Annotated in this window: 216 protein-coding genes, 3 tRNA genes, 1 other RNA gene, 1 pseudogene and 2 other annotated features (1 of these 223 cut by a window edge); of the genes and pseudogenes, 184 read left to right on the forward strand and 37 right to left on the reverse strand. The window is 46.1% G+C overall.

What is annotated here, in order from left to right; all coding sequences use genetic code 11:
• Both ilvD and M1K58_RS17350 read right to left on the reverse strand, forming a co-directional pair.
• Positions 1-615, reverse strand: partial view of a dihydroxy-acid dehydratase gene (gene ilvD, locus M1K58_RS17345; RefSeq protein ID WP_256760099.1) — the 5' end (the start) only. Its footprint begins 1,071 nt before the window's first position; only the first 615 of its 1,686 coding nucleotides appear in the window; the start codon lies at positions 613-615; the stop codon falls past the left edge of the window.
• A gap of 110 nt (positions 616-725) precedes the next feature.
• Positions 726-1,388 carry a 3'-5' exonuclease gene (locus M1K58_RS17350; protein ID WP_256760100.1) on the reverse strand — a complete coding sequence of 221 codons (663 nt, stop codon included), beginning with the start codon at positions 1,386-1,388 and terminating at the stop codon, positions 726-728.
• 448 nt (positions 1,389-1,836) lie between these two features.
• On the opposite strand from M1K58_RS17350, the gene M1K58_RS17355 reads away from it, so the two are divergent.
• On the forward strand, positions 1,837-2,283 hold the full coding sequence (locus tag M1K58_RS17355; RefSeq protein ID WP_256760101.1) for a tellurite resistance TerB family protein: 447 nt from the start codon (positions 1,837-1,839) through the stop codon (positions 2,281-2,283).
• 80 nt (positions 2,284-2,363) lie between these two features.
• On the opposite strand, the gene M1K58_RS17360 is transcribed toward M1K58_RS17355, so the two are convergent.
• Entirely contained in the window at positions 2,364-2,804 is a 441-nt protein-coding gene (locus tag M1K58_RS17360; RefSeq protein ID WP_256760102.1) for a hypothetical protein, read from the reverse strand.
• 184 nt (positions 2,805-2,988) lie between these two features.
• On the opposite strand from M1K58_RS17360, the gene M1K58_RS17365 reads away from it, so the two are divergent.
• From M1K58_RS17365 to M1K58_RS17425, 13 genes are all read left to right on the forward strand, one after another.
• Positions 2,989-3,690 carry a lecithin retinol acyltransferase family protein gene (locus tag M1K58_RS17365; RefSeq protein WP_256760103.1) on the forward strand — a complete coding sequence of 234 codons (702 nt, stop codon included), beginning with the start codon at positions 2,989-2,991 and terminating at the stop codon, positions 3,688-3,690.
• Between the two features lie 13 nt (positions 3,691-3,703).
• Positions 3,704-4,336, forward strand: a complete 633-nt coding sequence (locus tag M1K58_RS17370; protein WP_256760104.1) for a hypothetical protein — start codon at positions 3,704-3,706, stop codon at positions 4,334-4,336.
• A gap of 23 nt (positions 4,337-4,359) precedes the next feature.
• Positions 4,360-4,758: a tellurite resistance TerB family protein gene (locus tag M1K58_RS17375; protein WP_256760105.1), complete on the forward strand. Its 399-nt coding sequence runs from the start codon at positions 4,360-4,362 to the stop codon at positions 4,756-4,758.
• Positions 4,759-5,402: 644 nt separating this feature from the next.
• Positions 5,403-6,521, forward strand: coding sequence for a TetR/AcrR family transcriptional regulator (locus M1K58_RS17380; RefSeq protein ID WP_256760106.1), 1,119 nt, complete (start codon positions 5,403-5,405; stop codon positions 6,519-6,521).
• A 12-nt stretch (positions 6,522-6,533) separates the two neighbouring features.
• On the forward strand, positions 6,534-8,741 hold the full coding sequence (locus M1K58_RS17385) for a hydantoinase B/oxoprolinase family protein (RefSeq protein WP_256760107.1): 2,208 nt from the start codon (positions 6,534-6,536) through the stop codon (positions 8,739-8,741).
• Positions 8,742-8,771: 30 nt separating this feature from the next.
• Positions 8,772-10,868, forward strand: coding sequence for a hydantoinase/oxoprolinase family protein (locus M1K58_RS17390; protein ID WP_256760108.1), 2,097 nt, complete (start codon positions 8,772-8,774; stop codon positions 10,866-10,868).
• Positions 10,869-10,870: 2 nt separating this feature from the next.
• Positions 10,871-11,713, forward strand: coding sequence for an ABC transporter permease (locus tag M1K58_RS17395; protein WP_256760109.1), 843 nt, complete (start codon positions 10,871-10,873; stop codon positions 11,711-11,713).
• Positions 11,714-11,728: 15 nt separating this feature from the next.
• Positions 11,729-12,502 (forward strand): ABC transporter ATP-binding protein, encoded by a 774-nt coding sequence (locus M1K58_RS17400; RefSeq protein WP_256760110.1) that lies wholly within the window; start codon positions 11,729-11,731, stop codon positions 12,500-12,502.
• 44 nt (positions 12,503-12,546) lie between these two features.
• A complete protein-coding gene (locus tag M1K58_RS17405; RefSeq protein ID WP_256760111.1) occupies positions 12,547-13,614 on the forward strand; it encodes an ABC transporter substrate-binding protein in 1,068 nt (355 codons plus the stop codon).
• Positions 13,615-13,661: 47 nt separating this feature from the next.
• Positions 13,662-14,330 carry a cysteine hydrolase family protein gene (locus M1K58_RS17410; RefSeq protein WP_256760112.1) on the forward strand — a complete coding sequence of 223 codons (669 nt, stop codon included), beginning with the start codon at positions 13,662-13,664 and terminating at the stop codon, positions 14,328-14,330.
• Between the two features lie 8 nt (positions 14,331-14,338).
• A complete protein-coding gene (locus M1K58_RS17415; protein ID WP_256760113.1) occupies positions 14,339-15,571 on the forward strand; it encodes an MFS transporter in 1,233 nt (410 codons plus the stop codon).
• Between the two features lie 40 nt (positions 15,572-15,611).
• A complete protein-coding gene (locus tag M1K58_RS17420) occupies positions 15,612-16,889 on the forward strand; it encodes a M20/M25/M40 family metallo-hydrolase (protein WP_256760114.1) in 1,278 nt (425 codons plus the stop codon).
• Positions 16,890-17,178: 289 nt separating this feature from the next.
• A complete protein-coding gene (locus M1K58_RS17425; RefSeq protein ID WP_256760115.1) occupies positions 17,179-17,985 on the forward strand; it encodes an acyltransferase domain-containing protein in 807 nt (268 codons plus the stop codon).
• Between the two features lie 158 nt (positions 17,986-18,143).
• Here M1K58_RS17425 and sigK read toward each other — a convergent pair whose 3' ends face one another.
• Positions 18,144-18,845: an RNA polymerase sporulation sigma factor SigK gene (sigK, locus tag M1K58_RS17430; RefSeq protein ID WP_256760116.1), complete on the reverse strand. Its 702-nt coding sequence runs from the start codon at positions 18,843-18,845 to the stop codon at positions 18,144-18,146.
• A 349-nt stretch (positions 18,846-19,194) separates the two neighbouring features.
• On the opposite strand from sigK, the gene M1K58_RS17435 reads away from it, so the two are divergent.
• The 26 genes from M1K58_RS17435 to M1K58_RS17560 all read left to right on the forward strand — a co-directional run bounded on the left by M1K58_RS17435 (position 19,195) and on the right by M1K58_RS17560 (position 42,535).
• Positions 19,195-20,319 (forward strand): hydrogenase small subunit, encoded by a 1,125-nt coding sequence (locus M1K58_RS17435; protein WP_256760117.1) that lies wholly within the window; start codon positions 19,195-19,197, stop codon positions 20,317-20,319.
• Positions 20,320-22,035, forward strand: a complete 1,716-nt coding sequence (locus M1K58_RS17440; RefSeq protein ID WP_256760118.1) for a nickel-dependent hydrogenase large subunit — start codon at positions 20,320-20,322, stop codon at positions 22,033-22,035.
• An 11-nt stretch (positions 22,036-22,046) separates the two neighbouring features.
• Positions 22,047-22,829 carry a Ni/Fe-hydrogenase, b-type cytochrome subunit gene (cybH, locus tag M1K58_RS17445; RefSeq protein ID WP_256760119.1) on the forward strand — a complete coding sequence of 261 codons (783 nt, stop codon included), beginning with the start codon at positions 22,047-22,049 and terminating at the stop codon, positions 22,827-22,829.
• Positions 22,810-23,307 (forward strand): HyaD/HybD family hydrogenase maturation endopeptidase, encoded by a 498-nt coding sequence (locus M1K58_RS17450; RefSeq protein WP_256760339.1) that lies wholly within the window; start codon positions 22,810-22,812, stop codon positions 23,305-23,307. Before cybH ends, M1K58_RS17450 begins: the two co-directional genes overlap by 20 nt.
• A complete protein-coding gene (locus M1K58_RS17455; RefSeq protein ID WP_256760120.1) occupies positions 23,300-23,713 on the forward strand; it encodes a transposase in 414 nt (137 codons plus the stop codon). The genes M1K58_RS17450 and M1K58_RS17455 overlap by 8 nt, the downstream gene beginning before the upstream one ends.
• Positions 23,706-24,056 carry a hydrogenase maturation nickel metallochaperone HypA/HybF gene (locus M1K58_RS17460; protein WP_256760121.1) on the forward strand — a complete coding sequence of 117 codons (351 nt, stop codon included), beginning with the start codon at positions 23,706-23,708 and terminating at the stop codon, positions 24,054-24,056. The genes M1K58_RS17455 and M1K58_RS17460 overlap by 8 nt, the downstream gene beginning before the upstream one ends.
• Before the next feature lie 5 nt (positions 24,057-24,061).
• The gene (gene hypB / locus M1K58_RS17465) at positions 24,062-24,721 is read left to right on the forward strand and encodes a hydrogenase nickel incorporation protein HypB (RefSeq protein ID WP_256760122.1); all 660 of its coding nucleotides are present in this window, start codon (positions 24,062-24,064) and stop codon (positions 24,719-24,721) included.
• Positions 24,682-27,009, forward strand: a complete 2,328-nt coding sequence (gene hypF / locus M1K58_RS17470) for a carbamoyltransferase HypF (RefSeq protein WP_256760123.1) — start codon at positions 24,682-24,684, stop codon at positions 27,007-27,009. Before hypB ends, hypF begins: the two co-directional genes overlap by 40 nt.
• 15 nt (positions 27,010-27,024) lie before the next feature.
• Positions 27,025-27,261, forward strand: coding sequence for a HypC/HybG/HupF family hydrogenase formation chaperone (locus M1K58_RS17475; protein ID WP_256760124.1), 237 nt, complete (start codon positions 27,025-27,027; stop codon positions 27,259-27,261).
• Positions 27,233-28,342, forward strand: a complete 1,110-nt coding sequence (gene hypD, locus M1K58_RS17480; RefSeq protein ID WP_256760125.1) for a hydrogenase formation protein HypD — start codon at positions 27,233-27,235, stop codon at positions 28,340-28,342. Before M1K58_RS17475 ends, hypD begins: the two co-directional genes overlap by 29 nt.
• Positions 28,343-28,347: 5 nt before the next feature.
• Positions 28,348-29,352 (forward strand): hydrogenase expression/formation protein HypE, encoded by a 1,005-nt coding sequence (hypE, locus tag M1K58_RS17485; protein ID WP_256760126.1) that lies wholly within the window; start codon positions 28,348-28,350, stop codon positions 29,350-29,352.
• A 280-nt stretch (positions 29,353-29,632) separates the two neighbouring features.
• Positions 29,633-30,094 carry a stage V sporulation protein AC gene (gene spoVAC / locus M1K58_RS17490; protein ID WP_256760340.1) on the forward strand — a complete coding sequence of 154 codons (462 nt, stop codon included), beginning with the start codon at positions 29,633-29,635 and terminating at the stop codon, positions 30,092-30,094.
• Entirely contained in the window at positions 30,081-31,100 is a 1,020-nt protein-coding gene (spoVAD, locus tag M1K58_RS17495) for a stage V sporulation protein AD (protein ID WP_256760341.1), read from the forward strand. The genes spoVAC and spoVAD overlap by 14 nt, the downstream gene beginning before the upstream one ends.
• A 16-nt stretch (positions 31,101-31,116) precedes the next feature.
• Complete coding sequence (gene spoVAE, locus M1K58_RS17500; protein WP_256760342.1) at positions 31,117-31,467, forward strand: stage V sporulation protein AE; 351 nt, start codon at positions 31,117-31,119, stop codon at positions 31,465-31,467.
• Positions 31,468-31,644: 177 nt separating this feature from the next.
• The gene (locus tag M1K58_RS17505) at positions 31,645-32,598 is read left to right on the forward strand and encodes an AAA family ATPase (protein ID WP_256760127.1); all 954 of its coding nucleotides are present in this window, start codon (positions 31,645-31,647) and stop codon (positions 32,596-32,598) included.
• A 2-nt stretch (positions 32,599-32,600) separates the two neighbouring features.
• Complete coding sequence (locus tag M1K58_RS17510) at positions 32,601-33,842, forward strand: DUF58 domain-containing protein (protein ID WP_256760128.1); 1,242 nt, start codon at positions 32,601-32,603, stop codon at positions 33,840-33,842.
• Complete coding sequence (locus M1K58_RS17515) at positions 33,839-36,061, forward strand: DUF4129 domain-containing transglutaminase family protein (RefSeq protein WP_256760129.1); 2,223 nt, start codon at positions 33,839-33,841, stop codon at positions 36,059-36,061. The genes M1K58_RS17510 and M1K58_RS17515 overlap by 4 nt, the downstream gene beginning before the upstream one ends.
• 136 nt (positions 36,062-36,197) lie before the next feature.
• Positions 36,198-36,722 (forward strand): YqeG family HAD IIIA-type phosphatase, encoded by a 525-nt coding sequence (locus M1K58_RS17520; protein ID WP_256760130.1) that lies wholly within the window; start codon positions 36,198-36,200, stop codon positions 36,720-36,722.
• A 1-nt stretch (position 36,723) separates the two neighbouring features.
• Positions 36,724-37,845, forward strand: a complete 1,122-nt coding sequence (gene yqeH, locus M1K58_RS17525) for a ribosome biogenesis GTPase YqeH (RefSeq protein WP_256760131.1) — start codon at positions 36,724-36,726, stop codon at positions 37,843-37,845.
• A 35-nt stretch (positions 37,846-37,880) separates the two neighbouring features.
• Positions 37,881-38,726: a shikimate dehydrogenase gene (gene aroE, locus M1K58_RS17530; RefSeq protein WP_256760132.1), complete on the forward strand. Its 846-nt coding sequence runs from the start codon at positions 37,881-37,883 to the stop codon at positions 38,724-38,726.
• A gap of 226 nt (positions 38,727-38,952) precedes the next feature.
• Complete coding sequence (yhbY, locus tag M1K58_RS17535) at positions 38,953-39,249, forward strand: ribosome assembly RNA-binding protein YhbY (protein WP_256760133.1); 297 nt, start codon at positions 38,953-38,955, stop codon at positions 39,247-39,249.
• A gap of 20 nt (positions 39,250-39,269) precedes the next feature.
• A complete protein-coding gene (locus M1K58_RS17540; protein WP_256760134.1) occupies positions 39,270-39,857 on the forward strand; it encodes a nicotinate-nucleotide adenylyltransferase in 588 nt (195 codons plus the stop codon).
• Complete coding sequence (yqeK, locus tag M1K58_RS17545) at positions 39,847-40,419, forward strand: bis(5'-nucleosyl)-tetraphosphatase (symmetrical) YqeK (RefSeq protein WP_256760135.1); 573 nt, start codon at positions 39,847-39,849, stop codon at positions 40,417-40,419. The genes M1K58_RS17540 and yqeK overlap by 11 nt, the downstream gene beginning before the upstream one ends.
• Before the next feature lie 21 nt (positions 40,420-40,440).
• A complete protein-coding gene (rsfS, locus tag M1K58_RS17550) occupies positions 40,441-40,785 on the forward strand; it encodes a ribosome silencing factor (protein ID WP_256760136.1) in 345 nt (114 codons plus the stop codon).
• Positions 40,782-41,711, forward strand: coding sequence for a CvfB family protein (locus M1K58_RS17555; protein WP_256760137.1), 930 nt, complete (start codon positions 40,782-40,784; stop codon positions 41,709-41,711). Before rsfS ends, M1K58_RS17555 begins: the two co-directional genes overlap by 4 nt.
• Positions 41,712-41,731: 20 nt before the next feature.
• Positions 41,732-42,535, forward strand: a complete 804-nt coding sequence (locus M1K58_RS17560; protein ID WP_256760138.1) for a class I SAM-dependent DNA methyltransferase — start codon at positions 41,732-41,734, stop codon at positions 42,533-42,535.
• A 274-nt stretch (positions 42,536-42,809) separates the two neighbouring features.
• Here the strand turns inward: M1K58_RS17560 and M1K58_RS17565 are convergent, their stop codons facing one another.
• Positions 42,810-45,032: an MMPL family transporter gene (locus M1K58_RS17565; protein WP_256760139.1), complete on the reverse strand. Its 2,223-nt coding sequence runs from the start codon at positions 45,030-45,032 to the stop codon at positions 42,810-42,812.
• A 139-nt stretch (positions 45,033-45,171) separates the two neighbouring features.
• On the opposite strand from M1K58_RS17565, the gene M1K58_RS17570 reads away from it, so the two are divergent.
• From M1K58_RS17570 to M1K58_RS17595, 6 genes are all read left to right on the forward strand, one after another.
• Positions 45,172-45,789 (forward strand): TetR/AcrR family transcriptional regulator, encoded by a 618-nt coding sequence (locus tag M1K58_RS17570; protein ID WP_256760140.1) that lies wholly within the window; start codon positions 45,172-45,174, stop codon positions 45,787-45,789.
• 53 nt (positions 45,790-45,842) lie between these two features.
• Positions 45,843-46,088, forward strand: a binding site (T-box leader).
• Positions 46,089-46,199: 111 nt separating this feature from the next.
• Positions 46,200-48,641, forward strand: a complete 2,442-nt coding sequence (leuS, locus tag M1K58_RS17575) for a leucine--tRNA ligase (RefSeq protein ID WP_256760141.1) — start codon at positions 46,200-46,202, stop codon at positions 48,639-48,641.
• A gap of 137 nt (positions 48,642-48,778) precedes the next feature.
• Entirely contained in the window at positions 48,779-48,910 is a 132-nt protein-coding gene (locus M1K58_RS17580) for a hypothetical protein (protein ID WP_256760142.1), read from the forward strand.
• Positions 48,911-49,018: 108 nt separating this feature from the next.
• Positions 49,019-49,255 (forward strand): hypothetical protein, encoded by a 237-nt coding sequence (locus tag M1K58_RS17585; protein ID WP_256760143.1) that lies wholly within the window; start codon positions 49,019-49,021, stop codon positions 49,253-49,255.
• Between the two features lie 116 nt (positions 49,256-49,371).
• Positions 49,372-49,668, forward strand: coding sequence for a hypothetical protein (locus M1K58_RS17590; protein WP_256760144.1), 297 nt, complete (start codon positions 49,372-49,374; stop codon positions 49,666-49,668).
• Positions 49,669-49,677: 9 nt separating this feature from the next.
• A complete protein-coding gene (locus M1K58_RS17595; protein ID WP_256760145.1) occupies positions 49,678-49,857 on the forward strand; it encodes a hypothetical protein in 180 nt (59 codons plus the stop codon).
• 101 nt (positions 49,858-49,958) lie between these two features.
• Here the strand turns inward: M1K58_RS17595 and comER are convergent, their stop codons facing one another.
• Positions 49,959-50,792 (reverse strand): late competence protein ComER, encoded by an 834-nt coding sequence (gene comER, locus M1K58_RS17600; RefSeq protein WP_256760146.1) that lies wholly within the window; start codon positions 50,790-50,792, stop codon positions 49,959-49,961.
• 111 nt (positions 50,793-50,903) lie between these two features.
• Between comER and M1K58_RS17605 the strand changes: the two genes are divergently transcribed.
• From M1K58_RS17605 to M1K58_RS17620, 4 genes are all read left to right on the forward strand, one after another.
• Complete coding sequence (locus M1K58_RS17605) at positions 50,904-51,494, forward strand: ComEA family DNA-binding protein (protein ID WP_256760147.1); 591 nt, start codon at positions 50,904-50,906, stop codon at positions 51,492-51,494.
• Between the two features lie 86 nt (positions 51,495-51,580).
• A complete protein-coding gene (locus tag M1K58_RS17610; RefSeq protein ID WP_256760148.1) occupies positions 51,581-52,873 on the forward strand; it encodes a homocysteine synthase in 1,293 nt (430 codons plus the stop codon).
• Positions 52,874-52,902: 29 nt separating this feature from the next.
• Positions 52,903-53,424, forward strand: a complete 522-nt coding sequence (locus tag M1K58_RS17615; RefSeq protein WP_256760149.1) for a deoxycytidylate deaminase — start codon at positions 52,903-52,905, stop codon at positions 53,422-53,424.
• A 110-nt stretch (positions 53,425-53,534) separates the two neighbouring features.
• Complete coding sequence (locus M1K58_RS17620) at positions 53,535-56,165, forward strand: ComEC/Rec2 family competence protein (RefSeq protein ID WP_256760150.1); 2,631 nt, start codon at positions 53,535-53,537, stop codon at positions 56,163-56,165.
• Positions 56,166-56,202: 37 nt separating this feature from the next.
• Here the strand turns inward: M1K58_RS17620 and M1K58_RS17625 are convergent, their stop codons facing one another.
• Positions 56,203-57,687: a hypothetical protein gene (locus M1K58_RS17625; protein ID WP_256760151.1), complete on the reverse strand. Its 1,485-nt coding sequence runs from the start codon at positions 57,685-57,687 to the stop codon at positions 56,203-56,205.
• On the reverse strand, positions 57,684-58,217 hold the full coding sequence (locus M1K58_RS17630; RefSeq protein WP_256760152.1) for an RNA polymerase sigma factor: 534 nt from the start codon (positions 58,215-58,217) through the stop codon (positions 57,684-57,686). Before M1K58_RS17630 ends, M1K58_RS17625 begins: the two co-directional genes overlap by 4 nt.
• A 203-nt stretch (positions 58,218-58,420) precedes the next feature.
• Between M1K58_RS17630 and M1K58_RS17635 the strand changes: the two genes are divergently transcribed.
• From M1K58_RS17635 to holA, 3 genes are all read left to right on the forward strand, one after another.
• Positions 58,421-58,969, forward strand: coding sequence for an RNA polymerase sigma factor (locus M1K58_RS17635; protein ID WP_256760153.1), 549 nt, complete (start codon positions 58,421-58,423; stop codon positions 58,967-58,969).
• Positions 58,970-58,983: 14 nt separating this feature from the next.
• On the forward strand, positions 58,984-59,877 hold the full coding sequence (locus M1K58_RS17640; protein WP_256760343.1) for an anti-sigma factor family protein: 894 nt from the start codon (positions 58,984-58,986) through the stop codon (positions 59,875-59,877).
• A gap of 223 nt (positions 59,878-60,100) precedes the next feature.
• Complete coding sequence (holA, locus tag M1K58_RS17645) at positions 60,101-61,132, forward strand: DNA polymerase III subunit delta (protein WP_256760154.1); 1,032 nt, start codon at positions 60,101-60,103, stop codon at positions 61,130-61,132.
• 155 nt (positions 61,133-61,287) lie between these two features.
• Here holA and rpsT read toward each other — a convergent pair whose 3' ends face one another.
• Positions 61,288-61,560: a 30S ribosomal protein S20 gene (rpsT, locus tag M1K58_RS17650; protein WP_256760155.1), complete on the reverse strand. Its 273-nt coding sequence runs from the start codon at positions 61,558-61,560 to the stop codon at positions 61,288-61,290.
• A 128-nt stretch (positions 61,561-61,688) separates the two neighbouring features.
• Between rpsT and gpr the strand changes: the two genes are divergently transcribed.
• Positions 61,689-62,693: a GPR endopeptidase gene (gpr, locus tag M1K58_RS17655; RefSeq protein WP_256760156.1), complete on the forward strand. Its 1,005-nt coding sequence runs from the start codon at positions 61,689-61,691 to the stop codon at positions 62,691-62,693.
• A 134-nt stretch (positions 62,694-62,827) separates the two neighbouring features.
• Here the strand turns inward: gpr and M1K58_RS17660 are convergent, their stop codons facing one another.
• Positions 62,828-63,454: a trimeric intracellular cation channel family protein gene (locus tag M1K58_RS17660; RefSeq protein WP_256760157.1), complete on the reverse strand. Its 627-nt coding sequence runs from the start codon at positions 63,452-63,454 to the stop codon at positions 62,828-62,830.
• 239 nt (positions 63,455-63,693) lie between these two features.
• On the opposite strand from M1K58_RS17660, the gene spoIIP reads away from it, so the two are divergent.
• From spoIIP to dnaJ, 10 genes are all read left to right on the forward strand, one after another.
• On the forward strand, positions 63,694-64,959 hold the full coding sequence (gene spoIIP / locus M1K58_RS17665; protein WP_256760158.1) for a stage II sporulation protein P: 1,266 nt from the start codon (positions 63,694-63,696) through the stop codon (positions 64,957-64,959).
• A 15-nt stretch (positions 64,960-64,974) separates the two neighbouring features.
• Positions 64,975-65,346, forward strand: a complete 372-nt coding sequence (locus M1K58_RS17670) for a hypothetical protein (RefSeq protein ID WP_256760159.1) — start codon at positions 64,975-64,977, stop codon at positions 65,344-65,346.
• 425 nt (positions 65,347-65,771) lie between these two features.
• Complete coding sequence (locus M1K58_RS17675; protein ID WP_256760160.1) at positions 65,772-67,718, forward strand: endonuclease MutS2; 1,947 nt, start codon at positions 65,772-65,774, stop codon at positions 67,716-67,718.
• Positions 67,719-67,821: 103 nt separating this feature from the next.
• Complete coding sequence (lepA, locus tag M1K58_RS17680; protein WP_256760161.1) at positions 67,822-69,639, forward strand: translation elongation factor 4; 1,818 nt, start codon at positions 67,822-67,824, stop codon at positions 69,637-69,639.
• Positions 69,640-69,723: 84 nt separating this feature from the next.
• Positions 69,724-70,911, forward strand: a complete 1,188-nt coding sequence (gene hemW / locus M1K58_RS17685) for a radical SAM family heme chaperone HemW (protein ID WP_256760162.1) — start codon at positions 69,724-69,726, stop codon at positions 70,909-70,911.
• A 343-nt stretch (positions 70,912-71,254) separates the two neighbouring features.
• Entirely contained in the window at positions 71,255-71,755 is a 501-nt protein-coding gene (locus M1K58_RS17690) for an N-acetyltransferase (protein ID WP_256760163.1), read from the forward strand.
• A gap of 136 nt (positions 71,756-71,891) precedes the next feature.
• Positions 71,892-72,917, forward strand: coding sequence for a heat-inducible transcriptional repressor HrcA (gene hrcA, locus M1K58_RS17695; protein WP_256760164.1), 1,026 nt, complete (start codon positions 71,892-71,894; stop codon positions 72,915-72,917).
• A 52-nt stretch (positions 72,918-72,969) separates the two neighbouring features.
• Positions 72,970-73,560 (forward strand): nucleotide exchange factor GrpE, encoded by a 591-nt coding sequence (gene grpE / locus M1K58_RS17700; RefSeq protein ID WP_256760165.1) that lies wholly within the window; start codon positions 72,970-72,972, stop codon positions 73,558-73,560.
• A 58-nt stretch (positions 73,561-73,618) separates the two neighbouring features.
• Positions 73,619-75,472: a molecular chaperone DnaK gene (gene dnaK / locus M1K58_RS17705; RefSeq protein ID WP_256760166.1), complete on the forward strand. Its 1,854-nt coding sequence runs from the start codon at positions 73,619-73,621 to the stop codon at positions 75,470-75,472.
• 87 nt (positions 75,473-75,559) lie between these two features.
• Positions 75,560-76,687, forward strand: a complete 1,128-nt coding sequence (dnaJ, locus tag M1K58_RS17710) for a molecular chaperone DnaJ (protein WP_256760167.1) — start codon at positions 75,560-75,562, stop codon at positions 76,685-76,687.
• 78 nt (positions 76,688-76,765) lie between these two features.
• Here the strand turns inward: dnaJ and M1K58_RS17715 are convergent, their stop codons facing one another.
• Both M1K58_RS17715 and M1K58_RS17720 read right to left on the reverse strand, forming a co-directional pair.
• Complete coding sequence (locus tag M1K58_RS17715) at positions 76,766-77,446, reverse strand: LrgB family protein (RefSeq protein WP_256760168.1); 681 nt, start codon at positions 77,444-77,446, stop codon at positions 76,766-76,768.
• A 4-nt stretch (positions 77,447-77,450) separates the two neighbouring features.
• A complete protein-coding gene (locus M1K58_RS17720) occupies positions 77,451-77,822 on the reverse strand; it encodes a CidA/LrgA family protein (RefSeq protein WP_256760169.1) in 372 nt (123 codons plus the stop codon).
• A 112-nt stretch (positions 77,823-77,934) separates the two neighbouring features.
• Here M1K58_RS17720 and M1K58_RS17725 point away from each other — a divergent pair, with 112 nt between their 5' ends.
• From M1K58_RS17725 to M1K58_RS17760, 8 genes are all read left to right on the forward strand, one after another.
• On the forward strand, positions 77,935-78,819 hold the full coding sequence (locus M1K58_RS17725) for a LysR family transcriptional regulator (protein ID WP_256760170.1): 885 nt from the start codon (positions 77,935-77,937) through the stop codon (positions 78,817-78,819).
• Positions 78,820-78,955: 136 nt separating this feature from the next.
• Positions 78,956-79,099 (forward strand): YfhD family protein, encoded by a 144-nt coding sequence (locus M1K58_RS17730; protein ID WP_256760171.1) that lies wholly within the window; start codon positions 78,956-78,958, stop codon positions 79,097-79,099.
• A gap of 5 nt (positions 79,100-79,104) precedes the next feature.
• Positions 79,105-79,437 (forward strand): hypothetical protein, encoded by a 333-nt coding sequence (locus M1K58_RS17735; RefSeq protein WP_256760172.1) that lies wholly within the window; start codon positions 79,105-79,107, stop codon positions 79,435-79,437.
• 849 nt (positions 79,438-80,286) lie between these two features.
• On the forward strand, positions 80,287-81,300 hold the full coding sequence (gene prmA, locus M1K58_RS17740) for a 50S ribosomal protein L11 methyltransferase (RefSeq protein WP_256760173.1): 1,014 nt from the start codon (positions 80,287-80,289) through the stop codon (positions 81,298-81,300).
• Positions 81,297-82,004 carry a site-2 protease family protein gene (locus tag M1K58_RS17745; RefSeq protein WP_256760174.1) on the forward strand — a complete coding sequence of 236 codons (708 nt, stop codon included), beginning with the start codon at positions 81,297-81,299 and terminating at the stop codon, positions 82,002-82,004. The genes prmA and M1K58_RS17745 overlap by 4 nt, the downstream gene beginning before the upstream one ends.
• 60 nt (positions 82,005-82,064) lie before the next feature.
• Positions 82,065-82,835: a 16S rRNA (uracil(1498)-N(3))-methyltransferase gene (locus M1K58_RS17750; protein ID WP_256760175.1), complete on the forward strand. Its 771-nt coding sequence runs from the start codon at positions 82,065-82,067 to the stop codon at positions 82,833-82,835.
• A gap of 1 nt (position 82,836) precedes the next feature.
• Positions 82,837-84,186: a tRNA (N(6)-L-threonylcarbamoyladenosine(37)-C(2))-methylthiotransferase MtaB gene (gene mtaB, locus M1K58_RS17755; RefSeq protein ID WP_256760176.1), complete on the forward strand. Its 1,350-nt coding sequence runs from the start codon at positions 82,837-82,839 to the stop codon at positions 84,184-84,186.
• A gap of 105 nt (positions 84,187-84,291) precedes the next feature.
• Positions 84,292-84,726 (forward strand): NUDIX hydrolase, encoded by a 435-nt coding sequence (locus M1K58_RS17760; protein ID WP_256760177.1) that lies wholly within the window; start codon positions 84,292-84,294, stop codon positions 84,724-84,726.
• Positions 84,727-84,742: 16 nt separating this feature from the next.
• On the opposite strand, the gene M1K58_RS17765 is transcribed toward M1K58_RS17760, so the two are convergent.
• Positions 84,743-85,705, reverse strand: coding sequence for a Na/Pi cotransporter family protein (locus M1K58_RS17765; RefSeq protein ID WP_256760178.1), 963 nt, complete (start codon positions 85,703-85,705; stop codon positions 84,743-84,745).
• 71 nt (positions 85,706-85,776) lie between these two features.
• On the opposite strand from M1K58_RS17765, the gene M1K58_RS17770 reads away from it, so the two are divergent.
• The 34 genes and pseudogenes from M1K58_RS17770 to rnpB all read left to right on the forward strand — a co-directional run bounded on the left by M1K58_RS17770 (position 85,777) and on the right by rnpB (position 121,261).
• Positions 85,777-87,168, forward strand: a complete 1,392-nt coding sequence (locus M1K58_RS17770; protein WP_256760179.1) for a class I SAM-dependent rRNA methyltransferase — start codon at positions 85,777-85,779, stop codon at positions 87,166-87,168.
• A gap of 129 nt (positions 87,169-87,297) precedes the next feature.
• The gene (locus M1K58_RS17775) at positions 87,298-87,519 is read left to right on the forward strand and encodes a hypothetical protein (RefSeq protein WP_256760180.1); all 222 of its coding nucleotides are present in this window, start codon (positions 87,298-87,300) and stop codon (positions 87,517-87,519) included.
• A gap of 188 nt (positions 87,520-87,707) precedes the next feature.
• A pseudogene (locus M1K58_RS29505) lies at positions 87,708-87,953 on the forward strand (YiaA/YiaB family inner membrane protein); the annotation flags it as partial.
• Between the two features lie 57 nt (positions 87,954-88,010).
• Complete coding sequence (locus M1K58_RS17785) at positions 88,011-88,205, forward strand: YiaA/YiaB family inner membrane protein (RefSeq protein WP_256760344.1); 195 nt, start codon at positions 88,011-88,013, stop codon at positions 88,203-88,205.
• Between the two features lie 116 nt (positions 88,206-88,321).
• Positions 88,322-91,864, forward strand: a complete 3,543-nt coding sequence (gene addB, locus M1K58_RS17790) for a helicase-exonuclease AddAB subunit AddB (protein ID WP_256760181.1) — start codon at positions 88,322-88,324, stop codon at positions 91,862-91,864.
• On the forward strand, positions 91,861-95,838 hold the full coding sequence (locus tag M1K58_RS17795) for a UvrD-helicase domain-containing protein (RefSeq protein WP_256760182.1): 3,978 nt from the start codon (positions 91,861-91,863) through the stop codon (positions 95,836-95,838). Before addB ends, M1K58_RS17795 begins: the two co-directional genes overlap by 4 nt.
• A 63-nt stretch (positions 95,839-95,901) precedes the next feature.
• Positions 95,902-96,516, forward strand: a complete 615-nt coding sequence (locus tag M1K58_RS17800) for a hypothetical protein (RefSeq protein ID WP_256760183.1) — start codon at positions 95,902-95,904, stop codon at positions 96,514-96,516.
• Between the two features lie 197 nt (positions 96,517-96,713).
• Positions 96,714-97,025, forward strand: a complete 312-nt coding sequence (locus M1K58_RS17805; RefSeq protein ID WP_256760345.1) for a hypothetical protein — start codon at positions 96,714-96,716, stop codon at positions 97,023-97,025.
• A 121-nt stretch (positions 97,026-97,146) separates the two neighbouring features.
• Positions 97,147-97,494: a histidine triad nucleotide-binding protein gene (locus tag M1K58_RS17810; RefSeq protein WP_256760184.1), complete on the forward strand. Its 348-nt coding sequence runs from the start codon at positions 97,147-97,149 to the stop codon at positions 97,492-97,494.
• Between the two features lie 163 nt (positions 97,495-97,657).
• Entirely contained in the window at positions 97,658-97,831 is a 174-nt protein-coding gene (gene rpsU / locus M1K58_RS17815; RefSeq protein WP_115990702.1) for a 30S ribosomal protein S21, read from the forward strand.
• Between the two features lie 16 nt (positions 97,832-97,847).
• A complete protein-coding gene (locus tag M1K58_RS17820) occupies positions 97,848-98,291 on the forward strand; it encodes a GatB/YqeY domain-containing protein (RefSeq protein ID WP_256760185.1) in 444 nt (147 codons plus the stop codon).
• A gap of 159 nt (positions 98,292-98,450) precedes the next feature.
• A complete protein-coding gene (locus M1K58_RS17825) occupies positions 98,451-99,821 on the forward strand; it encodes an NfeD family protein (RefSeq protein ID WP_256760346.1) in 1,371 nt (456 codons plus the stop codon).
• 50 nt (positions 99,822-99,871) lie between these two features.
• The gene (floA, locus tag M1K58_RS17830) at positions 99,872-100,855 is read left to right on the forward strand and encodes a flotillin-like protein FloA (RefSeq protein WP_256760186.1); all 984 of its coding nucleotides are present in this window, start codon (positions 99,872-99,874) and stop codon (positions 100,853-100,855) included.
• Positions 100,856-100,892: 37 nt separating this feature from the next.
• The gene (locus M1K58_RS17835) at positions 100,893-101,309 is read left to right on the forward strand and encodes a hypothetical protein (RefSeq protein WP_256760187.1); all 417 of its coding nucleotides are present in this window, start codon (positions 100,893-100,895) and stop codon (positions 101,307-101,309) included.
• 164 nt (positions 101,310-101,473) lie between these two features.
• Positions 101,474-101,773 carry a sporulation protein YqfC gene (gene yqfC / locus M1K58_RS17840; protein WP_256760188.1) on the forward strand — a complete coding sequence of 100 codons (300 nt, stop codon included), beginning with the start codon at positions 101,474-101,476 and terminating at the stop codon, positions 101,771-101,773.
• 107 nt (positions 101,774-101,880) lie between these two features.
• Positions 101,881-103,059, forward strand: coding sequence for a sporulation protein YqfD (yqfD, locus tag M1K58_RS17845; protein ID WP_256760189.1), 1,179 nt, complete (start codon positions 101,881-101,883; stop codon positions 103,057-103,059).
• A 39-nt stretch (positions 103,060-103,098) separates the two neighbouring features.
• Complete coding sequence (locus M1K58_RS17850; RefSeq protein ID WP_372339183.1) at positions 103,099-104,055, forward strand: PhoH family protein; 957 nt, start codon at positions 103,099-103,101, stop codon at positions 104,053-104,055.
• Positions 104,056-104,077: 22 nt separating this feature from the next.
• Positions 104,078-106,345, forward strand: a complete 2,268-nt coding sequence (locus M1K58_RS17855) for an HD family phosphohydrolase (RefSeq protein ID WP_256760191.1) — start codon at positions 104,078-104,080, stop codon at positions 106,343-106,345.
• Positions 106,342-106,878: an rRNA maturation RNase YbeY gene (gene ybeY, locus M1K58_RS17860; RefSeq protein WP_256760192.1), complete on the forward strand. Its 537-nt coding sequence runs from the start codon at positions 106,342-106,344 to the stop codon at positions 106,876-106,878. Before M1K58_RS17855 ends, ybeY begins: the two co-directional genes overlap by 4 nt.
• Positions 106,875-107,249: a diacylglycerol kinase family protein gene (locus M1K58_RS17865; protein WP_256760193.1), complete on the forward strand. Its 375-nt coding sequence runs from the start codon at positions 106,875-106,877 to the stop codon at positions 107,247-107,249. The genes ybeY and M1K58_RS17865 overlap by 4 nt, the downstream gene beginning before the upstream one ends.
• Before the next feature lie 70 nt (positions 107,250-107,319).
• Complete coding sequence (gene cdd, locus M1K58_RS17870; protein ID WP_256760194.1) at positions 107,320-107,745, forward strand: cytidine deaminase; 426 nt, start codon at positions 107,320-107,322, stop codon at positions 107,743-107,745.
• A gap of 27 nt (positions 107,746-107,772) precedes the next feature.
• A complete protein-coding gene (gene era, locus M1K58_RS17875) occupies positions 107,773-108,675 on the forward strand; it encodes a GTPase Era (RefSeq protein ID WP_256760195.1) in 903 nt (300 codons plus the stop codon).
• Between the two features lie 113 nt (positions 108,676-108,788).
• The gene (locus tag M1K58_RS17880) at positions 108,789-108,938 is read left to right on the forward strand and encodes a YqzL family protein (RefSeq protein WP_256760196.1); all 150 of its coding nucleotides are present in this window, start codon (positions 108,789-108,791) and stop codon (positions 108,936-108,938) included.
• A 6-nt stretch (positions 108,939-108,944) separates the two neighbouring features.
• Positions 108,945-109,775, forward strand: a complete 831-nt coding sequence (recO, locus tag M1K58_RS17885) for a DNA repair protein RecO (protein WP_256760197.1) — start codon at positions 108,945-108,947, stop codon at positions 109,773-109,775.
• A gap of 331 nt (positions 109,776-110,106) precedes the next feature.
• Positions 110,107-110,994, forward strand: coding sequence for a glycine--tRNA ligase subunit alpha (gene glyQ / locus M1K58_RS17890; protein ID WP_256760347.1), 888 nt, complete (start codon positions 110,107-110,109; stop codon positions 110,992-110,994).
• Complete coding sequence (gene glyS / locus M1K58_RS17895) at positions 110,987-113,068, forward strand: glycine--tRNA ligase subunit beta (protein ID WP_256760198.1); 2,082 nt, start codon at positions 110,987-110,989, stop codon at positions 113,066-113,068. Before glyQ ends, glyS begins: the two co-directional genes overlap by 8 nt.
• A 25-nt stretch (positions 113,069-113,093) precedes the next feature.
• Entirely contained in the window at positions 113,094-113,900 is an 807-nt protein-coding gene (locus M1K58_RS17900) for a pyruvate, water dikinase regulatory protein (RefSeq protein WP_256760199.1), read from the forward strand.
• A 475-nt stretch (positions 113,901-114,375) separates the two neighbouring features.
• A complete protein-coding gene (locus tag M1K58_RS17905) occupies positions 114,376-114,846 on the forward strand; it encodes a YaiI/YqxD family protein (RefSeq protein ID WP_256760200.1) in 471 nt (156 codons plus the stop codon).
• An 86-nt stretch (positions 114,847-114,932) separates the two neighbouring features.
• Positions 114,933-116,759: a DNA primase gene (gene dnaG, locus M1K58_RS17910; protein ID WP_256760201.1), complete on the forward strand. Its 1,827-nt coding sequence runs from the start codon at positions 114,933-114,935 to the stop codon at positions 116,757-116,759.
• Positions 116,760-116,793: 34 nt separating this feature from the next.
• A complete protein-coding gene (rpoD, locus tag M1K58_RS17915) occupies positions 116,794-117,942 on the forward strand; it encodes an RNA polymerase sigma factor RpoD (protein ID WP_256760202.1) in 1,149 nt (382 codons plus the stop codon).
• Positions 117,943-118,023: 81 nt separating this feature from the next.
• A complete protein-coding gene (locus tag M1K58_RS17920; RefSeq protein ID WP_256760203.1) occupies positions 118,024-118,857 on the forward strand; it encodes a hypothetical protein in 834 nt (277 codons plus the stop codon).
• Positions 118,858-118,868: 11 nt separating this feature from the next.
• Complete coding sequence (locus tag M1K58_RS17925; protein WP_256760204.1) at positions 118,869-119,678, forward strand: tRNA (adenine(22)-N(1))-methyltransferase; 810 nt, start codon at positions 118,869-118,871, stop codon at positions 119,676-119,678.
• The gene (locus tag M1K58_RS17930; protein ID WP_256760205.1) at positions 119,645-120,760 is read left to right on the forward strand and encodes a Nif3-like dinuclear metal center hexameric protein; all 1,116 of its coding nucleotides are present in this window, start codon (positions 119,645-119,647) and stop codon (positions 120,758-120,760) included. Before M1K58_RS17925 ends, M1K58_RS17930 begins: the two co-directional genes overlap by 34 nt.
• Before the next feature lie 90 nt (positions 120,761-120,850).
• Positions 120,851-121,261: RNase P RNA component class A (rnpB, locus tag M1K58_RS17935), an RNA gene on the forward strand.
• Positions 121,262-121,346: 85 nt separating this feature from the next.
• On the opposite strand, the gene M1K58_RS17940 is transcribed toward rnpB, so the two are convergent.
• Entirely contained in the window at positions 121,347-123,254 is a 1,908-nt protein-coding gene (locus M1K58_RS17940) for a S8 family peptidase (RefSeq protein ID WP_306220521.1), read from the reverse strand.
• A gap of 238 nt (positions 123,255-123,492) precedes the next feature.
• Here M1K58_RS17940 and M1K58_RS17945 point away from each other — a divergent pair, with 238 nt between their 5' ends.
• The 5 genes from M1K58_RS17945 (at position 123,493) to thiI (ending at position 127,578) form a co-directional block, all read left to right on the forward strand.
• Positions 123,493-123,993, forward strand: a complete 501-nt coding sequence (locus tag M1K58_RS17945; RefSeq protein WP_256760206.1) for a YpuI family protein — start codon at positions 123,493-123,495, stop codon at positions 123,991-123,993.
• Positions 123,994-124,073: 80 nt separating this feature from the next.
• Positions 124,074-124,286, forward strand: coding sequence for a DUF1540 domain-containing protein (locus M1K58_RS17950; RefSeq protein WP_256760207.1), 213 nt, complete (start codon positions 124,074-124,076; stop codon positions 124,284-124,286).
• A gap of 96 nt (positions 124,287-124,382) precedes the next feature.
• Positions 124,383-125,063, forward strand: a complete 681-nt coding sequence (locus tag M1K58_RS17955) for a lytic transglycosylase domain-containing protein (protein WP_256760208.1) — start codon at positions 124,383-124,385, stop codon at positions 125,061-125,063.
• A gap of 131 nt (positions 125,064-125,194) precedes the next feature.
• Positions 125,195-126,361, forward strand: a complete 1,167-nt coding sequence (locus M1K58_RS17960) for a cysteine desulfurase family protein (RefSeq protein ID WP_256760209.1) — start codon at positions 125,195-125,197, stop codon at positions 126,359-126,361.
• A complete protein-coding gene (gene thiI, locus M1K58_RS17965) occupies positions 126,358-127,578 on the forward strand; it encodes a tRNA uracil 4-sulfurtransferase ThiI (RefSeq protein WP_256760210.1) in 1,221 nt (406 codons plus the stop codon). The genes M1K58_RS17960 and thiI overlap by 4 nt, the downstream gene beginning before the upstream one ends.
• Before the next feature lie 97 nt (positions 127,579-127,675).
• Here thiI and M1K58_RS17970 read toward each other — a convergent pair whose 3' ends face one another.
• Positions 127,676-128,407 carry a TerC family protein gene (locus M1K58_RS17970; protein ID WP_256760211.1) on the reverse strand — a complete coding sequence of 244 codons (732 nt, stop codon included), beginning with the start codon at positions 128,405-128,407 and terminating at the stop codon, positions 127,676-127,678.
• Between the two features lie 125 nt (positions 128,408-128,532).
• Here M1K58_RS17970 and M1K58_RS17975 point away from each other — a divergent pair, with 125 nt between their 5' ends.
• The 6 genes from M1K58_RS17975 (at position 128,533) to M1K58_RS18000 (ending at position 133,791) form a co-directional block, all read left to right on the forward strand.
• Positions 128,533-129,204 (forward strand): TerC family protein, encoded by a 672-nt coding sequence (locus M1K58_RS17975; RefSeq protein WP_256760212.1) that lies wholly within the window; start codon positions 128,533-128,535, stop codon positions 129,202-129,204.
• A 193-nt stretch (positions 129,205-129,397) separates the two neighbouring features.
• Entirely contained in the window at positions 129,398-129,880 is a 483-nt protein-coding gene (locus M1K58_RS17980; RefSeq protein WP_256760213.1) for a hypothetical protein, read from the forward strand.
• A gap of 203 nt (positions 129,881-130,083) precedes the next feature.
• Positions 130,084-131,925, forward strand: coding sequence for a translational GTPase TypA (gene typA, locus M1K58_RS17985; protein WP_256760214.1), 1,842 nt, complete (start codon positions 130,084-130,086; stop codon positions 131,923-131,925).
• 28 nt (positions 131,926-131,953) lie between these two features.
• Positions 131,954-132,271 (forward strand): YlaH-like family protein, encoded by a 318-nt coding sequence (locus M1K58_RS17990; RefSeq protein WP_256760215.1) that lies wholly within the window; start codon positions 131,954-131,956, stop codon positions 132,269-132,271.
• Between the two features lie 90 nt (positions 132,272-132,361).
• Complete coding sequence (locus tag M1K58_RS17995; protein WP_256760216.1) at positions 132,362-132,676, forward strand: hypothetical protein; 315 nt, start codon at positions 132,362-132,364, stop codon at positions 132,674-132,676.
• Positions 132,673-133,791 carry an LCP family protein gene (locus M1K58_RS18000; RefSeq protein WP_256760217.1) on the forward strand — a complete coding sequence of 373 codons (1,119 nt, stop codon included), beginning with the start codon at positions 132,673-132,675 and terminating at the stop codon, positions 133,789-133,791. Before M1K58_RS17995 ends, M1K58_RS18000 begins: the two co-directional genes overlap by 4 nt.
• A 158-nt stretch (positions 133,792-133,949) precedes the next feature.
• Here the strand turns inward: M1K58_RS18000 and M1K58_RS18005 are convergent, their stop codons facing one another.
• A complete protein-coding gene (locus M1K58_RS18005; RefSeq protein WP_256760218.1) occupies positions 133,950-134,510 on the reverse strand; it encodes a YhcN/YlaJ family sporulation lipoprotein in 561 nt (186 codons plus the stop codon).
• Between the two features lie 196 nt (positions 134,511-134,706).
• On the opposite strand from M1K58_RS18005, the gene M1K58_RS18010 reads away from it, so the two are divergent.
• Positions 134,707-136,038 (forward strand): PhoH family protein, encoded by a 1,332-nt coding sequence (locus tag M1K58_RS18010; protein WP_256760219.1) that lies wholly within the window; start codon positions 134,707-134,709, stop codon positions 136,036-136,038.
• A 13-nt stretch (positions 136,039-136,051) separates the two neighbouring features.
• On the opposite strand, the gene M1K58_RS18015 is transcribed toward M1K58_RS18010, so the two are convergent.
• Positions 136,052-136,549, reverse strand: coding sequence for a hypothetical protein (locus tag M1K58_RS18015; RefSeq protein ID WP_256760220.1), 498 nt, complete (start codon positions 136,547-136,549; stop codon positions 136,052-136,054).
• Positions 136,550-136,688: 139 nt separating this feature from the next.
• On the opposite strand from M1K58_RS18015, the gene M1K58_RS18020 reads away from it, so the two are divergent.
• On the forward strand, positions 136,689-138,017 hold the full coding sequence (locus M1K58_RS18020; protein ID WP_256760221.1) for an extracellular solute-binding protein: 1,329 nt from the start codon (positions 136,689-136,691) through the stop codon (positions 138,015-138,017).
• Here the strand turns inward: M1K58_RS18020 and M1K58_RS18025 are convergent.
• Positions 137,988-139,070: a hypothetical protein gene (locus M1K58_RS18025; RefSeq protein WP_256760222.1), complete on the reverse strand. Its 1,083-nt coding sequence runs from the start codon at positions 139,068-139,070 to the stop codon at positions 137,988-137,990. The genes M1K58_RS18020 and M1K58_RS18025 overlap by 30 nt on opposite strands.
• 87 nt (positions 139,071-139,157) lie before the next feature.
• On the opposite strand from M1K58_RS18025, the gene M1K58_RS18030 reads away from it, so the two are divergent.
• Entirely contained in the window at positions 139,158-140,321 is a 1,164-nt protein-coding gene (locus M1K58_RS18030) for a class I SAM-dependent methyltransferase (protein WP_256760223.1), read from the forward strand.
• Positions 140,322-140,415: 94 nt separating this feature from the next.
• Here M1K58_RS18030 and M1K58_RS18035 read toward each other — a convergent pair whose 3' ends face one another.
• A complete protein-coding gene (locus M1K58_RS18035; protein WP_256760224.1) occupies positions 140,416-140,652 on the reverse strand; it encodes a DUF2626 domain-containing protein in 237 nt (78 codons plus the stop codon).
• 303 nt (positions 140,653-140,955) lie between these two features.
• Here M1K58_RS18035 and M1K58_RS18040 point away from each other — a divergent pair, with 303 nt between their 5' ends.
• From M1K58_RS18040 to sigG, 30 genes are all read left to right on the forward strand, one after another.
• A complete protein-coding gene (locus M1K58_RS18040) occupies positions 140,956-141,600 on the forward strand; it encodes an RsfA family transcriptional regulator (RefSeq protein ID WP_256760225.1) in 645 nt (214 codons plus the stop codon).
• A 193-nt stretch (positions 141,601-141,793) separates the two neighbouring features.
• Positions 141,794-142,711, forward strand: coding sequence for a ketopantoate reductase family protein (locus M1K58_RS18045; RefSeq protein ID WP_256760226.1), 918 nt, complete (start codon positions 141,794-141,796; stop codon positions 142,709-142,711).
• Between the two features lie 20 nt (positions 142,712-142,731).
• Positions 142,732-143,118: a DUF3397 domain-containing protein gene (locus M1K58_RS18050; protein WP_256760227.1), complete on the forward strand. Its 387-nt coding sequence runs from the start codon at positions 142,732-142,734 to the stop codon at positions 143,116-143,118.
• An 80-nt stretch (positions 143,119-143,198) separates the two neighbouring features.
• Positions 143,199-144,842, forward strand: a complete 1,644-nt coding sequence (gene bshC, locus M1K58_RS18055; protein WP_256760228.1) for a bacillithiol biosynthesis cysteine-adding enzyme BshC — start codon at positions 143,199-143,201, stop codon at positions 144,840-144,842.
• Positions 144,843-144,901: 59 nt separating this feature from the next.
• Entirely contained in the window at positions 144,902-146,164 is a 1,263-nt protein-coding gene (locus M1K58_RS18060) for an adenosylhomocysteinase (protein ID WP_256760229.1), read from the forward strand.
• 167 nt (positions 146,165-146,331) lie between these two features.
• Positions 146,332-147,612 carry an ABC transporter substrate-binding protein gene (locus tag M1K58_RS18065; protein WP_256760230.1) on the forward strand — a complete coding sequence of 427 codons (1,281 nt, stop codon included), beginning with the start codon at positions 146,332-146,334 and terminating at the stop codon, positions 147,610-147,612.
• Between the two features lie 4 nt (positions 147,613-147,616).
• Complete coding sequence (locus tag M1K58_RS18070) at positions 147,617-148,630, forward strand: FecCD family ABC transporter permease (protein WP_256760231.1); 1,014 nt, start codon at positions 147,617-147,619, stop codon at positions 148,628-148,630.
• Positions 148,627-149,469, forward strand: coding sequence for an ABC transporter ATP-binding protein (locus M1K58_RS18075; RefSeq protein WP_256760232.1), 843 nt, complete (start codon positions 148,627-148,629; stop codon positions 149,467-149,469). Before M1K58_RS18070 ends, M1K58_RS18075 begins: the two co-directional genes overlap by 4 nt.
• Complete coding sequence (locus M1K58_RS18080; protein ID WP_256760233.1) at positions 149,432-149,860, forward strand: ankyrin repeat domain-containing protein; 429 nt, start codon at positions 149,432-149,434, stop codon at positions 149,858-149,860. The genes M1K58_RS18075 and M1K58_RS18080 overlap by 38 nt, the downstream gene beginning before the upstream one ends.
• Positions 149,857-150,189 (forward strand): antibiotic biosynthesis monooxygenase, encoded by a 333-nt coding sequence (locus M1K58_RS18085; protein ID WP_256760234.1) that lies wholly within the window; start codon positions 149,857-149,859, stop codon positions 150,187-150,189. The genes M1K58_RS18080 and M1K58_RS18085 overlap by 4 nt, the downstream gene beginning before the upstream one ends.
• Positions 150,190-150,298: 109 nt before the next feature.
• Positions 150,299-151,474 carry a DUF4349 domain-containing protein gene (locus M1K58_RS18090; protein ID WP_256760235.1) on the forward strand — a complete coding sequence of 392 codons (1,176 nt, stop codon included), beginning with the start codon at positions 150,299-150,301 and terminating at the stop codon, positions 151,472-151,474.
• Positions 151,475-151,610: 136 nt separating this feature from the next.
• A complete protein-coding gene (gene mraZ, locus M1K58_RS18095; RefSeq protein ID WP_256760236.1) occupies positions 151,611-152,048 on the forward strand; it encodes a division/cell wall cluster transcriptional repressor MraZ in 438 nt (145 codons plus the stop codon).
• Between the two features lie 74 nt (positions 152,049-152,122).
• Positions 152,123-153,079, forward strand: a complete 957-nt coding sequence (gene rsmH / locus M1K58_RS18100) for a 16S rRNA (cytosine(1402)-N(4))-methyltransferase RsmH (protein WP_256760237.1) — start codon at positions 152,123-152,125, stop codon at positions 153,077-153,079.
• A gap of 43 nt (positions 153,080-153,122) precedes the next feature.
• Positions 153,123-153,527, forward strand: a complete 405-nt coding sequence (locus tag M1K58_RS18105; protein ID WP_256760238.1) for a cell division initiation protein — start codon at positions 153,123-153,125, stop codon at positions 153,525-153,527.
• Positions 153,528-153,557: 30 nt separating this feature from the next.
• Positions 153,558-155,837 (forward strand): penicillin-binding transpeptidase domain-containing protein, encoded by a 2,280-nt coding sequence (locus M1K58_RS18110; RefSeq protein WP_256760239.1) that lies wholly within the window; start codon positions 153,558-153,560, stop codon positions 155,835-155,837.
• An 86-nt stretch (positions 155,838-155,923) separates the two neighbouring features.
• Complete coding sequence (locus tag M1K58_RS18115) at positions 155,924-157,855, forward strand: stage V sporulation protein D (RefSeq protein WP_256760240.1); 1,932 nt, start codon at positions 155,924-155,926, stop codon at positions 157,853-157,855.
• A gap of 87 nt (positions 157,856-157,942) precedes the next feature.
• Positions 157,943-159,430 carry a UDP-N-acetylmuramoyl-L-alanyl-D-glutamate--2,6-diaminopimelate ligase gene (locus M1K58_RS18120; protein ID WP_256760241.1) on the forward strand — a complete coding sequence of 496 codons (1,488 nt, stop codon included), beginning with the start codon at positions 157,943-157,945 and terminating at the stop codon, positions 159,428-159,430.
• Positions 159,427-160,839 (forward strand): UDP-N-acetylmuramoyl-tripeptide--D-alanyl-D-alanine ligase, encoded by a 1,413-nt coding sequence (locus M1K58_RS18125; protein ID WP_256760242.1) that lies wholly within the window; start codon positions 159,427-159,429, stop codon positions 160,837-160,839. Before M1K58_RS18120 ends, M1K58_RS18125 begins: the two co-directional genes overlap by 4 nt.
• 4 nt (positions 160,840-160,843) lie before the next feature.
• A complete protein-coding gene (gene mraY / locus M1K58_RS18130; RefSeq protein WP_256760243.1) occupies positions 160,844-161,806 on the forward strand; it encodes a phospho-N-acetylmuramoyl-pentapeptide-transferase in 963 nt (320 codons plus the stop codon).
• Positions 161,807-161,831: 25 nt separating this feature from the next.
• Positions 161,832-163,265 carry a UDP-N-acetylmuramoyl-L-alanine--D-glutamate ligase gene (murD, locus tag M1K58_RS18135; RefSeq protein ID WP_256760244.1) on the forward strand — a complete coding sequence of 478 codons (1,434 nt, stop codon included), beginning with the start codon at positions 161,832-161,834 and terminating at the stop codon, positions 163,263-163,265.
• 45 nt (positions 163,266-163,310) lie between these two features.
• A complete protein-coding gene (gene spoVE / locus M1K58_RS18140; protein ID WP_256760245.1) occupies positions 163,311-164,408 on the forward strand; it encodes a stage V sporulation protein E in 1,098 nt (365 codons plus the stop codon).
• A gap of 5 nt (positions 164,409-164,413) precedes the next feature.
• Positions 164,414-165,523, forward strand: a complete 1,110-nt coding sequence (gene murG, locus M1K58_RS18145) for an undecaprenyldiphospho-muramoylpentapeptide beta-N-acetylglucosaminyltransferase (RefSeq protein WP_256760246.1) — start codon at positions 164,414-164,416, stop codon at positions 165,521-165,523.
• Positions 165,524-165,675: 152 nt separating this feature from the next.
• Positions 165,676-166,581, forward strand: a complete 906-nt coding sequence (gene murB / locus M1K58_RS18150) for a UDP-N-acetylmuramate dehydrogenase (RefSeq protein ID WP_256760247.1) — start codon at positions 165,676-165,678, stop codon at positions 166,579-166,581.
• Between the two features lie 16 nt (positions 166,582-166,597).
• Complete coding sequence (murA, locus tag M1K58_RS18155) at positions 166,598-167,872, forward strand: UDP-N-acetylglucosamine 1-carboxyvinyltransferase (RefSeq protein ID WP_256760248.1); 1,275 nt, start codon at positions 166,598-166,600, stop codon at positions 167,870-167,872.
• Positions 167,873-167,951: 79 nt separating this feature from the next.
• The gene (locus M1K58_RS18160; protein ID WP_256760249.1) at positions 167,952-168,737 is read left to right on the forward strand and encodes a cell division protein FtsQ/DivIB; all 786 of its coding nucleotides are present in this window, start codon (positions 167,952-167,954) and stop codon (positions 168,735-168,737) included.
• Positions 168,738-168,935: 198 nt separating this feature from the next.
• Entirely contained in the window at positions 168,936-170,183 is a 1,248-nt protein-coding gene (ftsA, locus tag M1K58_RS18165) for a cell division protein FtsA (RefSeq protein WP_256760250.1), read from the forward strand.
• Between the two features lie 53 nt (positions 170,184-170,236).
• Positions 170,237-171,382, forward strand: a complete 1,146-nt coding sequence (gene ftsZ, locus M1K58_RS18170) for a cell division protein FtsZ (protein WP_256760251.1) — start codon at positions 170,237-170,239, stop codon at positions 171,380-171,382.
• Positions 171,383-171,596: 214 nt separating this feature from the next.
• Positions 171,597-172,640 carry a sigma-E processing peptidase SpoIIGA gene (locus M1K58_RS18175; protein WP_256760252.1) on the forward strand — a complete coding sequence of 348 codons (1,044 nt, stop codon included), beginning with the start codon at positions 171,597-171,599 and terminating at the stop codon, positions 172,638-172,640.
• A 16-nt stretch (positions 172,641-172,656) separates the two neighbouring features.
• Positions 172,657-173,379: an RNA polymerase sporulation sigma factor SigE gene (sigE, locus tag M1K58_RS18180; RefSeq protein WP_256760253.1), complete on the forward strand. Its 723-nt coding sequence runs from the start codon at positions 172,657-172,659 to the stop codon at positions 173,377-173,379.
• Positions 173,380-173,503: 124 nt separating this feature from the next.
• On the forward strand, positions 173,504-174,286 hold the full coding sequence (gene sigG / locus M1K58_RS18185) for an RNA polymerase sporulation sigma factor SigG (protein ID WP_256760254.1): 783 nt from the start codon (positions 173,504-173,506) through the stop codon (positions 174,284-174,286).
• 543 nt (positions 174,287-174,829) lie between these two features.
• On the opposite strand, the gene M1K58_RS18190 is transcribed toward sigG, so the two are convergent.
• Complete coding sequence (locus tag M1K58_RS18190; protein WP_256760255.1) at positions 174,830-175,033, reverse strand: hypothetical protein; 204 nt, start codon at positions 175,031-175,033, stop codon at positions 174,830-174,832.
• A 70-nt stretch (positions 175,034-175,103) separates the two neighbouring features.
• Complete coding sequence (locus tag M1K58_RS18195; protein WP_256760256.1) at positions 175,104-176,027, reverse strand: transposase; 924 nt, start codon at positions 176,025-176,027, stop codon at positions 175,104-175,106.
• Between the two features lie 452 nt (positions 176,028-176,479).
• On the opposite strand from M1K58_RS18195, the gene M1K58_RS18200 reads away from it, so the two are divergent.
• The 9 genes from M1K58_RS18200 (at position 176,480) to M1K58_RS18240 (ending at position 184,588) form a co-directional block, all read left to right on the forward strand.
• A complete protein-coding gene (locus tag M1K58_RS18200; protein ID WP_256760257.1) occupies positions 176,480-176,758 on the forward strand; it encodes a YlmC/YmxH family sporulation protein in 279 nt (92 codons plus the stop codon).
• A gap of 68 nt (positions 176,759-176,826) precedes the next feature.
• The gene (gene pgeF, locus M1K58_RS18205; RefSeq protein ID WP_256760258.1) at positions 176,827-177,657 is read left to right on the forward strand and encodes a peptidoglycan editing factor PgeF; all 831 of its coding nucleotides are present in this window, start codon (positions 176,827-176,829) and stop codon (positions 177,655-177,657) included.
• 7 nt (positions 177,658-177,664) lie between these two features.
• Positions 177,665-178,363: a YggS family pyridoxal phosphate-dependent enzyme gene (locus tag M1K58_RS18210; RefSeq protein ID WP_256760259.1), complete on the forward strand. Its 699-nt coding sequence runs from the start codon at positions 177,665-177,667 to the stop codon at positions 178,361-178,363.
• A gap of 2 nt (positions 178,364-178,365) precedes the next feature.
• Positions 178,366-178,824 (forward strand): cell division protein SepF, encoded by a 459-nt coding sequence (locus M1K58_RS18215; RefSeq protein WP_256760260.1) that lies wholly within the window; start codon positions 178,366-178,368, stop codon positions 178,822-178,824.
• Positions 178,825-178,831: 7 nt separating this feature from the next.
• Positions 178,832-179,098, forward strand: a complete 267-nt coding sequence (locus M1K58_RS18220; RefSeq protein WP_256760261.1) for a YggT family protein — start codon at positions 178,832-178,834, stop codon at positions 179,096-179,098.
• A 15-nt stretch (positions 179,099-179,113) separates the two neighbouring features.
• Positions 179,114-179,899 carry a YlmH family RNA-binding protein gene (locus tag M1K58_RS18225; protein ID WP_256760262.1) on the forward strand — a complete coding sequence of 262 codons (786 nt, stop codon included), beginning with the start codon at positions 179,114-179,116 and terminating at the stop codon, positions 179,897-179,899.
• Positions 179,900-179,981: 82 nt separating this feature from the next.
• The gene (locus M1K58_RS18230) at positions 179,982-180,467 is read left to right on the forward strand and encodes a DivIVA domain-containing protein (protein ID WP_256760263.1); all 486 of its coding nucleotides are present in this window, start codon (positions 179,982-179,984) and stop codon (positions 180,465-180,467) included.
• A 111-nt stretch (positions 180,468-180,578) separates the two neighbouring features.
• Positions 180,579-180,884: a binding site (T-box leader), on the forward strand.
• A 43-nt stretch (positions 180,885-180,927) separates the two neighbouring features.
• A complete protein-coding gene (gene ileS / locus M1K58_RS18235; RefSeq protein WP_256760264.1) occupies positions 180,928-184,020 on the forward strand; it encodes an isoleucine--tRNA ligase in 3,093 nt (1,030 codons plus the stop codon).
• A gap of 166 nt (positions 184,021-184,186) precedes the next feature.
• Positions 184,187-184,588 (forward strand): DUF5665 domain-containing protein, encoded by a 402-nt coding sequence (locus M1K58_RS18240; protein ID WP_256760265.1) that lies wholly within the window; start codon positions 184,187-184,189, stop codon positions 184,586-184,588.
• A 187-nt stretch (positions 184,589-184,775) separates the two neighbouring features.
• Here the strand turns inward: M1K58_RS18240 and M1K58_RS18245 are convergent, their stop codons facing one another.
• Positions 184,776-185,507 (reverse strand): TraR/DksA C4-type zinc finger protein, encoded by a 732-nt coding sequence (locus M1K58_RS18245; RefSeq protein ID WP_256760266.1) that lies wholly within the window; start codon positions 185,505-185,507, stop codon positions 184,776-184,778.
• 185 nt (positions 185,508-185,692) lie between these two features.
• On the opposite strand from M1K58_RS18245, the gene lspA reads away from it, so the two are divergent.
• The 9 genes from lspA to pyrE all read left to right on the forward strand — a co-directional run bounded on the left by lspA (position 185,693) and on the right by pyrE (position 196,578).
• Positions 185,693-186,223: a signal peptidase II gene (gene lspA / locus M1K58_RS18250; protein WP_256760267.1), complete on the forward strand. Its 531-nt coding sequence runs from the start codon at positions 185,693-185,695 to the stop codon at positions 186,221-186,223.
• Positions 186,183-187,181 carry an RluA family pseudouridine synthase gene (locus tag M1K58_RS18255; protein WP_256760268.1) on the forward strand — a complete coding sequence of 333 codons (999 nt, stop codon included), beginning with the start codon at positions 186,183-186,185 and terminating at the stop codon, positions 187,179-187,181. Before lspA ends, M1K58_RS18255 begins: the two co-directional genes overlap by 41 nt.
• Positions 187,182-187,313: 132 nt before the next feature.
• Complete coding sequence (locus tag M1K58_RS18260; RefSeq protein ID WP_256760269.1) at positions 187,314-188,567, forward strand: LL-diaminopimelate aminotransferase; 1,254 nt, start codon at positions 187,314-187,316, stop codon at positions 188,565-188,567.
• A 273-nt stretch (positions 188,568-188,840) separates the two neighbouring features.
• A complete protein-coding gene (pyrR, locus tag M1K58_RS18265; RefSeq protein WP_256760270.1) occupies positions 188,841-189,401 on the forward strand; it encodes a bifunctional pyr operon transcriptional regulator/uracil phosphoribosyltransferase PyrR in 561 nt (186 codons plus the stop codon).
• 40 nt (positions 189,402-189,441) lie between these two features.
• Positions 189,442-190,746, forward strand: coding sequence for a dihydroorotase (locus M1K58_RS18270; RefSeq protein WP_256760271.1), 1,305 nt, complete (start codon positions 189,442-189,444; stop codon positions 190,744-190,746).
• Positions 190,747-190,758: 12 nt separating this feature from the next.
• A complete protein-coding gene (locus tag M1K58_RS18275; protein ID WP_256760272.1) occupies positions 190,759-191,904 on the forward strand; it encodes a carbamoyl phosphate synthase small subunit in 1,146 nt (381 codons plus the stop codon).
• On the forward strand, positions 191,891-195,109 hold the full coding sequence (carB, locus tag M1K58_RS18280) for a carbamoyl-phosphate synthase large subunit (protein ID WP_256760273.1): 3,219 nt from the start codon (positions 191,891-191,893) through the stop codon (positions 195,107-195,109). The genes M1K58_RS18275 and carB overlap by 14 nt, the downstream gene beginning before the upstream one ends.
• An 84-nt stretch (positions 195,110-195,193) precedes the next feature.
• The gene (gene pyrF / locus M1K58_RS18285; RefSeq protein WP_256760274.1) at positions 195,194-195,931 is read left to right on the forward strand and encodes an orotidine-5'-phosphate decarboxylase; all 738 of its coding nucleotides are present in this window, start codon (positions 195,194-195,196) and stop codon (positions 195,929-195,931) included.
• Positions 195,931-196,578 (forward strand): orotate phosphoribosyltransferase, encoded by a 648-nt coding sequence (gene pyrE, locus M1K58_RS18290; protein ID WP_256760275.1) that lies wholly within the window; start codon positions 195,931-195,933, stop codon positions 196,576-196,578. Before pyrF ends, pyrE begins: the two co-directional genes overlap by 1 nt.
• Positions 196,579-196,685: 107 nt before the next feature.
• Here pyrE and M1K58_RS18295 read toward each other — a convergent pair whose 3' ends face one another.
• On the reverse strand, positions 196,686-197,627 hold the full coding sequence (locus M1K58_RS18295; protein WP_256760276.1) for a DUF2167 domain-containing protein: 942 nt from the start codon (positions 197,625-197,627) through the stop codon (positions 196,686-196,688).
• A gap of 235 nt (positions 197,628-197,862) precedes the next feature.
• Between M1K58_RS18295 and M1K58_RS18300 the strand changes: the two genes are divergently transcribed.
• The gene (locus tag M1K58_RS18300) at positions 197,863-198,792 is read left to right on the forward strand and encodes an ABC transporter ATP-binding protein (RefSeq protein WP_256760277.1); all 930 of its coding nucleotides are present in this window, start codon (positions 197,863-197,865) and stop codon (positions 198,790-198,792) included.
• A 1-nt stretch (position 198,793) separates the two neighbouring features.
• Positions 198,794-199,912 carry an ABC transporter permease gene (locus M1K58_RS18305; protein ID WP_256760278.1) on the forward strand — a complete coding sequence of 373 codons (1,119 nt, stop codon included), beginning with the start codon at positions 198,794-198,796 and terminating at the stop codon, positions 199,910-199,912.
• Between the two features lie 462 nt (positions 199,913-200,374).
• Here M1K58_RS18305 and nagZ read toward each other — a convergent pair whose 3' ends face one another.
• Both nagZ and M1K58_RS18315 read right to left on the reverse strand, forming a co-directional pair.
• Positions 200,375-201,700, reverse strand: a complete 1,326-nt coding sequence (gene nagZ / locus M1K58_RS18310) for a beta-N-acetylhexosaminidase (RefSeq protein WP_256760279.1) — start codon at positions 201,698-201,700, stop codon at positions 200,375-200,377.
• Positions 201,701-201,770: 70 nt separating this feature from the next.
• Positions 201,771-203,426: a glutamine--tRNA ligase/YqeY domain fusion protein gene (locus tag M1K58_RS18315; protein ID WP_256760280.1), complete on the reverse strand. Its 1,656-nt coding sequence runs from the start codon at positions 203,424-203,426 to the stop codon at positions 201,771-201,773.
• A gap of 253 nt (positions 203,427-203,679) precedes the next feature.
• Here M1K58_RS18315 and M1K58_RS18320 point away from each other — a divergent pair, with 253 nt between their 5' ends.
• The 11 genes from M1K58_RS18320 to M1K58_RS18370 all read left to right on the forward strand — a co-directional run bounded on the left by M1K58_RS18320 (position 203,680) and on the right by M1K58_RS18370 (position 212,645).
• Positions 203,680-204,501 (forward strand): ABC transporter ATP-binding protein, encoded by an 822-nt coding sequence (locus tag M1K58_RS18320; protein ID WP_256760281.1) that lies wholly within the window; start codon positions 203,680-203,682, stop codon positions 204,499-204,501.
• The gene (locus M1K58_RS18325) at positions 204,464-205,573 is read left to right on the forward strand and encodes an efflux RND transporter periplasmic adaptor subunit (protein ID WP_306220522.1); all 1,110 of its coding nucleotides are present in this window, start codon (positions 204,464-204,466) and stop codon (positions 205,571-205,573) included. Before M1K58_RS18320 ends, M1K58_RS18325 begins: the two co-directional genes overlap by 38 nt.
• Before the next feature lie 3 nt (positions 205,574-205,576).
• Positions 205,577-208,438, forward strand: a complete 2,862-nt coding sequence (locus tag M1K58_RS18330) for an ABC transporter permease (protein ID WP_256760282.1) — start codon at positions 205,577-205,579, stop codon at positions 208,436-208,438.
• Positions 208,439-208,442: 4 nt separating this feature from the next.
• The gene (locus M1K58_RS18335; protein WP_256760283.1) at positions 208,443-209,333 is read left to right on the forward strand and encodes an ABC transporter ATP-binding protein; all 891 of its coding nucleotides are present in this window, start codon (positions 208,443-208,445) and stop codon (positions 209,331-209,333) included.
• Complete coding sequence (locus M1K58_RS18340; RefSeq protein WP_256760284.1) at positions 209,330-210,877, forward strand: ABC transporter substrate-binding protein; 1,548 nt, start codon at positions 209,330-209,332, stop codon at positions 210,875-210,877. Before M1K58_RS18335 ends, M1K58_RS18340 begins: the two co-directional genes overlap by 4 nt.
• A gap of 145 nt (positions 210,878-211,022) precedes the next feature.
• Positions 211,023-211,187, forward strand: a complete 165-nt coding sequence (locus M1K58_RS18345) for a hypothetical protein (protein ID WP_256760285.1) — start codon at positions 211,023-211,025, stop codon at positions 211,185-211,187.
• A 71-nt stretch (positions 211,188-211,258) separates the two neighbouring features.
• Positions 211,259-211,441: a YycC family protein gene (locus tag M1K58_RS18350; protein WP_256760286.1), complete on the forward strand. Its 183-nt coding sequence runs from the start codon at positions 211,259-211,261 to the stop codon at positions 211,439-211,441.
• A gap of 73 nt (positions 211,442-211,514) precedes the next feature.
• Positions 211,515-211,591, forward strand: a tRNA-Met gene (locus tag M1K58_RS18355).
• Between the two features lie 23 nt (positions 211,592-211,614).
• Positions 211,615-211,691: transfer RNA gene (locus tag M1K58_RS18360), tRNA-Ile, on the forward strand.
• Between the two features lie 70 nt (positions 211,692-211,761).
• A tRNA-Leu gene (locus M1K58_RS18365) sits at positions 211,762-211,850 on the forward strand.
• 96 nt (positions 211,851-211,946) lie between these two features.
• Positions 211,947-212,645: a uracil-DNA glycosylase gene (locus tag M1K58_RS18370; protein WP_256760287.1), complete on the forward strand. Its 699-nt coding sequence runs from the start codon at positions 211,947-211,949 to the stop codon at positions 212,643-212,645.
• Here the strand turns inward: M1K58_RS18370 and M1K58_RS18375 are convergent.
• The 6 genes from M1K58_RS18375 to M1K58_RS18400 all read right to left on the reverse strand — a co-directional run bounded on the left by M1K58_RS18375 (position 212,631) and on the right by M1K58_RS18400 (position 216,022).
• Entirely contained in the window at positions 212,631-213,509 is an 879-nt protein-coding gene (locus tag M1K58_RS18375; protein WP_256760288.1) for an S-layer homology domain-containing protein, read from the reverse strand. The two genes, M1K58_RS18370 and M1K58_RS18375, sit on opposite strands and share 15 nt — an antisense overlap.
• A 197-nt stretch (positions 213,510-213,706) precedes the next feature.
• Positions 213,707-214,015: a hypothetical protein gene (locus tag M1K58_RS18380; protein WP_256760289.1), complete on the reverse strand. Its 309-nt coding sequence runs from the start codon at positions 214,013-214,015 to the stop codon at positions 213,707-213,709.
• A 115-nt stretch (positions 214,016-214,130) separates the two neighbouring features.
• Positions 214,131-214,343: a DUF3006 domain-containing protein gene (locus M1K58_RS18385; protein WP_256760290.1), complete on the reverse strand. Its 213-nt coding sequence runs from the start codon at positions 214,341-214,343 to the stop codon at positions 214,131-214,133.
• Complete coding sequence (locus tag M1K58_RS18390) at positions 214,343-215,398, reverse strand: MBL fold metallo-hydrolase (protein ID WP_256760291.1); 1,056 nt, start codon at positions 215,396-215,398, stop codon at positions 214,343-214,345. Before M1K58_RS18390 ends, M1K58_RS18385 begins: the two co-directional genes overlap by 1 nt.
• Positions 215,399-215,502: 104 nt before the next feature.
• A complete protein-coding gene (locus M1K58_RS18395) occupies positions 215,503-215,706 on the reverse strand; it encodes a hypothetical protein (RefSeq protein WP_256760292.1) in 204 nt (67 codons plus the stop codon).
• A 67-nt stretch (positions 215,707-215,773) separates the two neighbouring features.
• Positions 215,774-216,022, reverse strand: a complete 249-nt coding sequence (locus tag M1K58_RS18400; protein ID WP_306220523.1) for a hypothetical protein — start codon at positions 216,020-216,022, stop codon at positions 215,774-215,776.
• A gap of 157 nt (positions 216,023-216,179) precedes the next feature.
• Here M1K58_RS18400 and M1K58_RS18405 point away from each other — a divergent pair, with 157 nt between their 5' ends.
• The gene (locus tag M1K58_RS18405) at positions 216,180-216,404 is read left to right on the forward strand and encodes a cysteine-rich CWC family protein (RefSeq protein WP_256760293.1); all 225 of its coding nucleotides are present in this window, start codon (positions 216,180-216,182) and stop codon (positions 216,402-216,404) included.
• Here the strand turns inward: M1K58_RS18405 and M1K58_RS18410 are convergent.
• The 5 genes from M1K58_RS18410 to M1K58_RS18430 all read right to left on the reverse strand — a co-directional run bounded on the left by M1K58_RS18410 (position 216,364) and on the right by M1K58_RS18430 (position 220,718).
• Positions 216,364-217,194 (reverse strand): AraC family transcriptional regulator, encoded by an 831-nt coding sequence (locus M1K58_RS18410; protein WP_256760294.1) that lies wholly within the window; start codon positions 217,192-217,194, stop codon positions 216,364-216,366. The two genes, M1K58_RS18405 and M1K58_RS18410, sit on opposite strands and share 41 nt — an antisense overlap.
• Positions 217,195-217,323: 129 nt before the next feature.
• Positions 217,324-218,322, reverse strand: a complete 999-nt coding sequence (gene mgrA / locus M1K58_RS18415; RefSeq protein ID WP_256760295.1) for an L-glyceraldehyde 3-phosphate reductase — start codon at positions 218,320-218,322, stop codon at positions 217,324-217,326.
• Positions 218,323-218,807: 485 nt separating this feature from the next.
• Positions 218,808-219,269 carry a hypothetical protein gene (locus tag M1K58_RS18420; protein ID WP_256760296.1) on the reverse strand — a complete coding sequence of 154 codons (462 nt, stop codon included), beginning with the start codon at positions 219,267-219,269 and terminating at the stop codon, positions 218,808-218,810.
• A gap of 549 nt (positions 219,270-219,818) precedes the next feature.
• Positions 219,819-219,986, reverse strand: coding sequence for a hypothetical protein (locus M1K58_RS18425; RefSeq protein ID WP_256760297.1), 168 nt, complete (start codon positions 219,984-219,986; stop codon positions 219,819-219,821).
• Between the two features lie 288 nt (positions 219,987-220,274).
• Positions 220,275-220,718 (reverse strand): hypothetical protein, encoded by a 444-nt coding sequence (locus M1K58_RS18430; protein WP_256760298.1) that lies wholly within the window; start codon positions 220,716-220,718, stop codon positions 220,275-220,277.
• A gap of 419 nt (positions 220,719-221,137) precedes the next feature.
• Between M1K58_RS18430 and M1K58_RS18435 the strand changes: the two genes are divergently transcribed.
• The gene (locus M1K58_RS18435) at positions 221,138-221,626 is read left to right on the forward strand and encodes a hypothetical protein (RefSeq protein ID WP_256760299.1); all 489 of its coding nucleotides are present in this window, start codon (positions 221,138-221,140) and stop codon (positions 221,624-221,626) included.
• 15 nt (positions 221,627-221,641) lie between these two features.
• On the opposite strand, the gene M1K58_RS18440 is transcribed toward M1K58_RS18435, so the two are convergent.
• Positions 221,642-222,007, reverse strand: a complete 366-nt coding sequence (locus M1K58_RS18440) for a hypothetical protein (RefSeq protein WP_256760300.1) — start codon at positions 222,005-222,007, stop codon at positions 221,642-221,644.
• A 482-nt stretch (positions 222,008-222,489) separates the two neighbouring features.
• Between M1K58_RS18440 and M1K58_RS18445 the strand changes: the two genes are divergently transcribed.
• The gene (locus tag M1K58_RS18445; protein ID WP_256760301.1) at positions 222,490-222,735 is read left to right on the forward strand and encodes a hypothetical protein; all 246 of its coding nucleotides are present in this window, start codon (positions 222,490-222,492) and stop codon (positions 222,733-222,735) included.
• The last annotated feature ends 125 nt before the right edge of the window (positions 222,736-222,860 follow it).

Below are 222,860 nucleotides of genomic sequence, written 5' to 3' on the forward strand. Positions count from 1 at the left end.
GGAGTTCGCAGTGAACATACCCGAACATGAACCACAGGTAGGACAACCAAATTGCTCAAGCTCAGTTAGGCTCTTCTCATCGATTTGCCCACTCATAAAGGCACCCACACCTTCAAAAACGGAGGTAAGGGAGATCGCTTTACCGTCGCTCGTACGACCGGCTTTCATTGGTCCACCACTCACAAAAAGAGTAGGGATGTTTACGCGCAACGCAGCCATCATCATGCCGGGGGTAATTTTATCGCAGTTAGGAATACATACCATGCCATCAAACCAGTGAGCGTTGACCATCGTCTCGACAGAGTCGGCAATGATCTCACGGCTTGCAAGAGAGTAACGCATACCAATGTGCCCCATTGCAATTCCATCATCTACACCGATTGTATTAAATTCAAAGGGCACGCCGCCTGCTTCGCGAATGGCATCTTTAACGATTTTACCGAATTCTTGTAAATGAATGTGACCAGGTACGATATCAATGTAAGAATTGCAGACTGCTATAAACGGTTTGCCGAAATCTTCTTCTTTAACACCAGCAGCACGTAGTAAGCTACGATGAGGAGCGCGGTCGAAGCCTTTAGTGATCATGTCTGAACGCATTTTTTGCTTAGCCATAATAGTACCCTCGCTTTCGGATAAATCGAAATGTCATATCCTTGATTTTATCATAGAAGCAGACGCCTTGACCAGACGAGGATTGTACTATTAATGTACGGCTACATCTGTTATTTGTGTTGCTCGGGAAATAGATTAGACAAGCCTGCGAAAGGCAAATTTTCGTAGTGATCCGTTTTATAAACGATTTCGCTATCGATATGAGTGTCATCGCTAAGCATATTGGTCCGGAACTGAAATTGGTCATAAAGCTTAACGAGAATTTGCGCGGTATTAATCGCATCGTCCATAGCACGATGGTGCGACCCTGAGAACGGGATTTCCAGCATCTCGAGAGCAGGCTTCAATCCCATCTGCTGGTGCTTCTCAAGCTTGTATACCTTGGATAGCATTTTCTGAAGGTTATTGTGATTGACGATCCAATCTGTAGAAATTTGATGTTGGCGGCATTCCTGGACAAGCTGACGTAAATCGTCCGGGCCCCATGCACATAAGTAATACTCTTCTGTACCGATCCATTCGGAAAAATCCCGAGTGACTTGAGTGAGAGGGCCTGCTCCATTCACGTCATCTTGGGTTATACCGGTAAAGGTTGTTGTATCTGCAGTTAATTGAGGGACAATGACAGGTTTAACGAACGATTGGAACGTTTCGATAATTTGTGGAGCACCGTTGACTAAGCCAACCTTTGCTGCACCGATTTCAATAATTTCAGCGATCTGGCCCTTTTTGCGCCGAACCGTCATTTCCAGATCATATACGATAATGGTCAATTCAAACACCTCTAACACATTTCGAGAATAGGTTTCGTACCTTTTTGTTATTATAGTCTCCAAAGAGACATTTGTCAGTGTGGAAAATAATTCGGGTCGCAATAATAAACAAAGAGAACCTGCTGACAAAGATCAGCAGGCTCTTGGATACTATGTATCCTACAGCGTCGGTTTGAAGAACATAAGCAGGAAGAGGAGGATTCCAAGGGAAGCAGCAATGTAATGTATGTTGTTTACTTCAAGAACAACATAGCCTGTAATGGACAAATTTAATTTCATTTACATTAATTGCATTTAATTCTAGAGGGTGCTAATATATGGACACAAATTCGACAATAATACTCAAATTATTACTTCTGAATTTGCTCGAAAGAGCGTCTTGAGATACACTTTATGTAAGATACTGATACAATAGAACGTATATATTTTAATGAGGAGGAACTATTTTATGAGCACATTTTCACAAAAGCTGTCTTCGATGCGCCAAGGTCTTAAAGATCAGGTGACTAAGTTTAAGAATAAAGATTTCATGGATGCTGTCGTGGCAGGGTGCGCGATTGTTGCTGCAGCCGATGGAAAAATCGACGGTGTTGAAAAGCAAAAAATGGCTGGTTACATTAATCACAATGAAGAGCTTAAGGTTTTTGATATGTCTAAGGTAATCGAACGCTTCAACCACTTCACGAGCAATTTCGACTTTGACGCTATGATTGGTAAAGCGGAAGCGATGAAGTCTGTTACCAAATTTAAGGACAAGCCTGAAGTTGCGCGTGTTATCATTAGCGTTTGTTGTGCAATTGGCGCGGCAGATGGAGATTTCGACGAGAAAGAGAAAAATGTCGTTAGAGAAATGTGCCGAGAGCTTAAGCTTCCTGCTGGTGATTTCGGACTATAAGGTTACGACATAAGAAGGGACCCCTGGGATTAACCTTGGGGTCTCTTTACTATGGAGACAATTCATTATGATGGTCTTTTTTAGTTCTGAAAAAAGTTGAAAAACCGCTTCGGTTTCAACTGTTCTTGTATCAGGTCGATCTGCACAGAGGTGTCCTCATATTTGCGAATAACCTCTTCATATTGATAGGGGGAGACTCCCGTTATTAACTCCAGCTGGCTATAAGAGATAAAAAGATTGTGTGTGCCACTCAATGTAGAACGTCCTTTATTTTTAATCGCGTATACATTCCCAAGCCGACAACGTCCTTCACTCAGCTTGAGAAAGTTCTTATATTCTTGGGATAAGCCAGCTTCTGACTTAGAAGTGAAGACGATCGAATGATCGAGTCCGACTAACATCCCATTCCATTCCAACGAAAGCCTCATTTCTTCGACTTGCAGCCACTCAAGCTTTGCTTGAAGAACACGCCTTTGTTCTTTGGACTTCACATAATTTTTCCATATGGATAAAGGCCACATTGTTTTCCCTCATTATTTATAATGAACTGCAGTGCACTCCCAACATTATACCTCTATTGGTGGGGTGTTTTGAAATTTTCCTCAATGGATTGTAATCTCAAAAATTGAAGGGGGGAGGAAATCCTCATGTTTTGTCGAACCCTATTCAGATACGAATGAAGATATTACCAATCGGGGTGGTTTTTTGAACAAGCAGTCCCGCTCCCCGGTCATGCCTGGCGATATTATCGGGATTACGCGGTGGGGGTATGAACATTATGGGATTTATTGCGGCAACAATCGCGTCGTCCATTTTACGTCTCTCCAATCGGACGTTTCATCCTCCAACAACATGATTGTAGAGACCGGAATGAGCGTCTTTATGCGTGGTCAGACCAAGCTTTTCATCCTCGACGTCGAGAAGTTGATCGATGAGAAGCAGATTTTCTCTTATTTGTTACTTGTCGAAGGAAAACAGTACCGAATCTTCGAGGGCTCAGAAACAGTGCGGCGGGCGAGATCCATGCTAGGAAAAACGAATTATGATCTGCTGTATAACAACTGCGAGCATTTCGTGATGTGGTGCAGGGCCGGAGTGCCGGAGATGAATCAGCATCGACTTTTTCACAGGATCAGACGATATAAGACTAATGTCTCCTATAAGGAGATCATTGGGAGCTTACACGAGGACAATGAGATCTATTCTCGGAAGCAAGAAATGATAATCCTTCAGGATTCCGAGGCCATCTCCACGATGCAAGCAGAAGTTGAAATTCTGCATCAGGAAGCAGAACGGCTTGCTGTCGATCATAAGGCGTTGGAAAAGCGAATTTCGGCAAGCGACGACCGAATGGGTCGCATCTTAGGGCAAGCGGATGAATATCTGAACAACAATAAGCTTTCATAAATAGGAGGAAATCATGCCGATTCCATGGTTAATTGCTGCAGGTGTCGGTGCCGTTGTAGGCGCCGTTGTGAAAAATCGAAAGCACAAAAAAGAAATCAGTCATAGGGATAACTACATCGATGATCAGCAGGATCATATCGATTCACAGCGTTCTCAGCTTTCTCGCAAAGAAGAGCAGATCGCAACGCTAAAAAAACAAATCGCGATTCTGGAAGAGTCGCTTACTGCGAGCATGGTTAGAGAAAAATCCCTTAAAGATAAGCTTGAGAAGCTAATGGAAGAACGAGAGGAAATCGCTTCGAAGCTGGAAGTGTTGATGCTCCGTGTCCGAAAGCTTGAGAATGAGAAAGAACTGTTCACTGCCCGTATCCGCTTGCTAGAAACGGAGTCCCAACGTTTCGTTAATAAGTTGCTTTTCCGTTCGGGGAAGCTCCGTCATGAAGCGGGTCAACTTGAACTTGAGCGACTTGCCAAAGCTAATGAACATGAATATGCCGGATCTGAGCTGAGGCTTCATGAGAACAAGGTCGTTGAGCTAGACAAGCGTCGCAACAAAATGAGCACGGAAATCCAGGATACCAACAAAAAAATCGAAGAGATAAAAAAGGAAAGAGTTCAACTGCAGCAAAAACTAAGCGGGCTTTAAGTCCGTTCAAAGGAGACAACCCGATGTTCTTGAGTCAAATCACTTCCGACGAGCTTAAGCAATCGTTTATTGATCTTGCACACTACGTTGCCGGAGTGGATGGGCATGTCCACGAGAGTGAGCAAGAATATATCGAACAATACATGTATGAGATGGGTTTGGAAGAGTTAACTCCAAGTGATCGTACCTTAGATCAAATTCTCGCTGTTGTCGAGGACGCTCATACTAAGAACATTTTCTTCATTGAAATTCTAGCGTTGATCTTCGCGGATGGTCACTACAATGAGGAAGAGAAACAAGCGGTCCATGTCATCCGGGAGGCGTTCGGCTTCTCGCTGGAGAAGTACGAGTCCTATAAAAACTGGGTGATAAGCATGAGCAATCTCCAATCGGAGGGTGTCCGACTCGTTGCCGAGGATTGAAGATGTTAACGACATTCCCCTGCACCTCTTGTGGTGCTTGTTGCAGAAGCTTGAGCGGTTCAGATGTTTACCGCAAACTCGATAGGGGGGATGGAACCTGTCGATATTACGATGACCAAACGCGTTTATGCTCGATCTACACGAATAGGCCATCGGAGTGCAAGATTGACCATACTTATGAAATGTCTCTATCGGACCGAATATCCAAAGATGATTATTACGATTTGAACATCAAAGCCTGCAACGAACTGCAGGAGCAACTCTTAATTCCCGAATCATTTCGCATATCGAGTGTCCTGAACGAAAGGGATAACGATAACTAAGAAGCGCTGACACCTCGCTGTCGGCGCTTTTTTTTTACGTCAATTAATCACTTAACCTCCGAACAACCTCTTCCTCACGCTCAGCATCTATAGGGTCATGAAATCATCGATATATCTTTTTCCCACACAATGTGTAACTATAAGTAACATTATATATCTTAAAACTAACACAAACACGACATTAATTTGCGAAATACAAGCTATTGGAAAAATAATCCGTAATTTAATGTTATATATATTGACATTAAATGATTATTTAATATAATGATGACATGGATTAAAAATACATTTAATTAATTCGCAGCATGAGGGGGAGGTTTCTTGACATCAAGGGAAACGTTGGAAGAGAAGGTGAACACGCAAGAACGGATTTTGCTGACAGCAGAGCAGGTATATGCACAGAAGGGATATGCCGGTACCCGTGTCAGTGATATTGCGGAGAGAGCTGAAGTAAACGTTGCTCTAATCAGCTATTATTTCGAGTCCAAGGAAAAGCTGTATCATGGCGTTCTAGACCGGCTTTTCCACAATTGGGAAGCACATGTGCATGATATGTCTTGGGATGACGATGACCCTGAGAAGGTGCTCAGCGAATATATTCACAAGCACTTCGAATTCAAATGGAGCAATATGAATATGTTCCGAATCTTTCAGTGGGAGAGCTTGTCGGATGCAGGAATCTATCGGGAATATGTCCGTCAATATTGGGAAAAGGATTTTCAAGAGAAGCTTGGTGTTTTGAAGCGGTGGAAGCGTCAGGGTCTGTTAAATCCTTATTTAAATGAGAATGTTGTCCTTGCACTTCTATGGGGGATGATGGATCGATTACTGTTCTCGAAGGAAGAGGAGCTTAGGTTATTTCTAGGTATGCGGGAAGCAGGGTTCACTCTGGATGAAATGCGTAAGGTGTGCTCTAAGGAGATTATGGGAATGGCGTTCTATGGGATGCTTCCTCGAAGAGAGATTGGGGTTCCTGGTCATCAGCCTAAGGAATATCAGATTCGTATTGTCCCACTCGATGAACAATCGCTTGAGCATACCGAGGTCGAAGAGTTAATCCTAAGTCTGTCATCGGCAGCAGATGTGAAGACCATGATTGTGTCTGTCGGCGAACAACTGGAACCCATCGCGTTGAATTGTGAAGGTCTCATCCTTGTTCTCAACTCTGAATACGGAGAAATATCGGCTTCTGCTCAGCAAAGATTAAAGGAACTCGAAGCAGTGGCTGAGAGGGGGGAATTGTCAGGGCTTCCTGTCGGACTGTGGGTCATTCGAGGTGATCGTGAAGCGCAGAATCTGCAGAGTCTGTTGGAGCAGCAATTGGGTCGGATGGGAATGTATCCCCTTCAACGGCTCATTGATCAGAGCTCCGGGCAATTCGGGAAACGATTCGCTCAATATATGAAGAGACTTCAACCCTGTGACGAACAGAACAAATGAGGAGTGAGTTCATTGATCAGTGAAAACAGAAGCAGAACCACAATTCCGGCACGGAAAACTTCCCCCATTCAATATGAAATCTTACGGCATCGCCTGCAATCGATCACGGAAGAAGCGGCTGCTGCGATGAAGCGTGTATCCGGTTCTCCCGTGGCGACAGAAATAGGGGATTTGAATGTCGCGATCATGAATCGCGAAGGTGACTGTGTACTGATCGGTCAATATATCGTGACTAAGGGCTCCACACTATCCTGTGTGGTCAAGGATGTTCTCGAGCATTACAAGGAAAATCCGGGAATTAGGGAAGGGGACGGCTTCTTATGTAACGACCCCTATATCGGAATCATGCATCAGAATGATATCGCGCTCGTCATGCCTTACTTCCATGAAGGAGAATTGATCGCATGGGTAGGTGCAGAAATCCATCAAATCGATGTTGGAGGACCTACACCGGGTCAAGTACAGTTGGGAGCCAAGGATATTTATGGAGAGGCTCCGCTTATGCCATCGATCAAGGTACTGCAGAACGGGCAGCTGCTTGCAGATGTTGAACGTAATTATTTGCGGAAAAGTCGAGTTCCTGACCTGCTTGCGTTAGATTTGAGAGCTAAGCTGGCCGCGTGCAATACGCTTATACAGAATATGAGCCTGCTAGTGGGGCAACTAGGAAAGAACGGCTTGGTGGACTTCCTCGAAGATATTCTTAACGATGCAGAATTACTTCTACGGACCAAGCTACGCAAAATTCCGGACGGCAGTTGGTTCTCTCGAGCCTATATGGAATTTGATGAGAAGGTCTATCCGATCGTGCTTAAGCTCAGCAAAATGGACGATGAGCTCCAATTTGATTTTACCGGAACCGCCAAACAAGCTCCTGCAACAATCAATCTTACTTACCCTTCTCTCGTTGCCATGCTCAGCGGAACTCTCGTGTCAACCTTATGCTGGGACATCCCGTGGACAACTTCTGGAGTCGAGCGGACGATCAAGGTATATGCCGAGAGTGGCACTTTAGTTAATCCTACCTTCCCTGCGGGTGTGTCCAAATCAACAACAAGCATCGGATTACTCATTATGGCGCTGGTCGGTAATATCGTTTCGAAAATGCTGCTGGCCTCAGGCCACTATACAGACCGAGCTATGGGAGGTTGGCCGGGATCGAAAGCGCAGGAGGAATTGAACGGGACGAATCAGTTTGGATTACCATTCGGCGCAGATATTCTCGATGGTATGGCTGGTGGCGGAGGAGCACGAACGTTTAAGGATGGCATTGACACAGGAGGGCTTGTAGGGGCAGCGAAGAGCAGTATTTCAAACGTTGAGCACTATGAGCAGGAATACCCGCTCTTGTATCTGTATCGCAAGCAATTGCCGGATTCCGGTGGAGCGGGAATGTTCAGAGGAGGAAATGGAATCGATCGGATGTATGTCGTTCACGGAGCTTCGATCATTCCGGATGTTATTATGCACAGCATGGGCTCTAAGGTTCCCGCTACGGTCGGCATTGCCGGTGGTCATCCTTCAGCGACGAATCAATTTTATATTAAGAGGGGTGCTCTAACTGACCAACAGCTTTCCGACGGGGAGATGCCAGCAGCCTTTGAAGACATTCTAGGAGAAGTGGAGATTCACCAGAATATGTCCCATAGCTACTTGGAGAGCGGTGACGTCTATCGTTCCATCTCCAATGGGGGTGGAGGCTTCGGAGATCCTTTTCAAAGAGAACCTGCATTGGTGTTGGAGGATCTCCGTCTCGGTAGAGTGACGGATGAGACTGCTGCTGGTCAATACGGGGTAATCGTGTCAGAAGGGAAAGTGGATCTTACAGAGACTGTAAAGCTGCGAGCTAAGCTGCTTCAGAAGCGCAAGGATGAGACAACTGCTCCATCGCTCACTCAAGCTCCCGTTAAAATGGAAAAACAGGTTGCGCGGTTGTTCCACGATCTGTTCATTGGCAAGGGTGAGGATGGCCATCATTACTTCTATTGCGACTGCGGATGTACGATTGCACCGAACGGAGCAGAAGCCTATCAGTACATGGCAAGTTGGAATAAATCTGCTAGTGAGGCAGGTAGGTATGTTGATCCGCACAAAACAGGTGAATTAGATTTCCGTTGGCAGACTCATTATTGTCCTAGCTGCTTTGTACAATTCGATAGCTCGATGGTTCGAGTTGGGGATGAGAGATTGCCCTCCGACCATCTGCTAATCATGGAATAAAACGAATCTGGAAGAAGGATGTGAGGAGTAATGAGCTATATTGTAGCTGTTGATTCTGGTGGCACGTTCAGCGATTGTGTGGTCATTGGCGATAACGGGAAAATGTGGACAGGGAAATCGCCGTCAACTCCTCCCAATTTTGAACAAGGAGTTATCGAATCTGTACGTGATGCGGCATCAGTTATGGGGATAGAATTAAGAGAGCTGTTAAATCAGACGACACTTTTCTCACATGGGACAACAGTTGCGACCAACGCTTTGCTAACTAGACAAGGGTGCAAGACTGCGATTATTACGACTAGAGGACATGAAGATGCCATTGTCATCGGACGTACCTACCAGAAGGTTGCAGGACTAAGCTCAGATGAAGTCATGGATTATAGCCGTCATGACAAAGCACTCCCCGTATACGATCCGAATTATATTCGCGGAGTGATCGAACGAATAGATTATGCAGGACAGATCGTTGTTCCCTTGTCCTTCGAATCTCTCACAGAAATTGCTGACGAATTGGTAGAGGCTGGTATTGAGGCGATTGCGGTAAGTCTACTATGGTCGTTCGCAAATCCGGTTCACGAGCAGGCCATACGTAAGTATTTACTTGACCGTAATCCAGCTTGGACGGTGACGTTGTCCTCCGAATTATCCCCTGTTATCGGAGAATACGAGCGGACGGCAACGACAGCTATCAACGCCTATCTAAGTGTTGAAACCAAGAGCTATATGAATAAGCTGAAAAACGCTTTGTCCAATGAGGGGTATCGCAATCGTCCGCTCGTCATGAAATCTTCCGGTGGGATTACCTCAATAGAGCACGCCATGGAAACGCCAGTAGCGCTTCTAACATCCGGTCCTGCGGGAGGTGTTATGGGTGCGGCAGCGTTGGGCAAGCAACTAAAGCATAGCAACATTCTGACAACTGATGTTGGAGGGACTAGCTTCGACGTAGGTATGATTGTCAATTGTGAGCCTGTATTCGCTGCTGCTTCGGTATTTTCTAAATATCAAATTACTTATCCTATGATCGAGGTTGATTCAATAGGAGCGGGTGGAGGAAGTATTGCTTGGATTGAGGAAGGTACAGGACTTCTTAAAGTAGGACCGAGGAGCGCGGGGGCTTTGCCTGGTCCAGTCTGTTATGGCAGGGGCGGAAAGCTTCCGACGGTAACGGATGCGAATCTAGTACTTGGACGTATGAATCCAGATTATTTTCTCGGTGGCAAGCACAAGCTGGATGTTGAAGGCGCGCGTCAGTCCATGAGTAGCTTAGCGGATCGTCTCGGTATTAGCCTTGAGGATGTAGCGCTCGGTATCGTAGAAATTGCCGATTCTCATATGGGGGATCTGGTTCGCAAGATGTCGGTTGAAAAGGGCTATGACCCTAGGAGCTTCGCTCTATATTCCTTCGGTGGAGCGGGTCCCCTGCATGCTTGTGGTTATACGAGAGGGACGGGGATCACTACCGTTGTCATTCCACCGATGTCCTCCGTGTTTTCTGCCTATGGAATCGCACAATCCGACCCTGCTGCTGTGGCGGAGGAAACTCTCCTGCTGGAGTTGCCGTGCGACGCTGAAAGGCTAGAGACAGCTTTGAAAAAATTGGAGAAGCGTGCGATCGAGGAATTGGATTCCATCGGTAATCGATTCGAGTCTATCGATGTGAAACGCGAAGTGTTAATCCGCTACGAAGGTCAGAAACAAGGTTTACCCGTTGAAGCTAATCTTCCATTACGTACTGCAGAAGATGTGCGGCAATTGATGGATGATTACGATAAAGCTTATGAACAGCAGTATGGAAAAGGTACGGCATATCGGAAAGCGGGTCTGAAGATCTCAGGACTGCGCGTACGGGTTGTTGGGGATCAGAATTTACCTGCCTTAAGCCTAGTAGAGGATCTTCATACTGATGCGGCAATTCCTAAGTTTTATCCCGTATATTACCGTGAAACAGCAGGCTGGTCGGAGACACCGTTCTACAAGTTCAGTGAATTGCCACGAGGGTTTTCTACCCAAGGACCGGCCATTATTATCTCAAATCATACCACCATTTATGTGGCGCCTGATTACGATGTGTTGCTTGACGAGAGACAGAATCTTGTCTTAACGAACTCGAAGGGCGGGGAATGAGTATGTCCAACAATGAAGGTGTAATTCTAACGAGTGAGGGTGACTACCTTCGGGATGACAAGCTTCAAAGTATCGGTAGTAAGCTAGTAGCTTTACTAGGAAAGGGGAAGTGGATGTTATCGCTTCTGTCACTCGTTGCACTCTGGTGGATCATGTCTCTTTACTTGACATCCAAGGTGCTCCCCAACCCCATCCAAACTTTAAAGGCGATGGTGGATGACATCGGTGATGGTGCAATTCTTTCCCATCTCGGCATTACGATGTTTCGCGTCATATTCGCTTTTGTGCTGACGATGACTCTAGGACTGGTGATCGGATGCATCATGGGCTTATCACGAAAGGTAGCTGGATTTTTTAATCTGTGGATGGTTGTCGGTATGACGATTCCTGCTCTTGTTTATATTGTTGTGATCTTTCTCTGGTTAGGATTATCAGAATTTTCTGCCATCTTAGCGGTGACCTGTACAACGGTATTTACAATCTCCTTCAATATTTGGGAGGGGGTCAAGTCTATGGATAAAAAGCTGATGGAAATGAGCTTTATTTTCGGTGCAGACAAAAAACTGACTTATCGGAAGGTCATTTTCCCCCAATTAATGCCTTACATTATGGCTTCTGCGAGATTTGGTCTCGGACTCACTTGGAAAATGGTTATTTTCGTGGAGTTGATGGGTCGACCAGATGGAATCGGCTTTATGATCAACTATTGGTACTCCTTGTACAATATGTCGCACGTCTTAAGCAATGCCATTACCTTTATTATCGTCATGCTTATGATTGAGTTGTTTATTAGCCGCTGGTTGGAGCCGCGCCTGTTCGCATGGCGGCCCAAGACTTCTCACTAAGGAGGAGATGGATCAATGACTACGACTCCGTATAAAATATCGTTCAAAAATTTGAACAAATCCTTCACGGTAAACGGAAGTAAGAAACAAATCCTACGAAATATCAATTTTGAAGTCGAAACGGGAGAGTTTATATGCTTACTCGGATCTTCAGGCTGCGGTAAATCGACCATTCTCAATTTGATCAGCGGATTGGATAAGGAATATTCGGGAGAGATCAGCATCGACGGCATCCCGCAAGCGAAAAGTCAGGCGCACTTAAGCTATCTGTTCCAGGAGCCTAGGCTCCTCCCTTGGTTGACGGTGGAGAAAAATATTCATTTCGCATTAGAAGCGGCTAAAGTGCCCAAGACAGAGTGGAAGGATCGTACGGAGCATTACTTGGATCTCGTGAATTTATCCGGTACCGAGAAGCACTATATCCATCAGCTTTCTGGGGGGATGCAGCATCGGGTATCCATCGCGCGGGCATTCTCAGTCAATCCGGAAATTTTGCTTATGGATGAGCCATTCGGTGCGCTAGATGAATTAACAGCTCGTGATATTCGGAAAAGCCTGCTTCAGCTTTGGCAGAAGGATCGCAAAACTGTCGTTTTTGTTACGCATAATACGCTTGAGGCGACCTATCTAGCAGATCGAATATTTATGATGTCTTCGAACCCTGGAGAAATTGATGAAATCGTTCCTGTCAGCTTAAGTCGACCAAGGGAGTATGAGAGTGATGAGCTGTTTCAGACGAACAAGCAGGCGATGAGTCGATTTGTGCAAATCTCCGGGCAATTAGCTTGATGGTATTCAAATAAAAAGAGATTCATAGGAGGAGTGGAAATAGGATGAAGTCACAATCTCAAACGGTAAGGAAAGGTCAAAAGGGTCTAATTGTCCTTAGTTTTGTTCTCATGACGGGTTTACTTGCAGGGTGCGGTGGGAAGGAAAACGAAACGAAGGTGGGAGCTGAGAGCTCAGCACCCGCTAGCTCTTCAGCGGTTAGTAGCGAACCCGTCGAATTGCGAATGAATGTCGTATCGACAGGAACACAATCCATTCCATCCTTCCTAATCCAGAAGCTTGAGTTGGATAAGAAGCATGGCTTTGTATTGAAGGCAGTTGAGGATTCAGGCGCCGTTAATGCGAACTGGACCGCCTTCAAGACGGGACAGGTAGATGGCATGATCACGGATTGGCTCAGTCTTGCTCGTAATATCGAACAAGGGGAAAAAGTAAAAGCGGTTGTTCCCTTCCTTGGATGGGGTAATGGCATTCTCGTACCTGATGATTCCGCTGTTCAATCTGTAAAGGATTTGAAGGATCTCAATATCGGTGTTTACAGTCGTATTTCACCTGACTGGGTATTAATTCGCGCAGCAGCTAAGAAATTGTATGACCTCGATGTTGAAAAAACAAACAAGGTGAGTGAAGCGGCGCCGGGTCTACTATTGGGATTGATGCAAGAGAAAAAGCTGGATGTCGCCCTCAACTACGGAGATTTGAATAACAGGCTGGCGGGTCCAGGAGGTTATCGAATTCCCTTCTATGTCTCAGATGTTTTAGTGGATTTGGGTCTATCTCCCGAAGCACCATTCCTCTTCTATGCGTTCAGTGATTCCTTTATTGAGGAGCACCCTGATACGGTTAAGGCCTTTGCTGCAGCATACAAAGAAGCGATCGAATATTTGAATTCCGATAGTGAAATCTGGAATGAAATTGCTAAGAAAATGGACATAACGGATGCTAAAACAATCGAGTTAATAAAGGATGGAGCGAAAAAGAACATCTTTTTGGAGCTAACTCCGAATATGGAAGGGAATATTCAGAAGATTTTCGAGGTTCTAAAAGCCGAAACAGGAAAAGATGAGCTAGGCTTCGAAAGTATACCGGAACAGATGATTTGGCAGCCCTAATCTTAATTCCACGCTAGACAATAATAAATAGAGAAGAGGAACGTGTAATGGCAACTCATCCGCAGCTTCCAGACAATTATGTATTAAACTCTTCAGAGACAGCTTTGCTCGTTATAGATATGCAGAATGGATTCTGCTCCTTACAAGGCTCGCTTGGGCTGAATGGAGTGGACGTATCCCATATGAAGGCGACGATTGAGCCAGTCAAGAAGCTCATTAAATCCAGCCGGAAAGCGGGCATTCTCGATGCATGGACGATCCAAGAGCATTATCCGGATGATGTTACACGCAAGAATCACCGCATTATTCCTCACACTCTGAGGTTTGGTTCGGGCCCGGCAGCGCTAGCACACACTTGGGATTCCGAAGTCGTTGACGAATTAAAGCCCTTGTACATTCACCCTGCTGAAGAAATTCGCAAGCACCGTTTTAGCGCCTTTTTCGATACGAGACTAGACACTCTTCTCAGGATGAAGGGGATTAAGACGCTCATTATTTCCGGGGTATCAACCTCTCTATGTGTAGAGACTACGATCAGAGATGCCTATCAACGTGACTATGATGTAATTATTGCGGAAGATGCGATTGCTACGGATTCGGTCGAGGCACATGAATGGAGCATGCGTATAGCCGCTAAATACTTCGGGGCTTGTATGAAAACGGATGAAATTGTGGGTCTAATTGAAGAATCGATGTCCGTTGCTATTCATGAATAAATAGACGTATGAACATTTTCCTGCAAATTAATAATCTGATTTTTTGGTTCGTGCTGGAATTGTCCAGACCCACTCTGTCGTTCAGTCTGGCGGAACGAGTGGAATCACCTACTCAGTTAGGTATGCTGCTTGCCTTTCAATCTGTGCTTCCGCTACTGCTCGCTATTCCGATTGGTTTGGCTGGAGATCGCTTGGGTCCCCAAAAGCTCCTGCCAGTGGGATCGTTACTTCTCCTGGTTAGTGGTTTGTTCTATCTGGCGGCGGATCAGATGCAGGTTGTAGACAGCGGGTATTTGCTTCTCATTCTAGCTGGACAATTAGCTAGTGGCGTAGCCTGGCTTCTCGTTTGGATCTCCACGCAATCGCTTGTATCGATGTCAGTAACTAAGCTGGAGAAAGGCAACGAGACGAGCAAGCGTGTTAATCTGTTAGCCTTGACCTCAAGTATTGGTGCATTGGGCGGTCCAGTCACTTCTGGCTTTCTGTATCCCATTGGCGGAGGCAGAATGATCTGGATCGTCTTTTTGATCACGGTCGGTGTTCATTTGTGTCTATCCTATCAGATTTCTCGGATGGCTAATGGGAAGGCTGAGAGATCCAAATCTCCTCTTGCAGAAGGTACACCGATACCGAGTGGTAGAAGGGGGAGGGGCTTAACGGATTTAGGTGGTCCCTTGTACCTCTTCGTCATTCTGGCCTCACTCGTGCTCTTCTTTGGCTCCGAATTCAGGGCTTCGTATATGCCGGCCTATTTGTCACAGAGTGGGTTGGATACTCAATCTATTGGAATTGTCCTCACCATTGGAGCCATAGGGGTAGGCGTTGCTCGTCTACTGATCAGTCTAAATGTACTGCGCTTTGATCCTCGCGTAACGATATGTCTCGCTCTGGGGATGTCCGTTGCGGGTGTAGCTCTGCTGCCTGTCATGCAATGGGGCGGTGTAGCCACATTAGCACCGATTAGTCTACTGCTGGCCGTGGGTGTTGGCATCGGTGAGCCTGTGCTCATCTTTACGATTCTCCAACATGCGAAACCGCTGAGAAGGAGTCTGGCTTTAGCGGGTCGATTGACAGCTAATCGAGCTGCTATGCTTCTTGCTCCGGTCTGCTCTGGCTTAGCCGTCTCGATGCTGGGAGCTACGCCAGGAATTGTATTATTGAGCATATGTATGGCTGTGGTAGGCATTATAGCTGCGTCGATTTTTTGCAAAAAATATGTTGCTGAGGATAACGAGTCGTAATATTTAACTTCGCTCAAAGGTACTTAGGGAGGTATTCGCTATGACGTATGATCGTACTTATTGGCGCGATGAGGTGTTCAAACGAATTACGGAGGAAGAACTAACGAAGCTCATATTGGAGCTTTGCAATATTCCGAGTCCTTACGGCTTCGAGAAGGAAGCTGGAGACTACGTCTATAACTGGATGAAGCATGAAGGCTTTGCCCCACGCAGGGTGGGCTTGTCGGAAGAGCGCTTTAATGTTGTCGGCAAGCTTAAAGGAGCTGGCGGAGGAAAGAGCTTACTGTATTCCAGTCATCTTGACACAGCTGGGCCGAGCGGCTCTTCACTAGATTCCTGGATGTATCGGGATTTAGAAAATCCCTTCTGGCATAGTGCGTGGTTGGAGAATGGAATTTTCTATGGGCAGGGTGTCGAGAACGACAAAGGTCCGATGGCTTGTTTTCTTCTGGCGGCCAAAGCGATCAAAGAAGCTGGAGTCCCCCTGCTAGGCGATCTCTATTTAACAGCGTGTCCGGGAGAGATGGGGCAAGAGCCTGTTGATGAATTTAGCGGGTTATCCTATGTCAGCAAGGAGACCGGAGCCGAATATATGATGGTTCATGGTGGAATTATGGCAGACTATGGAGTGGCAGCGGAAGGAACGGATTTTGGCATCTCCTGGGTTGAGGCAGGCAAAGCATTTTTCAAGATAACCATTCAAGGCAAGGGCATCTATACACCGGTCATTCGTCATACGACTCAATTAAATGAACATCTAAATCCGATTGTCAAAGCGGCAGCCCTAATTCCTAATTTAACGAAGTGGGCTATGGAATACGAAGAGAAATATACCCGAGTTTATCGGGGAGGTACAATTATTCCAAAGGTTCAGATTGGTGCGATTAAAGGCGGCCATCCCCATTTTATCATTGGGGGTAGCGATACTTGTACGTTGTACCTGGATTGCAGAATCCTTCCTGGAATGGTTCCGGCAGAGGTGGCGGAGCAGCTTCGTTCCGTAGTGGTCGATTCTGGCGTAGAAGCGGAAGTGGAGCTATTCCTTTTCCGTCAAGGGTATGAAGCCGACTTCCGGCAAGTTACACCCTTTGTTGATATCATTAAAGAAAGTCATCAGGGAGTATTCGCCAATGAACTGAAGATGTCCGCTCCAGTGTTCTCCAGTATGTGGCGCGACCACAGCGTGTTTAACGAATATGGAGTTCCATCCGTAACCTATGGACCCTCAAGGCAGACGCCATCTTTAGTCGAATTGATGCGTTGTGCGCAATCCTACGCATCGATTGCGCTTGACGTCTGTATGCAATCTAGAGGATGAGGTAGTCAGTCATATTCATCTAGGTTCATCAAGGAATGCAGAAACCCTGACGGGTTCCGTCAGGGTTTCATTGTCGACTGAAAATATAGAAGTTTTCATACACCGCATCGAACGGTTTTGATTCCATGAGTGTTGCGCGGTGATAGCTGGAGTACGAAAGCCTACGAGAACATCCTGTTCGCGTGTTTGGGTACATCCCCCATTTCACTTATCCTTTGCCGGACGAGATCGATACTGTTATTGTTAATGAATTGATAGAATAAGAGGTGGGGAGTGGAGGGGAATTAAGATGAACTTACAACAATTCTATGAAGGCATACAGTTGGATACACATGCCCGGCAGATTATCGATCAGTATCAAATGGATGACAGCTTATACTTAAGTTACAAACAGCATTTTTACAATGACAGACAAGCCTTTTTTGAACGTGTAAAGCAAGTTGAGGGATTTAGGCAATTATTTTTATATTTATTCGTAAAACTTTCTGTCGACGCCTACGAAGAATATCAATTACGGGGCATAGAGGATCACATCTACTTTGATACTTTTTCAGACATTCAGCTGTGGTGCATGAATTGCTTGCGAGATTTCGGTGAATATGGCATTGAGGAATGTCACTGGCTGCAGGAGCACGTTCAGCTTCGATTGTTCAAATTGGGAAGATTACAGTTTCAACCTTATGCGATTGATCGGGATGTCGAACTGAATAGTAAAAAGATATCTAAAAATCAAGTTGTCCTTAATGTTCATATTCCAGCCGGAGAACCGCTCGATCTTCAGAAGGTAGAGGAATCCTTTGATCAAGCCAGCAGATTTTTCAGAGGGATCAACCCGGTTTTTATATGCTACTCTTGGCTGCTCTACCCTAAATTATCCGATATTTTATCTTCAAGCTCTAACATTCTACGGTTTCAACACATTTTCCACGTGGATAAAGTCGATCACGACGTAAGAGACGCCGAGCGATTCATCTTTAACAAGACATTAGCCGAGCCGCAACAATACGCAGAACACACTTCTTTACAACGGAACGCGAAAGCCTATCTGATGGCGGGCAATAAGTTGGGTAACGGCTACGGCATTAAAATACTTTAATCCTTTACAGTAAGGTCATCCCTTTAAATGTTGGATGGCTCAGTGACTTCAACTATTGTGATTGAGTAAGCTCGCATTCCAACAGGAGCTCCAAATACGAAAGCCGATGAGACTTCGCTTGAACAGCGTTCATCGGCTTTATTCTTATCATTGTCCGTTCACCGCTTCGCCTTATAAAACTCATGGTAAAGCTTCATCAACGCCCTCTTTTCGATACGAGACACATAGCTCCGACTAATCCCCAGCTCTCTAGCAATCTCACGTTGTGTCCGTTCATCTCCGCCACCATCCAAGCCGAACCGCCCCCGAATGACCTCTTGCTCACGCTCATCAAGAATATCGAGATTGCGATAAATTTTACTTTTCTCGATCTTCAACTGGACTTGCTCCACGACATCGTCGGGCTCCGAGCCAAGTATATCCTGCAATGTAATTTCGTTACCTTCCTTATCCGTACCTATAGGGTCATGCAAAGAAACGTCTTTCCGTGTTTTCTTCAGTGAACGTAAATGCATGAGGATCTCATTCTCAATACATCTAGCTGCGAATGTGGCTAGCTTGGTGCCTTTACCAGTTTGGAAGCTTTCGATCGCTTTAATGAGCCCGATCGTTCCGATTGAGATGAGGTCTTCCAAATCCTCTCCAGTGTTATCGAATTTCTTGACAATATGGGCAACCAATCGCAGATTGTGCTCTATGAGCAGGTTGCGGGAAACGGGGTTACCCTCCGCTAGCCGTTGCAGATGCAGCGCCTCTTCTTCATCGGCTAATGGCTGGGGGAACGCATTGTTTTTAACATAGGAGACAAGTAGGGACAATTGCTTCAAGAACAGGGCTATCGATGTGATTAAACCAGGCACGGGAAGGCCACCTCCGTTAGTGGATTCGGCTTGCGGGAAGAGAAGCATTACCATTGTATGTGGGTATTTGCCTATCCGTGCATGTACTGCACTTTAAAGTGAAGCATTTCATGAAGCTGGCATAATCCGGCATGCGACTAAATTTAAATTGCGGTTTAGGGTAAAGAAAATGGAATAATATCCGACACAATGTGACATTTTTTACAATGTTATTCCTGTGATCATGTTATTTTTTGAGGGATGGAAAGATGTGACAATCTTCACATTTCACTCACAAAAATGAGAGTAAGATGAAGCTATTAAGATCAACTTGACATCCAAACTGCAGCGAAGGAGAAAGGGTTAAAACATGGAAAAAGACATGCAAACCATTTACCAATCCGTGTTAAGCCGTGGATTCAGCCGTCGTGATTTTCTTAAAATGTGCGCAGTGCTCACTGCTTCAATCGGATTGGACTATTCCCAGAACAGCGAAGTCGTTAAGGCTATGGAAGTTAGCAAGAGAGTACCCGTAATTTGGCTTCAATTGCAGGATTGCACGGGTTGCTCGGAATCTTTTATACGGTCCTCGCACCCTAAGATTGAAAGCGTTTTATTTAATATGATTTCACTAGAGTATACAGAAGCCTTATCTGCTGCATCGGGTCATCAGATCGAGGAAGCTAGGAAGCACGTAATCGAGAATTATCCAGGAGAATATATTCTGGCTGTTGAGGGCAGTATCCCTATGCATGATGAGTACTTAATGATTGGCGGAGTATCAGCAAAGCAAACCTTGCTCGAAACCGCGAAGCATGCGAAAGCGATCTTAGCTTATGGAAGCTGCTCCTCTTGGGGAGGCATTCCTGCTGCTTATCCTAATCCAACCGGTGCCAAGCCGATTACGGATATTATTAAGGATAAACCGATCGTTCGAGTACCTGGCTGCCCACCGATTGCGGAAGTCATGACGGGGGTTATTGCACATTTAATAACATTTGGCACAGTTCCTGAGCTCGATCATCACGGTCGACCAAAAGCGTTCTACAGACACCGTATTCATGATAAATGTAACCGCCGCGCGTTTTTCGATTCGGGGCTCTTTGTTGAGTCGTTCGACGATGAAGGAGCGAAGCAAGGCTATTGTCTATATAAGGTAGGCTGCAAAGGGCCAACGACATACAATTCCTGTGCAGAGATGCGCTGGAACGGCGGTGTTAGCTACCCTATCCAATCCGGTAATCCATGTATCGGATGTTCGGAAAGTAATTTCTGGGACAACGGTCCCTTCTATACACGAATGGCCAAAATTCCGGGAACGCAGACGACGATTAATCCTGAAGTGGTGGGAGCAGGTGTCATAGGGGCTACGGTTGCCGGTATTGCCGTGCATGCTGCCGTGACTGCGGTTATGAACAAAAAAAGCGATAAAAGCAATAAAAAAGATAAAGTCGACACAAGCGATAAAGGCGAGAGCAGAGAAGAGGACAAATAAATGGCTGAACGTATCGTAATTGATCCCGTAACTAGAATTGAAGGACATCTACGCATTGAAGCGGAAATGCACAACGGCGTCATCCAAGATGCATTCAGCTCAGGAACCGCTATACGGGGCTTGGAGCTGATCGTGCAAAATCGTGATCCGCGCGATGTATGGGCATATGTGCAAAGAATATGCGGAGTTTGTACTTCAACACATGCGCTTGCAGCCATTCGGTCTGTTGAGGATGCATTAGATATCAAAGTTCCGAGAAACGCACATTTGATTCGCGATCTAATGAATGCCGCAGTTATGCTGCATGATCATGTTGTTCATTTCTATCATCTGCATGCCTTTGATTGGGTTGATGTGCTGAATGCTCTGCAAGCTGACCCTAAACAAACGAGTACGATTGCACAGTCGATCTCGAATTGGCCTAAATCTTCACCGGGTTATTTCAAGGAAGTACAGCAAAAGGTTAAAAACATTGTGGATAGCGGACAGCTGGGTATTTTTGCGAACGGCTATTGGGGACATAAGGAATATAAGCTGCCGCCAGAAGTGAATCTGTTAGCGGTTGCTCATTATTTGGAAGCGCTGGATTGGCAGAAGGAAATCGTGAAAGTACAAACGATTTTCGGAGGTAAAAATCCGCATCCACATTACGTGGTGGGCGGAATGGCGACGCCTCTGGACATTAACAGTGACAATGGAATTCACGCTGAGCGGTTGTCTCATGTGTCACAGCTGATTGACGAAGCGATGGTTTTCGTTAACGAGGTGTATATTCCTGACGTGATGGCGATTGGCTCCTTCTACAAGGATTGGACCTATGGAGGGGGATTAAACAACTACTTAAGCTATGGTGATTTCTCAACGGGTGATATTAGAGATGTGAACCTGTACCGTATGCCTAGAGGTGTCATTCTGAATGGCGATTTAAGCAATGTAATGGATGTTAATCCGAAGGATCCTGATCAGGTGAAGGAATTTATCGACCATTCCTGGTACACGTACGACGGACAAGCTTCCGGTGGTAAGCATCCATGGGAAGGTGAAACGAACCTAAACTATACCGGACCTAAGGGCTCGTACTCAACGCTAAATACAGCAGACAAATACAGCTGGATTAAATCCCCTAGGTGGAAGGAACAGTCCATGGAGACAGGGCCGCTAGCTAGGATGATTATCGGGTATGCTGCGAAGAAACCAGAGTATATTGAATCAGTCGATAGTGCCTTAAGTAAGTTAGGACTGCCGTTCGCGGCTTTACAATCCGCCTTGGGACGTACACTTGCACGCGCTTTGGAAGCGGGTCTAGTCAGTAAATGGATGCGTGATGATATGGATTCGCTCATTCAGAACATCCGTAATGGCGATCAAGTGACCTTTAATAACTCAAAGTGGGACCCTTCCACATGGCCAGCCCAATCGAAGGGTGTCGGCTGGATCGAGGCACCTCGTGGAGCACTTGGTCATTGGATTCGCATCGAGGATGGGAAGACAAAGAACTATCAGGCTGTCGTACCGACCACATGGAATGCTTCGCCTCGTGATCACAAAAACCAGATTGGCGCGTATGAAGCGGCCTTGAAGGGGACACCGATTGCTGATCCCGAGAACCCATTAGAAATATTAAGAATCGTGCACTCGTTCGATCCTTGCCTAGCTTGCGCGGTTCATCTCACTGACTTGCACAATGATCAAATGACTGAAATTCGGATTGGATAGGAGATGCGGTAATGTCTATCCCTGTTGAGAAGAGTAAGCACGAACATCCCGAAACCCGCATAGCGGCAAAGGAAAGACGCCCCGTCCGTACTAGGGAAGATGGCAAAGCGTATATCAAAGTGTACGTATGGGAGCTACCCGTGCGTATCTTTCATTGGATCAACGCGGCGACCATCCTAGTGATGATCGTGACAGGCATCTACATCGGTAAGCCCTTTCTCGGTCCACTCGTTCATGAGGACGCCACTGCCTTCCTGATGGGGTGGGTGCGGTATATTCACTTTTTCGCGGCATTCGTATTTACGGCAAATCTCTTAGCTCGCTGGTACTGGGTATTCAAAGGGAACAAATATGCAACATCTAACCCCGCTCAAAAGGCATTCTGGGTGGAGACCTGGCAAACAGCCAAGTTCTATTTGTTCCTTCGAAATAAGAAACCGCATTATACGGGGCATAATCCACTCGCTCAATTAAGCTATTGGATCTTTATTGGGGTCGGATCGATTCTTGCCATGCTCACCGGATATTATTTATTTTTCGAACCTCAGCCTGAATCGTTATTTGGACGAATGTTCTCCTGGGTTCCGATGATTTTCGGGGATAGCTTTATGATTCGCTCCTGGCATCATTTGGTTGCATGGGGATTTATCGTGTTTATAGTCGTCCACATTTATATGGCATTTCGGGAGGATTGGATGGAGCGAAATGGAACGATGAGCTCAATCTTTACGGGATATAAATCTGAGAAGAAGTTGAAGGGTAAACAACATGATGATGAGTCTACAAAAGAATAGGATTCCCGTGCAGATCACTGTCATTGGCATCGGAAACACACTGTACAGCGATGAAGGTGTAGGCATTCACGTGCTCCCACTGCTGGAAGAACGGATGCAACACTATAAGAATGTGGAAATTATCGAAGGGGCGACGGACGGTATGCGGCTGCTTGGTCCTGTCGAAGACACCGATCATCTGATCATCCTTGATGCGATAAACGGGGGCGAGGCTCCTGGTACGATCTACAGTGTATACGATGAAGCCATTCCCGCCTTTTACGGAATTAAGATGTCTGTTCATCAAGTTGGATTTCAGGAAGTGCTCTTCGCTTCGCGGATAAGGGAGAGAGTCCCTGCGCATATGGCGATGTTCGGCGTTCAGCCAGCTAGCCTAGAATTTGGTATTGGGTTGTCTGAGACAGTCTCGTCTACGCTAGATGCCTTGGTCGATCGGATCGAAGATCAAGTACGGAAATGGACGGTTAGTGATGAATAGACGGGACTTTTTGAAAAGTGCTTTCGCTAATACGTTTAAAGAAATCATTTCTCCCCTTATTGAAAGGGATATTGAGAAGCTAGATCAAGTCGCGGAAACGTTCAGCGGCACACGTTATTACCGTATCTCCTATCCCAAAGCAGGTACCTTGTTCGATGAGGTTACGGTTCAAATGGAGCCGTTGATCGTGATGCATGGCGACAACCGTTATTATGCATTAAGTAAAAAGTGTCCGGGCTGTGGGCAGCTGCTGAATTATTTGGCTTACCAGCGTAGCTTTAAGTGTTTTTCGTGCGATCGTGAAGCTACACTGTCCTCGCCAGAATCTTTCGAATCGTTTCCGACGAAAATTGAAGACGGTCATCTGCATGTCGGCATCCCGTCCAAAGAGGTCCCTTATGCATGAACTGGCGCTGATGGGTGATATTTTGAACTTGGTTGAGAAAGACGCGAAGCAAAGAGGGTTTGATTCTGTAACCGGCATTACATTATTGGTTGGCATTCTAAGCAACGCGATGCCTGACGCTCTGGGAATGGCTTTTGACATGTACAAGGCGCAGCGAATGACGATGCTGACAGAGGATGCCGCGTTGGAAATGTTGATCGAGGAAGCGAGAGCATCCTGTCCGCATTGCCAGACCACTTATACGCCAACACATCGGATCGCGATATGTCCAGATTGTTCGCTACCAGGGGGGCAGTTAACGACTGGTCAATCGTTTCAAGTGAAGTCATACGAGGGGAGCTAAATGAAATGAATATTACGCTGAACGAGGAAGTTTTGAAAGACAACAACACGGCAGCAGCGTATAACCGTGACCATTTTCGCAATAGCGGGACACTCGTCATCAATGTAATGAGCTCTCCCGGAGCGGGCAAAACAACGCTACTAGAGGCTACAGTGAGAGAACTTTCGAATCGTTATCGGATTGGGGTAATTGAAGGCGATCTAGCAACGGAAATGGACGCGGACCGCATACGTGCAGTTGGAGCGCAGGCGGTTCAGATCAACACACATGGCGGATGTCATCTCGATGCACGAATGGTCGCCAAGACGCTGCCCGAGTTTCAAATGGATGAGTTGGATTTGCTGTTCATCGAGAATGTTGGCAACCTTGTATGTCCGTCGGGCTATGACTTAGGGCAGCATCATAAAATCGCGGTGCTCAGCATCCCGGAAGGCAACGACAAAATTCCTAAGTATCCCACCATGTTTATGCGTACCGAGCTGGTGCTGCTGAACAAGATAGATCTGCTACCTTATTTGGATTTCAGTGTTGAACAAGCGCTCAAGGATTTGGAAGCCATTCAGCCGAAATCAGCTCTAATGCCAATATCAGCCAGAACGAATGAAGGAATGGAGCAATGGTATGCATGGATCGACAACGCCTATCGGGCCATGAAGGAAGCGTAATAATCGTCGTAAAAGGAAGAGTGCAAGGTGTCGGGTTCAGGCCGTTCCTCTATTTATTAGCGGAAGAGTACCAGATTCGAGGTGGAGTGCGGAACAGCCAGGATGGTGTCGAAGTCATGGCGGAAGGCTCCGCTTCGAATTTGGACCAGTTCATCGAAGCCATTCAGAACCGTTCTCCGGGCTTAGCGAGAGTGGATGAACTCAAGGTGACTGAGGTTCCCTCGGTCGGATATGAGACATTCATGATCCTAAGCTCTGATTCGATTCGCGCAACATCGCTGTCTATTTCACCGGACATAGCGGTATGTGAGCATTGCTTGCGAGAAATGAGAAATCCAAGCAGCCGCTTTTATCGCTATCCGTTTATCAATTGTACGCAATGTGGACCTCGATACAGCATTATTCGCGATCTCCCTTATGATCGCTCATCGACTTCAATGAGTACGTTCGAATGGTGTGACGACTGTCGAATCGATTATGGTGATGTTCGGAATAGACGGTTTCACGCCCAGCCGATCGCTTGTGCGAAATGTGGACCAAAGCTGAAGCTCATTGATGGGAGCGGGAACGAACTAGCTTGTCAAAATGATGCGATTGCCCTGGCTAAGAAGCGACTCAAGGAAGGTGCCATTGTTGCTGTTAAAGGCATAGGAGGTTACCACTTGGCTTGTGATGCTCTAAGCAGTTCTGCAGTTGGTCGCATCCGGCTGCGGAAAAGACGGCTGAACCGCCCACTTGCGGTGATGGCGAGCTCGGTTACGATCTGTGAATTGATCGGCGACCTCTCAGACAAAGAGAAAGAGTTGCTGACTTCGTCGCAACGGCCTATCGTCGTTACCCGATTTTCTAATCAACTGCTCCTACCTGAAGAAATTGCACCGAATATGAGGAGCATCGGTTTGATGCTACCCTATACACCCTTACATTACATGTTGTTAGAAGACGAGGACCTACCCTTTTTAATTATGACTAGCGCGAATTCATCTGGTTTCCCCATCTTATATAAGGATGAGGAAGCTTTAACATTTCTATCGACGGTTGCGGACTATGTCCTCACACATGATAGAGAAATCGTTCATCCGATCGAGGATACCGTTGTCCAGTGGAAGGGAAATAAACTCGACTTCCTGCGTCGAGGTCGTGGCTTTGTACCGGATCCTATTGAAGCCATGGCAGAGTTGGAGGGAATCGTCGCTCTCGGCGGCCAACAGAAGAGTGTTATGGCTATGGGACGGGGGAAGGGAATAATTGTTGGCCCTCCTAACGGTGATCTAGGCTCTCTAGAGATGGAAACACACGGACAGGAGCAATACCGGCAACTGTCAGGGCTGCTTAGTGTTACCGCTGATACAATAGCTGCCGATATGCATCCGAGGTATTCATCACGAGCCTTAGTGTCCGATTCCTATCGTACTGCAGAATACGTGAGCGTGCAGCATCATCATGCGCATCATGTCTCATGCATGACTGACAACGGATTGAATGAAAGCTGCTATGGGCTGATCTTAGATGGAACCGGCTATGGGTTGGACGGCTGCATCTGGGGCTTCGAGCTGCTCTATGGAGACGGCAGTGGCTTCGAGAGGCTTGGACATTTACGATATACGCCATTACCAGGCGGAGAAGCAAGTGTGAAGCAGCCTTGGCGTAATGCTGCGGCAATGGTTATGGCTTTACTTCCGAGAAGCGGAGTAAGCAAGGTGTTTAATCGTTATCCGAACTATCGTTATGAGATCGGCTTAATCCGCGCGATGATGAAGAAGAAAGTAAATGCACCTATGGCAGGAACGTGTGGAAGATTATTTGATGCGGTTAGCTCATTGCTTGGAATATGCGACGTTTCGACTTATGAAGGGGAAGCGGCGATCTTATTATCGGAGCTCGTTTCCTTCTACGAGGGCAAAGCGCCTCGACCTTACCCGTACTCGATACGGAATGCAGGTTCTCTCCAGGAGATCAACTTTTCTCGAATGTTCAAGGAAATGCTGAGCAATATCGAGAGGGGCATTTCTGTTGAAGCTATCGCGCTGCGGTTTCATGAAACAGTGGCGGATGCGGCAGTCAGATTACTTATCTATGCACATAGAGAGAACCCCGAACGGCGTAAAGAAGTTGTGCTCTCTGGTGGAAGCTTTCATAATCGACGATTATCCGATCGGATTAGATCCAAGCTGGAAGATGCGGGCTTTAAGGCGTTTTTCCATGAGCGGGTTCCCTGTGATGATGGAGGTCTGGCACTAGGACAGCTCATTGTAGCCTCGAAGGCTTCTGCGAGAAAAAAGAAATGAAGGGAGAGAAGGTCCATGTGTGTAGGTGTACCTGCGCAAGTGATTGAGATCGACAAATATTCCGCTGTTGTAGATGTCATGGGATCGCAGATGAACATTGGCATTATCTTTGTTCCAGAAGTTCAAATCGGGCAGTTCGTAATCGTTCACGCTGGGCAAGCCTTATCTATTATAGATGAGGACTTTGCTCATGAAAGTTTGGAAGAATGGAGGCGGTTGATCGATGCTAGAGCTGCTGAAGGAGCTTCATAGCCCTAAGTTAAGCCAAGCCTTATTGGGAGAAGTCATTACGCTCGCTGATGCTTTCACTCATAAATTTAACCGTAAGCCGGTGTTTATGGAAGTTTGCGGATCACATACGATGGCGCTTGCCCGTACCGGGTTAAAGACAAGATTGAAAGGGCACCTGACTCTCGTATCCGGTCCCGGCTGTCCCGTTTGCGTGACGGATCAGAAGTCTATTGACAGTATGATCGCACTTGCAGAAGGGGACAACCGAATTATTTGCACATTCGGCGATATGATGAGGGTGCCGGGAAGCCGGAAAACCCTTATGGACGCGAAGACGGAAGGTAAAGACGTTAGGGTCGTCTATGCGCCGACGGACGCAATTGGCATCGCGGAGAAGCATCCAGATAAAGAGGTCATTTTTCTAGGAATTGGCTTCGAGACAACGATACCTATCTTAGCGGTAGTTTTGAAGGAGGCTAACGAGCGGAAGCTAACCAACTTCTCCATGTGGGTGACGACTAAGCTCATTGAGCCTATTCTTCGTTACTTGTTAGATAGCGGTGAAGTGAAGATAGACGGCTTCTTACTTCCAGGTCACGTTTCTATGATCTTAGGTACGGAGCATTATGAATATTTAGCTCAGGAGTACGGGGTAGCTGGCGTGATCAGCGGTTTTGAACCTGTGCAAATGGCTAGCAGCATCTATCACTTGCTCAAGCTCGCGCTCAACGGGGAAGCCGAGATTGTCAACGATCTTAGCAGCATCGTCGGAGCGAATGGAAATCCCGTTGCTCAGCGTTTAATGCAGACGTATTTCAACCCATGTGATGAGGAATGGCGCGGGATTGGCAGCATTCCGAACAGTGGGTTAGATATTCGCGAACAATACAATCATTTGGACGCCAAGCTCAAATTCGAAATACCAGCTATCGAGGTGCGCAAAACCAAATGTCGTTGCGGGGAAGTGATACGTGGTCTGATTTCACCACCCGAGTGCCGCTTGTTCGGTGCAGCTTGCACGCCTGTACAACCTGTTGGGCCTTGCATGGTGTCGACAGAAGGAACATGTGCTGCTCATTATGCCTATACGAGGGAGGATTAGCAATTATGAACGGCAGAATTACGCTCGCTCATGGTGACGGTGGAGAGCTGTCACACCGGTTAATTCAAGAAGTGTTTGTTGCTGCTTTCGGTGATCCTTCCGCCCCGATGATGGACGCATCAGTTCAACTCGTGCCAGTATACAAGCTTGCCGTATCTACGGACAGTTTCGTCGTGAAGCCGATCTTTTTCCCAGGTGGAAATATTGGGAAGCTATCTGTTGCCGGAACCGTGAATGATCTTATCGTTAGTGGTGCTAAGCCATTATTTTTGACTTGTGGATTCATTATTGAAGAGGGCTTTCCTTTGAAGGATTTGAATATCATCGTACAATCGATGGCAGAGGAAGCGGCTAAATCAAACGTAAATATCGTCGCTGGAGATACGAAGGTAGTCGAGAGAGGCGCTTGCGACGGAATCTATATTAATACTACTGGGATAGGCTCTCTTATCGAGAAAAGTCAACCAAAGATCTCCGGAATAACCGAAGGAGATAGCGTCATTGTCACTGGAACGATTGGTGATCATGGTATAGCAATTATTTCTGCAAGGAACGAGTTAGGCTTGCAGGCGGACGTTCAATCGGACTGTGCTTCCTTGTCAGTTATGCTTGAGGATGCGCTATCCAGCGCAACGACAATCCGCATTATGCGAGATCCGACACGTGGTGGCTTGGCAACTTCACTAGTTGAGATATGCGAGGATTTTGACATCACTCTGGAGCTGGATGAAGAGGAGATTCCTGTTCGACCGGACGTACAGGGTGCTTGTGAGCTACTTGGCTTCGAGCCCATCTATTTGGCGAATGAAGGTAAGGCTGTTATCATCGTCGGACGCGAGGAGGAAGCTAAGCTGCTGGATGTGCTTCGACGTCATCCCGAAGGAGCGAACGCTGCCGTTATCGGCCGTGTGTCCGGAACGGGTAAAGGGCAACTGCTCATTAAAACGGTATTCGGATCAACACGCAGACTTCATCGGTTGTCAGGAATACTGCTTCCGCGAATTTGTTAATGACATGACACACATCGGATAAAAGGATAAAACAACATTAGAATGATAATAGGCACGGGAAGGCTACCTCCATAGGGAGAATGCCTAACTGTGCCTATTAGAATTTTACTACAAGCTTCCTATTTTCAAAAAATACACAGGGCGGAATGATTTGTCGAATGATAATGCCCAGCAGTGGGAAATAATGAACGAACAAGCTTAGAAGTTATTTCCCCTGGAGGTGTTTTCTGTGGCAGTGAAAAGTACCGGCCGCGGATCGCGAGCATACAAGCCTGTATCTATGTCGTCTAAAGAGTATCAAGCATTTGCCAAATCGCGAGAGCCTTCGCGTTCCGTATGGACCAATTGTCTCAAGGCCTTCTTAGTAGGAGGTATCATTTGCGCTATTGGTCAGGGGGTTACGCAATTTTTCGTGGCCGTGTTTCATATGACCTCCAAAGAAGCCGGAAATCCGACCGTTGCGATTATGATTTTACTTGCTGTCATTCTGACTAGCTTAGGTGTGTATGACAAGATCGCTCAGTGGGCGGGGGCTGGAAGCGCCGTTCCGGTAACTGGATTCGCCAATTCCATGTGTTCCGCAGCGATCGAGCATCGCAGTGAAGGCTTGGTGCTGGGGGTCGGAGGAAATATGTTCAAGCTAGCCGGCTCAGTTATCGTATTTGGTGTTGTAGCTGCATTCGTTGTGGGGATTATCTACTGGGTATTCGGGATCGGGGCATGGCATGATATTACAGGGTAAGCGAACGTGGGTTTATGACAATCCTCCGGTTATCATCGGAACAGGAACAGTCGTAGGTCCGGATGAAGGTCAAGGCCCGCTTGCTTCCGAGTTTGATTTGGTTCATCCAGACTTGGAAGTCGGTCAATCGACCTGGGAAAAATCCGAAAAGGTGCTGCTTGAGCAAGCTTCTGATATCGCATTGCAGCATGCGAAGCTTACGAAGGATCAGCTTAACTTCTACGTCGGCGGAGATTTGATGAACCAAATTGTGAGTAATTCATTTGCCGCCCGCACATTAGGTGCTCCTTACATCGGGGTGTTCGGAGCTTGCTCCACTTCGATGGAATCACTCGCTATCGCTTCACTAATTGTAGGCTCTGGTGCTGGAGAGTATGTGATGGCGGGCACGTGCAGTCATAATTGTACGGCGGAGAAGCAATTTCGCTATCCGACGGAATACGGTTCGCAGAAGCCTCCAACTGCCCAATATACGGTTACGGGTGCGGGAGCCTCCGTTGTTAGTCGAGAGGGAAAGGGACCTATTGTGACCGCATCCACGATGGGCAAGATTATGGATCTTGGTATTAAAGACCCATTTAATATGGGAGCAGCTATGGCGCCAGCGGCGGTTGATACGATCCAAGGCCATCTTGAGGATACAGGAAGAGAGCCTGGCTATTATGATCTTATTGTTACTGGGGACTTGGCGGGCGTTGGGCATCCGATCGCGACAGAGATGTTGCGAAGAAATGGCGTACCGATCGAGCAGACACAGTTTGCTGACTGTGGGCTCATGATCTATGACGTGAGTAAGCAGAAAGTACAAGCCGGGGGAAGCGGATGTGCATGCTCAGCAGTCGTAACTTATGGTCATTTACTCAAAAAGATACAAAGCGGACAATTACGACGAATTCTCGTTGTGGCAACAGGAGCATTGCTCAGTCCATTATCATACCAACAGGGTGAAAGTATCCCGTGTGTGGCCCATGCAGTTGCCATAGAAGCACAAAATTCAGGGAAATAAAGGGGGGGTCAGCATGATGGCTTATGTATGGGCATTTGTTGTTGGAGGTGCGATCTGTGTGGTAGGGCAACTCTTATTCGATGTAGTGAAGCTTACTCCAGCACATACGATGTCATTGTTAGTCGTTATCGGGGCAGTGTTGGATGCTGTTGGCTGGTATGATCCGCTTGTAGATTTCGCGGGGGCGGGGGCTACGGTTCCTATAACTAGCTTTGGCAATGCTCTCGTGCATGGTGCTTTGACAGAGCTACAAACAGACGGATGGATAGGAGTTATTACAGGCATATTTAGCGTAACGAGCGCAGGAATTTCAGCGGCGATCGTATTCTCCTTTCTAGCTGCCTTAGTTGTTCGCCCTAAGGGTTAATTACCTGATGGGTAATATTCTAGAACTGCGAACAGCCAGACCCGATCGGGTTTGGCTGTTTCTCTATTGTTTTTTGGAAAAAACTAAAATTTACGATCGCATCCAAATTCCGGTATAATGATAGGAGGACTATATAAAAACATAAACATCAAAGTAGATTCCATAGGAGGAACGGGAATGGATCATCATGCCGCGATGCAACTACTAGATCAAATAAGACACAATATGGAATCGTGTATTTACGGGAAAAAGGAAGAAATCGCATTAATGCTTACAGCAATGCTTGCAGGTGGACATGTACTCATTGAAGATGTACCTGGTACGGGTAAAACACAAATGGTAAAGGCACTGGCCCTATCGATTGGCGGCGTGTTCCATCGCATTCAATGTAATCCGGATTTATTACCTACAGATATTACAGGAGTATCGATTTACCATCCTAAGCTGGAACAGTTCGTATTTAGACCAGGTCCAGTTATGGCCAATCTATTACTCGCTGATGAGATTAATCGTGCGACAACGAAGACACAATCCGCTCTATTAGAGGCTATGGAAGAGAGAAGAGTTTCCGTAGACGGAGAAACTCACATTCTCCCTCACCCATTTATGTTGTTCGCCACGCAAAACCCGATAGAATTTGAAGGAACATATAGCTTGCCTGAAGCACAATTGGATCGTTTTTTGATGAAAATTAAATTGGGTTATCCGGATGAAATATCCGAGAAGCGACTCATTTTGGAGCCTGGAGCAAGTCGATCTGCTGAATCGTTAAAGGCGGTTGCAACTGTGGAGGATGTCGCCCAAATGCAACGATTAGCTGAAAACATTCATCTGGAAACGACTGTAGCAGACTACTTAATCGGTTTGATACGCGGTACACGTCAGCATTCTTCTATCTTACTTGGAGCGAGTCCGCGTGCGGCTGTTGCACTCGCTTCTGCAGCGAAAGCTTTTGCTTTCCTTAACCACCGCGCCTTTGTATTACCGGATGATGTGAAAGCGATGGCTCCACTTGTTCTTGGTCATAGGCTTCATTTACGTTCCGAAGCTCGGATGCAGGGAGTCACGACTGTGCAAATCCTGCAGGACGTATTGCGTCTTCTTCCGGTGCCCGTAGGGATGGAGCGATAATCATGTCGCGACTGCATTTCCCACGTGCCTGGTGGTTAAGCGCAATATTGTACATTACAGCTTTTTGTTACTTGTTGTTTCAAGGCGGAAAAACTTCACTCATGCTCTTCGCGATTCTTAATGTGCTGGGAATCTATTTAATGCTAGGCCGATGGAGTGGGATCGGAGGCGTTCAGGGCATTCGATTAGCTGAAACAGGAGAAGGGAAATCGACTTTTCTGACCGCAGGAATGAGATTGCAGGTTAAGCTGCGGATGCAAATTCCTGGGTTCTGGCCACTACCTTATATTATTGTTAGAGAAAAGCTTGTTCGTTCAACCGGAGGAGAAGCTCAGCTCTATGAAATGTCCTTCGTACCGGATTATCGACGCAGAGGCGAGGTTCATTTCGAGACCGCGCCTCTGCGGAGAGGCAGATATCATTTTCAGAAAACCGATTGCTCGACAAGAGATATTTTTGGATTGTTCGAGCATCGGGGCTCTTTTGCGGAACCGCTCCACATTCAGGTGTTGCCTCGTACTGTGGCACTTCGAGATTGGCGGTTGTTCAGACGTTCACAGCGGGGAGTTTTCCAGCATACCTTTACTTCACTTTGGGCAAGAGAAACAACGCAAATTGATGGGGTTAGGGAATATATTCATGGGGATCGACTTTCCCGGATTCATTGGAACGCAACAGCAAAGACTGGACATTGGAAATCGAAGGAATTCGAAAGAGAAGCTCTACCGCGTGTCGTATTCGTCCTAGACCGTAATGCCTCTTCCTATGCAACGACAGAGCAGTTTGAGCTGGCCATATCAGTGGCAGCATCCCTACTTGAATTAACGATTGCTAAGGGAATGCCTATTGGGTTTGTGTCTTCAGGTCAAGCCTCTTACTGGTACGGAGAAGGAAGATCACATGTTTCCAGAGATGAAGTTCTTCAGCATCTAGTTGATGTCGAAGCGGATGGTACTGAGCCTATGAGCGAGATACTCTGTCAAGTAGCGGAACGGTATGAACAAGGTATTCACATCGTCATGATCGGTTCTTCTACAGATAATCAACTGGTTGTGGCTATGAATAATCTCGAAAGTAAGCGCATGGTCCCTAGTGTTATTCATATTGCGGACAAACATCTTTCCGCAGAGGAGACGCTAAAGCTACGGAATTGGCAAATCATGTGTCAGTCCAAGCAATGGGAGTTTTGCTCGGTATCTCAATTGGATAAATTACCACAGGCCTTGGGGGTGGTAACAGGATGAAGATGAACATACCGGGACACTTTTGGCGTAGCCTAATTCTGGAGCGTATTCATAAGCTTCTGGTGATCTTTATCGTCCTTCAGTTAATTCAATGCTTTTCCGATTATTGGTGGGATGAAACCTATAGCATTGTATACGGGGTATTAACGGTTACTGCGATCACTGAATTGTTTATCTCACGGAAGCTCTGGCTACGGATCGGGCTACAGCTCCTTTCCATGATTGCAATGATTCGTTGGAATATTCCTATGGAATGGACAGGTTGGCCGGAAAGCTGGCGGAGCTGGGACAATGTACGTAGCTTCCTATCCTTTCACGCTGAGCAATTTCATCCTTTCGTTGCATTGGTGTTAGGTGTGTTACTAACTGTTCATGTGCTGGCTTGGTTTGGCTCGAAGCGCGTAGGAGCGATAGTTGTAATTGTGCTTTCAATTGCAACGATGGCTACGGTCGATTCCTTCTTCCCGCTTGAGCTGTGGCACAACATCGCTTGGGTGGTTACTGTTGGATTAGCTTGGCTTGTTGTCCTTCATTTAAGGCAGCTGCAGATACGTCACCCGGATAGCTGGGAGGCATTAGCGGAACGCCCACTAGATATTGTATTTCCTGCTATCCTCATCATTACAGTCGTACTTCTAGCTGGTATTTTCATGCCAAGAGCACCTGTTATCCTGGAGGATCCTTATACGATCTGGACGGAAGCGCAGGGACGTGAGGTGCCTGTATTCTCGGGAGAAGGTGGCGTGCAGAAGGTTAGTGTTTCTAGCAGCAAGGGCTCATCGCTGTCCGGTTATAGCAGGGATGATCGAAAAATTGGCGGTGGCTTTCAATTCGATTATTCTCCGGTGATGACCATTACCACCTCCATGCGTAGTTATTGGCGGGGAGAGACAAAATCTATCTACACAGGCAAAGGCTGGGGAGATACTAAAGGTCCCGAATTGGTCTCTGTGGCACTTGGCAATAAAGCCGCTGATCTTGAAATTGATCCCCCTCTCGCCGAAGGGGTAAAAACAGTCGAAGTCGTACAAACCGTAACCGTCGTAAGAAAAGATAAGCTATCCGTGCTCTTCGCTGCGGGCCCCCCGACATCTGTGTCCGAGCTCAAAAGCGTCAATGACAGCGGTTTGAAATGGAACAAAAAAGAGTGGGAGCTGCGCTTAAACAAACCCGCTCGAGTAGAATCGTATTCAGTTGTGTCAAAGGTTGCTTTACTTGATGAGCAAGCACTACGTGAGTTGCCTTCGCCAAATAAGAGTAGTATCGATCTCACTCCTTATTTACAATTGCCTGACAGCTTGCCTGAACGTGTTCGCGAGCTGGCTAAGGAACAAACGATTGGAATAACGAATGATTACGATCGTGCAAAGAAGCTTGAGCAATATCTTAAATCTACGTTCCCTTACACGAATACTCCGGATCTATCCAAGCAGACGAATGCAACAAAAGGAGATTTTGTGGATGCTTTCCTGTTTGAAATACAAGAAGGCTACTGCGATTATTTCTCTACATCGTTTGTTGTGATGGCGCGTTCGTTAGGGTTGCCAACAAGATGGGTTAAGGGCTATTCGACAGGATTTGATCCTGCTTCAATTGAGAGGGCTCGCTTTAACGGCCGTCCAGATGAACCAGATCCAACTGGAGCGGGTACGTATACTGTACGTAATGCAGATGCTCATTCCTGGGCTGAGGTGTATTTCGAAGGCTATGGTTGGATGCCTTTCGAACCGACCTCTGGCTTTTCTGTACCGCAGCCTACGCCGGAAGGCGAAGTTATACAGCCTGATGTAGATATTGCTGCTAATGGCACTCCTGATGAGGAGATTACAACACCAACTAGTAACAATTGGACTGTCCCAGTCGTCACTATCGGTATTGTTCTTATTCTTGCAGTCTTATTATTTATCGCCTATCGGAGTAGAGGTGTTCATCAGCTATGGAGTCGGTTTCGAAACCGTGGCAATACACCTAATCAGAGGGTTGTACGTGAGATGGAAAGTTTATTATCTTTCCTCCGTCGTCAAGGGTTGCGTAGAGAAGCGAATGAGACGATGAGAGAAACCTTTACTCGCTGGAGCGCCAAGTTTTCCTCATTGAGAACCGAATTTGATGGCGCATTGACGACTTTCGAGCAAGCCCGTTACGGTCACGATAGTGGGAACAGTCAGCTTCTGCATGATTTTAACGAAGCAGCGGCTAAAATTCGCAAAGCATTATAGTTGAATTTAGGCGTTCTGTCAGCAGGTTGCATGTGCCTCCGTCCAAAGGGCGGAGGCATATGTTTTACTTGGGACGCTGGGGTATGGTATATTTTGAGGAAGATTAGCCGCTAATAGACAGGAGTTTTTTATTAAGATGTTCAAGCGTTTGCTTCCTGATCAACTTGTGAATACCGTATTTGATATTGATTTGGACGAGTTGAAGGCCCGAGGAGTCCGAGGTATCATAACGGATCTTGACAATACTTTAGTGAGTGCGCATACCCCGCTTGCCACCCCGCAGCTCATTGCGTGGCTGGATTTAGTAGAAGAACGGGGATTTAAGGTTGTCATTCTTTCCAATAACAATAAGACACGCGTGGGTCATTTTGCTGAGCCACTTGGCTTAACGTTTATACCTGCCGCACGCAAACCAGCAGGGGCTGCCTTTCACCGTGCGCTAAAGCTTATGGAGCTTACGCCAGAGCAAGCTGTCGTTGTGGGCGATCAGATGCTAACGGATGTATTAGGAGGACGTCGTGCTGGATTGCATACGATTTTGGTGACGCCTATTGCTCCACATGAGGAAGGTTGGGCGACGCAAATCAACAGGAGAATTGAGAAAATAGCCTTAGCTCGGCTTCGTAAAAAAGGGCTTTGGCCGGATAAGGGAGAACGCTAACATGACACAAGAGCAAATTAAGCCTCTTCGTTGTGCAGGATGCGGGATTCCGCTGCAGAACGAAGATCAGAATACACCGGGTTTCGTGCCCGCTGCTTCATTAGAAAAGGACCATGCGGTTTGTCAGCGTTGCTTCCGGATCAAAAATTACAGTGAAGCTTCCTCTGTTACCGTAGACCAGGATGAATTTTTGAAATTGCTTGGTGGAATTGCATCGACAGATAGTCTTGTCGTTCATATCGTCGATTTATTTGATTTTCAAGGCAGCTTAATTTCTGGCTTACAGCGTTTTGTCGGGAATAATCCGGTGCTTCTAGTCGTAAATAAGATCGACCTGCTCCCGCCGGTAACCAATTGGAATCGACTGCGGAACTGGGTGCAGAAGCAGGCACGTGAAGATGGACTTAAAGTAGTTGACGTCGTCCTGTGTAGCGCACGACGTAACATTGGGTTTGATCGTGTTGTTGAAGCTATAAATACGTACCGTCAGAATAAGGATGTATACGTAGTTGGAGCAACAAATGTAGGCAAGAGCACATTGATCAATCGGTTGATTTCGGATTATAGCGATTTGAAGCGTGAGCTCACGGTATCTCGTTACCCTGGAACGACTTTGGATGCTGTGCATATTCCTCTAGATGATGGCAAGAGCATTATCGATACACCAGGAATCGTATACGCATGGAGAATGTCGGAAATTATTCCGCGTAAGGACTTAACTGCGCTGCTTCCGGACAAACCTCTTAAGCCTTTAACTTATCAATTGAATGAAAAGCAAACGCTGTTTATCGGAGCCTTAGCTCGCTTGGATTTCTTAGAAGGAGAGCGCCAGTCCTTTACAGTGAATGTCTCCAGTGGTTTGACCGTTCATCGGACGAAGCTGGAGCGAGCGGACGAGCTTTACGAGCAGCATCGTGGGGTCATGTTAAGTCCTCCTAGCCAGGAGGATCTGGAAACATTCCCGGCTTGGACGAAGCATCGCCTAAGAATTCCTCCAAATTCGAAGCAAGATATATTCATCTCGGGACTCGGATGGATTCAGACGAATGGCAAGACGGGTGCAACTGTAGATGTACACGCACCACGTGGGATTAAAGTGATGCTAAGGGAAAGCATCCTGTAATCAGCAACCTTGTCGGGGAAGGAGGAAAGCTCTTAATGGATAGTCATACCTTAATGTTCGGGGTCATAGGCGACCCCATTCGTCATTCCAAATCCCCGGTTATGTTAAATCGGGCATTTCGGGAATCGGGTATAAACGGAGCCTATGCAGCATTTCATGTTACTCCAGATCAATTGCAGCAAGCCATTGCGGGAGTGCGTGGCTTGGGGTTCAGAGGATTAAACGTAACGATTCCGCACAAGATTGAAGTGATGGCGTTTCTTGATGAAATCAGCGATGGAGCGAAAGCTGCCGGAGCAGTCAATACGATTGTCAACGATAATGGGCGTCTCATCGGATATAATACAGACGGCATCGGATACGTCCGCTCCTTAAAGGAAGAGGCTGAGCCGAATCTGAATGGCAAAACCATCGTCGTACTTGGCGCTGGCGGCGCAGCGAGGGGCATCTTATGGGCTTTGGCACAAGAAAGTCCGGCAGCGATTCTGGTTGCTAATCGGACAGAATCTAAAGCCTCAGAGCTCGCTGCATCATTCTCACCTGATTATCGAATCTCAGCCATTCCTTGGAGTAATCTTCAAGAGGCATGTTCAACCGCGGATGTCGTCATTAATACAACGTCCGTGGGCATGTCTCCGAATGTAGCTGATCTACCACTTGATCCTTCTTGGCTCAAGCCTGGATCGGTAGCAAGCGACTTGATCTATAACCCGCTTAAGACCGCCTTCCTTCAGCAAGCCGAGCAACTCGGCTGTCGTATCCATGGCGGACTAGGTATGTTCATCTACCAAGGCGCTTACGCCTTTGAATATTGGACCGGCAAACCCGCCCCAGTATCCGCTATGCGTGAGGTTGTCTTGGCGTCGTTTAGCACTATATAAAGAGACAGAAACTTAGATGTTGAACTCATTGAGATTCTGAAAGGGGTGAAGGAAAAGGGATTGGCACGGAGAGTTTACGACCGCCTTTAAAATCGAGTTGTTACCACATAATAAATTCAAAAACAACTCGATTTTAACAGCGGCGGAGTGCCAACCCTTTTCTGCAACCCCGGTTTAGAGAACCTGAGGATCAATGCTATTTTCACAATAGAAAGCAGGAAAATAAATGTTAACAGGAAAACAAAAACGTCATCTCAGAGCACTAGCGCACCACTTAAACCCGATTTTCCAAGTCGGCAAAGGCGGTACTAACGACCACCTGGTTCGTCATATCGAAGAAGCCATCGAAGTACGCGAGCTCATTAAAATATCAGTACTGACGAACTGCTCAGATGATCCGCGTGAAATCGGCGCTGAGATTGCTGAGAAGTCCGGTTGCGAGCTCGTACAAGTTATTGGTAAAACGATTGTCCTTTACAAGGAATCCAAAGACCACAAGGAAATTGTGCTTCCCCGCAAATGACGAACGGAAGGCGGAAGCTTATGCGTAGAATCGGATTGCTCGGAGGAACCTTCGATCCCGTCCATAATGGTCACTTGATGGCCGCTCAAGCAGCACTTGAGGCTGCGAAGTTAGAGGAGGTCTGGTTTATCCCGACCCAATCGCCTCCACACAAGGCCCAGCCTAGTGCGGACAGCAGCTTGCGAGTCCAAATGCTTGAATTGGCCATTCATGGGAATCCTGCATTCCGGGTCGAGGATATCGAGCTACAGCGCGTGGGAACCTCTTATACGATTGAGACGGTAACTACCTTGCAGGAACAATACCCGGATGTGATGTTCTACTGGATAGTAGGTTCTGATATGGTAAAGGATCTGTCAAATTGGCGGAAAATCGATGAGCTTGCGGAGCGTGTGTCTTTTATCGGCTTAGAGAGACCCGGTCAACCCGCTGACAATTCCTTGCTGCCTTCTTTTATTAGACGTAAGCTACTAGGGGCTATGATGCCTGCAATGGGTATCTCATCTTCTGATATTAGGCGAAGGTTGAAAGAGGGACGCTCAATCCGATATATGCTTCCGGATTCGGTTATTGATTTCATTCAAAGGAATGATTTATATGAATCTTGAAAATTTAAGGGAAGCAACTCGCCAACAAATGCCGGAGAAGAGATGGAAGCACACCTTAGGGGTTGTGGAAACAGCCATTAAACTGGCAAAGCACTTCGACGGAGATGCGAATAAGGCTGAGCTTGCGGCATTATTGCACGATTACTCCAAAGCATGGGCGATCGATCGGATGGACGTTATCATTCGGGAGCAACAATTGCCGCAAGAGCTACTGGTATATGATAAGGAACTATGGCATGCGCATGTTGGCGCATGGGCTGTACAGTCGGAGCATGGGATAACGGATGAAGAGGTTCTAGATGCGATTCGCTATCATACCTCTGGACGTGAAAATATGACGAAGCTGGACAAAATCGTTTGTTTAGCGGATTATATAGAGCCGGGCAGAGATTTCCCTGGTGTGAGTAAAATCCGCGAACTCGCTAAACATAATGTGGAAGAAGCATTGATCGCCGCCTTTGATTCGACCATCGAATTGCTAATGGCGAGAGGTAAACGCATTTTTCCATTAACCGTACTGGCTCGGAATGATCTCATTGTTCAACTTAAACAATCGAAATAAATAGATAACGGAGGCTGAGACATGGCAGGAAGTTCAGAACAATTGTTGAAAGCGGTACTCGGTGCTGCTGAAGAGAAGAAAGCGCATGATGTCGTCGCTTTGAATTTGCAAGGAATATCACTTATCGCAGATTATTTCGTGATTTGTCACGGGAATTCGGATACTCAAGTATTGTCGATCGCTACTGAAATCCGCAAAAGTGCGGAGTTAATGGGTAAAAAGGTTCGGTTAGAAGGCATGGATACAGCTCGTTGGGTGCTTGTAGATATGGGCGATGTAGTTGCTCATGTATTCCATCGCGACGAGAGAGAGTATTATCATCTGGAACGTCTATGGTCCGATGCAAAGGCAGTTGAAACAGTATGAATTTAACGGCTGGAACCTTACAGCATTTGTGGGTTCGCAGAGAGGTATCACCTTATGGCTGGTTCCTCGGTTTCGGGGCGGAAGGCGAACCAGAAGTACATCTCCCATATGGAGAAGTCGTCGGAAACAAGCCTGAGATCAATACAGAAATCGAAGTGTTCCTGTTCCATGATGATAAGGAGCGGATCACGGCTACCTTACGCAAGCCATTACTAGTGTTAGGCGAGATGGCCAAGCTTAAGGTGGCGGATTTCCATCCGAATTTCGGTTTCTTTTTGGAGATGGGCATTGGACGCCAGCTTTTGTTGCCGTTGAAGCAGTTTCCACCGGATCGCAGACAAGTTTGGCCGCAAAAAGGCGATGAGCTGTTCGTCGTGATGAAACAAGACAAAGAGGGCCGTATGCTTGCTCGTCTTGCCAAGATCGATGATTTCGAACCACAAATTTTCCGTGCGCCAACTTCTTGGCTGAATGAAACAAAAGAAGGCTGGGTAACGGATGTCTATCGTGACGGCGTATTTACGTTAGTTGATGGTGGAGTGATCGGTTTAGGCGCTTTAGGATATATTCATGATGGCTCGATGACTCATCCCTTGCGAATCGGTCAGAAGTTTAGTGGTCGTGTCACGCAGGTTCGTGATGACGGCCGAGTATCGTTAAGTATTCGGGCGAGCAAAGAGGTCGGCCGGGTAGAGGACGCGGATCGCATTCTTGATTTTCTCAAGGAACGTCCAGGCGGCTCGATGCCTTATTCGGATAAGACGAGCGCGGACGATATCCAGCGACGTTTTCAATTAAGTAAAGCTGCGTTTAAGAGAGCGCTTGGTAAGCTGATGAAGGATGGGCTTATCGTTCAGAAGGGCAATTGGACGCATTTGGCTTCGGCTGAAGAGGGATCTGAGGAAAACTCCGAGAGCAATAACTGATACAGAGTGGGGAGACTACCATGCGTACTTACCGGCAGTTCGCTGCCGTATATGACCGCTTGATGGAAGAAATGCCGTATTCGGATTGGATGAGCTTTGCTCGTCGATGCTGGGATAAGTACGGCATACCTAAGACGGTCGTGGATCTCGGCTGTGGAACCGGTAATCTAACGATTCCGCTCGCCCGTTCAGGCTTTAGTGTATTCGGAATCGATATTTCCTCGGAGATGCTATCCGTGGCTCGCAACAAGTGGGACGAACCTCCTTCTCGCATCGGGCATCGGGATGAGCCGGGAACGATCCGTTGGCTGCAGCAGGATATGAGGGACTGGGAGCTTCCGCATCCAGCGGACTCGGTGATCAGCTTCTGCGATTGCTTGAATTACTTGACGGAGCCGCAAGATGTAACGGCTACGATTCGCCAAACCTTCGAGGGATTGGCACCCGGTGGTCTGTTCCTATTTGACGTCCATTCTCCTAGGCAATTAGAGAGATACGCTGAGGAGCAGCCATTCGTCTACGACGAGAAGGACGTTGCTTACTTGTGGACAAGTGAGTATGACCCAGATCGCTTGGAAATCGAGCACTCTTTAACTTTCTTCATCCAGGAGGAGTCGGCATCTCAAGGCGGCGGTGCGTTGTACAGTCGGTTTGAGGAGTCACATGTTCAGAGAGCCTATGATCCTGATTGGATTACGGAGCAACTGAAGGCGGCTGGATTTGAATTGCTTCATCTTGTTGCCGATTTTACTTGGGATCAACCAAATGAGGAATCGGAGAGATTGTTCTTTGTTTGTCGTAAGCAAGTGTTATTGGAATCATAGGATTGGGATGATGCTAGTTTACTAGCTAGCCTATTTCGTTCTAATCCTTCCTGATTGCAGCGAAGAGGTTTTCTCAGAAGGTCTGTTATTATCAGATCTTTTGGGAAAACCCCTTTTTTGTTTTTGAATTTATTGAGAAATATCCGAGGGCAGAAACGGCCACGATCATTCAAAGGCTACTTCAAAAAGCGGACATGATCTAAGAAATAGGCAAATATAAACGGAGCTACGCCAAAAGTCAGATCGACTTCAAGCGTAGCTCCGTTTGTTTTTGTTATTTTACTGCACGAACCTGCTCTTCTACAGGCTCATATTTGCTTGGCCAGAATGCCCAGCGGCCTAGTAAGAGCGTAATTGCAGGAACAAGAAATGGTCGGACAACGAACGTATCCAACAGGACACCGATGGCGGTGATCATTCCGAATTGAACGAGTACCTGAATCGGGAGAGTTGCGAGCACAGCGAACGTTCCGGCTAGGATGAGACCCGCAGAAGTGATGACAGAGCCAGTCTCACCTACCCCTTCTTTAATCGCTTGCTTCAGCGGCATATGCTTTCTCTTTTGCCAGATGCTTGAGATCATAAAGATGTTATAATCTTCCCCAAGCGCGACTAGAAAGACAAATGAGTATAAAGGAATAGAACCCTGAATCGCATCCGCCCCCATAACATTATGGACGATTAACCAGCCGAGACCGAGCGCCGAGAAGTAGGAAAGAATAACCGTTAGAACGAGATACACTGTGGCTACAATTGAACGTAAGTACAGGAGCAGAAGTAGCGTAATCAACCCGATAACGATCGGGATAATGATCCTTGTATCGCGTTCTCCAGTCACTTTGGTATCGTGTTGTTCCGCAGTTTGCCCTCCTATCCATACACGATTTTCAGGATCAGATACGCCCGCATTAGCTAATGCCTGTTCCGCAGCGGCTCTCAAGTCGGGAATATGAGCCATCGCTTCTAAGGAATAGGGATTTAGATTGAACTCCACTTCATAAGCGATGATTTGTTCGTTTTGCTTACCGGTTTGTGGTTCAGCTACTTTGTCTACATAAGGGAGTGAACTAAGCTGCTGCGCAAGTGGGATCGACTTCCCCTGTGTGTCAATAATGACTTTAGCAGGAGCAAGTTCTCCTGGCGAGAACTGTTCTCCGATAGTGGCATACCCTTCACGTGATTCCATATCCTTCGGAAAGGAGGACATGATATCGTAGGTAAACTTGATTTGCGTCGAAAAGGTTGCAAGACCCCCTAATAGCAGGATACATATCGCTACAATCCACCAAGGCTTACGAACGACGATATTGCCGATCCAGTTACGTGGTGCTTTGTGAGCGACGGTTGGAGCTGGTTTTCCTTTACGTACCGCTCGTTCCTGCTGCATATCCAGTGTTCTCGGAATGAACGGGAAGAAGGAAGCACGGCCGAAGATCGCAAGCATAGCGGGCACAAGCGTTAAGCTTGCGATCCCCATAATGAGTATCGCTATACTGAATGGAGCGGCAAACCGATGATAAGCACCGTATTCCGCCACTAATAAAGCGAGTAGAGAAAGAACGACAGTTAGGCCACTCATTGCAATGGCGCCAGAAGAACCAGTAATGGCGCTAAGCAATGCTTTGCCTTTATTTTTCTCCACCCATAGTAATTGACGGAAACGGGATATAAGGAATAGGCAGTAATCAGTTCCGGCACCGAATAATAAAACGGTCATAATGGAGATGGCTTGAGAATCGACCACAATCCAACCCTCATGCGCCATCCAGCCCAGTATCGGATTAATGACCCCATAGGCAAAGCCGACAGCTACTAACGGGATTAACGCTAACACTGGCGAACGATAAATGAGTAGAAGTAGAACGAGTACGAGTAATACGGTACCAATCAACAAGGATACGTCAGCGTTCTTGAATAATCCTGTTGCATCGATTTGAATACCGACTGGACCTGTTACTCGTGCGCTTAGCTGATCGGAGGAATTGTTAGCTACCGCAAAAGGATCCTCACCGAACAGATCAAGAGTATAATCCTTTAACTTCGTTATGCCTTCTTTAAGCTGATCCGTATCGGCTTGCTTACTGAATAAAACAGGTGAGACTAGCGTACTCCCATCCTTGGATAACTCCCCTTTAATAGCGGGAAGCGGCAGTTGGTGGAGAGGTGGCACTGAAGTCTGGTGTGCAACTGGGGAAGTTGTAAGCTTCTCAGACAGTTTTTGCACATTTTGTAGGTCGGAATCAGTTAAGCCACCCTCCCTATGCCAGACGATAAGGGCCGGAATATCGGCACCACTGGGAAATTCACGTTCAGCAATGGCATCCGCTTGGACGGAAGGCTTAGAGCTATTTAAGTTGGGAGCATTGTTGTTTTCTTCGCTTTTAACGGATGGAAGTAAGACGCTAAGTAATCCAGCAGCGACAATCCACACGAGCAGGGTGATCCATTTGCTTCGTTTTCCAGCGACCCATCTACCTAATCCTCGACTATCGTTCATTGTTTAATTACCCTCCTTATTATTTTCCGATGATCATTAAAGACATTTGGGATATAATCTAAATAGTGACTAGATTAATTATATATACCGAAAGGTTAATTATGCAATGACGAATTTTTGAACAAAGGAGGGGACTGTGATGACGAAACCCCAATCGAAGCGATCTCCAGGCAGGCCAAAGAGTAACTCTGACCAGCCTTCCATGCGTGATAAAGTATTAAATACAGCTTCTGTTTTATTTATGGAATTAGGTTATGAGCCTGTTTCTATTAACATGATCGCTGAACGTGCAGGGGTGACCAAAGCGTCGGTCTATTATTATTTTACGAATAAAGCCGTTCTGTTCACAACTTCGGTAACGGAGATGATGACAAGGATTTGCTTTTATACGGAACGCATTATCCAAGCCCATTCAGATATCCGAACAAGGTTGGAACAAATCGCGGTTGCCAAAATGTCCAAATCACACGTGGAATTCGAAAGTCTCATGAGGGAAGCGATACCTTTTCTAACGCAGGAGCAGAGAGAGGATATCCGCAAGGCGGAGCATCAAATTCACGTGTTAATGGCGCAGACCTTTGACCAAGCGATGGAGCAAGGATTTATCGCGAAGGGTGATCCGATGCTCTTGTCCCATGCATTCGCATCTTTAATGATGATTGGTAATCGTGAGCTTGTCGGAGATACCTCCTATACCGCCAACGAATTGTCCGTAATTATCGTGGACTTGTTCTGGCAGGGGATCGCACCTCGATGAGGGGTGACTGGTTACTTGACATGAATCGCGTAAATTAGCTATAATCATGGCATACTTTGGCTGTGATAAGGATCAGTACTCGCGAGACGTTACACAGAGAGCCGGCGGTTGGTGCAAGCCGGTTAACGTAGACGACGAACTTACCTTGGAGCCTCCGAACTGAGCGAGTTTACTCTGGTTGAGTGACTTCGATAAGTTAGGCGTTTACCTCTCGTTACGAGGCACAAGTGGGCGGCTATCCAAGCAGGATGTCCGTCAACTAGGGTGGTACCACGGGAATTAATACTCTCGTCCCTAGCGACAACGCTAGGGGCGGGAGTTTTTTTGTTTGACTATTAGAAATTAAGCAGGATTGATGGCTGCCATCTAATAGCTGGCTGTAATATATGAACATAAGGGAGTTTATTCACATGTCGCAAGAAAATGGTCAAGGACAAGGCTATCAGCCATTAAAGATCGAGCCGAAATGGCAAAAGTTTTGGGATGAAAGTAAGACTTTCCGTACGACTGAGGAACCGGGAAAACCGAAGTTTTATGCTTTAGATATGTTTCCATATCCATCTGGATCTGGACTTCATGTGGGTCATCCAGAGGGCTATACAGCTACGGATATCGTAAGCCGTTTTAAACGCATGAAAGGCTATAACGTTCTACACCCGATGGGATGGGATGCATTTGGGTTACCTGCTGAGCAGTATGCGATACAGACAGGAAATCATCCGCGTGATTTCACGATAGAGAATATTAATAATTTCCGCCGTCAGATCAAATCCCTTGGTTTCTCATACGATTGGGAACGCGAATTCAGTACGACAGATCCGGATTATTACAAATGGACGCAATGGATTTTTATCCAGTTGTATAAGAAGGGCCTTGCTTATGTTGCGGAAGTTCCGGTTAACTGGTGTCCAGCCCTGGGTACAGTGCTTGCGAACGAAGAAATCATCGATGGGTTGAGTGAGCGTGGAAACCATCCGGTTATTCGTAAGCCGATGCGTCAATGGATGTTGAAAATTACTGATTATGCGGAAAGATTGCTTGAGGACTTGGAAGAGCTGGATTGGTCGGAAAGCATTAAGGATATGCAGCGCAACTGGATCGGAAAATCAACTGGTGCTGAGGTTGTGTTTGCGATTGATGGTCATGATGCGGAATTGACAGTGTTTACAACTCGTCCTGACACCTTGTTCGGTGCAACTTATTGCGTATTGGCACCTGAGCACGAGCTAGTTGAGGCGATTTCTTCTGTCGAGCAGAAAGCGGCAGTGAAGGCATACGTCGAACAGGCTGCTCGGAAGAGCGATTTGGAGCGTACGGACCTAGCGAAGGATAAGAGCGGTGTGTTCACAGGGGCATATGCGATAAATCCGGTTAACGGCGGTAAAGTACCAATCTGGATCGCGGACTATGTGCTTGGTGGTTACGGTACGGGAGCGATTATGGCAGTACCGGGACATGATGAGCGGGATTGGGAATTCGCGAAGAAGTTCGAGTTACCGATTGTGGAAGTCGTCTCAGGTGGAGATGTCGCGGAAGCAGCCTATACGGGGGATGGGAAGCTAGTCAATTCCGACTTCTTGAACGGCTTGGGAACAACGGAAGCAATAGCTGCAATGATCTCACGGCTGGAGCAAGATGGCAAAGGAAAAGGAAAAGTCACGTATCGTCTGCGCGATTGGTTATTCAGTCGCCAACGATATTGGGGCGAGCCGATTCCGGTATTGCATTATGAAGATGGCACGATGGATACGATCCCGGAAGAGGATCTTCCATTGCTGCTTCCTGATGTTGATAAGATTCAACCGTCCGGCACGGGTGAATCTCCACTTGCTAATGTAACGGATTGGGTCAATGTTGTGGATCCACGGAACGGTCGCAAAGCTCGCCGTGAGACGAACACCATGCCACAATGGGCTGGCAGCTGCTGGTACTACTTGCGCTTTATTGATCCGCATAATGAGAACGAGATTTGTTCACCGGAAAAGCAACGCGAGTGGTTGCCTGTTGATCTATACATTGGTGGTGCGGAGCACGCGGTTCTTCACTTGCTCTATGCGCGTTTCTGGCACAAGGTGCTGTACGATATCGGCGTCGTGAATACGAAAGAGCCATTCCACAAGCTTGTTAACCAAGGTATGATCCTTGGGATGAACAATGAGAAGATGTCCAAATCCCGCGGAAACGTTATTAATCCGGATGAAATCGTTGGGGAGTTCGGAGCGGATACGTTACGCGTATACGAAATGTTCATGGGTCCATTGGAAGCGACGAAGCCTTGGAATACGAACGGAGTAGAAGGCGTGTATCGTTTCCTAGCACGCGTATGGAGACTGTTCATTGACGATAACGGTAACTTGAATAGCAAAATTCAAGATGCTGCAGGGGATGATGCATTCCGCAAAACATGGCATAAGAGTCTTAAGAAGGTTGGCGAGGACTACGAGGCGTTGCGTTTCAACACTGCGATTAGCCAGATGATGATTTTCGTTAATGAGGCTTACAAGACAGAAATATTGCCGAAGGAAGCGATGGCTCATTTCGTTCAAATGCTGTCTCCGATTGCACCGCATATCGCGGAAGAGCTTTGGGAGAAGCTTGGGTTTACGGGCTCGGTATCCTACGTCGCTTGGCCTGAGTATGATGTTTCACTCACGGTCGATGCTGAAGTTGAAATCGTTGTACAGGTTAGCGGCAAGATTGCGGACCGCTTGAAGGTTCCAGCAGATCTTGATGAAGCGGGTATGCAGGCGTTAGCGCTCGAATCCGAAAAGGTCAAAGAACTAATCGCAGGTAAAACGATTCGTAAAGTTATCGCGGTCAAAGGTAAGCTCGTTAACATTGTAGCGAACTAATAATAGCTGCACATTGTAACAAAATAAATATCGCTGCGTGAAGCACACGCCGCTTGTCTCCATTGTGAAATGGAGCAGGCGGCGTTTTGTTTTTTTCAAGGTCATTTATTGCTGAATAGGTGGAGGGAGTGAAGTGCATGTTTGAAGAAGAATTTGAGGTTTTTTTAGAGAAGCAGCTTAAGGATGCAAGTGGACAAAGACTGGAGATGTTAAAGAGGGATTTAACCGGGACGAAGAAGCTGTTGGAAGTTGTAGATGGGCCGCGCTGAAGTCGTTTGAGGGGATCCAAAGACCAATTAGATAAGCAGGCAGATGCTTGCAGGCGAAGCTTTTACGAGATATTAGGCCAGAACACGAGTCTGGCTGGGTGTAGGCTCATGGAACAATTATCTGTCTACGAGCGGGAGGTGATTCGTTATGGCTTACGACTTATGCGACCAATTCGCATAGCGGATGTGAAATATTGCTTGCAGTGTCGTTATGGATTTAGCAGAAAAATAATAAACAGCTTACTGGACAAGAAACTGATCAAGCCAATTGGAAGTGGAACTAAACGCTATCATGAATACGAGCTTTTACCATTATCAAGAGAATTGATCATGCAAGCATACTGAAGTGAAATAGTTGGCAAGAGTTAGAGTTTCGTGAGACCGAACTGCGTTGAGGAAAACGTGGCAAAGTGGGGCTAGAGTTAGATGGGACCGAACTGCGTGGAGGATAACGTGTCAAAGTGAGGCTAGAGTTAGATGGGACCGAACTGCGCGAAGCAAATCGAAGCAAAGTGGGGCTAGAGTTAGATGGGACCGAACTGCGCGGAGGAAAACGAGGCAAAGTGAGGCTAGAGTTAGATGGGACCGAACTGCGCGGAGGAAAACGTGGCAAAGCGGGGCTAGAGTTAGATGGGACCGAACTGCGCGAAGCAAATCGAAGCAAAGTGAGGCTAGAGTTAGATGGGACCGAACTGCGTGGAGGAAAACGTGGCAAAGTGGGGCTAGAGTTAGATGGAACCGAACTGCGTGGAGGATAACGTGTCAAAGTGAGGCTAGAGTTTGATGGGACCGAACTGCGTGGAGGAAAACGTGGCAAAGTGGGGCTGGAGTTAGATGAGACCGAACTGCGTGGAGGAAAACGAGGCAAAGTGGGGCTGGAGTTAGATGAGACCGAACTGCGCGGAGGAAAACGAGGCAAAGCGGGGCTAGAGATTGGTGAGAAATGAGAGAGATGCAAATAAGGCGGCTCGAACCGCCTTAAACGCGTGAGGAAGCAAGCATGTATTTGAAGTAATTGCTGGTATATAACGAATTTGGTGGTGACCTCTTAAGTACGTTCCCTTGGGGACAAGGAGGAGTCTACGCGATCTAGATCATCGGCAAATTTCTGGTGGGTCGTGTATAGAACTTGCAGAAACGCACCGCGAGTGGATTTGCGCAATACGTCTAGTGCTGCAGCTGTAATTCCGCCAGGGACGGAAACTTTAGCCTGTAGTTCGCTTGGGGAACAAGGCTCTTCTAGCATGAGCCTCGCAGTTCCGAGCATCATCTCACATGCTAGTGAGGTTGCTGTTTCTCGCTCCATACCGGTAGACATTACTGCTGCATCTATAAATTGTTCTAGCAAACAGGCGAGGAAAGCAGGACCGCAGCTGGACAAATCTGATGCGACTCGCACCTCATCTTCAAGGATCGTAATCGGTTGACTGATCGCAGAAAATAAATTCCATAGGGTGGTTTGATCTTCTTCCGTCAATCGCGAGCCCCACATGAATAGAGATGCACCACTGCCAACTGCATTTACAACGCTGGGTATAATCTTCACAATTTTACAAGGAAGCAGTTCCTCTAATGAAGAGATTTTAACAGGACTAGTTATGGAGATCACGATTTGATTAGGAGTTAGAACAGACGATATTTCGTCTAAAACACAACGGAAGTCCATGGGCTTAACGCACAAAAACAAATACTCGGCCCCATTAGCCGCATCTCTGTTTGACCTGGCAATTTGCAGTCCAGGATATTGATCCGCCAGAGTTGTTAATTTGGAGGATGTTCGGGAACTGATGACAATGTCGTCTGGCTGCATAACGCCAGCACGTACGAACGCTCCCACTAATAAGCTCCCCATACTACCCGCACCTATGAAGCCGATCTTCATCCATTGTCCCTCCCTATGCGCTCTATATATTTTTCATTGTATGAACGTATGCTTGGCCGTCATGCCGACTTTTATATGCATATTACCTAATCGGAAGGAGTCTTTTACACTATGGCAAATGTAAAAAACCGAAATGTAAAAAAGCTCGTAATCTTGAGCATGCTCTTAACAGGAGGAGCTCTGTTTGTTTATTCCTTGTTTCAGGGCTCCGCGCAATCAACGATTCCAGGCTGGACAGCGGTTAATGAACCTTTAACAACAGCAATAGAAAACTTGTCAACTCCTCAGTCTACGATACCTACTGAACGGCAATCCGCAGCTCTATCACCGATACCTTCTGTACAGCAACCTCCAACTCTGCTCCCTGACTCGGTACCGTCTCAGAGTGCTGTGCCCACCGCAAATCAAGGCAACAACTCCTCTCCTTCGTCTAACTCTAAACAACCACCAGAACCAGCTTCAGCATTATCAACAGAAGCAGCAACAACAGCTAGCTCCACCCTGCTTGATCTTAATCATGCAACTCAATCCCAGCTAGAAACATTGCCTGGCATCGGCCCATCGAAGGCAAAAGCAATTATCGCGTATCGTGAAAAGCAAAATGGCTTTCAAAACATCAATCAGTTACTGGAGGTAAAAGGGATCGGAGCAAAGGTTTATGATCGTATTTCTCCGCTCGTTCAAATCCCAACAAAGAAATAAAACCCAAGTGACCTTTAACATTGATAACAAATATGAGAAAATGATAAAGATTTCAATATTATTATTTATTTTGGGAGGTTCATTAAATGAGCAATGATTCATCGTATTCACTGGAAACGCTTGCCGTGCACGCTGGGCAACAGATCGACCCTACAACGATGTCCCGTGCAGTTCCGATTTACCAGACGTCTTCCTACGGATTTCGTGATACGGAACATGCGGCCAACCTATTTGCTTTGAAAGAGTTTGGCAATATTTATACGCGCATTATGAATCCGACTTCTGATGTCTTCGAACAACGTGTTGCTGCATTGGAAGGTGGCGCTGCCGCTCTAGCGGTTGCATCAGGCCAATCAGCTATTACATACTCCATTCTCAATATTGCCGGAGCTGGAGACGAAATCGTATCTGCGGCAAGCATTTATGGTGGGACTTATAATTTGTTCTCAATCACCTTACCTAAGCTGGGAATTACGGTGAAATTCGTAGACCCATCCAATCCGGAAAACTTCCGTGCTGCAATAACATCTAAGACGAAAGCAGTATTTGCAGAAACTATTGGTAATCCTAGAGGTGACGTTCTGGATATCGCCGCTGTCGCGGCTATCGCACATGACAACGGAATCCCACTTATCATCGATAGTACATTCGCAACGCCATTCCTCTGCCGTCCTCTGGAGCATGGCGCGGATATCGTTCTTCACTCGGCTACGAAGTTCATTGGAGGACATGGTACATCTATCGGTGGAATTGTTGTCGACGGTGGAAAGTTCGACTGGAAAGCTAGCGGCAAATTCCCTGGTTTAACAGAACCAGATCCAAGCTATCACGGTGTTGTATATACCGAAGCAGTAGGTCCTGTAGCTTATATTATTAAGATGCGTGTACAGCTTCTTCGCGATATGGGTGCTGCGCTTGCTCCGTTTAACTCATTTATGTTCCTGCAAGGTCTGGAAACTTTACATCTTCGCATGGAGCGTCATTGCAGTAATACGATTGCAGTTGCTAAATTCTTGGAGTCTCACCCTGCGGTAGAGTGGGTCAACTATGCTGGCTTGGAAAGCCATCCTTCTTACGAGCTAGGACAACGTTATTTGCCGAATGGTCAAGGTGCGATTATGACTTTCGGTATTAAAGGCGGAGTGGAAGCGGGTAAGAAGGTCATTAACGCGGTCAAATTGTTCTCGCACCTGGCGAACGTTGGAGATTCCAAGTCGCTAATCATTCATCCTGCGAGCACGACGCATCAACAGTTAAGTGAAGAGGGACTGGTCGCTGCTGGCGTTCAACCGGGTATGATTCGTCTATCGGTTGGTACGGAAGGGATCAAAGATATTATTCATGATTTGGACCAAGCATTGGCAGCAAGCCAGCAATAAGCAGTAATGAGATTAGGCGGAGATAGACAATGACGACAACCCTGCGCAAGGATTGGGATACTTACTTTATGGATATTGCATTTATGGTTTCTACTCGATCTCGCTGTCCTAGAAGACATGTAGGTACCGTACTTGTACAAGGGAAGAAGCTGCTTGGAACGGCCTATAACGGGGCTCCCATGGGAGTTCAGGACTGCTCCGAAGCGGGCTGCATGATCGTCGAGGAATTCGTGCCTGCTCCAGAAGGTGATTCATCGTCCGAAATGATCAAGAAGCAACGATGTATCCGAACGATTCATGCGGAGCAGAACCTTCTGCTCTTCACAGATCGTGTGGATCGCGAAGGCTCTGTCGTATATGTGACGGATCAACCATGCTGGACTTGTGCGAATATGCTGGCAAATAGCGGCATCGTAGAAATCGTATATCATCGGTCTTATCCTAAAGACCATGAGAAAGTGGCCGTCTTAATGGAGCAAAAGGGCTTGATATTCCGAAAAATCATGAACTACGTTCCGCCAGCGGATACTGAAGTACAAGACGGATCATAGCCTATCCTATTGGAAGTAACCCAGATTGATCATTGTAAAAGGGGAAGCACCCCTTCACCGAACAAATCGGTGGAGGGGTGCTTTTTGGCGTTACAGGAAGGAGTTGAGTAATGAATAGAAGGCCGTTAGTTGCAATTGCTTGCTGCTGCATTATCGGGGCTTCATTTGGATCGCTATTCCAGGATAGAGCAGCTATTATGGCGTTGATTGCATTGATTTTTGTGCTGCTTGGGCTTAGTCTCTTAGGGAAAGTAGGTCCTAAATTAGCAATCTTATGCGGAATCGCCCTATTCCTTTTGCATAGTGAAAGACAGTGGGTTGAGCAGCGCAATATTTCGGACCTTACCGTATCAGGGGCTACGGTAAACTCAGAGGTAGAATTACAAGGACGCTTGACTACAGTCGCAGAAGTAGACGGGGACCTGGTATCATTCAGGCTTAAGGCAACTGCGATACAGATTGGGAATGCTGCTGTGGAGAAGAAGATAAGCGACACTGTCATCATTAGAATCAAGCTCAATAAGCAAGAGGAACAAGTAATTGCTGCTAGTTGGAGAAGAGGAGACCACGTAATTGTTAAAGGGGTAATAGAGCTACCTGGGGAGGCGAGTAACTTCGGGGCTTTTGATTATCGGAATTACTTAAAGAAACAAGGAATCCATTGGCAGCTATCCACTAAAGGATTGGACTCTGTTACTCATACAAACCATTCTATACCTACTCTTATGAAGCCACTTCGAGTATTGGATGATTTACGAGATGCGATAGGCGGAATAATGGACCGTTTGTATACTGACGAGGATTCGGGCTATATGAAGGGATTGGTTGTTGGAATTCGTTCGGATCTAGATCCTGAACAATTCGATAATTTTGCTAGGATTGGCTTAACCCATGTGCTTGCGATTTCCGGACTTCATGTGGGAGTGGTTGTTTATTTACTTTTACAAATCGGAGCTGTATTAAGATTAACTCGTGAACGGACGCTGGATATGACCATCGCAATGATGCCTGTTTACATGATGATTACAGGCGCTTCGCCTTCAGCTGTTCGAGCATGTTTAATGGCTATGCTCGCATTGTGGTTGGCACGTCGTAATGCCTTAAAGGATGGACTTCACCTCCTGCTTGCGGCGGCTATGCTCATGCTTCTGTGGAATCCTTCCCTTATCGAAGATGTGAGCTTTCAGCTCTCTTTTATCGTAACGGCGGGTTTAATTCTATTTGTGCCTACGATCACGGAGTCGTTACCGATTCCTTGGAAATGGCTTAAGGGGCCACTTGCTGTTGCTTTGACCGCACAGCTCGTTTCGTTTCCAGTGTCAATCTATTACTTCCATGCGGTTCATCTGCTCTCCTTGCCGGCTAACTTTGTGCTCGTGCCATTCATCAGTTTTGTCGTCATGCCGTTAGGGATGGCATCTATTGCTTTGGGCGCGATATGGATACCTCTCGGGATCATTCCAGCGAAGCTGGCTACATGGGGAAATCAATTGACGTTTAGTGTGGTGAATGGGTTGAATGGGTTTGTCGAGCTTAGAATGGTATGGCCTCAACCTTCTTTGCTGTGGGTTGTGTGTGCTTACTTACTTATGGGAATAGGAATTGTAGGGTTGAAAAGACGATTGACTCGTAAAATAGAACGGGAATGGTGGACGAAACAAGCTTCGGCAGGAAGAGGAGACAGCCCATTCGAGAATACGACTATGCCCTTATCCATACAAGGTGATTATCCGAATGCTAGTGGACGAGATCGACTGCTGATCATGTCCATCAGTCGACGTCTCCTATACTTGATTCTTTTCTTCGGTTGGCTCCTATGGGGATATCAGCCTATGTGGATGGACCGCAGTGCGACAATTTCATTTATTAATGTAGGCCAAGGAGATTGCATCTTGATCCGTACAGGCCAAGGAAAGCATATCTTGATCGATGCGGGTGGTACAGTCAGCTTCAGTAAGCCGGGTGAGGAATGGAGAGCCCGCAGTGATCCGTATGAGGTGGGTCGAAAGCTACTCGTTCCCTTGTTATTGAAGCGAGGAATCGGGGAAATAGATGTTCTTGTGCTCTCCCACTTAGATAACGACCATATCGGAGGTGCTCAAGCCATTCTAGGCAACATTCCCGTGCGGAGCTTATTTTTTAACGGAACAATTAAGGATTCTCCAGGAGTTCTAAGCCTGCTCCGACAGGTAACGGATAAGAGCACAACGGCTTACGAAGTCCATTCTCCTATGGAGTGGGAGGTAGATGATTCAACTACGATCCAGGTGTTATATCCCACAGCTCAGCAGATGAATGTCGATAATACGATTGAGGTGCAAAATGAACAAAACGAATTGAGTATTGTATTGTTAGTAACGATATATGGTCGTAGCTTCTTGTTACCTGGTGATTTGGAGGTGAATGGGGAAAGGGAGGTCGTTGAGGCTGAGCGGTCGAACGGACGGCAAGGAATTGATGGCTCGAGGCATATTGATGTGCTTAAAGCAGGACATCATGGGAGTAAGACCTCTACGACTCAGGTGTGGGTTAACTATTGGTTGCCGCAGGAAACGGTCATTTCTGTCGGGTTGAACAACTTTTATGGTCACCCTAACAGAGATGTGTTGGATCGACTCGCGGAGGCTGATAGCCATGTGTGGCGGACAGATTTGCACGGAGAGATTCAATATCGGGTCGATCAGAGAGGTACTATGGAACGCAGAGTAATGCGATTGGAGCAACAAGAATATCGAAAATAAGAACAACCGCCAATCTCAGGGATCGGCGGTTTGGCAATTAATTATCTTTGGCGTATCGAACGTTAGCAATTACGGCGAGGAGAAGTGGACGTAGGTGTTCCATATCCGCGGTATTGTAGCGAATTGAGATATAAGTACGATTATTTTGCTCGGTCTCGTATTGGAAATAATCGTAACGGATATTTTGATTATCTCCCCAGAACTCCGTACCTAGATATTCAGAATAGGAGATTAGGTCTTTCTCCTTGCGCAAGTAAGGCAAGGACGATTCATCCGCTTCCATTAGCTGAATAATTCCTGAGCCTTTTTTGGATTCATATTCATATCCGTCTTCGAACTTGACGGTCTTAATAGAGTCCGGTAAATACAGGCCGAAATCCCGGAACGGGTCTTTAAACCATTCGGCAGGAACTAAAGTTCCTTCCACTTGTAGTTTAATTGAGGAAGTACCGTCGTAATCCATACCGATAAATAGTTGATCTTGGTCTATCTCAACCTGAGAATCATTTACAAGGATCAAGGTGTCCTCGCCTTTTTTGTATTGATAGCTAAAAATCCGATTATCTTCGTAGATGGCCTTGAATATACGTGAGTTGTTGTCGTAAAGGACGGTGTTCGGAAGCTCTGCTTTTAAGACGATATTCAGATCCACGAATTTGATTTCAGAGTCAACCTTTTTGTAAATAAGAACTCGGCCGATCGTTGAAGCTACTGTAGCGATTACTTCCGGAGTTCCATCCTCGTCGATATCGACCTCCTGCGCGTGCGTTTCAAGTCGGAAATCGCTTATCGGAACACCAGGTAATGCCTCCTCAAAGTGAATCCAGTTATTCGTTACGCAATTGGCACCGCAAACGCCATATATCCGAAGGTGAAATTCTCCGAATAAATAACTCTTTGTGATTGCGATCTCATTCAAATACGTGAGCTCACCTGCAGTGCCAATTTCATATATTTTATTTGTGGAGCCGGAATTCGGTCCATCCGTGGGTATTTCCAGCCCCGCGTATAATTGCGTTTCGTCTTCCTTTTTAATGTAAATCACATACTTACCAAGCTCATCCACTTCGACGACTCGTTTCACGATAATCGACGATTTGTCTATCTGTGTCGCTTCGATCCGATTCACTTCTGCTGGATATACTCCTAATGTTGCCAATGAACCCTCAGGATCCTCGTAAGAGAGTTTAATTTGCTCCTCGGCTATAGGCATTGTCGTCTCCGGTGGCTGGATCGTCTCTGTTGGAGTTGGTAATGGCGTTGGAATATCATTAGGAATCGGCGTTAGCGTTCCCGCTGGAATTACTGGTTGATCGTTCGAAGGGGTAGGCATGACTAGAAATAGCAAGACAACACATAGGACGATGGCAGTTGCCCATCCAGCCCACTTCTTGAATTTTCTTTGTATCGGCTGACTTTCTTGTGTTCGTCGGGTTACTTCTTGTTTCATTTGTTCGTTAAACGACGCATCATCCAATCCGCCCTTGGCTATCCCGTACCAATCCGGCTTTGTCTCCTTCAATGCTTCCACCCCTTTAACTGAGTTTCTACTTCCTTTCGAGCACGATGGAGTCTAGATTTAACCGTGCCTTCTGGAAGGCTCAGTAATTGAGCTATTTCTTGTACGGCTAAGCCATGCTCCAGATCAAGGACAAGTACCTCTCGTAATTTGTTTGATAGATTCATAATGATATTCCAAATGTCCGAAGCTGATTGATTGCCTATATAAGCAGTTTCGGCGGAAGGCGCTGATTGACGTGGTTTGACGGTCCCAAATAGTCGTATTCTCCGAAAATAGCTGGAGGTTAAGTAGTTGAGCGATAGATTTCTTGTAATCGTAAGAAGCCATGTCTTAATGGTGGATTGACCTCTGAACGTATGGATATTATAGTGGGCTTTAATAAAAACCTCTTGTGCGATATCCTTGGCTTGCTCCCTGTCCTTGGTTAGAACATAAGCATATTTCAAGACATCGTCCCCATATTGATCCATGAGCTGCAGGAGTACAGATCCATCAACGGAATCAATATGCTTCAGATAATCAGATCCCATATGTTCACCTCCAACCTATTAGACAGTGTATAATGATAATCGGTTCCGTTTATTTAGTAAAAACATAAAACATTATGCCTTTTTGAACATTTTTGCTAGACTTGAAGTAAGATTAATAAAAATACCGAAAATTCCCTTGAGGGGATTGCAACCTTTTTTCAGACACTATCGTCTGAGAAGGTGCAGAGGGAGGATGATCTTCTGTGGTGGAGCCGGCTCTGATCAAAGCCGCACAAGCGGGCGACCAGGATGCTCTCGTCGCACTACTCCGCGAAATTGAGAATCAAGTATATCGGACTGCTTATTATTTGTTAAATAATGAGCAAGATGCTTTGGATGCATCTCAGGATGCGTTAATCCGGATATATACAAAAATTAATTCGTATGAAGAAAAGGCTCAATTTCGCACTTGGGTGCAACGGATAGTTACAAACATATGTATTGATAAATTTCGGCGTAAAAAACCTTCCGTGTCTATCGACGAACACGATATGATTTTTCAATCGGGAGATAATGTTGAAACCGAGGTTCTTTCAGCATACGCCGCGGAGGAAATACGCGAAGCAATCGGCAAGCTTCCAGAGCATCATCGAACGGTTGTTGTCCTCCGTTATTTGCAAGATTTTTCTTACAATGAAATTGCTGACTCTTTGAATTTACCCCTTAATACGGTTAAGTCTTACTTATTTAGAGCCCGGCAACAATTGCAGATTCTTCTTCATGATTATCAGAAAGGTGGTGTCCGGGGATGATTTGCCAAGAGGTGATGGAACTCATGCAGCGTTACATTGACAGTGATTTGGATCAACAAGAAACTTCGCTCATGATGGATCATGTTGGTCAATGTCCTGACTGTGCCGCCATATTAGCTAGGTTACAGAAGCTATCTAACGAGCTGGAGCAGTTACCGCGCGTCGTTCCCAAGTTTAGTCTTGTTGACGCCATTATGCCAGAGTTAGAACGTCTTCACGCAGCCGAATCGATTACCGATTCCAATACTACTGTAGAAGAGTCTGTATCTCATTCGAAACCGATCATAGCTAGGTCGCATCGTCCGTCGCGAAGTTTATTGCGCAATATAACGGGTGTCGTCGCTGCTGGAGTTGTCGCAGGGCTGTTGTTATTCGGTCAGCCTGACCAGTGGTTTTTATCTGGAAGCCAAAGCAACAATGACGCAGCGATGCCAAGTCCTGCAGCAGCAGTAGCCGAATCGCCACTGATGGCGGATGAAAGCCAAAGCCTCGAAAATTCTTTAACGAGGAAGATGGTTGTACAAGATCAATCCGGATCTTCCGATTCAGAACCAAAAAATGATTCTGAAATGGGTGATCAAAAACAATTGAATGCATTAGGTGGAGACAGTTCGAACTCTGTTAATCCTGAAAAATCCCCTATGTCGATTAGCTCGATTCCGGCTACAACATCCGAATCGGCGGATGGGAAGTGGAGAGCAATCGCCGTGGAAGGGACTGGGACGTTCCAGGTATACAATACTGCCGATAACAGCGAGTACTATGCTTCTCAGCCTAGAGTTGGAACAGTAAGCTTATTCGAATGGAATTCGGATAACACTTTGTTATACTTTACATTAACCGATGCTGAAGGCGTTCAAACGCAATGGCAATTAGATTTGGCTACGGCAACAGAATCACAACGTTAACCGTTTTTGTCACCTTTTTCGCTAATGAGCGTATAGTGTACAGATGAAGTTGACGATCGTCACTGGACCATCGTCACGGTCGTTCGCGCACGGCACCATGGGCCGGCCGGCGGACGTTGATATAGATGTCCAAGAGCAAAGAGATCGCGCCTAGCAAAAGGTGTGATCTCTTTGTTTTTTGTTGTACAATTGTAGGAGTACATAAGGTTGGGAGATCGGCGCAATGGATTCTAAACAAGCATTTCGTTCAATTAAACAAGGGGTAATATCTCCAATATACGTTTGCTACGGCACTGAGTCTTATATCATGAATGAATTTATTGAGCGTTTGCTGGAGCAGCTCGTGCAACCAGAGCATCGGGAAATGGCCATAGTTCGTTTTGATACGGGAGAAACACCGATTGACAATATTATTGAAGAGGCGGAAACTCTTCCGTTTCTTGTGCCTAGTAAAATCATTCTCGTCAGGGATAACGTGCTGTTCGCTGCGGGTAAAGATTCCGCGAAGGTTGAGCATCGTCCGGAGAGCTTGCTCGCTTATATGGGGCATCCATCAGAAACGACGGTGCTTGTATTTATGGTGTCCAATGAGAAGCTGGATGAACGCAAGAAATTAGTGAAAACTGCGAAGTCAAACGACTCAGTTATTTCCTTCAGCCCGCTACAATCAGAGGAATTACTACAGTGGCTACTGAAGCGCGCTTCTAATCAAGATCGTAAGATGGGCATCCCAGCAGCGGAGGAGGTGCTCCGTCGTGTTGGGACGGATATGCAGGCGTTAGCAGCCGAGACGGACAAGCTTTGCTTACACGCAGGCAAGGGCGGCTCCGTGACGCTGGAATCGGTTCAATCTCTTGTGCCTATGGCGACGGAGCAGAATGTATTTAAGTTAACGGAGGAGCTAGCAGCTTTGCGCACTGCGGAAGCGATCACGCTCTATTATGACCTTCTGAAGCAACGCGAGGAGCCGATTAAATTGATGGCGCTACTTGTCCGACAGTTTCGCAATATGCTGTACGTCAAAGAGCTTGGAAGTCAGGGCTACTCTCCGCAGCAAATGGCGTCTCAGCTGGGACTACATCCCTATGCTGTGAAAATAACAGGTGAGCAAGCACGTAAATTCAGTCAAGAGCGACTGGCGACTTTATTATCTGATCTAGCTGATCTCGATTTTGCAATGAAAACAGGGCAAGTGGAGAAAACGTTAGGTCTTGAGCTCTTCCTACTCAAAACAGGCTCCAGAGGTGCGGGTTAGCACGAATAACAGCAACATTAAATGCTGTTTACAACATGATTAATGAAACACAACAAAAAAAGCCATTCTATAAGCAGGTAAGACTGCTTTAGAATGGCTTTTTCCTGGCTGCTGCGTCTAAAGGCAAAGCAGCCGCATATACGTCAGGCACAAGCTTATGCTTGCGCGGACAATGCGTTTAGTTTTTTGGCCAGACGGGACTTTTTGCGAGCAGCTGCATTTTTGTGAATGAGCCCTTTTGTTGCCGCTTTGTCCAACTTCTTCTGAGCCGCGCCGTAAGCTGCTTTAGCAGTGTTTACGTCCGTTCCTACAACTGCTAGATCAGCTTGTTTAACTACTGTACGAAGAGCTGATTTAGCTGAAGCATTACGCAAGCGACGTGCTTCATTTGTTTTAGTACGTTTAATGGCGGATTTGATGTTTGGCATTCTTTTCACCTCCAGATAAAACAGAAGTATTTCTCTACACAACTTGATACATTCTATCATGCAAGGGGGTAAAAAGCAAGCTGATCTCCCATCACAATCCGGATATGAAAGGGGCTTGATTTCACCTCATGGATCATGATTTGTCAAAGTATAACATTCGCACGGATTTGGCTCTAGAAGCCCATGAGATTGCGACGCAAGAGCAGCAGTCAGAAGCCATACCAGGGGTCTGGTCAGAGAATGATACTGCGGATGGAATTACAATTAGCCGCATGGAGATTCAGACCGAACAAGCCGCTCAGCAGATCGGTAAGATGATTGGGCACTATGTCACCATCGATGTGCCGGAATTACGGCAAGGCGACACAACTTTGCAGGATAAAGTCGCGACTTCGTTCGCGAAGGAGTTCGAAGCATTCCTGACACGTATCGGAATTACGGCAACTAGCAGCGTACTCATCGTTGGGCTAGGGAATATGAGCGTAACCCCGGATGCCCTTGGTCCCATCGTCGTGGACAATATTATGGTGACTAGGCATTTCTTTGAGCTTATGCCTGACCAGGTTAACCCTGGGTACAGGCCGGTTAGCGCAATTGCGCCTGGTGTACTGGGTACGACAGGAATTGAGTCTAGTGATATCGTGCAAGGTATCGTTGAGAAGTCCAAGCCAGACTTGATCATTGCGATTGATGCTTTAGCAGCCAGGTCACTTGAGAGAGTAAACACGACGATCCAGATCGCGGATACTGGCATTCACCCAGGGTCGGGTATCGGCAATAAACGTAAGGGGTTAACGAAAGATATTTTGGGTGTGCCTTGTATCGGTATCGGTGTTCCGACAGTCGTATACGCCTCGACCATTGTGAATAATACGATGGATCTCGTATTCGAGCATATGAAGCAGCATACATCAAACACGGATCCCCTGTTTGGAGTATTCGGAAAAATGGATGAAACAGAGAGGTTGCAGCTTGTTAAAGAGGTGTTAAACCCTCTAGGACATGATCTTCTTGTAACACCAAAGGAAATTGATAAGTTTATGGAGGATATCGCCAATGTAATTGCGAGTGGCCTTAATGCTGCCCTCCATGAAGCTGTGAATACAGATAATGTTGCTGCTTACACACATTAACAGCTTTTGATTTATTGAATGTCAACGGGACAATGGTGTCGATCGGTAGAAACAAGAATGGAGCTGTTCCAGTAGGTCTGTTTTATACAGACCTTCCGGAACAGCTCCTGTTTTATTGCATTCTATCATCTTCTTCACAATTTGGGAGAGCTGGTTTCCTGGGATAACACAGGCGCGTTAAGCTTTAAGATGAGCGAAATGATTCTTAGAAAAAAAGTTATTCCAAGGCAAATATATAATGAAATGATGTGTGGAAGAATGTTGTAAGTTAGAACATAGCTAATAGATCCTACAATCGATGCTACTGCATAAATTTCTTTCCGGAATACATAAGGGATTTCTTGAGCGAATAAATCTCTCAACACGCCGCCTCCAATCCCTGTAATGAGTCCCATGAATACAACAAGAAAAGGCTCGTTAGGGAAAAGTGTAATCGCAGTGCTCGAGCCTATCGCAGTAAAAGCACCCAAACCAATGGCATCAGAAATAAGAATGAACTGTCCAAGGCGGACGATATTGCGATAAAAGAGCCAAGTTAATAAGCCGGCAATCGAGCTCACAAAGAAATAGCTAGGCTTGATAAAAGCGATCGGTGGTACATTGCCAACTAATAAGTCGCGAATAATTCCGCCGCCTAAAGAAGTAGCAACACATAAGCATATGACACCAAATAAATCGAGCTGCTTTTTGATACCCATTAAGGCGCCTGATATTCCTGCAGCTATAATACCTAGATAAACAACGGCGTCCAGTAGATGCATCTCTCTATACTTCCTTATCATTTTAAGTCCAATATACAATAATTCTATGTTTATCTCCATAAAAGAATATGTTCATCAAGTCGTTATAGCGTTGTCAGTCACTTAGCTCTATTTCCTCCAATTCTAGTAACCTCTGAGAGGTTGGTTCTATCATTCTTTCTTTTCTCATATGATGGAATACCTTTGGAAAATAAGAGATTGGGTCTCAGTAGGTACGAGGCCCCGGGGAGGTTGAGGGGATGAAACGAAACGCCGGATCGTTTAACTGGCCGCTCATACGCGCAAGATGGCGACGTATTCTGATTACCGGCCGAGCGTATTTCATCTTAAGTGTATGCTCTATGGTGTTGTTCGTTTTACTAGGATTAGGCGGGATGGTTCAGAGATCGTTAGCTGCTTCCCCTGTACAATCTATGAAGGGCTTTGCCGCTTCCTTGTCTGGACAGTTTTTTCAATCCTTGCTCAGTATGGAGCTTCCACAGATGGAGGCTAGTGAAGGATCGCCATTGCAGACAGGCCGAATGGCAGCGTTCCTATTGCGGTTTATGACGGACATGAATCCTAATGATCCTAAGAGCTTGCTCGCTCTGGAAATGCCTGGAATGGACAGAGATAATTCTGTATTGTTGCGTCCGGGATCAGATGAGCCAGAAGCGCCGGAGGATCATGGGCCCCTTGATCAGAAAGGGGAGTACCCTGTAGAAGGGATTTCTGGGATATCAGGAATTACTGGTTTACCTGACCCCGATCAAATCCTACAGCCCGCGGGTGGAACGGAGCAAACGGCCGAGCCCGAGCCAAGCGCTCCAGATAAGAGTACTAATCCTACCCCGAACAAGCTATCTACGGAAGGTCGTAAGGTTGTATTCATCTACCACTCCCATAATCGCGAATCCTTTTACCCAGAGTTGAAAACAGATAAGAAGGATCCGAATTCTGACACGGTTAATGTAACTTTGGTAGGAAAACGGTTAGCTAAGCAGCTGGAATCCCTTGGAGTGGGTGCATCTCAATCCTCGAAGGATTATCCAACGAAGGTTCAGGGATATAATTGGAATTATTCGTATAAATATTCACTGCAAACCGTTCGCCAAGCACTTGCTTCCAACAACCAATTGAAATTTTTCTTTGACATCCATAGAGACTCTCAGCGCCGCAAGAAAACGACGGCAACGATCAAAGGGAAAGATTATGCCCAGGTTTATTTCATTATCGGGCACAAAAATCCGAATTGGCGAGAAAACGAAGCTTTCGCAAACGAAATTCACGAGCAATTGGAGAAGAATTACCCAGGCCTATCTAGAGGGGTATGGGGGAAGACGGCTGCTAACGGCAATGGGGAATATAACCAATCGGTTGCCCCAGACAGCGTGTTATTGGAAATAGGCGGCGTTGATAATACGCTGGAGGAATGCTATCGTACGGCGGACGCACTTGCTAAGGTCATTTCGGAGCTGTATTGGAATAATGAAAAAGCGGTTAAAGTGATTGCCAAAAAGGAATAAGGAGGTGGGCGGCTTATGCGTCGGGATACGTTAAAATTACTTATTTTTGCGGGAATTGTAGGGTTTGCTGTTATGTATGGAATGGAGCTATCCTCGAAAGGGATAGAAAACATAAATGGGCCTTGGGAAACGACAAATCCGACAGCAGTGGAGCAATCCACTGCGGAAGAAGGGGATTGGACGTTACCAGCAGGACATTACGAGAACCCGGACAAAATACCTTCTGATGCCGATAATTGGAATAATAATGAAGAACTCAGCATCCCTCGATACGATCGCGAGCCTATCGTTGACCGCGTCTCTGGTAAAACCGCGGAGGTGCTGCATGATTTGTCACGTAACGGGATTCGGATGGTTGTGTCTATATTTGATAAAGTTATGGGCTAAAAAGTGGGTCGGGTCGCTGAGGTGGGCTTGACGTTAGCCGCTCAGTTGTCATAAGATTAGGTTAATTATGTTCTAAGGGAAAATTTTAATGTTGGTATGGGTTCTGAACTGAATTATCTGATACGTCGTAGATAAGCCAAAGGGTAAAAACCGTCTGAATAGAGGGTTTGTTTCCTTGTGCTTGATCGCGACACTGATAACCAGTGAAGAACCGGTCGAGACCGCCCCTTACGAAGATTGTTTTCGGGGAGATCAGCCGTGCTCATCAGGGTACGGCTTTTTTTGTGTAAAAAAACGGATATGAGCCGTTGTTTGCATGATTTCTCTTCGGATTGACTTCTGACAGGCTGCGAGCTTGCGCCGATGGCGCTTGTTCTTGCAGCCTGTTTTTTTATTTTCAACTCAACATTCAGGAGGAATTAACAATGAGACAACATTCACTTCAAAAATTAGAGTACAACCGGGTCATAGAAATTTTGCGAAGCTATACAGTAACTTATTTAGGTCAACGACACATTGAGAAGCTTGAGCCTCTTAGGGATATAGAAGTCATTAAACGTAGATTGTCGGAGACGCAGGATGCTAGTCGATTACTTGCTCGTGGAGGACATCCACCCCTTCCTTCCCTAGAAGGGATGGAGACGCTGATGAACTTACTTGGAACGGGATATGTAATGACCGAGCAGGACTTCGGGTATATGGCTCAATTTGCAAGAAGCTGTGAGCAACTACGGCAGTATATGTCTGGGAAGAAGGCAGAGTCTCCAACCGTTGCTGCTTATGGGACATCCATGTTTGATCTCAAACCCTTACGTCTAGAGATCGAGGCCTGTATCGACAGAGGCAGTATTGTGGACACGGCAAGCTCGGAGCTGCAAAAAATTCGTAAGAAAATACGTGCTGCCGAAGAAAAATTACAAAAACGTTTAGAAGGGATGCTGTCCAGATTTTCTGATATTTTGCAGGAGCGATTGATTAGCCAACGTGGGGGGAGATATGTGCTTCCAGTGAAGAAGGAGTACCGTAAACGAATTCCCGGTACGGTACTAGATGAATCGTCCAGCGGACAAACGGTATTCATCGAGCCCTCTGAGCTAGCGGGATTGCAAATGGATTTAAGCATGCTAAGGAGTGAGGAAGGTCGTGTGGAAACACAGATCCTGGCGCAGCTTACAGGCGAGGTAGAAACGTACGCTTATGAGTTATCCGTTAATGTGGACACGGTTGGTCATTATGATTTCCTATTTGCTAAAGCGAAATGGGGGCTAACGATTGGCGGGATAGCACCGGAATTGAATGAGAAACGGATTATTGATCTAAGAGAAGCCCGACATCCGCTGCTAGCAGTTAAACCAAAGCCACTGGATATTTGTTTAGGAGCGGGCTATCAAGCTTTGCTAATAACCGGGCCGAATACAGGAGGTAAAACAGTAGCGCTCAAAACGGTTGGGCTATTGACGCTAATGGCTCAGTCAGGCTTGCTCATTCCTGCGGCAGAGGGTAGCCGAATGTGCGTATTTCGCTCTGTGGAGGTAGATATCGGAGACGATCAAAGCTTGGATTCGTCACTTAGCACGTTCTCCTCACATCTTCGCAATGTGATCGATATTTTGGCTCATGCAGGATCATCGACTTTAGTTCTGCTCGATGAGCTAGCAACGGGAACAGACCCCGGCGAGGGGGTTGGTCTCTCTATTGCTGTATTAGAGGAGCTGTACCGTAGAGGCTCAGTCATTATGGCTACGACGCATTTTAATGAAATCAAACAATATGCTCGTGATACAGATGGCTTTCAAAATGCACGGATGGCGTTCGATGAAGAGACACTTAGTCCGCTATATCGGCTGGAGATGGGAGAAGCGGGCAACAGCTATGCATTTGTCATTGCGGCTAAGCTTGGGATATCCTCTGCTATCATTGATAGGGCTAGCACGATTGCAAAGAGCTTAAGTCAAGGTAAAGGGAACGGAACGGTTCCTCAGCAAGCTACTCGTGAGGGGAAACCGACTCAATGGAGTGGTCGAAACAATCACATAGGAAAGCAGAAAGCGAAGCCAGCGGCTGCTGAGAATGACGAGTTATCGATGAAGTGGGCTGTAGGGGATGTTGTATTTATTCCGCAGCTGCGCAAGCCAGGGGTCATCTATCGCTTGCCTGATGAGAGAGGCAATATGATCATCCAGGTGCAAAAGGAAAAGCTTACAATTAACCATAAGCGTATTCGCAAATTTATCGACAAAAAGCATCTCTATCCAGAAGGGGATTATAATATGGATATTGTTTTTGAATCTGTCGAGGTTCGCAAGAAACGCCATCTGATGGGCAAGCGCCATGTAGACGGATTATCCATTGAGAAGCCTTCCGAAGATTAATCGAGCCTATGAAAATAAGGCTCATTGATGACATGGGAATACGCTGTTATAATGAAGTGATCGTCATTTGACGCATGGAATCGGCTGGAGGGTATTTATTGTCATGGCAGAACTCACTTTTAAACAAAGCCACATACGTAATTTTTGCATTATTGCACATATCGATCATGGTAAATCGACTTTGGCCGACCGCATTTTGGAATATACGGGAACGTTGACTTCTCGCGAAATGCAAGCCCAAGTATTGGATTCTATGGATCTTGAACGCGAGCGCGGCATTACGATTAAGCTTACTGCCGTTCGTTTACTTTATAAAGCAGACGACGGCGAGACGTATATGCTACATTTGATCGATACTCCGGGACACGTGGATTTCACTTACGAGGTATCCCGAAGCTTAGCGGCTTGTGAAGGCGCGATATTAGTTATTGATGCTGCACAAGGGATTGAAGCTCAGACTTTGGCTAACGTGTACCTTGCTCTAGACAACAACCTAGAGATCGTTCCCCTAATTAACAAAATCGACTTGCCAAGTGCTGACCCCGATCGGGTAAAGCAAGAAGTTGAGGATGTTATCGGACTGGATACGAGCGATGCGGTGCTTGCATCTGCGAAGAACGGGATCGGAATCAAAGAAATATTGGAGCAGATCGTACAGAAGGTGCCAGCACCTCAAGGTGATCGGGACAAACCGCTTAAAGCACTCGTGTTCGACTCCCATTATGATGCTTATAAGGGCGTTGTCAGTTATATTCGGGTCATTGACGGAACGATTCGTGCTGGAACCCGTATGAAGTTCATGGCTACGGGTGCGAACTACGAGGTTGTCGAAGTCGGAACGTTCGCGCCTGGTCCGGTTGCTGTGCGCGAGCTTGGACCTGGTGACGTAGGTTTTGTTAGCGCATCGATTAAGAACGTTAAAGATATTCATGTCGGAGATACAATTACGGACATGAAAAATCCGACACCGGAAGCACTTCCGGGCTACCGAAGCATTAACCCGATGGTATTCTGCGGACTGTATCCGATTGAATCTACAGATTATAATGATTTGCGTGACGCATTGGAGAAGCTTGAGCTTAACGATGCTGCACTACGTTATGAGGCTGAATCGTCTCAAGCACTTGGTTTTGGTTTCCGTTGCGGTTTCTTAGGAATGCTGCATATGGAAATTATCCAAGAACGTATCGAGCGCGAGTTTAACATTCCACTGATCACGACTGCACCGAGCGTTATTTTCAAAGTAACGTTAACGAACGGTCAAGTACTGAATATTTCCAACCCTGCTGATTATCCAGAAGCGGGTAAAATCGATTTCGTTGAAGAACCGTATGTTAAGGCTTCGATTATCGTACCAAATGATTTCGTTGGCGCGATTATGGAATTGTGCCAAAATAAACGCGGAGAGTTCATTGATATGCAATACTTGGACACGAACCGTGTAACGTTGAAATATAATGTACCGCTCGCGGAAATCGTCTATGATTTCTTCGATCAGTTGAAATCAAGCACGAAGGGTTACGCTTCTTTTGATTACGAGCTTATTGGCTACCGTCAGTCTAGCCTTGTTAAGATCGATATTTTGCTCAATGCGGAGAAAGTAGATGCATTGTCCTTTATCGTGCATAAGGATAGAGCAACTAGTCGCGGTCGTGTCATTTGTGAAAAATTGAAGGAACTGATTCCACGCCAAATGTTCGAGGTTCCGATCCAAGCCGCGATTGGACAAAAAATCGTTGCTCGTGAGTCGATCAGAGCGATGCGCAAAAACGTTCTTGCGAAATGTTACGGCGGAGATATTTCCCGTAAACGTAAGCTTCTCGATAAGCAAAAAGAAGGTAAAAAACGCATGAAGCAAGTGGGTAACGTCGAAGTGCCTCAAGAAGCGTTCATGGCTGTACTCAGGCTGGATGAGGATTAAGATAAGTTGGACGAGATTGGCGGGCTTCTGGCCCGCTTTTCGCTATATCAGAGCAAAAAAAGGCATTGAAGTGAGGTTAAGATTATGGAACACCCATTAAATACGACAAATCACGTACCAGCGGTTCATGAATGGACACCGCGGGCGCTATATATTCATATCCCTTTCTGTACGAACAAGTGCTTTTACTGTGATTTTAATTCATACGTGGCTGCAGGACAGCCAATTGATGCCTATTTGGACGCCTTGGAAAATGAGATGAAGCTGACGGTTGCCGAACATCCTCCGACGATCATTAATACGGTTTTCGTTGGTGGGGGTACGCCAACGGTGCTTACACCTCCTCAGATGACCCGGTTTTTGTCATCGGTAAAGAAATATTTTCCGCTAGCTGACGATGTTGAGTTCACGATGGAAGCGAACCCGGGAACGACTGACATGGAGAAGCTTAAAGCGATGCGTGAAGGTGGCGTAAACAGAATCAGCTTCGGAGCGCAGACATTCGATGATGGCTTGCTAGCTACGATAGGTAGAATTCATGCTGCCCAAGATGTTATCGAGAGCATCGCGAATGCCAAGGCAGCGGGATTTACGAACCTGTCTATCGACCTCATGTTCGGATTGCCGAACCAAACCTTACAACAGCTTAAGGATAGCGTGACTAAAGCTTTGGAGCTGGATTTGCCCCATTATTCCCTCTATGGCTTGAAGGTAGAGGAGAATACATTGTTCCATCGTTTGTATCAACGTGATGAGCTGCCTCTTCCTGAGGAGGATGATGAGCTTGCTATGTATGAGCACCTTATGGAACGATTAGGTAATGCGGGCTACCGTCATTATGAAATCAGTAACTTTGCGCGACCAGGATTTGAAAGCCAGCATAACACGACATACTGGCACAATGAGCCCTACTATGGCCTAGGAGCGGGTGCTCATGGTTACTTGCTTGGGCAACGGCATGTCAATATTAAAGGTGTGCAGCCTTATATCGAATCAGCTAATAAGGCGCTGCCGCGCTTGGAGCAAAATAACGTCAGCGTTGAAGAAGCGATGGGTGACTTCATGATGGTAGGCTTGCGTTTGCAGGAAGGTGTAGATCAGTTAAGCTTCGAGCGTCAATTCAACGGAGCTAATCTGGAAGAGCTATTCGGCGAGGCATTGCAGAAGCTGCAGAAGCAAGGGCTACTGGAAAAAGTGGAGCAGCCGGCGGGTTATCGTCTTACTTCGAAAGGTATTTTGTTCGGCAACGAGGTATTCGGCGCATTCGTGTAACGCTAGTGCCTCGCCAGAGTTTCACTTCTTGTTCATTTCCTCATTAAATCTACCTGATCCGCCTTTGGTGATGCTAAGCGTCTGCCAATCGGCGGATTTGTGCGCTTTAGCAACATAAACGATCTGTCAATAGATGTTCGTTATTTCTGAGCATGGACACCACTCCTTGGATTCGAATGATTGCAGTCCTATTTTACGTTGTATTAGTGTGATCTGCTGAATATCTTTTGTATTAGAGCAATAAACATCTTCTTTCAAACCGATTGAAATGACTCTTGAATGTTCATTCTCTTTGATGTATATTTATTCATAAATATCTGATGCTTGGAGAGAAGGAATTCACATGTCAGTCGTCTGCCGCAAGGCGCAGTTAGAGGATGTTGATGCGCTTTTTGAACTTATACAGGGTTATGCAGCCAAAGGAATTATGTTACCTCGTTCTCGTGAGGTATTAATCCGAATAATCGATACCTTCTTAGTCGTGCAAGACGGTGATCGGCTTATTGGCTGCGGCTCATTGTGTCGTCTAGGTAGCGATTTGGTAGAAATTCGTTCGCTAGGCATCGTAGATGGTTATAAAGGACAAGGAATAGGTAGTCTCTTAGTGGATGCCTTAATGGAAGAAGCAGGGGTTCAAGGCATTCCTAAAGTGATGGCGTTAACTTATGAAGCAGCCTTCTTTCAGAAAAATGGCTTCAAAATAGTGGACAAAGAGATTTTTCCGGAAAAAGTATGGACGGATTGCGTACATTGCCCTAAACAGCATTGCTGTGACGAAATCGCCGTAGTCAGGTTAACTGAACCATTAGCTGTTAATGAACAATTAAGCTTTGCCCAAATATGATAGAACCTGCCAAATCGAGCCGGAACGTCCTTGACATGACCGCCCTCGGTTTGGTATTTTTGTATTAGTAATTAGCACTCGACGAAAAGGAGTGCTAACGAAATGGATAAGCGGATAGCTAGAAGGGGGAATTCGGATGCTGAGTGAACGTCAACGTATGATACTTAACGCGATAATAGACGATTATATTCGTTCCGCCGAACCTGTCGGATCTCGCAGCATATCCAAGCGTGGAGATGTGATCTTTAGTCCTGCCACCATCCGTAACGAGATGGCGGACTTAGAGGAGATGGGATTGCTTGAGCAACCTCATACATCAGCAGGCCGTATTCCTTCTATTAAAGGTTACCGCTATTATGTTGACCACCTCGTTACTTTGGATGGAGTGGGAGACCAGGATGCTCGGAAGCTCCGTACTTTTTTCGCGGAGAAGATGAACCACTGGGAAGGGGTAATCGGACATGCGGCGACCATTTTGTCCCAACTGACCAATTACACTTCAATCGTTCTCGGACCAGAGATGTTCAGTACGACGTTGAAGCATTTTCAATTGATTCCGATCAATGATGTTTCAGCGGTAGCCATTATTGTGGCCAATACTGGACATGTTGAACACCGAACGATATCCATTCCGGATGGAATATCGATGGATGACATGGGTAAAATTGTGAACCTGTTGAATGAAAAGCTCACAGGCGTCCCATTTTACAAAGTTAAATCCGTTTTGCACAGTGAAATTGCCAAAGAATTAAGTCGTTATGTTGAGCAATGTGAGGACATACTGACGCTTCTGGAGCAGACGATTACGGAAGAGCAGGAGCCTAAGGTGTTTTTTAGTGGGGCATCTAATATGCTCACTCAGCCGGAATTCAAGGATGTCGACAAAGCGAAGAACATTCTAGGAATGCTCGAGGAAACACAATTGCTGATGCAATTGTTTCAGTCCAATCCGACAGGCATTCAGGTGAAAATCGGCACTGAAAATACGTTGGAAGCGATCAATCAATGTAGCTTGATTACGGCAACGTACTCCTATGAGGGGCAATCATTAGGTACGATAGGCATATTGGGACCTACTCGAATGGAGTATGGGAAAGTCATTAGTTTACTCAATTTTTTATCTAAGGATATCGCATTGATGATGTCCCGTTGGTATAAGTAAAACGTTGCATATCCCCAAGGTAAGGGTGGCACGGTAAGGAGGTGAACTCTACATGAATACGAAAGAAACGAAGGAGCCAGTAAACATGGATGAGCATCAAGAGGACTCTTTAGTAAATGAAATGGGTTCTGATATCAATGAAGCTTCCCATTCAGCAGGCGAACAACCAACGACAAACGAGAACACCGAAGAAAACGCCATCGTTGTCGAGCTTCAGCGCCAAGTGGATGATAATCATAGCCGTTACTTACGCGCGCAAGCCGATTTCGATAATTTTCGTCGGCGTACATTAAAGGAAAAAGAAGAAATTACGAAGTATGCTTCATTGAAGCTGATTACGGAATTGTTGCCAGTAATGGATAATTTCCAGCGTGCGTTGCAGACCGAAGGAGAGAGCACGGAAAGCGAAGCTTTCGTTAAGGGCGTTGATATGATCTATCGCCAGCTTTCTCAAGTATTGGAATCCGAAGGTTTAAAACCAATGGAAGCTGTTGGTCAACCCTTTGATCCGGAAATGCACCAAGCGATTATGACGGTGGAAACCGATGAGTACGAAGAAGGAATTGTAGTTGAAGCGATTCAAAACGGCTACTGGCTGAAGGATAAAGTTATTCGCCCAGCTATGGTTAAAGTAAGTGGGTAATAAATATTAGATCGACCATTCCAAGAAAAGTGCACTTATATGAAGGAGGACTATAGTTATGAGTAAAGTAATCGGGATTGACCTTGGAACCACAAACTCATGCGTAGCAGTAATGGAAGGCGGCGAAGCTGTCGTTATCGCTAACGCAGAAGGAAATCGTACAACCCCTTCGGTTGTAGGCTTTAAGAAAGATGGAGAACGCGTAGTCGGCGAGACAGCGAAACGTCAAGCCATTACAAACCCTGATCGTACAATAAGCTCCATCAAACGCCACATGGGTACTAGTCACAAAGAATCGATCGAAGGTAAAGCCTATTCTGCTCCTGAAATTTCAGCAATCATCTTGCAAAAGCTAAAAGCTGATGCGGAAGCATACTTAGGCCAAACCGTAACGCAAGCCGTTATTACTGTTCCTGCATACTTTAATGATAGCCAACGTCAAGCGACTAAAGATGCTGGTAACATTGCGGGTCTTGAAGTTCTTCGTATCGTTAACGAACCGACTGCTGCTGCACTTGCTTATGGCTTTGAGAAACAAGAAGATCAAACGATTCTTGTATTCGACTTAGGTGGCGGTACGTTCGATGTAAGTATTCTTGAATTGGGCGAAGGCTTCTTCGAAGTTAAAGCAACAAGCGGAGACAACCATTTGGGTGGCGATGATTTCGACCAAATCATCATGGAATGGATGTCTGGCGAGTTCAAGAAAGAGCATGGAATCGACTTGTTGAAAGATAAATCTGCGATCCAACGTCTTAAAGATGCTGCTGAGAAAGCGAAAAAAGAACTTTCTGGCGTCGTATCCACAACAATCTCCTTGCCGTTCATCACGGTTGTAGACGGAGTTCCTCAGCATTTAGAGCTTAACCTTAGCCGTTCCAAATTCGACGAGCTGACTTCAAGCTTGGTTGAGCGTACGATGGGACCTACTCGTCAAGCTTTGTCCGATGCTGGAATGACAGCTTCCGACATTCATAAAGTTGTATTGGTTGGGGGATCTACTCGTATCCCAGCCGTTCAAGAAGCGATTAAAAAGCTTACAGGCCAAGATCCACATAAAGGCGTTAACCCCGATGAAGTTGTTGCACTAGGTGCAGCTGTTCAAGCCGGTGTATTGACAGGCGAAGTTAAAGATGTTGTCTTGCTCGACGTGACTCCATTGTCCCTCGGTATTGAAACTGCAGGTGGCGTATTGACGAAAATGATCGATCGTAACACAACGATTCCAACAAGCAAATCTCAAGTGTATTCCACATATGCAGATATGCAAACCCAAGTAGAAATCCACGTCCTGCAAGGGGAACGTGCGATGGCTAAAGACAACAAAACGTTGGGTCGATTTATTCTTAGCGACATTCCTGCTGCACCTCGTGGCGTACCACAAATCGAAGTTACTTTTGACATCGATGCGAACGGTATCGTTAATGTTTCGGCACTCGATAAAGGCACAGGCAAGAGCCAAAAAATCACAATTACATCTTCCAGCGGTTTGAGCAAGGAAGAAATCGATCGTATGCAGCAAGAAGCTGAGTTGCATGCGGAAGAAGATAAAGCTCGTCGTGAGCTTATCGAAGCTAAGAACAGCGCTGACCAACTCATCTATAGCGTAGACAAAACAATCAAAGACCTAGGTGATAAAGTCGACGCAAGCGAGATTGATAAAGCGAACGTTGGAAAAGAGAAGTTGACGGTAGCATTAGCTTCCGATAACCTTGAAGAGATCAAAACAGCAACAGACGAGTTGAGCGAAATCGTACAGCAATTGTCGGTTAAGCTATATGAGCAAGCGGCTCAACAAGCGCAAGCTCAAGGTGGCCAAGACGGCGCTGATGCTGGTAACGGAAATGGTCCAGCAAACGACAATGTCGTGGATGCGGATTATGAAGTTGTCGATGAAGACAACAAAAAATAAGATTTGGTTGTAGTTAAAACCGAAAGTCAAAGTGATTTCCGTCATTCACGGGATCACTTTGACTTTCCTTCATGAGGAGGTGGGGAATTGGCGAACAAACGGGATTATTATGAGGTTCTGGAGCTACAGAAAAATGCCTCTACAGACGACGTTAAGAAAGCTTATCGGAAGCTTGCCCGCCAATATCATCCTGACGTCAATAAAGCGTCGGATGCCGAGGCTAAATTTAAAGAAGTTAAAGAAGCTTATGATGTGCTTAGCGATGATCAGCAACGGACACGTTACGACCAGTTTGGCCATCAGGACCCGAATGCTGGCTTTGGTGGCGGTGGCGGCGGAGCGGATTTCGGTGGTGGCTTCGGCGACATTTTTGATATGTTCTTCGGCGGTGGTGGCGGAGGCAGGAGAGATCCGAATGCCCCACAACGTGGTAACGATTTGCAATATACAATGACGATCGAGTTTAAGGAAGCGATATTCGGTAAAGAAACGGATATTACAATTCCGCGTACGGAATCGTGCGATACATGTCATGGTAACGGTGCGAAGCCGGGCACGAAGCCGGAAACCTGTTCGACATGCCGTGGATCTGGTCAGCAGGAAGTTGCTCAGAATACACCTTTTGGCAGAATCGTTAATCGTCGTGCATGTACGTCTTGTTCTGGACGGGGTACGATTATTAAGGAGCGTTGCGGTACTTGCTCTGGTAATGGTCAAGTTAAGAAGCAACGTAAGATTCACGTTAAAATCCCTGCAGGAGTCGATGAGGGAGCACAGCTTCGCGTAAGTGGCGAAGGTGAAGGCGGTACACGTGGTGGTCCAGCAGGAGATTTGTATATTGTACTACGGGTTAAATCTCATGAGTTTTTCGAGCGTGAGGGCGATGACGTCTTCTGTGAAATTCCATTAACCTTTACGCAAGCAGCGTTAGGTGATGAAATTGAGATTCCTACTTTAACGGAGAAGGTTAAGCTGAAGGTGCCAGCAGGCACGCAGACGGGAACTTACTTCCGCTTGAAGGGGAAAGGTGTTCCGAAGCTTCGTGGATACGGGCAAGGTGATCAGCAGGTGAAGGTGACCATCGTTACTCCAACCCAACTGAGTGAAGATCAGCGTGAGCTGCTTCGCGATTTTGCCGCTAAGAGTGGTGCATCTACACACGAGCATAGTAAGTCCATCTTCGAAAGAATGAAACGCGCAATATTAGGCGATTAATTCATAAGAATAGAACAAAACCCGTCCAGGCAACTGGGCGGGTTCTTCATGTTTGCTCCTAGTTCACTGCGTCTAAGTCTAGCGGAACAGAATCATAATCCAAGGCGTAAGGCACAAGGTAAGGAGTGCTGTGAATAGCATTGAGATGCCCGCTACGGATCCGGTAACGGAGCCATATTCCAGCGCCTTACTAATTCCAGCAGAATGCGCGCTTGTGCCGAATACAATCCCTCGTGCAACGGGATTGCGAATGCGACACCATTTGACAACTAAGGGACCAACAATCATTCCGAGTAGTCCAGTGATCATAGTTGCTACAGCGGTAATTGGTGGTAGACCACCTATCATCCCAGAAACCGTTACGGCAATTGGTGTTGTTGCAGAACGTGGTGCTAGACTATCCATGATCTCAGGAGTCAATTGAAGTAATCGTGACATCCCTGCAGAGGTTACGATGGCGGACAGCGCCCCACCACCTACACCGACGAGGATTATTGTGGCATTCTTTTTAAGCACATCTAAGTGCTTATAAAGGGTGACGGCTAAGGCGATTGTCGCAGGTTCCACCATGTCGGTGAGCCAGTGTGCACCTTGGTCGTAGTTGGTGAAGGAAACTCCGCCAACATTGAGGGTCACAATTAGCACAAATGGACATACGAGTAGGGGGTTCAAAATGATCCTGGGATATCGTGAATATAGAAATTTAGAAATAAAGTAGACAGCAATAGTGAAAATTAGCCAGATAAGTGCAGATAACATGAGGTTACTTGGCTCCTTTCACTTTTCGTGTAGCGAGCTTTTGACTGACTAAGCCTGCGCACACCATGACAATAACGATGCTGCAAATAATCGTCAATACGATCCGAAGACCGCTACTCATAACGAGATTTTTATATTCGATAATATGAACCGTCGCAGGGACGAAAAATAGGAGCATATTCGCAAGTAGCCATTTGGACCCGAGATCAATCCAGTCGAACCGAATCACTTTGAGTTGCAGCAATACAAACAGGATTGCAATGCCAATCAAACTACCAGGTATCGGAAGCTGAAGGGATTGAACGGAAATGTCTGCCGCCTTAGCTAGCAAAATAAAAAACGATACTTGTGCGATCGTTTTTAACAATGTTCTCATTCTTTTGTCCAACTCCTTCAGTTATTCAGTATACGAGCATGGGCAATATACGTAAAATGAATATATAGAATGATTTTCATTCCATTTAGTTATGATCTGAGGGGCGAGAGATTTGGACATTCGACATCTGCTATACATTACTGCAATCGTTCGTCACAACAGCTTCACGAAGGCAGCCGAGGCGTTGCATATTACTCAACCTACGATTAGTAAGGCGATTCGGAATTTGGAGCGAGAGCTCGATATAGAGTTATTTGTCAGAGACAAAAAGACGGTTAAGCTGACAGATGCAGGTGAAGCAATCGTTCGTCATGCAGGACCGATATTACATTCTTTCGATAATATGGTCATCGAGCTGAACGATTTAACTTATTTGAAGCAAGGTCACATCCGAATCGGACTTCCACCAATGGCAGGATCGAATTTTTTTCCTGGTGTGATTAAGCAATTCCAAGAGCGTTATCCGGGGATATCGATTAAGTTGGAGGAGGATGGGGCTGCGAAAATTGTACAGGGTATCGCTGACGGGGTGTTAGATGCGGGCGTTGTGTTATGTCCAATTGATGAGAGGGCATTCGATTCTTTTTCTCTTGTCAAAGATAAAATGAAGGTGATCATGCATCCATCCCATCGGCTTGCAACGCGGAAACGGATTGATTTACGTGAATTGGCTTCTGAAAGGTTCATTTTATTCGGGAGTGATTTCGCCTTGCACGATTGCATTATTAACGAATGTAATTTAGTAGGGTTTTCACCTACCATCGTATATGAAAGCTCGCAGTGGGATTTTATCGGCGAGATGGTTGCAGAAAATTTAGGTATCGCGATGCTACCCGATACGATATGCAGATTGTTACAACCTGATAAGATTTATAGCGTCGAGCTCGAAACTCCAATTCCATGGCATTTGGCTATGGCGTGGAGGCGTGAAGGTTATCTTTCGTTAGCGACCCGAGAATGGATTGCATTCACTCGTTCGCAGTTCGCCAAAGGCTGAACCGAGTTTAAGATTGCATGATTGCACGCACCGTCACTTAGGTGCGTTTTTTTGTATAAGCAATGCACAGGAAGAGAACTCTATTTGAATCGTTGTGATGTGGGCTTAATCCGCGTCAAATTAGGAGGAATGATCCATGGCAAAGAAAAGTAAGCAATTACCTACGGCAAGTGTTGAGGATGTTGAGTTCGCTGATGAAGTGGCAGATAGTGATGATAAAGAAGCGCAAAAACGTGCGGAAGCAGCTGATCGGCGAGCTACAGCGGATGAAGGAGAGTGACCCCATTGGTTATGCAGTCTCTGCAAGCAAAGTTCGCAACACAAGATCAAGCTGAATCCGTTATGCGAAAGCTTGCTTCGTTAAGAAGCGATTGTTTTCGACTAGAGAGGGTCGGAAGTGATACACATGGTGAAGGTTTATCAACACCTGGTTTAGCGGGTGCTGGCTTTCAGTCCTCATTGGAGGTTGAGGCTTCCTTAGATGCCGCTGGCTTTCAAGCGAACTCTACGGATAGTGTGGGAGCTTCCTCTGTGTTTACTTTGTCTGCAAATGTACCGACAGAGGCTACGGAACAAGCCCGAACAGTTATCCTCCAAGCCGGTGGCGAATTCCTCTAATATTCCACTGACGTAAGATACATCATCAGAAGTGTGATGTGTCTTGCGTCATCCTTCTCCCTTCTCCCTACTATCCCCTTCGCTCAGAAGTTCGCGGTATGGTGAGTATGTTGTATAAGCATGGCCTATCTCCACTATCCCCTTCGCTCAGAAGTTCGCGGTAAGGCGCGTATGTTGTATGGGTATGAACCTGTGCACTATCCCCTTCGCTCAGAAGTTCGCGGTATGGTGAGTATGTTGTATAAGCATGGCCTATCTCCACTATCCCCTTCGCTCAGAAGTTCGCGGTAAGGCGCGCATGTTGTATGAACATGACCTGTCCACTATCCCCTTCGCTCAGAAGTTCGCGGTAAGGCGCGCATGTAGTATGAGCGTGACCTGCCCACTATCCCCTTCGCTCAGAAGTTTGCGGTAAGTTGCGCATGGCCTATCTCCACTATCCCCTTCGCTCAGAAGTTCGCAGAAAGCCGCGCGTGTTGTAAGAGTATGAACCTGTCCACTATCTCCATCGCTCCGTTAATAAATATGCAGTTATTAATCCGACTTAACTCTGGAGAATACGGACTTAGTGAATTCGACCTGTTATCGCTATAACGTCAGTTCTTGAAATATGAAGATAAACCGATAGAACCGCAACCTGAGCGAAGGGGATAGTGGACAAAAGGGGCCAGGAGGAAAGAGCAGCAACCTGAGCGAGGGGGATAGTGGACATAGGGGTTACAGGGGGCGCTAATGGAGAACTGCACAAAAGTCGCACAAAGTCGATGAAATAGGCGTTGTTTTTTGCATCCGGCAAAACAGTACGTGTATAATGGGATTCATTGAAGAGTCATCAGGGGAGGAAAAGATTTGCGCTGGCATGAATTAACCGTCCTAGCGACGGAATCATCTCAAGAAATGGTTACACATTACTTAACAGAGCTTGGAGCAGGTGGCGTTTCCGTTGAAGAAGCGTGGTCGGCAGATACACCAAGAGATACGAAATATGGAGAGGTGTACGACACTCCGTTAAATGATATCAGACCTGGCTATGCTGTTTTTAAGGCTTATTTTTCCGAAGATACTAAAATGGAGCCTATCGCTATTGAGTTGAAAGCATTATTGGAGGGGCTTCCGGAATTCAACTATGATGCTGGAGAATTTACAATAGCTATTGGCGATGTACATGAGGACGATTGGGCACATGCCTGGAAAAAATATTTTAAACCGATTGCAATCACAGAACGTTTGACAATAAAGCCTACTTGGGAGGAATACACACCTAAGGCGAATGAGTTAATTATCGAGCTTGATCCTGGCATGGCATTCGGAACAGGAACGCACGCCACAACAGCACTCTGTCTCAAGGCGCTTGATAACGCTATACAAGGCGGAGAGCAGATTATTGACGTTGGCACAGGTTCTGGTGTGCTTGCTATTGGGGCGATGAAGCTCGGTGCCTCGAAGGTGTTGGCATTAGATCTTGATCCTGTTGCTGTGAAATGTGCACAAGAAAACATCACTCTGAACGGATATGAGAATGATGTTGAAGTTAGGCTTAGCGATTTGTTAGGTGTACTGAATGAGAGCGAGAAATCAGCCACCGATTCCAACACCGTGTCTGAAAAGGTAGCAGTTGGCGTTACAACACCGGTAGATCTTGTCGTCGCCAACATTTTAGCTGAAATTATTTTGCTTTTCATTAGCGATGTTATGGAAGTACTTAAGCCGGGTGGAATATATATTACTTCGGGTATTTACAAGAACAAAGAAATGATTGTAGAAGCTGGCTTACTTGCAGCAGGCTTTGAGATCATTGAGGTGTTGAGGCAAGAAGAGTGGGTTGCGTTCGTTGCTGGAAAACCGAAGGGGGATGGCGAGTGAGCTTTTTTTGGTTTCCGATAGAGCATTTGCCCATCATTATCATCATCATGCTGCTCTCTTTTAGTGTGCATGAATTTGCTCATGCATGGACCGCCTATAAGTTTGGTGATGATACGGCCTACAAAGAAGGAAGAGTAACTCTTAATCCTTTAGCACATTTGGATTGGATGGGGATGTTGTTCCTCTTATTAGCCGGATTCGGTTGGGCAAAGCCTGTTCCTGTTCGTCGTAGTAGGTTCAAGAATCCGCGACTGATGAGTATTTTCGTTACGGCAGCAGGTCCAATAAGTAACCTCATACTTGGGTTTGTATTTCTATTATTTCTAGACTTATTAAATGTATTTGGCGTTTTCAATCATGCTTCTAGTGATTTTATTATTAACTTGGCTTATTTTACACATTATTGGATGGCGATTAACATTGCTCTATTCCTTTTTAATCTCATTCCTATTCCACCTTTAGATGGCTACCGGATCTTAGAGGAATTCCTTTCCGTCAGAACTCGAATGAAAATACAAGAGATGGGCCAATGGATAACGTTTGCCTTCCTTCTAATCATCTTTATCCCTCCGCTTCGAGACGCAACGATTGGTCAATTGATGAGCTTAAGATCTCCGATTATGAGCGGAATGGTAGAAATTCTTGATCCTATCTTTGGTGAAAATAACATAGCAAAATTAATCTTTCAAATCCTTAGATGGTAGTAATAATAGCTTGGACGAGGTATGATGAAGGATGGAATATACTCAGGAGGCTAGGTTAAGATGCAGCGTTATTTTGTGCCTGAAGGGCAGATGGGACAGCATTCCGTTACGCTCGAAGGAGAAGACGCGCGGCATATAGGCGCCGTCATGAGATCTAAGCCTGGAGATTGTTTGATCGCATGCGATGGCAATGGACGCGATGTGCTTGCTAAGATTGTATCGGTTGATAAAAATAATGTGCAAGCAGATATTATTGAACAACTATCCTCGAATGCAGAGATGGTGTGGAAGGTCACGATAGCACAGAGCCTACCCAAAGGGGATAAGCTTGAGATTGTGATCCAGAAAGGCACGGAGGCGGGAGCATGCATTTTCCAGCCTTTCCTGTCTCAACGGACCATTGTTCAATATGACGAGCGGAAGGAAGCTAAACGGATCGAGCGTTGGCGCAAGATCGCCAAAGAAGCTGCCGAACAAAGCCACCGCAGCATCATTCCGCACATTAATGCGGTTAGTTCTTGGAAATCCTTACTTAAACAGTTCGTGGATTATGATCTCATCTTATTCTGCTACGAAGAAGAAGGTCGTTCTGGAGCAGTTGAGTTACGTGAACTGCTCCAGGATTTCAAGTCTAAGCAGTGGGAAACGGCTCCTCGTATCATGGTTATTATAGGACCAGAAGGTGGCTTTACCTCGCAGGAAGCGGATGCAGCCGTTGCATCCGGTGCAAAGTTAATTGGATTAGGGAAAAGAATATTACGGACGGAGACAGCTGCATTATACGCACTTGCTTGTCTTGCTTATGAGTCCGGAGAGTTGGGAGGAAACTGAGATGCCGAACGTGGCATTTTATACACTTGGCTGTAAAGTCAATTTTTATGATACCGAGGCGATCTGGCAGCTGTTCAAGAACGAAGGCTATGAGCAGGTCGATTTCGAGCAGACGGCGGATGTATACTTAATTAACACATGTACAGTTACGAATACGGGAGACAAGAAGAGTCGGCAAATTATCCGCCGCGCTGTTCGTCGTAATCCGGATGCTGTAATCGCTGTAACGGGCTGTTATGCCCAAACCTCACCCGCAGAAATTATGGCGATCCCTGGTGTTGATCTCGTTATCGGCACGCAGGACCGCGAGAAGCTAATGTCTTTCATTACGGATATTCAGGACGACCGTAAGCCGGTTAATGCTGTCCGTAACATCATGAAGACAAGAGAGTTTGAAGAGCTGGACGTTCCGAATTTCGTAGGTCATACACGCGCTTTCCTTAAGATTCAGGAGGGCTGCAACAACTTCTGCACTTTCTGTATTATTCCTTGGTCTCGTGGACTCTCACGCAGCCGGAAACCGGAAAGTGTTTTGGAGCAAGCCCATCAACTCGTGGCGTCTGGGTACAAGGAAATTGTGTTGACGGGGATTCATACCGGAGGCTACGGTGATGACTTGGAAAACTATCGGTTAGCGAATCTGCTGTCCGATCTTGATAAGGTTGAAGGACTTGAGCGAATTCGCATCAGTTCAATCGAAGCGAGCCAGATTGACGAGAAGGTTATCGCCATTCTGAATAGCTCACCTAAGATGTGCCGTCATCTACACATTCCACTTCAAGCAGGTGACGACGAAATTCTGAAGAGAATGCGTCGCAAGTACACCACATCTGAATTTGCGGAAAAAATTCGTTTGATTCAGGAAGCAATGCCGGGGGTTGCGATTACAACAGATGTAATCGTCGGCTTCCCTGGCGAGACGCAGGAGCAGTTCGAGAACGGCTTCCGCTTCATGGAATCGATGAATTTTGCAGAAATGCACGTTTTCCCTTATTCGAAGCGTACAGGGACTCCTGCAGCGCGTATGGAAGAGCAAGTGGATGATGAAGTGAAGAACGAGCGCGTGCATCAGCTCATCGATTTGTCTGAGCGGATGCAAGCCTCTTATGCTCGAGGATGGGTAGGCAGTATTCTGGATGTTATTCCTGAACGGGATGGCAAAGCTTTAAGAGCTCCAGGGGTTATTGCCGGATATACGGACAACTATATTCAAGTTGTATTCAACGGAGATCCGTCACTGATTGGTAAGCTTTGCCGAGTTCGTATTACGGACTCTGGTGTGAACGAATGCCAGGGCGAGCTTTTTGAAGTGTTGGATGTCGTTACACCATCAGTAGCTATGCAAGCTTAAGAATCTAAAGCGAAGATTTCATCGCAAGGCAGGCATGCGCAAGCTTTCCTCCCAGCGGTGAAATCTTTTTCTCATACATAGGACTAAGAGAAGGGGTTATGAGCTATGAAGACTGAAATTTCCGCAGGGGGCGTCGTCTACCGAAAGGTTGACGGGCAGCTAGAAATCCAGCTTATTGAAGATCGTTTTGGTAAGATGACTCTTGCTAAAGGGAAGATGGAGCCGGGGGAAACAGTGGAACAAACCGCGCTACGCGAAATTCAAGAGGAAACGGGCATTACGGGAACTCTCACGGCACCGTTAAATATCATTTCATACTTATATGAGCATGCTCATTTGGGCACAGTTCAGAAAGAAGTCCATTACTATCTCGTTGAAGCCGGAGATGAACAACTTCAGGCGCAGATCGAGGAAATCACTGGAGTTGCTTGGTATGCACCTCAGGAAGCATGGAGACTACAAAGAGACTCTGGCTACGACAACAACGATGAAGTGTTCCGGCTAGCTTTCTACAACCTTGGTATCGAGGTTGAGGGTTGATCGTCGATGCTATCCATTACTTTGCGGAACGCCATAGGGGTAAATAGGCAAGCGGTAAGGCGAGCAGGGAGCAGGCTACGTTAAAGATCGTTTGTGCGTGAGCGATTTGAGCGGATGGATCCGCGGGATCCATATAGACGGCTGCGGCATGTAACACTCCAATTAAGGGGTAAAAGAGTAAGGCGCCGCTCGTATTGAGTACAAGCTGTGACAAGGCAACGAAGCGTCCTCCAGGACCTCCACTTAGGGAAGCGATCATTCCTGTAAAGCATGTACCAATATTTGCACCAAGCACGATGGCAATGCCTGCTTCTGGTGAGATGGCTCCACTAGCTGCGAGCCCCATACACATGGCGATGACTGCAGAGCTAGAATGGACTAGCGCGGTAAGCGCAGCGCCTCCGAGCACTCCCCACAGGAGGTTCTCGTTCGTATGTCGCATCAAAGCTTCGAAATAATCATTTTCACGTAGGGCAGGCCCCATTCCTTGGAGCAGCTTGAAGCCGATGAGCAGCAGCCCGAAGCCTCCTAACGCAACGGATATGTAACGTAAAGACAATCCCCAACGCGGATCCAGGGAAGAGTCTCTCATTTCGTTAAACATATAGGTTATGATCCATCCTATTGCGCTTAGCAGCAGGAGTGGGAATCCATATCGGTGAAGCTGAAGGCTCATCAGCTCGGTTGTTAAACAAGTTCCTACATTGGTTCCAAGAATGATCCCGAAGCTGCGAGAAAGGGAGAGCCATCCGGCGTTCACGAAGCCGATCGTTAAGACGGTCACGGCCGTGCTGCTTTGTAATAGCGCAGAGGCGGCAGTACCGACGGCAAAACCACGAAGTGGCGTGGCGGTTGAGCGAGAAACCCAGCTAGAAAGCTTATGACCGGCCCAACGTTGTAATGAGGCTTCCATGACCTTCATTCCAGACAGCAATAACGCAAAACCAAGTATTGACGGGACGATGAAATTCGCTATCATTTTTTGCACCCCCGTTTAACACTATGCAAAAACAGGACAAGTTTATGATTGGATTAGGAGCGGATGATAAAATGTGCAGTCAGGCAAAGGTATGGTTAAATAAAGGCAGACGTCCTCGGTTGGAGGAAGGCCACCCGTGGATTTATGCGAATGAAATCGCCAAGACCGAGGGCGAAGCAACACCGGGACAGCTGGTGGAGGTTTGTGATCATCGTGGTTTAATGCTAGGTACAGGCTATTGGAATCCAGCTTCACAGATGACAGTTCGCATAGTCGCTTATGGACCACTCGAAAGCATGGATGTAGCTTTTTTCCGCAATCGTTTTGAGCGTGCTGCATCCCATCGTACTCGCTTTCTAGGCGAAGAAACGTCATGTCGCCTTGTATATGGGGAAGCCGATTTTCTTCCGGGCTTGGTCGTAGACCGGTTCAATGATGTGCTAGTTGTCCAAGTGCTGACACTAGGAATGGAAGTCGCGAAGGATGCTTGGCTTCAAGCATTGATCGAAGTGTTCAAACCCATGGGCATCTATGAGAGAAGCGATGTAGGCGTACGCACATTGGAAGGCTTAGAGGAAAGAACGGGGATCTTGTACGGAGAGTGTCCGAGACTGATCGAGATCGTTGAAAATGGATTAAAGGTACAAGTGGATATCGAAGGCGGTCAAAAAACCGGATATTTCTTCGATCAACGTGAAAATAGAGCTGCAATTAAACCGCTTGTCAAAGGCTGGGGAGCTCGCAGTGGAATTAAGCTTCAGGAGAGAGAGTCTGATGAAGGCGGCACTCGGTTAGTTCCGGTTAATGCAAATGGCAGTGAGGTCAGCTTTCCCTATTGGGACGGTGCGACCGTACTGGAATGCTTCGCGCATACAGGGAGTTTTACATTGCATGCCTGCGATTACGGCGCAAAGAAAGTAACTTGTCTTGATATTTCCGAGCATGCCTTGCAGACAGCTCGTCATAATGTGGAGATTAACGGGTTTACGGAACGCGTGGAATTCGTGGCAGCCGATGCATTCGAGTACTTGCGTCAGCAGGTAGCTGGTCGTGACGAACGTCAAGTGCGAGCGAATGCGAAAGCTTCAGGCACGAAGGTGGATACCTCTAAGCCTCTTGCTATTGAGGGACGAACATGGGATATCATTATTTTGGACCCTCCGGCGTTCGCCAAGACGAAGCGTGCAGTTGAGGGAGCTTGCCGTGGGTATAAAGACATTAACCTTCAGGCGATGAAGCTATTGAATGAGGGTGGCTACTTGGTAACAGCGAGCTGCTCCTATCATGTGAGACCAGAGCTCTTCCTAGAAACGATCCAAGAAGCAGCGAAAGATGCAGGTAAAATCATTCGACGTATCGACTGGCGAGGTGCTGGTAAGGATCATCCGCAGCTTGCCGGCGTTGAAGAAGGACATTATTTGAAGTTCGGGATTTTCGAGGTAAGGAGCCGCAAAGAGCTGTAATCGTTGTGGTTTAATATATTGTTAAGAGAATGTTAGCAAATCGTTGGATGAATTCCTCTCGTTTCGGGAACATTTCTAACGCCTCTAGATTATTCTAATGTATGAGGCATGGAAACGGGAGGTATAGACATGGTGCACGAAGTGATTTTGTTCGGTAAACGAGCGGTTCCTTTGGAAAACCGGGCTAAAGCCCTGAGTAGCCGAAGCCGTCTTAATAATCGAATGCAAGCAATGGCGGGTGATTTAGAGTTTCGCCGCCGTTGGAAACACGTCAGCTATATCGAGCTCTGGTCGGATGCAGCGATCTTTAAATATGATGACGGTAGCAAATGGTACATGAATATTTCATAATCTCGACGAATGTCGGGAAATTCAATGTAAAAAAGTGAAGCGTCAGGGTAACCTGGCGTTTTTCTTATGTCGTTTTCTTAGATTTACTGCGGGTGGTACCATAAAAAGATGAGTCTATCTGTTACTGCTACCGGGGGTTATGATGACTTCAGAAGCATAATATCCCAATTCAAGCAGGAGGAATTACAATGGAAGACCAATTGGTTACCCCGAAAATAAAGCGTGCAAACCATTTTTATCGCAGAAGAAATACTCCGACTTATACCTTTATGGCGTGGGGAGCATTCGTGTTGGCATGTGGCTTCGAATTCGGAGGCATCTATACGCTAAAGCAACCCTTATCCGTACAAGGCTTCTATGCAGCGGTCGGAATTCTCATTATCATAACCTCATTTGTCTTGCAGAAGGTTGTCCGAGACAATGATGAAGATAACTTCCTTAGGGAGCAAAATCCAACTCACCGTAGAAGGAATACCTCAGCCTTTACCTTTCTGTCTTGGGCAGGTTTTCTATTGGCTGTATTGTTCCAATTTGTTGGATTATCGACACTTGAAGAGCCCCTTTATGTCGTCGGATATTATGCTATTGCTGCTGTATTCCTTATCGTTTCCTGCCTCGTTCTGCAGAAGACAATCCGGGATAATGAAGAGGATCAGTTTAGTAGTATGGGGACGGACGATAGCTAAGAGCTCATGTTAAACGGTATGACAAGAATACGAACATACGCACTTATAATGGGTGTGTGTTATAATTATTTGAATAGCGTTTTACGGTGAAAATATTAAAGCAAGGGGGCTGCCGCATGTCACTTCGGCTCATAACAGGGCGTTCCGGTAGCGGGAAGACGCGTCTCTGTTTGGATGAAATACGAGATAAGCTGCAACAAGAGCCGCTCGGCGCTCCACTTATGTTGCTTGTTCCGGAACAGGCAACCTTTCAAATGGAATATGCGATGGTTACAACGCCAGGGCTATCTGGCTTTATGCGGGCCCAAGTGCTGAGCTTCCGTAGGCTCGCCTTTCGAGTGATGCAGGAATCGGGTGGCTCAGCTGTCGTACCGATACATGATAATGGCAAAGCAATGCTTTTGCACAAAGTGCTGGAAGCCCGCAGAGAAAGCTTGCGATTATTTCGCGGTGGGAAGACGGAGTCTGGACTGATTACCCGAATTAATGATTTGTTTACAGAAATGAAAAGGTATGGGATCGACAGCAGTAAACTATCGCAGCAGGCAGAGGCAGCGGCTATTCGTGCCGTATCGAATAAGGGAGCTAATCTGCTGGCGGATAAGCTGCACGACTTGTCATTGATATACTCCGAAATGGAGCAGCAGCTGATTGGGCATTGGCTGGATGGGGAGGATATGCTGAGCTGGCTGGCAAAAGGCGCGGCGACTTCCTCCATTCTTGAAGGTGCAGAAATATGGCTGGATGGCTTTCATGGGTATACACCAAGCGAATATGCCGTTATTGAAGCTCTACTCAAAAAGGCGGATAGAGTGAGTGTTACCCTCTGTGTAGATCAGCCTTATGGAGCGGGTGAACGGCCTGATGAGCTAGATGTATTCCATCCAACGGCGGAGACATCGGCTCAATTATGTGAATTGGCACAATCCATCGGGGTAAAGCTGGATCCACCAGCGATTGTTAATCCTGAGGTCGCGCCACGTTTCGTAGAAAGCCCGATGCTTGCCTTCTTGGAGCGCAATTGGAGAAACAAGCGCAAGCGCTGGGAGGGCGATGCTGCGATTCTGCAGCCGGATGATCCTCTGTGCGGACTATCTTTGCATGCTGCGGTTAATCGCAGAGCTGAGGTGGAGGCAGTTGCCCGGAATATGCTTCACCGGGTGAGGGAGCAAGGGAAGCGTTGGCGTGATATGGCTTTATTCGTCCGGCGTATGGATGATTATGCGGATTTGTTAGCGACCGTATTCGGCGACTATGGGATTCCTTATTACTTGGACGGCAAATCGGGTGTCTCCCATCATCCCCTAGTGGAGTTTGTTCGCTCTGCACTAGAATGCGTGACAGGCGGGTGGAAGGCGGAGGCTGTATTTCGCTGTGCGAAGACAGATTTGCTCGGAACACCTGAGAGACGAGTTACCCGAGATGAAATCGACCGTTTGGAAAATTACACCTTAGCCGCTGGAATTGACGGTTGGCGCTGGCATGCCCCGCAAGCATGGTTTCCGCTTTATCGGGGAGACCTCGAGGATGAAGGTTCAGTGAACGCTGCTGATGCAGCTATGCAGAGCTTAATTGAAGTACGCGATGCATTACTGCTTCCACTATTGACGTTGGAAGAACGGATGAAGTCGGCACATACAGTCAGGGAGCTCTGTGAGAGTCTCTTTCTGTTTCTGGAGCAAACAGGTGCTGCTGACACCCTGGAAAGCTGGAGCGAAGAAGATCGTGTCGTTGGAAAGCCAGGAAGAATGGCGGTTCATCGGCCATTGTGGGATGGAATTATCAATCTATTAGATCAACTTGTTGAGCTGATGGGGGAGCAGTCCCCAGATATTCAATTGTTTGCTGGGATGGTCGATTCTGGCCTTGAAGAGCTAAAGCTTGGAGCAGTTCCACCATCGCTTGATGGAGTGCTGATAGGAAGTCCGGAGAGAACTCGCTCCGATCGTATTCAGATCGTGTATTTGCTCGGGGCAAATGACGGTGTAATGCCGATGCGCATATCTGAGAACGGATTGCTAGCTGAAGAGGAGCGTGACCGCTTGGTAGCGACGGGAATGTCAATGGCCCCCGGTTCGCGCCGACGTCTGTTGGACGAAGAGTTTTTGACTTATTTGACCTTGACGACAGCGTCCCACCATCTGTGGGTCAGCTACCCAGTTGCCGATGATGAAGGGCATGGGCTTCTCCCCTCGGAATGGATAGGCAAGCTTAAGAAGCGATTTCCTGGGATTACGATTCAATCCTTGGCCGCAGAACCATTGGAGACGCAATCAGAGGAGGAACAGTTAGATTTCGCTGTCCATCCAGGTAGAGCGATGACCCATTTGCTAACAAAGCTTCGTAGCTGGCGGCAAGGGGAAACCTTAACTTCGGGTTGGTGGTCCATCTACAATTGGTTAAGAGAGCAGCCGATCTGGAATAACCGGTTAACTTCTCTTGTATCCTCCTTGAAATATACGAACATAGAGAAACCGTTAGCTCCCGAAACAAGCCGACTGTTGTATGGGGAAAGACTATTAGCTAGCGTATCACGGATGGAACGCTTCATTGCTTGTCCATTCCAGCATTTCGCTGTTCATGGCTTGCGGCTACAGGAGCGTAGGTTGTTCCGAGTGGACTCGCCTGACATAGGGCAGTTATTTCATGCTGCCTTGCGTCAAACGACAGAGAAGCTGTTCGCTGAGGGTGTGGCAGGTATGGACGCAATGAGGTGGCAGATGGAAGCGGCCGCTGCGGTGGACAAGCTATTGCCCCGTGTCCAATCGCAGATTTTGTTGTCCTCGCACCGCCATCAAGTTATGGCTCGCAAGCTACGAGATATTGTTACGCAAGCATCGACTATTCTAGGTGAGCATGCTGCTTTATCGGCATTCAAGCCTGTAGGACTTGAGTTGAGCTTCGGGCCCAAAGGCTTGCTACCCGCCTTGTCTCTCCAACTAGATGATCAACGTTGGATGGACATCGCTGGTAAAATTGACCGAGTGGACGCAGCACAGTCCTCCTCGGGACTACTCTTGCGCATTATGGATTATAAATCTAGTGCAATGAAGCTCAAGCTCGACGAAGTGGCTCACGGCTTATCTCTGCAAATGCTTACCTATTTGGACGTTGTTGTGTCCCATGCCCCACATTGGCTTGGTCAAGCGGCCAAACCGGCAGGAGTGCTCTATTTTCATGTGCAGAACCCATTACTGAATACGCCTAACGGAATGCCGAAGGAAGAAGCACGTAACGCTTTGTTCCGCGAGTATCGCATGCAAGGGCTACTGTTATCCGACGGAGAATCCGTTAAGCTAATGGACGAATCTTTGAACCAAGCAAGTAAATCAGCGGTCATTCCGGTTGAATTCAAGAAGGATGGGACGTTCTCAGCGCGTTCTCAAGTTGCTAATCAGAGTGAGTGGGAAGTGTTGCGGGGCTCCGTGCGTTCGCAAATTCGCCGAATTGGCAAGCGGATTGTGGACGGGGACGTCGCGATCAGTCCTTATCGATTGGACAAGCGTAGTCCATGTACCTTTTGTGATTTTCGCCCGGTATGCCATTTCGATAGTCAAGTGGAGGGAAATACGTTTCATGCTTTAAGTAAATCCAGCAGTCGTGAGGAATTATGGCAACGGCTTGCAGACGGAGCGAAGTGTGGGGAGGAACTGAATTGAGGCCGAATAGAGTGTGGCCGGCCAAGCCGGAAAACAGTCGCTGGACGGATGAACAATGGGCAGCGATAACAGCTGATGGTTCCAATCTGCTTGTCGCTGCAGCTGCAGGCTCTGGTAAAACAGCTGTACTCGTCGAAAGAATTATATCGAGAATTGCGGATGAACAACGTCCATTGGATGTTGATGCCATGCTTGTGGCTACATTTACGAAAGCGGCTGCTGCGGAGATGAAGGAAAGAATTCGTCATGCGCTGGATGAAGCCTTGGAGAAAAATCCGGATTCAAGACATCTTAGTCGGCAGCTAGCGCTGCTACCTAGAGCGTCAGTAACAACTCTACATTCCTTCTGTCTGGAAATTGTAGAGCGATACGCCCCTCTGATAGAGCTAGATCCTGGCTTTCGAATGGCTAATGAGACAGAAGCTGAATTGCTACGAATGGATACGCTTGATGAGCTGTTCGAAGAGCGGTATGAGAGTGAAGGAGAAGCGGGTATGTTATCTTCCCTAGCTGACCGCTTCGGTGGGGAAAGAAGTGACGAGCCCCTACATCGACTTGTGCTTGAATTATTCGATTATGCAGGCAGCCATCCTTGGCCAGAATTTTGGCTTAAGCAGATGGCTGGAGAGTTTCAGCTCGCTCAAGCAGAAACACTTCCTCACTCGCTGTGGGTTAAGAGCTTGCGTGAGGATGCTGAGCTCCTACTCAAGGGCACCCTGCACCTGTTGCGAGGAGCGCTTCGCATTGCCCATGAACCAGGTGGTCCAGAGCCTTATATCGATACGCTATTTGCGGATATCGATGGCCTTGAAAGAGTTGCATACGCATTTGAAGCTGGGACTTGGGGGGATTGGCAAGCAGCAGTAGCGGACATTTCCTTCGGAAGACTTAAAGCCTGCAAGGGGGATGATTATGACCCCGCTTTAATCGAACGTGTCAAAGAGCTGAGAGATGCGGCTAAGAAAGCGGCAGGTCGTTTATCGGAGGAATGGCTTGTGCGGTCTCCCGAGCAATATGCGGCTGAGCTTCGTGATTTGGCTCCGGCTATGGAGCAGTTAGCTGAGCTGGCTGTGCAATTCGGAGAGCGCTACGAGCAGGCGAAGAGGGCGAAAGGCTTACTTGATTTCGGAGATCTGGAGCATTATGCCTTACGGATATTGCGAGATCCTTCTTCAACACCTGAACACAGCTCACCTTCAATGGCGGCGATCAACTTCAGCGAGCGCTTTGCAGAAATATACCTAGATGAGTATCAGGATACGAATGAGGTTCAAGAAGCGATCGTAGCACTCATTTCGAGAAAAGATCCAGGAAATGTGTTTATGGTCGGTGACGTGAAGCAAAGTATTTATCGATTTCGATTGGCTGAGCCAGGCTTGTTCTTAAGTAAATATAAAACCTATGAAGCATTCACTACATCCATGGATATGGCAACTACGACAGATATGCCAGACGCGATAGACACGGATGGATTGCGTATTGATTTGGCGAGAAACTTCCGGAGCCGTCGAGAAATCGTAAATGCGGTCAATCACGTATTTCATCTCATCATGCACGAACCGGTTGGAGAAATGGATTACGATGATCGTGCGGAGCTGATCTATGGCGACGGGTATCCCGACGATACTAGTGTTCCGAACCCGTATTCTGTGGAGTTGATTTTACTGGATTCTGCAGCTGTCACTAATACGACTGCGGGTGAGGAATCCCCAGATGTGACGGGTAAGGTAGGTTTTGAGGCCACGGAAGGTCATGACAGCGGCAACTCTCAATCAGAGGGACTGACCGAGGAAGTAGAGGATATCGAGAGCGCCCAGTTAGAAGCGAGGTGCATCGCTGCCGAAATTCGCAAGCTAATGGGAACCGATGGAGAAGCACAAGTTCCATTCGCGGTATATGATAGCAAAGCTAAGCTACATAGACCGGTTGGCTACCGAGATATTGTGATATTGCTCAGGGCGGTAACCGCGCTCGCACCTGCATTTCTAGACGAACTGAAGGCCGCTGGGATTCCTGCTTATGCAGATCTAGCAACGGGTTATTTTGCCGCGACAGAAGTGGACATTATGCTGTCGCTGTTATCGATTATCGACAACCCGCATCAGGACATTCCGTTGGCTGGAGTATTACGCTCACCGATCGGAGGCTTTACCGCGGAGCAGCTGGCACAAATCCGCCTAGCGCTTCGTAATGGCTCGTTCTGGGATGCTGTTAACGCAACAGTGGGAGATGACCAATCGTTCTCCACGCTAGAAGGTGGAGGCGTTAAGGATGACTTCAGACATTCTCTCCTGGCATTCGTACACAAGCTTGAACAGTGGCGCGACTTTGCTAGGAAGGAACCGCTAGGAGATTTGCTATGGATGTTATACCGCGAAACAGGATACTACGATTATGTAGGTGGCCTACCTGGCGGAGGACAGCGGCAAGCCAATCTACGAGCGCTCATTAATCGTGCGGTCCAATATGAACGGTCGTCCCGGTTCCGGGGGCTGTTTCGTTTTCTCCGTTTCCTCGGCCGGATGCGCGATACGGGCGCAGATTTGGGAGCTGCACGCGCACTTGGAGAAAGCGAGAATGTCGTACGAATTGTATCTATTCACCGTAGCAAAGGGCTCGAATTCCCCGTTGTTTTCGCTGCCGGGCTTGGGCGGAATTTCAATCGTAGAGACTTAAACGGAGCATTTCTTAAGCATAAGAAGCTCGGATTCGGACCAAGAGTATTAGAGAGTGAGTCAAGGGTGACTTACCCGACGCTTCCCCAACTTGCTATTCGTCGGAAGCTCGGAGCAGAGATGCTTGCAGAGGAAATGCGCGTGCTTTATGTTGCTCTTACTCGCCCTAAGGAGAAGCTATATCTGATAGGTGTAAGTAAAGATGCGACTAAGCAATGGGAGCAGTGGAGTGAGACTGCGGCAATGGGGGAAGGATCTCTACCTGCATTTTCTGTATCTGCAGCAAGGAAGTATCTAGATTGGTTAGGACCAGCTGCCGTATTAGCTAGCGAAATATCAGATCCGACCAAACGATGGTTGTCCCGAATCGTTCCGGCGATCACCTACACCCGCCAAGCGGCTGAAATACAGGAGGAGAAGCCTGATGAAGGCCAACGCTGGCATGCTGTTCTTAGCGGTGATAAGGTAGAGGGCATGACGAATCTCGAAGCCTCTGAACGAGTCGCTCGTATTTTGTCTTGGGAATATAGGGATACGGCTGCGACGCAGGTGGCGGCCAAAACCTCCATTACTTCTTTAAAAAATCGATTAGCGGCTGCCGAGGATATTCACTCGATATCCCCACAAATTCCGCTTGCATCCAATGAGTGGATGGAACGGTCTGTGGAGGAAGGATGGTCGGATGAAGAAGCTTCAACGGTTGCTCCAGCTTCAACTACAGCTTCTCCGGCAACGTTTAAACTAAGGCGTCCGCGGTTTATGTCGGCACGGCAGCTAACGCCTGCGGAACGAGGGACGGCATTCCATCTGGTCATGCAACATTTGCCTCTTCAAGAAGGAATCGCTGTAGAGCACATAGTAGGTTTACTTGATCGACTTGTGGAGAAGCACATTTTATCGCACGACCAGCGTCTTGGGGTAGACGCATCAATTGTAGCGGCTTTTTGCCAAACCCCTTTGTATTCACGGCTTCGTCAAGCTAGCCGACTGTGGAGGGAAATTCCCTTTACTTACGGGCTTGAAGCGGCGACCGTATATCCGGGTTTTGTCCAATCTTCTTCAGAGGAAACCGTCATTATTCAAGGCGTCATCGACTGCTTGTTCGCGGAGGATGACGGGCTCGTGCTTGTTGACTACAAGACGGATGAGCTTAAAGGAATCGATGCTCATGAAGCAGCGGAAAGACACCGATTTCAGGTGGAGAAATACAGTGAGGCTGTTCAGAGCATCTTGGGCACGGTGGTAAAGGAAGCATACGTCTATTTCTTTGATGGCGGACAAGCGGTACGTTTACTCTAAGCTAAGGATCAAGAAATCTGCGGTAAATTTAATAGTGGAAATGTAGGAGGATGAGATTAGGTCATGTCAGATAGCATTGTGAAGAAAAGGTCTTACACGATTCCCGTTTTGTTCATCATTATGGTCATTATGACGACGCTTATTATTATTTATTGTTCCAAATACCTGTTGTCACAGCAGGAGCATACAACGGATCAAGGACAACGACTAGCCGAACAATACAACTATGCCTTGGTTTTCGCAGGTAAGCTTCATGATGGTGCAGATCTCCTTCTCACCTCCAAATCACAGGCAGAAACGATTCGTGCTGCGAAAATGTTAGGGGAAGCCAATCTCGCATCTAGCGAGACGACAAGCCTATTCATTGAGGCGACACAATTAAAGTCCGGTCAAACGAAAGAAGATGCGAGCGCACGACTTCGTATAGCTATGAGTGCGATCGTTGGTCCAGATAATCAAATGTCTACAATAGGTGAGCATGAAGGCTCACTCACACAAGAGGAGATAGCTCAACTAACTCTTGTGCGTGATGGTGCTGCGCAAATGCAGCAAGCTCTGAATGGCTTTCGCCCACCCTCTAGTGAAGATGGCTTTCGTCAAATGGTAAGGCTAGGGAACTGGGTAGAGTTTGCAAAGGGAGCGAGCCTATCTCTTGAGCAGTTAGCAGCTAAACTCTAGGCTGGAGGCGCCCATTTATTTTTTTCTCAAAGTAGCCATTCGCCCAAGGCGGCATATGATGAAGGAGAAGGCAGGCGCCCAAGGAGGGAATGCTCATGGAAAAAAGTAAAACTCAACCGGTTGTACAGCATGTGCCGAAACATGAAACTCAGCCGGTCACCCCACCCGTCACTCAGCCAGTAGCCGTAGCTCACCCTATGCATAAACCGGCACACAAGCCAACAGCCCACAAAGTGACTAAAACATTATGCGAATCTCATATGTATCGATATGTGGAAGTACAGGCTGCCGATGGGTATTGTTATGATGGAATCGTAGAGCATGTGGATGATGAATGGGTATGTCTCGCGGTTCCAGGCTCTGTAGACCCGATGCGTGGCTTTTTTCCGCAACCGCCATTATATCCCCCAGTTGGTCCTTTTTATCCTTATCGTCCAAGGCGGTTTAATCGTCTTGTATTGCCTCTTGCCGGTCTTGCGGCAATTTCCTTGCTCCCCTATTATTGGTGAGCACTTTATCTATAGCAAGGGCCTGCAGCGACGCTGCAGGCCCTTGCTATAGGGGGACAGTTGGACGAAGCTAGAGGGAATAAGTTATGATGGAGTCAAATGACTCTAAGGGGTGCGTACGTTGTCGGACTGCTTATTTTGTAAAATTGTCGAAGGAACAATTCCTGCGCGCAAAGTATATGAGGATGATCAAGTTGTTGCTTTCCATGATATCCAGCCTCAAGCGCCTGTCCATCTGCTAGTTATACCCAAGAAGCATATTGCTACAATGAATGATTGCGAGGCAGAGGATGCCGCTTTATTAGGACATTTATTATTATCCGCAAAACAAATCGCTAAAGAGGCTAATCTGGAAGAAACGGGATATCGACTTGTAAACAATTGTGGTCATGATGGCGGACAGGTCGTATTTCATATTCATTGGCATATTCTTGGTGGTGAAAAGTTAGCTGCACTTAACCCGTCATAACTTCCACATTATGTATAAATGAGCATTTTGAGAAGTAGAGGAAAATGTTAACGCGCATTTCATCGTAAATTTTCGCTTGCGGTAAGTTGACACTCCCTTTCCTCTTCACATATAATAAAGTTTGATAACCGTGTTGGGTCTGTTGCGGAGGGAGGGAAAACAGGTGGCCGAAACAAAAGTACGAAAGAATGAAACAATCGACGCTGCACTCCGCCGCTTTAAGCGTTCCATTGCCAAAGATGGCGTTCTCGCGGAAGTGAAGAAACGTAAACATTACGAGAAACCGAGCGTTAAACGGAAGTTGAAATCCGAAGCCGCGCGTAAACGGAAGTTCTAGGGAGGAATCCGCATTTATGAATCTTGCGGAACGTTTGAACGAAGACATGAAGCTAGCGATGAAGAGTGGGGAGAAATTCCGTCTTCAGACAATTCGCATGGTTCGTGCATCGATCAAAAACCAAGAAATCGAGCTGCGTCGACCGCTTGAAGATAACGAATTGCTTAATATAATGAGCCGTGAACTCAAGCAGCGCCGCGATTCCCTCCAAGACTTCGAAAGAGGTGGACGGGAAGATCTCGTAAGCAATGTCAAAGCAGAAATTGAGATCATCTCTGAATATCTTCCACGACAGCTTACGGAAGAAGAAGTCAAAGCCATTGTTGTACAGACCATGCAAGAAACCGGTGCTTCTTCTAAAGCCGACCTGGGGAAATTGATGGGCGCTTTAATGCCCAAGGTGAAGGGAATTGCTGACGGTAAGCTCGTCAATGCAATCGTCCAACAATCTCTGCAATAATTCTGATGTGAACGACTAGCACTTCCTTTACGGAAGTGCTTTTTGCTTAATATGCGCGTTTTTTGTTGTGAATTTACCACAAACATGAAACTATAGTTGGAAAATACCGTATTATTCTTAGGCTTGAAAACTGCGATGGGAGGAAGGGGCTTGAATTCAATGATTCCAAACCGCCAACGTTATCAGGGTTGGAGGACTGCATTAAGGCTTTTTCCATTACTAATGTTAATCTGTATCCCCTTGTTTAGTATGGCAATCGATAGTGCCCGTGCGGCGGAGAGCTCGTCTGCAGGCTCAGTGTATGTCGTTCCCGTACAACAGACTGTAGAAAGTGGGCTTTATTCCTTTCTAGATCGCGCTTTAACGGAAGCGGAAGAGGCGAAAGCGTCTCTGGTGGTCCTTGATATTGACACGCCGGGAGGCAAGCTGAAAACCGCTGAAGACATTGGAAAGCGGATACGTGAGGCTAAAGTACCGACAGTTGCTTTCGTCAGCGGTAAAGCAGCTTCTGCAGGTGCATACATTGCCCTGAACGCAGGAGATATCGCGATGGCTCCGGGATCTACAATAGGAGCGGCCATGATCGTGGACGCACAAGGGAATGCCATCGAAAATCCGAAGCTCGTCTCTTTCTGGAGTGAGGAGATGAAATCGGTTGCGGAGATGAATGGGCGCGATCCGTATATCGCAATCGGGATGGTCGATCCAAGTCGACTCATCGAGCTTAAAGCGATTGGTGAGACGAAAGCAATCGGTCAGATTATTTCCTTAAGTGCGGAAAAGGCGCTGAAGGTTGGTTACTCCGATAAGAATGTGAAATCGGTAGATGAGGTTATTGCATGGAAAGGGTTGTCCGATCGGACGGTTGTAGATTTCCAGCCTTCAATTGCCGAACGAATATCCGCAGCAGTAACCAGCTCTGGAATAGGTATTTTGCTTCTGATTATTGGGATTGCGGGCATTGCAATTGAATTGCTTGTACCCGGCTTCGGTATACCAGGAGTTATTGGACTTATCGCATTTGGTCTATATTTCTTCGGTCAATCGATTGCTGGCTTTGCTGGAATGGAAGCGCTGGTCATCTTCCTGATCGGAATCGCACTTCTCATATTAGAAGTATTCATTCCAAGCTTCGGAATTCTAGGAATTCTTGGAGTTGCGTCCTTAATCACTGGAATCACGATGGGAGCTTACGATACGGGCAACGCGCTGCAATCGCTTGGTATCGCGGTACTCGTAGCGGCAGTTATCGTCAGTGTATTCGTCTATATTTTCCGCAAGCGGGGCATTTGGAATCGATTTATTCTAAGTGAGCAGCTGACAACGGACAAGGGTTATGTGCCACAGGAATCCCGTGAGAAATGGATCGGTCAAGAAGGAATAACGACCTCTCTGCTTCGTCCATCTGGCATGGGGGAATTCAATGGGCAACGACTTGATATTATTACGTCTGGGGAATTTATTGAGCAAGGAACGCGCGTAAAAGTAGTATCCGTAGATGGAACTCGCATCCTAGTGAAGGAAGTTTAGAAAACGATAACGCAATCAATAATAAAACAATAACCTATCGGAGGTACAAAATGGATACAGTAGACATTCAGCTTCTTGTCATTATCGCGGTTGTGATCGTAGTGTTATCGGTGTTTTTGAGCTTCTTCCCGTTTATGCTGTGGGTTTCAGCGTGGGCTGCAGGCGTTCGAATCAGTATCATTACTCTAGTTGCAATGAGGTTACGTCGAGTTGTGCCAGGTCGGATCGTGAATCCGCTCATTAAGGCATCCAAAGCAGGGCTTGGTCTAAATATTAATCAGTTGGAAAGTCACTTCCTTGCCGGTGGTAATGTTGACCGCGTTGTTAATGCCCTTATTGCTGCGCAACGTGCAGATATTCCCCTCGTATTTGAGCGGGCTGCTGCCATCGATCTCGCTGGACGTGATGTATTACAGGCTGTGCAAATGAGCGTAAATCCTAAAGTTATCGAGACACCAGTCGTATCTGCAGTTGCTAAGAACGGGATTGAAGTTAAAGTTAAAGCACGGGTAACGGTGCGTGCTAATATTGATCGACTCGTCGGGGGTGCTGGTGAGGAGACTATTCTCGCGCGTGTTGCCGAAGGGATTGTTAGTACGAACGGTGCTTCAGAATCTCATAAGGACGTTCTGGAACATCCAGACCGCATCTCCAAAACTGTTCTTAGCAAAGGCTTGGACGCAGGTACTGCGTTTGAAATTTTGTCCATTGATATTGCGGACGTTGATGTAGGGAAAAATATTGGCGCCCATCTCCAAACTGAGCAAGCGGAAGCTGACAAGCGGATTGCACAAGCGAAAGCGGAAGAACGTCGTGCGATGGCTGTTGCCCATGAGCAAGAGATGAAAGCACGCGTCGTTGAGATGCAAGCTAAAGTTGTAGAAGCAGAGTCTACTGTACCGCTTGCTATGGCGGAGGCATTAAGATCAGGCAAGCTTGGGGTCATGGATTATATGAACTTGAAAAATATTGAAGCGGATACCCAAATGAGGGGTTCCATTGGCAAAGATGGCGACGGACCTAAAAAGTCTTGATCTGCCAAAGAAGACGTTTAAGCAAGGAGGATGAAATGTGGAAAAGTTGATTTCATTCATTACGGGTAACTTTTATATCGTATTCGTAATCGTTGGAATTATATATTCACTGTTTTTCCGCAAATCCCCTCTGGAGCAACGTCCAAATCGGACGCCTGACTTCGGAGGTGGCAATCAGCAGCGTTCTAGGCCTTCTGCGGAGGTTGAACCTCTAAGTACTCCAGTTTCTCGTTCTGAGCCTTTAGAGCTTAACGAGGACCCGTATGCGGCCCATCAGCACGATGAGCTGCCAGTAGTGAAGCAGAGACCTGCTCGATTGGTGGAATCTCTTCAGCAGGAATCAAAGCCGGAGGAGCACTCTTCTCCTGTGTTTACTAAGAATGATTTAACTCGTGCGGTCGTATGGGCGGAAATTCTTGGTCCTCCGCGGGCGCGTCGACCCTATCGACGCTAAGTAACAGCATCACAATATTGAAAGCGAGTCCTTCGGGGCTCGCTTTTTTCGTTTTATCCCAATATGTTCAATCGTTCAAGCTTTCCAAAGAGCTTGACCCTGCTTCGCTTCATAAAGAGCGTCTATTGCGCATATGTTTACCGTATAGGAGGGAGGACCGCCCAATGATGCGTGTAAGTCGGAAGCTGCGCAAATGGACTGCCACAATTCTTGACCTGCCGCAGGATGTGGTGCTGGACTTGCCGCGCATCACGATGATCGGGGGCCTTCAATTAACGGTGGAAAATCATCGTGGAATTCTCCATTTCACACCGCAAAACCTGCGACTGGCAATGGATAACGGTGAAATGGAAGTGACGGGCCAAGATTTGATTATCCGGAATATCGGTGCAGAGGAAGTATTCGTAGAAGGGAAAATAACGGGTGTCCAGCTGCATTTGAAAGGGAAGCCATCCAACAACTGACGCCAAGCAAAAATAGGGAATGACTGATGTTCTAGTCCGTTTTTTGATAAGAAAAACGGACTTTCGTTTTCTGAAAGGACAAGCGCTAAGCTAGGGGGAGAGTTAGAATGAAAGGAACTTGGGTAGCAAATCTGCGCGGTTATGTTTGGGTCAAGCTCATTGGAGGAAAATCGGAGCAATTTCTTAATGCTGCAACTAGAGAGCGAATCGAGCTATGGAATATATCATTCACACCGGCGAGTGAGCTGATCTTCGGAATATCCATTCCAGATTTCTTTCGTCTTCGTCCTTTGCTGCGGGAGAGCGGAAGCAAGACACGGATTATTTCTCGTCATGGTCTGCCATTTCGTATGGCGAGGCTATCACGAAGGAAAACTTTTGCCGGAGGAATGATTGCGTTTGTGGTAGCGCTATTTATTCTCTCAACGCTAGTGTGGGACGTCCGTATCGAAGGCAACTCAGCTATTCCGGAAGAGAAAATACGCCAAGCGGCAAGAGCAGAAGGCATATTTGATTTCCAATGGTCATTCCGGATGGGCAACGCGGCATCCTTATCTCAGCGCTTAGCGTTACAGCTGCCTGATGCTGCGTGGGTGGGGGTAGATAAACAGGGTACATCCATTACAATTACAGTGATTGATTCTACTAAGCCAGAAAAAAAGGTGTTAGAAGGTCCGCGAAATTTGGTCGCCAAAGCGGATGCGGTTATTACTCGTGTCATTGCCGAGAATGGACGTCCGAAGGTGGAACGCAATGACCGTGTACGCAAAGGAGATATTCTAATCTCCGGTATACTAGGGAATGAACAGCATAGCAAGGCTGTCGTATCGAAAGGGAAGGTTATGGGCCTTGTATGGCATGAATATCGTATTGCTTCTCCTTTAGTGACAAAAACAAAAAATATAACGGGAGTATCTCAAGAACGTTCGTATTTATTATTGGGTAATCGCGCACTTCAATTATCTGGTTATCGCGGGTTAACCTTCGAAAGCTCGCAAATTCGGACCACAATACATAAGGCGCAATTTTGGAAGAGGCTGTTACCGTTTGGAACGATGAAGGAGCATGAGCTCGAGGTCATCGAAATTGAGAAACGGCTTACTCCAGAGGAAGCTAAGATAACGGGCCTAGAACAGGCTCGTGCTGAATTGCTAGCCAAATCTGGGAAGGATGCAACCATTAGAGCGGAAAACATTTTGCATGAACATACTGAGAATGGTAAAGTATTGTTAACTGTTCTATTTGAAGTGGAACAATCTATCGAGGTTGAGCGTCCTATATTATAAAAGCTTATCGATTAGGGGGAATGAGTCTTTTTGACTGAACTGAAACAATATACGACGATCCCGTTACGCAATGCAGCTGAAGGATTAGCACTGTTCGGTCCACAGGACAAGTTCCTGCGTCTAATCGAGAAGGAATGTGTGTCAGTCATTCATTCAAGAGAAGCGGAGATTCATATTGAAGGACCAGCGGAGGAAGTACGTTCCTTGCAGCAGTTGTTCGATACCCTTATTCAACTCATTCAGGGTGGGCTGCAGCTGAACGAACGCGATGTCCGTTATGCGCTGGAATTGTCGCGTGAGATGAAGGCGGATGAGCTTCTTACTTTGTTCAAGGGCGAAATTACTTCGACCTTTCGAGGAAAAGGAGTCATTCCAAAAACTCTCGGACAGCGGCATTACGTAACTACGATAAGGAAAAAAGATATCGTTTTTGGAATTGGACCTGCGGGTACAGGTAAGACGTATTTGGCAGTCATGTGTGCAGTTGCAGCCCTAAAGGCAGGTAGTGTCAAACGGATTCTCTTAACGCGTCCTGCGGTCGAAGCGGGAGAAAGCCTTGGATTCCTACCAGGTGACTTGCAGGAGAAGGTAGATCCCTACTTACGCCCTTTGTATGATGCATTAAATGATGCTCTCGGCTTGGAAGGTGTAGCGAAAGCCATGGAGCGCGGACAAATTGAAATCGCGCCACTTGCTTATATGCGGGGAAGAACGCTTGACGATTCCTTTGTTATCTTGGATGAAGCACAGAATACGACTCCTGAGCAGATGAAAATGTTCCTGACGCGATTAGGCTTTGGATCGCGGATGGTCATTACGGGTGATGTAACCCAGATTGATCTTCCAAAAGGCAAAAAGTCCGGATTAATCGAAGCTGAACGTATTTTACGTGAGATTGAGGATATCGGAATGGTCTATTTCACAGATCAGGATGTCGTCAGACATGCTCTTGTACAAAAAATAATTATCGCTTACAGCATGAATAGCGAACAATAACCATACGGGAGGGGAGTGCCGGATGAGTCGGAACAATAGCGGCCAGCCAAGCAATCCGCTTACCTTAACTGGGGCAGCGGCAGGGTGGAAGCACAGCGCAGCGATGCGCTGGCTCCTGCTTCTGCTTTTTGTATTTTTGTTTTACTTCAGCATTGCACCTAGGCTTGTTCCAGAAACCTACGACATTACGTTGAATGGTAAAAGCGACAAGGATATTAAAGCTCCCCGTCAGGAGCTAGACGAAAAGGCAACCTTGAAGGCGCAGGAGGCAGCGGCGGACGAGGTCGGCCCGATTTACTCCATCGTGGCACTTAAGAATGAAGTGCTCATCAACGAAATATTTGCGAGGATTGAAGAACTGAATCTGGATGACCAGATTACAGAAGCGGATAAGGTTGATATTTTCCGTCGGGTCATTCCTGAACGCGTCAAGCAATATGTATTGAATTTCGTAGCGACGAATAGAGGCTCGGAAACCTATTCAGCCGGACTGCTTGCAGAGATGGAAGAGGTTGTATTATCACAAATCTATTCCATTCCGGAGGAAACCTTCTACAAGATGCCGCGTTTAACTTCGGATCAATTGTCCGAAATGCGGTTGGTCGGATGGGATGTTGTACGTAAGCTAACAAGCGAATCATTAACAAAGGCAGAGACAGCAAGAACGAAAGTTGCTGAACTCGTGAATGCAAGCGCACTCTCCTTGAAGACGGAACGAGAAATCGTGCAGGAATTGGCTCGTTTGGCTATTCTACCGAATAAGTTTTACGACAAGAAGGGCACGGAAGACGCTAAGGTTGAAGCAAAGCAGAATACGTCTCCCGTTCTCATTAAGCAGGGAGATATCATTGTAAAAGCTGGACAACCTATTACGCAAGATATCTATGAAAAGCTGGATTCCTTAGGACTCCTGCAGGAGCGTAAAAACTATTTGCCGCAATTAGGCGTTCTGCTATTCGCAGTCATTTTCACACTGGCTTTGTACGGTTATGGTGAACTGACCTCTGCCACCTCTGGTGAGCAGAAACGGAACAATGTTCATTGGCTTATGATGCTGCTTATATTTGCATTGAACATTATGTTCATGCATCTTGTTGCCTTAACCTATAGTTCCGATTGGCCATTCGTTGGATATTTGGCTCCGATAGCTATGGGAAGTATGCTTGTGACGTTGCTTCTAGATATCCATCTCGGACTCGTTAGCTCATTTCTATTTACACTGCTAGGGAGCATCATCCTTAATGTGGAGCAGGAGCATGTATTCGACTTTCATTACGGGTTCGTGGCAGCAGTCGTATCCTTTACAGCTGTGCTGGCCATCCATCAAGCGAGTCATCGATCTTCCATATTGAAGGCGGGGATCATGGTTAGCCTATTCGGCTCTGTGGCTGTAATCGCATTAATGCTCGTTGATCCTGAGCCTAGCAGAACTCAGCTGATCCAATCCGTAATCTTCATGTTCTCAAGCGGATTACTCACTGCAGTACTAGTTATCGGTCTAATGCCGTTCTTCGAGGTAACCTTCGGCATATTGTCTGCGCTTAAGCTCGTAGAACTGTCTAACCCGAACCATCCTTTACTTCGGAAGCTTTTAACCGAAACTCCAGGTACGTATCATCATAGCTTGATGGTCGGTAATTTATCGGAGGCAGCGGCAGAGTCAGTAGGAGCAAATGGGCTATTATGTCGCGTCGGTTCTTTCTATCATGATGTGGGCAAGACGAAAAGACCCCTTTACTTTATCGAGAACCAGGGTGCTGCCGGCAACCCACACGACAAGCTTGATCCGAAGGTGAGCGCGTCCATCATTATCGCGCATGCTAAGGATGGTGCAGATATGCTGAAGCTGCACAAGCTGCCAAAGCCGATTCGGGACATTGCTGAGCAGCATCACGGTAAGACGTTCCTTAAGTATTTTTATTACAAAGCTGTTAAGCAATCGCAAGAGCAAGGGGAAGAGAACGAATGGACAGAGGATGATTTCCGTTATCCAGGGCCTAAAGCACAGTCGAAGGAAGCGGCCATCGTTGGAATCGCTGACTGTGTGGAAGCAGCGGTTCGTTCGCTAGATCATCCGAAGGTAGAACAAATCGAAGATATGATCCGGAAAATTATTAAAGATCGCATGGATGACCAACAATTTAATGAATGCGATTTGACATTGAGGGAATTAGATAAGATTGCTCAAACTCTTAAAGAAACGGTCATAGGGATGTTCCATTCTCGGATTGAGTATCCCGACGATAATGAGCTTAAAAAAATGAAGGAAGTAAAGGAGATCAAAGAATGACACTTAGCTTGGAGTGGATTGACGAGCGTGATGGCGGCGCGGGTGCTCGCGAAGAAAAATGGATGGATGTATTAGAAAAGCTTCTGCACATAGCAGGTGAAAAGGAAGAAGTGCCAGATGGTATCGTCACGCTGACATTAACAGATGATGCGGGCATACAGGAGCTTAATCGGCAATATCGCGGTTTGGACAAGCCTACGGACGTCCTGAGCTTTTCTTTAATCGAGGGTGAAGAGCCGGACATTCATTATAACGATGAATACGAGGCTTCGGAAGAAGGCGACGAGGGCTGGAAGGACGAAGAGAAGCTGGGTAACCCTTTCTCTGATTTGCTAGGAGATATCGTTATCTCTGTTCCTAGGGCCGAAGCTCAAGCAGAGGAATATGGCCATAGCTTTGAGCGCGAGCTGGGATTTCTGTTTGTACATGGGTTTCTTCATCTCCTTGGATACGATCATGGGGATGAGGAGCAGGAGAAAGAGATGTTTAGTAAACAGGAAGCTGTGTTGAAAGAGGCAGGGCTCATTCGATGAGCAGCTGGCGTTCGCGCGAGACCCGATCGTTTCGTCATGCGATAGCGGGAATTACGAGTACGCTGCGAAGCGAACGTCATATGCAGTTTCATTTGGTAGCTACTCTCATTGTTATTGCCCTAGCGATTTGGTTAAAGGTGACGCGCTTAGAGTGGCTTTGGTTGCTTGCTGCGATTACAGGGGTATGGGTGTCGGAGCTGATGAATACAGCCATCGAACGTACGGTAGACTTAGTTTCACCAGGCATTCATCCCTTAGCTAAGACTGCAAAGGATGCTGCCGCAGGGGCGGTGCTAGTCGCGTCGTTGTTTGCAGCAGCAGTCGGAGTCATAGTACTCGGCCCCCTATTGTGGGAAGCTTGTTTTCAATAGACCATAGACATGTGCTGGACTTAGCCATAGACTTGGATGACCAGTAGCCGTTTATTTGGAGGAAATTATAATGAGCATTGAAGGTCTTTCTCTTACGATAGAACAATTTATGGAAGCGGCTACGAAGGCGCGTACACGTGCCTATGTCCCTTATTCAGGCTTTGCAGTTGGTGCTGTGGTGCTTGATGCTCAAGGCCAACTTCACCACGGCTGCAACGTAGAAAATGCGGCTTACGGTCCGACGAATTGTGCAGAGCGCACAGCTTTATTCCGTGCCATAGCGGATGGCTGCCAAGCTGGAGAATTTAGGGCTGTTGCAGTTATTGGTGAGACGGATCAACCGATTACTCCATGTGGAGTATGTCGTCAGGTGCTGGCCGAGCTATGCAAGCCTGATATGCCTGTTATTCTGGGTAACATGCAAGGTGACTATCGAGTGACGACAGTGTCAGAGCTGCTTCCAGGCGCTTTTACGTCTAAAGATTTGAACATTTGAACGAAGTAGATTGAAGGAGATTAGGTTATGCAGAAGAAGGGCTTTAAATCAGGATTTGTAGCTATTGTGGGTCGTCCTAATGCAGGAAAATCCACGTTAATGAATCAAGTGATTGGTCAGAAAATTGCCATCATGTCAGACAAACCCCAAACGACTCGGAACAAAATTCACGGTGTCTATACAACAGACGATATGCAAATTGTATTTCTTGACACACCTGGAATAACGAAGCCTAATTCTAAGCTTGGCAACTATATGCTGAAAGCAGCAGAAAGTGCCTTTAAAGAAGTCGAGGCTATTTTGTTCCTGACGGACGTGACGGAGCCGATCGGTGGCGGTGATCGCTATATTATCGAACAGCTGAAGAAGGTTACGGATACACCGGTATTTCTTGTCCTTAACAAAATCGATAAAATACATCCAGACGAGATGCTACCTGTTATTGATAAATACCGTAAGCTGATGAATTTCGCGGAAGTTGTTCCAGTATCAGCACTTAACGGTAATAATGTGAATGCATTGTTGGGGCAAGTGTCCCTCTATTTGGAAGAAGGTCCAATGTATTACCCGGCTGATCAAATTACGGATCATCCGGAGCAATTTGTATGCGCGGAATTAATTCGGGAGAAGCTGCTACAGCTTACACGGGAAGAAATTCCACATTCCATCGCGGTGGAAATTGAAAGCATGAGTGTTGCCGACAATGGGCTTGTTAATATCGGAGCGGTCATATTTGTTGAACGGGATTCTCAGAAGGGGATCATTATTGGCAAAAATGGTGCTCTCCTGAAAGAAGTAGGCAAGCTGGCTAGGCAAGATATGGAGCGGCTGCTAGGCTCCAAAATATTCCTTGAGCTATGGGTGAAAGTAAATAAAGATTGGCGTAATCGCGACTCGATGTTAAAGACATTAGGTTACCGAAACGATTAACAAAACGATTATCCGGTTAAACGTAAAAACTGCTAGGAATATCTAAGAAGTTCCCGTGACATCCTAATTGGTGAAAGATGCAATTCATTTTCGCCCGGAGAGGATGAGGCGCTGTGCGGGATTTCACGTGGCACGTGTTTACGCAAACCGGCGATATCGAAGCTTACTTGCTTTATAAAGAAATGCATAATCTCGGGACTTCCGAACTCGGTATTGCAGATGGGTTTGAAGATGATGAGGGTAATGTCGTAGACGAGGAATGAGAGCCGGTGTTATATCGGGTTGAAGGGTTAGTCGTACGTAGCATCGATTATGGGGAAGGTAATAAAATCATTACCCTGCTTACACCCACCCATGGGAAGCAGGGAATTATCGTTCGTGGAGCGAAGAAGCTGAAGAGTAGATATGGATCACTCGCTCAGCTTTTTACATACGGTGACTACTCCTATTATAAAACAGGAGCGCTCGGGACATTAAACAGTGGAGAAATTCTGGAGTCCTTTCGTGAGCTGCGGGAAGGTCTTGAAGGTCCCGCGTATGCTGCGTACGCTGCAGAACTGACGGATCGCGGGATTCAAGATGATGAAGCTGCAGCTTACTTATTTCATCAGCTGAAAGCATGCCAAATTGCGCTAGCTGAAGGTAAGGACCCGCAGATAGTATTGCGCGTGTACGAGATGAAGGTCATTAGCGCTGCAGGATATGCCCCAATGCTAGACGAATGTGTAAATTGCGGTAGGCAGGATGGGATATTCCGGTTCAGCTCAAACGCTGGAGGCGCACTTTGTTCTTCGTGCAGACATAGAGACCCTTCAGCGCTTGAGTTGGAGGATTCGGTGTGGAAGCTGCTGCGTGTTTTCTTAACGTTAGATTTACGCAGATTGGGCAATATCACAGTCAAGGATAGCACCAAGCGTCAATTGCAATTTGTGTTACGGCGATGGATGGATACCCATATGAGCTTGAATCTGAAGTCGCGAAGTTTCCTAGATCAGTGGGAGAAGTATGGTGATCTGCTCGGAGAGCGGATGAAACGCCCAGAATCGGTAGCGGAAACTTCGGAATCAGAAGACACCAAGCTTGGCGACGGATCGGTTTGACAGTCATCGGCACTGTAGTTTAGAATGTCATCATAATCAGTTTTGTCTCAGTGAAGGAGAAAGTAGCTGAATACCGTTAGTAACTGCAGCGAGCCAGGGACAGTGTAAGCCTGGAGATACGGGTCAGTGAAGGGCACTCTGGAGAGAACTTGTACGAATGAGGAGGGTAACCTTATCGCGCATAACGGGGTGAGTAACCGTTGCTGTAAGGGAGCCAAGTAGGGTGGAACCGCGGGAGTATTCAGCTTCCGTCCCTATGTCTGCGAGGGCAGACGTGGGACGGGGGCTTTTTAGTATGATCAGGGACATAAAAAGGAGCGAACAGTCGATGATGAATTTTCAACAAATGATGTTGACGCTACAACAGTTCTGGGCGGAGCAGAATTGTATTGTCGTACAGCCATACGACACGGAGAAGGGCGCAGGAACGATGAATCCGATGACCTTCTTGCGGGCGATAGGACCGGAGCCATGGAACGTGGCTTATGTGGAGCCTTCAAGGAGACCTGCTGATGGCCGCTACGGAGAAAATCCGAATAGACTTTATCAGCATCACCAATTCCAGGTCATTATGAAGCCATCTCCAGATAACATTCAAGAGCTATATCTGGAAAGCTTGAAGAGACTGGGCTTAAATCCGCTAGATCACGATATTCGTTTTGTAGAGGATAACTGGGAATCTCCAACACTAGGAGCATGGGGTCTTGGTTGGGAAGTATGGCTGGATGGTATGGAAATTACACAATTCACATACTTCCAGCAGGTGGGTGGAATTGATTGTCATCCGGTTGCAGTGGAAATTACGTATGGAATGGAAAGATTGGCCTCCTACATTCAGGACAAAGAAAATGTGTTTGATCTGGAATGGGTAAACGGTGTTTCTTATGGTGATGTATTCAAACAGCCTGAATATGAGCATTCCAAATATACATTTGAAGTATCGGATACGGCGATGCTGTTCCAATTGTTCTCCACTTATGAAAGTGAAGCTAAGCGTGCGATGGATGTTAATCTTGTATTCCCGGCTTATGATTACGTGCTGAAGTGCTCCCATACGTTTAACTTGTTAGACGCTAGAGGGGCAATAAGTGTAACCGAGCGTACGGGGTATATAACAAGGGTGCGCAACCTGGCTCGCCAAGTGGCAGCCACTTATTTGCAGGAACGTGAGCGGCTTGAATTCCCGTTGCTCAAGAAGGGAGCGATGCACAATGGCTAAAGACCTACTGTTAGAGATTGGTTTGGAAGAGGTGCCTGCTCGTTTCGTGCGTGGTGCAATGGATCAACTCAAAGAAAAGATGGAAAAATGGCTTACCGATAGCCGATTGGCCTATGGCGAAGTGAAAGCCTATGCGACTCCACGTAGACTTGCTGTACTCGTAACTGAGCTAGCAGACAAACAAGAGGACGTGACGGAAGAGGTCAAAGGTCCTTCTCGTAAAATTGCTTATGACGAGAACGGGGCATGGAGCAAGCCTGCACAAGGTTTTGCCCGCAGCCAAGGGGTTGAGCCGGATAGCTTGTTCATCCGTGAGGTAGGGAATGTTGAGTATGTATTTGCTACGAAGAGCAGTATTGGTGTGGAAACTTCATCCTTGCTGTCAGAGGCGCTTCCAACGTTAATTACTTCGCTTTCGTTCCCTAAAAATATGAGATGGGGTAGTTACGAGCTTAAATATATTCGTCCGATTCGGTGGCTCATTGCCCTTCATGGCAGTGAGGTTGTACCTTTCGAAATTACTGGAGTTACAACAAGCAACGTTACGCGCGGTCATCGTTTTCTCGGAAATGATACTGTCGTGGAGCAACCGAGCGTGTATGTTGAGCGATTACTTGCGGAGCAGGTCATTGTCAATGTGGAAGAGCGTCAGAAAGCGATTGTTGCTGGCATTCAAAGCTTGTCCGCTGAGCGGGGCTGGAATATTGCTGTTAAGGACGATTTACTAGAAGAGGTATTGTTCCTAGTCGAAACGCCAACCGTGCTTACAGGTTCCTTCGACCCGTTATTTTTGCAAATTCCGCAAGAAGTACTCATCACGTCTATGCGTGAGCATCAACGTTACTTCCCTGTTTTTGATAGCGAAGGAACTTTGTTGCCCTATTTCGTAACCGTACGTAACGGCGATGCTGCATCGCTTGATGTTGTTTCCAGAGGGAATGAGAAGGTGCTTCGCGCACGCTTGTCCGATGCGAAGTTTTTCTATGAAGAAGACAAAAAGCTAGTTATTGAAGATGCGCTGGCAAAGCTGAATAATATCGTGTATCACGAAGAGCTTGGTACAGTAGCGGATAAGGTCCGTCGTGTACGCAAGGTCGCAGACCGCATTGCCCAACATTTGCGTCTAGATCAATCAGAGCTTGAAGATATAAGCCGCACAGCAAATATTTGCAAGTTCGACCTTGTTTCTCAGATGGTGTACGAGTTCCCTGAGCTACAAGGAATTATGGGAGAAGATTATGCGCGTAAAGCCGGAGAAAGAGAGAGTGTAGCTAAAGCAATTAATGAACACTATTCTCCTCGGAATGCGGGTGATCGTCCTGCCGCTTCGTTAGTTGGAGCGATTGTTGGCATCGCCGATAAGCTGGATACGATTGCGGGTTGCTTCTCCATTGGTATTATTCCAACGGGATCACAAGATCCTTATGCCCTTCGCCGTCAAGCAGCTGGCATTGTAAGTACGTTGTTAGCTCATGAACTGGAAATTACTTTAACCGAGTTGTTCCAGATTGCTTTGGACGTTCAAGCAGATAGAGGCTTGAAGCGTGAAGTCTATGATATTAATAAAGACATGCATGAGTTCTTTGCCCTCAGAATTAAAAACGTGTTATCCGAGCAAGCGATTCGCTACGATGTCGTGGACGCGATATTGGGAGCAGGGGTTCAGGATATTCGCCGTACAGTGCTTAAAGCGCATGCTTTGCAAGCCGTTAATACGGAAAGTGGCAAATTGGAATTCCGACCGGCAGTTGAAGCCTTTAACCGCGTATGCAACCTAGCGGCAAAAGCAGACTCTAAACAAGTGGATGCGAACTTGTTTGCGGATGCAGCGGAAGGTAGTCTCTATGAAGCTTGGCAGCAGGTGCATGGCAAGTTTCTGAGTGCAAGCACACAAGCCAATATGGTTGAAGCATTATCGGTGTTATCCTCTTTAAGCGGACCGATTGTTGCTTTCTTTGAAGCTGTTATGGTCATGGCGGAGGATGAGGCTTTAAGGCGTAACCGCCTTGCCCTATTAGCGTTAGTAGCAGACGATGTGAAGCAATTCGCTGATTTCTCGAAGCTGTCAGGTTGATCATTCCTTTGGAAGGAGCTGACCTATGTCAGAAGTAAGCGTGACTGTATATGTTGTATCCGACTCCGCAGGAGATACGGGAGAGTTGGCAGTCCGCGCGGCTGCGGCTCAGTTTCATCCGTTGTCCGTTCATATTCGTCGTGCGGCATTCATCCAAACGCGCGATGGGATAGATTTAATTCTCGCTGCAGCACAAGCGGAGAATAGCATTGTACTCTACACGTTGGTCATTCCTTTCCTACGCGACTATATGGTAGAGCAAGCTAAAAAAGTTAAATTGCGGGCCATTGATTTGCTTGGCCCGCTGATCGATAATCTAGAGCGGTCATTAGGTCATAAGTCCCGTCATGAGCCAGGCTTAAACCATGTGCTCAACGCCGATTATTTTCTGAAAATGGAAGCTGTGGAATTCGCAGTTCATTACGATGATGCGCGTGACGTTTCGGGCATCCTCAAAGCCGATATCATTCTTGTAGGGGTATCGCGAACGTCCAAAACCCCGCTCTCTATGGTGCTAGCGCACAAAGCCTTCAAGGTAGCGAACGTCCCCTTGATTCCAGAGCTTGTACCCCCGAAGGAGCTTTTTCTTGTGCCTCCACGGAAGGTAATTGGATTAACAATCAATCCTGATTCTCTAAACGCTATTCGTAAGGAGCGTCTAAAAGCGCTCGGGCTTCCGAACTCCGCGCCTTATGCAACCTCAGAGCGCATATTCAAAGAATTAGAGCATGCGAGGCTTGTGATGGAGAAAATCGGCTGCATCATTATCGATGTATCTAATAAAGCGGTAGAGGAAACGGCTAGTCTCATCCTGGAGCACTTCCAAGAGTGACGAGGTGTAGGTGAATTCGTTCTCGTTCTATTAGATAAGTGGGAGAAAAGAGAACCGAGAGGTTCTCTTTCGGTTATGTGTGAGGTTCAAAAGTAGCTTTGAAGTTTAATTCTGGAAGAAATCGCTAATGATAATGAAGGAAGCTCATTTGGGATCTTCATCAGGATATTATTTTGTGAGCATTTTATGAACAATTCATATGGAATATAGATTAGGTATTTGTGAGATTAAGCTATTAAATCGTTTAACGAAAGAGGCATGATTGTCGGAAAATAGCTGATGATGTAACCTATACCGTTAGAAACCGTATAACATAAGGACGGCTAAAAAAGAAAATCTTCTATCTCGAATTTGGTATAACCCCATTAAGGGTAAAGTTGGATGATAAAATTTGATGAAGGTAATGCAGGATTTTGAATCCCTTTAGCGTATATAATACTACGGCAAACTTTCGGTGAATCGTGTGGTGATGTCGATGACTGTCTTACGTAATCGTGTTGTGGTTGATGGCGATGCTTGTCCGGTAAAGTCGGAAATTGCCAGAACGGTAAGGGGTTGCGGAGCGACTGCGTTACTTGTATCGAGTCATGCGCATGTATTAGTGCCTGAGCCTTCCGTTGAGGTCGTTACCGTCGATGCTAGTGATCAATCCGCTGATTTGTATATCGCTAACGTTCTGACAAAGAACGATATACTCGTTACGGGTGATTATGGATTGGCTGCGTTAGGACTTGCACGAGGTTCCGCCGTGTTAACTCCAAGAGGTAAAGAAATTCGTGAATCCGACATAGAAGGATTATTGGAGCAACGTCACTTCTCAGCGCGTCAGCGCCGTGGAGGGATGCGTACGAAAGGGCCCCCACCGTTTACGGACGGGGATCGCGAGAAGTTTCAACAAAAACTGACAACACTATTGCGAGGATTGCAGGAGAATCCCGACCTGTAGCGAATTGTATTAGTTGCAAGTAAGCGACGGATTGGACAGACTACTGCCCATTGCAGTCGTGCTACTTGGGAAATAAGGTGGAATTCATGAATTACGGAATGATACCCCAATCTGTTATCGATGAAGTGTTGAGTCGTCATGAAATTTCGGAGACGGTAGGCAAATATGTTCATCTAAGCAAGAATGGTAAATACCTGAAGGGTCTCTGCCCCTTTCATTCCGAGAAATCGCCATCCTTTACGGTCACACCAGAGAAGCAAATCTTTCATTGCTATGGCTGTGGTAAAGGTGGCAATGTAATTAAGTTCATCATGGAGATGGAAGGTGAATCGTTTCCTGAGGCGGTCAAAGCGCTAGCTCAAGATGCTGGCATTCCCGTTACGTGGACGACCGTGATTACTGAGGAGCCCTCCGCCTTTCAGAAGGAAAAGAAACTCCTTCATGAGGCCCATGACTACAGCTCGAAATTGTATCATTACTTGTTACTTAATACGGAAGTTGCAAAACCAGCTAAAGACTATCTGACAACAAGAGGATTTAGCGATGCTTTAATCGAACAATTTAATGTTGGTTATGCACCCGCAAGGTGGGACACACTTACACAGGCACTGGAACGTAAAGGCTACTCTCTTGCAGAGATGGAAGCAGGAGGATTGCTATCTCGAAGGCAGGAAGCAGACGGTTACGTCGACCGCTTTCGAGATCGAATTATTTTTCCGATACATGATGTGAGTGGACAAATTATTGCTTTTGCAGGACGGCTTTTATCAGATGGGCAACCGAAATATTTGAATTCTCCCGAAACCGCACTCTTTAACAAAAGTAGGACGCTGTATCGGTTGCATGAAGCTCGTCCGGCTATCCGGCGCTCTAGACAAGTCGTTCTTTTTGAAGGCTACGTCGATGTGATTAAAGCTTGGTCTGCAGGTGTTCATAATGGTGTGGCCACAATGGGGACAGCACTTACTAATGAACACGCAGCATTGCTTAAACGTTACGCCGATGAGATTATTTTATGCTACGATGGAGATGATGCAGGACAAGCGGCTGCACACAAAAGCATACCCTTGCTGGAAGATGCAGGATTTCGCGTACGGGTGAGTGTCCTTCCGAATCGAATGGATCCGGACGAATACATTTCGTCCTATGGACAAGAGCCATTTGTACGGGAATTCATTGAAGGAGCGGTTTCCGCAGTCAAATTTCAGCTTATATATTTAAGGAAATCCCATATACTCCTAGAAGAAGACGGAAGGATCAGGTATTTGCGCGATGCCATTCGTGTCGTCGCAAGACGAGATTCTCCAACGGAACGGGAGTTGCTCTTGAAGGAGCTTGCCCAAGAGTTCGGCGTATCTCTGGATACGTTGAAGCAGGAAAGCTTCGAGTTCAGGAAACAAGAGAAATTGGGAAACGCAGGGGATATTCCAGCCGGATCGTGGAATAATGTATGGAATGAAAAGACATCAACCTCGAAGAACCCTCCATTGGGAGCCGCACATGTCAATGCGGAACGCCAGCTGCTTTCATGGATGATGCAGGACAAAGAGACGGCGCTCCTTGTTCAGCAAAGACTTGGTGATCGTTTTCATGTTGAGGATCATGCGGCTTTAGCTGCTTATTTATATGCTTATTACGCACAAAACAATGATCCTGATGTCGGCAGATTTGTAGCGGTATTGCAGGATGACCGCTTGGAACGTGCTGCCAGTGCCATCGCATTAATAGACATTCCGTTTGGCGAACGGGAGCTAGAAGACTGCATTCGTACGATCGGTCGCGCTTCTCTTTCACGAGAAGTAGAACGTTTGACTGAAGAACTGAATCGAGCTCAGCGAGCGGGCGACTATTCACGTGCAACACAAATGGGTATAGAGATTATCGCCCTGGAAAAGCAGCGTAAGCAATTTTGATTACGCGGGCTTCTCAGGGAGGAGGGAGTCGGCAATGGCAAACGATCAACACACCGGACTGGAAACGGAATTAACACTTGAACAAGTCAAAGCTCAACTAATAGAACAAGGTAAGAAGAAATCTTCCTTGACCTATAAAGACATCATGGAGAAGCTGTCTCCATTTGATCAGGATCCCGAGCAAATTGATGAATTTTTTGAACAGTTAGCGGATATTGGTATTGAGGTTTCTAATGATCATGATGAATTAGGACGCGAGCGGCATGGTCACGGAACTGGGGAAGAGGAAGAACGCGAACGGGATGAATTTAACTTTGACGATGATCTGTCTCTTCCGCCAGGTATTAAGATCAATGACCCTGTTCGGATGTACCTTAAGGAAATTGGTCGTGTTCCCCTTCTTCATGCGGATGACGAGGTTGAGCTAGCGAAGAAGATAGAAATCGGCGGACCTGACGGCGAAGAAGCGAAAAAAAGGCTGGCAGAAGCCAACCTTCGTCTAGTCGTTAGTATTGCGAAGCGCTATGTCGGGCGGGGCATGTTATTCCTTGATCTTATACAAGAAGGTAATATGGGACTGTTGAAAGCGGTCGAGAAATTCGATCATGACAAAGGCTTCAAATTCAGTACTTACGCGACATGGTGGATTAGACAAGCGATTACACGGGCAATTGCGGATCAGGCAAGAACGATTCGGATTCCTGTTCATATGGTCGAAACGATTAATAAGCTCATTAGAGTTTCACGGCAATTACTGCAAGAATTGGGAAGAGAGCCTACGCCCGAAGAGATTGCAGAGCAAATGGAACTAAGTGTGGATAAAGTTCGTGAAATCATGAAGATTGCACAAGAGCCGGTATCCCTGGAGACACCTATCGGTGAAGAGGACGATTCCCATTTAGGAGATTTTATCGAAGACCAGGAGGCGTTGGCTCCTGCGGACGCTGCTGCATATGAGCTTCTCAAGGAACAGCTTGAAGATGTTCTGGATACTTTGACTGAACGGGAAGAGAACGTACTTCGCTTGCGTTTCGGATTGGATGATGGACGTACTCGTACGCTTGAAGAGGTTGGCAAGGTGTTCGGTGTAACACGCGAACGGATTCGTCAGATCGAAGCGAAGGCACTTCGCAAGCTTCGTCACCCAAGCCGTAGTAAACGTCTGAAAGACTTTTTAGAATAAAAGATTATAGGGATACGATCGAGACCTTTGCCGTTATGGTTGAAGGTCTTTTTTTTTCAAGTGGATAAGGAGGACGTCGGCATGGCTGCGTTGAATGAAGCAAATCGTAATGTAGTCGTTAAAGAAATTGAATCTTGGCGACGCAACAAGCTATTGCCGGAGCAATATTGTGACTTCTTACTTAATATTTATTTGGAAGATCTAAATGAACGTTCTCAAGGCTTTATGGGTAATACAATGAAGAAAATTGGGCAAGCTTCAGGCAAACAATGGATGCTTGTTTTTGGAATTTTTGCCTTGATCTGTCTTGTTGTACTTCATTTTAGCGCGTTTCACTTGTCTTTGCAAATAGCTTTAACGAGTGTTGTTGCGGCAGCATTCGTCGCGCTTGGCATTAAGCAGAGGGTCGATAAACCAGTACGGGGATCGTTATCGATCGGAGCGGCTATGGTGTTCCTATTAGGGGTAGGGTTCATCATTTTACAGCTAAACGGCTGGCTAGATGGCTCAGGACCTCTGTGGTTATTAGGCTTATGTTCGACAGTATGGATCGGCACTGGAGTTCTTCTACGCTTTGCTGTGCTCCATTGGATGGGCTGGATGATTGCCGTAATCCTATATGCACTATTGTTATCACAGCATGCTCCTTCTCCATCCTTGCTCGAAGTTCAAGTGTTCTGGATTCCTGCAGCATTGCTATTTGCTTGGTTGAGTTGGTTTCTCCATGTTCGATACAAATCTGCTGGCGCTGTATTTTTTGCGACGGCACTTCCCATCTGGTTTATGCCGGAAGTGTATTCTGCTTTGTTTGCTATTCATACACAATGGATTCAGGTGGAAATTATTATTAAAATCTTGATCGCAGGCTTTGGAATGTTTCGATTAAGAAAACAATGGATGGAATGGGTTGTATAAGGATGATGGATATGAAGAATATGAAGGATAATGGAGCAGGGTTGAAGCTGTCACTTCGTTTATCGGCATTAGCTGATTGGGTTCCGCAAGGAGCTCGGTTCGCCGATATCGGGACGGACCATGCACTGCTTCCCGTTTTTCTAGCGCAACAGGGCAAGATTAGCTTTGCAGTTGCCGGAGATGTACATGAGGGGCCAGTTGAGGCTGCCAAAAGTCAAGTATCATATGCGGGATTGGAACAGGTCGTACACGTCAGATTAGGAGACGGAATGGCAGTATTATCTCCGGATGAAGTAGATACCGTCACAATTGCTGGAATGGGCGGAAGCCTAATGGCCAGAATACTTGATCAAGCTGGTGAAAGCTTAAATGGAGTTACTACGCTCGTTCTTTCGCCGCATGTAGCGGAAGATTTGGTTAGACGTTGGTTAGATCAGCATGATTATGCTCTCGATCAGGAAATGTTGCTTGAAGAAGATGGAGTTATCTATACATTAATGCGTGCTAAGCTTATGCCGGATTCAGCGGAAGCACAAGCGCGGCATTCACAATTGTATGATGAGGCGATCTTAGCTCCAGTTATTTCGAAAGTATCTTCCGCGTTAATGTATGAAATGGGCCCGATTCTGATGAGAAATCCAACGGAAATCTTTCATCAGAAATGGCAACAGGAACTCGCTAAACGCGAAAGAGTGATTCTTCAGTTAAGTCATGCATCCGCACCGGAAGCAGCAGAGAAAGCAAGAGAATGGGAAGAGGACGTTCGCGAAATCCGGGAGGTGCTATCATGTTTGCTCGTGGAGAAACAATCGTCCAATTAATGGAGAGGCTTGCTCCTAAGCATTATGCCGTTCCGGACGATAAGATCGGGTTACAGGTAGGATCCGTAGCGAAGGAAGTGAAGCGTGTACTCGTTACGCTTGACGTCACTCCTGCGGTAGTGGAAGAAGCCGCAAACCTAGGAGCGGAGCTTATTATCGCACACCATGCGGTCATATATCGGCCATTGGCGCACTTGCGAACTGACACTCCGGCAGGCGCATTGGCGGCTAGCTTGCTACGTAAAGATATCGCGGTATATATTTCGCATACCAATCTTGATACGACCGAAGGGGGCATCAATGATTGGATGGCTGAAGCCCTTGAACTGAACGGACGTGGGGTGCTGGAGGAGGTACATACGGATAAGCTGTTTAAGCTAGTCGTATTCATCCCTGAAACTCATCACGAAATAGTGCGAAATGCCATGTTCTCCGCAGGTGCAGGTTGGATCGGTAACTATAGCCATTGTAGCTTCAATATAGAAGGGACGGGTACCTTTCTACCGCGTGAAGGAAGCGATCCCTTTATTGGGAAGCAGGGGAAGCTGACAGAGACGCGTGAAATTAGATTGGAAACGATTGTTCCGCTAAGTGCTAGGAAAAAAGTCATTTCTGCTATGCTTAAGGCACATCCTTATGAAGAGGTTGCCTACGATCTGTACAGCATGGACCTGAAGGGCCGCTCATTCGGCTTAGGCAGAGTAGGAGTGCTTCCTGCGGTAGAAAGCCTTGATCAGTTCGCTGAACGTGTTAAAGGGGCGTTTGAGGTGCCATTTGTAAGGATGGTTGGAGAGGGTTCTAAGCCCATTCGTAAGGTTGCTGTACTGGGCGGGGCAGGTTCAAGATATATTCGACATGCGATTTTTGCGGGAGCGGATGTGCTTGTAACTGGAGATATTGATTTTCATTCCGCACAAGATGCTTTGGCTGCGGGAATGTCGATTATCGATCCTGGTCATCATGCGGAGAAAATTATGAAGCCAAACGTAGCACGCTGGCTTACCGAACAGTTGCAGAGCAAAGGCTATGCGACAGAAGTGTTCGCTTCTCAGGTAGATACAGAGCCATTTCAGTTACGATAATGGACATATAATAAGGGACAAAGGAACTATCTCCATTCATTTCCGTTGTCAGCGAGCGTTATTCGCGTTATACTAGTCGTTGCAAACCGGAAAGTTTGACAGACAATCGCTGGTGGCTTCGCGCCACGAGAGGAAAGTCCGGGCTCCACAGGGCAGGATGCTGGATAACGTCCAGTCAGCGCGAGCTGAAGGATCAGGGCCACAGAAATGGACCGCCGATGGCTGCTAACGCAGATCAGGCAAGGATGGAACCGTGGTGTAAGAGACCACGAGGAGCACTGGTGACTTTGCTCCTGGTAAACCCCATTTGGAGCAAGACCGAGGAGAACGCAGACATTTATGTCGGCCCTAGCCCGGGGTGCGTTCGGGTTGGTCGCTTGAGCCGTATAGCAATGTGCGGCCTAGAAAGATGATTGTCGCTTCAGGAAGTGGGAGGATTGCCTCGCGCAGTCCGTTATGACCACGTGAAGTACAGAACCCGGCTTACGGCAAGCTTTCCGGCTGTTACTAATCCAATAAAAAGGCCATCCCCAGCAAATAGGGAATGGCTTTTTTTTTAATTTATAACTTTGTCATTTAAATTCTCTCACTTAATCAACTGTTCAAGTTCTCGGCGAACTTGCTGTGGGTAGAATTGTAACGATGTGCTAGTCCCATTAGAAGCTAGCAAGGCAGCCTTCACATCGATTTGCCCATATCCAAAATCGTTGTCTTTGCCGCTTTTCCCTAAATCCTTGGCGGTACGTCGAAGTATATCTGTGACCTCGGTGTTCGTTAAATGCGAATTCGTCGCTCTAATTAAAGAAGCTAAGGCGGAGACGTGCGGACATGCCATTGATGTTCCCGATAAGGCGGCATATCGGCTTCCTGGGTAAGTGCTTGGAATAGAAGTGCCAGGGGCAGCGACATCGATGTAATCGCCGTAATTAGAATATTCAGCCCGCGATTCATCAGGATCGGTAGCAGATACGGCAATAACTTCAGGATAAGCGGCAGGATAGCCAGGACGATCGGTATTATCGTTACCACTGGCCGCAACAATGACGACTCCACGTTCATGAGCATATTTGAGAGCGTCATGCAGAAATTCCGCCTCCGCATAATTGCCAAGGCTCATATTAATAATTTTTGCCCCATGATCGGTTGCCCAGATAATGCCTTCGGCAACGGAGTAGGTAGACCCTGCCCCAGTGCTATCGAGTACCTTAACAGGCATGATCTTGGTATACCAAGTCATCCCCGCAATCCCTTCGTTATTATTGACCTCGGCAGCAATAATGCCCGCAACATGTGTTCCATGTCCAACGTCATCATCCGGTGGATTAGAGGGATCGACAATATTTATCCCTGGGACTAGTCTTCCCTTAAGATCGGGGTGATCCATTTGAACACCCGTATCCAATACGGCAACGACGACGTCAGCGCTACCTTTAGTAACATTCCAACCCGTTTCAGTTGCAATCTCCGGTAAATTCCATTGAAATTCGGAATATAGTGTGTCGTTTGGAATAATTGTCGAGTTAACGGGAGATTTATCTTGAGTATTATTTTCTAAGGGAGCTCCCCATGCACCGTTTGTTAAATAAAGGTAATGAGGCTCGACGAATTCTGGATTCCATTTATCAATAAAATATTTTTTCAAATCCATTGTTTCGTGTTTTTTCGAGCGAAACACGTATGTTTTCCCCGTATGTCGGACGACAGATAGATTAAGCTCCTTACGAAGCTGAAGTAATTGTTGATCTGTCAAAGGTTTACGGAATTTGACGACGATCTCGTCCATGGAGTAATGACTGGCATTTCCGTTATCCTCACCTGTGCGCACGGTTGTTTCCGCATTTGATCCTGGAGTAACAGATTCAATACGATAACGTCCCTCCGGAGGATAAGGGACTAGTCGCAGATTACGGAGCTGATGTCGTTCAACCGCTTGAATAATATCCGTCGAAATTAAGGCTACGATTTTTTGCTTGTTTGAAGGTGTCTTTTGAGATGTGACGAAATAGCTTTTCCCACTGTAGGTAAAGATGGGAGAGGAATAATTATTGTGAGCTGAAGTCGATTGCGCTTGAGTTAAATGGGCTTTTGCTAATTTTAAGAGCTCAGGTTTAACCTTTCCTTCCGTTTGCATTTGACCTTTGTTTGTCCATTCCACATATAAAATCTCAGGATGAGTATCTAGAAAGGCTTGCAGTTGCTTATTCGTCACTTTTCCTGATTCCTTCTTTAATAAATTCTGGACATCGCGAGTGATTTGTGAGCGGGATAATTGCTCGGTTGCAGCCATATCCTGCTTTACAATTTGCTGCTTAAATGAAGCCTCCTGCTTAGCGGCTGCGTGCATACCAGTAAGTGTAGATATCTTTGGTGATGTGGAAGGCATAGGCGTTGCAGGCGTTCGTTCAGCGGAACGGAATGCGGGCGGGATAATAGGGATTGCAAACATAACGACGGCAGCAGTGAATAAAAACCCGATCAGTATATTACGGCGCAAATTGCACCCCTCCTTCAACTTCCCTAAGGACAAGGGAGTTCATGTCATTAGGATGAAAGTGGAGTGACAAAAATATACGTTAGCTTTTTGACCTTGCCAGTACAATTTCATCCTATTTTATGTTACGATAATGGAGGTTTTAAAGGTTTTCGCATGCTCTAATCGCGAGACTTTATCGCTTAACATCCAACAACTTCGATAAGTAATGCTTTTGCACAAATGGAAAGGGGAGCAATCCATGCCAGCTATCAATATTAAATCGCTTGCCGAATCCAGCCGAGAGAAATTAAAGGCGGCTATTGATCCGATTGAACATTTTCTAAATCACAATGCACTTGAGCAACTCGTACAAGAGGAAAATCCAGATAATACGAATTTCTACAGCGGTTTACTATCCGATTTACGCCATTTGCTTGTTTTTACAGAAGTTGCATATGAGAAGCTGGGTGCAGTGCTCAGACGTCCGAATTTCGATAATGAACTTGCTGAACGCGCATTATATGAGGTGTATCATAAAGGCGTAAATTCCTTCTTCTATCCGAAAAACGAATGTTATTCCGAGGATGGTCGTTATGCCTATACGGGTCAAGATGCGATCCGTTTCCGTATGAAGCCAGTACGCCCTGCTCGTGATGTCATCCTCAGTATTTCCCGTGTATATGAGGAATTACGCGATGATCTGTCCTATTATGAAAGCGATTATTTAACACAGCGTCGCATGCTGAGCCAATCTAATTAACAAAACATGCAACAACCTCCACCCCTCTGTCCGTATACCCGTTTGTTAAGGGTACACAATAGGACAGGGGGGTGATTTTGATGCCAAAAGGAGTCGCATGTAGTGTGAGCAATTGTTCTTTCTGGAATAAGGGAAATCAATGCGGGGCTCAAGAAATTACGATTGAAGTGGATTCACATGCTAACAACCATTGGAATGAGGAATTCGCCGAGGATTTTTTTTCTCACAAGGACACTGCACAGGCTTCTTCTGTAACCTGCTGCCTGACTTTTCAACCAAAGGATCAAAAATAGGTCCAAAGAACGAGAACACTTATTTTGTCGGGACTAGTCGGACTCCGGTAGTTGTTGTACAATAAGAGTAAATTTGACTACTGGGAGATAACCGACGTGAATGTAACGACGGATCCACGCATATTGAAGCAAATGCTTCTCACACAATGGATGACTGAATTGAATCCATTAAGCAGCAATTCAACTCAAAGTATGGCGAGCGATAACTCCGGTCTCTTCGATATGTTACTAAATCAATATACGGCTACAGGTTTAACTCAAGAAACCGATACCGATACATCTTCACAATTAAGTAATCTTTCTGCTTTAGCTGCTTCAACTGCTTCTTGGAGAGGAGCATTGACCGACGATAGTGGTTCGTCCTCGACCTACGACATTCTCATTTCCGCTGCAGGAGCGAAATATGGTGTTGATCCAGCATTGATTAAGGGCGTGGTTCAATCGGAATCCTCATTTAATCCGAATGCCATCTCCTCAGCGGGTGCCAAAGGGCTCATGCAATTGATGGATGGTACAGCTAGTGGTCTAGGAGTGACGAATTCCTTTGATCCGGCTCAGAACATTGACGGAGGTACAAGGTTCTTGTCCTACTTACTTCGAAAGTATGACGGGAATGTATCAACCGCGCTTGCTGCTTATAATGCGGGTCCTGGCCGTGTTGATCGATTAGGCATTAAGAATGATCAGGATATCGCGATGAACCTGCAGAAGCTGCCTTCAGAGACGCAGAACTACATTCGTAAAGTTCTGAATGCGTCCAGTCAGTGGAGCATATAAATTCGGCGATGCAGTGATATTGACTACAGCTATAACAGGGGATCAAGACGGGAGGCTTTAAGCCATGCTCCCGTTTTTGGTCCTTTTATTATGATTTATCCTGTGAGAGCTAAGAATGGGGAAACCAACCGATGAAAACTTATTACTACGATCACAGTGCATCTACTCCGATGTTGCCTGTCGTCATTGAAACGATGAGTGAGCTGATGAAGCTACATTACGCCAATGCTGCAGCCTTACATCGTTCCGGTGCTGATGCGATGAAGCTGGTAGATAGGGCACGTGCCAGTATTGCAGAGAGAATGGGTGCTGAGCCGTCAGAGGTGGTCTTTACCTCAGGAGGAACGGAAAGCAATAACCTTGCTATCAAAGGCACCGTTAATAAGGTCGCACGAACGACTAAGCATATTATCCTTTCAGCAATAGAACATGCTTCTGTGTATGAATGTGTACGACAGTTAGAATCCTTAGGGGTTCAATCAACTATAGTGCCAGTCGATTCTCTAGGAAGAGTTAATCCGGAGGATGTGGCCAAGGCGATAAGAAAAGATACCGTGCTCGTTAGCATTATGCAAGTGAATAATGAAACGGGAGCGATTCAGCGAATTCGCGAGATCGGAGATGTTATTTCAACCCACCCCCAGGTTAGATTTCATGTGGATGGTGTACAAGCGATTGGGAAGGTTCCCTTCCTCTGGAAGGAATGGGGAGTTCATCTGTACACGGGGTCCGCTCATAAGTTTGGAGGCCCCAAGGGAATGGGATTTCTCCTCGTTAAGAATGGGATTGAGCTAGCCTCTTTATTAACTGGTGGGGGTCAAGAACAAGGCGTTCGATCGGGTACGCACAATGTTCCAGGGATCGTGGCCATGTCGCAAGCCTTAAGGCTCACACTGGAGGGCAGGGATGCACGAAGAGAGCGAATGTTTGAAATGAGAAGACAATTGCTTAAACGAATTGAAGATATACCTGAGTTGTTATTGAACGGTGCGGATGCGGATAACGAAGACACTGCACCTCATATTATTAATTTGTCTTATCCTGGGATGCGGCCAGAAGTCATCATCCATATGCTTGAAAAGCAAGGTGTACTTGTATCGTCCCAGTCGGCATGTTCCTCGAAGAGCTTGCTGCCAAGTCGGGTGCTTCTGGCTATGGGACATGATGCCGAACGGGCTTCAGGAAGTATTCGGATCAGCTTTGGAGACGAGCATACATGGAATGACATCGAAATATTGAGCGATAAGCTTAAGGCTGTTGTAGCTGAGCTGAGGCCGTTGGAGAGGAATCTGAAATGAATTACGATCTTATCATTGTAAGGTTCGGGGAAATCACGATTAAGGGAAGAAACCGTAATCGTTTCGAGAGTATGTTGGTTGATCAGATTAAGATCGCTTTAAAGACCAAGCCTGCGTTAGAGTACGTTCGAGGCTATGCACGCGTATACATTCATTTGCATGGGGAGAGTTACGAGCAAGTAGCAGCCAGACTAAAGGATATTTTCGGCATCGCGACTTTTAGTCCCGTCGTTAGCTCTGAGCATGACTTAGAAGCGATTCGGGCATGCTCCCTTGACTTATTCAGAACCTTAACGCCTGCTCCCAAAACGTTTAAGGTATCCGTAAAGCGGGGATGGAAGCAATATCCTCACGATTCTGTGGAAATGAATCACTTGATCGGGGCTCATGTGTTGCGTAATACACCTGAACTAAAGGTGGACGTACGTCAGCCAGAGGTAGAGCTAAAGGTGGATATCCAGTTTGAGCGCACCTATATTTATTGTGAAGTGGAGAGAGGCGCAGGTGGATTCCCACTCGGCATGAATGGCAAAGGGATGCTGCTTCTATCCGGTGGCATAGATAGCCCTGTTGCTGGCTGGATGGCAATGAGGAAAGGGTTAAAGATAGAGGCGGTTCATTTCCACAGCTATCCGTTCACAAGTGAGCAAGCGAAAGAGAAGGTCATTACTCTAGCGAAGCGACTTGCGTATTATAGCGGGAAAATAAAACTGCATCTCGTGCCGTTTACAGAGCTGCAAACGAAGCTTGCTCAATCCGGACATGAAAGCTTAATCATTACACTGATGAGACGCAGCATGTTAAAAATTACGGAGCGCTTAGCGGAAGAGAGTGGCGCATTGGCAATTGTGACAGGGGATAGCTTGGGACAAGTGGCTAGCCAGACGCTTGGAAGCATGAACGTAATTGGACGTTCATCATCGCTGCCGCTATTGCGTCCTCTAGTTATGATGGACAAGCAGGATATTATTACTTATGCCGAACGGATCGGCACATTCAACACCTCTATCCTGCCGTTCGAGGATTGCTGTACGTTGTTCGTACCTAAGTCGCCAGCGACTAATCCGAACTTGAAAATGGTTGAACGTGTGGAAGCTCACTTTGGTGAGGAGCTCGATCGATTGATTGAAGAAGCCGTTCAAGGAACCGAAGTGGTCGTATTAAGGGATGACGGGGAAGTAGAAGTGGCTGGTCAAAAGGAAGATGATTGGTTCTAATCGGGAATGATGATAATGGAACGCAATTGCACATACAAATAGGGGCTATCTCAGGTCAAATGACCTTACTGAGATAGCCCCTATTTGTATTTTTTGCTTATTTAGTTGCCAGTGGTGGGCTGGTCTGCGTTTTCTTGAGATGTGCATGGCGTGCTTTGATGGCGTTGGTCCATACACCGGCAACGACAACTAGTACGATCATCGTTGCGATGAAGATCCAACTGAACACCGGATTGCTGCTGAAATAGGATTTGAATTCACCTTCATGGGTAATCATTTTAGCGGCTGTATAAGCGAGGACGCCGGAACCCAAGTAAATAATCCAAGGGTATCTTTCAATGATTTTAATGAATAGGGTGCTCCCCCAGACGACAATTGGAATGCTGATCAGAAGTCCTAGTACAACAAGAAAATAATCCCCATGTGCTGCACCAGCTACAGCGATAACATTATCGAGTCCCATGGCGGCATCTGCAATGACAATCGTGCGAATGGCTCCCCATAGCGTTGTGCCCGCCTTAATGTCACCGTGATTATTTTCTTGCACAAGCAGTTTGTAAGCAATCCATATAAGTAAAACGCCTCCAATGGCGAGTAAGAACGGAATCTTGAGTAGGGAGACAACTAACATGGTCGCTATGACGCGGATGATTACTGCGCCAGCGGTACCCCAAAATACGGCTTTGCCTTGCAAGTTCTTAGGTAAATTCCTTGCTGCGAGACCAATGACGATTGCGTTATCTCCTGCTAGTAATAGATCGATGAATACGATCGTCATTAAGATAGACCAGAAGTCTACACTCAATAAATCCCAACCGAATAGTTCCATGATTAGTCCCTCCTCATACATTCAAGCAGTAATACGTCAGCATTTGGAAATGGATTCAAAAAAATACATCTACATATCCGGATCAGCTTGTACATAAACATAAAAATGGTAGAGGGGGTTTCTGCATGTTCACAATGGAAAATTTACTAGTGTTTCTTGAAATTGTAATGATTAATTTACTTCTAAGTGGTGATAACGCAATCGTCATTGCTATGGCAGGACGAAGGCTGCCTGCAGCTCAGAGAAGAAAGGCGGTGTGGTGGGGGGCAGCGGCTGCCATTGTATTACGATGCTTGCTAACGTTAGGGGCGATTTCCTTATTACATATTCCATATCTTCAAACCGCTGGAGCCTTATTACTCCTCGTGATTTCGCTACAGCTGCTCCTCGACAATAAGGAGAAATCTGAGCATACGACAGCGGCGTCTACGCTCGCGGGAGCCGTGTGGACTATTGTAGTTGCAGATTTTGTCATGAGCTTAGATAATGTTCTAGCCGTTGCTGCTGTAGCAGACGGGGATACTGCAATGCTCATTATCGGGATCGTCATGAGCATCCCAATCATTATTTGGGGAAGCTCATTTATTATACGATTACTTGATCGTTTGCCAGGTTTACTTTATGTAGGAGGAGCGTTGCTAGGCTATACCGCGGCGGAAATGATTCTGAAGGATCCAGGCTTATTGTCCTTCAAGCATTTGCTGCGGCCAGAATATGAAAAGCTGTTTCCGTTCGCTATCGTAGCATTATTATTAATAATCGCTTTAATGATTCGTCAGAGAAGCAAAGCCTCTTAATGGAGGGCTTTTCCTTGAAAATCATCTAAGGAGATCATTTTTTGACCCTAGTTCGGGTTTTTGGATCGTTTTAGGGAAAATTTTAAGTCCCGTGAACTAGTTTTTTCCCCCAACTTACATTAAACTAAAGAAAAAGATATCGCGATCCGTAACTAGAATCGTGATGAGATTGGTATGAAGTGGGGGAGCCATCGTGAACAGACAATCCGCCGCAGTCGGAATCGGAGTCGTGACTGTTGGATTGATAATTCTTTTGGGAAAACTAGGTGTTTTTGCATTTATCGGTGCTGTGTTCTGGCCTCTCTTTATTTTGATTCCCGGCGTACTGCTTCATGTTCTCTATTTTGGGCGAATGGTTCCTTCGGTTGCATTAATACCGGCTGGAATCTTAACGGTGGTATCGGTCATCCTTATGATTGGCAACTGGTTCGGCTGGGGCTTGATGAAGTATTTGTGGCCCTTGTTTCCTTTCGCAGTTGCTGTCGGGCTCTATGAGTATTATGTCTTCGGATATAGTCGCTCTAAGCAAATCTGGACGATTACTGTGTCGTTAGCTCTAATATCTATTGTTCTCTTTGTATTAACGATACTCTGGACTTGGGGAGTATATGTATTGGCAGCAGGTTTGATTGGTTTAGGTGCTTGGCTCGTCATTCGCAGGCCGCGAACTTGGTAAGTTGTAATAACATCGTATAAAATTGTTGGCTTTTCAAGAAAAGTAGCGTATAATATAAGGGATGAGGACCAGCGAAGTCTTACTTGTCGCTGTGTCAGTCGTACCGGTGATGCGAATTAACGTCGGCCTCTAGTCGACGTTTTGTTTTGTGGTTTTATGTATATAGCCCGATACGGGACAGAGAAAAATCGAGGAGTGGAACTATGCATTCAAGAGATCGCATTCGTAACATCGCAATTATTGCCCACGTTGACCACGGTAAAACAACTTTAGTTGACCAATTATTGCGTCAATCAGGAACGTTCCGTGATAACGAACAGCTTCAAGAACGCGCAATGGATTCTAATGATATCGAGCGGGAGCGCGGTATTACTATCCTAGCGAAGAACACTGCTATTGAGTACAAGGATACATTAATTAACATTGTTGATACTCCAGGACATGCCGATTTTGGTGGCGAAGTTGAACGGATTATGAAAATGGTTGATGGTGTATTGCTAGTAGTTGATGCATTCGAAGGCTGTATGCCACAAACGAAATTCGTACTTCGTAAAGCACTACAATCAGGTCTTACACCGGTTGTCGTCTTAAACAAAATCGATCGCCCAGCAGCTCGTCCTGCCGAAGTTATTGATGAAGTGCTTGAATTGTTTATCGAGCTTGAAGCAAACGATGAGCAATTAGAGTTCCCGGTTGTTTACGCGTCCGGTCTAAACGGTATCGCTGGTAATACTCCGGATGACTTACAAGAGACAATGGAACCTCTATACGAGATGATTCTAGACCATATCCCTTCTCCGAAGGAAAATCCAGATGAGCCGTTGCAATTCCTTGTTACTTTGCTTGATTACAATGAATACATGGGTCGTATCGCGATTGGTCGTGTGAATCGTGGACGTATTCAACAGGGTCAAGTTGTCGCTGTAATCGACCGCGATGGTGCAATTAAACAAGCTCGGATCGAGAAATTGTTCGGCTTCCAGGGCTTGAAGCGTATTGAAATCGCAGAAGCTGCTGCTGGTGATATTGTTGCAATTGCTGGTCTGAAAGAAATTAATATTGGTGAAACAATTGCTGACCCAGCTAATCCTGAAGCGTTGCCTGTTCTTGCGATTGATGAGCCAACTTTGCAAATGACTTTCTTGGTTAATAATAGTCCTTTTGTAGGTCGCGAAGGTAAATGGGTGACTTCCCGTAAATTACGTGAGCGTCTATTTAAAGAAATCGAAACAGATGTAAGCTTGCGCGTAGAAGAGACTGATAGCCCTGACGCTTTCGTTGTTAGCGGACGTGGAGAGCTGCATCTTAGTATTCTAATCGAGAACATGCGTCGTGAAGGATTCGAGATCCAAGTGTCGAAACCGGAAGTAATCATTAAAGAGGTTGACGGCGTGAAATGTGAGCCGATCGAGCGTTTACTGATTGACGTGCCGGAAGAAAGCATGGGCTCTGTCATGGAAAGCATTGGAACGCGTAAAGCGGAGATGGTTAACATGATCAATAATGGAACAGGACAAGTACGTTTGGAATTCCTTATTCCAGCACGTGGCTTGATCGGATATCGTACGACTTTCTTGACGTTGACTCGTGGTTATGGCGTTATGAACCATGCTTTCGACAGCTATGGTCCTTTGATCGGCGGTCAAGTTGGCGGACGTCACCAAGGTGTTCTTATTGCGAGCGAAACAGGCAAAACAACTATGTATGGTATGATGTCTGTAGAAGATCGTGGTATTTTGTTCCTAGAGCCAGGTGAAGATGTTTACGAAGGTATGATGGTCGGTGAGCATACTCGTGATAGCGATATTATCGTTAACATTTGTAAGGAAAAAGCTTTGAATAACATTCGTACTGCGAACAAAGAAGAAACTGTAAGGTTGAAATCACCGCGTCTGATGTCACTCGAAGAAGCACTTGAGTATTTGAATGACGATGAATTGTGTGAGATTACGCCTAAGAGTATTCGTCTTCGTAAGAAAGTACTCAATAAGAGCGAGCGCGAAAGAACTGAGAAGCAGCGTCGCACGGCGGATTCCAACGCATAATTGGATAATCGTCTAAGGAGGGTTTTCTATGCAGCAGTGGTTTCATGATCACCAGTTGATTTCCTATCTGCTCATTGTTGCCTGTACGATGTATATTTTTAATACCGTATTTAGAATGGGTAAACTTCCTATTCTTAAAGAAATTGCTGTACACATTGTATTGGCGCTCGGCTGTTTAATACTACTTGTATTACAGCTTGATAAATTGCCGATCATTCAGTGCATGGCCGTTGCTGTTGGAATGATGGCGCTTCTTAGGATGCGACAATTCTACGACAAGCGTAAAGCATACCGTAGCAAGAAGAATGGCGGTTCACCTCGGATGGATTCCGTCGATCCGCAATAGCTTCACTGAATTTCTGACTGCATGATAGAAACGTCTACAACCGTCCTCTCTGGACGGTTGAGCCGTTTTACTTGGAGAGGGGAAACGGTTGTGTCTTTGATGGATACGTTGTTCTACTGGCTACAGATGAAGTGGGTTTCCGACGCCCATCCTGAGGATGAAGCGGCAAAGGAAACACTCTTCTTTTTTGCGCAAATTTTGTCGGAAGATCACGAACTTGTGTCGTATGATGTTAGCTCGGTGGATTCAGGAAAAATACATATTACATATTCTAAAAATGATGGAACGTCTCGTGCCGTGTGGTTTGATCGGGAAGCCGTGGAGCAATTAAACCGAGATATGTTTGGACTTTCGGTTGGCGCGGATGAAGATTCTGACACGGAGGATGAGGAGGAATTAGTTTGATTCAAGATACATCCTTGCCGACGCGATCTAAGACTCGTACGTCACCCTCCAAAAAAACTAAGCCACCTGGCAAGAAATTTCGATGGGGTAGACTTGTTTTCTTATTGCTTGGAGCAATCATTCTAATTTTGGTTTGCTATGTGGCATATTTATTAGTTGTTGGGGATAAGAACCTGACAAAGATAGCTAAACCTGATGATGGCAAAGGCAGTACTACAATTGCCAAGGAACAGCGAGCTCAAGTTAAACCCATTGCGCTAACCCTACTCGGTTTGGATACACGTAGCGAGACGGGAAGTATGAACACCGATGTGATGATGGTAGCGGCCTTTAATCCGATCACCAAAACAGCAACGGTAGTCTCTATCCCAAGGGACAGTGATTTGGAGTTGGAAGGCTATAAGAAGCATAAAGCGAATGGGTATTATGCGGCTTTCTACATGAGCGGACGTAACAAAGAGAAGCTGGAAGGCGATGCAATTCCGGCGTATGCACGAGTTGAAACCCGCGATATGTTATCTAAATTTTTCGGAATTCCAATTGACTATACGGCTGTTATCGATTTCAAAGGTTTTGTTGATGTTGTGGATGCTCTTGATGGTGTGACTGTCACAGTAGACAAAGATATGCGTTACGTTGATTCTGTCGACGATACGAACATTGATCTGAAGAAGGGTGAACAAAAGCTCGACGGGGAGCAGGCACTCGGATTCGTTCGTTATCGGAAGTCTAATTCTAACCGCGGATTTAAACCGACGGCAGCGTCCAGCGATTTTGAACGTAACGAGCGACAAAGCCAAGTTCTCGGTGCAATTGTAGATCGTATGAAGTCATTCAGTAGCGTAACGAAGGTGGATAGCCTTCTTAATGCAGTAGGTGACAATATGAGGACGGATATTCCGAAAAAACAGATTGAGAACATGATCGCAACGTATTTCGGAATTAACCGATCGGATATTCGTTTCATACCGTTAACGGGAACATGGAGAAGTCCTTATGTGTATTTGGATGAAGATAAGCTACAGGAAGCTAAACAGGCTTTAGCTGAAGATCTGAATCCGAAAGGTCGCCCCATAGCTGTTGTGCCTACAGGCTCACCATCCGCTGCGGAGTAACGATTGTCCGTTGGAAACTGGTTATCCATGTGGTATAATTAAGCAAGAAACTCCATTAGGAGGGCTACGGGTGGAAATAACCAATATCTCTCTGATCAGTACACGACCATTCAAATGCTGCCATAAGAAAGCCCAGTGATTTTTCACTGGGCTTTTTGTCATTTTCTGAGCTTATCTAATGAGCTTGTCCCGATGTTCTCCGGTTTTTTCTCAGGCATGATGTTCCTTGGAATTTGTGGAATGATTCTTCCGATTATGTCTGCAAGTTCATCTGTAAATCCGGAAATGGGATGTCCGTTTTTCACATCGGCTCTAATCTCACGAACTCTCTGGGTAAGGTCGATATCTGCCGTTACAATGGCATCGATTCCGTAAGGATCTTTGCGGAACGCTTCAGCTACCGAATATTTGATTGTTCCGACCTTAGTTCGCTCCATCGTCTCATCAACATCGATTCCGACAATTGCATATTTGCCGAAGACAACACAGTTTGCACCTTTGACGCCCTCAATTCCACGAGCAAGTGATTCCAAATGAGCAGCAACCTGCTTCGGGTTTGAAGAATTCATCTTAGACTCTACATGATTGGCTTGGGCCTTTAGACGATTATTCGAAGGCACTGGCGCTGATTGCTTGTTACTACAGCCTACGGAGCCCATTGCCAAAGCAAGTAGCATCAGCAATGTGGTTCCGAAAGCGATCATTTTATATTGCTTCAATGTTCGTCACCAACCTGGTTTGGAGGGATGCCCGTACTAGCCGATACTGTTCAAGATCGTGTCGGTAGTTACAGGAGAAAACGTTCGATGGTCATATTGTTCCCTGTCAATCGCTCAGTATGTAAGACTCCTTGGGAGAAATCATTAACCACGTATGTGAATATTAGCCAAAATCGCGGATCGGGAGGGAACACCCATGCGTAAAATTTATGTGCTGGACACAAATGTACTATTGCACGATCCGCTATCCTTGTTCTCATTCGAAGATAATGAAGTCATTATCCCATCTGTTGTGCTTGAAGAAATCGATTCGAAGAAACGTCTTGCCGATGAGATCGGGCGTAATGCTCGCAATATCTCACGGGAATTAGACAGTATGAGAGCCGTTGGACAATTGCATAATGGGGTTGTGCTTCCTAATGGCGGTTTATTAAAGGTGGAAATGAATCACCGCCGCTTTGTGAGGGTTCAGGAATTGTTTGGTGAAATGACGAATGATAATCGGATACTCGCGGTGGCGTTGAATTACCATATTGAAGAGCAGGAAAGTAATGATCCTCGTCCTGTTATTATTGTGAGTAAAGATGTTCTAGTTAGAGTAAAAGCAGATGTGCTTGGGATTATCGCTCAGGATTATTTATCAGATCAGACCGTGTCCGTGTCAGATCAATATACAGGACATCTTACACTCCATGTCCACCCATCCGTCATTGATGCCTTTTACTCCACAAGAGTTCTCGCTGTGAACCAGATCGGCATTAAAGTGACATTGCACCCCAATGAATTTGTTATTTTGCGGGATGAGCTTGGAACGTCTAAATCAGCACTTCTCAAGGTATCCTCTGATGGACATCGGTTAGAACCTCTTCATATGAGTAACGATCCGATATGGGGAATTACAGCACGTAACGCGCAGCAACGAATGGCGTTGGAGCTATTGCTTAACGATGATATCCCTTTGGTTACACTTACGGGTCGTGCAGGGACAGGGAAGACCTTAATAACGCTCGCAGCAGGTCTCATGAAGGTGGAAGATGAGCACCGTTTCAAGAAGCTTCTCATCGCACGTCCTGTCGTACCCATGGGTAAGGATATCGGTTATCTACCAGGAGAAAAGGAAGAAAAGCTGCGTCCGTGGATGCAGCCCATCTATGATAATTTGGAATTTTTGTTTGATACGAAGAAAGCCGGCGATCTCGATAAAATATTAATGGGAATGGGAAGTATCCAGGTGGAGGCTCTCACATACATTCGCGGACGTTCAATACCCGGTCAATTCATTATTATTGATGAGGCGCAAAATCTAAGTAAACACGAGGTGAAGACAATCGTTTCTCGTGTCGGGGAAAATAGTAAAATTGTCCTGCTCGGTGATCCGGAGCAAATAGATCACCCTTATCTGGATTCGCAAAGCAATGGTCTCACTTACTTGGTGGAACGCTTCAAAGAAGAAGGAATCAGCGGTCATGTTACATTAGAAAAAGGGGAGCGTTCCCGTCTAGCACAGCTAGCGACAGAGCGACTATAGCTCTTGTCTCATTCTAATCATGCCATTTCAATGTACAACTGTAGACTTGAGCCACCTTCACTGCAAGATCAACAAGTTGTCGGTCGATCAAATATATGTTCCTATTGTCGTTCTTGATATGACCAATCAGATTTTCCTCTAACTGTAGTAAAGCTGGGGCGGGTTCCGCATCCAGCTTTTCTGCGTGCAGAGAGAATAAAGCGGTTAATGATAAGTCGAAGAAAATATGGTCATTGGGAGTTAGAATGGCATAATCTTCGTAGAGCTCACCTTTCTCAATTCCGGCAGAGGGTAATAATACTAATTCGCAAGTATCAGCATCCACTCGATAATGTTCAAGTACTTCTTTAATTGCAGCAATATGATGCTCTGATTCGATAATGAGCAAATCCATGTACCGATCAAATAAAGGTACGCGTTGTTCAATTTGTTTTAACATTTTTGCAGCTATTTCGGGATGAAGGTTGTGAGGAACCTGCATCTCCAAGCCGATTAATCGTTGTATGTTCATTCTGACAGCCACTCTCCTAGCGTGAATTATGAAACTACCTAACGATTAAAGCGCTTACTAAAATAGAGAGACAGGTGAGCCCAGTCCTGTTATCATGAATAAAGTGATAATAACGAAGCGATGAAAAAGGTGAATTGCTGTGGCCAGACGTAAATCGGCCTTAGTGTTTCTGTTGCTCTGTATAATGGTTGTCATCTTATCTCCGTGGGCGGATGCTCCATCCCCTGTTTCATCGGTTGCAGTCGTTCCCGAGAGAGAAGTTCCGGAGCCGACAGAGTCTATTATGACTCAAGAAACTCAAGAAATCTCTTACTTAACCGTTGAGGTTGCTCTCGTGGAGAAGGAATTTAATGCTCTGTTTATTCAGAATGAAGAGTTCAAGAAGAGGCATCCGGATATCCTTGTCCAGATGCGCAGGATTGAACCCTCTCAAGCTTATTCGGTGTATAAATTATCCTCCAAAATGGAACAATCCGCAGATATTATGTTGTTACCCAATGAGTGGGTGAAGGAGTTCGCTTCTTCAGGTTTTTTGCTTCCTGCGGACGCAGCTTTTGTAGGTAAGGCACTAGCTGAACAGTTTGATGCATTAGCAGCCCCCCTGAAATGGAACGGCTATATGTGGGGTGTACCACGGGATATGGACCCCTACGTTGTCGTATGGAATAAGGATATGCTGCAGGAATGGCTTGGAGAGAATGTCATCTTTCCACTTAGCATTGAACAATGGACCACGTTAGCGGATATGAGTGTACAATCACAAGGAACGATCTCTTGGCTTTCTTTGGATGGTAACGATCCTTTCTCCCTATTAGCTTGGCTGGAAAATGTCGCAAATGAGCGTAGCGACGGATTGTTGGATACAGGGACGGACGTATGGAATGGGACAATATTCGAACAAGCCTTACTATTACTCGACCAGTACAAGGCAAATATTAATTTCGTAGGGACTGAGGAAATTTCCGCCCAGTTACTGAAAGATAGAGCGACGATTATGGCGATTGTCCCTTATTCTATAGCGGCTAAATGGAATGCTGTACCTCGTCTTGACTCAGAGCCTAAGTTAGAGATTGATCATCAATTTTGGAAGCTGCCGTTTGTTTGGCCACGAGGCAATAGCTTCGTCATCTCTGCGAATACGAAAGTGGAAGAAGCAGCCAATGTGTGGATTTCGGAGATGACTGAAGACTTAATCCAATTGCAAAATATGGACGAAACCGGAAAGCTTCCTGTCTACCGCGCACTTTATGATAGCGACAGAACGTTATCTAATTTACTGTCAGGTAGAAGCAGTCAAGCATTCCCCAATCAGGCTCCGCTTCAAATGGGACCAGATTTAGCGGAACGTCTCAAGCAGATAGGTATTCTCTGGGCGAGGTTAAGCTCGGGTAATCTGACGATTGACGAATGGAAAAGCATGTGGTCCGGAATCAGTCACTTATCCGCCGATCGAGAGCTGAACGATTAAATTCCCATCTTCCATGGAAACGCTTTGGGCTTTAACATATTTAATGAGCTTCTGCGGATAGAACCCTAAATCGAATTCTCTTTCGAGATCTGCCCTCGTCGTATCGGGGAGCTCTAATCCGTTAAAGACCAATTTATCAACATGGAAGCGAATCGAATTTTCTGGTTCATTCTCCACGGTATATCGACCTTGTATCGTAACCTGAATGTTGCCATTGTCTCCTTCCATCGTTAGAAGATCGTTGTCGAACTTAAAAGAAAAATCTTTGAATCGAGGATCTTCTCCACGTAGAAATTCGTTTAGCTGGGCGTCTGATAGGGTTAGCTTTGTTTTTAACCCCGTAGATTGAATGATGCCCGGTGTTTTTTTGACGAAATCCGGTAAATTATGCATGGCATTCGCAAGTGCTTTGAAATGCTGTTTAACCTCGTAAAGACCAACATTTTTCCAATAAGCTTGTAGCTCCTCCATTAAGTGAAGCAGCATTTGTTCATCTCCGCTTGTGGCTAGAGCTTGATCTAGATCGTTCTGCAAAGCGATAATCCGTTCCCGTTGGGTGACAAGCTGCTTTTCGACTGCGGAGAGCTCCGCTTTGTCCGTATTCAGCTTACTGTAGCCCTTCCTTAGCAATTGATAATGATCACTATAGCTGTTCATCGCCTTATTATCGGATTGAACAATCATATCCATCGTATCCCATACACGAATGATCTCGGGCAATGAGTTTGCATTCAATAATGCGGATAACCAGAAATCCTTGTAGCCCATATAGTAGGAGCGAAGCACACGTCCTGCTTTTTCCCGTTGTACGGCTATTGCAATTTCTTGCTCTGCGAGCTGTCGCTCGCTTCTATCAATCTCAACTTGGGTTTTTCCTTTAAGTCCAGATATTCGTGCGATCTCGCGATCAATCTCAACAACGGATAAGCTTTTCTCTAACAGCTTCCTTGTTTGTTCAGGGAGAGGCTCCGCATATACAGGGAGTAGCGCACCAGTACGGGATGTGGCTATTAATGCAGAAGCGATCAGTACAGCAATAAGCAAACGACGCATCGGGATTCCTCCTTCGGACGAACGTCGAGTCGTCTAATCCTATGTTATTATAATATGACAATCTAGTCTGGGGAAGGTGTTGAAACGATGGAAGCCGATTTTTCAGAAACATCGCTCACCGCCATTATTAAAGAGACGATACTTGATAGTCAACTTATCGGTATTTTAGATGCCGGTATGAAGTTGTCCGCAATCCCCTTCCATCAGTATATGACGTTATGTCTCTATCATCCCGATTTTGGTTATTATCGTGCGGGAACTTCTAGAGTGGGGCGAGAAGGGGACTTCTATACTAGCGCCTACGTTGGGGAATTAATGGGGGAACAGCTAGCTTCAGAGCTGTCACGTCATGCTAAGAGATGGTTTGCAGAGGATGACACTGTAGAGATCATCGATTGGGGCGGTGGTACGGGTCGTCTCAGTCGCCAAATGCTGGATGCTTGGAATATTGAAGAGGTCACGGATGGACGAGACAATCCATTTTTCCTAACCGTCGTTGAAGGAAATCCAGAGCATCGTCGCTTAGCGAGTTTAGAATTGGACTCTTACATACAAGCAGGCAAAGCACGTGTTATCAGTCGCGAAGAGGGGGAAGGCTTAAACTTTGGTGAGCACCCGGTGATGGTTGTGGCGAACGAGCTTCTGGATGCTTTTCCTACTTATCGGATAGTGCAACGAGAGGGAAAGCTGTGGGAGTGGGGAGTCGCGTGGCAGGAAGGTGTCGGTCTGATCTCCTGCTTGCTGGAGCTGGATAACCCTCGACTTAAAAATTGGATAAGCGATAATCATATTAGCTTAATGGATAACCAGTCCATTGAAATCAATTTGGATGCGGGGGATTGGGTAGCTGACCTCGCTGGCCGACTGGAACAGGCGATTGTCATTTTCATTGATTATGGAGACGAGACAGAGGAATTAATTTCAGCCCATCGAATGGATGGGACCTTGATGTGTTATTATCAGCATCGAGCGCATAATGATCCATTTCGGATGCCTGGGGAGCAGGATTTGACGTCGCACGTTAACTTTAGTCATATTCGCAAGAGTGCCGAGAGCCAAGGCTTACAAGAGCAATGGTACGGTTCACAAAAAAGGTTTCTCGTGGAGTCAGGATTGCTAGAGAAGCTTGTCTCCCATACCCATACAGATCCGTTTCATCCTGTTGTTCGACGTAATCGAGCCATTCGTCAGCTACTGCTGTCTGACGGAATGAGCGAGTTATTTAAAGTGCAGGTTTTGCTTAAAATATAAATAAGAAAAAGAGGCTGTTACCAAGTCGTAATCGACTTTGGAAACAGCCTCTTTGCTTGCTCATTTGTGGTTAGTGGACATATGTAACCTGTTTCTATACCGGCATACCCATCTCGAATACGGACCAGTAGGTGAATCCGAGGAATGCGAGTATCATGTATCCCCAGAACATCATCATGTATGTCCGTTCTGTGAAATTCAAGTACCCGAGCAAGAAGAAAACAGCGGTTTGCATGAAAAACAACAATGCGAATTCATACATGTCGCCAGCAAACGCCATAAGGGCAATTACCAGTGTCCAGAAGCCGAGCACTCTAAACATACGTGCCATCGTTAATTCCCCTCTCATAACACAAGACGATTTCTAATGCATATTATAACGTTTGAACAAAAGGGTGTAAACCAACAAAGTAGTGACGAATCGGCAAACTTTTTGAATATAAATATAATGTTCCCGCTTGTCGAACGTATATGCAATCTGATTTCTTAAAACTCGATTTACCAGTCAAAGGTATAGTGAATCAAAAAATGGATATAAATAGAAGTATCCGATAGATTCTATGAATTCTACAACGGGCATAGAAATGAAGAAAGCAGCAAAATATATGCGATCTATAAGGAGGGAAGGGCACCCATGACGGCTGTGAGACAAGACGCATGGAGTCCGGATGATGATTTGATTTTGGCGGAGGTAACCTTACGCCACATCCGTGAAGGCAGCACCCAATTATCCGCTTTTGAGGAAGTGGGGCAGCGAATCGCCCGAACCTCTGCAGCATGCGGTTTTCGTTGGAATAGTTGTGTCCGCAAGAGATACGATGAAGCCATCGGAATGGCTAAGCAACAGCGTCAGAAGCGGAATTATCTCAAGAAGCAAGGGATATCCGCGATATCTGGTTCGGAGCGACTAGTCGTCGAAGAAGGCGACAATGTGAAGGCGGAGCTATTATCCGCTGAATCTATGTCATTGGAAGCAATTATTCGCTATTTGCGCCAATGGAAAGGTACTGTTCAGGAGATGAGTCGGCAGATTCGTCATCTGGAGAAGGAATTGAAAGAGAAGGACGATCGTTTGAGCGAATTCCGCGAAATCAACGAACGGCTTTCTAAAGAGGTCAACGAGGTTCAGACGGATTACCGGGTCGTTAATGACGACTATAAAGCGCTCATTCGTATTATGGACCGTGCTCGTCGTCTCGCTTTTTTAACAGAAGAAGTAGACGAGGATCGGGCAAGGTTTAAGATGGATGCGAATGGTAATCTAGAAAGAATTGAGTAAACGTATTCAGAGAGCAGACAAAACCCGCGAGGACTTTCCTCGCGGGTTTTGCTTTGACCACGATTCAGTAAAGATTACATTCTCTATACTTGATCTGCATCGTCCTCGAAATAAACGTTGAACATCTTGAAAGGAAAGCGATTGCCATTTATGCTTGTGTTGAATAAAAAATGAGATGAGGCACAGCTAGATTATGAATAAGGTGGCAGTGTTGGGCGGAGGCTCTCTTGGATTATTACTAGCGAGTAAATTGAAGGCTTCAGGAAATGACTGTGTGCTATGGACGAGAACTCGAAGCCAAGCCTCTCTGCTGAATAACAATGGACTTACGCTAGAAAATCAAGCGGGAGAAAGGGTTAGTAGAGTGACTATGACTGCTCTTGCATTTGAAGATGTACATTCTTGCGAGGATAGGATTGTCCTGCTAGCTGTCAAACAAACCGCATTAACTCAAGCATTCATAGATCATCTTTCTAGAATTATCCCTGTACAAGGAACCCTTGTACTCTTTCAGAACGGGATAGGCCACCAGGAGCTCCTACAGCAAGCGTTGCCGGGTAGAACGCTAATTGTAGCGGTTACCACTGAAGGGGCGCTAAGAATCGATGAAACAGCCGTACGGCACACCGGGAGCGGAGAAACCCAGATTGCTGAAGATGATCAAATAGATCGGGATCAGCTGCAGTCTGTTAAACGAATGTTGGAACAGGCAGGATTTTCCGTTTTATTGTCGAAACAGTTGAGAACAGCCATTTTACGTAAGTTACTTATTAATGCTGTTATTAACCCACTTACCGCAATATTGCGTATTCGTAATGGTGAGCTTACACAATCCGTTGATCGAATGGAATTAATGAATGCTTTATTTCATGAGACGTTCGATATATTAAAAGAATATGGCTTAGGTGAGGAATCCGAGTTATGGAATACCGTGCTTCAAGTCTGCTCTGCAACTAGTCGTAATGAATCCTCTATGCTGCAAGATGTATCGGCGCATAAACAAACTGAGGTGGAATTCATTAACGGAGCAATTTGTCGAATGGCGGCTAAGCAAGGCAAAGATGCGCCTTGGAACAAAGCTGTTACGGCGCTTGTCAGAGCCATTCAATAAATGGGGGGAGAGGTTGGCCCATGAGCTCCATCTGGAATGCACTGATCACATCATATTCTGCTTTAGCGGTTGTACCTTTTATCCCTTTTTTCCTCGTCTACCTTGTTTCTTCTCTGCGGGGAGTAGACCGTAAGAGGGCTATAAGATTGGCGATGGATACGACGACTGTTTTCTTGTTCGGCTTTGTTGCTGGTTCACTTAATCTGCGCTTACATACGAGCTTTGGTCCATTCTTTATTATTCTCGTCATGCTCATCGGCGGTGGGCTAATTGGTAATGCTCAGAATCGTGTGAAAGGAAAGCTAGATCCTAGAAAACTAGTACGAGCGGTTTGGAGATTATCCTTCTTTGGTTTGACTTTCCTTTATATTTTTCTAATGTTATTACATCTTATCTTTCCAATGTGATGGGAACCTTTTGACGATCATTCTGCTCTTGTGTACAATCAAATTGATAACACAACGACAGAACGGGGGGAACATTCCCTTTGAATATTTCATCACTTAAGGATTCGAATCCTTCCTCATTAGCTGAACGATATCGATTTGGAGATTCGGAAGTTAATGAGTTATTTGGCAAGCATCCTTCTCATGATGCGTCATGGTTGGATAGAGCAGTTCATTTAGATAAGACGGTGGAAGATAGAGCAGACATGAAACAGGTAGCAGCAGTATTGAGAAAATACCAAGCTAAGCTGCCCAATTATGAAGAAGCTCAGAAATCCTTGCATAAGCTAGAGCAATCTAATTGTCTTGTCGTCGTAGGTGGACAACAAGCAGGATTGTTCGGCGGAGCATTACTTATTTTCTATAAAGCGTTATCGGTCATTCAGACTGCACGTGACGCGGAGAAAAGATTAGGCAGACCTGTTGTCCCCCTCTTCTGGATCGCCGGCGAGGACCACGACTATGACGAAGCTAACCATGTGAACATCCAAGCAGCAGAGGGCGGCATTCGACGTATTCGTATCGAACGTCCCGAAGGACCGCGGCTAGCTGTCAGCAGAACGCCGCTCACTTCACAGCAATGGGACCTGGCTTTACAAGAGCTTGCAGCTCAATTACCCGATACAGAATTCAAGCCTGCACTACTCGAACGTCTTCAAAGCCACGTCACAGACGCGCCTACATTGAGTTTGGCTTTTGCCCGACTGCTAGCGGATTGGTTCGGTAATCAAGGTTTAGTATTACTTGACGCGGACGATCCTGACCTGCGAGAATTGGAAGCGCCAATGTTCCGCGAGCTAACAGTTCGCAACGATGATCTCGAAGCGGCATTGAAGATCGGCGAGGATCAGGTTTTAAGCAGAGGTTTCAAGCTACAAGCAGAGGTTACACCAGGTAGCGCGAATTTATTCCTTCATCATGAGCAAGGAAGACTATTGCTTCACAAAGATAAGGATAACTTCGTGGACCGGAGAGGTCATGTTTCCATGTCCCATCAGCAGATGCTGGATCTCATGGCGAAGTCTCCTGATTGCTTGAGCACGAATGCGTTGACGCGTCCTCTCATGCAAGACTATATTCTTCCTGTTCTTGCGGCTGTGTTGGGACCTTCAGAACTCGCTTATTGGGGCATTCTTAGTCCTGCGTTCAAAGAGTTTGGTATGTCCATGCCTTTATTGATTCCACGTCAATCGTTCGTTTACTTGGAGTCTAACATTACTAAGCTTCTTGATAAATACTCCTTAACCGTTGAACAAGTTCTTACGGATTGGGAGAGTCAGCGAGCGGAATGGCTCGGTAAACAAGATGAATGGCATTTGGATGAGCAATTTGAACTCGTACGGAAACAATTTACGGAACTGTATGAGCCAGTAATGAATACAGTATCGTCGCTTAAACCCGGTCTCGCCACAATGGCGCAGCGTAATTTAGAAAAAATATTAGAACAAATGACATTTCTGGAATCGCGCTCTATGGATGCGATTTCTAAGCAGCACGAGGCTTCGCTGCGTCAGTGGGATCGTATACAGTTATCGCTATCTCCTATGGCCAAGCCGCAAGAGAGAGTTTATGGAACGATACATTTCCTGAATCGATATGGTCGGGAGTGGCTCGCTCTATGGGCTGACGTTCCTTATGTCGTAACTGGCGGACAACGCTTAGTTGAAGGTTTGACGAGTAGATAGCTGATATACCATACAGCTGGAACTCTTACTTATATTATAAAATTTGGAGGATACATCTCATGAAAACAGCTTTGGAAAGTATCGTACGAGACCCATCTCTAGCACCAGAAGGAAAACTTAAAATTGACTGGGTACAAGCCCATATGCCAGTCCTTAACCAAATTCGTAAGGAGTTCGAGCGGGATCAGCCTTTCAAAGGGCTACGTGTTGCGATCTCCCTTCACTTAGAAGCCAAAACAGCTTATCTAGCTAAAGTCGTGCAAGCGGGTGGAGCTGAAGTTGTTATTACAGGTAGTAACCCATTGTCAACCCAAGACGATGTGTGCGCGGCACTAGTAGAAGACGGAATTGCAGTTTATGCCAAATACAATCCAGACCCACAAGAATATAAAGACCTAATGGTCAAAACGTTGGAAACTAAGCCGGATCTTATCATTGATGATGGCGGGGATCTCGTATCCATTCTTCACTCCGAGCGTCAAGATTTGCTTTCTCAAGTTCGTGGTGGAGCAGAGGAAACGACAACGGGCATTTTGCGCTTGAAAGCGATGGAGAAGGATGGTTCTCTTAAATTCCCTATGGTAGCTGTAAATGACGCATATTGTAAATACTTGTTCGATAACCGCTATGGTACTGGTCAATCCGTATGGGATGGGATCAACCGTACGACAAACCTTGTTGTCGCTGGTAAAACAGTCGTTGTAAATGGCTATGGCTGGTGCGGTAAAGGTGTGGCGATGCGTGCTAAAGGTCTTGGCGCAAACGTCATCGTTACAGAAATAGATGCTATCCGTGGGGTTGAGGCTTACATGGACGGATTTGCTGTGATGTCGATGGAAGAAGCAGCTAAAGTAGGCGAATTCTTCGTAACCGTTACAGGTAATAAAGATGTCATTCGCGGAGAGCACATTGCCAACATGAAGGATGGAGCAATCCTATCTAATGCTGGACATTTCGATATCGAAGTGAACCTTGTGGAGCTTGCGGAAATGTCCGTATCCAAGCGTGTTGTGCGTCGTAATATTGAGGAATACGTATTGAAAGATGGACGTAAAATTTATGTGCTGGCTGAAGGACGCCTAGTTAACCTTGCAGCAGGGGACGGACATCCAGCAGAAATTATGGACATGACATTTGCCTTACAGGCTATTGCGCTCCGTCATGTTAATGAAAATTACGAAAGCATGGGTAGTAAAGTTGTTAACGTTCCATACGAGCTCGATGAGCTTGTTGCGCGTACGAAGCTGGAATCCCTTGGAATTAAAATTGATACCCTATCCGAAGACCAGAAGGCATATTTGGATAGCTGGGCTTCCCACTAATACAATATTTTCTGTATGAAATTAAGATAAAAAGAGTTTGTTTCTTCGAAAACCTCGAGGGAACAAACTCTTTTTTAATTTGTTAAATAATTATTGACAATGATAATCATTATCATGTAATGTTCTAAATGAAAATGATTATCATTATTAACTAGGAGGAAAAAAGAATGTTTCGTAAATCTTTATGGACTGGAATATTATCCGCGGTAATTTTGTTTGTTGGGGCTACAGGCGCTGCACAGCCTGCAAATGCTACTGTAGCCACTAAATCAATCAAGGTGGTAGTGGATGGGAAAGCAATCTCTCTAGCAGCTGATCCTCAGGAAATTAGAGGTAGACTGTTAGTGCCTTATAACAGTGTTGTTACAGCAATGGGTGGCACAGTAAGCTGGAACGAAAAGACGAAAGAGATCAAAGCAGTAAAAGGGAAGGTTACGGTAACTTATACGATTGGTTCAACAACGGCATACATAAACAATGAGAAAAAGACGCTTGAATCGGCACCGATTAGTATCAATAACACAGCATTCGTTCCTCTTCGTGCACTAGCCCAATCCTTTGGGATGTGGGTGAAATGGGACAGCGTGAGCAAGCAAGTGACGATTTCAAGTCAGTTAACGGTGCAAACGAAAAGTGGAGCCCTAACACTTAATAAGGTGCCGCAACGAATCGTAACGCTTGCCTCGTCAGATACCGAGATTATAGCTGCGCTTGGTGGTAACATCGTCGGGAGATCTACGGTGCTCGGTAAAATTTATCCTCCTGAAGCAGCATCCATTCCCGAGGTGGGAAGCGCGCACGGCATTAACTTCGAGACGTTAGCAACGTTAAAGGCGGATCTTGTTATCGGTAGCCCCTCCTTACAAGCCCAGGTAGCAACGATCGAGAAGTTAGGAGCGAAGGTGCTGCTTAACTCCCATAACGCCTACAATGACATTCAAAACTCCATTCGCCTTTATGGTGAAGTGCTTGGCAAGAGCGAGGAAGCAGTCAAACTAATAAAAGGAATGGACGACAAATTGAAAAAGGTTCAACTCAATCAACCTAAGACTAAACCTAAGACATTAATTCTATATGGTGCTCCGGGGAGCTTTGTTGTCGCACTACCTTCTAGTTATCCTGGCAACTTCCTTGAAATGGCTGGCGGGGAAAATGTAGCTGCTAAATTTCCGAAGATGGATACAATGCCGCAATATGCCGAATTGAGCATGGAGAGAATTGTAGCGGCCGACCCAGATGTGATTTATCTCATTACACATGGTGATCCCGTAGAAGTGAAAGCTAGCTTCAAGAAAGAGCTAGAAAACAATCCTGCATGGAAAAACTTGGGTGCAGTAAAATCGGGTCAGTTCGAGGTACTACCTAATGAATTGTTCGCAGCCAATCCCGGATTGCGTGCACCAGAAGCAATTAATAGCTTGAATGAGCTACTTCTACAGGTGAAATAAGACAATGAGTGAAGAAATCATCCAGCGTCAAGATCCTCGTGCGAGGGTCAGAATTTTGTTATTCGCATTGTTTATAGCTCTAGTCATTCTCTCTATTCTATATGGGCTAATGGTTGGTGCTGTCTCGATCCCCGTTAAAGAGGTGTGGGCCGCGCTCTTCGGAAGTTCGGATTCAGAATTCCATCAGATCGTATGGAACTTAAGGCTTCCAAGAGTACTTACTGGATTACTCGTCGGCATTTGCTTGGCGATATCAGGTGCTTTCCTTCAAGGGGTATTCCGCAATCCTCTTGCGGATCCAGGTATTATCGGGGTTTCTGCGGGGGCGGGATTGGCAGCGGTAGCGATGATGATTTTATTCCCAGAGCATATGTCGCTTGTCCCGTTGGCAGCGTTCTTAGGTGCTTTGGTTGCCGCAGCGATCATCTACGTATTAGCTTGGAATAAAGGCGCACCTACAGGGAGGATGATCCTTGCTGGGGTGGCGGTTAACTCCTTGCTAGGAGCGGGAATGACGACAATTATGCTACTGAATAGCGAGAAGGTACAATCGGTACTACCCTGGCTTGCAGGTAGCTTGAATGGAAAAAGCTGGCCGCATTTCGATACGATTTTTCCTTATGCATGTATTGGCATAATCCTGTCCGTATTCCTAGTGAAGCATGCTAACGCTTTGATCCTTGGTGACGAAGTGGCGAAGCTCCTCGGAAATCGCGTAGAGAGAAGTAGAATGCTAATTATCCTTATGTCCACCTTCTTGGCAGGCATAGCGATAAGCGTCTCGGGACTGATCGGCTTCGTCGGATTGGTTGTGCCCCACATTGTGCGAATGATCGTAGGCAATGATTACAAGTTTTTCCTCCCGCTATCAGCACTTGGAGGTGGAGCACTTGTGGTTGCGGCGGATACTTCGGCAAGGGCATGGTTTGACCCGATCGAGTTTCCTGTCGGCGTATTGTTAGCATTGCTAGGTGCACCATTTTTCCTCTACTTATTGAGAGGGAGGTTAAGAGGGTGAAGAGCGTCTTAAAGGCGGAGAGCATCCAATTCGGTTATGACAATCGGAATATCGTAGAAAATTTCGATCTTAACATTCAGCAAGGAGAAATGGCTAGTATCGTAGGTCCTAACGGTTCCGGTAAATCGACAGTACTTCGGCTTCTAACGAGATTGGCTCAACCGCGAAGCGGGGTTGTTTTCTTGGAAGGGGAAGCACTCGCTAGAATGAATACGAAGAAGGTCGCACGTAAGCTGACGATGCTACCACAAATACAAGACCATAATCTAGATTTGACAGTTCGGGATTTAGTAAGGCAAGGTCGGCATCCGCATTTGAAATGGTATGAGGAATGTCGCAATGAGCATGAAGATATCGTAGATTGGGCACTTACGATGACGAACTTGACCGAGTTACAATATCGCTCTATATACACATTGTCCGGTGGTGAACGTCAAAGAGCTTGGATTGCGATGGCTGTTGCACAAACCCCGCATACATTGCTTCTTGATGAGCCGACGACGTATTTGGACGTCGCGCATCAGCTTGAGGTGATGGAATTACTACAGCATCTTAATCGCCAGCAGGGAATTACAATCATAATGGTGCTGCATGACTTGAACCAAGCCGCCCGTTATAGCGATCGTATCATCGCGATGAAAGACGGTACGATCGTTAGTCAAGGTACGCCTCAGGAAGTATACATCCCCTCCTTTTTCTCGCAGGTGTTTGGTATTGAGGCGAAGGTTTACGAGGATGAGGGGAAGCCAGTATACACACCAAGAGGGCTCGCGAAAGCGAAAATAGGGGGAGAAACGAATAATGGCGTTGGAATCGCGAAAGCCGTTAGCGGCAATTGAGCTTGAGCTCGTAAGAGCATTCGTTAGCGCAGCTCATGCTGATCTGGATAAGGTTAAGGAGCTATTGGATAAGGAGCCTGGACTGCTGCATGCCTCTATGAATTGGGGCGGAGGAGATTGGGAAACCGGATTAGGGGCTGCAGCTCACGTGGGCAGACGGGACATTGCAGAGTATTTAGTTGCTCGGGGTGCGAGGCTAGATATTTTTGCGGCAGCGATGCTTGGGCACTTAGAGCTTGTGAAATCTATCATCGAACAATATCCGGATATGGTCCATGCGGAGGGTCCACACGGGATACCTTTAATCAGGCATGCAGCCATGGGTGGACTTAGAGCACAGGTGGTATTTCAATTTCTGGAGCAAGCCATTGGAGGGGAAGAGATTAAATGATTGTCGTAAAGAATACGATCCAAGTAAAGCCTGGCTATGGGAATGTAATGCGAGATAGATTCAAAACTCCGAAAAGTGTTCATACCTTTCCTGGGTTTGTGAGAATGGAGTTATTGCGAACGGAAGGGCTAGAAGAATACGAAGAATATCAAGTGTGTACAACTTGGGAAAACAAAGAGGCCTTCGATGCGTGGGTGCAAAGCGATTCCTTCAAACAAGCGCACGTCACTCGTGGGGAAAACGGTAACCGTGACATGGTAATTGGAAATAAAATAACGCTTCACGAAGTGATTGTCACTCATCATCCAGCACTTCCAATAGAAAGTTAAAGAAGTTCCCGCTCGCTTAATTGCGTTGCGGGATTTTCTTTATAAAATTAGTAACATTTTCCTGTTAACCTCCGTCTATGGTTGCAGAAACCTAAAAGGGGAGATCGAGATGAGAGGGAAATGGGTAAGGAGCTTTCGAGGTGGAATTGTGTTATTGCTGACGATTGTGCTGCTGTTGGGGATATCGGCATGTGGTGGGAGTAATAACGATAAAGATTCGTCTGCCCAAGCTAATATAGAGGCACCTATGGCGGATAGTTCGAGCAATATGAAAGTCACAGACCAGACCACTACGACCTCTTCGAGCTCTTTAGCTAACTCTGAAATGGCTTTGGAAGTCGCCGAAGGCTCATCTGCACCTCAAGAAGCACTATCAGGTGAAGAACAATCTAGTAACGATACACGTGCTATCGGCGGAGGAATTGGTCCGATCGCGGACGCGAACGCAGGCTTTGGTCGCAAAGTCATTTACCAGGCGAATTTAGTGATGAAGGTTGAGGAATTCAAGGTAGCCGAAGCTCAGCTTCTAGATCTTATCCATCTTGGCAGCGCCTATGTACTACAATTTTCGGATAGTCGCAACACGAATGAGATCGGTGCCACCTATGTTATTAAAGTGCCATCAGAGGGGTTCTCGCCCTTCTTGGAGAAAATACAAAAAATTAAAAGTCTGAAATTTGAGCGAGAGGTTGCAGGTAACGACGTTACAGAAGAATTCGTAGATTTAGCTGCTCGTCTTAAAGCAAAGCAAACCGTAGAAACCCGATTGCTTGCCTTTATGGACAAAGCAACGAAATCGGATGATCTTATTCGTTTCTCCGATCAGCTCGCACGAGTGCAGGAGGAGATTGAGCAGATCAAAGGACGCATTCGTTTCCTCGATCAGAACGTCGCCTTCTCTACGATCAATTTGCGCTTGTATCAACCCTCTGGAATTGAAGAAATTAAAGAGGAGAAGAAGGAAGAGGACAAGGGAGTTGGCGAACGGATCTCTGATGCTTTGTCAGGGAGCACCAAAGTGATTAGGCAATTCGGGGAAGGCTTACTAGTTGTGATAGCTGCGATGCTCCCTGTGTTAGTCATCGTTGCTATTGTTGGAGTTCCAACCTATACCTTCGTGCGCAGACGTAATGCGAACAAGGCAGCCCTAGCAGCGCTTGCTGAAGAGAAGAGAAAAGCATATAACAAATCCAATGCTGCGATAGCTAGAGTGGATGCAAATGAAGTGGAGAATCAATCCTCAGAGTCTGAAATAGACCCCGAACCTAAACAGCCTAAAGACTAAAGTTGTTAATCCCGTAAAATATATTTATTAAAATCCTGCTCAAGAAGCAGGATTTTTATTTTATGGGGCGAATAATCTTCATAAGTGGTTCAGAGTGGTGGAAAGTGGTGAAAGATGGGGGAGGTGAAGAGAGCTTATGTTTTTAGGGGAATTTCAGCACAGTATTGATGATAAGGGACGGATTATTATCCCAGCGAAATTCCGTGAAGCTCTCGGCACAGACTTTATCGTTACCCGTGGACTGGACAATTGCTTGTTCGTCTACCCCCACGAAGAATGGAACCAGCTCGAACAGAAGATCAAAAACCTGCCGTCTATGGCGGCTAATACCAGGGCATTTTCAAGATTACTATTCTCAGGCGCATCCGAATGCGAATGGGATAAACAGGGAAGAGTAAACGTACCTAATCATTTGCGCGAATATGCCAAGCTGGATAAAGAGTGCACGGTTATTGGCGTTTCCAGCAGAGTGGAGATTTGGGACAAAGCGACGTGGGAGGAATACTCAAGGCAGTCTGCAGATTCCTTTAATGAAATTGCCGAGAAGCTGGTCGATTTTGATTTTAACTTTTAATCCGCTAACAACTTACAAACACATACATAAACAAGAAAGACGGACCCCGAATGGGGTACCGAGAGGCTGCAACTATGTTTCACCATGTTACCGTATTGAAAGAGGAATCCGTGAAAGGCTTAAACATACGTCCTGACGGTATTTATGTAGATTGTACACTAGGTGGAGCTGGGCATAGCGAGCTAATTGCCTCGCAGCTTGGGCCACAGGGACGATTGATTGCGCTGGATCAGGACGAAGCCGCCCTCGCCAATGCGCGCGTGCGATTAGCGCCTTATGGCGATATCATAACGTTGGTGAAAAGCAACTTTCGGTACCTGAAGATGGCCCTGAAGGAAGCTGGAGTTCCAGAAAAGGACGGCGTACCCCAGGTCGATGGGATTTTGTTCGACCTTGGGGTATCGAGCCCACAGTTGGATGAAGCCGATCGTGGCTTCAGCTACAATCTGGACGCCGAGCTAGATATGCGAATGGACCGCGACGAATCTCTAACAGCGAAGGAAATCGTGAACGAGTGGGACGCGCGGGAAATTTCCAACATCCTTCGGGATTATGGAGAAGAGAAATTTGCTCGCAAAATCGCAGCAAATATCGTAAAGGCTAGAGAAAAGGCTCCGATCGAGACAACAGGGCAATTGGCAGAGATTATTAAGGTTTCGATTCCTGCAGCGACACGTCGGACAGGTCCACATCCTGCGAAACGTTCATTTCAAGCGCTACGTATTGCCGTGAATGATGAGTTAGGAGCCATGCAAGAGGCTATGGAGCAGTCCATAGATTGCTTAAGCCCAGGGGGGCGTGTAGCTGTTATTACGTTCCATTCCTTGGAGGATCGTATTTGCAAGACGGCGTTCACTAAAGAAGTTGCAAGCTGTAGTTGCCCTACGGATTTCCCGATTTGTGTTTGCGGAGGCGGCGAAGGACGTTTGAAGCTCACGCCACGCAAGCCGATTTTACCGACAGAGGAGGAGCTTGAGGCAAATCCTCGTGCTCGTTCTTCCAAACTAAGAATTGCAGAGAAGCTCGGATAATACGAGTTCACAATAGATTAACTGAGAGGAGCACAAGGAAGATATGGCATACTACGGCAACTTGGCGCTTCGTCCGGAGCCCGAACAGGAACAAAAACAAAAAGTTCAACGAGCCAGAGCAACGCAGACCACTACAGTTACGCTTCGCCGATCGATACCGATCGGCGAGAAGTTGTTATATTTGTTAACGATCGCAATTGTCGTCTTCATTGCGGGCTTTATTATTTTACGCTATGCGCAAATCTATCAGATGAACGGACAAATCCAGTCATTAAAGAAATCGTATAATCAAACCATAGAGCAGAATAAAGATCTTCAACGCCAAAAGGAAATATCAAGTGATTCTACCGAGATTATAAAAAGAGCGACAGCGATGGGCATGGTGCAAAATCCTGAGAGTATCACCGCTTCCAAAGACGATCAGAATGCTGTGGCGATGAAGCCTTAAGCACAATCGGGAAAAGAAGAGGACATTAATATGGCTATGACTAAAAGAATTAAACTACGTACATTACTAGCGGGAGGGATATTTACCCTCCTTTTTTTTGGTTTGATTGTTCGCATTTATTGGGTTCAAGTCGTCAAGGCCGATTTTTGGACCGAAGAAGCGATGAAAACCTGGAACACGAGTAATACGATTCGGCAAGAGCGTGGACGACTACTGGATCGCGATGGGAAGGTGTTGGCAGGGGATGAGGTTGCCTACACGATTGCCGTCAATCCTAAACGTATTGCAGAGTTGGAAGCGAAGCATCCCGAGTGGAAGTTAACAGATCGAATGGTATCGAAGCTCCATAATGTATTAGGGACAAGTGAAAGTAAGCTAAGGGAAATTGTCGCGGCCAAGAAGGAAGATGGAACTTACCTTTCCCAGAGGGAGGTGCGTCCAGACGGTTGGAAGGTTGATAAAGCGATCAAGGACCGGCTGGAAGTGTTTCGGGAAGAAATACGTAAGCTGACAGGTGTGAAGGGCGATGTGGGCCTCTATTTTAACGAGGAGCAGAAGCGTTATTATCCGAATGGTACACTCGCTTCCCATATTCTTGGCTATGAAGATAAAGATGGAATTGCTATCACTGGATTAGAGAAAAAGCTGAACGAAGAGCTCAGCGGTGCTCCTGGATTTATAAAGTATCAGAAGGATGGCGCTCGGGTTCAGCTTCCTAATGGTGAAGTAGAATATAAGCAAGAGCTTGATGGTAAGGACGTAACGTTGACGATCGATAAGGACATTCAATTCTACATCGAGGAAGCGATGAGAACTGCTTTTGAAAAATATAAACCGATCAGTATAACGGCAATTGCCGCAGATCCAGATACAATGGAAATCCTTGGGATGGCGAGTATGCCAGACTATAATCCTAACACTTACTGGAATTTTAAGGATCAGAACTCTTTTCGGAATAATGCTATTCAATCTGTTTATGAGCCAGGTTCAACGTTTAAGATCGTAACCTTGGCGGCGGCTGTCGAGGAAGGATTGTTTGATCCTAATGCTTACTACAAATCGGGATCGATTAAATATACCCAGAAGGACAAGCCTGTCAAGGATCATAATGGCGGAAGAGGCTGGGGAGAGAATGGGATGATCACCTATCTGGAAGGGTTGAAGCATTCCAGTAACGTGGCGTTCGTTAAGCTTGGTTATGAGATGCTAGGTAAGGAAAAGCTCATCAAATACATTAATGACTTCGGCTTTGGCCAGAAAACAGGTATCGAGCTGCCGAACGAAGTTTCTAGGCCTTACAGCCTAGACTATCCTTCTGAGGTCGCAACAGCAACTTTCGGTCAGGGTAAGGTTCTGGTTACCCCAATCCAGCAAGTGGCGGCAGTAGCCGCAGTGGCAAATGGTGGCAAGCTTATGCAGCCGCAGATTGTGAAAATGATTAGTGATCCGAATACTGGTGAGAAGAAAGTCACCGAGCCGAAGGTTATTCGCCAGGTTATTTCTGCTGACAGCTCACGCAAGGTTGGAGAGTATTTGGAAACCGTAGTCAGCGATCAAGAAATCGGTACGGGCAGAGTTGCTTTTATTCCTGGTTATCGCATTGCTGGAAAAACGGGAACGGCACAGAAGGTAACGAAGAATGTTAAGGAAGAAGGCTATTCCAAAGATAGATACGTCGTTTCATTTATCGGCTATGCACCTGTAGAGAAGCCGAAGGTCGTTCTTTACGTCGTCGTGGATGAGCCTCAGATCGATAATGCTGGAGGCGGTGCAGTAGCAGGTCCGATCTTTAAGGAAATTATGGGTAAATCTCTATTGCATCTTGGTATCAAGCCGAACTTAACGGATGAGGAGAAAGAATCTCAATCTGAATCCCAATCTGCGTCGACAACTACGACTAAGAAGGGTGAAGTGACGATGACTTTACCAGACGTGACGGGAATGACCGTGGCTCAGGCGCGTCAGCAGCTGAAAGAGCATTCCTTTAAGGTTGATGTGCTTGGCAAAGGCAGTAAAGTACTACAGCAGCTTCCGAAGGGGGGGGGTGTCCTTCCAGCCTCCCAGAAAATTTATTTGCTTACAGATGAAACGCAAGGCAACGTACCCGATCTGAAGGGAATGTCATTGAGGGATGCTCTAGAAATGTGCTCGCTGTTAAAAGTCGTGTGCACGGTTGAAGGGCAGGGTTATGTCACCAGTCAGAAGGCTGTTAAAATTGATGGTAAATGGATCCTCCAAATAAAGCTCTCCCCCCAGGGACAAGCTAATCAGTCGACGGCACAGTCGACTGAAGCACCACCTAAGGAGTAAGGGCTTGTTCTAACCCACTTGTCCGAAGAATAGTCTGGAACTAGGCGAAAGCATGTTCAGACGTTCCCGGTAAAGGGGGTTTTTTCATGAAGAAGATTTCACAGGTTACTGTTCGAAAGAGGCTTTATGTCGTACTGGTAGTGGCAGTTATCGCCTTCGCATGTTTAGTAATTAGGTTAGGATATGTGCAGCTCTTGATCGGCGAAGACATTACGAAGAGAGCCGAGGATTCATGGAGACGCGATATTCCATTCCAAGCTAAGCGGGGCGAGGTTCTGGATCGGAACGGGGTGCGACTTGCTTATAACATCAGCTCTCCGACAATCTATGCGATTCCGGTGCAGATCAAAGACAAGCGTGGGACAGCCCAGAAGCTGTCTGGACTGCTAGGCATGTCTGAGGAAAGCTTGTTTAAGCTCATCTCCAAGGTTGTATCCAATGTAGAGCTTAAGCCTGGCGGAAGGAAATTGACGCTTGAGAAAGCTCAGGACATCCGCAGCTTGAATTTGCCCGGCATAGTGGTGTCGGAAGACAACAAGAGGTATTATCCGTTCGGGAGTCTAGCTTCGCATGTACTAGGCTTTACGGGTAGCTACAATCAAGGATTGACAGGCTTGGAGCTGAAATACGATGAGAGATTAACGGGCTTGAAGGGCAACGTATCCTCTCTAACGGATGCCGCTGGTCGCAAGATGCCACAGTCTTCTGATCTGTTTGTGCCGCCTCAGGACGGCTTGTCCTTGAAGCTGACGATTGATCAGAAGATTCAATCGATCCTGGAGCGTGAGCTTGATCAAGCCATGCTGCAGCACCAAGCCAATAGCGCACTTGCCATCGCTATGAATCCAAACACCGGAGAAATTTATGCCATGGGCAGCAGGCCAACCTTTGAACCAGACAAGTATCAGGAAGTGCCTGTCGAGGTGTATAATCGCAATTTACCGATATGGATGACCTATGAGCCAGGTTCTACCTTTAAGATCATTACGCTGGCTGCAGCTTTACAGGAAGGTAAGGTCGATCTGGAGCATGAGCGTTTTTACGACCCAGGATACATAGATGTCGCAGGAGCAAAGCTGCGGTGCTGGAAGAAGAGCGGGCATGGCAGCCAGACCTTTCTTGAAGTCGTCGAAAATTCTTGTAACCCAGGGTTCGTAACATTAGGACAACGATTGGGGAAGGAAAAGCTATTTTCTTATATTTATGATTTCGGATTTGGTAAGAAAACAGGCATTGATCTGAAGGGTGAAGAGAACGGAATTATGTTTAAGCCTAAGCAGGTTGGGCCTGTTGAGCTTGCGACAACCGCATTCGGTCAAGGTGTATCGGTTACGCCGATCCAGCAAATTACGGCAGTCTCAGCAGCTATAAACGGCGGGAAGCTATATAAGCCCTTTGTTTCGAAGTCTTGGATACAGCCAGAAACCGGAATGATACTAGAGGAAACGCAGCCCGAGCTTGTTAGACAAGTGATCTCGCCAGAGACGTCGAAGAAGGTGCGAGAGGCGTTGGAGAAGGTCGTCGCGCAAGGGACGGGGGCAAAAGCTTTTCTGGATGGGTATCGGGTAGGGGGTAAAACGGGTACAGCGCAGAAGGTCATCAATGGCCGGTACTCCAAGGATGAGCATATTGTATCCTTCATCGGCTTCGCTCCAGCGGACGATCCCCAATTAATCGTGTACGTAGCAGTTGATAACCCACAGGGCATTCAATTTGGTGGGGTCGTAGCTGCGCCGATCGTACACAATATTATGGCGGATGCGCTGCCCTATTTAGGAGTTAAGCCACGAACGGATCAAGTGGAGAAAAAATATAAAATAAGCAGCGGTGAGCCTAAAATCGTTACTGTACCGAATATCGTAGGCAAGACGGTTTCTGATCTGTATGAGGACATGAATTCGAATTTCCAACTAGCAACATCTGGAAGTGGGAATACGGTCATTCGGCAGGCTCCCGCAGCAGGGGCAAGGGTTGATCAGGGTTCTGTTATTCGTATCTATCTAGGAGCAGCGGACTAAAAATGGATTTTCCCCTTGAATGATTAGGAGTCATTGGAACATAATGAGTGTACATTGTACATCTGGTCATCAGGAGGCCGAGTTTTTATGAAATTAAATGTATTGTCACAACAGCTTCTCCTTGCACGCATCATCGGCGATTCATCTGTAACCGTGCAAAGCATGGAAATTGATTCACGTAAAGTGAAGAAGGGTTGTTTATTCTTTTGTTTGCCCGGGCATACGGTAGATGGGCATGACTATGCAGCCCAAGCCATTGAGAGCGGTGCAGTCGCGCTCGTTACATCTCGTGAGCTACCGATATCCGCGACGCAGCTCGTGGTGCCGGATACAAGGCTAGCGCTTGCGATGCTAGCGGATTTCTTCTATGGAAGACCGTCCCACGCGCTGCGCCCGATCGGAATAACGGGCACGAATGGTAAAACAACGACGGCCTATTTAATTGAGCAAATTTGGTCGGATGCCGGAGTGTCGGCGGGAGTCATAGGCACGATTGAGACTCGTTTCGGAGGCCAAAGCCTTCCGATGTCGGGAACGACTCCAGATGTTCTTGAGCTTGAACAAATTATGCATGCTATGGTGGACGCGGGGACTGAGCGCTGTGTGATGGAGGTGTCCTCCCATGCTTTGGAGCAGGGACGGGTTAAGGGGTGTAGCTTCCGTACGGCTGTATTCACAAATTTGACGCAGGATCACCTCGACTATCATGGTACTATGGAAGCTTATGAAGCGGCCAAGGGTTTATTTTTCTCAAGGCTGGGTAACTCTTACTCTGACAATGCTGAGGAGCGTACCTTCGTGGTGCTGAATAGCGATGATGAAGCTTCTGCTAGGTTCGCTAAGCTGACCGCTTCTGAAGTGCTGACCTATGGGATCGAGAAGGATGCGCACCTGAAAGCCTCGGATGTGACGATTACTGCTGGAGGTACCTCCTTTACGCTAGATTCCTTTCGTGGGAATCGGAAGATTAACTTAAAGCTTGTTGGTAAATTCAATGTTTATAATGCGCTAGCGGCTCTGGGGGCGGCATTGTGCGATGGGATTGACTTGGATGATGCCATACGTAGCCTAGAAACGATCGTTGGTGTACCGGGACGCGTAGAGCCTGTCAACGAGGGTCAGCCTTACGCGGTTATCGTAGACTATGCCCACACCCCTGATGGCCTGGAAAATGTTCTGAACACGGTCAATGAGCTGGCGACGGGTAATGTCATTTGCGTATTCGGTTGCGGTGGAGATCGCGATACGAAGAAGCGTCCGATCATGGGGCGAATTGCAGCAGAGCGGGCAAATAAAATTATCGTGACCAGTGACAATCCGCGCTCGGAAGATCCTCTCTTGATATTGCGAGATATCGAAGTCGGTCTGAAGGATGCAGGGGTAACTGAGGATCGCTATGAGCTGGAGCCGAATAGGCGCGCTGCAATTGAAAAAGCGGTTGAAATGGCAAGCCCCGGCGATGTAGTATTGATTGCGGGGAAAGGTCATGAAACCTATCAAATTATCGGTGGGGTTACGCATGATTTTGATGACCGCCTCGTAGCTAAAGAAGCGATAAGGAGTCGAATCAAGTGATGCAAGCAAATGTTCGTGAAGTGGTCGAATGGAGCGGTGCGGAAGGAACGCACGGGCTCGCCGACGAAGATGGGCTTTTATTGTCCGGAGTATCGACCGATACGCGAAACATAACGTCTGGTCAGCTGTTCGTACCTCTACGGGGTGAACGGTTCGACGGACATGATTATATTCAAACTGCGAAGGATGCGGGCGCTGCTGCGACATTATGGGACAGCAGCGTTCCGTTACCGGACATCGATCTTCCATTCATTCTTGTTACAAATACGGAAGTCGCCTTGCAGGCTCTCTCGGCAGGCTATTTAAAGAACAAGCTAACTGCGAAAGTCGTCGCGATCACCGGGAGTAACGGAAAGACGACGACTAAGGATATGATTTTCTCTGTGCTGTCCACGACGTATCGTGTACATAAAACAGAAGGGAATTACAATAATCATATCGGGCTGCCGCTAACGATATTAAGTGCTCCTAAGGATACGGAAGTGCTCGTTCTTGAGATGGGGATGAGCGGAAAAGGTGAGATTGCTCTTTTGACCACATTAGCGAAGCCCGACATTGCCGTTATTACGAATATCGGTGAGGCACATTTGCTTCAGCTTGGGACGCGTAGGAATATCGCCAGAGCAAAGCTCGAAATTACGGATGGGTTGAAGTCGGGTGGGGCGCTTGTTTATTATGGCGATGAACCCCTAATCGCTGAGCAGTTGGCTGCGACAGGGTTAGACAAACAGTTCGAAATCGTTACTTTTGGTGAACAACCGGATTGTGACTGGATCGCTCGCTACATTAGGGTAAACGCAGATCGAACACAATTTACCGTAATGGGCACAGGCAACACCGAAATCCAAGTTGAACTGCCGATAGCGGGTAGGCATAATGCCATTAATGCCCTTGCAGCTGTGGCGGTCGGACACCAGTTTAATTTAAGCTTCGAGGTGATCTGCGAAGGGTTGAAATTCACGAAGCTGACAGGTATGCGTATTGAGCAAAGTAAAGCGAACAATGGAGCTATCATTTTCAATGATGCTTACAATGCTAGCCCATCATCTGTTAAGGCGGCTATCAATCTTGTTGCTGAGCTGTCAGGTTATCGTCGTAAATGGATCGTTCTTGGAGATATGCTTGAGCTCGGCGAGGATGAGATTGCACTACATGGGGAAATTGGTCGATACCTAGATGACACCAAGGTGGATAACGTCCTTATATACGGTTCCTTATCGAATGAAACTTATCAAGAAGCAAAGATGAATTTTCCAGATGGTTGTGTTCAGCACTTCGATGATAAAGCAGCATTAGCACATTATTTGCTTGCTCAATTGGCTTCGGAAGATTTAGTTCTTGTTAAAGCATCTAGAGGGATGCGATTAGAAGAGCTTGTAACGATATTGCAGAAAGGAGTCAGGGGGTGACGGAATGGACTATACATCAATTTTCTGGACGCTAGGCGTATCCTTTGTACTTTCAGTTCTTTTCGGCCCGTTGTTCATTCCCCTTCTGCGTAGGCTTAAATTCGGTCAGCAGGTACGGACGGATGGACCTGAGTCTCATCTTAAGAAAACTGGCACGCCAACGATGGGCGGAATTATTATTTTGGCCGCGTTGCTGCTCTCTTTTATGAAATTTGCCGATCAAGGATTGGAATATTGGGCTCTACTTACTGCTTGTCTTGGTTTTGGACTTGTTGGGTTTTTGGATGATTATATTAAAATTGTTTTCAAACGTTCGCTTGGGCTAACTGCAAAGCAGAAATTGTTTGGGCAGCTCTTGTTTTCCGCTATTTTTTGTTTTATTTTATACCAAATGGACCATAGTACAATTGTAGGCGTGCCAGGTACGGATTGGTCTGTCGATTTAGGATGGGCTTACTACTTACTCGTCGTGATTATGTTCCTTGGCTCGACGAATGCTGTTAATTTTACCGATGGGCTCGATGGGCTGTTATCAGGGACAAGCGCTTTGGCATTTGGTGCGTTTGCCATCATTGCATTGGAAGCAACGCAGCCACAGTCGGCCGTATTTAGCGCAGCTGTTGTTGGTGCAGTACTCGGTTTTCTTGTCTACAATGCTCATCCAGCAAAAATATTTATGGGAGACACGGGCTCGCTCGGTCTCGGTGGTGGGATAGCTGCTGTTGCGATTCTTACGAAAACAGAGCTGCTTCTTGTCGTTATCGGCGGTGTATTCGTACTTGAAATGTTATCCGTAATCATCCAGGTAGCTTCGTTTAAGCTACGAGGCAAGCGGGTATTCAAGATGAGTCCGATTCATCATCACTTTGAACTTTCAGGCTGGTCGGAGTGGAGAGTGGTTACGACTTTCTGGTTCGTTGGTTTGCTCCTTGCCGGAGCGGGTTTATTGTTGTATAAGGTAGGCTAAAGCGAGTTAAAGGGGCTATTACGAGATGATGCAACTTACATCCTACCGGGGACGACATGTCGTCGTTCTTGGTTTGGCAAGAAGCGGCGTTGCCGCTGCTAAACTGTTTCACAGTGTCGGAGCGGACGTAATCGTCAACGACAAAAAAGAGCGAGATCAGTGCCCTGAAGCCGATGAATTAACGGCTTTGGGCATTTCTGTTGTGTGTGGACATCATCCAGACGAGCTCGTAACGAAAAATACGGCGTTGTTAGTTAAAAACCCAGGGATCCCGTATACAGCTCCTCCAATCGTCGCAGCGCAGTTACTTGGCGTTGAGGTCGTAAGTGAGGTGGAAGTTGCGGGACACCTTTCTCCGGCTCCTCTGGTGGGTATTACGGGCTCTAATGGAAAGACGACTACGACGACGTTGACAGGTGTGCTGCTTGAAGCAGCAGGGCTTAAACCGCTTATTGCGGGCAACATTGGCCGGCCTCTCAGCGAAGCGGCTCTTGAAGTCGCTGCAGATGGCTGGCTTGTTGCAGAACTTAGCAGCTTCCAGTTGAAAGGGACGTCCGAATTCCGTCCACGTATCGCGTGCTTACTTAACGTGGCGGAGACGCATTTGGATTATCATGGCTCCATGGAGGATTATGTCAATTCAAAGGCGAAATTATTTGCTAATCAAACCTTAGATGATGTAGCTATTTACAATAAGGATGACGAAACATGCTGTCGATTGGCCGAGCAGTTTAAGGGACGGTTATTTCCTTTCTCCGTTACGCGAAAATTATCAGAAGGTGTCATGGTAGATCCTCCATATCCTACCGTTAAACCCGGTGATAACGAGGTTGAGCTGGAGAGATGGATTGTACACCGGGGCCAGGATGGCTTGGAGCAACGTATTATTCGCGTCGATGAGCTAGGCATTCCTGGTCGTCATAATACCGCGAACGCTCTAGCAGCAATAGCGATTGCCCTAGTTGCCGGTGCAGAGCCGGAGTCGCTTGTGGAGCCGTTGCGGGATTTCCGCGGCGTTGAGCATCGTTTGGAATTTGTCGGAACGTTCAACGGAGTGAAATTTTACAACGATTCTAAGGCTACGAATGCGATGGCGACAACGATGTCGATTTTATCTTTGCCGTCCCCGCTTATTCTCATCGCTGGAGGATTGGATCGAGGTTCTGATTACATGGAGCTGCTGCCTGTTTTTCGCGATAGACTCAAGGGCTTGACGGCAATCGGTGAAACAAGGGAGAAGATTGGACGCGTAGCGGCTCTATCTGGTTTAACAAGCGTGAAAATCGTCGAACCTGAAGAGGACGCCGAGTTAACGCTTCGCCGAGCCGTAGAGGAAGCAGCCGCCATGGCTGAGCCAGGAGACATCGTTCTTCTGTCGCCCGCATGTGCAAGCTGGGACATGTTCCCATCCTATGAGGTCAGGGGTCGCATTTTTAAACAATCGGCGCATACGTTGTAGAAGGGGGCATGTCCCCACTTTTGCAAACCGCGAGGTGTCCGGTTCATGGCCAAAACTCGTTCCGTTCCTGATGTGTGGATGATCGCTGCTACTCTTGGCATTCTGGCCATAGGTGTAGTGATGGTGTATAGCGCTAGCGCTGTCGCTGCTTTTCATGATTATGGGGATTCGTATTACTATGTAAAAAGACAATTGCTGTTTGCTGTACTCGGAATAGCCTCCATGTTCGTAACGATGAATGTGGAATATACGTTTTGGCGCAAGTGGGCTGTACCGGCGCTACTTATCTGCTTTGGAATGCTAATCATTGTGCTAGTTCCGGGGCTTGGGGTCGTGCGTGGCGGGGCTCGAAGCTGGTTAGGGATCGGCTCATTTGGTGTTCAGCCTTCAGAATTCATGAAGCTGGCCATGATTTTATTTTTGGCTAAGATGCTATCAGAGCGGCAAAATCAGATTACTCAATTGACCAAGGGATTACTTCCGCCGCTCGGAATTATGGGAGCGGCATTTGCACTTATTATGCTGCAGCCGGATCTGGGGACAGGGACGGTTATGATTGGAGCCTCATTGCTCGCTATCTACGTTGCCGGAGCTAGGCTTACTCATCTAGGTGGCTTAGCGATGATAGGCGTGGTAGGATTAATAGGGCTCATAGCAGCAGCACCCTATCGACTACAGCGAATAACAGCCTTTCTTGATCCATGGCAAGATCCGCAAGGAGCGGGCTACCAATCGATTCAGTCTCTTTATGCGATTGGCCCAGGTGGTCTTGTTGGTCTAGGACTAGGGATGAGCCGTCAAAAATATAATTATTTGCCGGAGCCACAAACGGATTTTATTTTTTCGATTATTGCCGAGGAACTCGGATTTATTGGTGGCTCCTTGTTGATTCTATTATTTTTACTTCTCATATGGCGTGGAATGAGAACGGCTATAACGTTATCGGATCCCTTTGGCAGCTTGCTCGCTACAGGGATTGTCGGTATTTTCGCTGTTCAAGTATTGATCAATATTGGGGTTGTTATCGGCTTACTGCCTATTACAGGTGTTACGCTGCCACTCGTTAGCTACGGGGGCTCCTCATTGACCTTATTACTGACGGCGCTTGGCATTTTACTTAATTTATCCCGATATTCGAGGTGACGTTCATGCGAGTCGTATTAACCGGAGGCGGTACGGGGGGACACATCTACCCCGCATTGGCCATTGGTCGCGAAGTATCGGAAAGACAACCAGGATCGTCTATACTATACATCGGAACGAGCCGTGGAATGGAAAGTCGGATCGTACCGGAGCAAGGAATTGCGTTCGAAGATGTTACGATTACCGGATTCCGTCGTTCCCTGTCATTGGAAAACGTGAAGACAGTTGTTCGTTTCGTGCAAGGAGTGCGTCGTTCCAAGCAGTTACTTAGAAAATTTAAACCAGATGTTGTCGTAGGCACTGGCGGTTATGTATGCGGTCCAGTCGTTTACGCGGCTTCACGACTTGGCATTCCTACGCTTATCCATGAGCAAAATGTACTACCTGGGCTAACCAATAAATTTTTAAGCAGGTATGTGGATGGGGTAGCGGTAAGCTTTGCAGAATCTGCGGCTCATTTTAATAAATGCTCAGATGTTGTATTTGCGGGAAATCCATGTGCTACAAGGGTACTTCTCGCAGATAGAAACAAGGGTTTTGCATCATTAGGCATGAAGCCTGAAACTCCGTTCGTGCTCGTTGTGGGCGGAAGCGGGGGGGCTCGGGCGATTAATGAGGCCATTATCCAAATGGTGCCTCAGCTGCACAAAATGCCGAACGTTCATTTCGTGTTTGTTACGGGTGAAAGATTTTTTAAAGATACTAAAGAGACCATACAACGCAATCATGCGGACGTTTCAAGTCGCGTGCATGTGTATCCATACATTCATAATATGCCTGAAGTACTTGCTGCAGCGACACTCTTCATCGGACGTGCAGGGGCATCCTTTCTTGCGGAAGTTACTTCTCTGGGGATCCCCTCGATATTGATCCCATCGCCCAATGTAACGAATAATCATCAAGAGGCGAACGCGAGAAGTCTTGCGAACGTCAATGCTGCTGAGATGATTTTGGAACGGGATTTGACAGGGGATTTGCTATTCAGCCATATTCATTCGATTATGGGGGATCCCGCGAGAAGAAGCTTGATGGTTCAATCCTCGCGCGAGTTGGGCATGCCCAAGGCAGCTGCAACCATATATGATCAGATCATTCGATTACAACGAAAAACATAAATTTCTCGTCTTTCAGTAGGCTTGCTAATGGGCGTTTGTCACCACCCCCGCCCAGTCGTCATAAGATACAGCGTGATCGTGACTGCTGAACCTGAGGCAACGGTAACGACGGCAACGTGCAGCCCTGTAAGACTTGTTAGGAGGATAACGCTATGCAGCAGTTGGTCGCAGAGCTCAAGCAAGCGGGAATTGGCGATGTGCGGGTTAATGAGCCACTCACCAAACATACGACTTGGAAAATCGGCGGACCTGCGGATCTATTGATAATCCCGGGAACGGATGACGAGCTCGCAGCAGCTTTGCAGTTGTTGTTAAGCCATGGTATACCGTGGTGCCTTCTCGGTCGGGGATCTAATACCCTGGTATCCGACAAAGGGGTTCGTGGAGCTGTCATCAAGCTAGGCGACGGTTTTGACGATGCACGATTTGATGGCGAGACGGTGTCGGTAGGTGCAGCGTTTTCGTTCGTCAAGCTGTCGGTCATGTCGGGCAGAGAAGGGCTTACCGGCTTGGAGTTCGCGGGAGGAATTCCAGGAACAGTAGGCGGTGCCGTATACATGAACGCTGGTGCTCACGGTTCGGACATTTCACGCATCTTACAGTCAGCGGACATCATCTGGACAGACGGTAGTCAGTCGGTACTTGGAAAAGAAGAGATGGAGTTTTCCTATCGTCATTCAATATTGCATGAACGACAGGGGATCGTAACTCGAGCGGTTTTCCGTTTGGCGAACGGGGACCGTAAAGAGATTGCAGCGGCGATGGCCACTTACAAAGATCGTCGGCGTCGTACCCAACCTCTTCAAATGGCTTGCGCGGGTAGTGTTTTCCGCAATCCACCTAACGATCATGCGGCTAGGCTGATCGAGGCGGCTGGATTAAAGGGGCTACGTGAAGGTGCTGCCGAAGTTTCCATGTTACATGCTAACTTTATCGTTAACCACGGTGGTGCCAAGGCTGAGGACGTTCTCACCCTCATACAACGAGTTCAACGCACAATTGAACAAACCAATGGAATCTTACTAGTGCCGGAGGTTCTCTTGTTGGGTGAGCGGTAACCCGGAGGTGAAACCCTTGGACAATTTGGTGATTGAAGGCGGCTACCCGCTTTCGGGCACCATTCGTATCCACGGAGCCAAAAATGCTGCTTTGCCGATTTTGGCCGCTAGTTTACTCGCAGATGGAAAAGTGACGATTCGCAACGTTCCACGGCTGCTTGATATCGAAGTCATGCTTGATATTTTGCAGGATCTTGGGTGTAAAGCCCAACACCATGATAACGTAGTGACGGTCGATACGGCAGTTGCGACTTCCTCTCACATTCCAGAAACGTTAATGCGGAAAATGCGTTCTTCGGTATTTTTAATGGGGCCTCTTCTTGCACGCTTCGGAGAAGTGCAACTCTATCAGCCTGGAGGATGTGCCATCGGTGAAAGAAAGATTGACTTGCATTTGCGTGGTTTAGCGGCTCTTGGTGCGAATATAGAAGAGAAGGGCAGTAGAATTATCTGCTCTGCCCATCGTCTCAAAGGAGCCGAAATTAGCTTGGATTTTCCGAGTGTCGGCGCTACGGAAAACATTATGATGGCCGCTGTGTTAGCCCAAGGTCGAACGACGATTATTGGGGCAGCGCGTGAACCAGAAATACAGGATTTACAGCAATTTTTGAATCAAATGGGCGCTCAGGTTAAAGGGGCAGGCACAGATACGCTAACAATAGACGGAGTAGACTCCCTATATGGATGCGATTTTGAGGTCATCCCAGATCGGATTGTTACCGGTACAGTTATGGTTGCAGCTGCTGCTACACGGGGTGAAGTGACACTCGAGCATACGAAACCGGGGCATCTTACCTCTCTCATTCATGTCTTACGTCGGGCAGGTGTTCAAATTGAGGTTGGCGATGATATAATGAGAGTTGGCGCCTTCAAACGACCTACTGCCGTTGATCGAATTGTTACGTCACCTTATCCTGCCTTTCCTACCGATTTGCAGGCTCAAGTTATGACGTTACTAGCGTTAGCGGACGGTGTAAGCGTAATGAAGGAAACGATTTTCGAAGGCAGATTCAAGCATGTGGATGAACTTTGTCGCATGGGGGCCGATATTCGAGTCGATCTGAACAATGCTTTTATTCGTGGAGTACCTCAGCTATATGGCACGACAGTGGAGGCAACCGATCTACGAGCAGGTGCCGCGTTAGTTATCGCGGGCTTGGCGGCGCAAGGCCGTACCGTTGTAGAGCAGGTGCACCATATCGATCGTGGGTATGATCGAATCGAAGAGATGTTCCGTCAGATTGGCGGAAACATCACCCGTGAAGTACACAAGAGCAAGGTTTACAGCTAACGGTGATGGTCCCCCGCCGCAGAAGCCTTCTTCCGCTGCGGGGTTTTTTATATTAAATGGTGGACAAGGAGGGTGGATAATGAGCGAACGAATTCCCGCATTAAAGCGCGAGGAAGGAGTTCCAAGAACTCGACGCGGGAAAAAACTTTTAAGACTCGTGATCGCTCTTTTAATTATCATTCTTATCGTTTTATTTTTCCGGTCCCCCTTGTCTGAAATTTCGGAAATACGAGTGACTGGCACGGAATTTTTAAGCAAAGAGGAAGTTATACAAGCGCTGGGGGTTTCTCCTGGGGATTCTTTCTTTGTACCGAGCATTAGTAAACTCCAAAAAAGGATGAATTCTTTAAAGCCGATTCAGAGTGTTAAGATGATTAAAAATTTTCCTGGTGTTCTGCAAGTTGAAGTGAAGGAATATCCGCAAGTCGCTGTGCAACTCGCATCAGATGGTAAAGTATTTGCTGTTCTATCTAATGGCTTGACCTTGCCAATTGTTGAGGGTAACTTATTAGATAAGCCAATTCTGTCCGGATGGAAGTCAGATGATACGAATTTGATTGCTCTTTGTACTGTGTTGAATAGTCTACCTAGTTATCTTTTAGCAGACTTGTCAGAAATTCAACCTGATCCTTCCATCTCTTATCCTAACCGGATTAAGATATTCACCCGATCTAAGTTTGAAGTCGTAACAACGATAGAGAAGCTGACTGATAAAATTCCTTATCTTAGTGATATCGTGCAAAATCGGGAGCCGGGAAAGATTATTATGTTAGAAGCAGACACATATTTGCCCTATTCAGCGGAAATTGTTGAGGGTGAAAAAGAAGATACCGTTAAAGTTAAGGAAAAGGACTCTACTCAATAGGCAAAAAGAATGCTAGAATCTCAATTATGGGTGAATTAGGTTAACAATTATGTATGCCTATGTAATCCTCACTGAACAATTACTGAACAACTAAAAAAATTGTAGAAAAAAGAGGGAAAACCTCGTGGATGTGGAATAAGTAGAGGAAGCATCCCTTGTACACAGCCACTTTCATCGATCTACGGGAGGTGCCACCGGTTGAGTAATAATGACCTCATCGTCAGCCTGGACATAGGAACGTCGAAAATCCGGGTGATTATCGGGGAGATCAGCAACGGGGCCATTAACATCATTGGCGTTGGATCTGCAGATTCCGATGGAATCCGCAAAGGCGCCATTGTAGATATTGACCAAACCGTGCAATCCATCCGCAATGCTGTTGATCATGCAGAACGCATGGTAGGCATTGGAATTAGCGAGGTTTACGTCGGGATTTCGGGTAATCATATCGCTTTGCAAAGTAATCACGGAGTTGTCGCCGTTTCCAATGAAGATCGGGAAATTGGCGAAGAAGATATTGAACGTGTTTTGCAAGCGGCCAAAGTGGTTGCCTTACCACCTGAACGTGAAATCATTGGACTTGTTCCCAAGCAGTTTTTAGTTGACGGACTTGCGGATATTCAAGATCCACGCGGCATGATAGGTGTTCGACTCGAAGTCGAATGCACGATTATTACAGGAACTAAAGCAGCTGTACATAACCTAATGAGATGTGTAGAGAAAGCAGGTCTGCGTATTTCTGGTCTTATCTTGATGTCTTTGGCATCAGGTATGATGGCTTTAACCAAAGATGAGAAGCAAATGGGTACCGTTCTGGCAGATATTGGTGCTGGTTCAACGACTCTTGCTATTTTCGAGGGAGGAAGCCTCGCTGCTGTTTCAACTCTACCTATCGGCGGAGATTATGTGACAAGTGATATTTGTTACGGACTCAAAACCCAAACGGAACATGCGGAAAAAATCAAACTGAAGTACGGTTGTGCCCGTACGGATGATGCTGCTGAGGATCAGAAGTTTAAAGTGATGCGAGTCGGAAGTAATTTGGAGAAGGAATTCTCTCAATTGGATCTAGCAAACATTATTGAGCCCCGCATGCAGGAGATTTTCCAAATGATTCGCCAAGAAATTAAACGACTTGGCTATCATGAGAAAATAAACGGCTACGTGCTAACAGGCGGTTCAGTCTCTTTACCAAGCGTGCTTCCATTGGCACAGATTGAATTAGAATCCAATGTGAGAATCGCAGTGCCGGATTATATCGGCGTGAGAGATCCGTCCTTCAGCAGTGGTGTCGGCATGATTCAGTATGTAACGAAATATGTTCGAACACGCGGCGCAGTTGGAACCAAGCGTGCCCCTAAAGCGAAAGCGGCCGGAAGCACGAGTACGGCACCTAAGCCTGGCATTGTTGAATGGTTCAAGAACATGTTTAAGGAATTTATTTAAGCCGCCGCTTATTAAAGAACCATTCAAGCGAAGCAAGGAGGAGTTAATAAAATATGTTAGAGTTTGATTTTGAAATGGAACCACTTGCGAAAATCAAAGTCATTGGTGTCGGTGGCGGCGGCAGTAACGCTGTTAACCGTATGATTGAAAATGGTGTTAAAGGTGTCGAATTTATTACTGTTAACACAGATGCGCAAGCTTTGCACTTAACGAAATCTGAGCAAAAGCTACAAATCGGGGACAAGCTTACCCGTGGGCTCGGAGCAGGTGCCAACCCTGATGTGGGCAAAAAGGCAGCTGAAGAATCTCGTGAATTCATTACGAATACACTTCGTTCTGCGGATATGGTGTTCGTAACGGCGGGAATGGGCGGAGGTACTGGTACCGGTGCTGCTCCCGTTATCGCTGAGCTAGCTAAGGAATGCGGTGCTTTGACTGTTGGGGTTGTTACACGACCATTCACCTTCGAAGGTCGTAAACGCTCCGCACAAGCAGAGTTAGGCATTGAGGCCCTTAAGGAAAAAGTAGACACGCTAATCGTTATTCCTAATGACAGGTTGCTTGAGATCGTAGATAAGAAAACACCTATGATGGAAGCATTCCGAGAGGCTGATAACGTATTACGCCAAGCCGTTCAAGGGATTACCGATTTGATCGCGGTTCCGGGACTGATCAATCTAGATTTCGCGGATGTGAAGACAATTATGTCGGAACGCGGATCTGCTTTGATGGGTATCGGACAAGCAGCAGGCGAGAATCGTGCAATGGAAGCCGCACGAAAAGCGATATTGAGCCCGCTATTGGAAACTTCTATTGAAGGTGCTCGCGGTGTTATCATGAACATTACCGGCGGCTCGAACTTGTCTCTTTACGAAGTCAACGAGGCAGCTGAGATCGTTATCTCAGCGTCCGATCCGGAAGTGAACATGATTTTCGGAGCGAGCATTGATGAAAACTTGAAGGATGAGATTAAAGTTACGGTTATTGCTACTGGTTTTGAACACAAAGGCCCCACACGCCGTCCAGTGTCACCACCTGTGGTTCAAGCTCAAACCGAAACGTCATACACTAGCGAGTCACGTCAAAATCCTGGTCAAAGCTCAGCGGGCAACCTGCGTCCCTTTGGCAATCAGAACTTGTCTGGTGATCAATTAGACATTCCTGCGTTTTTGCGCAATCGTCCTCGTGGCGACAGATAGTATACAAAGTTTAATCCGTGTAGTTCCGAGCTTCGATTCCACATCTGTGGGGTCGGGGCTTTTTTTTATTTATACATAATGTACAAGCTTCATGTTTATCTATTTCTATATAACCTCCGCAAAGTTACCGCGACGTCCGATAGACGTCGAAGGTAACTTTATTTGTCGACAAAAAAAGGTTTAGTGGGTCGGCAAGATTAGACAGACACCGAATATGAAAGCGATTATACTGGGTTCATCCATCCCGGCTTACACACCGATGGTCTTGTCGGGCGACGATGGATGGGGGCTGCCTATGACTGTATATGTAGATCTAGTCTTCTTTACGAATCTTGCCGTAGATGGTGCGGTGCTTCTCACTACAGCCAAAGTACGCCATCTCCGACCATCCCGAAGTAGAGTATTTTCTGCTGCTTTTCTAGGGGCCCTATATGCCGCTTTAATGTTCTTGGCTCATATTCCTTACTTGTATTCCTTTGGAGCTAAGGTGTTAATCTCTCTGGCTATGGTGCTTCTGTCATTCGGGTACGGAGGGCCGCTGCAGCTTTTACGCAACTTTGGTGCCTTTTATGTGGTGAATTTTGCAACGCTTGGCGGAGTAATCGGAATATCCTATTTGCTACAATCCGTGGATTCACCCTTGGGTGGGATGAAATATACTGCGGACGGTGGCCTGCTCTTAGAGTGGCACATGCAATTGGGATTATTTGTTACAACGTTCCTGCTTTCCATTTGGTTATTCCGAAGTACTGAAGGAACTCGTCGAAAGCGGCAAGATCTAGAACAGTTGTTTTGGGACATTGAGATTAAAGTTGGGGACGGTAGTTGGGCTATACGTGCTCTTCTTGATACCGGGAATCGGTTGTACGAACCGTTGACACGGATCCCGGTCATGATTATGGAGGCAAGCGTTTGGAAAGAGGAGCTGCCCTTCGGCTGGTGTGATCGTTTAAAGGGTGAGTCAGCGGACCAGCTTATCTCCGAAATGGATGTTCAATGTTTAGAGGAATACACATGGGGGAATCGTTTCCGTCTCGTTCCCTACCGTGCCGTGAATGGAACTACTCGCCTAATGTTAGCTGTCAAACCAGATGTCGTTTTGTTGTCTCAAGAAGGACATCCCCCTCTTCAAGTAAACAGGGTTCTTATTGGTTTAGATGGAGGCACTATGTCATCCGAAGGAACTTACCGTGCCATTGTCCATCCGGACATGGCTCAAGCCGACCCCGTAGCGTCGGCTCCATCTCAACCAGCGTGACAGGAGGTTAGCAAAAATGTTCGTGAAAATGAAATTAAGGTCGCAATTATCGTTTTATCGCCTGTTATTCTGGTTCGGATGGAAGAACGAAGAAGTATACTACATAGGAGGAAGCGAGGCCCTACCACCGCCACTTAGCCGCGAGGAAGAAGAATACTTACTTGGACGGCTATCGACGGGAGACGCTGCAATTAGGGCCATGCTCATCGAGAGAAACTTACGGTTAGTCGTTTATATCGCTCGTAAATTCGAGAATACAGGTATTCATATTGAAGATCTTGTGTCTATCGGAGCGATTGGTCTCATTAAAGCGGTAAATACGTTTGATCCCGAAAAAAAAATAAAGCTAGCCACTTACGCTTCTCGCTGTATTGAGAACGAGATTCTTATGTACCTGCGTCGAAATAGTAAGACACGTACAGAAGTTTCATTTGATGAGCCACTAAATATCGATTGGGATGGAAATGAACTTCTGCTCTCTGATGTTCTGGGTACGGAGAACGATACGATATACCGGAACATTGAAGAACAGGTTGATCGTAAATTGTTGCATAAAGCCTTAGACAAGCTAAGCGAAAGAGAAAGGACTATAATGGAGCTGCGATTTGGGCTTGCAGACGGAGAAGAAAAAACTCAGAAGGATGTCGCCGATTTGCTTGGAATTTCCCAATCGTATATATCTAGGCTCGAAAAAAGGATTATTAAGCGATTACGTAAGGAATTTAACAAAATGGTTTAATAATTGTGAGAAAATTCGAGCAACTCTTACATTTTTCTTAATTGGCATATGTCTCAAACAACGGAATAAAAAACCCCCTCGCGGAGATACTTTACATTAATGCTGCTCCCCGGGAGGAATCACCTTGACCCGTAATAAAGTGGAGATTTGTGGAGTGGACACCTCAAAGCTGCCCGTTCTAAACAATGCCGAAATGAGGGAACTTTTTCTCGCTCTGCAAACCCGAGGAGAGATCGCTGCCCGAGAGAAATTGGTAAATGGTAATTTACGTCTCGTGTTAAGTGTGATCCAGCGGTTTAATAACCGCGGAGAATTTGTCGATGATCTCTTTCAGGTCGGTTGTATTGGATTGATGAAAGCAATCGATAACTTTGATTTAAGCCAGAATGTTCGATTTTCAACCTATGCAGTACCGATGATCATCGGAGAAATTCGTCGTTACCTGAGGGACAACAATCCGATTCGTGTATCCCGGAGCTTGCGTGATATCGCTTATAAAGCGTTACAAGTAAGAGACCAATTAACGAATCAACATTCCAGAGAACCAACGATATTGGAAATTTCTCAGGTTCTGAACGTACCGAAGGAAGATATTGTGTTTGCATTAGATGCGATTCAGGATCCAGTTTCCCTCTTTGAGCCGATCTATCATGATGGTGGTGATCCTATCTTCGTCATGGATCAGATTAGCGACGAGCGTAACAAAGACGCTCAGTGGATTGAAGAGATCGCTCTTCGCGAAGCGATGAGGAAGCTAAATGATCGTGAAAAAATGATCCTTTCCATGCGGTTCTTCGAAGGGAAAACCCAAATGGAAGTCGCCGATGAGATCGGTATTTCACAAGCCCAGGTTTCTCGTTTGGAGAAATCAGCTATTCAACAAATGCAAAAGCATGTTAAAACTTAAGCTACAAGTATGTGAAGAGGATGGAGGTGACTCCATCCTCTTCTTCTTTTTACTTTTTTACTGCACCGAGAAGCTTATTCCACTAATTTGTTTCATTCTATTTGAAAAAATAAATTTACAATTATTTACCAATTACCTGGTACCGGAGCTTTTTGGTGATGTCCCCTCAGTAACCTCTATAGCCATTATCCCCTTCTCTCAGTTATAAGCGAGAACCCCGAGAGCCCCGAGAGCCCCGAGAGCCCCGAGAGCCCCGAGAGCCCCGAGAGCCCCGAGAGCCCCGAGAGCCCCGAGAGCCCCGAGAGCCCCGAGAGCCCCGAGAGCCCCGAGAAGAAAAACAAGGAGTACCCAGGGCAACTCAAAGCTAAAGACCAGTAAGCAGTACTCGCAAGCAAAATAGTATCAAGTAGCATACCCATGAGCTCAAACAAAAGCAGCTCATGAAGTAGAGCCCGAAGTTTCACTTAAGTGCATCAGGACCCGCAAGTAGAACTAAGTGAACCACGAGCTGAACCTGTAGTCAGAACCAAGCAGAACCCACAATCAGAACCCACAATCAGAACCCACAAAATCAGAACCCACAGGAGCAGAACCCACAAGAGCAGAACCCACAAGAGCAGAACCCACAAGAGCAGAACCCACAAGAGCAGAACCCACAAGAGCAGAACCCACAAGAGCAGAACCCACAAGAGTAGAACCCACAAGAGTAGAACCCACAAGCAGAACCACAAATTGAATCGTGATCAAATTTTTTCTTTTTACGAAGTCTGAGTGCATGAGTTTTGAATATGGTTTGTAAATTAAAGGAATAGTTAGGTCAGCCAGCTGTGTTCAAAAGTCCGATATAGTTTCGCTTATGTATAGCGGAATTATCTACACGACTAATTAGTGTGGGATATTTAATAGTTGGGGATGTTGCACATAGAAGTACAAGTGTTTCATAGGTGTTAGAGTTACGTTTTACCGCATTGAAAGTGAAGCAATACTGATCAAGATAAGATTGCAAATGCTTTGAACCAATACCGTTAAAAATAGTGTTGATCCATTCAGAAGCAATGGCACAGCTTCGAATAAGAGACCATTCTCGATTACGACTAAATTTCTGAATTACAACTGAAATGTCACTGACGGCAGGATCGACGTGTTGTGAAACAAAGGAGAGACCTCCGGAAGGGGTAATACGATCATAAACGAGGTGTTCATCTGGGACTTGTTTGATTTTGAGATGTGTAATTTGATTGCTGTTATCAAAGGAGCCACCAGCGAGTAAGGGCTGTTCTTGAGGATGACGGTAAATCGTCGGATTATAAGGTCGTCCGTAGACCCCCCAGTTAACCCGTACTAGACCAGAGAGCATTTCTTTAGAGTCTGTGTAAGACATGGCATGACGAATTTTATGACAGATGAGCCAGGCGGTTTTGTAGGTCGTGCCTATAATGGAGGCCAATCGAGTAGCGCTAATGCCCTGTGGTGTAGAGTGAAGAAAAAATGCTTGAAACCAAAGTTTTAAAGGTGTTCGACTGCCTTCCATAACTGTACCCGAAATAAGTGAAGTTTGGACATGACAAGATGTACACTCAAATAAGGGTAATTTGCGAGAGCGTATCAAATAAAAATAGGGGTGATTGCAGCAAGGACAACTAAATCCATTTGGCCATCGAGCGGAGAACAAAGCGTTAATGCAGGTTTCTTCATTGTTAAACTTTTGGCAGAAAAGATCGTAGGTTAAGGTTTCGTCCACTTCAATTCACCACCTAAATAGGAACGTTTGTTCTCTTTTATATTACTGGAAATATTATAATTTCACAAGAAGTTTTGAAGAAATATTTGTTTTTTTTCAATAGGTGGGTGGTGGGAAGTATGAGTAGATCGAAATTCACTTTGGACTACTGAGTGTGGGGATAATGGACCTAAGGGTAGGCAGAAAGAGGATTCATATTTCAAACTGAGTGAAGGGGATAAAAGGCATAAAGAAATATGAATCAATTCCGAAACTGAGCGAGGGGGATAATGGATATAAGCAAATTGGGGGGAGAGAATTGTAAAAAGGAAACTGAGCGAGGGGGATAGTGGAAATAGGAGTCCACGAATATATTGTTCCTTATGCATCTTATGCCGTACATTTTTCCAGACTGGCTCATATATTTAATATTAGGGTACAAATGTCCTGTCGACTGACTGGGGGCGAGGAATTTGAAAATTTCCGATTTTCAAACGAAGGACGTAATCAATATAGTGGATGGAAAAAAACTTGGGCAGGTTAGCGATCTGGAACTGGATTTACGTCAAGGACGAATAGATTCGATTGTTGTACCAACGTCTACACGCTTGTTTGGCATGTTTGGCGGGGGTAACGATGTCATCATCCCATGGAAAAATATTGTGAAAATTGGTACGGATGTCGTGCTCGTGCGATTGGACGATGCAAAGATATACAGGCTTGAAGATGGAGAGCAGCATTCTGGAAGGTAGCGCGCCAAAGGCGCGTTTCTTCCGATTGCAGGGGAGCTATGGTAAACTGTTGTTGGAGGTGTAATTTGTTGGAACCGTTTCAATTACGCGAGGAAAACGAGGAGTCATCGTTGTTGATGTTGCAGTCATGGTGCGACTTAGACGGAGTAACAGCCGGCTTTACGACTAGACATGCCATGAACACTGCACTCCACGTGGGAGATGACCCGATTAAAGTTGTAGATCGCCGCTCAAGGGTTATGAATCAGTTAGATTGGAAAGTTGAAGCTTTTACTTGTGCAGAGCAGGTGCACGGAAATCAAGTACACGTGGTCACTTCAGAAGATGTGGGCAGTGGTCGATCGGATCGCGAAAGTGCAATTCAGAATACGGATGCACTCATTACAAATGAATCCGACGTGTTACTTGCGATGTATTTTGCTGATTGCGTGCCATTATATTTTTATGATCCTGTGACTGGAAGTATGGGGCTTGCACATGCGGGATGGAAGGGTACTGTCTTCGAAATTGCTGTTAAAACAGTTGAGAAAATGTGTGCAACATTCGGAGTCAAATCAGAAAATTTACTTGCAGCCATAGGGCCTTCTATCGGGAGCTGCTGTTATGAAGTAGATCAAAATGTACTTCGGCACGTTCACCCGTTATTAGATTCGTTAAGAGATGGTAATGATTTAATAGATGAGACAAGTGTCATTAAACCAACATCAAAGGAAAGTCATGCATATCTTGACTTGAAACATTTAAACCGACAACTTATGATAAAAGCAGGAATTTTGCCGAGCCGCATCGAAATGTCTTCATGGTGTACAAGCTGTCGTTCGGACCTGTTGTTTTCCCATCGGAAAGAAAATGGGATAACGGGACGGATGATGAGTTGGCTGGGAAGGAAATCGAGGTGATCGTTTCGTGACATTGCAAAGCCGTATACGAGACGTGGAAAATCAGCTAGAGCAAGCGTGCTTAAGAAGTGGCAGACTTCGTGAAGACGTACAGATTATTGCTGTCACCAAGTACGTGTCAGTAGGTACCGCAGAAGCAGTCGTACAAGAAGGCGTAACGCATATCGGGGAAAATCGCTGGCCGAATGCCAAAGCTAAATGGGACGCTTTGAAGGGACAAGCTACTTTTCACTACATAGGCTCTCTTCAAACAAACAAAGTAAAGGATGTTATCGGGAAATTCGATTATATCCACTCTTTAGACCGCCTATCCTTGGCAGAAGCCATTCACAATCGCGCACAGGTACTGGATATCAAGGTTCCTTGTTTTTTACAAGTAAATGTGTCCGGTGAACAATCGAAGCACGGTCTAGCTCCTGAGGAAGTCGCACCCTTCCTCGTCGAACTCCTTAGATACGACAGGATAAGACCGATTGGTTTGATGACGATGGCCCCTTACGAGAGTGAGCCCGAGGAGACAAGGCCCATCTTCCGTGCGCTTCGACAACTCAGGGATGAGCTAAATCAGTTGTCTATTTTGAATGAACCACTAATGGAGCTTTCAATGGGAATGTCGAATGATTTCGAGGTAGCTGTTGAAGAAGGCGCTACACGTGTGCGTTTGGGAACGGTGTTGGTAGGGAAAGAAGAGATGGAGGAGGGATAATAATGGGTGTTATGAATAAATTTCTGAATTATTTGGGCTTGCAAGAGGAGCATGAGCAAGAGGTAGAACGTGATCGTATGCTAGAGGCCGATGAGCAAGAAATTGAAACCCCATCCTTTGAACCACGTAAACAATCAAGTAAGAACAATGTCGTAAGCATTCATTCTCAGAAAAACGCTCGAGTCGTACTTACGGAACCTCGCTCTTATGACGAGGCACAGGAAATCGCGGACCAATTGAAGACTCGCAAATCTGTCGTCGTTAATTTACAGCGTGTAAGAAGAGATCAAGCGATTCGTATCGTTGATTTCTTAAGTGGCACCGTTTATGCGCTTGGAGGTCATATCTCTAAGGTTGGACCAGATATTTTCCTCTGCACACCGGATTCGGTGGAAGTATCGGGAACGATTACAGAGATGTTGTCTGAAGAAGCTGCTGCTGACTACCCCAAAATGAGGTGACATCAGGTTGGATCAAATAGAAAAATATATATGGATACTGTATAACATTTACCGCTATATGATTATTATTTATGTACTTATGTCCTGGTTGCCTTCAGTGCGCGAAAGCTTCGTAGGAGAATTATTAGGCAAGGTTGTTGAGCCTTATTTAAAACCATTTCGTCGCTTAATCCCTCCTATCGGTGGAATGATTGACATTTCGCCTATCGTTGCATTTTTTGCTTTGGGCTTCCTAGCTCAAGGGCTAATTGCAGTGTTAGATATATTTATTTAAGATACGAGGAATCTAATGTCACATAAAGAAATTTACGAGCATTTTCATCCGGATGAAAAAGCATTTGTGGATCGCGCCTGGGAATGGGTCGAACGAGCCGCTGAACGTCATGAGACGAAGCGGACGGATTTTCTCGACCCACGCCAGGCGCATATTTTATTTACGTTGGCTAATCGCCATCCTGATGCTCAGGTTAGATTAGCTGGCGGCAGTGCTCAAGCTGAACGGCAGAGAGCTCTTGTAGCACCAGACTACAGAGTGCTAGATGATGAAGATATGGGTATCGTCGTCTTAGATATCTCATCTGAGGATCGCCGTATTTCCGAATTAGATCATGGCGACTACTTGGGGGCTTTGCTTGGCCTTGGGATAAAACGTGATAAGATCGGAGATTTACATGTAAGCGATGAAGGCTGCCACGCTCTAATTGCCGAGGATATTGGAAATTTCCTCATCGGACATATGAAACAAGCTCATCGGATAGAGGTTAGGGTCTCTGTGCTTCCGTTAGCTGCTCTTAGGGAGGTCAAGTCCACTTTAGAAGAGCAGGTGCTCTCTGTCGCCTCTATGCGACTTGACGGAGTTGCTAGCGATGTGTTCCGCCTAAGCAGAACGAAAATTCTTGCTCCGATTAAAGCAGGACGTTGCAGAGTCAGTTGGAAACCGGTAGAAGATCCCTCCCATCAATTACGGGCTGGAGATATGGTTTCGATGAAAGGCTTTGGCAGATTTAAGGTGCTTGATGTGGAAGGCGTGTCGAAAAGCGGTCGAATTCGTGTGAGAATCGGTAAATTTGTATAGAAGCTTAGAAGGATTTTCACAGCTTTCGTCGAATTCAGTCATTGAACACGCAACATGGAATATAGACTTAGGAGGTGCGCCAATGCCACTTACTCCATTGGATATCCATAACAAAGAATTCGGCCGCCGGCTACGCGGATACGATGAGGATCAAGTGAATGAGTTTCTCGATCAGATCATCAAGGATTACGAGGCGATGATTCGCGAGAACAAGGAACTACAAAATTCAGTAGCAGCATCACAAGACAAGCTGGGTCACTTCTCTAACATAGAGGAAACTCTCAGCAAAACAATCATCGTAGCGCAAGAAGCTGCGGATGAACTAAGAAGCAACGCGAAGAAGGAAGCTCAGCTTATCGTTAAAGAAGCGGAGAAGAACGCAGACCGCATTATCAATGATGCGTTATCAAAGTCCCGCAAGGTTGCTTTGGAAGTTGAGGAATTGAAAAAGCAAGCGACAATTTATCGTGCGCGTTTCCGTGCATTGATTGAAACTCAGATGGAACTGCTTACGCAGGACGGTTGGGAATCATTAGATAGCCGTGAGCCACGTGGAATTGAAGCTTAATGAATGTTTAACAAAAAAAGATCCTTGGGGGTCTTTTTTTGAATTTGATCACATGTGGGTTTGACAAAAGTCGTGGCAAAACGTATAACAGGAATATAAGATTATTCTATACCAATGTCGCAGACGGGAAAAAGTAAGCACGGTGTCTGAAATCCAGAGAGTTGGCGGTTGCTGCAAGCCAACATGAGGAACGTGCCGAATATCATCCCCGAGACGCTCAACAGAACTCCGAGGAAGCTTGCTCCGAGGATATTAAGATGAGCCGGATGTCCACCGTTACAGGGAACACGCACAATGTAAGAGCCAGTCTCATGACTGCTTGGATGCTTCTGTGCGTTGCGAGTTGCCGTCAGGCTTTCCGATTAAGGGAGCAAGGGCGGAACAAGGGTGGTAACGCGAGCTAACCTCGTCCCTTTCCAGGGATGGGGTTTTTATTTTGTTTACGAAAGGATGAGGAACGATGCAACGTGTAGACGTTAAAGAAAAGGCTAGATCCCGCGAACAGCGCGTTCTAGAGCAATGGAAACAAGAGGATACATTTCGTAAATCAATCGACAACCGCGAAGGGAAGCCGAACTTCGTATTTTATGAGGGTCCTCCAACGGCGAACGGTAAGCCACATATTGGTCATGTGCTAGGTCGGGTTATTAAGGATTTCGTAAGCCGATATAAGACGATGGCAGGCTATCGCGTCATTCGTAAAGCCGGCTGGGATACACATGGCCTACCCGTAGAGCTTGGCGTCGAGAAGCAGTTAGGGATCTCTGGCAAGCAAGAGATCGAGAAATACGGCGTGGAGTCGTTCATTACCAAATGTAAGGAAAGCGTATTTGAATATGAGCGCCAATGGCGCGAGTTAACAGAAGCGATTGCTTATTGGACCGATCTTGACGATCCGTATATTACACTGGACAACAACTATATCCAAAGTGTATGGCACGTCCTAGCAACGATTCATGACAAGGGATTGCTGTATCGTGGTCACAGGGTAAGCCCTTATTGCCCATGCTGCCAGACGACACTCAGCTCGCACGAGGTAGCCCAAGGCTATGAAGATGTTAAAGATTTGACTGCAACAGCAAAATTTAAGGTCAAGGAGAACGGTGAATTCATTCTTGCTTGGACGACAACACCTTGGACGTTACCAGCTAACGTAGCTCTTGCTGTTAATCCAGAGTTGGATTATGTACGTGTTCGTCAAGAAGGTGAAGTGTTCATCGTAGCTGCTGCATTAGTGGATAAGGTTATGAAGGGTGAGTACGAGACTCTAAGCACCGTCAAGGGGCGTGAGCTTGTAGGATTGACTTATGAGCCCCTCTTCCCTTACGTGGCAGTAGATAACGCCTATCGTGTCATTGACGCTGACTATGTCACCGACTCAAGCGGTACAGGGATCGTTCATATTTCCCCTGCGCACGGTGAAGATGATTACCGTGTAGCTCGTCAACATGATATTCCTATGCTGATGGTCGTTAACAACGAAGGCAAATATATTAGCGAAGTGACAGATTTGGCGGGGCGCTTCGTTAAGGATTGCGATATCGATATCGTCAAAATGTTATCAGAGCGTGGCTTACTGCATCACAAAGAAAGAATGGAGCATAGTTATCCGTTCTGCTGGCGCTGTAAAACACCGTTACTTTACTATGCAACGGAGAGCTGGTTTATCAAGACGACTGCAGTCAAAGACCAGTTGATCGAGAATAACAAGTCGATTCAATGGTACCCAGAGCATTTGAGGGACGGTCGATTCGGTAAGTTCCTGGAGGATTTGGTCGATTGGAATATTAGCCGTAACCGCTATTGGGGAACTCCACTTAACGTATGGACTTGTGAAACGTGTGGGAAAGAGAAATCTCCTCATAGCATCGCTGAGCTTCGCGAGCTAGCAATTGAGGATGTACCTGAAAATATCGAGCTACACAAGCCTTACGTGGACGAGATTCATCTGCGTTGTGAATGTGGCGGAGTAATGAATCGTGCTTCCGAGGTGATCGATGTATGGTTCGATAGTGGATCCATGCCGTTCGCTCAATATTTCCACCCCTTTGGTGATGAGACGAAATTCAATGAGCAGTATCCTGCGGATTTCATCTGTGAAGGAATCGACCAAACTCGTGGATGGTTTTTCAGCTTGCTAGCTGTCTCTACGCTATATAATGGCAAAGCGCCTTATAAATCGGTCATCTCCACGGGACATGTTCTTGATGAGAGTGGTCAGAAGATGAGTAAATCCAAAGGGAATGTTATTGACCCTTGGGAAATTATTGATGAATTCGGAACGGATGCATTCCGTTGGTCGCTACTAGCGGATAGTGCTCCGTGGAATAGTAAACGATTCTCCAAAGGGATTGTAGGAGAAGCCAAATCCAAAGTCGTAGATACGCTAGTTAATACACATGCATTCTACGCGCTGTATGCATCGATCGATGGCTATGTGGCTGCAGATCATAAAAAGCTGAAATCCGATAATAAGCTAGACAGATGGATCATCTCGCGTCTGAATTCCTTGATTATCGATGTAACAAAAGGCCTAGAGGTTAATGATTTCCTCAATCCGGCTAAAGGCATTGAAACATTCATCGATGAGTTGTCTAACTGGTACGTTCGTCGCTCCCGTGATCGTTTCTGGGGAAGCGGGCTGACAGATAACAAGCTCGCAGCTTACCAAACGCTCGGAGAGGTATTGTTGACCTTATCTAAGCTGATCGCGCCTTATGTGCCATTCGTTTCCGAGGATATCTACGGAAATCTTGGCGGCAAGGGTAGCGTGCATCTTGCAGACTACCCACAAGCGGATTCAACAGCTATCGATTCACAGCTTGAACGTGAAATGGCTGCGGTGAGGAACATCGTGGAACTGGCTCGTAACATCCGTAACGAGTCAAACTTGAAAACCCGCCAGCCTTTATCTGAGCTCCTAGTGTCTTTAAGCGAAGACTTCGATCTCTCAGGCTACGAAGATATCATCAAGGATGAGATCAACGTTAAAACGATTACGATTGTTAAAGATGATAGTGGATTCGTGAACTTTAACTTCAAGCTCAATTTGAAGGTCGCTGGCAAAAAGTATGGTAAAAACGTTGGGCCGATCCAAAACGCATTCAAGGGATTATCAAGTGATGAAACTAGAGAAATTGTTCAGACGGGTAAATTCAATTTTGTTACACCGGATGGGGAAGCGTTGGTCGTGGATCTGGAGGAAATTCTAGTCGAGAAGGAAGCGAAGACGGGATTTGCCTCAGCGTCAGGTGGCGGTCTAACTGTAGCCTTGAACACTGATATTACACCAGAGCTTGTGCAAGAGGGCTGGGTGCGCGAAGTCGTTCGTGCCGTACAGGATACTCGGAAGAAATTAGATCTTGCAATCGAGAAACGGGTAGACCTCATCCTGGATGTAGATGCGGAGCTTGAAGCTGCACTTCGTGCATTCGAAAGCGTTCTGAAAGATAATGTGCTTGTGAATGAGGTTTCGTTCGGGCAAGCTGCTGGAATGGAAACGGTGCAGGCCGGTGAGAAATCTATCGGGATCGCAATCGTTACGGAAGCATAATTAATATGGCAATTAGCTAAACATAATAAGGGAATTGATAAAACGAGCTCCTCTCTCCAAAGGTTGGCTGGATTCTTCCGCTAACTAGCGGGAGGGCTCGTTTTGCTTTCATGAACATAGGGTAATCGATATTGAAGGAAAAGGACGCCTGAAAGGATGTGCTGCAATGGGCGGAAATTCCAAGAACAATAAACCTAATCAAGTGAAGGTAAAGCTAACTCCGCAAGCGACATTGGAATCGACGGAACGATTATCGGATGAGGCGCATGAATTAAGGGGCACTTTGGGCTTCCTGTCTGACAAGCTTGAACGGCTTTCTGTGGATATGGAGAAGGCGCAATTGAGGGAATATGTTAATCTGATGCATCGACCGTGGCAGTTGATTTGGAAAAACTTTATTGCAGGGTTATCGCGTGGTGTAGGGATCGCGCTCGGATTTACTTTTTTCGCTGCGACGATCGTTTATATTTTGCAATTTCTCGGGGCGCTTAATTTGCCTGTGGTGGGGGATTACATTGCCGATATTGTTCGTATCGTCCAGCGGCAGCTTGAGATCAATCCTTATTAGATTCGATTCGAGTCGTACCTGCACAAATATATTCCTCTCCAGCCGCTTCCTCTCCGCCCATTGCCCTGATGAGATTGAAAGGTGGCAATGGGCTCCAAGAGGCGGACGTAAACTCTTACGAGGAATATATTTGTTCCGGCAACTTTACTCCTAATTCTCACTAAAAAAGTGTTATTCTCAATTTTTTTTATAATTCATCAGAAAACTCATTAGTCTCTAGAAAGTGATCCCCTTCGTTGTCGGCGATATATTGGCGATAGGCACGATTGCGGACAATCGTAACGTTGTGACCCGTAATATCGGTGGCGATGAAGCTTTCAAAGGGTTCAACGAACCCGTCGTTCTCGTCGGCTTCGATACTCATCTGATCGTAATCACTGATGTTATTTCCCTCGGCCATTGCGGGACTGTTAGAACTGCCCCATGATTCTACGATTTGCCAAGCATCCTCGCCATCAAATCCCGTCTGGTCTCGTTCGTCAAGACTAGTGCGTCCAAATGGTGGAGAAAGAAATTCCTCCTCGACAGGTCTGTTATTTGATGTTTGTTGGCGAGGCTCATGCTCCACACAATAAGTAGTTGTGGGAAGGGCTTCAAGCCTCTCGATGGGGATAAATTTACCACACGTGATACAATGACCATATTCACCCGACTCCATTCGTTCTAATGCTGCTTCAACACGTTCTAATCGGAAGGCTTCCTTTTCTAACAACGCGATGTCCTTCCCACGTTCGAACATCTCTGTAGCAGCATCCGCTGGGTGGTTGTCATTAGTGGAAAGCTCTCCAGTGGAATCACGAAAGGATGAGGACAAGCCGAAATGATCGTTCCCATGTACGCGGCTTTCCAATTCAGTCTGTTCCTGGATTAATCGTTGTTTAAGCTTGTGGATTCTCCCTTGATCTAACGAATTAGTCACGATGACAACTCCTTTCAACTTCTGAATAACTATAGTTTTCTCGAGAAGGACTGGTTTTACGTGCGAAATTTAGCGGGCAAGTATGGAGGTTTTGTCGATATTTACTTGCACTTCATGGACGCTCCTCATTAGTATGTGATAAAATCAACACGCAGGCGAAACAGATGAAGGGGCGGGAAAAGTAGATGCAACGTCGTATTTGGCCGATTTGGGCATATTATTTAATCGCAATTGTCGTATTTTTGATTGATAATGTGAGCAAAAAAATAATTAACCGCACTGTAGAGCTCAATACCGAAAGAATACCGGTGCTTGGAGATTTTTTCATCATTACTCACATTCGTAATAGTGGAGCTGCATTTGGTATGCTTGAGGGAGGACGTTGGTTTTTTCTCATCATTACAACTGTCGTTGTGATCGGAATTCTTTGGTACCTTCACCACTCCTACCGAACGGGAAGCGTATTGTTAATGCTTGCGTTAGCAATCATTTTAGGTGGAGCAGTTGGTAATTTTCTAGATCGTGCGCTATTTGGGGAAGTCGTAGATTTTCTGCAATTTAACTTTGGTTCGTATACATTTCCAATATTTAATCTCGCTGATACGGCAATTTGCGTTGGCGTAGGATTAGTTATTCTGGACTCGTTGCTGACTATGAAACAGGAGAATAAAACGGATGGCAATAACGAACAATCAAACGGACAGCAATCTGTCTGAAGAACTTGAGTCATTGGAACAGGAACAAGGCTTGGAAAATCAATTGGCTTGGCAGATAGAGGCACAGCATTCCGGAGAACGTATTGATAAGCATATTGCGGAAGTGCTTGCAGGGAAGTCAGTCTCGCGTTCACAAGCTCAGGAATGGATCCGTAATGGAGCCATCACGGTTAATGGACAGGCTGTAAAAGCAAATGCAAAGCTGTCGATCGGTGATCAAGTCCAAGTGACAATACCGGAACCAGAACCGCTTGAGGCGATTCCTGAAAATATTCCACTTGATGTGGTCTATGAGGATAGCGATGTCATCGTGATCAACAAGCCTCGTGGGATGGTTGTTCACCCGGCCGTTGGGCATCCAAGTGGAACAGTCGTTAATGCATTGCTTTACCATTGCAAAGACCTTTCTGGTATTAACGGAGTCATGAGACCGGGTATCGTTCACCGGATCGACAAGGATACTTCTGGGCTTTTAATGGTCGCCAAAAATGATTTAGCACATGCCTCCCTTGCAGATCAGCTTAAAGAGCATAGTGTCACACGCAAGTACGTAGCTCTCGTGTATGGCGTGATGCAGCATGATAAAGGTACAGTAGATGCACCTCTTGGTCGAGCTACCCATGATCGTAAGCTATATGTGGTAACGGATAAAAATAGCAAGCATGCAATTACTCACTTTGTCGTGTCTGAGCGATTTGAAGAATATACCCTGCTTGAGCTTAAGCTTGAAACCGGTCGTACACACCAAATTCGGGTGCATATGAAGTATATTGGCTTCCCATTAGTTGGAGATCCCGTATACGGAGGTAAGAGCGGTCGAACACTTGGAATGGTTGGACAGGCGCTCCATGCGGCTGTGCTTGGATTTAAACATCCTCGTACTGGTGAATATTTAGAATTCTCGGTACCTATGCCAGAGGATATGGAACAGGTGCTTAACATTCTTAGAACACGTTAATTTAAGAAAAGGATTAGCCAGACCAATTTCTGCAAATGATCTGCGTAAAAATCCATGGTGAATTATAGCCTTATCCATCATAGTTTTATTCATAAGAATAGAAACTAATGGATGGATAAGGAGTGTCGGAACTTGAGCATAGAAAAATACCAAACAACCTTTATACAAGAGCAATTCGCCAGCCGCATAGGTGGAGCTAACTATGGTAAAGACACTAATATTTATAAATTCGAGAAAATCAAACGGGCAAAAGCTGCTGCAAAGTTAGCTCACCCCAATATAGAATTAATTGATATGGGTGTTGGCGAGCCAGACGAGATGGCTGATGCGGGTATCGTGGCTAAGTTAGCTGAAGAAGCAGCTAAACCTGAAAACCGTGGTTATGCGGACAATGGAATTGCGGAATTTAAAACAGCAGCTGCCAAGTATCTCAAGGATGTATTTTCCGTTGACGGTATAGACGCAGAAACGGAGGTATTGCATACGATTGGCGCTAAGCCAGCTTTGGCTATGCTGCCGACCGTATTCATTAATCCGGGCGACATTACGATCATGACGGTGCCTGGATATCCGGTCATGGGGACACATACGAAATACCTCGGTGGTGAGGTTTACAATATCAAGCTGACGAAAGAAAATAACTTCCTGCCTGATATTGATGCTATCCCGGAGGATATTGCGAACCGTGCAAAGCTTCTCTACTTAAATTATCCGAACAATCCTACTGGAGCTGTAGCTACAGTTGAGTTCTTCAAGAAGGTCATCGTTTGGGCAAAAATATATAATGTCGTCGTTGTACACGATGCACCTTATGCTGCTTTAACTTATGATGGTGTTAAACCGTTCAGCTTCTTGTCAGTACCAGGTGCGAAGGATGTGGGCGTGGAATTACATTCCTTGTCCAAGTCCTACAACATGACAGGCTGGCGGATCGGCTTTATTGCTGGGAACCCCTTAATTGTAAAAGCATTTGGAGACGTGAAGGACAATAATGATTCCGGTCAATTTATTGCGATTCAGAAAGCGGCGGCATATGGTCTTAGCAATCCGCATATTACGGAAGCGATATCGGCCAAATATTCTCGTCGTCACAATATGCTCGTTGCAGCATTGAACGAAATTGGCTTCCAAGCTGAGAAACCACAAGGCTCTTTCTTCTTATATGTTGAAGCGCCTAAGGGAATCGTTGGTGGACAACGTTTTGAGTCGGCAGAGGATTTCTCCCAGTACTTGATCCGCGAGAAGCTTATCTCTACAGTTCCTTGGGATGACGCAGGAAAGTTTGTTCGTTTCTCCGTTACCTTCATAGCTCAGGGTGAGGCTGCAGAGGCTCTTGTCATTGATGAAATTAAACGACGTCTAACAGATGTACAATTTGAATTTTAATGTTTCTGATTCCTTGACACTTCATGTCGAACATGGGATAATTGTTGTTAATGAACGGGTACCTTTAACTCAGTCCTGAGAGACTGGCAAGGTGGCGCAGAGTTGACACATATCTAAGGTTGTTGCCTACATAGGCGTGTCTTGCAGTGAAACTGTGATTTTGACATGTCGCTTGGTGCAAGCCCAATGATATTCTCATCTGACTGATTCCTCCTTGCGTCTTACGCAAGGAGTTTTTTTATTGTGTAGTTATCGCGTGAAGGAGGGATAGATATGTCAGACTCTCGCGTCATCATGGATGAATCCGCTATACGACGGGCGCTTACCCGTATTGCTCATGAGATGGTAGAGAAAAATAAGGGTATTCAAGGCTGCGTGCTCATTGGAATACGTACTAGAGGGATTTACCTTGCCAAACGCGTAGCGGAGCGAATTTTGGATATCGAAGGGCATCCAATTGCTGTCGGAGAGCTAGATATAACCCGTTATCGCGATGACCGCCCCTACACCGCAGAAGCTCGTAGCACGATTCCGGACGAGGAACTGAAGCTTTTGGTGAAAGATAAACGAATCATCCTAGTCGACGATGTGCTTTATACGGGACGAACCATTCGTGCAGCTCTGGACGCCTTGATGGATTGCGGTAGACCACAGTCCATCCAACTGGCTGTTCTGGTTGATCGTGGACATCGGGAATTACCGATTCGTCCCGACTATGTCGGTAAAAATGTGCCGACCTCTCGGCACGAGCAGATTGATGTTTCGTTAAGCGAAATTGATGAGAATGATTGCGTCATGATCCTGCATCCGCAGGAAGCTGAAATCGGACGATAATGTCAGCAAACTAACTACAGCAGAGGAGGCACAAGAGAACATGGCAACTTGGATTATTAACGCTAAGACAATTAACCCACAATCTGGCGATGTTGAGATTAAGCATGTGCGTATCGACAAGGGTCTGATCGCCGAATGGCAAGAGGGTACGACATTGCCTAACACAGAAGGTGCAGAAGTTATTGATGCACAGGGGAAGCTAATCTCGCCAGGACTTATTGATATGCATGTTCATTTACGTGAGCCGGGATTTGAGTACAAAGAAACAATCGCGAGTGGCACAGAATCAGCGGCCAAAGGTGGATTTACAGTCATTGCACCGATGCCGAATACGCGTCCAGTTATGGATACGCCTGAGACCATTCGGCTCGTACTAGACAAAGCGGCTACAGAGGGCGTTGTGCGTGTACTTCCTTATGCTGCAATTACGAAGAACGAGCTTGGACGCGATTTGACGGATTTCGCTGCTTTGAAGGATGCCGGTGCAATCGGCTTTACGGATGACGGTGTAGGTGTACAGAATGCGCAAATGATGAAAAATGCAATGGCGCTCGCAAAGTCACTCGACATGCCGATTATCGCTCATTGCGAAGATGATTCGTTAGTCGAAGGGGCATCCGTGTCCGAAGGTGCATTCGCTCGTAAGCATGGTCTTAAAGGGATTCCGAATGAATCCGAGGCGATTCATGTGGGTAGAGACATTCTTCTGTCCGAGGCGACAGGTGTGCACTATCATATCTGTCATGTCAGCACGGAGCAATCGGTTCGACTCATTCGACTAGGTAAATCTGTAGGCGTAAAAGTGACAGCGGAAGTGTGTCCGCATCACCTTATTCTCTCGGACGAACATATTCCGGACAGCATGGATGCTAACTGGAAAATGAATCCGCCTCTACGCACACCTAAGGACGTGGAAGCCTGTATTCAAGCCTTAGAGGACGGAACAATTGATATTATTGTTACCGACCATGCTCCACATAGCGAAGAGGAAAAGGCGCGTGGAATGGAACGAGCACCATTCGGTATCGTTGGGTTTGAAACTGCATTCCCGCTGCTTTATACGAAATTTGTTCGCACGGGACGCTGGAGTTTAGATTTTCTACTGCGCAGAATGACAAGTGATCCGGCTCGAGTTTTTAGCTTGCCATATGGAACGATGGATGTCGGTGCACCTGCCGATTTGATACTTATTGATTTGGATAACGAACGGGAAGTTGATCCCGCAACCTTCCTTACGAAGGGTCGCAACACACCGTTTACGGGCTGGAAGTTATTTGGCTGGCCAACATTAACGATGGTTAATGGCAAGGTTGTATGGACTGAAGAGAACGGCATTAACCGCTAAGGAGTGATTGGGATGCAAGCTAGATTATTGTTAGAAGATGGCACGTTGTTCACAGGGCAAGGGTTTGGCGCTGAGGGCGGATCAGTCGGAGAAGTCGTGTTCAACACAGGGATTACTGGATACCAAGAAGTATTGTCCGATCCGTCCTATTGTGGACAAATCGTAACAATGACGTTCCCTCTAATCGGGAACTATGGCATTAACCGTGATGACTTCGAAAGCATTCGTCCTTACGTTCATGGGTTTGTGGTTCGTCGCCACGAAACCGTGCCTAGTAACTGGAGGGCGCAATATACAATCGATCAGCTATTAAAGGAATATGGCATTGTTGGGATTAGCGACATCGATACTCGTATGCTTACGCGGATTCTTCGTCAGCATGGTACGATGAAAGGTCTTCTTACGACAGGTAACGAACGTATCGAAGAGTTGCAAGAGCGTCTTAGCGCATCTTCCTTACTACGTGACCAAGTTGCTCGTACATCGACGAAGAGTGTATTCTCGAGCCCTGGAGAAAAAGAGCGTATCGTGCTTATCGATTATGGCGCGAAAAGTGGTATTCTTCGCGAGCTGACTAAACGGGGTTGCGACGTTATCGTTGTCCCTCAAGATGCTTCAGCGGAAGATATTCGTCGTCTACATCCGGATGGAATCCAGCTATCTAATGGTCCTGGGGATCCGAAGGATGTTCCCCATGCCGTGGATACGATTCGCGAATTGCTCGGTCAATATCCTATCTTCGGTATCTGTCTCGGTCACCAATTGTTCGCACTTGCTTGCGGAGCAGATTCTGAAAGACTTAAATTCGGTCACCGTGGTGGAAACCACCCCGTGAAAGAACTTGAATCGGGTCGTTGTTTCATCACTTCTCAGAACCATGGCTACACAGTTAATGAAGAGTCCATCGTGGGTACTGATCTTGAAGTCACACACATTAACAATAACGATAAAACAATCGAAGGATTGAAGCATAAGAAATTCCCAGCTTTTACGGTTCAATACCATCCAGAAGCTGCACCGGGACCTTATGATAATAGTTACTTATTTGATCGTTTCTTAGAAATGATTCGCGACCATAAGATCGCAAACCCTGAACGGCCGCGCCAAGCGCAATTGTCGGAAACGCTGAAAGGAGAGTTGCTGTATGCCCATAAATAAAAACCTCAAGAAAATTCTCGTTATCGGCTCCGGCCCAATCGTTATCGGACAAGCGGCGGAATTCGACTATGCTGGAACTCAAGCCTGTCAAGCTTTGAAAGAAGAAGGCATCGAAGTCATATTAATTAACAGCAACCCAGCAACGATCATGACCGATACGAACATTGCTGATAAAGTGTATATCGAACCGATCAATCTGGAGTTCGTTTCTCAGATCATTCGTCAAGAGCGTCCAGATGGCTTATTGCCAACGCTCGGCGGTCAAACAGGCCTTAACATGGCTGTTGAACTCGCTCGCGCTGGCGTACTTGAGCAAGAGAATGTGAAGCTATTAGGTACGCAGCTTGATGCAATCGAACGCGCTGAGGATCGTGACTTGTTCCGTGACTTGATGCGGGAATTAGAGCAACCTGTACCGGAGAGCGTTATCGTTACAACGGTAGAAGCTGCGGTCGAATTTTCCAACGGACTGGGTTATCCAGTTATCGTACGTCCTGCTTATACGCTAGGTGGAACAGGCGGCGGTATTTGCGCGAACGAAGAAGAGCTTATCGAGACGGTAACTAACGGAATTCGTTATAGTCCAATTGGACAATGTCTGGTCGAGAAATCGATCGCAGGCATGAAGGAAGTTGAATATGAAGTTATGCGTGACGCGAATGACAATTGTATTGTCGTTTGTAACATGGAGAACTTCGATCCAGTTGGTGTTCATACTGGCGATAGCATCGTTGTTGCGCCGAGCCAGACCCTTTCTGACCGTGAATATCAAATGCTTCGTTCTGCCTCACTAAAAATTATTCGTGCGCTCAACATCGAGGGTGGCTGTAATGTTCAGTTCGCGCTTGACCCACAAAGCTATCAATATTATGTCATCGAAGTTAATCCGCGTGTTAGCCGTTCATCGGCTCTTGCTTCTAAAGCAACGGGTTACCCAATTGCTAAGATGGCTGGTAAAATTGCAATTGGTTATACTCTAGATGAAATATTGAACCCGGTAACAGGACAAACCTACGCTTGCTTCGAGCCGACACTAGATTACATCGTGACTAAAATTCCGCGTTGGCCGTTTGACAAGTTCACTGACGCAAACCGCAAGTTAGGTACACAGATGAAAGCGACTGGGGAAGTTATGGCGATTGGCCGGACTTTCGAGGAGTCGATTCAAAAAGCAGTTCGCTCCCTTGAAATTGGTGTTCACCGGATATACCTCAAGGGTGCAAACGAGCTTTCTGATGAAGTTCTAACCACTCGCCTAGTTAAACCCGATGACGAGCGTCTCTTCTTAGTAGGTGAAGCATTCCGCCGTGGCTGGGAGCTTCAACATATTCAAGACCTGACGAATATCGACTGGTGGTTCTTGGATAAGGTTGAACGGATTGTTCAATTCGAGGACATTATTCGACGCGAGCCGGTATTAACACCTGAAACGTTACTGGCAGCGAAGAGAAACGGCTTCACGGATCGCGCGATTGCAGAGCTACGTAGCGAAGGACATCCGAATAGTGCTTTGACTAATGAAACGGATATCCGCGCTCACCGCCTCAGCCAAGGTATTAAGCCAGTCTACAAAATGGTTGATACTTGCGCAGCGGAATTCGAAGCGACGACTCCTTATTACTACTCGACTTACGAGACGGAGAATGAAGTTATCCCGAGCGACAAAGAAAAAATCATTGTGCTTGGTTCAGGTCCGATTCGTATTGGTCAAGGTATTGAATTCGACTACTCTACTGTTCATGCCGTATGGGCCATTCGCAATGCGGGATATGAAGCGGTAATTATCAATAATAACCCAGAGACGGTATCTACCGACTTTAGTACTTCTGACCGCTTGTACTTCGAGCCCCTTTTCTTCGAGGATGTTATGAACGTCATCGAACAAGAGAAGCCGATCGGTGTCATCGTGCAATTCGGTGGACAAACGGCAATTAATCTAGCAGCACCGCTATCCAAAGCTGGAGTGCGCATTCTTGGAACATCATTGGAAAGTATCGATGAAGCTGAGAACCGCAAGAAATTCGAAGCATTGCTTAGCAAGCTGAGTATTCCTCAACCAAAAGGTAAAACGGTTATATCGGTTGGAGAAGCAGTGGGTGCGGCAGCAGAGCTTGGATATCCGGTACTTGTTCGTCCGTCTTACGTGCTTGGTGGACGTGCTATGGAAATCGTGTATTCCGATGAAGAATTGCTTTCCTATATGGAAGTGGCCGTCACCATTAACCCGGAGCATCCGGTATTGATCGACCGCTACATGTTAGGCAAAGAGATAGAGGTTGACGCAATCTGTGATGGTGAAACCGTGCTTATTCCGGGAATCATGGAGCACGTAGAACGCGCTGGCGTTCACTCCGGAGACTCCATTGCGGTGTATCCTCCACAATCTCTATCAGATGATATCAAGCAACAAGCAGTGGATATCACCATTAAAATTGCTAAAGAGCTTAAAACAATTGGTCTTGTTAACATCCAATTCGTTGTTTGGAACGACAAAGTCTATGTGATTGAGGTAAACCCTCGTTCATCCCGTACAGTTCCATTCCTTAGCAAAGTAACGAAAATTCCAATGGCTAATCTGGCTACTCAAGCGATTCTAGGTAAGAAGCTTACTGAGCTTGGTTATAAAGAAGGTCTGTGGCCGGAAGACGAATTCGTCTCAGTTAAGGTTCCTGTATTCTCCTTCGCTAAGCTGCGTCGCGTTGACCCGACTCTGACTCCAGAGATGAAGTCAACTGGCGAAGTCATGGGACGTGATCGTTATTATGCGAAAGCCTTGTATAAAGGTTTAGTCGGATCAGGTATGAAAATTCCGAATTCCGGTTCCATTATTGCTACTGTTGCCGATAAGGATAAAGACGAAGCGATTGAGATTCTGAAAGGCTTCTACAACCTCGGTTATAAGCTTATGGCTACAGGTGGAACTGCTGACGCTTTGGAAGCTGCAGGACTTAAGGTTCGCCGCGTGAACAAGCTTTCTGATGGCTCGCCGAACATTCTTGATCTGATTCGTACGGGTCAAGCACAGTTCGTTGTGAACACGCTGACGAAAGGTAAGACACCGGAACGTGATGGCTTCCGTATTCGTCGCGAAGCGGTCGAAAACGGGGTTGTCTGTCTAACCTCATTAGATACGGTACGCGCATTGCTTGTCATGCTACAAGCGCTGCGGTTCTCTAGCGAGCCGATGCCTGCTTTCTTAAGTTAATCTTGTTTGCCGCCCGGTCCTCATGCTTCAAGGGGATCGGGCTTCTGTATGACATTTTATTTTATTCGAAAAGGGGGCGTATCAATGCCAGTACTCACTCGAGATGAGGCCGCAAGCAAGATTATGGTAGCACTCGATAAACCAGATGCGGCTGCAGCCTTGGCGTTAGCCGAACAGCTGCAAGGGACGGGCTGTTGGATGAAGGTGGGAATGGAGCTTTTCTATGCTGCCGGGCCTTCTGTTGTTCGCGAGTTGAAATCACGAGGGTTCCGCGTCTTCCTCGATTTGAAAATGCACGACATTCCGAATACGGTTCGCGGAGGCGCTAGAAGTATTACGCGTCTCGGAGTCGACCTGTTTAACGTTCACGGAGCTGGAGGTATGGCAATGATGAGCGCTGCTGCTGAAGGGGTAAGAGAAGCAGTAGCGGCAGGAGATGCGGAGCAAGCTCCACTTGTTATAGCGGTCACACAATTGACAAGCACGAGTCAAACCGTGCTTAATGAAGAAATAGGAATAATGGGGCAAGTAGAGGATGCCGTTGTACGGTATGCTAAGCTTGCTCGTGAAGCAGGACTACAGGGTGTCGTTGCCTCCCCGCTTGAGGTTGCCGCGATTAAGTCAGCATGTGGTGTTGGATTTATTACAGTCACACCAGGTATTCGTCCGCGAGGAAATGATGTTGGAGATCAATCACGCATCATGACTCCGTATGACGCTGTTGCTGGCGGCACAGACTATCTTGTCATTGGACGTCCGATAACGGCTGCACACAACCCAGCAGAGGCGCTGGACAACATTTTGAAGGAGATGACCCTATAATGAGCAACGTATCTTTGGAACAATTACCGGCGGCTATCGCGGGAAATTTACTGGAAATCGGAGCTGTAAACCTTAGACCGAATGATCCTTTTACATGGACCTCCGGAATTATTTCACCGATTTATTGCGACAATCGCTTAACGATGAGCTTCCCAGCCATTCGCGATTCGATTGCCGAAGGCTTTGCAACTTTGATCAGAACCCATTACCCAGATACTGAAGTGATTGCCGGAACAGCGACCGCTGGTATTCCTCATGCTGCTTGGGTAGCGCAGAAGCTTAATCTTCCTATGGCTTACATTCGTGACAAGGCAAAGGGTCACGGTAAGCAGAACCAGATCGAAGGGATCATTAAAGAAGGTCAGAAAGTTGTCGTCATCGAAGACTTGATCTCAACAGGGGGCAGCTCTCTGAAAGCTGCTCTAGCGGTTATTGAAGCAGGCGGAGACGTACAGAGCGTTCTAGCTATCTTCACTTATCAGTTTGCGTTAGCAGAAGAAGCATTCCGTGAAGAGGGTATTGAATTAAATACTTTGTCAAATTATTCGGCTCTGGTAGAAGAAGCGCTTCGTCGCGGAACGATTAGTGAATCGGATGTCAGCTTGCTGCAATCTTGGCGGGAGAACCCGCAAGCTTTCGGTAAATAACGAACGAATAAGAATATAGCTTAAATAATAAAACAAGGTTGTCCTCTGGCGTATGGCCAGCTGGGACAACCTTGTTTTTTCGAATCTAGATTTAAGTTTGCATTTGATCATAAGCGGTCCGAATTTGCAGTTGCCGATGAATCCGAAGGCTGATCTGGGGATGTATTCTCTGAATTAGAACGCCTTTTCAATTTGTTCCGCAAGAATCCGCCAAAACCGACGATGGCAGCAACCAAGACGATACCGAATTTCTTAACAAGTAATACGATTACAGCGATCAAACCCGCTTTTTTTGCGACGACAAGACCAGCTCCCCCAAGAATGAGTCCGGTTAGTCCATAATTTGCTTTTTTGTCTGTCGATTCGTCGAAATCTTCATAGCGTTGTCCGGCCTTAATAGTCAAATGGCTGGAAACTAACCTTTTCATAGAAGCAGCGTCTGCTTGCAAATGGTCTGGGTCGGTCACTAACACGACAGACATATTTCCTGTTCGAGTCAATACCCTCATATTTTGGTTGAGAAGTGGCTCGTTGTCATTGGTATGCATTCTTAAAGTCCAAGATAATGCCCGTTCGTTCTCATCATAATATGGGGCTTTTTCCCAACCCTCCACGAAGAGGTGATCAGCAGGGTCCTCAAGCTTTTTGTTCTGTTCTTTCGTTCCGTTTATGTAGCTTTCTAGTAAAGCCTTGGCGTCGATGTCGTTTTTCTCTTCATCATCAATATGTCCTTCATTGAAGTATTCAAAGTAGACGATCCAGTTGGAATCATCAATTGGATATACTGCACCAATGTCATTCTCTGAAGATATGCTTCCGTTATCATCCAAGAACTTTCTAGTATTCTCGGCATCCATATAAGCCATCGAGGGATCTAGTACTAGATCGGCTATGTCCCCAATGGATACCGTTTGACCAGTACCTAGTACGGTATTGTAGGGATCGTCCGCTTCCTCTTCTCCTTCGGCGTACACAGATACTGGTAGTGCTAGCGCTAATACGATTGCAATTATAGTTAGACCACACTTCATTCGAAAAAATTTAGCCAAGTGATTTCTCTCCTATTCAATATAAAAGTACTAGAATCAATTTAATGAGTATAACTATCATATTTGTAAATTTCAAGGAGAAAATATGGTTTTCTGTCGAATACTTGCGCTGGTTGAGCTACCTCCGTCTTAAGACCGAGAACAAAAGCGTACTCCAGACCGTCGGACACTATGGAAAAATTAAGTTATAATAGCATTGGTTGTGAATGATTTGGAAAATGAAGGAGAGGAATTCATGCCTATATTAGAAGTAAAGGGCTTGCGTAAATCCTTTGGGACCGTTAAGGCCGTTGAAGGAATCAGCTTCACGGTGGAAGCAGGCGAGGTATTTACGATTATCGGGCCGAATGGGGCGGGCAAAACAACGACTTTAGAAATGATTGAAGGCTTACAAGCGCCAGATGCGGGTACGATTTCAATTAACGGGATGGATTGGAGCAAAAACGCGGAGCAAATTAAATACATAATTGGTGTTCAGCCGCAATCAGGTGCGATGTTCGACTTGTTATCGGTTGAAGAAAATCTAGATCTATTTGCAGCTTTCTACCCTCATTCAAAGCAGGCTGCAGAAGTACTGGAAATGATTAATCTAACTGAACATCGAGACAAAAGATTGAAATCACTTTCGGGGGGGCAGAGGCAGCGGCTTGCGATTGGTCTTGCCATGATTAGTGACCCTCAGATTATATTTCTGGATGAGCCAACGACGGGATTAGATCCCCAAGCGCGGCGCAACATTTGGGATATTGTCCTTAAGCTTAAGAGCTTGGGCAAAACCACAATCCTAACAACACATTACATGGAAGAGGCTGAAAAGCTAAGCGATAGAGTATGTATTGTTGACCAAGGACGTATCATTACAGTTGATACGCCAGCTAAGCTTATAGATCAACTGACGAAAGAACGGGAAGTCCGCCTATCATTCCTTGATGGAGAGGAAGCGGCGATTGCTACAGAGCTAGTTGCCCAAGAGCAGCCAACGGTCGTTCGCACATCTCGTGAAGGTGCTTCGTTAAAGCTATGGTCCGTGCAGCCGGAGGAGACGTTGTACTTTGTGTTTGGTTTTACGAAGGAAAAAGGATATCGGGTAGAACAGGTGTCTATACGCGAAATGAGCCTAGAGGATGTATTTATCGCCTTTACAGGTAAAGAGTGGAGGGACTAAGGTGAGCAACGGAAAACAATTAAGTAAATTGTTCGGCGCCCAGATTAAGATGATGTTCCGCGAAAAACAAGTTTGGTTTTGGAATCTCTTCTTTCCCATCATATTAATGGTTATATTCATGGTTATCTTCGGGGGAGACGGAGGCAGCGAGTTTAAGGCGAAGATCGCAGTTGTAAAGTCTAACGCTAACTCGACTTCTAATATGCTAGAGGACTACTTACATAAGGTGCCTGTCTTTGAATGGAAATCTGAACAAGTGGTTAGCAAGGAGCAGGCAGATACTTGGATCAAAGATAAGGATGTGGATGCGGTTGTTGTCCTACCAGAGACGGAGGAGGCTACTGCATTAGAGCTCATTGTCAACAAGGAAAATGAGAAGAGTGCAAATACACAAGCAATTAGAGGTATTTTAGATCAATTTATTCAGCAATCGAATTACGCAGTAGCGAATGTACAGCCGACCTTCAAGTTAGAGATGAGTGCTGTATCGAATGGCAGCGAAGATTTGAACTATGTGGATTTTCTACTGACAGGTATGATAGCTCTAGCTGTTGCTCAGGGTGGGCTATTCGGAATGGTAGATATGGTTGAAATGCGACGTAAGGGATTGCTTAAGCGCTTAAGAATGACTCCTGTTAAAATGGGGTTGTTTGGAGTCGGAGGCATGCTGGTTCGCTTCGTTTTAGGTATCGTACAGATCGTGATTCTAGCTGTAATAGGGGTATTTGGTTTTGGAGCAAATCTGCATTTGGACTTCCCAACACTAATCGTTGGCTTTTTCGTGGGTGCTCTAGCGTTTAATGCTTTAGGTTATTTTTTCTCCTCTTTTAGCAAATCAATTGAAGCTTACATGGGGATGGCTAATATCGCCAGCTTCTTGATGATGTTCTTAAGTGGCATCTTTTTCCCGACATCAGGGTTTCCGGAATGGTTGGTACCTGTATCAGAGGTGTTGCCGCTCACTTACTTCGTGAACGGAATCCGAGACGGCATGGTTTACGGCAGTGGGATCGCAACAAGCGAATTCTGGACGGGTATCGGTATATTGGGAATATGGGGCATCATTGCTTTTGCTCTAGGGGTGCTCATTTTTCGGAAAAGTAAAGTGGAGGTTAGATAGTAGGGTTAACACTTATGCCCACTATCCCCCTCGCTCAGTGAGCATCGCTGTAAAGCACATGATACGCAAAGATGTAGGTCCATTATCCCTCTCGCTCAGTGAGCATCGCTGTAAAGCACATGATACGCAAAGATATAGGTCCATTATCCCTCTTGCTCAGTGAACACCGTGTTGTAGCACACTTGATGCGCAACGAGGTATGCCCATTATCCCTCTCGCTCAGTATAACTGCTATGCCGAAAACCTGAGTGAAGGGGATAGTGGAAAGAAGGTGATCTGGATATTTGAATACTGAGTAAAGGGGATAGTGGAAAGAAGGCGATCTGGATATATGAATACTGAGAGAAGGGGATAGTGGAAAGAAGGCGATCTGGATATATGAATACTGAGTGAAGGGGATAGTGGCAGTAGGGGTTTGAAACCAAGAGATGAGAAGCAGCAGGCTGCTCCTCCTCTCTTGGTTTATTTTAATTTGTCCAACCAATTCTGAATCTCGGCATTGGGGAGATCTTTTTTTGTTGGCACAGGAATGGGCTCATCGGATAGCTGATATTTGAGCTTTAGAGCGAGTATGCGTCGCACGCTCTCATCGATTCGCGATTGAGTGATTTGTCCGGATTTAACAGCTTGAAGAAGCTTGTTGAACACTTTTTTCTCCGTATCATATCCATGTGCAATGAGAAGAATGTCGCTTCCAGCCTCAACCGATTTCACAGAAGCATCCGCGATGCCGTAGTGGTCGGCTATGGCCCCCATAGTCATGTCATCTGTAATGACTACACCATTAAAACCAAGTGTACCACGCAATTGCTCACCAATAATGACCTTGGAGAAGGAAGCTGGCGCGTCTGGATCAATGGAAGGGAACAGAATGTGTGCTACCATGACAGCGTCCGCATTGTCCTCAATTGCTGCCTTGAACGGCACCCACTCCATCTTCTCAAGCTGCTTGGTCGTCTTGTTTACGATCGGTAAGTCTAAGTGGGAGTCGACGGAGGTATCTCCGTGACCGGGAAAATGCTTAACTACGGTAATCGTACCCCCATCTTGCATACCCTTCATCGCAGCTAAACCCATCTTTGTGACTAGCTTAGCATTATTGCCAAAGGATCTGCTTCCGATGACAGGATTGTTCGGATTGCTGTTAATATCGAGCACTGGCGCGAAGTCCAAGTTGAAGCCCATGAGGTTCAACTCTTTTGACAGCAAAGCCCCCATCTCTTTCGCGAGTTCCGGGTTACCAGTTCGTCCAACCTTAGCTGCATCAGGCATGGAAATGAAATCCTTCGGAAGTCGACTTACCTTCCCACCTTCTTGATCAATACTGATGAAGAGTGGAACTGGATTATCAACATTCGCTTTCTTCAGATCATTAACGAGACGCACTGAGCCATCGAGATTAGAAAAATTATTTTTGTAAAAAATAATTCCTCCGACAAATTGCTCAGAAATCATTTTTTTCATGGACTTATCGATTTTCGTACCCTCAATACCTGCAAGTATCATTTGACCAATTTTCTGCTCCAATGTCATCGTGCTCATCATTTTCCCGATCTCATCCTCATTCTTCGGAACGGCATCGGATGGAGATGCACTAGAAGGTGTTGGTACTGTTGGTGTTGGGGTAGAGGGTGGGGTAGATGCTGCCTGAGTTGAAGAGTGAGTTGGATTGGACTGTGAATGTGACGGAGTAGCACTCCCACTACTCCCAGAAGCGCAACTAACAATGAGCAGTAGAAGCAAGCAAATGCATACAAATCCCATTTGACGTGAAACGGTTATTTTCATTGTTGTTCTGCTCCCCTTAGATAGTAGAAGGCTCCCGTTCATCCAGCAACAGGATGGCGGGAGCTCTTTATTATTTTACCTCGAATGAGCTTTTTAAAGAAACAATACGGTTAAAGATAGGATGCCCCACGGTTGATTCTTTAGGGTCTACATTAAAGTATCCATGACGGAAAAATTGGAACTTGTCTCCGCCAGCGGAATCCTTCATCTCTTGTTCGACGAACCCTTCGAGTACTTCTAGGGAATTCGGATTGAGATGTTCAAGGAATGACTGTCCGTCATCTTCCGCTTCGTCCGTGATGAGTGGCTCGTATAAGCGGAACTGTGCCGGTACAGCGTGAGTAGCTTCTACCCAATGAATGGTACCTTTGACTTTACGACCGGTGAAGCCAGAGCCGCTCTTCGTCTCAGGGTCATACGTACAGCGAAGCTCAACAACGTTGCCTTCCGCATCATGGATGACTTCCTCACACTTAATGAAGTAAGCGTGCTTAAGACGTACTTCGTTACCAGGGAACAAGCGGAAATACTTCGGTGGTGGATTGTCCATGAAATCATCGCGTTCAATATAGATTTCTCTGGAAAATGGAATTTGGCGATGGCCCATTTCGGGGTTCTCCGAGTTGTTCTCGGCATCAAGCCATTCAATCTCACCTTCAGGATAGTTCGTGATGACCACTTTTAAAGGTTGCAGCACGGCCATTGTCCGAAGTGCTTTCAGCTTGAGATCCTCGCGGATAAAATGCTCAAGCATCCGCTCGTCAACAATTCCATAGCTCCTAGCCACGCCAATCTCACGACAGAAGGCGCGAATAGCTTCAGGCGTATAGCCTTTGCGGCGTAATCCCGAAATTGTCGGCATGCGAGGGTCGTCCCAGCCGTCTACCGCTTTCTCATCTACGAGCTGTTTTAGCTTTCTTTTACTCATGACGGTGTTCGTGATGTTAAGTCTTGCAAATTCGTATTGATGAGGGACCCACTTCATCTCGCATTCGCGAATGACCCAGTCGTAGAAAGGTCTTTGATCCTCAAACTCTAATGTACAGATCGAATGGGTGACGCCTTCGATTGCATCCTCGAGTGGGTGAGCGAACGCGTACATCGGATAGATGCACCATTGATCGCCCGTATTATGATGATGCGCGTGAAGAACACGATACAGGATTGGATCCCGTAAATTAACGTTTGGAGAAGCCATGTCGATCTTGGCACGAAGAACCTTCTGACCATCAGCAAATTCTCCTGCTTTCATACGAGAGAATAATTCAAGATTTTCCTCAACCGAACGAGTACGGTACGGGCTCTCTATACCAGGGGAATTCAATGTCCCTCTTGTTTCGCGAATTTGATCTGCAGTTTGATCGTCGACGAATGCGAGACCTTTGCGAATGAGAACGATAGCACGCTCATACATTTCGCCAAAATAGTCAGATGCGAAGAATAAACCATCCCAATCAAAACCGAGCCATTGGACGTCTTGTTTAATGGACTCAACGTATTCCACGTCTTCTTTAACGGGATTCGTGTCGTCGAAACGTAAATTAGTTCTTCCTTTGAATTCATCGGCAAGCTCGAAGTTTAAGCAAATCGATTTCGCATGCCCAATATGCAAGTAACCGTTAGGTTCAGGTGGGAAGCGAGTAACGACTTCTTTAACTTTTCCGGATGCGAGATCCTCAGCGACGATAGTTTTAATGAAGTTCGATGACGGCGTCTTTGTTTCCAAGTGAATCAACCTTTCTATTTGAACAGTTGTTTTTTAAAATTTTTATTTTGTATCCTTTCATAATACACAAAAATGACGGTGCTTATAAAGGGTTGAATGAAAATTTGCTGAAATGTCGGAAGAAGTCGAGGGGCTTTGTCGACCGTTTTATGAAAATATTCCTAAAAAAATGATAAAGGTTTAATTTTTCCGTAACTTTTCTTAAGAAAGTCTCGTTATAATCTATGAAGAGATTGGTAAGGGAGGAAATGGTATGCTGTCATGGTTGGGCCGAGGTTCCACAGTGGAAAAAACCGGCGAACAAGAGGATGCCCCGGTACAGGAAACGACTGCAGCTACGGATAAGGTTGAGACTACAGATTCTGCAGCAGTAAAGGATACCTCGAATAAAGTTTCTTTGGCTGAACCCTTGTTAACCGTACGCAATGTGGAACGATCTTTCGACGTCGGCAGCCAGAAAATCCGTGTATTAAAAGGGATTAACCTGAGCTTATATCCGCAGCAGCTAATTATGCTTAGGGGACGATCTGGATCAGGTAAAACAACATTGATGAACTTAATGGGTGGTTTGGATACACCCACCGAAGGTGAAATTTTCTTCAAGGGGCGCCCGTTCCACACATGGAATGATGATAAGCGCACTGAGGTGCGCCGTAAGGATATCGGGTTTATTTTTCAAGCCTATGCCTTGATGCCTTTGTTGTCAGCTTACGAGAATGTCGAGTTATCACTACGCATGGCGAAAACCCCTCGATCAGAGTGGAAGGCAAGAATCCTTTCTTGTCTCGATTTAGTGGGCTTATCGAAAAGGATGCATCATCGCCCATTTGAAATGTCAGGTGGAGAGCAGCAAAGGGTGGCGATAGCGAAAGCGATTGCACATAAACCTAGTTTGCTGCTGGCGGATGAACCTACGGCTGAATTGGATAGCCAAATGGCTGCACAAGTTATGCAAGTATTCAAAGAGATCGTTGCGAGAGAGAATGTGTCGATTTGTATGACGACACACGATCCGACAATTATGGAGGTAGCAGATCATGTCTATGAAATGGTGGATGGCGTATTCGTCAAGTGATCGGACAGCGTTCAAACGCAGGAGCCGTAAAAGTGCAGGGGTATTGGCTGTTTTAGCGTTATCTGTCGCTCTAACAGGCTGTAACTTACTGCCAAGTGAACCGGAGGAGGAAGATTTGTCAGCTATTGAGCTGCCGAAAATTTCCGCGAAGCCTAATTATGATGTCGAGACCAAGACGCTGGAAACGACTGCGTCGGGCTCAGGCAAAATTCTATCTACGCAAGAAAAGCAATTATATTTTACATTAGAAGGTAAAAGACTCAAAAAGCTATACATACAGTCCGGACAGACCGTCGAAGCAGGACAGGCGATTGCTGAATTGGACGTCGATGATATGAAGAAATCATTGCGGAGGGATTCCCTCGCATTTAAGCAACAAGAAGTAAAGATGAAGCAAACACTCCGCGATAAAGACTCCATGGATGCGATTGAATTCGAGCAACAGATGCTCGATTTCGAGGCGTCACGGCAAGCACTTGCGGACACGCAAGAAGATATCGATAAGGCGGTTCTGACCGCTCCGTTCTCTGGAACGGTTGTTTCTGTATCCGTTCAAGAAGGTGCTCAGATCAAAGCTTATGACACCATTGCTGTTGTAGCGAACCCAGCAAGCTTAGTTGTGGCAGCGACTCTCAGTAAGGATGATCTTGAGAGAGTTGCAGTTGGAATGGAAGTACGGGTGGACATCAATAATGCAGGTCAGCTTAAAGGCAAAGTCAAGCAGTTGCCATTACCGTCAACAGAAAATGAGAACGGTGGGAATGGTGGTAACAGTCAAGGCAGTAATGGAACAGATAGTATTACGAAATATTTGTTAGTCGATGTGGCTAGTTTGCCAAAAACCGTAGTTAGAGGAACACCCTTATCGATTGATGTTATCGTGAATCGTAAGGAGAATGCAGTAGTCATTCCGTTGGCGGCTCTTCGTACGATCGGAGCGCGAACTTACGTGCAAGTCATTGAAGCAGATGGCAGCAAACGCGAAGTGGACGTGGAAGTGGGTCAACAAACACCAACGGTTGCAGAAATTTTGAACGGATTGACAACAGGACAGAAAGTCGTAGGACGGTAATCGATGAACGCACTCATTCGGTTTCTCTATCGCAAAATGTGGAATACACGCTGGATGACTCTCAGTACGCTAGCGGGATTGTTCGTCGCGGTTGCATTCACGACGAGTATTCCCATGTACGCGGATGGAGCTCTCAAGCGTGTTGTCTCTCAGTCGCTACAGGATAACAGTGAAGGCCTACCGGCAGGGTCGATGTTGATTCGTTATCAATCAACAGACGGCAAGACGGATATGGATAGCTTCAATAACGTTAATAAGTATATTCAAGAGGATGTAACCTCTCATATTGGATTCCCGATTGAAGTTACTCAACGCAGCGTATCCATTCGAAGTGGTGAAGTATCTCCAGAAGATCCGACTAAAGTGGATGCTAGCCGTACGCGTAAGCTAACGTTAGCTGCTTTTGGTGGGTTAAAGGAGCAATCCGAAATAGCAGGCGGCAAATGGTTTGCTGATCGTGCGGAAGCGGACGGAACACTTCAGGCTGTCATGATGGAAGAAGCCATGTTCCGTAATGACCTACATGTCGGGGATGTGTTGCTCTATCCGATATCTGGTGGATTGAATTTGACGCTTAGAGTCCAGATTGTAGGCTCTTTCAAAGCAACAGACGAGAGCAGCCCGTATTGGTACCAAGGATTAGAAGGATTGATGAACAATTTGTATATCGCGGAGCCTGCCCTTCAGGAGGATGTAGCAGGGAAATTGAAAATTCCCTTGCAAATGGCGAGCTGGTATACCGCTTATGATCTACGGGAGATCAAGACGAGTCAGCTTTCTCCGCTCACGAGTAAGCTCAATCGGATTGACATTGAAGTCTACAAAAAGCTGAAGGATACGCATTTAGAGCTTTCCTTCGCTGATATGCTTAGCGATTTCCGTCGCGACAGCATCCAACTTCAAACGATGCTGTTTACTTTAGCCGCACCGATGATTGCAATGGTGTTCTATTTTATTACAATGAACACGCAACAAGCGCTGGAGAAGCAACGTTCCGATATTGCCGTATTGCGAAGTAGAGGAGCGAGTACTAAGCAGATATTCATGCTTTTCCTGCTAGAAGGATCATTCCTCGGAATAATCGCCTTGTTAATCGGTCCATTGTTTGGATGGTTTATGGCCAAAAGTATCGGCTCGGCTACCGGTTTCCTAGAATTCGTTGATCGTAAGGCGATTCCAGTAGGATTCTCAATGGACGGCGTATTAGCTGGAGTGGCAGCGGTCGTCGTGGCCATTGCCGCAACGGTCATCCCGGCCTTAGTTTTTACCCGGACTTCGATCGTCGATTACAAGAGGCAGATGGCAAGAGGAGATCGGAGACCGTTTTGGCAAAAATGGTTTTTGGACGTCATTCTCCTTGGAGTTGCAGGTTATGGCTGGTACATGTTTAATGAACGTCAAATGGTGACGTTCAAGACGGGTATGACAACGGATCAGCTTAATGTACAGCCGTTCTTGTTCTTCGTTCCAGCAATAAGCATCTTCGCAGCGGGGCTTGTATTCTTAAGACTATTTCCGCTTCTGCTTAAGCTGGTTAATGTGATATGGAAAAAGATTTTGCCAGTTCCGTTATATTTGACGCTTATACAGCTGTCGCGATCTTCCAGGTCTTATTATCCGCTTATGATTTTACTTATTCTGACGCTTGGTCTAGGGGTATATAATTCGTCTGCTGCTCGGACAATCGGTCTGAACTCAGATGAGCGAATTATGTACAAATACGGATCGGACGTCATTGTGAAAACCGTATGGGATGCACAGGCGGAATTTAAACAGCCTACTCAATCACAAGGCGGGGGTGGTGGAGGAAGTGGTGGCGGTCAAGGCGGTGGCGGGGGTCAAGGTTCAAATCCGACACCTACTAAGTACAATTACAATGAACCGCCATTTGAGATCTTCCGTACGTTGCCAGGCGTTGAGCATGCTGCTCGTGTTTTACAAACGAAAAGTAGCTTAACGATATCAGGTAAAACAGCTGGTCAGGCGACGATTATGGGGATTGATAACGTCGATTTTGCACGTGTGGGTTGGTTGCGTAAGGATATGTATCAAGTCAATCCGTATAAGGATTTGGCATGGTTAGGCCAAGTGACTGAAGGTGCACTCATCTCTTCTAATGTTGCTAAGAAATTTGATTTGAAACGCGGAGATAAAGTACAGACGGTCATTCAGGAGCAATCGGTAGAGTTTATCATTCTCGATATCGTACCTTATTGGCCGAGTCAGTATCCGGATCAGACGCCATTCCTAATCGCGAATCTAGATTATATCTATGATCAGGTACCGCTTGTTCCTTACGACGTGTGGTTGAAGATGGAACCAGGAGCGAAAACTCCAGATATTATTCCCGTGCTACAAGGCAAGGGAATTGAAATTGCTTCGATTGATAGTATGAGGAGTGAACTCGCTTCGCAAAGTAAGCATCCCGCTAGGGGCGGAGTTTTTGGTATTCTAAGTCTCGGCTTCATTGTTACGATCATAGTTTCCTTGTCGGGTTATGTATTATTCTGGTTCTTCAATCTATCCCGTAGGGTCGTGCAGATCGGGATATTGCGGGCGATGGGCTTATCACGTAAGCAATTGACTGGCATGCTCATGCTAGAGCAGGTATTCACGGCTGGATTATCTATTGGTTTAGGTATCGGAATTGGAAAGCTTACGAGTATTCTGTTCCTTCCATTCTTACAAACGACGGATAATTCAACAAACCAGGTACCGCCATTCCGAGTCGTTTTCGAGGCTGCGGATACGATCAAGTTATATATTGTTGTTGCGGTCATGATGACAATCGGTGTCGCACTTCTCATTACACACATTAGGCGGTTGAAGGTTCATCAAGCTGTAAAACTCGGAGAGGAGCGCTAAATCCATGATCAATTGTGAAGGTCTCGTCAAGATATACAAAGCCGATGATTTGGAGGTTGTTGCTCTTCAGGGGCTTAATTTGTCCGTCAAGTCCGGGGAAATGATGGCTATTATCGGCAATAGCGGAAGCGGGAAATCGACTCTCCTAAATATTTTAGGAGGGCTTGATCGCCCGTCCGCGGGCCAAGTTGAAGTTGGACCTTGGAATTTACTTAAGGTGAACGACGAGGACTTGGTGAAATACAAGCGGGATACGGTAGGATTTATCTGGCAGAACAATGCGAGAAACCTGCTTCCTTTCTTATCTGCTCTTGAAAATGTCGAAATGCCGATGATGTTCTCAGGCAAGCTGGATCGCGAGTATGCTAAACAGCTGCTTGAGTGGGTGGGGTTAAAGGATCGCATGCACAACAAGCTTCAGCAGCTATCAGGCGGTGAACAGCAGCGTGTGGCGATTGCAATCTCCCTTTCTAATCGACCACAGCTTCTGTTAGCCGATGAGCCGACGGGCTCCGTTGATTCTCGTACTTCTGATGTCATTATGGATATTTTCCGTAGATTCAATCGTGAGCTCGGACTTACGATTGTTATTGTTACGCACGATTTGTCCCTCGCTGGTAAAGTGGACCGGGTTGTCGCGATCCGTGATGGTCTGACGAGTACAGAATTTATTAAACGAAATCCGAATCTGGATTTATCTTTGCCTTTGTCCGAGGGACAGTCTGCCGAAGAGATTCATGAAGCGTTTGTCGTTGTAGATCGGGTTGGACGTTTACAAATTCCGAAGGAATATTTGCAGGCATTAACGATTGGCGACAAAGCAACGATGGAATTTGATGGCGACAAGATCGTTATAACGAAACCGAAATCATTAGAGGGGGATCAATCCGCATGAAACAAAGAAGAAACAAAGCCCACAAGTGGGTTATGACTGGCCTTACTTTATCACTATTAGTTCCTACGTTAGCAGCTTGTAGTTCAAACGAGGGTAAGGATGCCGATAATCGCCGTACGCTCCGCATCGGGACGATGTATGGAAGCAAAGCGGATGAAACTTGGTTCCGCCAACAATTTACCGACATGTTTGAATTTACCCATTCGAACATCGATATCGAAGTCGTCCCTGCGATTGATTACAATGAGATGAATTTTGAAGATCAATCGAAAGAACAGGAGCGAGTTGACCCGATTAAGAAAGTAAAAGAAATTATGTCTGGATCCAATCCTGTGGATGTCATGATCATTGATGATACGACTGTATTCAGTCAATTGGTCAACGAGAGCTTATTGAAACAGTTGGATCCTTTGATTAAGGAAGATAAAATTGATGTTAATGAATTCGTACCTACGGTAATTGAAGGGATTAAGGAACAAGGGAATGGATTTATTTATGGTTTAACTCCGATGTTTCGTTCATCAGCTCTTTACTACAACAAGAAGCTATTCTCGAAAGCTGGGGTAGAGATTCCAACCGACGGTATGAGCTGGGATCAAGTGTTTACTTTAGCAAAACGAATGAAATCGGGTAGCGGTAAGGATGCTGTGTTCGGGTTTTCTTTCAACCAATGGGGAGCTGGAGACAATTTCTGGGACGTGCAAAACTTTGCTGCTCCACTCCAGTTAAGAATGTTTGACGAGAAAGGCGAGACCATGACGGTGAACACGCCGAAATGGCAATCCATTTGGGAAACGACAACGGGATTATACAAAGATCATGTCACTCCACATCAAGAGGATATGCAGTATGAGCAACCAGCAGATGGCAAGTATAACCCTTTCCAAGGGCAATTGTTCTTGAATGGAAGAGTCGCGATGACCATTGGAGATTATAGTCTGATCAACCAAATCCAACAAATGAACGATAACAGTGAGAAGCTAAAAATTGAAAAACTGGATTGGGACGTCGTATCCACGCCTTATCATGTTGGCAATGAAGGAGTCGGCGGGAATATGTATTTGAGTCAGCTATCTGCGATCAACGCAACTGCTGCAAATGCCGACGATGCATGGGAGTTTGTTAAATTCATGAACGGCAAAGAGTGGGCAAAGCTGAAGTCTCGCAGCACCTACGAATTATCTGCACGCACAGAGTTTGTTAAAGTAAAAGAAGGAATGTCCTACAATATTGATGCTTTTACGAAGATGAAACCATCGCCAGCATTAAATTCTTCGCTTAAAGATCAAGCCTTATATCAAGAAAAACCGAACCTGAACATGGTTAATGAGCTTGGATCGAGAGCTTATTCCGAAGTCATTCAAGGGAAAAAGTCGGTTAAGGAAGCTCTTGCGCAGTGGGAGACGAAGGGTAACGATCTATTACAGAAAATTAAGACGAATCCGAAGGGCAATATCGAGGGCATCTTCGACGATGTTGGGATGTCTGAAGAAAAGAGAAGAGTCATGGAAGCGGCTGGTGAATCTGTAACAATCATCGACTAACACTTCAAATATCGAAGCGAAAGTAACGGCTTGCCCAGTAGTTTAGGGTAGGTCGTTATTTTTTTCATAATTATGGGGGAATGAGATTCGAAATGGTCTTAGCCGCGCATGCTATGAGCATCTAAATAAAATTGGAGGGAACATTATGAAATGGATATATTGGTCAAGGCTATATGACAGCAAGTTCCAAGCAGGATGCCTGCTCCAACGCATGGAGCATGATAGCTGGGTGTTCGGAGTCGATGTACCACAGGAAATCGAGGTGTTCCGCTCAAGAAAGGGGAAGTATGGCGTACGTTTTTTACCTTGACAACAGTATTGGCAACAAGCCTAATCCTGTGCTAAGCTTGGTGTTAGCACATACAGGATGGGGGAAAGAACTTGCGTAGAATGCCACTATCAGCAGACACTGCTGTTAAGCTAGCGGAATATATGAAAGTGCCACTTGAGCATTTGATGCATATGCCACAGCACATCTTGCTACAGAAGTTAGGGGAGATGGCGAAGACCCAAACGACGGAACAAGAGAAGAACTTGGAAACAGAAGAAAAGAAAAGTGAATAAGTTGTTGACACGGGATAGTTCAATGTAGTATATTATTACTTGTCGCCAATAAGAGCGGCATTGCAAAAAGTGACGCGGGGTGGAGCAGCCCGGTAGCTCGTCGGGCTCATAACCCGAAGGCCGCAGGTTCAAATCCTGCCCCCGCAACCAACCTTTTCTCTGGACCGAGACGGGGGCCTTTAGCTCAGTTGGTTAGAGCGGTCGGCTCATAACCGATTGGTCGGGGGTTCGAGTCCCTCAAGGCCCACCAAGATTTTTTAAGGAAAGATTCATGCAATACATACCCTATTGAACGTGTTCATAGTAACATCGTTCCTCATGCCGGGGTGGCGGAATTGGCAGACGCACAGGACTTAAAATCCTGCGGTAGGTGACTACCGTACCGGTTCGACCCCGGTCCTCGGCACCACATAAGAAATTAATCACCACCCTTTCAATGCTTGGTTAAACAAGCCGTGAAAGGGTGGTTTCTCTTTGTATGATAAAGAATAGAGGTGGTCTTCGAATGAGGACAAGCTTGTTCGCAGAGATAAAAAATGATTGGGGCTCACTGTTGAAGGGGGAGCACGAGAAACCGTATTTTGGAGAGCTCCTTGCTCGTGTAGAAGAGCAGTATAAGGAGCTAACCGTATACCCTCCTCCAATAGATGTCTACCGCGCGCTGGAGTTGACACCGTATGAAAAGGTTAAGGTTGTGATTATTGGACAGGATCCTTATCACGGACCTACCCAAGCCCATGGGCTGAGCTTCTCTGTGCGGCCTGGTGTTAAAGTGCCTCCGTCGCTTCGGAATATTTACAAGGAGCTGCAGGATGATCTAGGTTGTCCAATACCAGGTCACGGTTTCCTTGAGCATTGGTCAAAGCAAGGGGTGCTACTACTGAATAGCGTTCTAACGGTCGTAGAGAGCAAGCCAAACTCGCATCGTAAGATAGGGTGGGAGAGGTTTACGGATAAGGTTATAAGTCTCCTTAACGAGAGAGAGACGCCAGTCGCTTTCGTGCTATGGGGTAAGCATGCGCAGGACAAAGGGAAATATATCGACCAGTCTAAGCATTTTGTGCTCAACTCGGTTCATCCTAGCCCTTTGTCCGCGTATGGAGGTTTCTGGGGAAGTAAACCATTCTCACAATGCAATACATTCCTAAGGGAAAATCACCAAGAAGAAATCGATTGGCGTATCCCGGAATTAGCGATCGAATGATGAAGAGCTCTTACCTTCTAATACGGCTTTGTAGGTAGAGGGAATATAGGTGACTGCTTTTACTTGGCTGATCACTTGAATGTAATTTAGATTTGGATCCGGAAGCAAAACCTTGTATTGGATATGAGCTTCACCTTTAGTGAACTGAATGCCAGTGATTTCAATACCATAGCCAGGATGGGGAACTGTCGCGGAAACTGTCACTTTAGTAACGGCGTCCGATTCTTTATCTAAGATAAGATCCACATCTTTCAGAAGTTGAGATTCCGGGATCGGAGAAGATTTCTTGCTCGCAATGAACTTAACGGTTCTGTTAATCATTGTTGTTGCTTCTTTTTGGGTAACCTTGCTCTTAGGGTTAATCCTTTGCTGGCTATCTGTCGTAATAATCTTGGCGATTAGAAGCTTCTGAATGCTATCCATGTATCCGTCAGAAACTTTGTTGGCATCGGAAACAACTTGAAATATTTCGATCCAAGCATAATCACCCGTATGGCTTAATGCTCCGAATAACCATTTGGCGAATTGCTCTCGTGTAACTTTGGAAGAAGGGTTGATGTCTTTCGAGAGCTCTAGCCCGTTAAATTGAGCAATGATAAAATCATTAGCGTACGAAGCATTATCGTTAACCTTTGTATAATAGTCACTGGCCTTAGGGGCTTTAAAGAAGCGAATGTTATCAATGTTCAAATTCAAGCCCTTTACGATCATGGTTACAGCTGTAGCAACATCTATACTGCTTTTGTAATCATCGTGCTTGCTATCATTTTTAGCTTTATGAGCGTACACAGAACCGCTGATTGCCATACTGAATATCGTAATAAATAACAGAAGCATAAGTGGCTTTTTGAATAAATTCCTCATTATAATTCCTCCATTAATTTTCATCTTTTCCCAATTGGTACCCCTTAGACGTTAAGGATTAAGATAATGTTGCGAAGATTAGTATATGTATTCAAAACAAAATCCCCACCAAGCTCACTAGTGCTTAGTAGGGAAGGGGTAATTATCTCTGTTCGAACTTAAAAAAATTAGCACTAGCATGCTTGTTCAAAATCTAATTAACGTCCACCGGACCGACCACCTGATTGACCGCCAGTACGACCACCAGTACGACCGCCAGAGCGACCGCCAGTACGACCGCCAGTGCGACCGCCAGTACGACCACCAGATTGACCGCCAGAGCGACCGCCAGTACGACCGCCAGAGCGACCACCAGTACGACCGCCAGTACGACCGCCAGTGCGACCACCAGAACGACCACCAGAACGACCGCCAGTACGACCGCCAGTACGACCGCCAGAGCGACCACCAGATCGACCGCCAGAGCGTCCACCTGGACCGCCGAGAGCATTTAATTCGATACTCATTATTAATTCCACCTCCTATTTGTAAGGATGGCTTAGTGTATGAGATATCGAAGAGGATCGAAATGGACAAGTATAGGGTACACTCTAAAAGGGGCTTAGAACAGTATGAAATCGTTTATTCAAACAAATCATCCATCAGCTTTTTGATTTCTCTTTTCCTTATTGTCGTTTCTGAAGGATCCAGTCGAATCTCTCCATTATCAAATAGGATTGAATCTCCGACTTTAGCATCGTGAGGTATTGACTCCCTAGGGAAATCTCTTGTCTCTCCATCAATTTCGATAACGACTATATCATCTTCAAACCGATCAATCACACCGTTTTTCATTATTTCACCTTTAGAAATGAGATTTTTGTGCCGTCGCTAACAGCAGTAACGGTTCCGTTCAGATCCGTTCTATAGGTCGTTACTTTAGCTGTTTTTAACCGATTGAGTATCGTTGCAGCCGGATGACCATAGCTGTTATTTTTGCCTACGCTGATAATAGCATATTTGGGTGCTACGGCTTTAAGGAATGCGGCACTTGTTGATGAAACCGAACCGTGGTGCCCCGCCTTTAAGACATCTGCCTTCAATGTCTCCTTCGCTGCGATCATGTCGTTCTCCGCCTTCTTCTCGGCATCACCTGTGAAGAGGAAGGAGTTAGATCCATAGGCAAGATGAAGTACGGCGCTCCAGTCATTTAAGTCGTCTCCATAGCTTTTGGTTGGTCCAACGAATTTAGCGGTCACTCCCTTCAAGGGAAGTGTAACTCCGGCTTTAGCTTCTTTGATCGTTAACCCTTCTTTTTTCACAGCTAGCAGAAAATCCTTGAACGTGTCGGTAGTGTGGGATACTTTAGGAGCGTATACGGCTTTAACTTTAAATTTCTCGAGAACGGTATCAAGTCCTCCAACGTGATCGGCATCTGGATGAGTCGAGATCAGAATTTCGATATCGTCAACGCCTAATTGTTTAAGGTAATTCACAACGATATCACCTGCATCATTTTTGCCTGCATCGATTAGAATATCGTCTCCAGCTGCCGTCTTGATATAAGTGGCATCTCCTTGCCCGACGTTAAGGAAGTAGACTGAGAGCTTTCCTTTGGCTGGAGCTTTGATTTTATCAGCTTTTAAACTAGAGGTGTCCTTGGCGCTGCTTGAAGTTGAGCTGCTAGAAGAATCTTTGGGTGCCACTTCAGGTGATGCCTTGGGTGTTGTCGTTGTTGTACTGCTGCCATTGTGATAGTGATATTCCCCATCTTTGAGTCCCCATTTCGCACAGTTTGTGCGACAAGTATGACCGCCATTAGCATCAGTTCGTCCTGGATGGGCCATGGATACGTTTGTACTCATTAAAATCATTGAAAATGTAATAAGAGTAAGTCCTATTTTGCGCATGGGAGTGCTTCTCCTCTGTGAAGTAATCATTTAAGTTTACATGGATTAGTAGAAAACTCCAAGGAAATAAATGTTACGGGTTTTTAGTTTTTGGATGTGACGGACTAGCTTTTGTCCACGTTTGGCTCTTTCATAAACCAGGAGATATGAGTGCATCGTTTACAAACTAAGATCGTTGCATTTTTGTTCGCCCAATCCAAGCCGAAAAAGGACAACCCCGTTGTATTGAGCTGTCTGTAATCCTTATCAAATGTGTCATTTTGGCAACAAGGGCAGACGATTGAGGCACCACCAGCAATATATTTCATGAATGTACCCTCCTTAATAGGAATTTAGTTAGGGAGATTGTTCAGGAGAGAAGCAGCTAACCGTGTCTCATCTGTAACGGCCTGATGTAGAACCGCCTTCGTTTCGAATGATAAGGTAAATAATTAAACCTATAACGGGGAAGAAGAGGAGAGCTACAAGAATAAGAAGTGCAAATTCTGTGCTATACCCTTTACGTGAAGCATCTCGATAAGCCCATACGCATATAGCGATGTGAACGACGAATAGTACAATTGCGATGATCACAAAAAAAATAAGAATTAGTCCGAAGCTTTCAGGTAAGAAATCAGGCATCATGGTAAAAACCTCCTTTTCATCATTTTAGCACAGGGAGTGAGGGTGGGGAGGAGGTAGGAGAGAATATGCCAAGCTTGCTTTCTCGTGAAAAAGTTGATAGTTTCTTATTTTAGATATAATGATACTAAAGTGTTAGTGGTAGGAGGGGGGGAAGCTTATGGTTGATGAAAACAAACATGTAGATGGGAAGCATTGTCCCTTATGCGGCTCACATAATCAATGTAGCGTTGAGAGCGGCGATTGCTGGTGCTTTCATAAGAAGGTGCCGCTTGAGCTAAGGGATCGAATTCCTAAAGAGCTACGAGGAAAGGTTTGTTTATGTCGTAAATGCGTTGAACAATTTAATGCACAACAGAGCTGCTGCGATACTGAGTCGGTGTAGTGTTGATTGTTTTCTTGAACATTTTAGAAAATAACAAGGGGTCGTCGTAGCCAACAGAACGTGCGATATCACCAATAGATAGATTGGAGTTCTGCAGAAGCTCGCAGGCTTTCCTCATACGATATGAAATTAAATAATCCTGAATACTCGTATTCATGACTTCTCTAAATAAAGAGCTTAAATAGCTCCGTTGCAATCCTATAAAATGGGCTATAGAGGTAACTGTAATCTTATTAGCATAATTAAGCTCGATAAAATGAACAACCTGAGCGATGTATTTCTCTCTGCTGTTTCCGTTGGCGGTCTCAGTCTGCAAGGCAGGACAATATTGAACGAGCGTAGATAACCAAATGTAGAGGAGCCCGGTTAGCTTAATTTCACGACCATTTTTCATGGCGCTCGATTCAATCATCATATCGATACAATGTTTGTAGAAGTCGTCATCTGGACCGCTGTTAAAGAGGGGTTGTTCATCCCAGAGATTTGCTTGCTTCAGCAATGTTGCGGCTTTGATCCCATTAAATCCGATCCAACAATAGCGCCATGGATTCTCTTCATCTGCTTTGTAATAAGTAACGGTTCCAGGACAGATGAGGAATCCTTGGCCCTTTCCCAGACGATAGGTTTTTCCAGCGATCTCGAAGATCCCTTCCCCGTCTAAGATATAATGAATTTTATAATATTCCCTTACCGCAGGTCCGAAAGAATGACCCCCCGAACATTGCTCCATACCATACTGAATCAAATGAAGATCAAGCTGATGCAGGTTTTGTGGAAGAAATTCAATCATAGGCCGCTCCTAATCGCTTAGACTCAATCGTTTTTCATACATTTTACAGTAAAAACAGATCATTAACATGCTTATTTGACGAATAGTAATCTGACGAAAATAACAGTAATTCATAAGCTTCAACATTTGTTATTGCTGACCACCCAGAATACGATCAATGCTCAGTAGTTCTTCGTCGCTAAAGGCTAGATTGTTCAGAGCCGCCACATTTTCTTCAATCTGACTTACCTTGCTTGCGCCAATAAGAGCAGAGGCTACTTTTCCGCCACGCAGCACCCAAGCAAGTGCCATTTGAGCTAAGCTTTGGCCCCTAGTTGCTGCAAGATCATTCAATTTCTTAACGATAGCGAGCTTGGCATCGGGGATGCTGTCTGAATTAAGAAATCCACTATGACCTGCAACGCGGGAGTCTGAAGGAATTCCATTCAAATATTTATTCGTAAGTACACCCTGAGCCAACGGAACGAACCCAATTGTTCCAACCCCTTCGTTCTCAAGTACATCCTGCAAGCCTTCCTCAATCCATCGCTCTAGCATGGAATAACTCGCCTGATGGATCAGACAAGGCGTGCCTAGACGCTTAAGCTCTTTGATCGCTTTCTCCGCCTCAACCGCTTTATAGTTTGAAATACCAACGTATAAGGCTTTTCCTTGACGGACAATTAAATCTAGCGCAGCCATTGTTTCTTCGATTGGTGTTTCTGGATCTGGACGGTGATGGTAATAAATATCGACATAGTCCAGTCCCATGCGCTGTAAGCTTTGATCTAAGCTTGCGACTAGATACTTTTTAGAGCCAAAATCACCGTAAGGGCCTGGCCACATATCAAAGCCAGCTTTAGTGGAGATAAGCAATTCATCCCGATAGGGGGCGAAATCTTTCCTTAATAACTGACCGAATGATTCCTCGGCTGACCCGTAGGGTGGTCCATAATTGTTAGCGAGATCGAAATGAGTGATGCCAAGGTCAAAAGCTTTGCGTACAATGGCACGGCCGTTCTCGAAGACATCCTGTCCACCAAAGTTGTGCCAAAGTCCCAATGATAGAGCAGGTAGCTTAATACCACTATTTCCACAGCGATTATATTGCATATCGTTATATCTGCTTTCATTTGCCCAATAAGACATTATTATATCCTCCTGCAAAAAAAGTATTGTTTAGTCAATACAATTATGAGGATGTATAGCTCTAAATCATATAGTAGAAAGCGCTATGAATATGGCATAATGCCTGATTTTTTAAGGAGCAGCAGCTTATCGCTAAGACAAGCAAAAATGAAAAGAGAGTGTTGGCGGTAGGAGGGTTCAATGAGAAGCGGGAACTCGGAATGAGAGGTTGATTAGAATTCTCACAAGGGGTTTATATAATGGTTAGAGTTATACATAACCAATTAGAAATCGAGGTGATAGAAATGGGTAAAGTTGCGCTATTAGCCATGTTAATTATGATTCTAAACCCACAGGCAATTGTGACTACAGTTGATAACGTAATAACGATCGATAGGGATAACGTTATTAAAACGATTGTAGTAAATGAATAGTTAACATATGTCTGTTAAATACGAGGAAAAACCCCGCTTGACCAAGTGTGGTCAGGCGGGGTTTACAACTAATTAAGCCGTAATAGGTTGTGATTCTGCTAGTTTGCCTGTTGGTCCCTTTTCTACGATACTTGATTTTTTAAGGAAGAACCCGAGGATTAAAGCAACAATAACGACCACTAACCACATTATAAAAATCATTGTCAATCCGATACCTGCACCAATGACGGCTCCAGCTTGTTCAGCATCATTCGCAGCATCAGAGATAACTCCACCTGCTCCGATAGCGCCAGCAACTCCAACGACAAGCATGGTAAGAGTCCAATATAGCGCGAAGTTTTTAAGTACATTCCATGCGGTTCCGCCTTCTCGTACTTCATTCACTTTTAAGTATCTTTTTGCGAAGTAGACAGGCAATACGATAGGACCGATTAAAAGAGTACCAATTGGCCATCCAATTACATTGTTGCTACGTTTTTTTGCGTCGAAGAATGTCCATGCCGCGAGAATAACCCATAAGATCCAATACCACACAGTTAGTTCCTCCTGATTTTTCCTCGTCGGTTGAGGTAATGGCTATGTAATTTCTGTCGACATTATTTTACATCAAAAGTCCTGATTTGGCGATAGATGGAATTTTTAAACTCTTAACTTGTAGGGTTCATTTTAACTTTATTCCCTTTTGAAAAATAATGATTCTGAAGCGAGGTTATAAATCCTCGCTTTTTAATCTTTCCCAGATGACGTCCCCAGAACTTGCGTTCTAGCGGCAGCATCATGCGGGGGGGTTGTCATAGACCGATTCTGAGGTGCCAGAACAACTGAAAAGGTTTGAATCGAGAATGGTCATGATTCAACCACCATTATTTTAGCAGTGATCATTTGAACCAGGACGAAGAGCACTATTTTAAATTCGTGACATTAGTAACGCAGTAATGGAGCTTGAGGGCAAGATCCTCAGCTCCTATCGCACAACGTATGATGGTCTTCATGTCATTGAAGTGGAGTTCCAGAATAAGGTTCGGAAATAATCGGTAGCACATATTTGAGAAAAAATGTCTCGAGGTATAACGCTATTCTAAGTCATATCTCCTCTAGTTGCTCATCATGGGGAGGAGTTCGGAATTCATTCTCCATTATTTCTTGAAGATTGTCTGACTGTTCGGGGGCATCGGCCATGTCAGCAGCAAGCTCTGCAATTTGTTCTTCATAGGTATGATTTTCAAGATCATCGATGTTTCTTTCGGTCATTGGTAAGCCTCCTAAGTGGGGTTCATTACCAAGTAATTATTCGCTTTAGGATTACTTTTTATTCAGGATATTCAGGGCGTTAATACGTCCGAATACGCCGTGAAGTAGATGACATTAAACAATTAGAAATCCAGGCTAGAAAGATAGCATCGCATATTTCCGAGTGACGAGTATTGGTGAAAAGGTTTAAGCGAAGTTAGTCAGTAGACACATATTGCGCAACAGATGGGAGGGATACACGCATGTCAGCACGAAGAATACTGCATTACCTCTGAAGCAACTTGGATGTTAGATGCACGGGCCAGGTACGCATTCAATAGATTCCTTCCTATGTCTATTTCGTCTGGATGGAATCGTATTTATTTTCTTTTCAGTGTATTGAGCTTGCACAAGACTATTATTTTCATAAACCAAAATAAGTCGCGGTACTCCAAACATAACTCCTTCAAAGGTTAATTTGCTCACATACTCTTTCTTTTCAATTCCAGAAGGGGAGTCAACCCTTATATCATATCCAATGCTTCCCATAACACTTTTGACTTCATCCTTGCTCATACCAACAAACAATTTGGAAGTCTGTTCTTCATGGTATATTGGTTTCCCGTCCAAATACTTGACGTATCTAAAGTAGTCGATTGTTGAGAATATCGACATAAGGATCGCACCCAATAAGAGAAAACAAGAAAGCCCAATTATCCAGTCTTTTAAACTTAATTTTGTTGACGTCTCCAACAAACATACCTCCACGAGATTTTCCTTGTATTTTACACTGATAAACAATGTTAGACAATATTTTCCTAGAATAGTCGAGATAGAAGTTACTGCGTAGTTCGACAATTAAGCGAAGGAGTGAAATCGATGTCTAGTGAGGTAGAGGAAATTAGAAATGAATTATAATCCAAAGTTGCAGTAATTGATAAACGCATCGAACGTAGAAGCAGAGTGACCTTCTTCGATGAAACAAAGCAAGTCGAATTGCTTCACGGAGAAGCGTTAGCTTATGAAAAGGTATTAAAGATGTTGGAGAAGTACTGAACAGCACGACGATCATTGAAAGGAGTCATAGCCTATGAACCAATTAGTATCCCAACAACCTATGACTATCGAAAGTTGAGACAGTGTTAGATTCGGAATGAAATGATGCAATCGTTTTGGTCGAAATGATGACACCTCAATGGTTCGAAGATGATAACGGTCTTTATTGCTTCGATATCGAATGTCCGGGAATTTTTAACGCCAAGGAAGAAGAAGCAGATAGTATTTATCATCTGTTTGGCAATAAATTAGAATGGCTTATGGACTGCACTTTTATTAAAGGCACACAATCCGACAAAGACCTGATCGAACAGAATATGGCGAGGGAGTTCGAACGTACAAGGGAAGAACTAGAACACCACAAGAAAGTCACATTAAGCGCAACGGTGGATAATGAATTACTTCGTACCGAACTAGTAGCAAAGGATAAGGTATTGTCCTTCGGCAAGGAAATTATCGACATAGCGCTCCAAGGCGGCGATGCGGACGGAGGATGTATTCAAGAATTGGGAGTAAAGCACGGTTCACTACTAGAGGATCGTTACGAATCTGCAATACACGGTGAAAAAGGGAGAAGGGAGGGGATAAAACCGGAAACCAATTAGATTCCCGGCTTATAATTATAGAGCGCCACACTCTTGTGCGATTTTGGTGGCTTGCTCACCATGTTCTTCATTTACGATTGCAGTTAATATGATGTCGACTCCAGACACCATTCCTTGTCCGCTGGAACTATAACCACTGGCACTAACGCTAGTCGCAGCTAAAATTCCTGAATCATTATTAAAATTACCGCCAAGTGTAAGAGAACTCAGACTCGGAATATCTCCAGTAATTGAGTTTAATGGACTAGCACCGCCACCAGGATATCCATCGAACCTGTCTATTGCAGAATCAATTACTTCAAACTCGCTCATCATTTTTTCTAAAGCTTTACTGGCTTGCTCTGGGCTATTGAAATAAGCAATAATCGATTTTTCTGCCATAGGTTAATTCTCCTTCTGTGATCTACATCCACCAACTTAGCCTATCCGATTCAACAATCTGTATGCATGAAAACTAAAATGAAAAACCCCGTCCTAGCTGGGGAGCCGGCGGGGGAATCAGGATAGCGCAAATTCGGCTTCGGCAACGGATAAGAGATGCATTGTTATACGACGAACGGATGAAAAGGTTCAAAAGACACCTCTATAGGTTTTATTAATTGACAATTTTAACGACTTAAAGGTACACAAAACACTATATTGGATATGATGTGACACAAAGAATAGCCCCTCAGAACGATGTATACGTTCTAAGGGGCTACTCTTTGCATTCATTAAGCTAACGGGCAGTTTAACGTGACGGTTTTGAAGAACTTTCGATAAATAAAGTAGTAGATGTCCTGGCTTATTTTCAAATCAGGTAGACTCATGATATTAGGTCCTTCAAAGCGGAGGGATGTGCGCCTAACAGGATCGTTGATATAATGAAAACAACTTACTTGATGAAAATGGGGGAATATATTTTGAAGGAAAATGATTACACGAGATTTGTGCCTACAGCCCCCGCTGGCTCTATGCTGTCGTTTTTGGTGCTGGACGATGTTCTAGAGAATAACCTCATGGATTTGGCTTCCGACATTCTAGATAGATACAGTTTTGATAATTTAAACGATAAAAACTATCCTATAATCACGGCAGCGGCTCGTTACGGCAATAAGGCGTTATTTTAAAAATTAATCGCGCTCGGCGCGGATATTAACGCTATGACTCATGTGAAATCTGCTGCCGTCGACAGGGCTCTTGCATTTAATAATGATGAAGGTGTCCGTGCCTTGCTTGAGCTGGGATTTGAGAT

This window comes from Cohnella sp. WQ 127256 (genome assembly GCF_024519285.1).
Taxonomy (GTDB): Bacteria; Bacillota; Bacilli; order Paenibacillales; family Paenibacillaceae; genus Cohnella.

What these genes read in the sequence shown, in the direction of transcription:
- rsfS (WP_256760136.1), top strand. Translation starts at nt 40,441, where the DNA reads ATGGCAGGAAGTTCAGAACAATTGTTGAAAGCGGTACTCGGTGCTGCT.
- sigE (WP_256760253.1), top strand. Translation starts at nt 172,657, where the DNA reads ATGTTCGTGAAAATGAAATTAAGGTCGCAATTATCGTTTTATCGCCTG.
- aroE (WP_256760132.1), top strand. Translation starts at nt 37,881, where the DNA reads ATGGATAGTCATACCTTAATGTTCGGGGTCATAGGCGACCCCATTCGT.
- M1K58_RS18010 (WP_256760219.1), top strand. Translation starts at nt 134,707, where the DNA reads ATGCGTAAAATTTATGTGCTGGACACAAATGTACTATTGCACGATCCG.
- cdd (WP_256760194.1), top strand. Translation starts at nt 107,320, where the DNA reads ATGAGCATTGAAGGTCTTTCTCTTACGATAGAACAATTTATGGAAGCG.
- yhbY (WP_256760133.1), top strand. Translation starts at nt 38,953, where the DNA reads ATGTTAACAGGAAAACAAAAACGTCATCTCAGAGCACTAGCGCACCAC.
- thiI (WP_256760210.1), top strand. Translation starts at nt 126,358, where the DNA reads ATGAATTACGATCTTATCATTGTAAGGTTCGGGGAAATCACGATTAAG.
- M1K58_RS17425 (WP_256760115.1), top strand. Translation starts at nt 17,179, where the DNA reads ATGAACTTACAACAATTCTATGAAGGCATACAGTTGGATACACATGCC.
- M1K58_RS17615 (WP_256760149.1), top strand. Translation starts at nt 52,903, where the DNA reads ATGACGACAACCCTGCGCAAGGATTGGGATACTTACTTTATGGATATT.
- M1K58_RS18225 (WP_256760262.1), top strand. Translation starts at nt 179,114, where the DNA reads ATGTCACATAAAGAAATTTACGAGCATTTTCATCCGGATGAAAAAGCA.
- M1K58_RS17720 (WP_256760169.1), bottom strand. Translation starts at nt 77,822, where the DNA reads ATGAGAACATTGTTAAAAACGATCGCACAAGTATCGTTTTTTATTTTG.
- floA (WP_256760186.1), top strand. Translation starts at nt 99,872, where the DNA reads ATGGATACAGTAGACATTCAGCTTCTTGTCATTATCGCGGTTGTGATC.
- M1K58_RS17900 (WP_256760199.1), top strand. Translation starts at nt 113,094, where the DNA reads ATGTCAGAAGTAAGCGTGACTGTATATGTTGTATCCGACTCCGCAGGA.
- M1K58_RS17520 (WP_256760130.1), top strand. Translation starts at nt 36,198, where the DNA reads ATGTTCAAGCGTTTGCTTCCTGATCAACTTGTGAATACCGTATTTGAT.
- M1K58_RS17950 (WP_256760207.1), top strand. Translation starts at nt 124,074, where the DNA reads ATGCCAAAAGGAGTCGCATGTAGTGTGAGCAATTGTTCTTTCTGGAAT.
- M1K58_RS17825 (WP_256760346.1), top strand. Translation starts at nt 98,451, where the DNA reads ATGATTCCAAACCGCCAACGTTATCAGGGTTGGAGGACTGCATTAAGG.
- M1K58_RS18270 (WP_256760271.1), top strand. Translation starts at nt 189,442, where the DNA reads ATGGCAACTTGGATTATTAACGCTAAGACAATTAACCCACAATCTGGC.
- M1K58_RS17605 (WP_256760147.1), top strand. Translation starts at nt 50,904, where the DNA reads ATGGCAAATGTAAAAAACCGAAATGTAAAAAAGCTCGTAATCTTGAGC.
- M1K58_RS17610 (WP_256760148.1), top strand. Translation starts at nt 51,581, where the DNA reads ATGAGCAATGATTCATCGTATTCACTGGAAACGCTTGCCGTGCACGCT.
- pyrR (WP_256760270.1), top strand. Translation starts at nt 188,841, where the DNA reads ATGTCAGACTCTCGCGTCATCATGGATGAATCCGCTATACGACGGGCG.
- M1K58_RS18445 (WP_256760301.1), top strand. Translation starts at nt 222,490, where the DNA reads ATGAAAACAACTTACTTGATGAAAATGGGGGAATATATTTTGAAGGAA.
- M1K58_RS18240 (WP_256760265.1), top strand. Translation starts at nt 184,187, where the DNA reads ATGGGCGGAAATTCCAAGAACAATAAACCTAATCAAGTGAAGGTAAAG.
- M1K58_RS18035 (WP_256760224.1), bottom strand. Translation starts at nt 140,652, where the DNA reads ATGGCACGTATGTTTAGAGTGCTCGGCTTCTGGACACTGGTAATTGCC.
- yqeK (WP_256760135.1), top strand. Translation starts at nt 39,847, where the DNA reads ATGAATCTTGAAAATTTAAGGGAAGCAACTCGCCAACAAATGCCGGAG.
- rpoD (WP_256760202.1), top strand. Translation starts at nt 116,794, where the DNA reads ATGGCAAACGATCAACACACCGGACTGGAAACGGAATTAACACTTGAA.
- M1K58_RS18330 (WP_256760282.1), top strand. Translation starts at nt 205,577, where the DNA reads ATGAACGCACTCATTCGGTTTCTCTATCGCAAAATGTGGAATACACGC.
- M1K58_RS18440 (WP_256760300.1), bottom strand. Translation starts at nt 222,007, where the DNA reads ATGGCAGAAAAATCGATTATTGCTTATTTCAATAGCCCAGAGCAAGCC.
- M1K58_RS18090 (WP_256760235.1), top strand. Translation starts at nt 150,299, where the DNA reads ATGAGAGGGAAATGGGTAAGGAGCTTTCGAGGTGGAATTGTGTTATTG.
- M1K58_RS18230 (WP_256760263.1), top strand. Translation starts at nt 179,982, where the DNA reads ATGCCACTTACTCCATTGGATATCCATAACAAAGAATTCGGCCGCCGG.
- M1K58_RS17580 (WP_256760142.1), top strand. Translation starts at nt 48,779, where the DNA reads ATGTTTGAAGAAGAATTTGAGGTTTTTTTAGAGAAGCAGCTTAAGGAT.
- M1K58_RS18160 (WP_256760249.1), top strand. Translation starts at nt 167,952, where the DNA reads ATGAGCGAACGAATTCCCGCATTAAAGCGCGAGGAAGGAGTTCCAAGA.
- M1K58_RS17435 (WP_256760117.1), top strand. Translation starts at nt 19,195, where the DNA reads ATGGAAAAAGACATGCAAACCATTTACCAATCCGTGTTAAGCCGTGGA.
- M1K58_RS17440 (WP_256760118.1), top strand. Translation starts at nt 20,320, where the DNA reads ATGGCTGAACGTATCGTAATTGATCCCGTAACTAGAATTGAAGGACAT.
- M1K58_RS17690 (WP_256760163.1), top strand. Translation starts at nt 71,255, where the DNA reads ATGTCAGTCGTCTGCCGCAAGGCGCAGTTAGAGGATGTTGATGCGCTT.
- M1K58_RS18255 (WP_256760268.1), top strand. Translation starts at nt 186,183, where the DNA reads ATGGCAATAACGAACAATCAAACGGACAGCAATCTGTCTGAAGAACTT.
- addB (WP_256760181.1), top strand. Translation starts at nt 88,322, where the DNA reads ATGTCACTTCGGCTCATAACAGGGCGTTCCGGTAGCGGGAAGACGCGT.
- gpr (WP_256760156.1), top strand. Translation starts at nt 61,689, where the DNA reads ATGGATCATGATTTGTCAAAGTATAACATTCGCACGGATTTGGCTCTA.
- M1K58_RS18405 (WP_256760293.1), top strand. Translation starts at nt 216,180, where the DNA reads ATGGTTGATGAAAACAAACATGTAGATGGGAAGCATTGTCCCTTATGC.
- M1K58_RS17730 (WP_256760171.1), top strand. Translation starts at nt 78,956, where the DNA reads ATGGCAAAGAAAAGTAAGCAATTACCTACGGCAAGTGTTGAGGATGTT.
- M1K58_RS18370 (WP_256760287.1), top strand. Translation starts at nt 211,947, where the DNA reads ATGAGGACAAGCTTGTTCGCAGAGATAAAAAATGATTGGGGCTCACTG.
- carB (WP_256760273.1), top strand. Translation starts at nt 191,891, where the DNA reads ATGCCCATAAATAAAAACCTCAAGAAAATTCTCGTTATCGGCTCCGGC.
- M1K58_RS17945 (WP_256760206.1), top strand. Translation starts at nt 123,493, where the DNA reads ATGCCAGCTATCAATATTAAATCGCTTGCCGAATCCAGCCGAGAGAAA.
- M1K58_RS18070 (WP_256760231.1), top strand. Translation starts at nt 147,617, where the DNA reads ATGAGTGAAGAAATCATCCAGCGTCAAGATCCTCGTGCGAGGGTCAGA.
- M1K58_RS17750 (WP_256760175.1), top strand. Translation starts at nt 82,065, where the DNA reads ATGCAGCGTTATTTTGTGCCTGAAGGGCAGATGGGACAGCATTCCGTT.
- M1K58_RS17640 (WP_256760343.1), top strand. Translation starts at nt 58,984, where the DNA reads ATGGAACTCATGCAGCGTTACATTGACAGTGATTTGGATCAACAAGAA.
- M1K58_RS17565 (WP_256760139.1), bottom strand. Translation starts at nt 45,032, where the DNA reads ATGAACGATAGTCGAGGATTAGGTAGATGGGTCGCTGGAAAACGAAGC.
- hrcA (WP_256760164.1), top strand. Translation starts at nt 71,892, where the DNA reads ATGCTGAGTGAACGTCAACGTATGATACTTAACGCGATAATAGACGAT.
- M1K58_RS17630 (WP_256760152.1), bottom strand. Translation starts at nt 58,217, where the DNA reads ATGGGATCTGATTATCTGAAGCATATTGATTCCGTTGATGGATCTGTA.
- M1K58_RS17820 (WP_256760185.1), top strand. Translation starts at nt 97,848, where the DNA reads ATGAATCTTGCGGAACGTTTGAACGAAGACATGAAGCTAGCGATGAAG.
- M1K58_RS18115 (WP_256760240.1), top strand. Translation starts at nt 155,924, where the DNA reads ATGAAGAAGATTTCACAGGTTACTGTTCGAAAGAGGCTTTATGTCGTA.
- ftsZ (WP_256760251.1), top strand. Translation starts at nt 170,237, where the DNA reads ATGTTAGAGTTTGATTTTGAAATGGAACCACTTGCGAAAATCAAAGTC.
- M1K58_RS17660 (WP_256760157.1), bottom strand. Translation starts at nt 63,454, where the DNA reads ATGCATCTACTGGACGCCGTTGTTTATCTAGGTATTATAGCTGCAGGA.
- M1K58_RS18425 (WP_256760297.1), bottom strand. Translation starts at nt 219,986, where the DNA reads ATGACCGAAAGAAACATCGATGATCTTGAAAATCATACCTATGAAGAA.
- hypB (WP_256760122.1), top strand. Translation starts at nt 24,062, where the DNA reads ATGAATATTACGCTGAACGAGGAAGTTTTGAAAGACAACAACACGGCA.
- M1K58_RS17805 (WP_256760345.1), top strand. Translation starts at nt 96,714, where the DNA reads ATGCATAAACCGGCACACAAGCCAACAGCCCACAAAGTGACTAAAACA.
- M1K58_RS17670 (WP_256760159.1), top strand. Translation starts at nt 64,975, where the DNA reads ATGCGTCGGGATACGTTAAAATTACTTATTTTTGCGGGAATTGTAGGG.
- M1K58_RS18390 (WP_256760291.1), bottom strand. Translation starts at nt 215,398, where the DNA reads ATGCGCAAAATAGGACTTACTCTTATTACATTTTCAATGATTTTAATG.
- M1K58_RS18175 (WP_256760252.1), top strand. Translation starts at nt 171,597, where the DNA reads ATGAAAGCGATTATACTGGGTTCATCCATCCCGGCTTACACACCGATG.
- glyS (WP_256760198.1), top strand. Translation starts at nt 110,987, where the DNA reads ATGGCTAAAGACCTACTGTTAGAGATTGGTTTGGAAGAGGTGCCTGCT.
- rpsT (WP_256760155.1), bottom strand. Translation starts at nt 61,560, where the DNA reads ATGCCAAACATCAAATCCGCCATTAAACGTACTAAAACAAATGAAGCA.
- spoVE (WP_256760245.1), top strand. Translation starts at nt 163,311, where the DNA reads ATGGCCAAAACTCGTTCCGTTCCTGATGTGTGGATGATCGCTGCTACT.
- M1K58_RS18015 (WP_256760220.1), bottom strand. Translation starts at nt 136,549, where the DNA reads ATGAACATACAACGATTAATCGGCTTGGAGATGCAGGTTCCTCACAAC.
- M1K58_RS18120 (WP_256760241.1), top strand. Translation starts at nt 157,943, where the DNA reads ATGAAATTAAATGTATTGTCACAACAGCTTCTCCTTGCACGCATCATC.
- yqfC (WP_256760188.1), top strand. Translation starts at nt 101,474, where the DNA reads ATGATGCGTGTAAGTCGGAAGCTGCGCAAATGGACTGCCACAATTCTT.
- M1K58_RS17715 (WP_256760168.1), bottom strand. Translation starts at nt 77,446, where the DNA reads ATGTTATCTGCACTTATCTGGCTAATTTTCACTATTGCTGTCTACTTT.
- glyQ (WP_256760347.1), top strand. Translation starts at nt 110,107, where the DNA reads ATGAATTTTCAACAAATGATGTTGACGCTACAACAGTTCTGGGCGGAG.
- M1K58_RS17405 (WP_256760111.1), top strand. Translation starts at nt 12,547, where the DNA reads ATGAAGTCACAATCTCAAACGGTAAGGAAAGGTCAAAAGGGTCTAATT.
- era (WP_256760195.1), top strand. Translation starts at nt 107,773, where the DNA reads ATGCAGAAGAAGGGCTTTAAATCAGGATTTGTAGCTATTGTGGGTCGT.
- leuS (WP_256760141.1), top strand. Translation starts at nt 46,200, where the DNA reads ATGTCGCAAGAAAATGGTCAAGGACAAGGCTATCAGCCATTAAAGATC.
- M1K58_RS17960 (WP_256760209.1), top strand. Translation starts at nt 125,195, where the DNA reads ATGAAAACTTATTACTACGATCACAGTGCATCTACTCCGATGTTGCCT.
- M1K58_RS17920 (WP_256760203.1), top strand. Translation starts at nt 118,024, where the DNA reads ATGGCTGCGTTGAATGAAGCAAATCGTAATGTAGTCGTTAAAGAAATT.
- hypD (WP_256760125.1), top strand. Translation starts at nt 27,233, where the DNA reads ATGCTAGAGCTGCTGAAGGAGCTTCATAGCCCTAAGTTAAGCCAAGCC.
- mraZ (WP_256760236.1), top strand. Translation starts at nt 151,611, where the DNA reads ATGTTTTTAGGGGAATTTCAGCACAGTATTGATGATAAGGGACGGATT.
- M1K58_RS18300 (WP_256760277.1), top strand. Translation starts at nt 197,863, where the DNA reads ATGCCTATATTAGAAGTAAAGGGCTTGCGTAAATCCTTTGGGACCGTT.
- M1K58_RS17930 (WP_256760205.1), top strand. Translation starts at nt 119,645, where the DNA reads ATGTTTGCTCGTGGAGAAACAATCGTCCAATTAATGGAGAGGCTTGCT.
- M1K58_RS17390 (WP_256760108.1), top strand. Translation starts at nt 8,772, where the DNA reads ATGAGCTATATTGTAGCTGTTGATTCTGGTGGCACGTTCAGCGATTGT.
- M1K58_RS17475 (WP_256760124.1), top strand. Translation starts at nt 27,025, where the DNA reads ATGTGTGTAGGTGTACCTGCGCAAGTGATTGAGATCGACAAATATTCC.
- M1K58_RS17620 (WP_256760150.1), top strand. Translation starts at nt 53,535, where the DNA reads ATGAATAGAAGGCCGTTAGTTGCAATTGCTTGCTGCTGCATTATCGGG.
- M1K58_RS18050 (WP_256760227.1), top strand. Translation starts at nt 142,732, where the DNA reads ATGAGCTCCATCTGGAATGCACTGATCACATCATATTCTGCTTTAGCG.
- M1K58_RS18065 (WP_256760230.1), top strand. Translation starts at nt 146,332, where the DNA reads ATGTTTCGTAAATCTTTATGGACTGGAATATTATCCGCGGTAATTTTG.
- hypE (WP_256760126.1), top strand. Translation starts at nt 28,348, where the DNA reads ATGAACGGCAGAATTACGCTCGCTCATGGTGACGGTGGAGAGCTGTCA.
- lepA (WP_256760161.1), top strand. Translation starts at nt 67,822, where the DNA reads ATGGCAGAACTCACTTTTAAACAAAGCCACATACGTAATTTTTGCATT.
- M1K58_RS17775 (WP_256760180.1), top strand. Translation starts at nt 87,298, where the DNA reads ATGGTGCACGAAGTGATTTTGTTCGGTAAACGAGCGGTTCCTTTGGAA.
- spoVAC (WP_256760340.1), top strand. Translation starts at nt 29,633, where the DNA reads ATGTCGTCTAAAGAGTATCAAGCATTTGCCAAATCGCGAGAGCCTTCG.
- rsmH (WP_256760237.1), top strand. Translation starts at nt 152,123, where the DNA reads ATGTTTCACCATGTTACCGTATTGAAAGAGGAATCCGTGAAAGGCTTA.
- holA (WP_256760154.1), top strand. Translation starts at nt 60,101, where the DNA reads ATGGATTCTAAACAAGCATTTCGTTCAATTAAACAAGGGGTAATATCT.
- M1K58_RS17675 (WP_256760160.1), top strand. Translation starts at nt 65,772, where the DNA reads ATGAGACAACATTCACTTCAAAAATTAGAGTACAACCGGGTCATAGAA.
- nagZ (WP_256760279.1), bottom strand. Translation starts at nt 201,700, where the DNA reads ATGAAAATAACCGTTTCACGTCAAATGGGATTTGTATGCATTTGCTTG.
- M1K58_RS17800 (WP_256760183.1), top strand. Translation starts at nt 95,902, where the DNA reads ATGTCAGATAGCATTGTGAAGAAAAGGTCTTACACGATTCCCGTTTTG.
- yqeH (WP_256760131.1), top strand. Translation starts at nt 36,724, where the DNA reads ATGACACAAGAGCAAATTAAGCCTCTTCGTTGTGCAGGATGCGGGATT.
- M1K58_RS17765 (WP_256760178.1), bottom strand. Translation starts at nt 85,705, where the DNA reads ATGATAGCGAATTTCATCGTCCCGTCAATACTTGGTTTTGCGTTATTG.
- M1K58_RS18395 (WP_256760292.1), bottom strand. Translation starts at nt 215,706, where the DNA reads ATGAAATATATTGCTGGTGGTGCCTCAATCGTCTGCCCTTGTTGCCAA.
- M1K58_RS18110 (WP_256760239.1), top strand. Translation starts at nt 153,558, where the DNA reads ATGGCTATGACTAAAAGAATTAAACTACGTACATTACTAGCGGGAGGG.
- M1K58_RS17370 (WP_256760104.1), top strand. Translation starts at nt 3,704, where the DNA reads ATGCCGATTCCATGGTTAATTGCTGCAGGTGTCGGTGCCGTTGTAGGC.
- hemW (WP_256760162.1), top strand. Translation starts at nt 69,724, where the DNA reads ATGGAACACCCATTAAATACGACAAATCACGTACCAGCGGTTCATGAA.
- M1K58_RS18030 (WP_256760223.1), top strand. Translation starts at nt 139,158, where the DNA reads ATGGAAGCCGATTTTTCAGAAACATCGCTCACCGCCATTATTAAAGAG.
- mraY (WP_256760243.1), top strand. Translation starts at nt 160,844, where the DNA reads ATGGACTATACATCAATTTTCTGGACGCTAGGCGTATCCTTTGTACTT.
- spoIIP (WP_256760158.1), top strand. Translation starts at nt 63,694, where the DNA reads ATGAAACGAAACGCCGGATCGTTTAACTGGCCGCTCATACGCGCAAGA.
- M1K58_RS17570 (WP_256760140.1), top strand. Translation starts at nt 45,172, where the DNA reads ATGACGAAACCCCAATCGAAGCGATCTCCAGGCAGGCCAAAGAGTAAC.
- typA (WP_256760214.1), top strand. Translation starts at nt 130,084, where the DNA reads ATGCATTCAAGAGATCGCATTCGTAACATCGCAATTATTGCCCACGTT.
- M1K58_RS17560 (WP_256760138.1), top strand. Translation starts at nt 41,732, where the DNA reads ATGCGTACTTACCGGCAGTTCGCTGCCGTATATGACCGCTTGATGGAA.
- murB (WP_256760247.1), top strand. Translation starts at nt 165,676, where the DNA reads ATGCAGCAGTTGGTCGCAGAGCTCAAGCAAGCGGGAATTGGCGATGTG.
- M1K58_RS17420 (WP_256760114.1), top strand. Translation starts at nt 15,612, where the DNA reads ATGACGTATGATCGTACTTATTGGCGCGATGAGGTGTTCAAACGAATT.
- M1K58_RS17460 (WP_256760121.1), top strand. Translation starts at nt 23,706, where the DNA reads ATGCATGAACTGGCGCTGATGGGTGATATTTTGAACTTGGTTGAGAAA.
- mtaB (WP_256760176.1), top strand. Translation starts at nt 82,837, where the DNA reads ATGCCGAACGTGGCATTTTATACACTTGGCTGTAAAGTCAATTTTTAT.
- cybH (WP_256760119.1), top strand. Translation starts at nt 22,047, where the DNA reads ATGTCTATCCCTGTTGAGAAGAGTAAGCACGAACATCCCGAAACCCGC.
- pyrF (WP_256760274.1), top strand. Translation starts at nt 195,194, where the DNA reads ATGCCAGTACTCACTCGAGATGAGGCCGCAAGCAAGATTATGGTAGCA.
- M1K58_RS18380 (WP_256760289.1), bottom strand. Translation starts at nt 214,015, where the DNA reads ATGAGTATCGAATTAAATGCTCTCGGCGGTCCAGGTGGACGCTCTGGC.
- M1K58_RS18045 (WP_256760226.1), top strand. Translation starts at nt 141,794, where the DNA reads ATGAATAAGGTGGCAGTGTTGGGCGGAGGCTCTCTTGGATTATTACTA.
- M1K58_RS17540 (WP_256760134.1), top strand. Translation starts at nt 39,270, where the DNA reads ATGCGTAGAATCGGATTGCTCGGAGGAACCTTCGATCCCGTCCATAAT.
- M1K58_RS18060 (WP_256760229.1), top strand. Translation starts at nt 144,902, where the DNA reads ATGAAAACAGCTTTGGAAAGTATCGTACGAGACCCATCTCTAGCACCA.
- M1K58_RS18325 (WP_306220522.1), top strand. Translation starts at nt 204,464, where the DNA reads ATGTCTATGAAATGGTGGATGGCGTATTCGTCAAGTGATCGGACAGCG.
- M1K58_RS18105 (WP_256760238.1), top strand. Translation starts at nt 153,123, where the DNA reads ATGGCATACTACGGCAACTTGGCGCTTCGTCCGGAGCCCGAACAGGAA.
- M1K58_RS17360 (WP_256760102.1), bottom strand. Translation starts at nt 2,804, where the DNA reads ATGTGGCCTTTATCCATATGGAAAAATTATGTGAAGTCCAAAGAACAA.
- M1K58_RS17415 (WP_256760113.1), top strand. Translation starts at nt 14,339, where the DNA reads ATGAACATTTTCCTGCAAATTAATAATCTGATTTTTTGGTTCGTGCTG.
- mgrA (WP_256760295.1), bottom strand. Translation starts at nt 218,322, where the DNA reads ATGTCTTATTGGGCAAATGAAAGCAGATATAACGATATGCAATATAAT.
- M1K58_RS18025 (WP_256760222.1), bottom strand. Translation starts at nt 139,070, where the DNA reads ATGCGTCGTTTGCTTATTGCTGTACTGATCGCTTCTGCATTAATAGCC.
- M1K58_RS17865 (WP_256760193.1), top strand. Translation starts at nt 106,875, where the DNA reads ATGAGCAGCTGGCGTTCGCGCGAGACCCGATCGTTTCGTCATGCGATA.
- M1K58_RS17395 (WP_256760109.1), top strand. Translation starts at nt 10,871, where the DNA reads ATGTCCAACAATGAAGGTGTAATTCTAACGAGTGAGGGTGACTACCTT.
- M1K58_RS17770 (WP_256760179.1), top strand. Translation starts at nt 85,777, where the DNA reads ATGTGCAGTCAGGCAAAGGTATGGTTAAATAAAGGCAGACGTCCTCGG.
- M1K58_RS18215 (WP_256760260.1), top strand. Translation starts at nt 178,366, where the DNA reads ATGGGTGTTATGAATAAATTTCTGAATTATTTGGGCTTGCAAGAGGAG.
- M1K58_RS18340 (WP_256760284.1), top strand. Translation starts at nt 209,330, where the DNA reads ATGAAACAAAGAAGAAACAAAGCCCACAAGTGGGTTATGACTGGCCTT.
- lspA (WP_256760267.1), top strand. Translation starts at nt 185,693, where the DNA reads ATGCAACGTCGTATTTGGCCGATTTGGGCATATTATTTAATCGCAATT.
- murD (WP_256760244.1), top strand. Translation starts at nt 161,832, where the DNA reads ATGATGCAACTTACATCCTACCGGGGACGACATGTCGTCGTTCTTGGT.
- M1K58_RS17450 (WP_256760339.1), top strand. Translation starts at nt 22,810, where the DNA reads ATGAGTCTACAAAAGAATAGGATTCCCGTGCAGATCACTGTCATTGGC.
- M1K58_RS17760 (WP_256760177.1), top strand. Translation starts at nt 84,292, where the DNA reads ATGAAGACTGAAATTTCCGCAGGGGGCGTCGTCTACCGAAAGGTTGAC.
- M1K58_RS18040 (WP_256760225.1), top strand. Translation starts at nt 140,956, where the DNA reads ATGACGGCTGTGAGACAAGACGCATGGAGTCCGGATGATGATTTGATT.
- M1K58_RS18345 (WP_256760285.1), top strand. Translation starts at nt 211,023, where the DNA reads ATGAAATGGATATATTGGTCAAGGCTATATGACAGCAAGTTCCAAGCA.
- comER (WP_256760146.1), bottom strand. Translation starts at nt 50,792, where the DNA reads ATGAAGATCGGCTTCATAGGTGCGGGTAGTATGGGGAGCTTATTAGTG.
- M1K58_RS17375 (WP_256760105.1), top strand. Translation starts at nt 4,360, where the DNA reads ATGTTCTTGAGTCAAATCACTTCCGACGAGCTTAAGCAATCGTTTATT.
- M1K58_RS17505 (WP_256760127.1), top strand. Translation starts at nt 31,645, where the DNA reads ATGGATCATCATGCCGCGATGCAACTACTAGATCAAATAAGACACAAT.
- M1K58_RS18275 (WP_256760272.1), top strand. Translation starts at nt 190,759, where the DNA reads ATGCAAGCTAGATTATTGTTAGAAGATGGCACGTTGTTCACAGGGCAA.
- ileS (WP_256760264.1), top strand. Translation starts at nt 180,928, where the DNA reads ATGCAACGTGTAGACGTTAAAGAAAAGGCTAGATCCCGCGAACAGCGC.
- hypF (WP_256760123.1), top strand. Translation starts at nt 24,682, where the DNA reads ATGGATCGACAACGCCTATCGGGCCATGAAGGAAGCGTAATAATCGTC.
- murG (WP_256760246.1), top strand. Translation starts at nt 164,414, where the DNA reads ATGCGAGTCGTATTAACCGGAGGCGGTACGGGGGGACACATCTACCCC.
- pyrE (WP_256760275.1), top strand. Translation starts at nt 195,931, where the DNA reads ATGAGCAACGTATCTTTGGAACAATTACCGGCGGCTATCGCGGGAAAT.
- M1K58_RS17410 (WP_256760112.1), top strand. Translation starts at nt 13,662, where the DNA reads ATGGCAACTCATCCGCAGCTTCCAGACAATTATGTATTAAACTCTTCA.
- M1K58_RS17355 (WP_256760101.1), top strand. Translation starts at nt 1,837, where the DNA reads ATGAGCACATTTTCACAAAAGCTGTCTTCGATGCGCCAAGGTCTTAAA.
- yqfD (WP_256760189.1), top strand. Translation starts at nt 101,881, where the DNA reads ATGAAAGGAACTTGGGTAGCAAATCTGCGCGGTTATGTTTGGGTCAAG.
- M1K58_RS17455 (WP_256760120.1), top strand. Translation starts at nt 23,300, where the DNA reads ATGAATAGACGGGACTTTTTGAAAAGTGCTTTCGCTAATACGTTTAAA.
- M1K58_RS18410 (WP_256760294.1), bottom strand. Translation starts at nt 217,194, where the DNA reads ATGATTGAATTTCTTCCACAAAACCTGCATCAGCTTGATCTTCATTTG.
- grpE (WP_256760165.1), top strand. Translation starts at nt 72,970, where the DNA reads ATGAATACGAAAGAAACGAAGGAGCCAGTAAACATGGATGAGCATCAA.
- M1K58_RS17925 (WP_256760204.1), top strand. Translation starts at nt 118,869, where the DNA reads ATGAAGAATATGAAGGATAATGGAGCAGGGTTGAAGCTGTCACTTCGT.
- ybeY (WP_256760192.1), top strand. Translation starts at nt 106,342, where the DNA reads ATGACACTTAGCTTGGAGTGGATTGACGAGCGTGATGGCGGCGCGGGT.
- M1K58_RS17905 (WP_256760200.1), top strand. Translation starts at nt 114,376, where the DNA reads ATGACTGTCTTACGTAATCGTGTTGTGGTTGATGGCGATGCTTGTCCG.
- M1K58_RS18375 (WP_256760288.1), bottom strand. Translation starts at nt 213,509, where the DNA reads ATGAGGAATTTATTCAAAAAGCCACTTATGCTTCTGTTATTTATTACG.
- dnaK (WP_256760166.1), top strand. Translation starts at nt 73,619, where the DNA reads ATGAGTAAAGTAATCGGGATTGACCTTGGAACCACAAACTCATGCGTA.
- M1K58_RS17855 (WP_256760191.1), top strand. Translation starts at nt 104,078, where the DNA reads ATGAGTCGGAACAATAGCGGCCAGCCAAGCAATCCGCTTACCTTAACT.
- M1K58_RS18080 (WP_256760233.1), top strand. Translation starts at nt 149,432, where the DNA reads ATGGCGTTGGAATCGCGAAAGCCGTTAGCGGCAATTGAGCTTGAGCTC.
- M1K58_RS17990 (WP_256760215.1), top strand. Translation starts at nt 131,954, where the DNA reads ATGCAGCAGTGGTTTCATGATCACCAGTTGATTTCCTATCTGCTCATT.
- M1K58_RS18320 (WP_256760281.1), top strand. Translation starts at nt 203,680, where the DNA reads ATGCTGTCATGGTTGGGCCGAGGTTCCACAGTGGAAAAAACCGGCGAA.
- M1K58_RS18400 (WP_306220523.1), bottom strand. Translation starts at nt 216,022, where the DNA reads ATGATGCCTGATTTCTTACCTGAAAGCTTCGGACTAATTCTTATTTTT.
- M1K58_RS18085 (WP_256760234.1), top strand. Translation starts at nt 149,857, where the DNA reads ATGATTGTCGTAAAGAATACGATCCAAGTAAAGCCTGGCTATGGGAAT.
- M1K58_RS17400 (WP_256760110.1), top strand. Translation starts at nt 11,729, where the DNA reads ATGACTACGACTCCGTATAAAATATCGTTCAAAAATTTGAACAAATCC.
- M1K58_RS17515 (WP_256760129.1), top strand. Translation starts at nt 33,839, where the DNA reads ATGAAGATGAACATACCGGGACACTTTTGGCGTAGCCTAATTCTGGAG.
- M1K58_RS18335 (WP_256760283.1), top strand. Translation starts at nt 208,443, where the DNA reads ATGATCAATTGTGAAGGTCTCGTCAAGATATACAAAGCCGATGATTTG.
- M1K58_RS17975 (WP_256760212.1), top strand. Translation starts at nt 128,533, where the DNA reads ATGTTCACAATGGAAAATTTACTAGTGTTTCTTGAAATTGTAATGATT.
- M1K58_RS18385 (WP_256760290.1), bottom strand. Translation starts at nt 214,343, where the DNA reads ATGAAAAACGGTGTGATTGATCGGTTTGAAGATGATATAGTCGTTATC.
- M1K58_RS17970 (WP_256760211.1), bottom strand. Translation starts at nt 128,407, where the DNA reads ATGGAACTATTCGGTTGGGATTTATTGAGTGTAGACTTCTGGTCTATC.
- dnaG (WP_256760201.1), top strand. Translation starts at nt 114,933, where the DNA reads ATGAATTACGGAATGATACCCCAATCTGTTATCGATGAAGTGTTGAGT.
- M1K58_RS17510 (WP_256760128.1), top strand. Translation starts at nt 32,601, where the DNA reads ATGTCGCGACTGCATTTCCCACGTGCCTGGTGGTTAAGCGCAATATTG.
- M1K58_RS17555 (WP_256760137.1), top strand. Translation starts at nt 40,782, where the DNA reads ATGAATTTAACGGCTGGAACCTTACAGCATTTGTGGGTTCGCAGAGAG.
- M1K58_RS17585 (WP_256760143.1), top strand. Translation starts at nt 49,019, where the DNA reads ATGGAACAATTATCTGTCTACGAGCGGGAGGTGATTCGTTATGGCTTA.
- spoVAE (WP_256760342.1), top strand. Translation starts at nt 31,117, where the DNA reads ATGGCTTATGTATGGGCATTTGTTGTTGGAGGTGCGATCTGTGTGGTA.